Annotated in this window: 183 protein-coding genes and 10 pseudogenes (2 of these 193 cut by a window edge); 89 read left to right on the top strand and 104 right to left on the bottom strand. The window is 70.9% G+C overall.

The features are described from left to right. The 8 genes in view from Prum_RS03865 to Prum_RS03830 are tightly spaced (at most 34 nt apart) and all read right to left on the bottom strand, a layout consistent with a single transcriptional unit that may run on beyond the window. Positions 1-215, bottom strand: partial view of an ABC transporter ATP-binding protein gene (locus tag Prum_RS03865; RefSeq protein ID WP_173074027.1) — the start only. 511 nt of this gene lie to the left of the window's left edge; 215 of the gene's 726 nt are visible here — the first part of the coding sequence; it begins with the start codon at positions 213-215; its stop codon lies beyond the left edge, outside the window. Next, the gene (locus Prum_RS03860; protein WP_173074025.1) at positions 212-796 is read right to left on the bottom strand and encodes a helix-turn-helix transcriptional regulator; all 585 of its coding nucleotides are present in this window, start codon (positions 794-796) and stop codon (positions 212-214) included. The genes Prum_RS03865 and Prum_RS03860 overlap by 4 nt, the downstream gene beginning before the upstream one ends. A gap of 34 nt (positions 797-830) precedes the next feature. Continuing rightward, positions 831-3,386, bottom strand: coding sequence for a D-Ala-D-Ala carboxypeptidase family metallohydrolase (locus Prum_RS03855; protein WP_173074023.1), 2,556 nt, complete (start codon positions 3,384-3,386; stop codon positions 831-833). 9 nt (positions 3,387-3,395) lie between these two features. Next, positions 3,396-7,010, bottom strand: a complete 3,615-nt coding sequence (locus tag Prum_RS03850; RefSeq protein WP_173074021.1) for a hypothetical protein — start codon at positions 7,008-7,010, stop codon at positions 3,396-3,398. After that, positions 7,007-7,834 carry a hypothetical protein gene (locus Prum_RS03845; protein WP_173074019.1) on the bottom strand — a complete coding sequence of 276 codons (828 nt, stop codon included), beginning with the start codon at positions 7,832-7,834 and terminating at the stop codon, positions 7,007-7,009. Before Prum_RS03845 ends, Prum_RS03850 begins: the two co-directional genes overlap by 4 nt. An 8-nt stretch (positions 7,835-7,842) precedes the next feature. Continuing rightward, on the bottom strand, positions 7,843-9,429 hold the full coding sequence (locus tag Prum_RS03840) for a hypothetical protein (RefSeq protein WP_173074017.1): 1,587 nt from the start codon (positions 9,427-9,429) through the stop codon (positions 7,843-7,845). Continuing rightward, on the bottom strand, positions 9,426-19,523 hold the full coding sequence (locus Prum_RS03835) for a DUF6603 domain-containing protein (protein ID WP_173074015.1): 10,098 nt from the start codon (positions 19,521-19,523) through the stop codon (positions 9,426-9,428). Before Prum_RS03835 ends, Prum_RS03840 begins: the two co-directional genes overlap by 4 nt. Beyond that, positions 19,520-20,056, bottom strand: coding sequence for a hypothetical protein (locus tag Prum_RS03830; protein WP_173074013.1), 537 nt, complete (start codon positions 20,054-20,056; stop codon positions 19,520-19,522). The genes Prum_RS03835 and Prum_RS03830 overlap by 4 nt, the downstream gene beginning before the upstream one ends. Positions 20,057-20,703: 647 nt before the next feature. On the opposite strand from Prum_RS03830, the gene Prum_RS03825 reads away from it, so the two are divergent. From Prum_RS03825 to Prum_RS03800, 6 genes are all read left to right on the top strand, one after another. Continuing rightward, on the top strand, positions 20,704-21,552 hold the full coding sequence (locus Prum_RS03825) for a S8 family serine peptidase (protein ID WP_173074011.1): 849 nt from the start codon (positions 20,704-20,706) through the stop codon (positions 21,550-21,552). Continuing rightward, on the top strand, positions 21,539-22,627 hold the full coding sequence (locus tag Prum_RS03820) for a radical SAM protein (RefSeq protein WP_173074009.1): 1,089 nt from the start codon (positions 21,539-21,541) through the stop codon (positions 22,625-22,627). Before Prum_RS03825 ends, Prum_RS03820 begins: the two co-directional genes overlap by 14 nt. Continuing rightward, entirely contained in the window at positions 22,624-23,457 is an 834-nt protein-coding gene (locus Prum_RS03815) for a hypothetical protein (RefSeq protein WP_173074007.1), read from the top strand. The genes Prum_RS03820 and Prum_RS03815 overlap by 4 nt, the downstream gene beginning before the upstream one ends. A 148-nt stretch (positions 23,458-23,605) precedes the next feature. Then, positions 23,606-24,322, top strand: a complete 717-nt coding sequence (locus tag Prum_RS03810) for an iron-containing redox enzyme family protein (protein ID WP_173074005.1) — start codon at positions 23,606-23,608, stop codon at positions 24,320-24,322. Further along, a complete protein-coding gene (locus Prum_RS03805; protein ID WP_173074003.1) occupies positions 24,319-25,602 on the top strand; it encodes an MFS transporter in 1,284 nt (427 codons plus the stop codon). The genes Prum_RS03810 and Prum_RS03805 overlap by 4 nt, the downstream gene beginning before the upstream one ends. A gap of 5 nt (positions 25,603-25,607) precedes the next feature. Beyond that, complete coding sequence (locus Prum_RS03800; RefSeq protein ID WP_173074001.1) at positions 25,608-25,817, top strand: aroma-sacti cluster domain-containing protein; 210 nt, start codon at positions 25,608-25,610, stop codon at positions 25,815-25,817. A 60-nt stretch (positions 25,818-25,877) separates the two neighbouring features. Here Prum_RS03800 and Prum_RS03795 read toward each other — a convergent pair whose 3' ends face one another. Next, complete coding sequence (locus tag Prum_RS03795) at positions 25,878-27,002, bottom strand: epoxide hydrolase family protein (protein ID WP_173073999.1); 1,125 nt, start codon at positions 27,000-27,002, stop codon at positions 25,878-25,880. Between the two features lie 62 nt (positions 27,003-27,064). On the opposite strand from Prum_RS03795, the gene Prum_RS03790 reads away from it, so the two are divergent. Continuing rightward, positions 27,065-28,030 (top strand): helix-turn-helix transcriptional regulator, encoded by a 966-nt coding sequence (locus Prum_RS03790; protein WP_173073997.1) that lies wholly within the window; start codon positions 27,065-27,067, stop codon positions 28,028-28,030. A 65-nt stretch (positions 28,031-28,095) separates the two neighbouring features. Beyond that, positions 28,096-28,752 (top strand): flavodoxin family protein, encoded by a 657-nt coding sequence (locus Prum_RS03785; protein ID WP_173073995.1) that lies wholly within the window; start codon positions 28,096-28,098, stop codon positions 28,750-28,752. Here Prum_RS03785 and Prum_RS03780 read toward each other — a convergent pair. The 5 genes from Prum_RS03780 to Prum_RS03760 form a co-directional block, all read right to left on the bottom strand. Next, positions 28,695-29,231 (bottom strand): hypothetical protein, encoded by a 537-nt coding sequence (locus Prum_RS03780; protein WP_173073993.1) that lies wholly within the window; start codon positions 29,229-29,231, stop codon positions 28,695-28,697. The two genes, Prum_RS03785 and Prum_RS03780, sit on opposite strands and share 58 nt — an antisense overlap. After that, positions 29,221-29,595 carry a carboxymuconolactone decarboxylase family protein gene (locus tag Prum_RS03775; RefSeq protein WP_173073991.1) on the bottom strand — a complete coding sequence of 125 codons (375 nt, stop codon included), beginning with the start codon at positions 29,593-29,595 and terminating at the stop codon, positions 29,221-29,223. The genes Prum_RS03780 and Prum_RS03775 overlap by 11 nt, the downstream gene beginning before the upstream one ends. Before the next feature lie 23 nt (positions 29,596-29,618). Continuing rightward, complete coding sequence (locus tag Prum_RS03770) at positions 29,619-30,131, bottom strand: aromatic-ring-hydroxylating dioxygenase subunit beta (protein WP_173073989.1); 513 nt, start codon at positions 30,129-30,131, stop codon at positions 29,619-29,621. 202 nt (positions 30,132-30,333) lie between these two features. After that, positions 30,334-31,401, bottom strand: a complete 1,068-nt coding sequence (locus tag Prum_RS03765) for an aromatic ring-hydroxylating oxygenase subunit alpha (protein WP_246277628.1) — start codon at positions 31,399-31,401, stop codon at positions 30,334-30,336. Continuing rightward, positions 31,398-32,564 carry a glycosyltransferase gene (locus Prum_RS03760; RefSeq protein ID WP_173073987.1) on the bottom strand — a complete coding sequence of 389 codons (1,167 nt, stop codon included), beginning with the start codon at positions 32,562-32,564 and terminating at the stop codon, positions 31,398-31,400. Before Prum_RS03760 ends, Prum_RS03765 begins: the two co-directional genes overlap by 4 nt. A gap of 389 nt (positions 32,565-32,953) precedes the next feature. On the opposite strand from Prum_RS03760, the gene Prum_RS03755 reads away from it, so the two are divergent. Both Prum_RS03755 and Prum_RS03750 read left to right on the top strand, forming a co-directional pair. Next, complete coding sequence (locus tag Prum_RS03755; protein WP_173073985.1) at positions 32,954-33,943, top strand: pirin family protein; 990 nt, start codon at positions 32,954-32,956, stop codon at positions 33,941-33,943. A 15-nt stretch (positions 33,944-33,958) separates the two neighbouring features. Next, complete coding sequence (locus Prum_RS03750) at positions 33,959-34,324, top strand: tetratricopeptide repeat protein (protein ID WP_173073983.1); 366 nt, start codon at positions 33,959-33,961, stop codon at positions 34,322-34,324. Between the two features lie 121 nt (positions 34,325-34,445). Here Prum_RS03750 and Prum_RS03745 read toward each other — a convergent pair whose 3' ends face one another. From Prum_RS03745 to Prum_RS03735, 3 genes are read right to left on the bottom strand one after another with little or no spacing between them, the layout of a single operon-like run. Continuing rightward, a complete protein-coding gene (locus tag Prum_RS03745) occupies positions 34,446-34,841 on the bottom strand; it encodes a RidA family protein (protein WP_173073981.1) in 396 nt (131 codons plus the stop codon). Positions 34,842-34,854: 13 nt separating this feature from the next. After that, on the bottom strand, positions 34,855-35,559 hold the full coding sequence (locus Prum_RS03740; RefSeq protein WP_173073979.1) for an NADPH-dependent F420 reductase: 705 nt from the start codon (positions 35,557-35,559) through the stop codon (positions 34,855-34,857). Positions 35,560-35,574: 15 nt separating this feature from the next. Further along, positions 35,575-36,606 carry an LLM class flavin-dependent oxidoreductase gene (locus Prum_RS03735; protein ID WP_173073977.1) on the bottom strand — a complete coding sequence of 344 codons (1,032 nt, stop codon included), beginning with the start codon at positions 36,604-36,606 and terminating at the stop codon, positions 35,575-35,577. Positions 36,607-36,676: 70 nt separating this feature from the next. Here Prum_RS03735 and Prum_RS03730 point away from each other — a divergent pair, with 70 nt between their 5' ends. The 4 genes from Prum_RS03730 (at position 36,677) to Prum_RS03715 (ending at position 39,908) form a co-directional block, all read left to right on the top strand. Further along, a complete protein-coding gene (locus Prum_RS03730; protein ID WP_173073975.1) occupies positions 36,677-37,162 on the top strand; it encodes a MarR family winged helix-turn-helix transcriptional regulator in 486 nt (161 codons plus the stop codon). Between the two features lie 63 nt (positions 37,163-37,225). Then, the gene (locus Prum_RS03725; RefSeq protein ID WP_173073973.1) at positions 37,226-38,224 is read left to right on the top strand and encodes an ABC transporter ATP-binding protein; all 999 of its coding nucleotides are present in this window, start codon (positions 37,226-37,228) and stop codon (positions 38,222-38,224) included. Next, positions 38,221-39,018, top strand: a complete 798-nt coding sequence (locus Prum_RS03720; protein ID WP_246277627.1) for an ABC transporter permease — start codon at positions 38,221-38,223, stop codon at positions 39,016-39,018. The genes Prum_RS03725 and Prum_RS03720 overlap by 4 nt, the downstream gene beginning before the upstream one ends. A 23-nt stretch (positions 39,019-39,041) precedes the next feature. After that, positions 39,042-39,908, top strand: a complete 867-nt coding sequence (locus Prum_RS03715) for a nucleotide disphospho-sugar-binding domain-containing protein (RefSeq protein WP_173073971.1) — start codon at positions 39,042-39,044, stop codon at positions 39,906-39,908. A 14-nt stretch (positions 39,909-39,922) separates the two neighbouring features. On the opposite strand, the gene Prum_RS03710 is transcribed toward Prum_RS03715, so the two are convergent. Continuing rightward, positions 39,923-41,608, bottom strand: a complete 1,686-nt coding sequence (locus tag Prum_RS03710) for a (2,3-dihydroxybenzoyl)adenylate synthase (RefSeq protein ID WP_173073969.1) — start codon at positions 41,606-41,608, stop codon at positions 39,923-39,925. On the opposite strand from Prum_RS03710, the pseudogene Prum_RS50820 reads away from it, so the two are divergent. The 7 genes and pseudogenes from Prum_RS50820 to Prum_RS03680 form a co-directional block, all read left to right on the top strand. Beyond that, positions 41,596-42,909: pseudogene (locus Prum_RS50820) on the top strand (beta-ketoacyl [acyl carrier protein] synthase domain-containing protein); the annotation flags it as partial. The gene Prum_RS03710 and the pseudogene Prum_RS50820 sit on opposite strands and share 13 nt — an antisense overlap. A gap of 194 nt (positions 42,910-43,103) precedes the next feature. Continuing rightward, entirely contained in the window at positions 43,104-47,105 is a 4,002-nt protein-coding gene (locus tag Prum_RS03705; RefSeq protein WP_246277626.1) for an acyltransferase domain-containing protein, read from the top strand. A 30-nt stretch (positions 47,106-47,135) separates the two neighbouring features. Further along, positions 47,136-47,615: an SgcJ/EcaC family oxidoreductase gene (locus Prum_RS03700; RefSeq protein WP_173073967.1), complete on the top strand. Its 480-nt coding sequence runs from the start codon at positions 47,136-47,138 to the stop codon at positions 47,613-47,615. A 17-nt stretch (positions 47,616-47,632) separates the two neighbouring features. After that, positions 47,633-48,088: an SgcJ/EcaC family oxidoreductase gene (locus tag Prum_RS03695; RefSeq protein WP_173073960.1), complete on the top strand. Its 456-nt coding sequence runs from the start codon at positions 47,633-47,635 to the stop codon at positions 48,086-48,088. 8 nt (positions 48,089-48,096) lie between these two features. Further along, positions 48,097-48,573 carry an SgcJ/EcaC family oxidoreductase gene (locus tag Prum_RS03690; RefSeq protein WP_173073952.1) on the top strand — a complete coding sequence of 159 codons (477 nt, stop codon included), beginning with the start codon at positions 48,097-48,099 and terminating at the stop codon, positions 48,571-48,573. Between the two features lie 39 nt (positions 48,574-48,612). Continuing rightward, the gene (locus tag Prum_RS03685; protein ID WP_173073945.1) at positions 48,613-50,193 is read left to right on the top strand and encodes a GMC family oxidoreductase; all 1,581 of its coding nucleotides are present in this window, start codon (positions 48,613-48,615) and stop codon (positions 50,191-50,193) included. Positions 50,194-50,218: 25 nt separating this feature from the next. Then, positions 50,219-51,409, top strand: a complete 1,191-nt coding sequence (locus Prum_RS03680) for an acyl-CoA dehydrogenase family protein (protein ID WP_173073943.1) — start codon at positions 50,219-50,221, stop codon at positions 51,407-51,409. A 70-nt stretch (positions 51,410-51,479) separates the two neighbouring features. Here Prum_RS03680 and Prum_RS03675 read toward each other — a convergent pair whose 3' ends face one another. Then, positions 51,480-52,841: an FAD-dependent oxidoreductase gene (locus Prum_RS03675; RefSeq protein WP_173073941.1), complete on the bottom strand. Its 1,362-nt coding sequence runs from the start codon at positions 52,839-52,841 to the stop codon at positions 51,480-51,482. Between the two features lie 138 nt (positions 52,842-52,979). Here Prum_RS03675 and Prum_RS03670 point away from each other — a divergent pair, with 138 nt between their 5' ends. From Prum_RS03670 to asnB, 3 genes are read left to right on the top strand one after another with little or no spacing between them, the layout of a single operon-like run. Then, a complete protein-coding gene (locus Prum_RS03670; RefSeq protein ID WP_173073939.1) occupies positions 52,980-53,159 on the top strand; it encodes a hypothetical protein in 180 nt (59 codons plus the stop codon). Between the two features lie 7 nt (positions 53,160-53,166). After that, positions 53,167-54,963 (top strand): acyltransferase family protein, encoded by a 1,797-nt coding sequence (locus Prum_RS03665; protein WP_173073937.1) that lies wholly within the window; start codon positions 53,167-53,169, stop codon positions 54,961-54,963. Next, positions 54,945-56,807 (top strand): asparagine synthase (glutamine-hydrolyzing), encoded by a 1,863-nt coding sequence (gene asnB / locus Prum_RS03660; protein ID WP_246277625.1) that lies wholly within the window; start codon positions 54,945-54,947, stop codon positions 56,805-56,807. Before Prum_RS03665 ends, asnB begins: the two co-directional genes overlap by 19 nt. On the opposite strand, the gene Prum_RS03655 is transcribed toward asnB, so the two are convergent. Continuing rightward, positions 56,764-57,996, bottom strand: coding sequence for a nucleotide disphospho-sugar-binding domain-containing protein (locus tag Prum_RS03655; RefSeq protein ID WP_173073935.1), 1,233 nt, complete (start codon positions 57,994-57,996; stop codon positions 56,764-56,766). The two genes, asnB and Prum_RS03655, sit on opposite strands and share 44 nt — an antisense overlap. Positions 57,997-58,166: 170 nt before the next feature. Between Prum_RS03655 and Prum_RS03650 the strand changes: the two genes are divergently transcribed. Together Prum_RS03650 and Prum_RS03645 are read left to right on the top strand one after the other, a co-directional pair. After that, positions 58,167-59,348 (top strand): cytochrome P450, encoded by a 1,182-nt coding sequence (locus Prum_RS03650; protein ID WP_246277624.1) that lies wholly within the window; start codon positions 58,167-58,169, stop codon positions 59,346-59,348. Beyond that, entirely contained in the window at positions 59,345-59,551 is a 207-nt protein-coding gene (locus Prum_RS03645; protein WP_371871182.1) for a ferredoxin, read from the top strand. Before Prum_RS03650 ends, Prum_RS03645 begins: the two co-directional genes overlap by 4 nt. Before the next feature lie 39 nt (positions 59,552-59,590). Here Prum_RS03645 and Prum_RS03640 read toward each other — a convergent pair whose 3' ends face one another. Beyond that, entirely contained in the window at positions 59,591-60,916 is a 1,326-nt protein-coding gene (locus Prum_RS03640) for a serine hydrolase domain-containing protein (protein ID WP_173073931.1), read from the bottom strand. A gap of 177 nt (positions 60,917-61,093) precedes the next feature. Here Prum_RS03640 and Prum_RS49190 point away from each other — a divergent pair, with 177 nt between their 5' ends. Together Prum_RS49190 and Prum_RS49185 are read left to right on the top strand one after the other, a co-directional pair. Further along, complete coding sequence (locus Prum_RS49190; protein ID WP_218576998.1) at positions 61,094-61,366, top strand: pyridoxamine 5'-phosphate oxidase family protein; 273 nt, start codon at positions 61,094-61,096, stop codon at positions 61,364-61,366. 26 nt (positions 61,367-61,392) lie between these two features. Next, positions 61,393-61,614, top strand: coding sequence for a hypothetical protein (locus tag Prum_RS49185; RefSeq protein ID WP_218576997.1), 222 nt, complete (start codon positions 61,393-61,395; stop codon positions 61,612-61,614). Here Prum_RS49185 and Prum_RS03630 read toward each other — a convergent pair. From Prum_RS03630 to Prum_RS03605, 6 genes are all read right to left on the bottom strand, one after another. Then, the gene (locus tag Prum_RS03630; RefSeq protein WP_173073929.1) at positions 61,607-62,539 is read right to left on the bottom strand and encodes a hypothetical protein; all 933 of its coding nucleotides are present in this window, start codon (positions 62,537-62,539) and stop codon (positions 61,607-61,609) included. The genes Prum_RS49185 and Prum_RS03630 overlap by 8 nt on opposite strands. Before the next feature lie 38 nt (positions 62,540-62,577). Beyond that, positions 62,578-63,435: a glycosyltransferase domain-containing protein gene (locus Prum_RS03625; protein WP_443094356.1), complete on the bottom strand. Its 858-nt coding sequence runs from the start codon at positions 63,433-63,435 to the stop codon at positions 62,578-62,580. Between the two features lie 39 nt (positions 63,436-63,474). Next, positions 63,475-64,179 (bottom strand): MerR family transcriptional regulator, encoded by a 705-nt coding sequence (locus Prum_RS03620; protein ID WP_281368834.1) that lies wholly within the window; start codon positions 64,177-64,179, stop codon positions 63,475-63,477. Between the two features lie 43 nt (positions 64,180-64,222). Then, the gene (locus Prum_RS03615; RefSeq protein ID WP_173073923.1) at positions 64,223-65,023 is read right to left on the bottom strand and encodes a helix-turn-helix domain-containing protein; all 801 of its coding nucleotides are present in this window, start codon (positions 65,021-65,023) and stop codon (positions 64,223-64,225) included. Positions 65,024-65,578: 555 nt separating this feature from the next. Then, positions 65,579-65,836: an RICIN domain-containing protein gene (locus tag Prum_RS03610; RefSeq protein WP_173073922.1), complete on the bottom strand. Its 258-nt coding sequence runs from the start codon at positions 65,834-65,836 to the stop codon at positions 65,579-65,581. Continuing rightward, the gene (locus tag Prum_RS03605) at positions 65,821-66,093 is read right to left on the bottom strand and encodes a hypothetical protein (RefSeq protein ID WP_173073920.1); all 273 of its coding nucleotides are present in this window, start codon (positions 66,091-66,093) and stop codon (positions 65,821-65,823) included. Before Prum_RS03605 ends, Prum_RS03610 begins: the two co-directional genes overlap by 16 nt. Before the next feature lie 101 nt (positions 66,094-66,194). On the opposite strand from Prum_RS03605, the gene Prum_RS03600 reads away from it, so the two are divergent. Continuing rightward, positions 66,195-67,289 carry a hypothetical protein gene (locus Prum_RS03600; RefSeq protein ID WP_173073918.1) on the top strand — a complete coding sequence of 365 codons (1,095 nt, stop codon included), beginning with the start codon at positions 66,195-66,197 and terminating at the stop codon, positions 67,287-67,289. Between the two features lie 39 nt (positions 67,290-67,328). On the opposite strand, the gene Prum_RS03595 is transcribed toward Prum_RS03600, so the two are convergent. The 4 genes from Prum_RS03595 to Prum_RS03580 are packed head-to-tail and all read right to left on the bottom strand — an operon-like array spanning position 67,329 to position 71,793. Further along, a complete protein-coding gene (locus Prum_RS03595; RefSeq protein WP_173073916.1) occupies positions 67,329-68,705 on the bottom strand; it encodes a GH1 family beta-glucosidase in 1,377 nt (458 codons plus the stop codon). Between the two features lie 19 nt (positions 68,706-68,724). After that, positions 68,725-69,564, bottom strand: coding sequence for a carbohydrate ABC transporter permease (locus Prum_RS03590; RefSeq protein WP_173073914.1), 840 nt, complete (start codon positions 69,562-69,564; stop codon positions 68,725-68,727). Then, positions 69,557-70,480, bottom strand: coding sequence for a carbohydrate ABC transporter permease (locus tag Prum_RS03585; protein WP_246277622.1), 924 nt, complete (start codon positions 70,478-70,480; stop codon positions 69,557-69,559). Before Prum_RS03585 ends, Prum_RS03590 begins: the two co-directional genes overlap by 8 nt. Positions 70,481-70,494: 14 nt before the next feature. Beyond that, the gene (locus Prum_RS03580) at positions 70,495-71,793 is read right to left on the bottom strand and encodes an ABC transporter substrate-binding protein (RefSeq protein WP_218576996.1); all 1,299 of its coding nucleotides are present in this window, start codon (positions 71,791-71,793) and stop codon (positions 70,495-70,497) included. Between the two features lie 123 nt (positions 71,794-71,916). On the opposite strand from Prum_RS03580, the gene Prum_RS03575 reads away from it, so the two are divergent. Both Prum_RS03575 and Prum_RS54875 read left to right on the top strand, forming a co-directional pair. Continuing rightward, complete coding sequence (locus Prum_RS03575; RefSeq protein ID WP_173073912.1) at positions 71,917-73,116, top strand: ROK family transcriptional regulator; 1,200 nt, start codon at positions 71,917-71,919, stop codon at positions 73,114-73,116. Positions 73,117-73,381: 265 nt separating this feature from the next. Beyond that, a pseudogene (locus tag Prum_RS54875) lies at positions 73,382-74,496 on the top strand (ROK family transcriptional regulator). 58 nt (positions 74,497-74,554) lie between these two features. Here Prum_RS54875 and Prum_RS03565 read toward each other — a convergent pair. Beyond that, positions 74,555-76,414: a lectin gene (locus Prum_RS03565; protein ID WP_173073910.1), complete on the bottom strand. Its 1,860-nt coding sequence runs from the start codon at positions 76,412-76,414 to the stop codon at positions 74,555-74,557. Positions 76,415-76,820: 406 nt separating this feature from the next. On the opposite strand from Prum_RS03565, the gene Prum_RS50805 reads away from it, so the two are divergent. Then, entirely contained in the window at positions 76,821-77,201 is a 381-nt protein-coding gene (locus Prum_RS50805; RefSeq protein WP_246277620.1) for a hypothetical protein, read from the top strand. Between the two features lie 14 nt (positions 77,202-77,215). Next, complete coding sequence (locus Prum_RS50800) at positions 77,216-77,875, top strand: DUF1996 domain-containing protein (RefSeq protein ID WP_246278520.1); 660 nt, start codon at positions 77,216-77,218, stop codon at positions 77,873-77,875. Here the strand turns inward: Prum_RS50800 and Prum_RS03555 are convergent. The 4 genes and pseudogenes from Prum_RS03555 to Prum_RS54390 all read right to left on the bottom strand — a co-directional run. Continuing rightward, on the bottom strand, positions 77,862-78,509 hold the full coding sequence (locus Prum_RS03555) for a DUF305 domain-containing protein (protein WP_173073908.1): 648 nt from the start codon (positions 78,507-78,509) through the stop codon (positions 77,862-77,864). The two genes, Prum_RS50800 and Prum_RS03555, sit on opposite strands and share 14 nt — an antisense overlap. After that, the gene (locus Prum_RS03550) at positions 78,487-80,274 is read right to left on the bottom strand and encodes a sigma-70 family RNA polymerase sigma factor (protein WP_173073906.1); all 1,788 of its coding nucleotides are present in this window, start codon (positions 80,272-80,274) and stop codon (positions 78,487-78,489) included. The genes Prum_RS03555 and Prum_RS03550 overlap by 23 nt, the downstream gene beginning before the upstream one ends. A 185-nt stretch (positions 80,275-80,459) precedes the next feature. Then, complete coding sequence (locus Prum_RS03545) at positions 80,460-81,266, bottom strand: glycoside hydrolase family 16 protein (RefSeq protein WP_308785329.1); 807 nt, start codon at positions 81,264-81,266, stop codon at positions 80,460-80,462. A 35-nt stretch (positions 81,267-81,301) separates the two neighbouring features. Next, positions 81,302-81,415 (bottom strand): annotated as a pseudogene (locus Prum_RS54390) (hypothetical protein); the annotation flags it as partial. 64 nt (positions 81,416-81,479) lie between these two features. Here Prum_RS54390 and Prum_RS54385 point away from each other — a divergent pair. After that, complete coding sequence (locus tag Prum_RS54385; protein ID WP_308785451.1) at positions 81,480-81,698, top strand: hypothetical protein; 219 nt, start codon at positions 81,480-81,482, stop codon at positions 81,696-81,698. Between the two features lie 96 nt (positions 81,699-81,794). Here Prum_RS54385 and Prum_RS03540 read toward each other — a convergent pair whose 3' ends face one another. The 4 genes from Prum_RS03540 to Prum_RS49175 all read right to left on the bottom strand — a co-directional run bounded on the left by Prum_RS03540 (position 81,795) and on the right by Prum_RS49175 (position 84,418). Then, positions 81,795-82,976 carry a hypothetical protein gene (locus tag Prum_RS03540; protein ID WP_173073904.1) on the bottom strand — a complete coding sequence of 394 codons (1,182 nt, stop codon included), beginning with the start codon at positions 82,974-82,976 and terminating at the stop codon, positions 81,795-81,797. Positions 82,977-83,005: 29 nt separating this feature from the next. Then, on the bottom strand, positions 83,006-83,518 hold the full coding sequence (locus tag Prum_RS03535) for a hypothetical protein (RefSeq protein ID WP_173073903.1): 513 nt from the start codon (positions 83,516-83,518) through the stop codon (positions 83,006-83,008). 157 nt (positions 83,519-83,675) lie between these two features. Continuing rightward, complete coding sequence (locus Prum_RS49180; RefSeq protein WP_218576995.1) at positions 83,676-84,038, bottom strand: SDR family oxidoreductase; 363 nt, start codon at positions 84,036-84,038, stop codon at positions 83,676-83,678. A 29-nt stretch (positions 84,039-84,067) separates the two neighbouring features. Further along, on the bottom strand, positions 84,068-84,418 hold the full coding sequence (locus tag Prum_RS49175; RefSeq protein ID WP_218576994.1) for an SDR family oxidoreductase: 351 nt from the start codon (positions 84,416-84,418) through the stop codon (positions 84,068-84,070). A 147-nt stretch (positions 84,419-84,565) separates the two neighbouring features. Here Prum_RS49175 and Prum_RS03525 point away from each other — a divergent pair, with 147 nt between their 5' ends. From Prum_RS03525 to Prum_RS03515, 3 genes are read left to right on the top strand one after another with little or no spacing between them, the layout of a single operon-like run. Continuing rightward, on the top strand, positions 84,566-85,378 hold the full coding sequence (locus Prum_RS03525; RefSeq protein WP_173073901.1) for a universal stress protein: 813 nt from the start codon (positions 84,566-84,568) through the stop codon (positions 85,376-85,378). Further along, on the top strand, positions 85,371-88,094 hold the full coding sequence (locus tag Prum_RS03520; protein WP_281368833.1) for an ATP-binding protein: 2,724 nt from the start codon (positions 85,371-85,373) through the stop codon (positions 88,092-88,094). The genes Prum_RS03525 and Prum_RS03520 overlap by 8 nt, the downstream gene beginning before the upstream one ends. Continuing rightward, the gene (locus Prum_RS03515) at positions 88,078-90,861 is read left to right on the top strand and encodes a helix-turn-helix transcriptional regulator (protein WP_308785328.1); all 2,784 of its coding nucleotides are present in this window, start codon (positions 88,078-88,080) and stop codon (positions 90,859-90,861) included. Before Prum_RS03520 ends, Prum_RS03515 begins: the two co-directional genes overlap by 17 nt. A gap of 20 nt (positions 90,862-90,881) precedes the next feature. On the opposite strand, the gene Prum_RS03510 is transcribed toward Prum_RS03515, so the two are convergent. The 5 genes from Prum_RS03510 to Prum_RS03490 all read right to left on the bottom strand — a co-directional run bounded on the left by Prum_RS03510 (position 90,882) and on the right by Prum_RS03490 (position 94,820). Further along, on the bottom strand, positions 90,882-91,247 hold the full coding sequence (locus Prum_RS03510) for a hypothetical protein (RefSeq protein ID WP_246277619.1): 366 nt from the start codon (positions 91,245-91,247) through the stop codon (positions 90,882-90,884). A 58-nt stretch (positions 91,248-91,305) separates the two neighbouring features. Further along, positions 91,306-92,019 (bottom strand): SDR family oxidoreductase, encoded by a 714-nt coding sequence (locus Prum_RS03505; RefSeq protein ID WP_173073897.1) that lies wholly within the window; start codon positions 92,017-92,019, stop codon positions 91,306-91,308. Positions 92,020-92,083: 64 nt separating this feature from the next. Then, entirely contained in the window at positions 92,084-92,686 is a 603-nt protein-coding gene (locus Prum_RS03500) for a sigma-70 family RNA polymerase sigma factor (protein ID WP_173073895.1), read from the bottom strand. Positions 92,687-92,782: 96 nt separating this feature from the next. Then, positions 92,783-93,508: a Rossmann-fold NAD(P)-binding domain-containing protein gene (locus Prum_RS03495; RefSeq protein ID WP_246278519.1), complete on the bottom strand. Its 726-nt coding sequence runs from the start codon at positions 93,506-93,508 to the stop codon at positions 92,783-92,785. Positions 93,509-93,569: 61 nt separating this feature from the next. Next, positions 93,570-94,820 (bottom strand): arginine deiminase, encoded by a 1,251-nt coding sequence (locus Prum_RS03490; RefSeq protein ID WP_173073894.1) that lies wholly within the window; start codon positions 94,818-94,820, stop codon positions 93,570-93,572. 166 nt (positions 94,821-94,986) lie between these two features. Between Prum_RS03490 and Prum_RS03485 the strand changes: the two genes are divergently transcribed. Continuing rightward, positions 94,987-96,717, top strand: coding sequence for an L-aspartate oxidase (locus tag Prum_RS03485; RefSeq protein ID WP_173073892.1), 1,731 nt, complete (start codon positions 94,987-94,989; stop codon positions 96,715-96,717). Beyond that, a complete protein-coding gene (locus Prum_RS03480; protein WP_173073890.1) occupies positions 96,714-96,986 on the top strand; it encodes a hypothetical protein in 273 nt (90 codons plus the stop codon). The genes Prum_RS03485 and Prum_RS03480 overlap by 4 nt, the downstream gene beginning before the upstream one ends. Positions 96,987-97,020: 34 nt before the next feature. On the opposite strand, the gene Prum_RS03475 is transcribed toward Prum_RS03480, so the two are convergent. From Prum_RS03475 to Prum_RS03450, 7 genes are all read right to left on the bottom strand, one after another. Next, positions 97,021-98,805 (bottom strand): WD40 repeat domain-containing protein, encoded by a 1,785-nt coding sequence (locus Prum_RS03475; RefSeq protein WP_173073888.1) that lies wholly within the window; start codon positions 98,803-98,805, stop codon positions 97,021-97,023. Beyond that, positions 98,766-99,950 carry a hypothetical protein gene (locus Prum_RS03470; RefSeq protein WP_173073886.1) on the bottom strand — a complete coding sequence of 395 codons (1,185 nt, stop codon included), beginning with the start codon at positions 99,948-99,950 and terminating at the stop codon, positions 98,766-98,768. The genes Prum_RS03475 and Prum_RS03470 overlap by 40 nt, the downstream gene beginning before the upstream one ends. A 13-nt stretch (positions 99,951-99,963) precedes the next feature. Next, on the bottom strand, positions 99,964-100,569 hold the full coding sequence (locus tag Prum_RS03465; protein ID WP_173073884.1) for a hypothetical protein: 606 nt from the start codon (positions 100,567-100,569) through the stop codon (positions 99,964-99,966). 181 nt (positions 100,570-100,750) lie between these two features. Continuing rightward, positions 100,751-101,638, bottom strand: coding sequence for a carotenoid biosynthesis protein (locus Prum_RS03460; RefSeq protein WP_173073882.1), 888 nt, complete (start codon positions 101,636-101,638; stop codon positions 100,751-100,753). A 72-nt stretch (positions 101,639-101,710) separates the two neighbouring features. Continuing rightward, entirely contained in the window at positions 101,711-104,458 is a 2,748-nt protein-coding gene (locus Prum_RS03455) for a helix-turn-helix transcriptional regulator (RefSeq protein WP_173073880.1), read from the bottom strand. Between the two features lie 127 nt (positions 104,459-104,585). Further along, positions 104,586-104,735, bottom strand: coding sequence for a hypothetical protein (locus tag Prum_RS54380; protein WP_218577845.1), 150 nt, complete (start codon positions 104,733-104,735; stop codon positions 104,586-104,588). Further along, on the bottom strand, positions 104,732-105,388 hold the full coding sequence (locus Prum_RS03450) for a maleylpyruvate isomerase family mycothiol-dependent enzyme (RefSeq protein ID WP_218576991.1): 657 nt from the start codon (positions 105,386-105,388) through the stop codon (positions 104,732-104,734). The genes Prum_RS54380 and Prum_RS03450 overlap by 4 nt, the downstream gene beginning before the upstream one ends. A 133-nt stretch (positions 105,389-105,521) precedes the next feature. On the opposite strand from Prum_RS03450, the gene Prum_RS54375 reads away from it, so the two are divergent. Both Prum_RS54375 and Prum_RS54370 read left to right on the top strand, forming a co-directional pair. Then, positions 105,522-105,911 (top strand): aldo/keto reductase, encoded by a 390-nt coding sequence (locus Prum_RS54375; protein ID WP_308785327.1) that lies wholly within the window; start codon positions 105,522-105,524, stop codon positions 105,909-105,911. Then, complete coding sequence (locus tag Prum_RS54370; RefSeq protein WP_308785425.1) at positions 105,851-106,381, top strand: aldo/keto reductase; 531 nt, start codon at positions 105,851-105,853, stop codon at positions 106,379-106,381. The genes Prum_RS54375 and Prum_RS54370 overlap by 61 nt, the downstream gene beginning before the upstream one ends. Positions 106,382-106,907: 526 nt before the next feature. On the opposite strand, the gene Prum_RS03440 is transcribed toward Prum_RS54370, so the two are convergent. The 12 genes from Prum_RS03440 to Prum_RS03390 form a co-directional block, all read right to left on the bottom strand. Beyond that, complete coding sequence (locus Prum_RS03440) at positions 106,908-107,615, bottom strand: alpha/beta fold hydrolase (RefSeq protein ID WP_173073878.1); 708 nt, start codon at positions 107,613-107,615, stop codon at positions 106,908-106,910. 17 nt (positions 107,616-107,632) lie between these two features. Continuing rightward, complete coding sequence (locus Prum_RS03435) at positions 107,633-108,421, bottom strand: oxidoreductase (RefSeq protein WP_173073876.1); 789 nt, start codon at positions 108,419-108,421, stop codon at positions 107,633-107,635. Positions 108,422-108,441: 20 nt separating this feature from the next. Beyond that, positions 108,442-109,275: an alpha/beta fold hydrolase gene (locus Prum_RS03430; RefSeq protein WP_173073874.1), complete on the bottom strand. Its 834-nt coding sequence runs from the start codon at positions 109,273-109,275 to the stop codon at positions 108,442-108,444. A gap of 32 nt (positions 109,276-109,307) precedes the next feature. Continuing rightward, on the bottom strand, positions 109,308-110,105 hold the full coding sequence (locus Prum_RS03425; protein ID WP_173073872.1) for an alpha/beta hydrolase: 798 nt from the start codon (positions 110,103-110,105) through the stop codon (positions 109,308-109,310). 11 nt (positions 110,106-110,116) lie between these two features. Continuing rightward, positions 110,117-110,875, bottom strand: coding sequence for an alpha/beta fold hydrolase (locus Prum_RS03420; protein ID WP_173073870.1), 759 nt, complete (start codon positions 110,873-110,875; stop codon positions 110,117-110,119). 53 nt (positions 110,876-110,928) lie between these two features. After that, positions 110,929-113,670, bottom strand: coding sequence for a helix-turn-helix transcriptional regulator (locus Prum_RS03415; protein ID WP_173073868.1), 2,742 nt, complete (start codon positions 113,668-113,670; stop codon positions 110,929-110,931). A 25-nt stretch (positions 113,671-113,695) separates the two neighbouring features. Next, positions 113,696-114,295 (bottom strand): TetR/AcrR family transcriptional regulator, encoded by a 600-nt coding sequence (locus Prum_RS03410; protein WP_173073866.1) that lies wholly within the window; start codon positions 114,293-114,295, stop codon positions 113,696-113,698. A gap of 26 nt (positions 114,296-114,321) precedes the next feature. Beyond that, positions 114,322-115,386 (bottom strand): hypothetical protein, encoded by a 1,065-nt coding sequence (locus Prum_RS03405; protein ID WP_173073864.1) that lies wholly within the window; start codon positions 115,384-115,386, stop codon positions 114,322-114,324. Then, positions 115,383-116,081, bottom strand: coding sequence for a hypothetical protein (locus Prum_RS49165; protein WP_218576990.1), 699 nt, complete (start codon positions 116,079-116,081; stop codon positions 115,383-115,385). The genes Prum_RS03405 and Prum_RS49165 overlap by 4 nt, the downstream gene beginning before the upstream one ends. Further along, positions 115,976-116,845: an NAD(P)/FAD-dependent oxidoreductase gene (locus Prum_RS49160; protein WP_218576989.1), complete on the bottom strand. Its 870-nt coding sequence runs from the start codon at positions 116,843-116,845 to the stop codon at positions 115,976-115,978. Before Prum_RS49160 ends, Prum_RS49165 begins: the two co-directional genes overlap by 106 nt. A 229-nt stretch (positions 116,846-117,074) precedes the next feature. Next, positions 117,075-117,758: a class I SAM-dependent methyltransferase gene (locus tag Prum_RS03395; protein WP_173073862.1), complete on the bottom strand. Its 684-nt coding sequence runs from the start codon at positions 117,756-117,758 to the stop codon at positions 117,075-117,077. After that, positions 117,755-118,573: a glycosyltransferase domain-containing protein gene (locus tag Prum_RS03390; RefSeq protein ID WP_173073860.1), complete on the bottom strand. Its 819-nt coding sequence runs from the start codon at positions 118,571-118,573 to the stop codon at positions 117,755-117,757. The genes Prum_RS03395 and Prum_RS03390 overlap by 4 nt, the downstream gene beginning before the upstream one ends. Positions 118,574-118,757: 184 nt before the next feature. On the opposite strand from Prum_RS03390, the gene Prum_RS03385 reads away from it, so the two are divergent. Then, positions 118,758-125,234, top strand: coding sequence for a type I polyketide synthase (locus Prum_RS03385; protein WP_173073858.1), 6,477 nt, complete (start codon positions 118,758-118,760; stop codon positions 125,232-125,234). Here the strand turns inward: Prum_RS03385 and Prum_RS03380 are convergent, their stop codons facing one another. Further along, a complete protein-coding gene (locus Prum_RS03380; RefSeq protein ID WP_173073856.1) occupies positions 125,235-126,566 on the bottom strand; it encodes an NAD(P)/FAD-dependent oxidoreductase in 1,332 nt (443 codons plus the stop codon). A 92-nt stretch (positions 126,567-126,658) separates the two neighbouring features. Between Prum_RS03380 and Prum_RS03375 the strand changes: the two genes are divergently transcribed. Next, entirely contained in the window at positions 126,659-127,678 is a 1,020-nt protein-coding gene (locus Prum_RS03375; RefSeq protein ID WP_173073854.1) for a methyltransferase, read from the top strand. A 6-nt stretch (positions 127,679-127,684) separates the two neighbouring features. Here Prum_RS03375 and Prum_RS03370 read toward each other — a convergent pair whose 3' ends face one another. Genes Prum_RS03370 through Prum_RS03360 form a run of 3 tightly spaced genes read right to left on the bottom strand, consistent with a single transcriptional unit; the run spans position 127,685 to position 129,912 of the window. Further along, the gene (locus tag Prum_RS03370) at positions 127,685-128,650 is read right to left on the bottom strand and encodes an alpha-ketoacid dehydrogenase subunit beta (protein WP_173073852.1); all 966 of its coding nucleotides are present in this window, start codon (positions 128,648-128,650) and stop codon (positions 127,685-127,687) included. Then, positions 128,643-129,629, bottom strand: a complete 987-nt coding sequence (locus Prum_RS03365) for a thiamine pyrophosphate-dependent dehydrogenase E1 component subunit alpha (protein ID WP_173073850.1) — start codon at positions 129,627-129,629, stop codon at positions 128,643-128,645. The genes Prum_RS03370 and Prum_RS03365 overlap by 8 nt, the downstream gene beginning before the upstream one ends. A gap of 4 nt (positions 129,630-129,633) precedes the next feature. Continuing rightward, positions 129,634-129,912 carry an acyl carrier protein gene (locus Prum_RS03360; RefSeq protein WP_173073848.1) on the bottom strand — a complete coding sequence of 93 codons (279 nt, stop codon included), beginning with the start codon at positions 129,910-129,912 and terminating at the stop codon, positions 129,634-129,636. 364 nt (positions 129,913-130,276) lie between these two features. Here Prum_RS03360 and Prum_RS03355 point away from each other — a divergent pair, with 364 nt between their 5' ends. From Prum_RS03355 to Prum_RS54870, 5 genes and pseudogenes are all read left to right on the top strand, one after another. Beyond that, entirely contained in the window at positions 130,277-131,260 is a 984-nt protein-coding gene (locus Prum_RS03355; protein ID WP_173073846.1) for a ketoacyl-ACP synthase III family protein, read from the top strand. Then, positions 131,257-132,111, top strand: a complete 855-nt coding sequence (locus tag Prum_RS03350; protein ID WP_173073844.1) for an SDR family oxidoreductase — start codon at positions 131,257-131,259, stop codon at positions 132,109-132,111. Before Prum_RS03355 ends, Prum_RS03350 begins: the two co-directional genes overlap by 4 nt. Further along, the gene (locus tag Prum_RS03345; RefSeq protein WP_173073842.1) at positions 132,108-133,370 is read left to right on the top strand and encodes a glycosyltransferase; all 1,263 of its coding nucleotides are present in this window, start codon (positions 132,108-132,110) and stop codon (positions 133,368-133,370) included. Before Prum_RS03350 ends, Prum_RS03345 begins: the two co-directional genes overlap by 4 nt. After that, positions 133,367-134,035 (top strand): annotated as a pseudogene (locus Prum_RS03340) (acyl-CoA thioesterase); the annotation flags it as partial. The gene Prum_RS03345 and the pseudogene Prum_RS03340, both read left to right, overlap by 4 nt. Further along, entirely contained in the window at positions 133,966-134,301 is a 336-nt protein-coding gene (locus Prum_RS54870) for a hypothetical protein (protein WP_371871352.1), read from the top strand. The pseudogene Prum_RS03340 and the gene Prum_RS54870, both read left to right, overlap by 70 nt. A gap of 7 nt (positions 134,302-134,308) precedes the next feature. Here the strand turns inward: Prum_RS54870 and Prum_RS03335 are convergent, their stop codons facing one another. Continuing rightward, positions 134,309-134,488 carry a sigma factor gene (locus Prum_RS03335; protein ID WP_173073840.1) on the bottom strand — a complete coding sequence of 60 codons (180 nt, stop codon included), beginning with the start codon at positions 134,486-134,488 and terminating at the stop codon, positions 134,309-134,311. A gap of 174 nt (positions 134,489-134,662) precedes the next feature. Between Prum_RS03335 and Prum_RS49155 the strand changes: the two genes are divergently transcribed. The 15 genes and pseudogenes from Prum_RS49155 to Prum_RS03250 all read left to right on the top strand — a co-directional run bounded on the left by Prum_RS49155 (position 134,663) and on the right by Prum_RS03250 (position 157,734). Next, complete coding sequence (locus Prum_RS49155) at positions 134,663-139,780, top strand: hemopexin repeat-containing protein (RefSeq protein ID WP_218576988.1); 5,118 nt, start codon at positions 134,663-134,665, stop codon at positions 139,778-139,780. Further along, positions 139,699-141,675, top strand: a pseudogene (locus tag Prum_RS50790) (hemopexin repeat-containing protein); the annotation flags it as partial. The gene Prum_RS49155 and the pseudogene Prum_RS50790, both read left to right, overlap by 82 nt. Before the next feature lie 86 nt (positions 141,676-141,761). After that, positions 141,762-144,857 carry a neuraminidase-like domain-containing protein gene (locus Prum_RS49140; RefSeq protein WP_218576987.1) on the top strand — a complete coding sequence of 1,032 codons (3,096 nt, stop codon included), beginning with the start codon at positions 141,762-141,764 and terminating at the stop codon, positions 144,855-144,857. After that, positions 144,782-148,012 (top strand): Tc toxin subunit A-related protein, encoded by a 3,231-nt coding sequence (locus Prum_RS03305; protein ID WP_173073836.1) that lies wholly within the window; start codon positions 144,782-144,784, stop codon positions 148,010-148,012. Before Prum_RS49140 ends, Prum_RS03305 begins: the two co-directional genes overlap by 76 nt. Positions 148,013-148,028: 16 nt before the next feature. Beyond that, on the top strand, positions 148,029-148,283 hold the full coding sequence (locus Prum_RS03300) for a hypothetical protein (protein WP_173073834.1): 255 nt from the start codon (positions 148,029-148,031) through the stop codon (positions 148,281-148,283). Then, positions 148,280-149,527, top strand: a complete 1,248-nt coding sequence (locus Prum_RS03295; protein WP_173073832.1) for a hypothetical protein — start codon at positions 148,280-148,282, stop codon at positions 149,525-149,527. Before Prum_RS03300 ends, Prum_RS03295 begins: the two co-directional genes overlap by 4 nt. Beyond that, the gene (locus Prum_RS03290) at positions 149,482-149,718 is read left to right on the top strand and encodes a hypothetical protein (RefSeq protein ID WP_173073830.1); all 237 of its coding nucleotides are present in this window, start codon (positions 149,482-149,484) and stop codon (positions 149,716-149,718) included. Before Prum_RS03295 ends, Prum_RS03290 begins: the two co-directional genes overlap by 46 nt. An 8-nt stretch (positions 149,719-149,726) precedes the next feature. Next, complete coding sequence (locus Prum_RS03285; protein ID WP_173073828.1) at positions 149,727-150,161, top strand: hypothetical protein; 435 nt, start codon at positions 149,727-149,729, stop codon at positions 150,159-150,161. Positions 150,162-150,323: 162 nt separating this feature from the next. Then, entirely contained in the window at positions 150,324-152,240 is a 1,917-nt protein-coding gene (locus Prum_RS03280) for a hypothetical protein (protein ID WP_173073826.1), read from the top strand. Then, on the top strand, positions 152,189-152,338 hold the full coding sequence (locus Prum_RS03275) for a hypothetical protein (RefSeq protein WP_173073824.1): 150 nt from the start codon (positions 152,189-152,191) through the stop codon (positions 152,336-152,338). Before Prum_RS03280 ends, Prum_RS03275 begins: the two co-directional genes overlap by 52 nt. A gap of 265 nt (positions 152,339-152,603) precedes the next feature. Continuing rightward, complete coding sequence (locus Prum_RS03270; protein WP_173072706.1) at positions 152,604-153,005, top strand: hypothetical protein; 402 nt, start codon at positions 152,604-152,606, stop codon at positions 153,003-153,005. Then, positions 153,002-153,091, top strand: coding sequence for a K(+)-transporting ATPase subunit F (gene kdpF, locus Prum_RS50785; RefSeq protein ID WP_173073822.1), 90 nt, complete (start codon positions 153,002-153,004; stop codon positions 153,089-153,091). Before Prum_RS03270 ends, kdpF begins: the two co-directional genes overlap by 4 nt. Continuing rightward, the gene (gene kdpA / locus Prum_RS03260; protein ID WP_173073821.1) at positions 153,091-154,746 is read left to right on the top strand and encodes a potassium-transporting ATPase subunit KdpA; all 1,656 of its coding nucleotides are present in this window, start codon (positions 153,091-153,093) and stop codon (positions 154,744-154,746) included. Before kdpF ends, kdpA begins: the two co-directional genes overlap by 1 nt. 25 nt (positions 154,747-154,771) lie before the next feature. Beyond that, positions 154,772-156,879: pseudogene (kdpB, locus tag Prum_RS03255) on the top strand (potassium-transporting ATPase subunit KdpB). A 1-nt stretch (position 156,880) separates the two neighbouring features. Then, positions 156,881-157,734: pseudogene (locus Prum_RS03250) on the top strand (potassium-transporting ATPase subunit C). A 16-nt stretch (positions 157,735-157,750) separates the two neighbouring features. Here Prum_RS03250 and Prum_RS03245 read toward each other — a convergent pair. The 5 genes from Prum_RS03245 to Prum_RS03225 form a co-directional block, all read right to left on the bottom strand. Then, positions 157,751-158,827, bottom strand: a complete 1,077-nt coding sequence (locus tag Prum_RS03245) for an ABC transporter permease (protein ID WP_173073819.1) — start codon at positions 158,825-158,827, stop codon at positions 157,751-157,753. After that, complete coding sequence (locus Prum_RS03240; RefSeq protein ID WP_173073817.1) at positions 158,824-159,717, bottom strand: ABC transporter ATP-binding protein; 894 nt, start codon at positions 159,715-159,717, stop codon at positions 158,824-158,826. The genes Prum_RS03245 and Prum_RS03240 overlap by 4 nt, the downstream gene beginning before the upstream one ends. Before the next feature lie 81 nt (positions 159,718-159,798). Next, a complete protein-coding gene (locus tag Prum_RS03235) occupies positions 159,799-160,455 on the bottom strand; it encodes a response regulator (RefSeq protein ID WP_173073815.1) in 657 nt (218 codons plus the stop codon). Further along, positions 160,452-161,732, bottom strand: a complete 1,281-nt coding sequence (locus tag Prum_RS03230; protein ID WP_173073813.1) for a sensor histidine kinase — start codon at positions 161,730-161,732, stop codon at positions 160,452-160,454. The genes Prum_RS03235 and Prum_RS03230 overlap by 4 nt, the downstream gene beginning before the upstream one ends. Positions 161,733-161,791: 59 nt before the next feature. Beyond that, the gene (locus Prum_RS03225) at positions 161,792-164,905 is read right to left on the bottom strand and encodes an ATP-binding protein (RefSeq protein WP_173073812.1); all 3,114 of its coding nucleotides are present in this window, start codon (positions 164,903-164,905) and stop codon (positions 161,792-161,794) included. 122 nt (positions 164,906-165,027) lie between these two features. Between Prum_RS03225 and Prum_RS03220 the strand changes: the two genes are divergently transcribed. The 3 genes and pseudogenes from Prum_RS03220 to Prum_RS03210 all read left to right on the top strand — a co-directional run bounded on the left by Prum_RS03220 (position 165,028) and on the right by Prum_RS03210 (position 167,806). Next, a complete protein-coding gene (locus tag Prum_RS03220) occupies positions 165,028-165,882 on the top strand; it encodes a class I SAM-dependent methyltransferase (RefSeq protein ID WP_173073810.1) in 855 nt (284 codons plus the stop codon). Positions 165,883-165,890: 8 nt separating this feature from the next. After that, positions 165,891-166,861: pseudogene (locus Prum_RS54865) on the top strand (carbon-nitrogen hydrolase family protein). Between the two features lie 198 nt (positions 166,862-167,059). Continuing rightward, positions 167,060-167,806, top strand: a complete 747-nt coding sequence (locus Prum_RS03210) for a hypothetical protein (protein WP_173073809.1) — start codon at positions 167,060-167,062, stop codon at positions 167,804-167,806. Positions 167,807-167,841: 35 nt separating this feature from the next. On the opposite strand, the gene Prum_RS03205 is transcribed toward Prum_RS03210, so the two are convergent. The 3 genes and pseudogenes from Prum_RS03205 to Prum_RS50770 form a co-directional block, all read right to left on the bottom strand. Further along, positions 167,842-168,855 (bottom strand): LacI family DNA-binding transcriptional regulator, encoded by a 1,014-nt coding sequence (locus tag Prum_RS03205; protein WP_173073807.1) that lies wholly within the window; start codon positions 168,853-168,855, stop codon positions 167,842-167,844. A gap of 71 nt (positions 168,856-168,926) precedes the next feature. Then, on the bottom strand, positions 168,927-170,447 hold the full coding sequence (locus tag Prum_RS49130; protein WP_218576985.1) for an alpha-L-arabinofuranosidase C-terminal domain-containing protein: 1,521 nt from the start codon (positions 170,445-170,447) through the stop codon (positions 168,927-168,929). A 1,175-nt stretch (positions 170,448-171,622) separates the two neighbouring features. Beyond that, positions 171,623-172,669, bottom strand: a pseudogene (locus tag Prum_RS50770) (beta-galactosidase); the annotation flags it as partial. A gap of 212 nt (positions 172,670-172,881) precedes the next feature. On the opposite strand from Prum_RS50770, the gene Prum_RS03195 reads away from it, so the two are divergent. The 8 genes and pseudogenes from Prum_RS03195 to Prum_RS03165 all read left to right on the top strand — a co-directional run bounded on the left by Prum_RS03195 (position 172,882) and on the right by Prum_RS03165 (position 182,167). Beyond that, positions 172,882-174,249 (top strand): ABC transporter substrate-binding protein, encoded by a 1,368-nt coding sequence (locus Prum_RS03195; RefSeq protein WP_173073805.1) that lies wholly within the window; start codon positions 172,882-172,884, stop codon positions 174,247-174,249. 9 nt (positions 174,250-174,258) lie between these two features. Then, entirely contained in the window at positions 174,259-175,248 is a 990-nt protein-coding gene (locus Prum_RS03190) for a carbohydrate ABC transporter permease (protein WP_218576984.1), read from the top strand. Next, positions 175,232-176,062, top strand: a complete 831-nt coding sequence (locus Prum_RS03185) for a carbohydrate ABC transporter permease (protein WP_218576982.1) — start codon at positions 175,232-175,234, stop codon at positions 176,060-176,062. The genes Prum_RS03190 and Prum_RS03185 overlap by 17 nt, the downstream gene beginning before the upstream one ends. After that, a complete protein-coding gene (locus Prum_RS03180; RefSeq protein WP_173073803.1) occupies positions 176,059-177,102 on the top strand; it encodes a LacI family DNA-binding transcriptional regulator in 1,044 nt (347 codons plus the stop codon). The genes Prum_RS03185 and Prum_RS03180 overlap by 4 nt, the downstream gene beginning before the upstream one ends. 124 nt (positions 177,103-177,226) lie before the next feature. Further along, positions 177,227-178,273 (top strand): glycosyl hydrolase 53 family protein, encoded by a 1,047-nt coding sequence (locus tag Prum_RS03175; protein WP_173073801.1) that lies wholly within the window; start codon positions 177,227-177,229, stop codon positions 178,271-178,273. Beyond that, positions 178,270-178,725, top strand: a pseudogene (locus Prum_RS54860) (right-handed parallel beta-helix repeat-containing protein); the annotation flags it as partial. The gene Prum_RS03175 and the pseudogene Prum_RS54860, both read left to right, overlap by 4 nt. Further along, positions 178,644-179,987, top strand: a complete 1,344-nt coding sequence (locus Prum_RS50765; RefSeq protein WP_503826940.1) for a right-handed parallel beta-helix repeat-containing protein — start codon at positions 178,644-178,646, stop codon at positions 179,985-179,987. The pseudogene Prum_RS54860 and the gene Prum_RS50765, both read left to right, overlap by 82 nt. 14 nt (positions 179,988-180,001) lie before the next feature. Then, positions 180,002-182,167, top strand: a complete 2,166-nt coding sequence (locus Prum_RS03165) for a CBM35 domain-containing protein (protein WP_218576980.1) — start codon at positions 180,002-180,004, stop codon at positions 182,165-182,167. Positions 182,168-182,181: 14 nt separating this feature from the next. Here the strand turns inward: Prum_RS03165 and Prum_RS03160 are convergent, their stop codons facing one another. Beyond that, the gene (locus tag Prum_RS03160; RefSeq protein ID WP_173073799.1) at positions 182,182-183,207 is read right to left on the bottom strand and encodes a polysaccharide deacetylase family protein; all 1,026 of its coding nucleotides are present in this window, start codon (positions 183,205-183,207) and stop codon (positions 182,182-182,184) included. Between the two features lie 302 nt (positions 183,208-183,509). Between Prum_RS03160 and Prum_RS03155 the strand changes: the two genes are divergently transcribed. Further along, the gene (locus Prum_RS03155) at positions 183,510-184,520 is read left to right on the top strand and encodes a glycoside hydrolase family 11 protein (protein ID WP_246277614.1); all 1,011 of its coding nucleotides are present in this window, start codon (positions 183,510-183,512) and stop codon (positions 184,518-184,520) included. 198 nt (positions 184,521-184,718) lie between these two features. Here the strand turns inward: Prum_RS03155 and Prum_RS03150 are convergent, their stop codons facing one another. The 4 genes from Prum_RS03150 to Prum_RS03135 form a co-directional block, all read right to left on the bottom strand. Beyond that, a complete protein-coding gene (locus tag Prum_RS03150; RefSeq protein WP_173073798.1) occupies positions 184,719-187,037 on the bottom strand; it encodes an MMPL family transporter in 2,319 nt (772 codons plus the stop codon). A gap of 86 nt (positions 187,038-187,123) precedes the next feature. Next, entirely contained in the window at positions 187,124-187,816 is a 693-nt protein-coding gene (locus tag Prum_RS03145; protein ID WP_173073796.1) for a response regulator, read from the bottom strand. Beyond that, entirely contained in the window at positions 187,813-189,009 is a 1,197-nt protein-coding gene (locus tag Prum_RS03140) for a sensor histidine kinase (protein ID WP_173073794.1), read from the bottom strand. The genes Prum_RS03145 and Prum_RS03140 overlap by 4 nt, the downstream gene beginning before the upstream one ends. A gap of 244 nt (positions 189,010-189,253) precedes the next feature. Beyond that, on the bottom strand, positions 189,254-189,922 hold the full coding sequence (locus Prum_RS03135) for an SDR family NAD(P)-dependent oxidoreductase (protein WP_173073792.1): 669 nt from the start codon (positions 189,920-189,922) through the stop codon (positions 189,254-189,256). Positions 189,923-190,267: 345 nt separating this feature from the next. Between Prum_RS03135 and Prum_RS03130 the strand changes: the two genes are divergently transcribed. Continuing rightward, positions 190,268-190,780: a MarR family winged helix-turn-helix transcriptional regulator gene (locus Prum_RS03130; RefSeq protein ID WP_173073790.1), complete on the top strand. Its 513-nt coding sequence runs from the start codon at positions 190,268-190,270 to the stop codon at positions 190,778-190,780. After that, the gene (locus Prum_RS03125; protein WP_173073788.1) at positions 190,692-191,522 is read left to right on the top strand and encodes an SDR family NAD(P)-dependent oxidoreductase; all 831 of its coding nucleotides are present in this window, start codon (positions 190,692-190,694) and stop codon (positions 191,520-191,522) included. Before Prum_RS03130 ends, Prum_RS03125 begins: the two co-directional genes overlap by 89 nt. Here Prum_RS03125 and Prum_RS03120 read toward each other — a convergent pair. The 9 genes from Prum_RS03120 to Prum_RS03080 form a co-directional block, all read right to left on the bottom strand. Next, positions 191,472-192,350 (bottom strand): class II fructose-bisphosphate aldolase, encoded by an 879-nt coding sequence (locus tag Prum_RS03120; protein WP_173073786.1) that lies wholly within the window; start codon positions 192,348-192,350, stop codon positions 191,472-191,474. The two genes, Prum_RS03125 and Prum_RS03120, sit on opposite strands and share 51 nt — an antisense overlap. After that, complete coding sequence (locus tag Prum_RS03115) at positions 192,347-193,828, bottom strand: FGGY-family carbohydrate kinase (protein WP_173073784.1); 1,482 nt, start codon at positions 193,826-193,828, stop codon at positions 192,347-192,349. The genes Prum_RS03120 and Prum_RS03115 overlap by 4 nt, the downstream gene beginning before the upstream one ends. Next, a complete protein-coding gene (locus tag Prum_RS03110; RefSeq protein ID WP_173073782.1) occupies positions 193,825-194,880 on the bottom strand; it encodes an NAD(P)-dependent oxidoreductase in 1,056 nt (351 codons plus the stop codon). Before Prum_RS03110 ends, Prum_RS03115 begins: the two co-directional genes overlap by 4 nt. After that, a complete protein-coding gene (locus Prum_RS03105) occupies positions 194,877-195,710 on the bottom strand; it encodes a carbohydrate ABC transporter permease (RefSeq protein WP_173073780.1) in 834 nt (277 codons plus the stop codon). Before Prum_RS03105 ends, Prum_RS03110 begins: the two co-directional genes overlap by 4 nt. After that, a complete protein-coding gene (locus Prum_RS03100; protein ID WP_173073778.1) occupies positions 195,707-196,663 on the bottom strand; it encodes a carbohydrate ABC transporter permease in 957 nt (318 codons plus the stop codon). Before Prum_RS03100 ends, Prum_RS03105 begins: the two co-directional genes overlap by 4 nt. A gap of 55 nt (positions 196,664-196,718) precedes the next feature. Next, positions 196,719-197,933 (bottom strand): ABC transporter substrate-binding protein, encoded by a 1,215-nt coding sequence (locus Prum_RS03095; protein WP_246277613.1) that lies wholly within the window; start codon positions 197,931-197,933, stop codon positions 196,719-196,721. 198 nt (positions 197,934-198,131) lie between these two features. After that, positions 198,132-199,085 (bottom strand): 1-phosphofructokinase family hexose kinase, encoded by a 954-nt coding sequence (locus Prum_RS03090; RefSeq protein ID WP_173073774.1) that lies wholly within the window; start codon positions 199,083-199,085, stop codon positions 198,132-198,134. After that, positions 199,082-199,843, bottom strand: a complete 762-nt coding sequence (locus Prum_RS03085) for a DeoR/GlpR family DNA-binding transcription regulator (protein WP_173073772.1) — start codon at positions 199,841-199,843, stop codon at positions 199,082-199,084. The genes Prum_RS03090 and Prum_RS03085 overlap by 4 nt, the downstream gene beginning before the upstream one ends. 154 nt (positions 199,844-199,997) lie before the next feature. Then, positions 199,998-200,642: a GNAT family N-acetyltransferase gene (locus tag Prum_RS03080; protein WP_173073770.1), complete on the bottom strand. Its 645-nt coding sequence runs from the start codon at positions 200,640-200,642 to the stop codon at positions 199,998-200,000. 58 nt (positions 200,643-200,700) lie between these two features. Here Prum_RS03080 and Prum_RS03075 point away from each other — a divergent pair, with 58 nt between their 5' ends. Next, complete coding sequence (locus Prum_RS03075) at positions 200,701-201,531, top strand: GNAT family N-acetyltransferase (protein WP_246277612.1); 831 nt, start codon at positions 200,701-200,703, stop codon at positions 201,529-201,531. A 61-nt stretch (positions 201,532-201,592) separates the two neighbouring features. On the opposite strand, the gene Prum_RS03070 is transcribed toward Prum_RS03075, so the two are convergent. From Prum_RS03070 to Prum_RS03060, 3 genes are read right to left on the bottom strand one after another with little or no spacing between them, the layout of a single operon-like run. After that, a complete protein-coding gene (locus tag Prum_RS03070) occupies positions 201,593-202,015 on the bottom strand; it encodes a hypothetical protein (protein ID WP_173073768.1) in 423 nt (140 codons plus the stop codon). Continuing rightward, on the bottom strand, positions 202,012-202,272 hold the full coding sequence (locus tag Prum_RS03065) for a hypothetical protein (RefSeq protein ID WP_173073766.1): 261 nt from the start codon (positions 202,270-202,272) through the stop codon (positions 202,012-202,014). The genes Prum_RS03070 and Prum_RS03065 overlap by 4 nt, the downstream gene beginning before the upstream one ends. After that, positions 202,269-202,808, bottom strand: coding sequence for an SRPBCC family protein (locus tag Prum_RS03060; RefSeq protein WP_173073764.1), 540 nt, complete (start codon positions 202,806-202,808; stop codon positions 202,269-202,271). The genes Prum_RS03065 and Prum_RS03060 overlap by 4 nt, the downstream gene beginning before the upstream one ends. 213 nt (positions 202,809-203,021) lie before the next feature. Between Prum_RS03060 and Prum_RS03055 the strand changes: the two genes are divergently transcribed. Together Prum_RS03055 and Prum_RS03050 are read left to right on the top strand one after the other, a co-directional pair. After that, positions 203,022-203,801, top strand: a complete 780-nt coding sequence (locus Prum_RS03055; RefSeq protein ID WP_173073762.1) for a hypothetical protein — start codon at positions 203,022-203,024, stop codon at positions 203,799-203,801. Further along, on the top strand, positions 203,687-209,674 hold the full coding sequence (locus tag Prum_RS03050; protein ID WP_173073760.1) for a LamG-like jellyroll fold domain-containing protein: 5,988 nt from the start codon (positions 203,687-203,689) through the stop codon (positions 209,672-209,674). The genes Prum_RS03055 and Prum_RS03050 overlap by 115 nt, the downstream gene beginning before the upstream one ends. Before the next feature lie 167 nt (positions 209,675-209,841). On the opposite strand, the gene Prum_RS53540 is transcribed toward Prum_RS03050, so the two are convergent. Continuing rightward, a complete protein-coding gene (locus Prum_RS53540) occupies positions 209,842-209,976 on the bottom strand; it encodes a hypothetical protein (RefSeq protein ID WP_281368832.1) in 135 nt (44 codons plus the stop codon). Here Prum_RS53540 and Prum_RS03045 point away from each other — a divergent pair, their 5' ends adjacent. Beyond that, positions 209,977-215,430: an RHS repeat-associated core domain-containing protein gene (locus Prum_RS03045; RefSeq protein WP_218576978.1), complete on the top strand. Its 5,454-nt coding sequence runs from the start codon at positions 209,977-209,979 to the stop codon at positions 215,428-215,430. A gap of 75 nt (positions 215,431-215,505) precedes the next feature. Further along, on the top strand, positions 215,506-216,312 hold the full coding sequence (locus tag Prum_RS03040; protein ID WP_173073757.1) for an MIP/aquaporin family protein: 807 nt from the start codon (positions 215,506-215,508) through the stop codon (positions 216,310-216,312). 88 nt (positions 216,313-216,400) lie between these two features. Here Prum_RS03040 and Prum_RS03035 read toward each other — a convergent pair whose 3' ends face one another. Beyond that, positions 216,401-217,252 carry a helix-turn-helix transcriptional regulator gene (locus Prum_RS03035; protein WP_173073755.1) on the bottom strand — a complete coding sequence of 284 codons (852 nt, stop codon included), beginning with the start codon at positions 217,250-217,252 and terminating at the stop codon, positions 216,401-216,403. A gap of 86 nt (positions 217,253-217,338) precedes the next feature. Here Prum_RS03035 and Prum_RS03030 point away from each other — a divergent pair, with 86 nt between their 5' ends. After that, complete coding sequence (locus Prum_RS03030) at positions 217,339-218,121, top strand: SDR family NAD(P)-dependent oxidoreductase (protein WP_173073753.1); 783 nt, start codon at positions 217,339-217,341, stop codon at positions 218,119-218,121. Here Prum_RS03030 and Prum_RS03025 read toward each other — a convergent pair. Continuing rightward, positions 218,118-218,612 carry a YcxB family protein gene (locus Prum_RS03025; RefSeq protein ID WP_173073752.1) on the bottom strand — a complete coding sequence of 165 codons (495 nt, stop codon included), beginning with the start codon at positions 218,610-218,612 and terminating at the stop codon, positions 218,118-218,120. The two genes, Prum_RS03030 and Prum_RS03025, sit on opposite strands and share 4 nt — an antisense overlap. Before the next feature lie 96 nt (positions 218,613-218,708). Here Prum_RS03025 and Prum_RS03020 point away from each other — a divergent pair. After that, positions 218,709-219,604, top strand: a protein-coding gene (locus Prum_RS03020) for an IS5 family transposase (RefSeq protein WP_371871180.1) whose coding sequence is annotated in 2 segments (ribosomal slippage) — positions 218,709-219,062 and positions 219,065-219,604 — 894 coding nt in all. Because the reading frame shifts where the segments join, the coding sequence is not laid out codon by codon here. Between the two features lie 23 nt (positions 219,605-219,627). On the opposite strand, the gene Prum_RS03015 is transcribed toward Prum_RS03020, so the two are convergent. Both Prum_RS03015 and Prum_RS03010 read right to left on the bottom strand, forming a co-directional pair. Continuing rightward, a complete protein-coding gene (locus Prum_RS03015) occupies positions 219,628-220,197 on the bottom strand; it encodes a hypothetical protein (RefSeq protein ID WP_178132636.1) in 570 nt (189 codons plus the stop codon). Between the two features lie 43 nt (positions 220,198-220,240). Next, complete coding sequence (locus Prum_RS03010; RefSeq protein WP_173073750.1) at positions 220,241-220,399, bottom strand: hypothetical protein; 159 nt, start codon at positions 220,397-220,399, stop codon at positions 220,241-220,243. A gap of 84 nt (positions 220,400-220,483) precedes the next feature. Between Prum_RS03010 and Prum_RS03005 the strand changes: the two genes are divergently transcribed. After that, a complete protein-coding gene (locus Prum_RS03005; RefSeq protein WP_173073748.1) occupies positions 220,484-222,427 on the top strand; it encodes an AAA family ATPase in 1,944 nt (647 codons plus the stop codon). Positions 222,428-222,445: 18 nt separating this feature from the next. Here the strand turns inward: Prum_RS03005 and Prum_RS03000 are convergent, their stop codons facing one another. Beyond that, positions 222,446-222,844 carry a DUF7144 family membrane protein gene (locus Prum_RS03000; protein WP_173073746.1) on the bottom strand — a complete coding sequence of 133 codons (399 nt, stop codon included), beginning with the start codon at positions 222,842-222,844 and terminating at the stop codon, positions 222,446-222,448. Positions 222,845-222,985: 141 nt separating this feature from the next. After that, a complete protein-coding gene (locus Prum_RS02995) occupies positions 222,986-223,552 on the bottom strand; it encodes a DoxX family membrane protein (RefSeq protein WP_246277610.1) in 567 nt (188 codons plus the stop codon). Positions 223,553-223,752: 200 nt separating this feature from the next. On the opposite strand from Prum_RS02995, the gene Prum_RS02990 reads away from it, so the two are divergent. Next, positions 223,753-224,259, top strand: a complete 507-nt coding sequence (locus tag Prum_RS02990; RefSeq protein WP_218576977.1) for a methyltransferase domain-containing protein — start codon at positions 223,753-223,755, stop codon at positions 224,257-224,259. Here the strand turns inward: Prum_RS02990 and Prum_RS02980 are convergent. From Prum_RS02980 to Prum_RS02970, 3 genes are read right to left on the bottom strand one after another with little or no spacing between them, the layout of a single operon-like run. Continuing rightward, a complete protein-coding gene (locus tag Prum_RS02980) occupies positions 224,256-225,971 on the bottom strand; it encodes a GAF domain-containing sensor histidine kinase (protein ID WP_371871350.1) in 1,716 nt (571 codons plus the stop codon). The genes Prum_RS02990 and Prum_RS02980 overlap by 4 nt on opposite strands. A gap of 15 nt (positions 225,972-225,986) precedes the next feature. Then, positions 225,987-228,377, bottom strand: coding sequence for a phosphoketolase family protein (locus tag Prum_RS02975; protein ID WP_246277607.1), 2,391 nt, complete (start codon positions 228,375-228,377; stop codon positions 225,987-225,989). A gap of 19 nt (positions 228,378-228,396) precedes the next feature. Next, positions 228,397-228,624 (bottom strand): hypothetical protein, encoded by a 228-nt coding sequence (locus Prum_RS02970; protein ID WP_173073744.1) that lies wholly within the window; start codon positions 228,622-228,624, stop codon positions 228,397-228,399. Positions 228,625-228,892: 268 nt separating this feature from the next. Here Prum_RS02970 and Prum_RS02965 point away from each other — a divergent pair, with 268 nt between their 5' ends. The 3 genes in view from Prum_RS02965 to Prum_RS02955 are tightly spaced (each overlapping or abutting the next) and all read left to right on the top strand, a layout consistent with a single transcriptional unit that may run on beyond the window. Continuing rightward, a complete protein-coding gene (locus Prum_RS02965; RefSeq protein WP_173073742.1) occupies positions 228,893-229,135 on the top strand; it encodes a hypothetical protein in 243 nt (80 codons plus the stop codon). Beyond that, complete coding sequence (locus tag Prum_RS02960; protein ID WP_173073740.1) at positions 229,132-230,373, top strand: M28 family metallopeptidase; 1,242 nt, start codon at positions 229,132-229,134, stop codon at positions 230,371-230,373. Before Prum_RS02965 ends, Prum_RS02960 begins: the two co-directional genes overlap by 4 nt. Beyond that, a protein-coding gene (locus Prum_RS02955; protein ID WP_173073738.1) for an FAD-dependent oxidoreductase crosses the window boundary here: on the top strand, positions 230,370-230,686 show its start. Its footprint extends 1,105 nt past the window's final position; only the first 317 of its 1,422 coding nucleotides appear in the window; it begins with the start codon at positions 230,370-230,372; its stop codon lies off the right edge, out of view. The genes Prum_RS02960 and Prum_RS02955 overlap by 4 nt, the downstream gene beginning before the upstream one ends.

Here is a 230,686-nt window from a genome sequence, read left to right as displayed (position 1 = left end):
AACTCCTGACCGGCGATGAAGACGTCGCCGCTGGTCGGTTCCTCCAGCGTTCCGGCGATCGTGAGCAGCGTGCTCTTGCCCGAGCCGCTCGGGCCCATCACCGCCACCAGCTCGCCGCCCCGAACGGACAGGTCGACCTCGCGCAACGCGTGCACCTCGGCGCGACCCGATCCGTACACCTTGGACACCTGACGCAGCTCGACGGCCGCGCTCATCGCCGTAGCCCTGCGATCTTGCGGCCGACGCGCGGCGCGGACGTCGGGTCCTCGCTCGCGGTGCGAGCCGGTAGGCGCTTGAGCCGGGCGTCCGCTGTGTCGAGCCACCGGACGATGGCTTCTATCCGGAACAGCTCCGAATCCACGACGAGCGACAGCTCCACCTCGCCCTCGGCGAGCTCGCTCTTCAGGCGGGTGTACTCCTGCATCGCCTGCACAAGATGCCGTCGGTGCACCTGGAGCAGCGCGGGCAGGTCCACACCTGGTACGCGCATCGCCACGAGCACCTTGATGACGAGCCCGTCGCGCGGTGGTGGAATCACGTCCGGTGGCGTGCGCAGCCACTCGCTCAGCTCGTCGGAGCCGGCCGGCGTGATGGTGAATGCGTTCTGGGGCCCCGCGCCGCCGGGGCCCTCCGACTCGACGAGGCCGTCGCGCTCCAGGCGTTGCAGGGTGGTGTAGACCTGCCCGACGTTGAGCGGCCACACCTCCCCGGTTCTGGACTCGAACTCCTGCCTCAACTGGAGGCCGTATTTCGGGCCCTCGCTGAGTAGAGCCAACAGGGCGTGCCGGATGCTCATACCGGGTATGATACTCAGTATATTCGGCTCGCCGTCAAGGGTTCCACGTGTGGTGGACGTGGGAGGCTCCACAGAGCGCGTACAGGTAGAGGTCGAGGTAGGTCGGGCGGGGCCACGGCAGTGACTGGGGGCCGTTGGTCTGGTAAAAGTCGGTCCGATATTCCTCGGCGAGCCTGACATCCAGTCTGGTCCGGTCGGTGATCGGTTCGCCGTCGTGGCTGGGGACGTCGTTGAAGGGCTCATCGGTCAGGTTCGCGGCCCGTAGGACGTAGACGCGGCGGCCATCGGGAAGCTCGTCCACGAAAACCGTCCGGTCGCTCTTGGCGGCCTCGAACTGTCCGACGATGTACTCCTCCGCGTTGTTTTCCAGGAGGCATTCCCGCAGCGAACCTGCCGCGAAGAAGTCCTGTGCCGCGAGGTGCAGGGCGAACAGAGCCAACGGGCTGCGGGTGGTGGCCGCGCCGGCACCTTCTGGCTGGACGTCCATCGCCTCACCGATCTGGTGGTTGCTCAGCGGTGTGCCGCTAACGGTCTCGTTGTGCTCCGGTGGGCGCCAGCCCGACGAGATCTGCAGGCGGTACGGTCGCGGCACGAGATTGCCGTCCGGGTCGGTCGTGGCAAGCCGGCTGACCGGTCCCGCGGCGAGAAGCTTCGCCTGGAGGAAGCCGTCCGCGCTGGACAGCGGCAGGGTCGGGCCAGTCAGCAGGTTGCTGACCTTCGTGACCAGCTCGACCGCGTACGGGGGCAGGGTGAGCGGGGGGATGGCTGTGCCTTCCTCCAGCGCCCGCAGGACGCTGACCATCTCGGCGGCGTATGCGCCGGCGGCCGTTCGAGCTTGGCCGAGGCGCTCCGGTGCCTCCGCCATGATCAGGGTTTGCCGATACGCGCCGTTTCCTTGCCCCGGCCGGATGGCGGCACGGCGCGGGACGTTGATCAGGCCACCACTGCTCACGAGGGCGGGGCGTACCGGCCGCTGATGCGCGTCGTACTCGACCTCGTGCAGCTCGCCAGCGCGCCGGGTCGGCAGGACGATGGCGGCCAGCCGGTTACCCTGCCATTTCCACGAGTAGGTCTGGAAGTAGTCGGTGAACCGGAGGTGGAAGGCGTACTCCTGGCGTATGCAGTCCCGTTCGTCCTGTGCGACGGCGAACTCGTGGGAGATGCCCGCGTCCGGGCCGAGCCGGATGTGGTAGCGCAGGGGGTACAGCCGGCGCAGTAAGAGCCGGCGCCGCGCCTGGACTCCCCATCGTGGATGGGACGGGCGGGTGAGCGGCAACTCGTGCGGCACCAGGGTCCGCTCGATCCCGGATCCGGCGACATTCTCGCCGCTGCGGCCCACGGGGCCATAGGTCACCTCGCGCGCGAGGTCGTCGTAGAACGCGGACGGGCGCTCGGGCGGCTTGGCGCGGGTTGTGGTGACCTGGTCCGGATAGTCTGTCGCCAGAAACTCGCCCGCGGTGCCGGATCCGGGCACCAGCGACTCCTTGTCCATTCCGTGCCGCTGCCACAGCTGGGTGAGCGCCAGCCGGGCAATAGTCGGCTGCCGGCGTTCCACGTGCATCGGCCTCGGGCCGGCCTGCGCATCGACGAGGGCCGGACCGAAAACGTGGATCCGCTCGCAGGTGACGAAGCTGAACAGGGCCGTCGGCACCACGCCGTACGGCTGCAGGACGAGGCTCCTGCGCGAACCTCCCCAGACGGCCCGCAGGTCGGCTCGGGCCGGCGTGGTCACCGTACCGGCCAGGCCGCTGGCGACCCCGCCGCCGCGGAAGCCGTCGGTGAGCACGTCGTACACGGCATCGAGGCCGTCGCCCGGGTCGCGGATACGATCGAGGACGAACCCGGCGTTTACCCGGTACCAGGAGCGGTCGGTCTCGCCCGGCTCCTGTCCCATCACCTCGGCGTAGAGTTCCAACGTTTGGCCGTCCGCCAGGTCGCCGAGCCCGGCCTCGTCCGCCCGGACGCTGTCGGCGAAGCGCCACAGCACCGGACCCTGGCCGGCCAGCCAACTGTCGATCGCCTCGATGGTGTCGAAGTCGGGAGGTACGTCCGGACCGTACGTCTCCTCGCCGCGCGGCCCGTCCAGGCCCTCGACCACCAGCGGCCGGAGGTGCCCGGCTTCGTGGTGGGCGCGCATCGCGTTCGCGAACCGTGCGGCGAAGGGCTCGCTCATCGCGTACACGAAACGCGCGTTGAGGACGGGGAAGTCCTCGCCGTCCGGCGCCGGCCGGGCGCGCAGCCGGCCGAGGTCGCCGTCGCTGAGGTACGTGACGAGCCGCTGCTGGGTGCCGCTGGGCTGGCACACCATGATCCCGAACGTGGGCGGGAGAACGGTGGCGGTCTTGTCCGGGCGGGCCGTCCAGCGCAGCCCCAGGCGCATGGCGGCGATCGAGTCGTACGCGGCGCCGTCGGTGTCGGTGGCCGCCCAGTGCACGGCAGCCGGGCTGAACGTGGCCGGGTCGAAACGTTTGGCATCGTTTACCGCGTCGACCGAGGGTTCCGCCGCGGAGAACCCTCGCAGCGGCATGTGGTGCGGTGGTGTGAAGCCCATGGCGAGGGCGGCGATCCGGTGGAGGGCGTCGGCCAGCATGGTGGCTCCTCAGCCGTTCGCCTGGTCGTCTGCCGACACCCTGACCCAGCCCTCCTGGGCGATGGCCGCGGTCTCGGGAAGCATGGCCTGCTGGGTCGCCGCGGTGATGGGGTCCTGCCGCCAGGTGACCGGCCCGTCCCGGCGGCTCCACTCCTGGCCGGCGCCGAGCGCGGAGGCCAGCGGCATGCGGATGCCGGCCGGGTCGACCAGGACCGGCCCGATCCGCAGCGACGGCACCAACCGGGCCAGCGGCGCCTCGGTCCAGTCGCGGACGAGGCTCACGGCCTTGCGCGGCAGCAGCCCGGAGGTGGCGTGGACCTTGGCGGCCGGGTCCTGTATCAGCGTCAGCGTGACCGTCTGGCCCGGACGCAGCCAGACCGCCGGGTCGGCGGCCAGGTAGCCGGAGGTGATCGGGCGCGGCCCTACGGGCGCGGCGCCCAGCGCACGCAGGTCGCCGCGGTGGCGTCCAATGTCGACGGCTAGCGCCGCGACGCTGTCGTGCACCGGGTACAGCCGGTCGTAGCGGTCGTCGGTGAAGTAGCCGAGCAGCCCGTCGTCGAGCCGGGTGAGCGCGCCGAGGCGGACCGGGAACGACCGCGCCCGGAGCCCCGCCCAGGCCAGGTCCCGGGCGTTCTGGTCGGCCTCGGACAGCCCGGCGATGGGCGGTTCGGGCTCGACCTCCAGGCGCAGGGTCGCGCGTACGATCGCGACCGGGCGGCCGACGAGCTGGGTGACGTGCTCGGTGCCGGTCTGCCCGCCGAGCCCGATGGTGGCGGCGGTCGTCTCGATGACCCGCAGCAACGCTTCCAGCGGGGTGTCGGAGCGGGTGTGTCCCCTGTGGAGGCTGGCCCGCTCGGCGACGTCGCGGTATAGCAGGCCGTGGGTGAAGGCGAGGAGGTGGCGCAGCCGTGGGTCGGCCGCCAGCCTGGCCTCCGGTGTGCTGCCGACCGGCCCGCCACCGCCCGGTGCCTCCTGCCAGACCACGGCGCCGGAGAGGCTGTCGTGTGCGAGCTGCCCGAGCGGGGCGCCGTCCGGGTCGAAGAGCTCCACGGCACCGTCCGCGGGGTCGGGCAGCAGCCAGCCGGCGACCGGGCTGATCGAGCCGCCGCCGGGTGCCGGCGTCTGGTCGACGCTGGCCTCCCTGGTGTCATCGATCGGGTCGGTCAGGCGCAGCAGCAGCCGGGCCGGCTGGTTGATCCGCGGCCGGAGCACCGCCATCCCGGCCTGGTCCGGCCGGTCCGCGCGGATGGCGCGGGCGAGGTACGGCGCGGGCGCGGCGTTGTCGACCAGCGTGAGGGTACGGCCGAACGCGTCGACCACCCGCAGCCGCGTGATCCGGCCGAGCCCGGCCCGCGTCGGTCGGGGCGGCGCGGACGGCTGGCGCGGCTCGCCGCCGTACGCGATGTCGGTGCTGTAGCCCAGCAGCCGCTCGCGCAGCCCGTCCAGCCCGGCGGTGAGCAGGTCGGCCTGGCCCGCCTCCACGGAGAGGCCGCGCAGCTTCGCCGCCACGTCGTCAGCGATGCGGCCCTTGCCGGCCAGGTCGAGCTCGTCCTCTGTGGACAGGAACGCCCGGACCCGGTCGGCGAGCCCGCGGGCGCTGGCCGAGTTGAGCAGCGACCGCCCGCTGAACAGGACGGTCCGGGCCGGGTCCGGGAGGAGGCCGGCGGGCGGCTCGTGGTCGAGCTCGCCCAGCGGCCAGGCGTCGTCCGGCGCGTTCGGGTCGACGGCGAGCTCCCACTCCAGGTACAGCGGGACCCATGCCTGCTGCCAGATGGTGATGCCGGCGGGTGCGGAGCCGGTGCCGTCGCGCAGCGAGATCCCCAGGAGCGGGGTGGCGTCGTCGGTGCCGGCGAGCCACTGGCGAAACACCCGCGACTCGGCCCGCAAGGCCGTCAGCAGCGCGCCCTGCGAGTGCCCGAAGAGGCTCGCGTACTGCTCGAGCAGGCCCTCGTACAACTCGAACGGATCTTCGATGGCGGCCTCGACGAGCAGCGCCTCCGCCTCGTCCGGCACCGCCCCGTGTCCGATCCCGCGTTGGAGCAGGACCCGACCGTCGAGGAAGCCGAGCAGCCGGGTGCCCGGATCGCCGGTGAGTCGGCACGGGAGCGTCTCGCCGGCCTCGAACCGACCGTCGTACCCGTGCCGGAGGCTGCGCCGCAGGCCGCGGATGACGAAGCTGGGGTCCCGGGGGGCGAACCAGCGGGGGCCTGGTCGCCGGACCTCCCGCGCCGCCCGTGGCTCGGGCGAGGTGACGGCCCGGCCCGGCGTGTGTTCGGCCGTGTGCAGGTCGGCCACCCGGCTTCCGTCGGCGGTGAACGCGAAGCGGACGGTCCGGTCCGGGTGACTGGCCAGGAGGGCCGTGGTCGCCGGTGTAGCGGGCGGCGGCCGGACCGCGCTGAACGGGTCGCCGGACAGGACCCGCTCGACGCGGTCCTCGCCGGGCTTGGCGTCGAAGCCGGCACTGTGCAGCTCCGCCTCGACCTGGGCCAGCCCGTCCGGCTCGCCGAGCGTGTCGGCCAGCGCGTGCTGGAACGCGGCCTGCAGCAGCTCCACGTCCGGATCGCCGAGGACCCCGGCCGTCAGCGCGGCGAGGGACTGCTCGGCGGTCGGGCCCAGCCCGACCCGGACCTGCCCGGGGGCCGGCCGGCGGTCCGGCAGCGGGGCGTCGGCGCGTACCCCGTAGATGACGCCGTGGAAGACGGACCGTCGCGGCCACCAGGGCCGGGGTTCGGGCGTCGCGGCGGGGACGAGCCCGCTGAAGTCGGTGACCGGGGCGACCGTGGGAGTGCGGGCGTCCAGGCCGACGGCACGGGCTTTGGCGGCGGTGGCCTCGGCGGCGCGGTGCAGGGCGGCCAGCCGGTCGCTGTCGACGCTCCAGCCCAGCTCGGCCAGCCGGGCGTGGAAGCCGTCGGCGGTGTCGAGGCCGGCCAGCGGGTCCAGTGCGGGCGTGGAGTACCAGCCAACGACCAGGTAGGCGACGTAGCCGGCGGGTGGGCTCGGCTCGTCCTTCCACTCGTCGTAGAAGGCGAAGCGGTCCTCGACGTTGTCGAACACGGCGGCCCACGCCGGGTCGCCGCCGAGCATGGCGTGCAGGTCGGCCGGGTCGAGCTGCGGCGTCGCCGGGGGCGGTGCGGTGAGGTCGGGTGGCCCGGGCTGCCAGGTGTCCAGGACGGTGGCGCGCCGGCGCTCGGACTCGATCACCCAGCCGGCGACCGGTCGCCGGTCGTCCGTGCCCACGCCGGGCAGCAGCCGCAGCACCATCCACCGGTCGGGCAGCGGCCGCCAGTGTGGCTGCCCGTCCGGGCCGGTGGTACGCGCCCGGGTGAGCCCGTCGGGCAGCGCCCAGTGCAGCCGTACCCCTTGCTGCCGGCCGGCCGGGTGGGAGGTGAACGGGTCGGGCATGCGCGGCCGGCCGCCGCCCGGCGCCTGGTCGAACAGGCGGACCCGGATGTCGGCGTGCTCGACGGTGTCGCCGGGGCGTACGACCTGTGCCTGCACGTCGACCGGCACGAGCAGGGCGGGCCCGAGCTCGACCCCGTCCTGGAACGTCAGCGCCGCACCTCGGCTGAGCCCGCTGCGGGCGGTGACCGCGAAGCGCGGGTGGTGGACGTATGGCTGGGTCATGCGGCACCCCAGGCGTTGTCGAGGTCGTCGAGGGAGATCGACGGGACGAATGACGGCTGGTTGGGAACCCCGGTGAAGACCTGCCGGTACGGCAGCTGGACCAGCTGGATCGCAAGCGTGGCGGGCGAGGTCGCGCCCAGCGCGGCGGCCAGCGCGGCGACATCCACCACGCCCGGTGCGCCGGGCCGGAACGGGACCGGGACCGCGCCGGCCGGGCCGGGCACCTCGCGCCGGTCGGGCGACGGCTCCTCGAACCCGAGCTGCAGCCCTTGCCGCGGCTCCTCGATGACCACCTCGTCGGGCAGACCGTCGAACAGGACCAGCAGCACGGCCGGGGCCAGCCGCTCGATCCGCAGCGGGCGGACCTGCTGGCCGGCGCGGGCCGCCCGCACGTGTAGCCCCGGCCAGCCGGCGACGGCCCGCGAGCGGAGCAGGAAGCCGGTGACGACCTCGGCCGCCGCCGGCTCCCATGCCTGGCCGGTCCGGGCGGCCCAGACCTCGCGCTCGGCGGCGTCGACCGCGGTGCGGATGGTCCCGTGGCGGGCACGCAGGTGGGTGCGTTCCCGGATGGTGCCGGCACCGGCGGCGAGCGCGCCGTCCACGGCCGCGTCCACCCAGTTGCGGTCCAGGAACGCGAACCGGATCGACTCCAGCGGCAGCAGCCCGGCGTCGCTGACCAGGTAGGCGAACGGGACTCCGTCGAGCAGGCGCAGCCGGGCGAGCCAGTCGAGCACGGCGGGCGGCGGTGGCGGCCCGCTGCTGGTGTCCGCGGCGGCCTGCAGCTGCGTGGAGACGGCGGCGGCCGAGGAGTAGAGCGCGGTCATGGCGGTCCTTAGCCGTACAGATCGGGGATGGTCGCCGGGGCAAACCCGGGGTTGAAGCGGTCGGTGTCTGGATCAAGGCCGCTGGTGACGGCGAGGGCCCGGACGTGGCGGCGCAGCTCGGCGCGGAGGTGGCCGAGCAAGGCCGGGTTGGCGGCGAGCGTGGCGAAGGACGACTCGAGCGCCGGCGCGGGCGGCAGCTGCGGGCCGGCGACGTCGATAAGGGCGTCGCGGACGATCCGCTTGACCGTGGCCAGGTCCAGCCCGTACCCCTGGGCGATGTCGGACAGGTCGTCCGGGCTGGCGAAGCCGGGCGGGAGGTCGACCCGTGGGATCCGCTCGCCGAAGGTGGCATCGAGGTCGGTGGCCATCCGGTCCAGCACCGCGACGGTGAGCTGCTGCCCGGCCGCCACGGGGTCGATCCCGAGGTCGGTGACCCCGGGCACGAGCGGCAGCGTCGCGGCGACGGTCGCGGCGGCCATGCTCTCCCGCCGCCAGGTGAGCAGCTCGGCCAGGAACCGGGGATCCGACATGGCCAGCAGCCGGCCCAGCTCGAACGCGGCCGCGTAGGAGAGGTCCTCAAGCCCGTCGGTGGCGATCGCGCGGGCCTGGTCGGCGGCGAACAGCGGGTGGCCAGCGGGGCGCCGCACCACCTCCCGCGGGGTCAGCGGTCCCCGGTACCAGGCGGCGGCCTCCTCACCTCGCCGGCCGCGGTGGGCGATGGCCACGTGCCCGCTCGGGGCGACGGCCGGGCAGCCGCCGGGCGCGGTGCCCAGCCCGCCGACGTGCAGGTCGCCCATGATCGACCCGAAGTCGCCGTGGCCGGCCGCGGTGAACCGCCACCGCGCCAGGACCGGAAACCGCAGCGTCTTGGGCCCGACCGGGTCGACCTGTACCGGCCCGAGGCCCGGCACGGGCGTGCCGGTGGCGGTGGGCAGCACGTCGAGGCGGTGCTCCAGGGAGATCAGGTACGCGCCGTACACCAGCTTCTCGCCCGAAGGCAGTGGTCGCGGCACGCGGGCGCAGAGCACGACCGCCAGCTGCCCGTCGGCGTCCGCGCCGGCCAGCTCGGTGTCGCCGACCGCCACCTCGCGGACGTGGCACAGCAGGGCCAGCTCGTCGGGGCGTGGAAACGTGCGGGCCACCACCGCCGGGGAGGTCTCGATATGGTCGCACGTACCGGAGGTTTCGGTGATCCCGAGGGCCGCGTGCAGGCTCGACGGCACGGCCTCGGTCACCGGCCGCCCGGGGCGCAGCGCGGCCTCGGCGTCGGTGAGCACGACCAGGGCGAGCCACGGCCGGCGCTGCGCGTCGTTCGGCGTCACCTCGCGCTCCCACGGCAGGGTGCGCCGCATCAGCGCGATCTGGGCGAGCCGGGTCCCGTACGACCCTTCGGAGTTGGGCGGCGGGAAGACGCTCTGCACCTCGGTCGCGGAGAGCGCGAACTGCGGCGCCACCACGGCGAAGGTGCGGGTCACCGGCTCGACCGCGCCGACGCCGTCGATCGTGTGACCCAGCTCGGCCCGGTACCGCCCGGCGGGCAGCGTCGGTAGCACCGAGGACCGCAGGCGGAACTCGCCGGTGTCGAGGTCGCTCATGGAGTGGCTCCTGTCCAGCTCAGGGTGGAGGAGCGCGGCGCGCGTTCGGTCAGTGGCGCGAGCAGGGCGTCCAGGCCCCTGCGGCGCACCTCCCGGGCCACGAGGTCGGCCGGCCGCGCCGCCCCCAGCACGCCGGCCAGGGTCCAGTCGCGGTCCCGGCCGACGGTGACCGTCACCGGGCCGCCGCCGGGCGTGACGTCGAAGAACAGGTACGCGCGGGAGCCGGTGACGACCGCGCGCGGCGGGAGCGGCACCTTCGCGGCGTCGAGCGGCTGGGTGGCGCCATCGAGGCCAAGCAGGAGGCCCTCGGCCGGCGGCAGCCCGGCGGCCGGCACGTCGAGCACCACGACAACGCAGCTCGTGTCGGCGGGCAGGCGGGTGCGGGTGACGCCGGTGCCGCGAACCGCCTCGGCGCCGGGCACCAGCGCGGCGTCGACCGCGGCGCGGCCGCGCAGCGACGGCGGCGCGTCCGCCCTCAGCAGCCCGCCGGGGAGTACGCAGGTCGAGCCGTGCACCCGGGCCAGGACGGCGCCCGCGTACCAGCCGGAGAGCCCGCGGGCGGCGGCGGTGCGGCCGGTGCCGATGACCGCCACCCGCTGTGCGCCGAGTGGGATCAGCACGCTGCCCTGGGTCAGCTCCCGGTCGTCGAGGGCGGCGCCGGTCCGGCCGAGGGCGACGACCCGGACCAGTTGGTTGCCGCCGACGGTCAGGACCGGCCGCTGCGCGCTCCGGTCGGCGCCGGCCCTGGGCACGTGCCAGACCTGGATCTGCCCGGCCGGCAGGGTCACGCCGGTGGCGAGGGCGGCGTCGAGGGCCCGGGGACGCGGGTCGGCCAGCACCTCACGGCGCCACTCGCGGCTCGTCCCGGCCCGCCGGAACCGGCTGGCCGGGTCCCGGCCGCTCAGCGTGCCCTTGGTCGTCGCGCCCAGCTGCGGCGGCAGCAGGTGCAGGTGTGCGGCCAGCGGCGGCAGCCCGGCCCGCGCCTCCTCGATGGTCGGCGGCGGCCGGCGCCGGACCTGCCCGCCCCACGAGCCGACCGTGGTCCGGCCCGTGGTCGGGAGCGTGCGTGCCGGCTGCGGCCAGAGCAGGGCCGCCAGCCGCGGCGCGCCCGGTATGGGGATCTGGGGCTGCGCGGGCGGCTCCGCCGGCGTGACCGGCACCGGTGCGGAAAGCGGCGCGACGATGCCGGTCGTGATCCGGGCCAGCTGCGGCGGGGCCACCCGGTCGGCGGCGAGCAGCCGCAGCGCGTACCCGCTGGGTCCGGCGGCTGCCGTGCGCGCCGTACGGGCGCCGAGGCAGCGGGCCAGGGCCGCACCGGCGACGCCGTGCAACGCGGCACCGGCCAGCGCGGCCGCGGTCACCTCGAAGGCATCGGCCTGCTGCTGGGTGGCCGCCCACTGCGCGGCCGCCGCCATGGCCTGGCTGAGCGTCTGGCCCGGGTCGCGGTGGTCGCGCAGCGGCAGCGGATGGGCGTCGCCGCCCTCGACGTCGTCGATGGTGCCGTCCTGCGCGTCGCCGGCGAGCGCCGGCACGGCCGCCAGCCGCGCGCCGGTGAACGCCGGGTGGACGCCGTCCTCGCCCATGTCGCCGGGTTCGGGCAGCCGCCAGATGCCGTCCGGTACGGGGCCGCTCAGCGCGGTGACCTGGGGTCTGCGGTCCGCCGGGACCTCGACGCCGGTCTCGTCGTCGACGATCCGGACGGTGTGGCGGGACGCGATCCGCTCCACCCGCATCGGTACGAGGTCGAGCGGCAGGCCGGTGAACGGCTGCTCGTTGACCTGGTTGGCCGCCGTGCGGGTGCTGGACGTGAGGGCGAACTCCGGCCCGAGCTGGTACGGCCGGTCCGGGCTGCCGTCGTTGGCCGGGCCGCCCGGGCCGCCCGGGTCGGGCACGTGCAGCCCGGCGGTGACCATCAGGTCCATCGTCCGGCCGGTCGGGTCGCCGGCCACGAGGTACTTGTCGTGGAACGCGGACCAGCCCAGCGGCTCGGGGCCGATCGGGGCGTCGCTGGCGCCGAACGGCACCGCGAACCGGACGAGGTCGAGGTCGATGATCGCCTCGCCACGCAGCCGCGGACCCCAGACGTGCAGCTCCGCGCCGATGGAGAAACCGATCCAGATCCGGATCGTGCCCAGGATCCACAGGTCGATCTCGATCTCGAGGCTGGCGCTGACCTGGACGTAGACGGTCACGTCGTACCAGGCCGGATCCCAGGAGACGATCGCGTCGACGCCGGCGGTGAAGGTGGCGTGTACGAAGCCGCCGTCGAAGCCGACCTCGATGCGCCCGCCGGCCATCACCGCGGTGGAGGTGAGCGCGAAGTACGCCTCGCCCTTGACCACGATGTTCTGGCTGACACTCCACTGTAGACCTAGCCGGGGTACGACCGGGTAGCGCTCAGGCCGCTGGAAGCGCGGGTGGTAGCCGCCGAGGGTGAGCAGCAACTCGCCGGTGCGGAACCAGATCACGAACGCGAACCCGCCGGTGAGCCGGCAGCCCGGGTTGAGCAGCCAGGAGTTTTCGGTCAGCTGCGCCTGGATCGACAGCACACCCTCGCGGGTGGAGAACCGCGCCTTGAGGGCCAGTTCGATCATGACGAGCGGGGTGGAGGGGTTGGGCAGCCCCATCCGGGAGGTGCCGAGGATGACGACCTCGACGCCGTCGCCGACGGCCACGGCCAGGACGGCGACCGACTCGACCACGGTGAAGCTGGTGAACCGCACCCCGGCCGCGAGCCAGAAGGCGCCCCGGGACGGCGGGAACGCGCGGGCGATCTCCTCCAGCGCGGCCATCGGATCCTGGGCGAGCGCGTTGCCCGGGCTCATCGCCTCGACGAGCGGGAAGTCGGTCACCTCGGCGAGGTCGTCGGGCACCGCGAGGGCGCGGTTGATGCCGACCCCGGCGCCGATGCCGGTGACGAAGAACGGGGGTGGCCCGCCGAGCGGCGCGGACAGGGCGCCGAAGATGAACAGCGACGTGTAGCGCCCGCCACCGCCGCCCGGCACGGGGAACTCGCCCCACGAGCCGATCACGTCGAGGCCGAAACCGGCGGCCCGCAGCACCAGCATGCCGGCGTACTCGACACCGCCCAGCCGTTCGAGCTTGCGCAGCCCGCCGGCCAGTGCGATGCCGCCGTTCTGGTACGCGACAGCCAGCCCGGCCAGGTCGACGCGCCAGGTGAGCGGATTGGCCGCGGTCGCCCACGGGACGATCAGCTCCAGGTCGTCGACCCCGACCGCGAGCCCACCGAGCGTGGCCCCGCCGTCGATGAGCAGGCTCACCTCGGCGGGCCGGCCGCCGGCGGTGGTCACGTCGAGCCCGACCTGCGCGACGTACACCGGGCCGAACGAGCGCTGGATCGGGATCCACCAGGGCCCCGGGCCCAGCCCGGCCCGCACGGTGACGCCGACCGGCCCGGTGCCCTCCTTGAAGACCCGCAGCTGCGCGCTGAAGCCCGGGGCGACCGGCTCCGGATCGCCGCCGGCGCCGGGCCCGGGCGAGAGCACCTTGCCGGCGACCGGGTTACCGCCGCCGGCGCTGCCCAGGTCGATCGCGAGGCCGTCGACGATCAGCCGCGCGCCGCCGTACCCGAACCCGCCGGCGTCCTGGGCGAACGCGACGTGCAGCCCGATGCTGCCGACCCGTACCCCGAAGTCGACCAGCGGGCCCTGCTCGGCCCTGACCCGCAGGCCCAGGCCGCGCAGCCGGACCGCCGGGGTGGCCCGGACGGTGGCGCCCGGTGCGAACGGGTCGGCGGGCAGCTCGAGGATCGACAGTTCGAGGTGGTCGCCCGCCGGCCCGGGCAACGGCGGATCCCAGGCGTCGTCGCCCTCGACGGACAGGATCAGCCCGCCGACCGCTGGCGGCTCGATCGGGTCCAGCAGTGCGACGCGCAGCACGTACCGGATCGAGCCGGCCGGCACCGGCGGGCCGGTCTCGGCGCGGACGGCCAGCTGGAACGGGCCGAGCCGCGGACCTCCGGCCGCTATGAGCAACTCGGCCACGGCGCGCGGCGCGCGGATGGTCAGCTGGTCCATCAGCCCGTCGGCGAGCCGCCACCCGGCCCCGTCCGCGGCGAGCACCCCGGCCGCGACGAGGATGTCGCCAATCCGCTGGGTGCCGACGCTCGTCGCGAGCAGGTCCCGCAGGGCCGGCCGGGCCAGGGCGAAGTCGGCGGCGAGCGGGACCGCCAGGCGGCGGACGAGCGCGGGCACCGCGGTGGCCAGGTTGGTGCTGTCGGTGGTGCCGGCCGGGGTGACCCGCCGGTGCAGGACCTGCGTGCCGACCCCGAACGTGACCCGGATCAGCAGCGCGTCGCGGGTCGTCCGGGCCGGCGGGTCGAGCCAGAGGCCGACCTCGAACGTTTCGGGCAGCGCCGGGCCGAGAGTCACCGCCACGAACGGAAGTAGGTCGACCGGGCCGGGAAGGAGAGCGTCGGCATCTGTCGCGGTCACCGACAGGCGTGCGGCGGCCAGGCCGGCAGCGTTGACCGCGGCCTCGCCGCCCGCGGTGATCCCGTCGACCGGTACGAGGGCGGTGGCGCGCAGCCGCACCTCCGGCGAGCCTGTGCCGGTGGCGGCGACGTCGACCGCGACCCTCCCGCCCGCACCGCTCCACAGTGGACCGGCGCCGGCCGGTGTGCCGGTGACCGCCGCGACCAGCGCCCGCAGCGCCCCGATGGTGGCGGCCGGTCGTGCCCGGAACCGGGTGGCCAGCTCGCTGGGCGGGTCGGCCGCGAGCCGCCGCAGCTCGCCGATCCGGAACGCTCCGCTCGCGGCGTCCCGGATGTCCAGGGCGTCGCCGAGCTGGCCGAGCGCCGCGCCGAGCTGAGCCATCCGCGGGTCGCCGGCGCCGGCGCCGGTCAGGGCCTCCAGCAGCCTGGGCAGCGCGTACCCGACCGCGCCGATCGCGGCCAGCTCGGTGAGCGCGCCGAGCCCGGGCGCCTGCGGCAGCAGCGGCAGCACCAGCTCGGCGGCGGCCGGGTCCACCGGGGTGAGCCGGACGGTGAGGGTGGTGACCTGCCCGGCCTCCAGCTCCAGGCCGGCGTCGCGGAAGCCGGCCGTGCCGGTGCGCCGCACGGCCGCCCGGACGGTGGTCCGGACCACCGGACCCGGCGCCACGCGGACGATGAGCGCGACGTCGGCGCCGAGCCCGCCGGTGGGAGCCGGCCGGATCCGCACGGTCACCACGAGCCCGTCGCCGTCCTCCGCGACGGCCAGCGTCCCGCCGCCCGGCAGGCCGAGCGGTGCCGGCCCGGGACTGCCGCCGGCCGGCTGCCCGAGCAGCTGGCCGGCCGCTGCCGCCAGCGCCGCGAGCTTCGCGGGGGCCAGCACGCCCGGACGGGCCGGGTCGCCCAGCGCCGCCGGGCCGGTCAGCCAGCCGCCCGGGTCGAGAAGCAGCTCGACGGGGCTGCGCACGGCCGGCGGCGATCCGGGCAGCAGGAGCCCGAGCGCGGCCAGCAACGGGTCGAGCCGGGCCTCCCGTTCGCGGGCCCACTCCAGCGCGCCGCGTAGCAGCTCAGCGGCGGCCGCCGCGCCGAGGCGGCCCGCGAGGGCATCCGCGTCGAGCACGGGCGCGATCGGGATCCGGTCCGGCTCCGGCCGCCCGGCCGCGACCTCCAGCCGCACCGTCGCCGGGCCGGCCGCGCTGTCGGTCGCCACCACGAGCGCGGTGCCGCTGCCGAGGCGCAGCTCTCCGCGTACCCGGGCGGACGGTCCGAGAGTGACCCGTCCGGCGAGCCGGATCAGCCCGCCCAGCAGGACGCCGCCGTCCGCGGTACCGACGGTGACCTCGGATCCGTCCACAATAGACAGATGGAAGTCCGGCCCGAGCGGGCGGCCGGGCGGCTGGCCCGGCGCCGCGCCGAGGAGCCGGCCGAGGGCGGCCAGCAGGCGCGTGCGGGCGGGCTCACCGGCGAGGTGGGTGCCGAGGTAGCCGGCGGTGTCGACGAGGATCCGCTCCAGCGGGTCGCCGTGCAGCGCCACGGTGCCGGCGCCATCGACGCTGGCGACGCCAAGGGCGGCCAGGACGTCGAGCAGGTCCCGGATGGGGCCGGTGGCCGGCGCCGGCGACAGGGCCGCGGACACCTCGCCGAGCAGGGCCCGGGCCACGCCATCGAGCGGCCCGGGTGGGAGGTCGAGTCGCCCGTGGTCGATGCCGGTCAACCCGGCGTCGTGCAGGGCGAGCGACGCCCGGATGTCCGGTACCCCGCCGGCGGACCGGTCGATGGTCAGGTCGAGGTCGAGGCGGCGCAGCCGCGGGTCCGCGCCGGAGCTCGCCGACCCGACCAGCCAGCCGCCGTCGCGCCACAGCGCGGCTTGGACCGCGATCCGGGGCACCGGCTGGACGCCCCCGCCGCCCCGCAGCGGCACCCGGCAGCCGTCGAGGCGTACCTTGATCTCGGTCCGTAGCCCGCCTGGATCGGTGCCGGGCGCTTCCGGCGCCGGCCAGCCGGCGGCCAAGCCGAGGCCGAGGTGGGTGACCGGCGCCCGGGTCCGGCCGGCCGCCGCATGGGGCAGCAGCGAACGCACCCGCGCGGCGGCGGCGCGGACCGCCGCGGCGACACCTCGGTGCAGGTCGACATCGGTACACGAGGTCCGCAGCGCCACCGGCGCCGCCGCCCCCGCCGGTGCGGCGGGAAGCGGAGCCGCAGTCAGGTCAGCGACCGGGAACGGGTGCGCCGCCGGCACTCCGGCATCGTCCGCCTGGCTCTCCCCGAGCACGGCGGCGCGGGTACGCAGCAGGTCCAGCAGCCGCCGCAGGTCCGCGTCGGGCGCACCGGGCAGCGATGCGGTGAGCCCGCGCAGAAGCTGGACCGCCTCGGCCGCCGCGTCCGTCGGCACCGCCGCGGCGTACGGCGTGCCGAGCGTGACCAGCGACTCGGCGTCGCCGCTGGCCCACACCGCGCGGGCGGCGTGCCCGGCCACGGAGTGCGCCACGAGCGTGACAGGGCCCGGCGACGCGGCCCGGATCGCCCGCACCGCCGCCCGCAGCCGGGCCGCCACCGCGTCCGCTCCGCCGGCATCCGCGCGGGTCGGCAGCAGCACCCACCACGGGCCCGGCCCGGCCAGCCCCGCGAAGCCGAACGCCTCCGGCGGCACCCCGGCGGCGCGCAGGTCGAGCAGGCGTGGGTCGGGGCCGGCCGGCTGTCCCGGCCAGGGGCTCACGCCGGGCAGCGGCGCCGCGACGTACACCACCCGCTCCGGCTCGGCGTCCGGCGCGTGACTGTCCACATTGAACGCCGCGGGTGCGCCGAGATGCGTGACCCCGTCCAGGGTGGCGCCGCGGACGTCGCCGGCGGCGGCCTGCGCGGCGGCCGGCACGAGGCCGTCGGTGTCCCGCAGGCCGGTACGCAGCTCGGACAGGACCCGGGCGACGTCGCCCCGTCCGGCCAGGAGCGCGCCGAGCCCCGCGTCGAAGCGCGCGGCCACGCGCAGGACGCCGGCCAGCCGGGCCTCGTCGGGCAGCGGTGCGCTGCCGTCCAGCCCGGCCGACAGGTCACCCGGGACCAGCGTGTCCAGGACGCCGTCGAGCTCACGCATGGTCGGGCCGTCGGGGTCGAGCCAGACCAGGACGACCGGCGCGCGCGGATCCGTGGTGAGCCCGACCCGCCACGGCTCCGCCCGGGTGCCCGCCCCGTCCGTACGCAGGTCGACCGCGTCACTGCCGGCACCGGCGAGCAGCCCGTTGAGAAACCCGACGGCCATGTCGGCGAGGTCCGGACCCGCGCCCGACGACAGCACCTCCGCGAGCCAGTCGCGCACCGCCGCCACCGGGTCGGTGGCCAGCCGCTCCAGCGGAAACCGGGGCCAGCCTCCCGCGGCCAGATCGGCGATGTCCAGGTCGGGGCCGGCGTCGCCGCCCAGCCGCAGGCGCCGCGACGGGAGCCAGCCCAGCAGCCCGGCCAGGATCGCCCGGGCCGCACCGCCGGCCGCACCGGCGAGCCACCGGGCGAACAGCCATTCCAGCGCCGACCACACGGGACTGCCCGGGCCGGGCAGCCCGGTGCCGAGGTCGAACGGGTCGGGCAGCGCGACGCTCTCCCCGCCCGCGGTGACGACGGCACCGGTGACGCGCAGGCCGCCCACCCAGCCCTCGCCCCGCCGCCAGCCAACCACCGCGGACGCGGCGCCGGCCCGCACCTCGACCGGGCCGTCGAGGACCAGGTCGTCGCCGAGCTCGAGCCGGATCTCCGCACGGTCGGCGAAGCTCAGGACCGGCCCGTCCGGCGCGGTCACCGGCAGCGCGACCCGGGCCAGCTGGATCAGCCCGCGCAGCCGCAGGTGGTGCCCGTCCAGCTGCACCGGCGCGGGGGCGAACTCGACCGCGATGTGCAGGCCGGGCGCGGCGTCCGGGCCTGAGCGCCACAGCCGCAGCTCCAGGTCGCCGCCGGCGCCACCGGCGAGCCCGAGCCGCCACGGGTCCGCCTCCCCGCCGCCGGCCGGCCCCGGGGCGGTGGCGCCCAGGACGACCGCCAGGTCGCCGGCCATCGGGCTCCACACCCCGCCGACCAGCAGGCCGGCGTGGTAGCGGGCCCAGGCGCCGAGGGGGTCGGCGAACAGCTCGGGCACCGCCGGCAGCGCGGGCCACGGCTGCGCGGCCGGCACCGGCCGGGTCAGGCCGAGCAGGTTGGTCAGTGCCCGCCCCCGGCCGCTGCCCGCGCCGAAGAAGCCGTCCAGCGCGGCGGCCAGCGCGTCCCCGGCCGCCGCGCTCGCCGCGGCGGCGACAGCCTCCACAGAGGACAAATCCAGCCGGGGGTAGGCCGTGCCGTCGAGCGTCACATCGACAGCCTCCACGACGAGCGCGGGCCGATGGTCCGAGCCGGCGGCGAGCCCGGCGCGGAACACGCCGACCTCCAGGTCCACAGTGGAGCCAGTGGCCGGCACCCGGACGAGCGGGCCGCCGGTACGGGCGAGCTCGAACGCCGCGTCCAGGCGCGGGAGCCAGTCCACCGCGGGCGTCGCCCCAAGGGTGATGGCACACACCTCGGCGCCCATGCGCAACGACCCCGGAACGGTGGCGGCGCTGCCCGTCCGGAGCGACCCCTCGACGCTCGGGCGGATCGTGAGCGCGCCACCAGCCTCCTCGACGACCACCCGCACGTGCACCTCGACACCGCTGGCCGGCCGGGCGCACCAGCGCACCGGGTCGGCCGCCGTGCCGGAGCCTTCGATGCCGTCCGGCAGCTCCAGGTCGAGCAGGTCCGCCAGCGCCCGGAGCCAGGACACCAGCGGCCACGGCGTGCCCGGGGCGACGAGCGAACGCAGCCAGTCGACCAGCGCCGCCGGGCCGCGGTCGAGAACATCGGCGAGCGGCAGCGCCGGGATGCCGTCGCGGCCGCCGAGGCCGAGCAGCGCCAGCAGGGCGCGGAGCTTGGCGCCGCCGGCGTCACCGAGCCCGGCGCGCGCCTCCAGCAGCCCGTGCAGCAGCTCGACCAGCTCCCGGCCGACCGCGGCCGGGTCGTCGGTGAGCGTGCGGTCGCGGGGCTCGGGCCACGCCGGCAGGCGCAGCCCACGCAGCCGCACGACCAACGACGGCGACCCGCCCGGCGCGGTCGGCAGATCGGCCGTCACCGCGATCCCCGCCAGCGAGACCAGGTCGCCGGGCGCCGGCGGCGGCAGCTGCACCCCCACACCGAGCCGGATCGGGCCGTCGGGCGTGCCGGGCAGCAACGACACCCCGGCGCCCTGGTCGGCGCGGGCGATGGGCAGCGCGACCGTCGCGGCGGCCTCGAGGCCGTCGCGGCTCACCGCGGCCCGACCGCCGATCCCGAGGTCGATCCGCCCGTCGGCGGCATCCACGATCGCGAAGAGGCCGGCAGAACCCTGCCGCACGATCGGCACCCAGGTCTGCCCCTCGGGCAGCTCCGGCAGGTCGAGTGCCTGGCCGACCTCACCGAACAGCTTCGCCGCGAGGCCGAGCGCGGCCGCACGGCGGTCAGGGTCGTAGGCCAGGCCGGACAGAGCACCGGCTGGGTCGGCGAAGAACCCGGTGTCCAGGGCGACGCTATCGAGGTCGCCGGGATGCTCCAGCCGCAGCAGCCCGAGCATCAGCCCGACCTGGATCAGCTCTTCCGGGACGTCGATGCCGATCACGACAGGCCCGCCTGGTCGATGGCGTGGCGCGCCTGCGGCACGACCCCGAGCCGGCCAGGCGCCGCCCACACCGCGCCGGGCAGCAGCGGCTGGCGCTTCGCGTCGAGCCCGGCACGCCCGGCCACCTCACGGCAGACCGCCAGAAACGCGAGCCAGGTCGCCGCCACCACCGTCTCGCCCCACACCGCGACCACCAGCGCAGACGGGCCCCGCGCCGCGGTCTCGACGGTGCCGACCAAGCCGGCCGGCTCCGCCTGGCTGCCGAGCGCGATCGGGACCACCAGCTCGATGCCTTCCCCGCGGTCGCCGCCGGTCTCGTCACAGCGGACCGTCAAGCCCACGAGCAGCAGCCCGTCGCGCAGCGCCACGCGCAGCGTACGAAGATCGACGAAGAGCTCGCTGTCCAGGTCCTGCCAGACGAACGGCACGTTCGGGTCCTCGCCGCGGGCGAACGCCTCGCGCAGCATGACCGTCAGCTGCTGCTCGCTGACCTGGATCGGAATGCCAACCTCGCCGGGCAGTGGAGCGGTCATGGCCGTCGCCTCCCAGCCGCGGTCCCCCGGTCCGCGTCGGGTCCATCCTGGACGGTTCCGCCAGAGCCACAGTCGGATCGAGGACAGCGAGCGGGTTGTTGCGCACCGACCGACAGGTTTCTCGCCCACTCTTGACAACGGCATGAGGCTCCGGCCGCAGGACTAGAGACGTCTCGCGGTGAGGGTGAGGAAATCAAAATATTGAGCTGCCGCGACGCTCGTCGTGGTCCAGGCCGTTGCTCCCGCGGCCTCACCCTCCGCGTGCAACTCCATTGAGGCCGGTCGGATGGGTGCCGGCCGATATGCCGCATTTACACGGCAGCACGCATAGATCTTGGTGACTTATTGTCGTCCCAGCAACAACAAGTCACCAAGATCTATGCGGCCCCGCGACGCGCACCGCCCGCCGGGGATGATTGTGGACCGCGCGGGTGAGGCCGCGGGAGCGACGGCCCGGACCGCGACGGACGTCGCGGCAGCTCAGAACTCGATCCTGAACCTCAAAATTTCCATAGATCTAGCCAACCAGCGCGCAACCGCGTACACGTCGCCAGGCCCGGCAATATGTCGCCGCCATGACGTGGTGATGACGGCGGGCTGACGGTCCGCGTCGATCCTTCCGCACAGCAGTAGTCGCGGAAGGGGTGATGATCGTGCGACTGTCGGCCGCGCACTCCTCGCGCGGGCTCCCGATGCCGGCCGCCCGGGTGGCCCGGCCGCCCGGACTCACCCGCGCGTGGGCGTTCGGCGACGGCTCCGGTGCCGGGGCGGGCGTCTGCCTGCTCGACGGCGGCGTACACGGCGACCTGTTCCCGGGCGGCGAGCCGGTCGCGGCGTACCGGATAGCCGACGGGCCGGACGGGCGGCGGATCGTCGCCGACCCTGCCGCAACGGCGGCGGCCGACCCGAGCCGGGCCACCGACCACGGCACCGCCTGCGCCCGGATCGTCCGGTCGCTGGCGCCGGCGTGCCGGCTGGTCAGCGTACGCGTCCTCGGCCCGGGCCTGCGCTGCGCCGGCGAGGATCTGGTTACCGCCCTGGAGTGGGCGCTGAGCCAGGGCTTCGCCGTCGTGAACGTCAGCATGTCCACCCGGCGCCCGGATCTGCACGAGGCGCTGCGGCACCTGTGCGACCGGGCGTACGTCGGCGGCGGCACGACGGTCGTCGCGGCCGCGCACAACCGGGCCGTGTCCAGCGTCCCGTGGCGGTTCCCGTCGGTCATCTCGGTCGGCTCGCACGGGGTCGCCGACCGCGAGCACCTGGAAGTGAACCCCGAACCGCCCGTCGACTTCTTCGCCTACGGCACCGCCCCGAGCACCGGGACGCAGCCGTTGTACGGCAACAGTTTCGCCGCGGCGAACGTCACCGGCCTGTGCGCCCGGATCCTCGGCGCCCACCCCAAGCTCTCCGCCCAGCACGTCCGAACCGTGCTGGCCGCCATCGCCGACAACCTGGCTCTTCCCCACAACGGAGGTGTCCACAGTGCACCTTGCTGAGATAGTCCGTCTCCGGCTGGTCCCGACCGCCGGGCTGTTCCTCGCGCTGACCCGCCGCTGCCCGCTGTCGTGCGCGCATTGCAGCACGGAGTCGCTGATGACCAGCGAGCAGTACGCCGAGGAGCCGTTCCGGCGGATCGTCGCGTCCTTCACCGCGCAGTGCCGGCCGCACGTGCTCTACATGTCCGGCGGCGAGCCGCTGCTGCGCGCCGGGCTCGTCCGCGACCTCGCCGAAACCGCCCGGGCGGCGGGCACCCGCTCGGGCGTGGTCTCCGGAATGTACTTCGCCCGCGGCGGCGGCAAGCTGCCGGCCGCGCTGCGCCGGGCGATCGCCGCGGTCGACCACTTCACCGCCAGCCTCGACGAGTTCCACGAACGGGAGGTCAGCCGCGCGGACGTGTTCCGGGCGCTGCACGAGATCCGCCAGATCGTGCCGGCGATCAGCCTGCAGCTGACCGGCCGCGACCCGGACGACCCGTACCTGGCCGACCTGATCGCCTCGGCGCGGCGCGAGTTCGCCGACGAGGTGCCGATGCTCGTCGGCGTGGTCAATGCCGTGGGGCGGGCCAAGCGCCACGACCCGGGCACCCCCACCACGCCCGCGTCCCACGCCCCGGGTGGGCCGCAGCCGTGCCTGCTCACGTCCTGGCCGCTGGTGCACTACGACGGCACCGTTCTCGCCTGCTGCAACCAGGAGTTGGTGGCCCGGACCCGCCCCGCCCACCTGGTGCTCGGCGACGCCGCCCGGGATCCGTGGCCGGTCCTACGGGAGCGTTCGCTGCGGCGGCACCTGCTACGCGGACTGCGCCTGCTCGGCCCCATCGAGCTGCGGGCCCGGTTCCAGACCTCGCCGGCGGACGGCGCCTCCGGCGGCTACTGCGGCACATGCGTCACGCTCGGCACCGACGCCGGACTCGACGCCGCGTTGGACCGGTACCTGACCTCGGCCACCGGGAGCGCGCTGGAGGCCGCCGTCCAGCGGATGGCCGAGGCGAGCCCCGCCAAGGCGTTCAGCGGCCGCTACGGCTCGGCACCGCACAGCGAACTGGTCACCCTCGGGCTGGACCGATCATGAGACGGCTGACCTTCGCGGAGGCCGAACGGCTGCGCGGGACGTACGGCAAGACGGTCCTGCTGTTCATCACCGACCGCTGCCCGGTCGGCTGCGCACACTGCTCCGTCGACTCCCGCCCGGACAGCCCGACCGTCGCCGACTTCCCGCTGTTCGCCGAGATCGTCGCCGGCATCTGCTCGGTCGCCGAGATCGAGGCGGTCGCCATCTCCGGCGGTGAACCGTTCGTGGAACGGCGAGCGCTGCCCCTCGCGGTGCGCCAGGTCCGCGACGCCGGCAAGGCCACGGTCGTGTTCACCAGTGGGTTCTGGGCGACCGGCGCGCGCTGCCAACCGTGGATCGCGGAGGTGCTCCGGATGACCGGCACGGTCTTCCTCAGCACCGACAGCTTCCACCAGGGCACCGTGAGCATGGAGCGGTTCCGCCGGGCGGCCGGGTTCATCGCCGCGGCCGGCTGCCGCCTCGTCGTGCAGATCCTCGACCAGCCCGACGTCGCCGGGTACGCCGGCGAGGTTCTGACAGACCTCTTTGGACCGGACTGGACGCGCCACGCGGACCTGAACCGGGTGCCGAACCTGGCGCTGGGGCGCGGCCGGTCCGTCTTCCAGATCACCACGCGGCACCGGCTGGACCACTTCACACCCTGCCGGATGACCAAGGCACCGACCATCCGCTACGACGGAACGGTCATCGGCTGTTGCAACGAGGCGCTGGTGCTCGGCGCCGGGCCCGCCGCGCTGCGCCGGCAGGTCCGCGACCGGCACGAACTGGTGGCGGCACTCCGATCGCTGCGCGCCGCCCCGCTGCTCCGGGCGGTGGCCACCGTCCCCTGACCGACCTGGCCAGACTGCCCGGCCTCGGCGCGCTGGCCGACGACCGGTACGAGGGCATCTGCCAGCCCTGCTGGCGCGCGCACGACCTGGTCGCCGCCGACCCGCGGGCCGGCATCGCCGTCGAGGCGCTGTTCGGAAGGGAATCCTGATGACGCTCACGACGAATACACCCGCGCCCGCCACCGCGGGTGCGCGGCTGACCGCGAAGCTGCGACTCACCGTCCCGGCGATGCTCGCCGAGATGACCCGTATGTGGGACGGTCCGGCGCCCGCCGAGACCTACCTGGCCTGGCTGCGGGTCATGCACGGCACCATCCGCGCCACCGTGCCGCTGATGCTGGCCGCCGCCGAGGCGTGCCTGGCCCGCACCGGTGACCCGGTCGCCGACGAGTTCGCCGCCTACCTCGCCCGGCACATCCGCGAGGAGTACGGCCACGATCGGTGGGTCGAGGAGGACTACGCGGCCGCGGGCGGCGACCCGGTCGACCTCGCCGGCCTGCTGGTCGGCGGCTCGGTCGCCGCACTCGTCGGCGCCCAGTACTACTGGATCCGCCACGTGCACCCCATCGCACTACTGGGCCACATCGCGGTCCTGGAGGGCTACCCGCCGCAGCCGGCCACCGCCGGGCACCTCGCCGGGCTCACCGGTCTGCCGCCGGCCGCGTTCCGGTCGCTGGAACGGCACGCCGTACTCGACCAGAAGCACCGCGCCGACGTCTACCGGCTGCTGGACGCGCTGCCGCTGACCGCCCGGCACGAGGCGCTCATCGGGGTCAGCGCGCTGCACACCGCCGGGACGGTCCGGGAGATCGCGGCCGGGGTCCGCGAGCGGCACGCCTCGTCGACGGGGAGGGAGCGCCGATGACCGCCCGCCCGCCGAGCCCGTTGCGGCTGCGTCCGTACCGTGTGCTGTTTTTCAGCTCGCTGACCTCGACGCTGGGCGACTGGCTCGACTTCGTGGCCGTAGCCGTGCTCGTCGTCGCCGTGTGGCAGCAGGGGCCGTCCGGCCTGGCCGCCGTCGCGGTGGCGGTGGCGCTGCCGCACGTCGCGGCGCCGTTCATCGGCGTGCTGGTGGACCGCTGGCCGGTGCGCCCGGTGCTGGTCGGCGCCGACCTGGGGCGCGCCGCGCTCACCCTCGCGATGGTGTTCGCGCCCGGCCCGCTGCCACTGGCCGCGCTGCTGGCGCTGCGCTCGGTCGGCGCGGTCGCGTTCGCGCCGACCGCGCAGCGGGCGCTGCAGCGCTGCGTGCCCACCGCCGGGCTGATCCCGGCGAACGCGTTGCTGCAGACCATGACGCAGGCGCTGAAGGTGGCCGGCCCGGCGATCGGCGGTGGCCTGCTCGCGGTCGCCTCCCCGCCGACGCTGATCGCGGCCAACGCCGTCTCGTTCCTGGCCAGCGCGGCCATCCTGGCCGGGCTGCGGCTGCCGCCGCGCACTGCACCGCCACCGACCGGCGGGTACCTGGCCCAGCTGCGCGAGGGCCTGTCGTTCGTCGTCCGCGATGCCGCGCTGCGGCTGACGGTCGTCGCGCTTGGCGCGACCGTGTTCCTCGCCGTCCTGTTCGACTCCATGCTTCCGCTGGCGCTGCCGGCCCTCGGGCTGGCACCGGCCTATTTCGGGTACGTGGTGGCCACCGTCGGGCTGGGCGGCGTAGCGGGCGCGGCCGTGCTCGCCCGCTGGGGCGCGGCCGTGCGGCCCTTCACCGTCATCGCCGCGGGTCAGCTCGTCACCGGCGCCACCGTGGCCCTGGCCGGATCGGCCGCGCTCGCCGGCCGTTCCGTCCCCGGCGCCGCCCTCCTCGCCGCCGGGTTGGTCATCGGTGCCGCCGGGGCGGGCGTCCTGGTCGGTTTCCCCACGGTCGTGCAGCGCAGCACCCCGGAACGCCTCCTCGGCCGGGTCTGGACCGCGATCGCCTTCGTGCCGGCCGTACTCCAGATCGCCGCCCCGGCGGCGGGCGCGGCCGTGCTCGCCCACACCCGGGTGGGCTGGCTGTTCGCCGTGGCCGGCGCCGGCCTGGCCGGGCTCGGCCTGGTGACCCTCGCCGGGCAGCGCCGGCTGAGTCCGGACCCCGCGACGCCCGACCTCACAGAGCCCGCGACGCCCGACCGGGCGACCGCGTCCAGCGACACCATCGGGAGGAGGTGAAACCCATGCCACAGTCCATCGACCGGTTCGCAGCCGCCGGCATCGACCTGGCCGATCTGTCCGCCGACCAGCACGCGGTGCTGTCGACGCTGTCCGCCGACGAGGTCGACACGCTGGTGAGCATCAAGCGGCGGTTCGACAACGCCGGCGGCGACACGGAGGCGCACAGCGAGACCGACCCGAAGCCCGGCCACACCGGCGTCATCTTCTGGTGACGCGCCACCGGGGTTGGTGGTCGCCCGGTTTGTTCGCGGGCGGCCACCAACTCGGCCGGCTCAGCTCAGTGGCGTGAAGAAGGTGCGCAGGTCGGCGGCCAGTTGGGCGGGGGCCTCCAGCGCCGGGAAGTGCAGGCCGCGGTCGAACTCGGTCCAGTGCGTGCCCGCTGGTACGGGGATCAGCCTGCGGACCGTCTCGTCGGCGCCGAAGACCGCGAACCCCTGCGGTGCGGTCGGCGGCGCGCCCCAGTCGTGCGAGTGGGCCTGCTCGTACAGGGTGTGCGCGGCGCTGGCGCCGGAACCGGTGAACCAGTACAGGCTGACGTTGGTCAGCAGTTGGTCGCGGTCGACAGGCAGGTCGGTCCACTCGTGTACCTTCTCGGCGATCCAGGCCAGCTGCAGCAGCGGCGAGTCGACCAGGCCGTAGCCGATGGTCTGCGGCCGGCTGTTCTGGATGGCCAGGTAGCCGGAGCCGTCGGTGCGGAAGGCGTCCATCCGGTCGAGGATCAGCTTGTCGACCGGGTCGTTCGGGTCGAGGCGGTCGGCCATGCCGGGCAGGAACGTGGCGGTGTTCGCGGCGGTCAGCGGATCGGTCACCACGTGCACGCCGATCACGTGCGCGCCGTCGAGGCCGCCCACCACGCCGGAGACGCCGGCGCCGATGTCGCCGCCGTGTACGCCGTACCGGTCGTAGCCGAGGCGGCGCATCAGCTCGACCCAGGCGCGCGCGGTGCGCCCCATCGTCCAGCCGGCCCCGGCCAGCGGGGTGGAGAAGGCGTACCCGGGCAGGGACGGCGCCACGACGTGGAACGCCTGGCCCTCGGCGGGATCGACCAGCGGCTCGATGAGGCGCAGGAACTCGGCGACGGAGCTGGGGAAGCCGTGCGTGATCAGCAGCGGCTTGGCGCCGGGCCGGTCGGACCGGACGTGCAGGAAGTGGATCGGCTGCCCGTCGATCTCGGTGATGAACTGCGGGTACCGGTTGAGGCTCGCCTCCTGCGCCCGCCAGTCGTACTGGGTGCGCCAGTACTCGGCCAGCTCGGTCAGCTGGGCCAGCGGCATCCCGCGGGTCCACCCGGCGCCGGGCAGCTCGCCGGGCCAGCGGGCGTGGGCCAGCCGGTCGTGCAGGTAGTCCAGGTCGGCCTGCGGGATCTCGATGCGGAAGGGCTGGATTGTCTCGGTCATAGGGAGCAGGCTATGAACAATAGAGGAAAGGTCCGTTCCTAGATTTCCCCGAGGCTCGAAGAATGTTGGAGACTTCCGCGCGTTTGCTACGGCTGCTGTCGCTGTTCCAGGCGCGGCGCGACTGGACCGGCAGCCAGCTCGCCGAGCGGCTCGGCGTCACCGGCCGCACCATCCGCAACGACATCGAGCGGCTGCGCGAGCTGGGCTACCCGGTCGACGCGCGGCCCGGCGTGGCCGGCGGATACCGGCTCGGCACGCACGGCGCCCTGCCGCCGCTGCTGCTGGACGAGGACGAGGCGGTGGCGGTCGCGGTCGGGTTGCGGACCGCCGCCAGCGGATCCATCGCGGGCATCGAGGAGACGTCGGTGCGGGCGCTGGCCAAGCTGCAACAGGTGCTCCCGTCGCGGCTGCGCCGCCGGGTCGGCGCGTTCGGTTCGTATGCGCTGCCGGTGCCGGCGCGCGGGCCGCGGGTGGACCCGGACGTGTTGACCCTGATCGCCAGTGCCTGCCGGGACCACGAGCGCCTCCGGTTCGACTACCGGACGCACGAGGGGGCGGCAAGCGAGCGCTCGGTCGAGCCGTACCGCCTGGTGAACGACCGCCAGCGCTGGTACCTGGTGGCCTGGGACCTGGACCGCGACGACTGGCGGACGTTCCGGGTCGACCGGATGGCGCCGCGGACGCCGGCCGGGCCGCGCTTCCCGCCCCGCGCGCTGCCGCCCGACCGGGAGATCGCCGCGCGGGTGGCGCGCGGCGTCGGCGAGGCCACCTGGCGGTACCGGGCGCGGGTGATCGTGCACGCGTCCGCGGCGTACGTGCGGGACCGGCTGCCGATCCCCGTCGACGTGCAGGCGCTGGGCCCGGACCGGTGCGCGTTCGAGCCGGGCTCGGACCATCCCGAGATGCTGGCCCTCTACCTGGGGCTGCTGGACGCCGACTTCACCATTGTGGACTCGCCGGAGCTGGCCGAAGCGCTGCGCAAGCTCGCCGGGCGATACCAGCGCGCGCTCGGCGAGAGTGCCGGATGACAGCGGTCACTGGACCCGACCGGTCAGGCAGGGCACGATGGGCCGTGCGATGGGAGGCCCTCCGGATGAAGATCGTTGCGTTGTCCTGCACGCAGAAGCGTCTCCCGTCGCTGACCGACGCGCTGCTCGAGGCGGCGATCACCGGCGTCGTCCGGGAGGTCGGTGACGCGGAGATCCAGCGGATTCGGTTGATCGACCATCGCATCGCGATGTGCGAAGGCGAGGACACCTGCCTTGATCCCGAGGTGGGCCGGTGCACGCTCGACGACGACTTCGAGCAGGTCGTCGATCTGGCCGAGGGTGCGCAGGCGATGCTGCTCGCCATGCCGGTGTACGCGGGGAACGTACCCGCGGTGCTGAAGATCTTCCAGGAACGCTTGAAGAGCTTCATGAACGCCAGCCAACGCCCGTTCGGCAACCTGCTGGTGGGGACGATCGTGCATTCGCGCACGATGCTGACCGAGCCCGCACTGGGATCGTTGTTCCCGTGGTATCTGCGCCTACGGAACAAGAACGTGGCGTCGGCGTGCTTCACCCAGAACGATCATCAGGACCTGACCCGCACCGCGGCGTTCGACCTGTGTGTGGCCGTGGGCCGGCAACTCGGCATGACGCTCGACGGCAGCCGGTCGCCGGCCAACAACCGCACGGCACTGCCGTTGGTTCAATCACCGGCTCGTCCGCGGTGCGGTGACCCGGCCGCGTCCTCTCCGGGAGCGTGAGCAGATTCCGCGCGCCAGGTGCACCCGTCGCCCGCCTGTTCGCACGACACCGTGACGTCCGGTTCCACGTAGCGGGCGGCGATGGCGGTGTTGAGTTCCTGGCAGTACGGGCACGGTGACGAGAACGTCAGCACGACGCCGGCGCGTTCGGCCCGTTTGCGGTACCGGAGGATCCCACAGTCGGCGTTGCGCAGGACGGTGCCCGAGGGCTGGGGCTCACTGGTCACCGCCGAGTCGTACAGCAGCAACTGACGCTGCAGCCGGGTCATGAAGTGATCGGTGGCGGATACCCCGGCGGGCCGTTGCGCTCGCAGGAGCTTGGCGGTGATGCGGGAGTTCGCCTGGATCCACGCGGCCATGCCTTCTTCGCCGTGCTCTGCCAGGAGGAACTCCTCGGCGGCCGCCTGGGCCTCGAAGAACCGCTGGCGCCACAGGTCGACCTTCTCGGCCGGGTCGAGGGGAGACGGTTCACTGGTCATGGTCCACGTCCAGCTCGGCGAAGACCTCCTGGGCGACGCGCAGCCCGTTGTTGGCGACCGGCCAGCCACCGTAGTAGGCGAGCTGAATGATGACTTCGACGATCTTCTCTCGCGACATCCCGAGGTGCAGGGCGGCACCGATGTGGCCGCGCAACTCCCAATCGGTCCGCGCCAGCGTGACCGCGGTCAGCGCGACCAGTTCGCGCTCCTCGACGCTCAGGTGCGGGCGGGTCCAGATCTCACCGAACAAGTGGTCGACGGTGATCTGCAGGAACTCCGGGTAGGAACCCGGGCGCGGTTCGCGGCCGAAGACCTGCTGGAACATGGCCTCGCCCCGCTCATGTCGGGCAGCCGGCTGATTCATCGATCAACTCCTTCACTGTCCGGTCACAGGATGATGCTGAGCTTTCCGTGCTCGTACAACGTCTCGTGGTCGAGCACCACGACCCGCCTCCGGACCCGGAACGACTCGTCCTCGACGACGAGCTCGAACCGGCATTTTCCGACGTAGGCGTCAGAGCGCCCGTGCCCGAACCGGTACACGATGACGTTCGCCGCCACGTCCAGGTGCGTGCCCCGATCGGTCAGGATCTCCACGTTGCTGATCATTCGATTCGTCCGCGACCGAGGGTTCTCGCACCACACCTCACCGTTGAGGAGTTGTTCGATCCGCTGGCGTAACCGGGCAGCATCGTCGTCGATGAGCCCGAGCGCGTCGGTCGTCTCGCCGCGGACGTCGGTGGCCGGCACCCGGTAGCGGATGTCGTCGGTCAGCATCTCGTCGTACCACTCGAGCAGGCGCCACTCGTCGAGCAGCCGCGCCTCACGGAAAAGGAACTGGCTCACCCGGTGCCACAACCGCACCTGGGCCGCTTCGTCGACCGTCAGTTCGGTGGTCATCGTGGTTCTGCCCCGTGCATCAGCCGGTCCCACTGTCGCCAGAACTCGCGGGCGGGAAGCTCGTCGGTCGTCTCCGGGACCTCCTTGTTCATACCGCGTGACAGATCCGAGTAGCGGACCGTGCGGTTGAGATAACCCCGCTGGCACGACTCGACGATCTCGATGTCGTCGGGAGTGGCGAAGCCGGCGGGGCCGAGGAACGTCAGGTAGTGACTCTTGCGGAGTTCCCGGATGTCCGGATCCTCGTCCCTGGGGCCAGGGCGACCGAGGTGATGGCCATCTGGCCGGCGCCGATCGGGTCGATCTTGCGGATCGTGATCGCGATCGCGTCGATGATCATCAAGTTGGGGAAGATCAGCACCGCACGATTGGTGCCGGTGATCCGTTCGGCGCGTTCGGCGCCGAACCGGTCGACGAACCGTGCGGCCGTCGCCTCGATCCGCGGCCGGACCTCGGCGCCGAACATCGGCGTCCAGTAGGCGAGCGGGCGGGCTGCCGCCGGTGGCAGCTCGTTGGCTCCATGCCCCAGTCCGAGGGCGCAGCCGAAGCCGCCCCGTCGTCGTGGTGGCACCGACCCCAGCGACTCCATGTAGCTGACGTAACGCTTGTGCAGGGCCCGGAAGTGGTAGATGTCGACGCTGTTCTCCATCATGAGCTTCCAGTTGGCCCGAGCCCCGTGCAGTTGCGCACCTTGGATCACCTCCATCCCGACCTCGGACTGGTCGTCGATCAGATCGAGGTACTCCGTCGCACCCGCCAGGTACTCGGTCAGGGTGCGCGGCTGCTCCGGATCGAAGGTGACGAACACGAAACCGCGGTAGCTGTCGCTACGGTGCTGTGCCAGGCCGAAGTCCGCCTTCCGAAAGCCTGGCCCGTACCCGTCCGGGATCGGGACCCCGACCAGGTCGCCCTGGTTGGAGAACGTCCAGTCGTGATACGGGCACCGGAACGATCTGGCCTGCCCGGCCGGCTGCGAGCAGATCAGAGCCCCGCGGTGAGTGCAGCTGTTCGCAAACACCCGGATCACCCCGTCGGACCCGCGCGCCATGAACACCGGGCGCCCGCCGACGTCGCGTGCCACGTAGGAGCCCGGCCCGGGCACCTCCGATTCGTGCCCGACGTACAACCAGCAGCGATCGAAGATCCTGGTCATCTCCCGTGCGGCCAGGTCGTCGTCGGTGTAGGCGCGGCGATCCACCCGGAACGAGAGGCGTTCAAGATCATCGATCACGATCGGGGCGCCCACCGGCCGCTGCAGTTCGATCGTCACTGCTCCCCCTTTCGCTGTAGCGTCTCGACGGTGCTGATGACCAGCTCGGCCGTGCGCACGGCAGAATCGCCGCACTCCGACTGCGCGGCGCGCAGCCGGGCCCGGTAGTCCTGGGCGGGATCGAGCAGATCGGCGACGGCGTCGGCGACCGCCTGCTCGGTGACGCCGGCCGGCTCCAACGCCGTCCCGAAGCCCGCGCTGCCCACGAAGTACGCCTGGACAGGCTGATCCACGGCCAGCGGGATCACCAGCATCGGTGTCGCCGCCCGGATCGACTCCGCCACGGAGTTGTACCCGCCATGGGTGATGAACACGTCGGCGCGTTCGAGCACCTCACGTTGCGGCAGATACGGGGCGGTGAGCACTTCGTCGGGCAGCGCGAGCTCCTCGGCGAGATCTCCCACCGCGGCGATCACCTGCGCACCGGTCGCCGCCGCCCCGGTGATCACCGTGCGCAGCAGGTCCGGCCGCCGGTAGAAGATCGTGCCGAAGGAGACGTACACCACCGGGCGGTCGGGGTCGATCCGATCCAGGCCCGAGAAGGCGACCTCGTCGCCGCGGGTCCCCGCCGCACCCGGCAACCCGACCAGTTGCACACCGTCGTCGGTGACCGCGTCGTCCCCGACGAGAGCGGGAATCGTCGGCATCATATTGAGAATCGGCGAACGCGCCGAATGAGTCCGGGTCGACCACAACACCCCGTGCCTGGTCAGATAGTCGCCGACCTGCTCGTCGTACGGCCAGCGACCTCGGCGATGCTCGCTCGGGCACACTCCGCCCAGGTTGGCCCAGATCATCCCGTACGGCACTCCGGACGCCTGTGCGCCGACCATGGCCGACGCCGTGACCGGCAGCGAATCGACGAGCACGAAATCCGGCGCCGTCGCACGGAGCGCGTCAGCTGTCTGGTCCGCCACCGGCGACGACTGGAGCATCGGGCCGATCTTCGCCGGGTCGCCGCTCCACGGCGCCATCTCGACCTGCCCGATCGCGTGGACCTGCGCCTTGCCCAAGGCATGGCGACGCTGCTCGTCGAGCACGCCACCGTCCGCAGACAACAGCAGCAGCGCAACCTCACTGCCGGCAGTTCGGAGCGCATTGACCACCGGAATATACGGGTTCAGGTGACCATGCTGAGTCGTGGTGAGGAGGGCGACGCGCATCAGATCTCCGATCCATCGAAAGAAGACGACCAGGCCGACTCAAGATCTGGCTCTGGATGCACCACAGCAGGCATTCCCACGATCGCTGGGGGACACATCGATCGACGCCGTTGCGCAAAGCCTGCCGGGATGTGCTATCGATGTCAACGCCTCGCAACTGTCAGCTCACCAGAGATGATCTGGCCTAACGGGGACTTCTCCGAGCATTAGTCCGCAAAGGCTGCATGCGGGTCCGCACGCGGAGTTTAACGTCCAGGTTGGACAGTGGTTCGTCCATGAGGAAGACCTGCGATGTCCAGGTCGAGCGCGTCGACGGCCTGGCGGGTCGTGCCCGGGTATACCCGCGTGGCCATTTCGAATGGGGTTAACTGGATGGTGGAGGTGCGTTCGTGAGCAACGTGGAAACCGAGCCGGTCGAGATGCGGTGCGGGGAGTTGGTCGGCGACCCGCAGTCGCCCGAGGCGCCACGGGTCGAGGTGCTCTCCCCGCGCGAGGTACCGCTGGGCGGGCCGCGGGCGATGTCGGTGCGGCGGACGTTGCCGCAGCGGGCCCGCACGCTGATCGGAGCGTGGTGCTTCGCCGACCACTACGGCCCCGACGACGTCTCTCGCACGGGTGGCATGGAGGTCCCACCGCACCCGCACACCGGCCTGCAGACGGTGAGCTGGCTGTTCAGCGGGGAGGTCGAACACCGCGACAGTCTGGGCAGTCACGCCTTCATCCGGCCCGGTGAGCTGAACCTGATGACGGGCGGGTACGGCATCGCCCACTCGGAGGTCTCCACACCGCGTACCGAAGTCCTGCACGGCGTCCAGCTATGGGTCGCGCTGCCCGCAGAGCACCGCGACGCCGGCCGGGACTTCCAGCACCATGTACCCGAACCCGTGCGGATCGACGGGGCCGAGATCAGGGTGTTCCTGGGCGCGCTGGCTGGCGACGTCTCGCCGGTTCGGACGTTCACCCGCCTGCTCGGCGCCGAGATCACGCTCGAACCCGGTGCGGCGGTCACACTCGCCGTGGACAGCACGTTCGAGCACGGCCTGCTCGTGGACATCGGGCACGTGCGCGTGGCCGGCACCCTGCTGCGCCCGGCGGAACTCGGCTATGTCCCTGCCGGCCTCAGCGCGTTGTCGCTGGCGAACCCGTCGGACGGGCCGGCGCGGACGATCCTGCTTGGCGGCGCTCCGTTGGAGGAGGAGATCGTCATGTGGTGGAACTTCATCGGCCGCACCCATGCGGACATCGTCCAGGCCCGAGCGGACTGGGAGGCCGCCACCGACCGCTTCGGCGCCGTCGAGGGATACCCGGGGGACCGCCTTCCCGCGCCCGCGCTGCCGAACGCCACCATCCTGCCGCGCGGGAATCGCCCGCGTTCGTAAGGCGTTGACAGCCCTGTGGAACTGATGGACGAGTACCGGCGGGCGCGGCTGCTCATGGAGCTGGGCAAGCCGGCCGAAGCGGCCCGGATCCTGGAGGCCGTCATGGCGGCCGAGCCGGGAAACTCCGACGTGCGTCTGCGCCTTGCGCTGGCGTACTTCGCCTCGGCCCAGCTCACCAAGGCCGAGGCGCACCTACGTGATCTGGTGGCGCGCGACCCCAGCGACCATTACGCGCACCATATCCTTGGCCGCACCCTCGAACGGCAAAGCCGCACCGCCGAGGCATTGCCGCACCTGCGGCTCGCCGACGCCATGGCACAGATAACCGAGTACCGCACAGCGGTGGAGCGCGCGGTCACCTCGGTGACGCCCAACTCGTGACGCGCGGAGGGTGAGGCCGCGGGAGCAGCGGTCTGTACCGCGACGGACGTCGCGGTAGCTCTGAATTTTGGATCTAGACGAGTTAGGGTTCGGAGCTGACCTTTTCTCGTCTAGATCGCCGTCAGTCGACGACGGCGATTGCGTCGACCTCGATCAAGTAGCCCGGCGCCGCCAGCGTCTGCACTCCCAGCAGCGTGTCGGTCGGCTTGTGATCGCCGAACACGGCGATCCTGGCCGCTTCGATGATGGGCAGGTACTCGCGGCGGTGATCGACGACGTAGATCGTAATCTTGGCGACCTGGTCCGGTCGGGCTCCGGCGGCGGTGAGGGCCCGGCCGAGATTGGCGAATACTTGCCGGGCCTGGGCCGCCAGGTCGCCGGGAGCGACCAGGTTGCCATCAGGGTCGTCGGACATCTGCCCGGCGATGAACACCAGCCGGCTGCCGGTCGCGGCGATCACGTGGCTGTAGGTCTCCGGTTTGTCCAAGCCCTCGGGTTGGACGATCTCAAGTGCCATTGGCGCGGCCCCCTCATGGATACGTGACGAGTGTCGCAGTGGTGGCGCGGGCGCGGGCGCGGGCGATGGCTTGTCCGCGTTCGGTGTCGGGGAAGCGGTCGAGTCTGGCGCGGACCTCGTCGGCGTCCACGTCGGCGCCGAACAGTTCGGTGCCGGGTTCCATGCGGATGCCTTCGGCGAGCGGGCCGGCGACGACGGGATCGAAGCCGAGTTTGTCGACGAACGCGGCTATGGTGGCGAGGTCGGCGGCGGAGTCACCCGCGATCGCGACGGCGGTGCGTCCCGGCTGTCCGGCGGCGCGGGCCTTGTCCTCGATGTCGTGGTAGCCCACGTGGTTGAACGCCTTGACGACGCGGGAGCCGTGCAGAAACGCCTGGACGGTCTCGCTCGAGGAGGTGCGGGGGTCGGTGAGGTCGTCGCGGATGCCGTCGATCTCCCACCAGTAGTTCATGGCGTCGATGACGAGCTTGTCGTGCAACGCCTCCGCGGGGATGCTGCGGTGCTTGCCGAGGGGCAGGGCGAGGATGACGATGTCGGCACGGGCCGCCTCCGCGGCCGTCGTGGCCACCGCTCCCGGGGTGAGCACTTCGACGGTGAGGGCGATCCGCGCGGGGTCGCCGGAGCCGGCGAGCAGTACCCGGTATCCAGCGGCCAGCGCGAGCCTGGCCAGCACCGTACCCATCTTGCCGGCACCGAGGATGCCGATGCTGCCGTTCATGTTCTGACTCCCGGGTCAGTCGGCGAGGATGTCGCGGATCATGGGGATCACCTTGCTGCCGTAGAGTTCGACGGCGCGCAGGCGGGCGCTGGTCGGCTGTGATCCGGCGGTGTAGATGAGGTCGAAGCGGCCGACGCCGAGGTCCCTGATCGTGCCGGCGATCTTTCGGGCGACGGTCTCGGGCGAGCCGATGTACAGGGATCCGCGTTCGATCTCGCCGTCGAACTCCGCGCGGTTGGTGGGCGGCCATCCGCGCAGCGCGCCGATGCGGTCGCGCAGGACCCGGTACCGCGGCCAGAACACCTCCTTGGCCTGCTCGTCGGTGTCGGCGACGAAGCCGGGGGAGTGTATGCCGACCGGGTGCGCGGTGGTGCCGAGCTGCTCGGCGGCTCGCCGGTACAGGTCGATGTAGCTGGCGAAGCGTTTGGGCGGGCCGCCGATGATGGCCAGCATGAGCGGCAGGTCGTAGTGGGCGGTGCGGATGACCGACTGCGGCGAGCCGCCGACGCCCACCCAGGTGGTCAGCCGTCCCGACTCGGTCTTGGGGAAGACGTCGGCGTCATCGAGCGCGGGGCGCATGGTGCCGGACCAGGCGACCGGCTTCTCGTCCAGCAGCTGCACGAACAGTTCGATCTTCTCCTCGAACAGCTTGTCGTAGTCGCGCAGGTCGTAGCCGAACAGTGGGAAGGACTCGGTGAATGAGCCGCGTCCCAGGATCACCTCGGCGCGCCCGTTCGAGAGCGCGTCGACGGTCGCGAAGCGTTGGAACACCCGGACCGGGTCGTCCGAGCTCAGTACGGTGACGCCGGAGGCCAGCCGGATCCGTGAGGTGCGTGTGGCGATGCCGGCCAACACCGTCTCCGGTGTTGATATCGAGTACTCCGGCCGGTGGTGCTCGCCGAGCGCGATGGCGTCGACGCCGAGCTCGTCGGCCAGCACCGCCTCGTCGACGACCTGCCGGATCGCGGCGGCGTGGGACACAAGGACGCCGGAGTCGTCTTCCGGCACGTCGCCGAAGGTGTCGAGTCCGAGGATGACGTCGGACATGGGTGGCCTCCTCGCATGGATGACACGTCAATTATGTATCATGTGATTGACATGTCAATCAGGAGGGCCGATGACGCGGGACACACCCAGGCGGCGGGGTCGCCAGCTGCCGACCGCCGATGAGCTGCGGATCTGGAGAGATTTCATCGAAACGGCCGAGGCTCTCCGCGCCGAGCTCGCCTCCCGGTTGCAGAGCGAGTCCTCGCTGTCGCCCGGCGACTACGCGGTACTGCTCGCCCTCAGCGAGGCGCCGGGACGGCGGATGCGCTCCTCCGACCTCGCGGCAAGCATCGGCTGGGAGCGCAGCCGCCTCTCCCACCACCTCGGCCGGATGCAGCGACGCGGCCTGATCCGACGCGAGGAGTGCGCCACCGACAACCGGGGAGCCGAGGTGGTGCTCGACCCGGCCGGCGCCGAGGCGTTCGCGGGCGCGACCTTTCCGCACTTGCGCGCCGTTCGTGAGCTCTTCGTCGACGCACTCACGGCGCAGCAACTCGACGCTGCGGGAGAGATCGCCAGGTCGCTCCGTGCGCGTCTCGATTCCCGCACCACGTGACACGTCGTCGTACCGCACGTCCGGAGGTGCGCCACGAGCGGCCACGCTGCGACGCTCTGTGGCGTGTCCGCCGCGCTGGAAGTCAGGGACCTCGTCAAGCGGTACCCGAAGGGCCGCGTGAACGCGGTTGACGGCTTGACGTTCGAGGTGGCCGCCGGGGAGATCTTCGGCCTGCTCGGGCCCAACGGCGCCGGCAAGTCCACGACGATCGGGGTGCTGACCACCCGGGTGAGGGCTACCAGCGGATACGCGGCGGTTTGCGGGGTGGACGTGCATCGCGATCCGGTCGGTGCCCGGCGGCTACTCGCGATGGTGCCGCAGCGTACCAATCTGGACCGCAGCCTGAGCCCACGGCGGAATCTCTTGTTCCACGCCGCCTACCACGACGTGCCGGCCCGGGTGCGCAGAGCTCGGGCGGCCGAGCTGCTTGAGGCGTTCGGGCTCGCGGAGCGGGCCGACGAGAGGATCGAGGTCCTTTCCGGTGGCATGACGCAGCGGATCATGATCGCGCGGGCGTTGATGCACCAACCGCAGGTGCTTTTCCTGGACGAGCCGACCGCCGGGCTGGACCCGCAGTCCCGGCTGTTTCTCTGGGATCGGGTCAGGGAGTTGCGAGAGCGCGGCGTCACCATCGTGTTGACCACCCACGACATGGACGAGGCGGCGGACCTGGCACACCGGGTGGGCATCGTCGACCATGGCAAGCTGCTGGCGCTGGACACTCCGGCCGCTCTGATCCGTGGCCTGGCCGACCGGACGGTACTGGACCTGTCGGTCGTCCCGGCGCCGCGGGACGACCCCGCGTCGGTGCTGACGGCGTTGACCACAGTGGACGGTGTGAAGCGCGGCGAGTGGGTGGCGCCGTGCCCGACGCCGCCCGGTGCGACATCGGCCAACGGGCAACGGCGACTGCGGCTCCACCTGGACTCCGAGCCGACGGCCGCGCTGGCGCTGCTGGTCGCCGTGCTGGACCGGCGCCAGGCGCGGCTGTCCGACGTCCATGTCGGGCGGGCGAGCCTGGAGGATGTGTTCATCGCGTTCACCGGCAGGGGGTTGCGATGACCACGATGGACATCGCGGCACGGTCCTCGCAGGGCCGGACGTTTCTCGCCATCCTGTGGCGCGACATCTTCGTCACGGGTCGAAAACTGGGCCTGTTCTTCGCCGAGAACGCGATCCAGCCGCTGTTCATGCTGTTCGTCTTCGCCGAGGTGCTGCAGCGGACCGGGTACGTGTCACAGGCATACGGCGACCTGCTCCTACCCGGCGTGGTGGCGATCACCACCTTCCTCACCGCCCTGCAGACGGTCGCGTTTCCGCTGGCCCTCGATCTGGGCTGGACCAAGGAGATCGAGGACCGCCTCCTCGCGCCGCTGCCCACCTACCTGGTGGCGGTCGAGAAGATGCTGGTCGGGACGATCAAGGGCATCGGTACCGCGATCGTTACGTTCCCTGTCGGGACGTTGATGCTCGGTTCCGCTCCGTGGCGAGCCAGTGGAATCCCGCTGCTCGTGCTCTTCCTGATCATCGGCGGGTGGGTCGGCAGCGCCATCGGCCTCACCATGGGCACGATCATGGCACCGGAGCGGATCAACATCGCCTTTGCCCTGGTGCTCACTCCGCTCATGTTCACCGGCGCCACCCAGTACCCATGGAGGTCGCTGGACACGTTGCCCTGGTTCCAGGTGGTGACGGCGGCCAATCCGCTGACCTATCTCTCAGAGGGAATCCGGTCGGCGGTGGTGCCGCAGATTCCGCACATCGCGAGCTGGCTGTGCCTCGTCGCGCTGCTCGCGTCCGGGGCGATATTCACCGTGATCGGCACCAGGGGGTTCCTGCGCCGCGCGATCGACTGATGGGACCCGAGAGAAGGCAGGCCGTGCGCATACTGTTCACGCCGTCCGCGTCCGCCACGCGCGCCTGGTCGCTGGTGCCACTCGCCTGGGCCTGCCGGGCGGACGGGCACGAGGTCCGGTTCGCCGCCGAACCCCACGTCGCCGAGACCGTCGACCGGTGCGCCCTGCCCGCCGTGCCGGTCGGTCCCGCGGCCGTCGCCCGGGACCTGCTGTCCTTCGCCGAATGGTGGCGCCCAGACGTGGTCGTCGCCGATCCCTGGTTCTCCCCGGCGCCAACGCTCGCCGGGACGCTGGGCGTGCCGATGGTCCGCCACCTGTGCGGGCCGAACGACGTGCCGGCGGCGCCCGATCGCGCGGCGTTCACGGTCGACCCGTTTCCGCCCAGTCTCCAGGTGCCCGGCCTCGCCGATCGGGTCACGATGCGGTGGATCCCGTTCCACGGGGCGGCGGAGCTGCCTGGCTGGCTGGCCGAGCCGCCAAAACGGCCCCGAGTCTGCGTCACCGGACAGTCCACTTTAGACCTTGTCGATGGGCTGGCCGAGCTGGACGTCGAGGTGGTGCCGGTCGCCGGACTACCGCTCGACCTGCTGCTGCCGTTCTGCTCGGCCGTTGTCAGCCGGGGCGGGGCGAGCGACGTCCTCACCGCCGCGGCGTATGGCGTACCGCAGGTTGTGCTTGCCGGGCGGGCGGAGGCGGGGCTGCTGGCCGCCACCGGCGCCGGCGTCTGCCTGGACGCCGACCCGGAACCGGCCGAGATGACGGCCGCGGTCACCGCGGTGCTCTTCGAGGACGGGCCGCGGGCGGCCGCCCGCCGGCTGCGGGCGGAGATCCTGGCGCAACCGGCCCCCAGGCAGGTCGTGACCCGGCTGGCGGCCCTGGCCGCAGGCTAGTTGGGAGGCCCCTGCTAGGAGGCCACCGATGGGCCGGCGAGCCGGCGGTCGAGGTCCGCCCTGAGGGCGCGCTTGTCCACCTTTCCCACGGCGGTACTGGGCAACTCGTCGACCAGGACCAGATGCTCGGGAAGCTTGAACGGGGCGATCCCGGCTGTGCCCATCGCCGTCCGCACCTCGGCGAGCGTCACGGCCGCGCCCTCGTGCGGCACCACGTACAGGCACACCCGCTCGCCCAGCTCCGGGTCGGGCATGGGCACCGCCGCGACCGCCCGTACGCCGGGCAGCCGATGCGCCCCGGCCTCGACCTCCTTCGCCCAGATCTTCTCCCCGCCGCGGTTGATGACGTCCTTCTCCCGGCCCTCGACGACCAGGTTGCCGTCCGGCCGCAGGCGCACGATGTCACCCGTGCGGTACCACCCGCCGGGGGCGAACGCGTGCGCGTTCAGCTCCTCCGCGCGGTAGTAGCCACGGGTGGTGTACGGCCCGCGGGTGAGCAGGACCCCCGGCTCGCCCTGCGCGACCGGTCGCCCGTCCGGGCCCAGCACCAGCAGCTCGTCGTCGGGGCAGATCGGCCGGCCCTGGGTGTGCAGCACGACGTCGGGTGGATCGCCGGGTCGGGTCAGGCAGAACAGGCCCTCGGACATGCCGTACCCCTGCTGCAGCGCGCAACCGAGGATCGTGCCGATGCCGCGCGCGGCGGTCTCTGGCAGCCGCGCCGCCGCCACCTGGACCAGCCGCAACGAGCTGAGATCCGCCGCCGGCCGCGCCGTGCGGTACTCCAGCCAACGCGCCACGATCGCCGGAACCAGGGCGGTGTGCGTGACCCGCTCCCGGGCGATCGCGGCGAAAGCCCGGTCGGGGGCCGGCGAGCGGGCGATCACCGCGCGGCCGCCCGCCATCAGCGTGCCGAGCACGCCCGGGCCGGCGAGCGGAAAGCCATGGCCGAGGGGGAGCACGGCAAGATACGCGGAGTCCGGGCCGATTCCGCACACCTCGGCCGCCCGGCCGGCCATGTAGCCGAAGTCGTCGTGGGTGCGGGCGATCAGCTTCGGCAACCCGGTCGTGCCACCGGACAGCAGGAACAGCGCGATGGCGGCGCCGGAGGGTGCGATCGCGTCCAGCTCGGCCCGGGCCGAAGCGGCGTCGCCGGCCGGCTCGCACAGGGCCCGCGCGTCGATCGCGTCGCCGGTCACCGCGTCGCCGGCCACGAGCACATGCCGGACGGTCCGTGACTGCGCGGCGATCTCGTGGGCAAGCGCCTGGTGGTCGAAGTCCTTGGTCCGGTCTGCGACGACGAGGGCCACCGCCCCGGTGCGCTCGGCCACGCCCGCGATCTCCTGGCGGCGGTGTGCCGGCAGCGCCATCACCGGAATGACACCCAGGCGCAGGAACGCCACCGTCAGCACGACGAACTCCCAGCAGTTGGGCAGAGCCATCACCACCCGGTCGTCGGGGCGCAGGCCGAGCGCGCGCAACCGGACGGCGGTGCCGTCCGCACGCGCCATCAGCTCCCGGAAGGTCAGCCGGAAATCACCGTCGGCCAGGCACACCGCGTCCGGCGTGGCATCCGCGGCGGCGGCCAGGCGGGTGCCGAGTGGACGGTCCGTCCAGTAGCCCTTCGCCACGTACCGGGCGGCCATGTCCGCCGGCCACGGGACGAAGCCGTTCCGGCTCAAGCCGGGTGATGTCGGGGGCATGCCGAAACCTCCATACGGAGTACGGGCGGGCGCACGCCAGCGTGACAGTCCGTTCGCGGGTGGTGCATCTCCGCAAATGCGGTGCGGGCCAGGACCGACCGCACTTCGCGAGATGCCCGCCCGTTTGGCGCGCGGCGACGATGTGTGCGGAGCCGAGTTCCGGTGGCGAAATCGAATCGGCTCCGTCTGACCACTGTGGAGAGGAACCCGACGTGACGCAGGATGGGGATCGCGCCGAGGCCGTTGCAGTCATCGGGATGAGCTGTCGGTTCGCCCCCGATCTCGGCTCACCGGACCAACTGTGGGCCGCCCTGCGCTCGGGCCGGACCGCCATTAGCGAGATGCCGGACAAGCGCTGGGAGCCGTACGCGACAAGCTCACCGCAGGCGACGGCGATAATGCGGAACACCACACGACTCGGCTCCTTCCTCGATGACATCGAGGGTTTCGACGCGGACTTCTTCGGCATCTCCCCGCGCGAGGCCGACTTCCTGGATCCGCAGCAGCGAATCATGCTGGAGTTGGCTTGGGAGGCGCTGGGCGACGCCGGCCTCCCACCGCTGGCGCTGCGCGGTTCGGAGACCGGCGTGTTCGTCGCCGCCAACTCCAACGACTACGGCCGCCGCTTGCTGGAGGACATTCCCCGTACCGGCGCGTACGCGGTCAACGGCACGACGTACTACGGAATCGCCAACCGGATCTCGTACTTCCTCGACCTGCGCGGGCCGAGCGTGGCGGTGGACACCGCCTGCGCCGGCTCGCTCACCGCCCTGCACATGGCCTGCCACAGCCTGCGATCCGGCGAGACGCCGGTGGCCATCGTCGGCGGCGTCAACATCATGGCCACGCCGGCCCTGTTCGTCGCGCTGGACGCCGCCGGCGCCACCGCACCGGACGGCCGCAGCAAGGCATTCGACCGTGACGCGGACGGCTACGGCCGTGGCGAGGGTGCCGGTGTGGTGGTCCTCAAGCGGCTCTGCGACGCGCGCCGCGACGGGGATCCCGTGCTGGCCGTCATCCTCGGCAGTGGCGTATTCCAAGATGGACGGTCCGACGGCATGATGGCGCCGAACAGCGCCGCGCAGGAGCACATGCTGCGTCAGGTGTACGACCGGTTGGGCGTCGACCCCGGCACAATCGACTACGTCGAGGCACACGGCACCGGGACCCCGGCGGGCGACCGCGAGGAGGCTCGGGCGTTGGCCGACGTGTTCGGGGCCCGGCGCCCGCCGAACCAGCCGTGCCTGATCGGCTCCGTGAAGCCGAACATCGGTCACGTCGAGGGCGCCTCCGGCATCGCCGGCCTCATCAAGACCGTGCTCGCCCTGCGGCACAAGGAGATCCCGCCCAGCCTGCACACCGAGCCGCACCCGGACATCGACTGGCGGGCCAATGGGCTGCGGTTGGTCGGCGAACGCACCGCCTGGCCGGCGGGGAGCGGCCGCGCCGGGCGGGAGTGTCCAGCTATGGCGTGGGCGGGACGATCGCCCACCTCGTGCTCGAGGAGGCACCGGCGTCTCCCGTCGAGGCGCCCGCCGTTGCGCAGGCGGCGGGCCAGGCGCAGGCCGTGGTCCCGCTGTCGGCGATGTCCGAGGCCGGACTGCGGGCGCTGGCCGGCGACACCGCCGAGTGGCTGGCCGCGCGGCCCGACGCCGAGCTGAGCGCGGTCGGGCATACGCTGGCCCGGCGGCGGTCGCACCTCCCCCAGCGGGCGGCGGTGGTGGCCGGGTCGGTCGACGAGCTGGTCGCCGGGCTGTCCGCGCTGGCGGCGGGGGAGCCGGCCCCGACCGTGATCCGGGACCGGGCCGCGTCCGGGTCCGCGACCGGGCCCGTTTGGGTGTTCTCCGGGCACGGCGCCCAGTGGTCCGGCATGGGCAGGCAGTTGCTGCGCGAGGAGCCGGCGTTCGCCGAGGCCCTGGACGGGCTGGCGGACGTATTCGCCGAGGAACTGGGGTGGACGCCGCGGGACGCGCTGACCGAGGGCGGGCCGTGGACCGCCGTCGAGGTGCAGGCGCTGACGTTCGCGGTGCAGGTCGGGTTGTCCGCGGTGTGGCGGCGGCACGGCGTACGGCCGGCGGCGGTGATCGGGCATTCGGTAGGGGAGATCGCCGCGGCGGTCGCCGCCGGCTGCCTGGACGTGGTCGAGGCGGCCCGGTTCGCTTGCCGCCGCGCGCTGGCCCTGCGCCGGCTGGAGAACCGCGGCGCGATGGTGCTCATCGACGAGCCCTTCGCGGAATGCTCGCAGCGGTTGGCCGGCCGCACCGACGCGGTCGCGGCCATCGAGGCCAGCCCGATGTCCACAGTGGTCTCCGGTGACGAGGCGGCCATCGCGGAACTCGCCGCGCGCTGGACCCAGGAGGGACTGGCGGCACGCCGGGTGGACACCACCGTCGCGTTCCACAGCCCGCACGTGGACGAGGCCGTGCCGACGGTGGCCGCCGCGGCCGCGGCGCTGGCGGCGCGCCCGGCCGAGGTCCCGCTCTACACGACGGCGTTGCCCGATCCCCGCTCGTCCGCGCTCCGGCACGGCGACTACTGGGTGGCCAACCTGCGCCAGCCGGTGCGATTCGCGTCGGCCGTCGCGGCGGCGGTCGAGGACGGGCACCGGATCTTCCTGGAGGTCTCGGCGCACCCGATCGTGGCCCACTCCATCGTCGAGTGCCTCGAACGGGTGGACGCGGAGCCGACAGCGGTGGTGCCGACGCTGCGCCGCAACGCCGACGAGGTGGCCACCGTGCTGACCGGCCTGGCCAGGCTGCACTGCGCCGGCGCCGAAGTGGACTGGTCGTGCGCCTACCCGGCCGGCGACCTGGCCGACCTGCCGGTGGTGGCCTGGCAGCACCGCCCGTATTGGATCTTCCCGGCGACCGCCGCGACGGCGGGCCCCGGCGGCGGCCACGACCCGGACCGGCACACCCTGCTCGGCGGGAAGATGACGGTCAGCGGTGCGCCGGCCCGGCAGGTGTGGCAGACGTATCTGGACCTGTCCTGCCGGCCGTACCCGCAGAGTCACGAGGTGGTCGGCGTCGAGATCACGCCGGCCGCGGTGCTCATCGACACGTTCGTCTCGGCCGCTACCCGCAACGGCCGGCCACCGGGCCTCGCCGACATCGTCCTGCGTACCCCGGTCGCGGTGACGCCGCCGCGGGTGGTCCAGGTCGTACTGGCGGAGAACTCGGTCCGGCTGGCCAGCCGGGTCGCCGCCAGCCCCGCCAGCGAGGCCGGCGACGCCGAGGACGAGGGACTGGACTGGATCACGCACTGCACCGCGACCGTGGACCGTGGCCGCGACCTGCCGTCCGGCGTGGTGGATGCCGAGGAGATCCGGGCCCGGTGCGACCGCGAGTCCGGTTGGGAGACCGTCGACGGGATGTTCCGGAGCATGGGGGTGGGCGGGTACGCGTTCGCCTGGCAGGTCGAGGAACTGCGCCGCAACGACGACGAGCAGCTCGCCCGGATCACCATCGAGCCGGCCGCCGACCGTGCCGCCAGCTGGGCGCACGTGATCGACGGCGCGCTCACCATCAGCGCGGTGGTGGTCACCCCACCGGACGCGCGCCGGCTGTGGATGTCCTGTCACATCGGGTCGGTCGCCTTCCGGGACGAGCCGCCGGCCCGGATCGTGGTTCACTCGCGGCGCTCGCCCCGCTCGCCACAGGACACTGTGGACGTCCGAGTCGCCGACGAGCACGGCAGGCTGGTGTGCGAGGTGGGCGGGCTCCGGTTCGCCCCCATCCAGGACGAGCTGGGCGCCGTCGCCTCGCCGCGCGAGCTGGTGCACGAGATCGCCTGGCGGCCGTACGAGCCGGCCGCCGCGGGCCGGCCGGTGCGCCGCCTCGTCCTGGTCGGCGACGAAGCCGACACCGGACCGTTGGCGCAGCGGTGCACCGGCCTCGGCGTGCTGTGCGAGCGGGTGGCGGCGCCGGACGACCTGCTACCCGCGGCGCTCGCCGGCGCCGACGCCGTACTGGTCATCCCGGCGGTGGAATCGGCCGGCGTGGCGTCGCCGGACCTCGCGGCCGAGCCGGCGACCTGGCTGCTGGTGCGCACCGCACAGCGGCTGACCCAGGTCCAAGCCGCCGCCGAACACCCGGCCGAGCCCGGACCCAGGCTGTGGTGCCTCACCCGGGGTGTCCGGGACCCGCGACGCGAATCCGCCCTCGGGCAGGCTCCGCTGTGGGGCGCGGCCCGGATCATCGCCGGGGAACACCCCGAGCTGTGGGGCGGCCTCATCGACCTGCCGGACACCGGCCTCGACAGCGGAACCGAGCAGCGGTTGCTGTCGGTGCTGGAGCGCGCGGCCGGCGAGGAGGACATCATCGCGCTGGACGGCGACGGCCCGACCGTGCCCCGGCTCACGCCGATCGAGCGGCCCGTCGACGGCGAACCGCTCCGGTGCCAGCCGGCCGGCACGTACCTGATCACCGGCGGGCTGGGCGTGCTCGGCCTGGCCGTCGCGCGGTGGCTGGTGGACCGGGGCGCCCGGCGGCTGCTGCTGACCGGCCGGCGGGGCCTGCCGCCGCGGGCCGGGTGGGCGGCCGTGCGCGACCCACGGGTTCGCCGGCAGATCGACGACGTGCTGGCGCTCGAAGCGCTCGGCGCCACCGTCACGGTGCTGTCGCTGGACATCACCAACCAGGCCGAGGTGGCCGCGGCGCTGGACCCGTCCACCCACGGCCTGCCGCCGATCCGTGGCGTCGTCCACGCGGCCGGCGTGGTCCGCGACGCGATGGTGGACAAAGTGGACCGTGCGGGCCTGCGCGATGTGCTCGCGCCGAAGGCATCCGGCGCGATGGTCCTGCACCGGCTGTTCCCGCCGGGCTCGGTCGACTTCATGGTGTTCTTCTCCTCCTGCGGGCAGTTCACCCGGCTCACCGGCCAGACCAGCTACGCCGCCGCCAACTCGTTCCTGGACGCGCTCGCCGCGCACCGGCAGCGGGACGGCCACACCGACACGGTGAGCTTCGGCTGGACGGCCTGGCGGGGCATGGGCATGTCGGAGACGATCGCCAGCACCATGCTGGAGGCGAACGCCCGCGGCCTGGACGTCGTCTCCGACGCCGAGGCGTTCCGGGCGTGGCAGTTCGCCGATCGGTTCCGCGGCTCATACAAGGCGGTCCTGCGGTTGCTGCCGCTGCCACCGGCCGGCCAGCGGGTGCCGATGTTCCGGGAGCTGACCGCGACCAGCGGACCGGCCGACTCCGGCGCCCAACTCGGATTCGGCACGGGCTGGACGGACCTGCCCGACGCCGAACTGCGGGCCCTGGTCACCGCCGACGTCCGGGAGCAGGTCGCCGCGGAGTTGAACCTGGCGGTCGAGGACGTGGACCCACGCCGGCCGCTCGTCGAGATGGGCGTCGACTCGGTGATGACCGTTGCGCTGCGGATCCGCCTCCAGCGGCACTTCGGCATCGACCTGCCCCCCACGATCCTGTGGAGCCGACCGACCGTCGCGGCGCTGGGCGCGCACATCACCGAAAGCTACATATCCGCCTGACCCGATCATCTAAAAAGGATGGAGACCGGAATGTCCACAGTGACCTCAAGACCCTCGCCGATCCCGGACGCGCAGCTGGACGCCTACTACGGAAGGTTCACCAGCGAACGGGAGAAGGCCGCGCTCAGCGTACCGCTGCGGCTGGTCGGCGCATGGGCGAAGAACGACGCGGACGGCGTCGCCCAGGTGTTCACCGACGACGGCATCCTGATCCTGCCCGGCGACGTCTACAAGCGCGGACGCGACGAGATCCGGGCGTTCATGCTGGCCGCCTACGCCGGGCCGTTCAAGGGCACCGGCGTGACCGGGCGGCCGGTGGACGTCCGGTTCGTGGCCGACGACGTCGCCCTGCTGCGTACGCACGGCGGCATCCTCGCGCCCGGCGAGGCCGAGATCGCGCCCGAACTGGCGGTGCGGTCCACCTGGGTGACGGTGTGCCGCGACGGGCAATGGCAGTTGGCCGGATACCAGAACAGCCCGCGTGGCGAGGCCGCCACGCTGCGCTGGTGACGACGGGAGGACGGGAGATGGAGAACCAAGCCGCGGCGCTGGTGGCCGGCGCCAAGGAGTGGGCCAGCTACTACGGCGACTTTCCGAACGGAGACGAGGGCGCCGTGCTCACCGCAGTGTTGCGGGTGCGCGCCGCCTGGGACGCCAACGACGCCGACGCGTACGCCGACATGTTCATCGACAACGGCAGCCAGCTCGTCGGCGACAACCAGCTGACGAGCAGGGACGAGATCCGCGGGTACGTGGCGGAAGCGTTCGCCGGTGCGTACGCCGGATCGCGGATCACCGAGCAGCCGCGGGAGATCCGCCTGCTCAACGACACGGTCGCGGTGGCCGTGACCGAGGGTGGGGTGATTCGCCGGGGCCAGGCCGAACTGGACCCGATGAACGAGGTCCGGACCATGTGGATCATCGTGAATCGGGACGGGGACTGGCGGGTCGCGTCCCACCAGACCTGCCCGATCAAGGGCTGAGCCGGGCGGTGGCGACCAACGGGTGGGGCGACGCCTCGGCCATCCTGGCCGAGGCGGGCGTCCCGGAGGACGCCTCCTATTACCGGCAGTTCACGGCGCCGGACGAGAAGGCCGCGCTCACCGTGGCGATGCGCATTCAGGCGGCGTGGGCGGCCAACGACGCGAACATCTTCGCCGGCATTTTCACCGCCGACGGCAGCCTGCTCATGCGGGACACCCAGCTGGTCGGGCGGGAAGAGATCCGGTCGTACATGGCCGAGGGCTTCGCCGGGCGGCTGCGTAACGCGCGGGTGAAGGGCTGGCCGATCGCGGTGCGATTCCTGACCGGTGACGTGGCCATGGTGGTCACCGAAGGCGGAATCGTGCTGCCGCACGACGCGGACCTGCTGCCCGGCAACCTCATCCGGGCCACCTGGATCATCGTGCGGCGGCCGGACGGACCGCCGTGCCTCGTGTCGCACCACAGCAGCCCGGTCAAGGGCTGATCCGGCCGGGCGGAGCCCGGACAACCCGAGGAGGAGCGAGTGTACGACTACATCATTGTGGGCGCCGGGTCCGCGGGGTGTGTCCTCGCGGCGCGGCTGTCCGAGGACCCCACGGTCTCGGTGTGCCTGATCGAGGCCGGCCCGGCGGACACCGCCGACAACATCCACGTTCCGGTCGCCTTCGGCAAGCTCTTCCGGACGCACCTGGACTGGGACTACGACACGCACGAGGAACCGTCCCTCGACCGCCGCCGGGTCTACCTGCCGCGCGGGCGGGTGCTCGGCGGCAGCAGTTCCATCAACACCATGGTGTACGTGCGGGGCAGCCGGCTCGACTTCGACGGGTGGAACCAGCCCGGCTGGACGTTCGACGAGCTGCTGCCGTACTTCAAGCGCTCGGAGGACAACGAGCGCGGAGAGTCGGCGTACCACGCCGTCGGCGGTCCGCTCGCGGTCTCCGAGGGCCGGTCCAACAACCCGATGTCGGCGGCGTTCGTCGAGGCCGGGGTGCAGGCCGGCTACCCGCTCAACGAGGACTTCAACGGCGCCACCCAGGACGGGTTCGGCTTCTTCCAGGTCACCCAGCGCGACGGCCGGCGGTGCAGCAGCGCCACCGCGTTCCTGCACCCGGTGCTGGATCGGCCCAACCTCACCGTCGAGACGAACATGCAGGTGCACCGGGTGGTCATCGAGGAGGACCGGGCGGCCGGCGTGGTCGGGCGGCGGCTCGACGAAACGGTCACCCTGCGCGCGGAACGAGAAGTCATCCTCAGCGCCGGGACGTACAACTCGCCGCAGTTGCTGATGCTGTCCGGCATCGGCCCGGGCTGGCTGCTCGGCGCCCTCGGCATCCGGGTCGTGCTCGATCAGCCGCTGGTCGGGCAGAACCTGCAGGATCACGCGCTGGTGCCGCTGGTCTACACCCACTCGCACCCGATCAGCCTGCTGGTCGCCGGCCAGCCGGAGAACGTGCAGCGGTTCCTGACCGAGGGCCGGGGCCCGATGACGGCCAACGGGCCGGAGTCCGGTGGTTTCGTCCGCACCAGCACCAGCCTGGCCGCCCCGGACGTCGAGTTCCTCGGCGCGCCGGTGATGTTCGCCGACAGCGGCTTGGGCACGCCCACCCACCACTCGTTCTCGTTCGGCCCGTCGATGCTGACCCCGGCCAGCCGCGGCAGCGTCATGCTGGCGTCGGACGACCCGACGGCGAAGCCGAAGATCTCGCACAACTATCTCGCCGAAGAGTCCGATGTGGAGCGGGCGGTTGAGGCAGTCCGGATCGCGCTGCACATCGCCGGTCAGAAGGCGCTCGCGCCGTACACCGAGGGGCGGCACGAGCCGCCGGCCTCCGAGTCCGACCGGGACCTGCGGACCTACGTGCGGCGTTACCTGCACTCGATCTTCCACCCGGCCGGTACCTGCGCCATGGGTACGGTCGTCGACGCCGAGCTGCGGGTGCGCGGCGTGTCGGGGCTGCGGGTCGTCGACGCCTCCGTCATGCCCACGTTGGTGCGCGGCAACCCGAACGCGCCGATCGTCGCCATCGCGGAGCGCGCGGCCGACCTGATCAAGGGCGTGGCCCCACTGGAACGCCAGCCGGCCGCTGCCGTCGCCGGATGACCATTCAGCCGAATTGGAGGACAGGATGAGCCCCAGCACAACGCAGGCGCCGCCACGGGTGGAGCTGGTTCGCCGGGCCACCAAGCTGGTGCCGCTTCTGCGCGAGCACGCGCCGTGGGCGGAGGAGCACCGGCGGCTGCACGAGGAGACCATCGCCGCGCTCGCCGACGCCGGCGTTTTCCGGATGCGGGTCCCGGCCCACCACGGCGGGTACGAGTCCGACGCGGCGACCCTGCACGCCGTGCTGGCCGAATTGGGCCGCGGCGACGGCTCGGTCGCGTGGACAGCGTCCGTCTGGGCGATCGCGGGCTGGATGGTCGGCATGTTTCCCGATGAGGTTCAGGACGAGGTGTTCGCCACCCCGGACGTACGGATCTGCGGCACGTTGACGCCGTCCGCGTCGGCCACGCCAACCGCGGGCGGCATGGTGATCAACGGCCGGTGGAGCTTCATCAGCGGCGCACTGCACAGTCACTGGCAGGCGGCAATGGCGATCGCGCCCGCGCCGGACGGGGTGAACATGTGGCCGGTGGTGGCCCTCATCCCGATCGAGGAGTTAGAGATCGTCGACGACTGGTACACGTCAGGGCTGCGCGGCTCGGGCAGCGTCAGCACCGTCGCCACGGACGTCCTGGTGCCGGCCGAGCGGGTCCTGCCGCTGCCGGCGCTGCTCGCCGGCCGGACGACCTCGGTCCGCAACACCGGGCTGCCGATGTACCAGGGCCCGCTGGTCGGCGTGGCCAACGCCTGCTCCGCCGGGACCGTCGTGGGAATGGCCCGTGCGGCCCGGGAGAACTTCCTCAACCGCCTGGGCAGCCGGAAAATCACGTACACCGACTACGCGCACCAGGGCGAGGCGGCCATCACCCATCTTCAGGTCGCCGAGGCGACGATGAAGATTGACGAGGCGGACTTCCACGCCGAGCGGATGACCCGGCTGGTCGACACGAAGGGCGTCAACGGCGAACCGTGGACGGTGCTCGACCGGGTCCGCACCCGGGCCGACATCGGTGCGGTGTGCCAACTGGGTCGGGACGCGGTGGACGTGTTGGCGATGGCCAGCGGTGGCTCGTCGATCCTCAGCGACGTGCCGATGCAGCGGATCGTGCGAGACATGCACGCGGTGAACCTGCACGCGCTCATGGTGCCCTCGACCAACGCTGAGCTCTACGGTCGGGTGCTGTGCGGCTTGGACCCGAACACCCAGTACCTGTAGGACCGTCCAGACCCGCTGCCCGGCCGCGGCGCCGTACGCGCGGCCGGGCAGGAGCCTGTCCGGCCCGACGTCATGCGGCGTGCACCGTCGCCGACTCCCGGCGACCCCGGGCCAGGCGCAGCACCCGGGCCACCAGGCTGGGGCGCAACAGCGCCGACGGCCGGTCCACCAGCCCAGCCACCCGCATGAACGCCGTCGTCACCACCGCGTCCTTGGTGGCTGCGTACTGCACCCGGGTGAGGTAGGCGTTGAACAGCCGGACCCGCCACGGCCGCGGGCCCGCCACACCGGGAAAGTCCAGATCGCCCCAGGTGGACAGGAGCCACGGGTCGCGGATCGCGCGGGCGAAGCCGCGGTGCACCGCGACCGGGTCGAGGACGCCGTACCGGCGCAGGTGGTCCCGCAGGACCATGGCCTCCATCGCGGCCACCGTCATCCCCTGCCCGTAGACCGGGTTGAACGCGCACATCGCGTCGCCGATGACGACCAGGCGCTGCGGAAACCGGGTCAGCCGTTCGTAGTGCACCCAGACGCTCGCCGGGAACCCGAACGACACCGCGGCGCTGGTGGGCTCGGCGTCCTGGATCGCCTCGTAGATGTCCGGCACCGGCAGCGAGCGCGCGTAGGCGAGAAAACCCTCCGGGTCGGCCGGTGGGTGGTCGCCGAGGATGCCGGTCAGGGAGACCCGGCAGTCACCCGTCACGGCCTGGCCGTAAAACGCGCCGCGGGGATGGTTCGGGGAGGCGACCGGGTTGATCGCCTGCGGCGGCCCGAACGTGCCGGGCCGCCGGCGGAACGTCTGAGTGGTGTACGCCATGCCGATCTTCAGGCGCTCGACGTGCGGCCGGTCGTAGCCCCACTCGGCCAGCCAGGCGGGCGTGCGCGAGCCCCGGCCGGTGGCGTCCACCACCAGGTCCGCGGCCAGCTCCTCGCCCTCGCCGGTGGCGTCGCTGGCCCGCAGCCGGACCCCGGTCACCCGGGTGCGGTCCGCCGTCGTGACGAGCCGGACCAGCTCGGTGCACTGGCGGTACTCCACATTCGGCAGCGCGGCCACCCGCGAGCGCAGGTAGTTCTCCAAAACCGGCCGGGAGCCGGCGATCGATCGCAGCCCGGTGTCGGCGGTCGCAATCGGCCGCCCGTCGAAATACCACCGCATGCCGCCGAAGTCGCGGACCGTCAGCCCGACCAGCTTCCCGGCTTCCTCCAGCAGATGGGGGAACAGGCCGGCGAGGATGTGGTACCCGCGCGCGTGCAGGCCGTGCGCGTGGACGGCGTGCGGGACGCCTCGGCGCGGGCCGTTGACCCCGAGCACCTCGTCACGGTCCACCACCACCACGTGGTCGTACACATCGGACAGTACGCGGGCCGCGAGCGTCCCGGCGATGCTTCCCCCGACAACGACAGCGCGTCGACGTCCCTCGATAGCGTTCATGCGCCGAGGACACCATGGTGGGCGCCGGTCCGGCGTCCGCTGGCTTGCCCTCTTGAGCGCATCAGCGAAGATGCGCCGCGCCAACCGCACGGGCGATCGTCGATGGCAACGTCGTTGACCGATCGCGAGGAGGCCGACATGCCGCAGGTAGTCGACAACAAGGACGGCACCAAAACCTTCACGGTAAACTCGGCCGAGCTGCGGGTGCTGCGCAACTTCCTGCACGCCCGGATCCCCGGCTTCAAGCAGGCCCTGGACGTGGTCGACGGGCCGCAGGTACGCGCGACCCTGGACTTCGTCAAGTCGGCCCTTTCCTGAGCCGGCAATGACCGACCTCGCGCAACGCCACCGGGCGGCCACGACCATTGTGGACGGTAACCGGTCCGCCGCCGTGTACGGCATCCGAGGGATGGCCGCGCTGGCACTGTTGACCGTCCACGTCGCCATGTTCTCCGGCCTGCTGGGCACCCGGGCGCTGGGCGATACGCGCCCGCCCAGCAACGCCCTGGGCGCGTTTCTGGTCAGCGGGCTGCCGTCGTTCATCGGCGTCTTCTTCGTCCTGCCGGCGCTGTACCTGTACCTGCCGCTGGCCAAGTCCGTCATCGCCGGCACCCGAAGGCCGGCGCAGGGCCGCGGCCTGGTCCGCCGGCTGCTGCGCCTGCTGCCCGCGTACTACCTGATGCTGGCCGTCGTGCTGCTCGCGTTCCACCGCGGCGTCGTCGACGGCGTCTGGTACGTGTTGCGGCCGGTCCTGCTGCTCCAGGTGTACGCGCCGAGCCCGTTCGTACCAAAGCTGCTGACCGGCCTGGAGGTCACCTGGACCGTACCCACGATGGTGCAGTGGTACCTCGCCCTGCCGCTGATCGCCTGGGCGTCGCACCGGTACGCCATCCGGGGCGCCACCCCGGCCATCCGGGCCCGGCGGCTCATGCTGCCCGTTCCACTGCTCATCGGGATGGGCCTGGCATGGCTGTTCTTCGTCAAGGCGAACGGCTGGGACAACCGGATCGTGTTCTGGTGGCCGCAGGGCTTCGCCCCGTCCATCGGGGTCGGCATGGCGCTGGCCGTCATGATCGCCCTGGCCCAGGTGTCCCCAGTGGACACACCGCGGTTCCTGCGCGCGGCGGCCGGGAAGGCCAACCTGTTCTACCTCGGCGCGCTGGTTGTCTACCTGGTCAACTGCGCCCGCCCGTTCAGCGTCATCGGCATGGACGCCATCTACTCGGTCAGCGGCCTGCTGGTGACGTACCTGATGGTCACCGCCTTCGGCCTGCTGACCGTGCCGCCGCTGGTCGCACCGGGCGCGCGCGGCTCTCGGCTGCTGGACGCGGTGCTGACCAACCGGCCGGTGGTGCATCTGGGCCGCGTCTCGTACGGCATCTACCTGTGGCACTTCGCGATCATGCACTTCGTCTTGCAGCCGGGCAGCGTCCGTACCGGCGCGGCCCGGCCGATCCGGGAGCTGTACGGCACCAGCGGGTTCTGGAAACTCGAAGCGCTCACGGTGGCCGGTGCGGTGCTGGCCGCCACCGTCAGCTATTACCTGCTGGAGCGCCCGGTGGCGGCGTGGGGCGACCGGTTGCTGAGCCGGCGGCGCCCGGACCGGCCGCCGGCCGTGGGCACCGGGCCACCGGACCGGCTCGCCGTGATCGGGTCCGCGCCCGATCCGGCGGCCGATCCGGCCACGGACCCGACCGCCGCCGCGGTGGCCCGGGCCGTCGCGGACCGCGACGCCATCCGCGCGAACCTGCTCGACCTGGAACGCGCCATGGGCCGGGAACTGCTCGCCACGGCGAGCCTCACCGGGGATACGCGACAGCGCTGGGACGCGGCAACCGTGGACCTCACCGCGCTGTGGGACGTCTTCACCGCGTACTCGGATGTGGTGGACCGGGCCGCCGCGGCTCTGCGGGATTCCCGGCCGCAGGCGGCGACGAGCCTGCTGGACGGGCCATCGGTGCGGCTCACCGGGGCACCGGCGCCGCTGGACCGCCGGCACATCACCGACGACGGGCAGGTCCGGCTGACCCCGGCCGCGGCGGTCGCGCGGATGAACGAGCTGTTCGCCCGTACCGCCGAACTGGTCGTCACGGTGGAGGCCATGTGGCGGGACGGCTCCTGATGTGCGGCATCGCCGGCTGGGTGGACTTCGACCGGGACCTCACCGGTGCACGGGAGTGCGTCCAGGCCATGACCGACACGATGGCCTGCCGCGGCCCGGACGCCGAGGGCGTGTGGCTCGACACCCACGTCGCGTTCGGCCACCGCCGGCTCGCCGTCATCGACATCGAGGGCGGCCGTCAGCCCATGCCGGCGGAGGCCGACGGGCGGACGCTCGCGATGCTGACCTACAGCGGCGAGGTCTACAACTACCGGGAGCTGCGGTCGCAGCTGCGCGCCCGGGGCCATCGTTTCCGGACGCGCAGCGACACCGAGGTGGTGCTGCGCGCCTACCTGGAGTGGGGCGAAGACTTCGTCGACCACCTCAACGGCATGTACGCGTTCGCGATGTGGGACGCCCGCCGGGAGGAACTGCTGCTGGTCCGTGACCGGATGGGGGTCAAGCCGCTGTTCTACTACCCGCTGCCGGCCGGCGTGCTCTTCGGTTCGGAGCCCAAGGCGATCCTGGCCAACCCGCTGGCCGAGGCGGTCGTCGGCCTCGAAGGGCTGCGCGAGCTGATGGCTCAGGCCAAGACGCCGGAGGTCACCGCGTTCCAAGGCATGTACGAGGTACGACCGGGCCACCTCGTCCGGGTGAGCCGGGGCGGCCTGCGCCGCCGCCGGTACTGGGCGCTGGACGCTCGGGAGCACATCGACGACCTGGCCACCACCGTCAACACCGTGCGGGACCTGCTCACCGACATCGTCTCCCGACAGCTCGTAGCCGACGTGCCGCTGTGCGCACAGCTTTCCGGCGGACTGGACTCCAGCGCGCTCACGGCGCTGGCCGCGCGGTCGCTGCGAGCCGGCGGTGGCGGGCCGCTGCGATCGTTCACAGTGGACTACTTCGGCTACGCCGAGGCGTTCCGGCCAAGCCCGCTCATGTCGAGCCACGACAAGCCGTACGCCCACGAGCTGGCCGCGTACCTCGGCACCGAGCACACCGACATCCTGCTGAAGACCATCGAGCTGGCGGATCCGGCGGTACGCGCCGCCACCGTCCGGGCGGCGGACGTGCCCAGCGGCGCCGGTGACTTCAACGGCTCGCTGTACCTGCTGTTCCGGGCCATCCGGGAACACTCCACTGTGGCCCTGTCGGGTGAGTCGGCGGACGAGGTGTTCGGCGGCTACCCATGGCTGTTCAGCCCACCGGCCCTGGCCGCCGACACGTTCGCCTGGATCGCGTTCCTCCGGCCCGGGGACCCGCTCTGCGCGCTGCTGGATCCAGGGCTCACCGCTCGGCTGGACCTGGACGGCTACCGGCGGCAGCGGTTCCGGGACGCGGTGGCCGAGACACCCCCGCTACCCGGTGAGACGCCGGACGAGGCGCGGCTGCGGGTGGCCAACTACATCAACCTGACCCGCTTCGTGCCGGCCCTGCTGGACCGCAAGGACCGGATGAGCATGGCGGTCGGGCTGGAGGTCCGCGTGCCGTTCTGCGACCACCGGCTGGTCGAGTACGTCTACAACGCGCCGTGGGCGATGAAGACGTTCGACGGCATGGAGAAGAGCCTGCTGCGCGCCGCGGTGCGGGACCTGCTGCCGGCCTCGATCGTCCAGCGCCGCAAGGTCATTTACCCGACCACCCTGGATCCGGCGTACGAGCTGGCGGGGCGCGTCCAGCTGGGCGAGCTGCTCGCCGATCTGGACGCGCCGGTGCTGCCGCTGCTCGACGTTGAGGCCGCGCGCGGTCGAGCGGCCGAACCGGTGCCGGACGCCTCCGGCTGGGTGCGCCGGGCCAGCGTGGAGATGGTGCTCCAGCTCAACGAGTGGCTGAGCCGGTATCGCGTCCGCCTGGTCGACTGACGCCGGCGGCGGCCAGATTCTCCAGCAGGGGAACGGTCTGCGCAGGCGTCGGCAGAGCCAGAATCTCCTCCCGCAGCCGCGTCGCCGCGGCGCGCGGCTGCGGGTCGAACGCCGCCGCGGTCACCGCCGCGCGTACGTCGGCCGGGTCCAGTGGACGGTCGTACAGGGCGAAGCCGGCCCCGGTGGCGGCCACCAGGCCGGCGTTGGTGGGCTGATCCGCCATCACCGGCACGACGACGTGCGGCACGCCGTGCGCGGCGGCGGTGCCCATGGCCCCGGCCCCGCCCTGGCTGACCAGCGCGGCACAGGACGGCAGGACGAGGTCCAGCGGCAGGTGCTCGACCAGGCGGGCGCCGGCAGGCAGGTCGCCCAGCCGTTCCCGGTCCGGGCCGGACAGCGCGAGGTTCGGGCCGGACAGGGCAAGCACCAGTTCGACGTCCAGGCCGTCCAGGCCGGCCAGGATCTCGGGTACGAGGAAGCTCTGCGGGCCGGCGTACACCGTGGTGTTGGTGCCCCAGGTGACGCAGACCCGTGGCCGGTCCGGGGGCCGGGCAAGCCAGCGGGGCACGGTGCCCGGGCCGCTGTACGGAACGAACCGCACCGACGTGCGGTTCGCCAGGCCCGGCACTTGCAGGCTCGGCGGGAAGAGGTCCAGCGTGTGGACGGCGAAGTCGACGGCGGTACGGGCGCCGTACGACTCGAACAGCTCGACCAGCGACGCCGGCCAGCGCTCGGGGTGGCCGCCTTCGGGGTGGCCGCCGAAGCCGAAGCCGAAGCGCGGCCAGTCCGGGCCCCACAGCAGCCGGACCAGCGGCACGCCGAGCGCGTCCGCGACCAGGGGGCCCGCGTACGCCATCGGGTCGGTGAGCACCAGATCGGGCCGCCAGGAGCGGCCCAGGTCGACCAGGTCGGCGGCACAGGTCCGCGCCGTCCTGATCCATGGCTCGGCCATGCTGGGCACCTCCGGGTCGCCGGCCATGTGCCGGCGCATGAGGTCGACCGCGTCCGTCTGGAAGTCGCCGGACCGGCCCACCGCGACGGCGGGCAGGCCGGCCCCGATGGCGGAGCCGACGAGCCTGGGCTGGGAGGCGACCAGCACCTCGTGCCCGGCGACCCGGCACGCCCAGAGGAGCGGCACCATGCTGAAGAAGTGCGAGTGCACCGCCAGCGGCGTGACCAGCACGCGCATAGCCGGCTCCCTTCACGGGTCGGGTAAGGCTTACGGCTGAGCCTGCCGCCCGCCCGGCGCCGCCCGCATCTTCCGGCGCGCCATCGCTTGGCACGGACAGAGATGCGCCGCCCCGGCCGGCCCGCCGACGATGAAGGCTCCGGTCGAGGGGAGAAGCCGAGATGTGCGCGATGGCCTTTCCGGTCCCGCGAACCTGTCCGTTCGATCTTCCGGCCGGCTACGCCGCGCTCCGGACCGAGCGGCCGGTCAGCCGCGTCCGGCTGCCGGACGGTCAACTCGCCTGGCTGGTGACCCGGTACGAGGACGTCCGCCGGCTGGCCACCGACCCGCGGATCAGCGCCGACCGGGGGCACCCGAACTCGCCGTACACGGAACTCGTGACCGCGCAGGGTCGGGCGGCGATCGCGGCCGTCGGGCGGTCGCTGATCGGCCTGGACCCGCCCGAGCACGGACCGCGGCGGCGGATGCTGATGCCCGAGTTCACCGTGCGCCGGGTGAACGGGCTGCGCCCGCACATCCAGCGGGTGGTCGACGAGAGCATCGCCGCCCTCCTCGCCGGCCCGCGCCCGGCGGAACTGGTCACCGCGCTGGCCCTGCCGGTCACCTCGACGGTCATCTGCGAGCTGCTCGGCGTGCCGTACGCCGACCGGGATTTCTTCCTGGACCGGGCGGCTGTTCAGGTCCGCCGCGATGTGCCGCCGGAGCGGCGGCGCCAGGCCGGCGGCGAGCTCAGGGCGTACCTGGACCGGCTGGTGACCGGCAAGGAGCGAGACGGCGGCGACGACCTCCTCAGCCGGCTGGCCGCGCGGCGCAACGCCGAGTTCGATCACGACCAGCTCGTGGGGCTGGCCATGCTGCTGCTCATCGCCGGCTTCGAGAGTACGGCCAGCATGATCGTGCTGGGCGTGGTGGTGCTGCTGGAGCACGGGGGAGCGGCGGCGGTGCCGAAGGACCCGGCGGCGCTCGGCCTGGCGGTGGAGGAGCTGCTGCGCTATCTGAGCATTGTGGACACGATGCCCCGGGTCGCCACGGCGGACATCGAGGTGGGCGGCGTGACCATCCCGGCCGGCGACGGGGTACTACTCAGCTTCGCCTCGGCCAACCACGACGCGGACACTTTCGACGACCCGGCCGGGTTGCGCCTGGGTCGCGGCAGCCGGCAGCATGTCGCCTTCGGGTATGGCGCACACCAGTGCCTGGGGCAGAATCTCGCGCGGGCCGAGCTGGAGATCGTGTTCCGGTCGCTGTTCACCCGGGTGCCCGGGCTGCGGCTGGCCGTGCCGCTGGCGGACTTGCCGTTCAAGCGGGACGCCAGTGTCTACGGCCTTGATCGGCTGCCGGTGACCTGGTGACGGGGATCGCGATGCGCCTGATCATCGACCGCGAGCGGTGCGTCGGGGCCGGCCTGTGCGTGCTGTCGGCGCCGGAGCTCTTCGACCAGAGTGACGCGGACGGCCGGGTGGTCGTCCGCGCCAGCACCGATGCCGATGACCCCGCCGTCCACGAGGCCGGCCGGCTCTGCCCCTCCGGGGCGCTGAGGATCGCCGGCCCGTGATCACCGCGGCCGGCGTCCTCATCGCCACCTATGTGCCGTTCAGCGCGCCGGAGCCGGGGCGCCGAGCCGCTGCAGCCACCCGGGGGACGGGACGAACCCGACAGGTGCCTCGACCGCCTCGGCCAGCCGTGCCGTGCCGGCGAGGCAGGCCGACATCGCCCCGACCATGAACCGTGCCCGTGCGACGTCGATCGGGTGGCTCGGGAACTGCGGCGACATGGTCGGATAGAAGTTGAGGTTCTCCATGACGGTGAACTGGGCGGTCGTGCCGTCCTCGGTGCATCGGGTGAAGACGTTGTGCCCGATCGCGAAGCCGTCGTGGCCCCAACTGCGCCCGCACTGGCTGGACAGCCAGAGCAGGCCGAGGCCGTAGCCCGCGAACGTGGGGAACTGCTCGGACATCGGCACCGTCGCCTTCATCTCGCGCAGCAGCGCCGGGGCCAGGGCGTGGCCGCTGAGCAGCAGGCGGTAGAACCGGTTCATGTCCGCCGCCGTGGAGACCAGGTCGCAGTTCGCCCAGGCCCAGGACATGTCGTACGTGGTGAACTCGCGCAACGCGCCGTCGCTCCACGGCACGTAGGCATCCAGGTGGGGGTCGGGCAGCCGCCGGCGGCGGGGCAGGAAGGTGTTCCGCAGCCCCAGCGGGCGGAGCACCCGCCGGGTCAGCACGTCCTCGTACGCGCACCGGGTGACCCGTTCGATCAGCAGGCCGAGCAGGACGTAACCGGTGTTGGAGTACGACCACCTCGCCCCGGGTGCCGCCACCGCCGGCAGGCCGAGACCGAGCCGGGCCAGCGCGCGCGGGCTGATCGTGCGGGTGGCGGTGTCGGCGATGCTCCGCAGGCTGCCGAACAGCACACCATCCGGCACCGTCTCGCCCTCGGCGGCCAGGCTGATCCGGGTGAAGTCGGCCAGGCCGCTGGTGTGATTCAGCAACATCCGGACGGTGATGTGCCGACCCCGCTCGTCCGGCACCACGTCGGGCAGGTAGCGGCCGATCGGGGCGTCGAGGTCGATCAGTCGCTCGCCGGCGAGCTGGAGGATGGCCACACCCACGAAGGTCTTGGTGGCGCCGCCGATCCGGTGGTAGGCCCCCGGACGGGCCGGCCGGCCGGTGGCCACGTCGGCGACACCGACGGCGAACCGGTACGTCTGATCGGACTCGCGTACCTCGGCGTACGCCCCGGGCATGCCGCCGGCCGTTTCGGCGGCCAGCAACCCGGTCAACTCGTCCGTGCGATCGTCTGTGCCGATGGCCGTCGCGCCATTGCGGGCGCCGTAGGCCGGCGCGTGCGCGCCAGCCAGCAGACCGGTCCCGGCGAATGCCAGGCCGGACAGTCCAGTGAGTACGGTTCGCCGGTCCATGAATGGTCCTTTCAGAAGGTGGCTGGCAGGGCGCGTGCCGATGTTGGCAGTCCGGCGAGGCCGCAGGCACCTTCCCGAATGCCGTACCGCGCCGGATCAGGGCGCACTCGAGAAGTCGCCCGCGCTCGCGTTCCTTGCCTACCGTCAAGGCATTCCGGCGACGAGGAGGGCGGAAACATGACCGCACCAGCAGTGACTCTTCCGCAGGGCGACCTGCGGCTGTTGGAGACCGACGTGGCGCAGCGCCTGCTGCACGGCAAGGAGTTGGCCCGCCTCGCGTACGTCGCCGCGGACGGGACACCGCGCGTGCTGCCCGTCATGTTCCACTGGAACGGCGAACAGATCGTGGTGTCCTCGTTCGCCGGGGCGTTGAAGAACAACGCGATCCGCGCCCGGCCCGCCGTGGCGTTCACCATCGACACCAACTCCCACCCCCGGAGATCCTGCTGATCCGCGGCCTGGCCGAGGTCACCGACGTGGACGGCGTCACCGAGGAGTTCAAGCTGGCCAACTACCGGTACGGGGGTCCCGAGTTCGGGGCGTCCCGGATCGCGGAGGTGGACCACCCGGGCACCCGGATGGCGCGCATCGCCGTACGCCCGAGTTGGGTCGGCGTCATCGACTTCAAGACGCGCTTCACCGGGGGCCGTACCGCCGAGGAGTTCCTCCAGCGTGGCCGGGACGGCCGGCCTAGCTAGACCCGGCCGGGACTTCCGCCAGCGCGACCGGCGCGGTGGGGGAGTCCCACAGGACGGCGCTGTCGCGGGCCAGCTCCGCGACAGCCCGCTCCACCGAGTCGGGCTGATACAGCCACGAGATCCACCCGTTCTCGGCCAGCCCGTCGACCGTCAGCTCGCCGTACTTGGCCAGCAGGTAGCGGACCCGCAGCTTGAGGTCGTCCAGCTCACCCGGCGCGGCCAGGACCTCGGGCGGCAGCCAGCGGGCGAGGTCAACCGATCCCTTGGCACCGATCCACAGCTCGTTGCCGATTCGCCGGGACTGCCGGTACCGCCCGAACGCGCAGTGATAGTAGGGCCGTTGGGCATCGTGCAGCATTACCACGCCGTCGTCGGTGACCAGGCGGCTCGCCTCGATCAGGCAGCGGCGGCGTTTGCGCCCGTCGACGAGCACCGCGTCGAACGATGTGCCGAGCCGGGCCGGTGCCGCCACGTAGTCGTCCAGGTCGACCAGCCGGTCCTGCGCCCGCTCGTGCGGAATCAGGCCGCCGGCGTCGTAGACGATCGCGACCAGGCCGCGCGCCGGAAGACCTCCGTCCAGCCCGCGGGCGAGGTCGCCCGGACCGTCGACCCTGATCACGTGGACGTCGGACCAGAGTTGGAGGTACGGCGCGACGCGCTGGTCGAAGAAGCCGCGGTCGTACTCGACGGTGACCCAGAGGAAGTCACCGAACTCGGCCAGCCGCCGGGCGAAGTAGAGGGTGCTGAGCCCGCTGCCCCACTCCAGGATGCGCGGAAGGCCCTGGCCGCGGCGGACCACGGCGAGGAAGACCCTTTCGGAGATCTCGGCGTCGAGGAAGCTCATCATCGCCTTGGGGCTCGGGCAGCCGCGTGTCATCGCGTCGATGCCCGCCTGGTACCGGACCGGGTCGGTGATTCGCAGCATGTGTCCCCCTGAGGATGTCGGCGATGCCCGGGATCCGGTCACACGGGTAGGACCTGCGCCGGTGGCATCGCGGTCGAAAGGTGACCGATGAGCCAGCCGGGCAGTTGGCCCTCGTGGAGGAGGTCCTCGGCCACTGCCTTGGTGACCGGGCTGGCGAAATGGATGTGGGCGGCGCCGCTGGGCACCTGGAGACGCTCCGCCAGCCGGGTCCGTTCCCGCTGGTAGCTGTCCGACTCCCGGCCGCGGGCGCGGAAGTCCTCCACCTCACGCATGATCTCGCGGAAGTTCACGTCGGGCACCGGCGGCGCGTAGCACTCGAACAGCCGAGCGTCGTGGTCCACCCCCGTCGTTTCGCGTTCGAGCAGGCGGACCAGCGTCCAGTGGTACTGGTCGCTCCAGCCGAACCGGCGGTCGGTGTCGTACCCGTGCGCCCGCAGTTGGCGCAGCAGCTCGAAGCGGCCGGTGGGCGGCTCGGGGTATCTGGTGATGAGCGCGTGCAGCATCCGGGCGGGGCCGATGAAGCCGCCGCTATTGAGGTACGGAAAGCGGCCCACCGGCGGGCCGTCGTGCAGGGCCAGCCCGACGATTCCGAGCGGCCAAGGATTCACCTCGGCGCTAAAAACCACCGGCTCGGAGAAGCTCGCGTACGCCGCCATGATGTGACGCTCGTCGCGAATGAACAACGCGTCGTAACCGTCGGTGAACAGGACCAGCTCGTCGCTGTCCCGGACGGTGGACAAATACCCGGCAAGCGCTGCCCGCTTATCCGCCAAGCCGAATGGCGACGTCTTCGGATTCAGGACGACAAGGTCCATTCCGAAGGCGTGACAGGACGGCACGAGTAGCCGTCGGAGAAATGTGTTCTCCAAGTCGGTGGCAATGGTGACTACCTTCACCGAACTCTCCCTCCCCCCACGACGGCTCACCCGACGGTGTCATCCGTCGGCCGTCGCGGACATCTCCCGGCGTGCTGGATCACCGGACAGCAGGTGTGCCTTCGCCATCCTGCGGATCGCGGACATGGCGACGTCGAGCAGCACCGCCCGGACCACGGCGGCGGCCCGGTCGGATCGGCCGACGTCCTCGGTCGGGACCAGGCCCAGTTCCTGCTCGGCCAGCCGCTCCGCCGCGTCGGCGTACGGCGTGAAGAACTCGACCCCGCAGTCGCATCCCAGCCGCTGCAGCGACGACAGCACGTGGATGAGGTGCGCACGGCCGGAGGTGTCGTGCTCCACCTGCCAGCCCAGAGACTTGATGAATCCGTCGACATCGTTCTCGGCACGCCGGACGCCGTCCGGATCGCTGAACGCCGGGTCGTCCGGGAACAATGCCTGGTTGAGGACCTCGTACAGGTCCGACAGCGGTAGCGTCTCGTCCTCGATGGCGGTCAGCAGCTCCCGCACCGAGGACAGGTCGAGCTGTCCCATGATCGTCAATGCCCGGATCAGGCCCAGTCGGCGCAGGTGGCCGTGGTTGTACTCGGCCTGGTTCCGCCCGGTCGGCGTGCCGGGCGGCAGCAGTCGTTCGCGTACGTAGAACTTGATCGTCGCCACCGGTACGCCGGTTTCCCTGCTTAACTCGGAAATGCGCAATTGGTCCCCCGCTCTCGACGGCCATCGTGGCAGTTTCCCATCGAGCACCGTCAGCACAAAGGGCCGAAGTGGCACCGTTGGGCGACACGCCCTAGGCGGCCGGTCGCCCAACGTGAGCGGGCAGCGGCGTGACCGTGTCCGTTGCGGACGCCAGCGCCGCCTGCCGGGCGTCGAGGAGCGCGAGCAGGACCGGCGGGTCCAACTCCCGCGCCGGCTTCAACGCCACATCCGCCCTGATCACGTCGCCCTGGCGGATCGTCACCGGCCCGTGGGCGGCCACGGCGACTGCCCGCTTCGTCGGGTCCACCAGGTCGGCTGGCTCGTCGATGAGTGACTGGGCGAGCAGGTACCAGGACCCGGGCGGTACCGCGTCGAAGCGGTACGGTCCCGGACTCGGGAGCACCGCACACCGCACGGGCCGGCCCTCGGGAATCCGCTCGGGGAACAGCCCGATGAAAATCGGGCCGAGCAGCTGCTCAGGCGACCAGACGTGGCCGTAGGCTCGGGCGGTGAAGGGCTGGCCCGACCGTTTCGCGGCCTCGGTGGCGATGTGGGGCGCGTAGCCGGCGAGCCGGCGGTAGTCGCTCGGCGGCATGCCGATGCTGCGGGTGAAGCGCGAGCTGAAGGTGCCCACGCTGCTGTAGCCGACGCGCATGCAGATGTCCGCGATGCTCAGCGACGTGGACACCAGCAGGTGTTTCGCCTCTTGCAGCCGCAACGCGGCCAGGAATCGTCCGGGGGATACACCGGTGGTGCGCTGAAAGACCCTGGTGAAGTGGAATTTGCTAAAGAAAGCCTCGCGCGCCAGATCGTCTACCGACAGTTGTTCGCTGAGATTTTCCTGCATGATGGCGATTGTGCGCTTGACGGCCCGCTCAATTCGATCCTCCATTTTTCCTCCCTCGATCGGAGCGTGCTTTTTCGACCGTGAGCTGGCATACTGAGTCCAGCTCCGAAGAGGTGGTAGAAAGAGAGCTTTAATCCCCCGGTGGCGTACTTAGGTACCCCCTGCCGGTGACGCAAGATTACCGATCTGGTGGATCTTTTGCAACGGTCGACTCCGCTGGTCGCGTTGTTCCGCAATCGGGAAGATGATTCCTCGGGAAGTCGCGACCATTTGTCCATTCCTCGACGCCGGAGTCCGGATAGTGCGGAGTCTAGTTTCGATAGCGGAAATCGCTAATTCGCAATCGCCGGAACCGGCGGCACGTTTACAACACCAGCTGAGGGCCGAGCCGTGAGGCGGGCGTGGAGGTCGCTGCGTCTCGCAGTGAGGATTGTGGACCGCGCAGGGTGAGGCCGCGGGAGCGACGGCCCGGACCACGACGGGCGTCGCGGTAGCTCAGAACTCGATCCTGAACCTAACCTGATGCCACGTGAACGCGCCGACGTTGACCGATACGGCCAGCGTCGGCGCGGACCCACGTGGGTCAGGATGCCGCCCAGGTCAGATGTGGTTCTCCTTCCACCTCTGTTCCTGTCCGCCCGTGAAGCGCCAGAGGACGATCCATGTTCCGTTGGCCGAGCTGCCGTTCGCGACGGCGATCACCGCGCCCCAGTAGAGATTCCGCAGGTACCAGCCCTTGCCCGCGCCGGCGGAGATCTTCTCAAAGACTTTGTCCGACGACCCGCAGGCGTCCTGCCACAGCTGGTAGCCCTGAGGGAGGCCGTGTATGCACTTGCCGCTGTTCAGATTCTTGAGCATGTGGTCGTCGGTCCAGTACCAGAGTTGCTCGGGTGGTCCGGAGCGCAGTCCCAACTGACGATTTTGGCGTTGGTGAGCTGACTGGCGCCGGCCACGGCCATGCAGCGGTCGTCGAACGACCCTTCGCCGTTGAAGGCGATCAGCTGGAAGGGGCCGGACACCGCTTCGGCGCGCAGCGGGTTCACCATGGTCAGTGCCAGGATCGCGGTGGTGGTGAGGGCGAGGAGCCGAAAGAGTCGGGATCGGACGGTCGTCATGATTGCCTCCTGTTCAGTCGCGGTGAGTCTCACGGCGATCAGGCTTGACTACTGGGTTTGCCATTTGTTTGCCATCCGCGCGACGTCGTCGACTGGCCACTTTGGACGCGGCTTGTACACTCCCGGCCCAGGGCAATGATCTTCAAAGGGAGGGCGTCTTGCGAAGGATATCTACAGCCGCAATGTCCGTGTTGACCATCATCGGGGCCGTTGGCATCGTCCCCGAACCGGCCGGTGCCGCGACCACGATAGCGGCCGTTCGCCCCCGCATGAGTGAAGCCAACGCGGTCAACAACGCTGGCCTGGTCGTGGGCTGGTCGGAAACCTGGGCGGGAGAAGACAGCATCGGCCCCGCCCACGCCGTCGTGTGGTCACCGACGGGATCGGCGTACGGGCCGGCCCAGGACCTCGGCACCATGGGCGGCCTCGTGAGCCGGGCGAACGCCGTCAACGACCTCGGTGAGGTGGTCGGCTGGAGCCACGATGCCAGTGGTGTCGTGCGCGCCTTCCTGTGGTCGAGCGCGCTCGGCCAGATGACCGATCTCGGCGGGTTGCCCGGCGCCACCGCCTGCCAGGCCAAGGACATCAACGACCGTAGCCAGGTCGTGGGCATCTGCACCGTGCCGCGCGGGTCCAACATCGAGCAGCGCCCGGTCCTGTGGTCCGATGGGCAGATCACCGACCTGAACGCCGGCCAGGGCAGCGCCTGGGCCATGGGCATCAACGACCGCGGCGAGGTCGTCGGCGCCTTTGACGGCTATCTCGTGCTCTGGAGTGGCGGCGCACGTATCTCGCTGGGCGAGATCGTCACCGGCTCCGGGGACATCAACGACCGGTCCGAACTGGTCGGCAACTTCGGCGATATCAACGGTACGCATGGCCGGCTCTTCACCCGCGGGCCGCAGGGCTCGTACCAGGAAACCGACCTCGGCACCATGGGCGGCAGCACCACCGCGGCGCTCGACATCAACGAACGCGGTGAGGTGGTTGGCTGGGGCTACACCACGGTCGCCACCCGCGGCTTCGTCTGGGACCGGGGCACCCTGACGGACATCGGCACCCTCGGCGGCACCAACAGCTACGCCTACGGCATCAACGACCGCGGGGAGGTCGTCGGCCAATCGCACCTGCCATCAATGGCGACACACGCCTTCATCTGGTACCGCGGCACGATGACGGACCTCGGCATCTTGTAACCCCTGACGAACCGCCTTCCCGTGATCGGGAAGGCGGTTCTACTGTGGACTCTGATTCGAGGTGTACGCGATGTGAGAGCGCTGGTGGCCGCTGATGATGTCGGCGTACCGGTGGCCGCTGGCCTTGATGGTGCGTCGCTGGGTGTCGTAGTCCACGTGCACCAGGCCGAACCGCTTGTCGTACCCGTACGCCCACTCGAAGTTGTCCAGCAGCGACCAGACGAAGTAGCCGTCGACCGGTACACCCTTCGCGGCGGCCGCCGCGACCGCGTCGATGTGCTGTTCCAGGTACGCGGTGCGTTCGGTGTCGTCGACCGCACCGGCCGGGGTCAGCTCGTCGCGCCAGGCCGACCCGCTCTCGGTGACGGTGATCCGCGCCGGCCGGTAGCGCTCGGCGACCGAGACGAGCAGTTGCGTCAGGCCGGAGGGGTACATCTCCCAGCCCATCGCGGTCTCCATCGAGCCGGGCACGGGGATCTGCCGGGCGTACGGCGCCGGGCCGTCGGGGTCGTCGACGACGAGTTGGCGGAAGTAGTAGTTGAGCCCGAGGAACTCGGTCGGGGTGGCGATGTGTGCCAGGTCGCCGGGGCGGACGGGCGGCTCCACGCCGTACGTCTCGATCATGTCGGCGGGATAGCCCAACCCGTGCAGAGGGTCGAGCCACCATCGGTTGGTGTGCCCGTCGGCGCGTACCGCCGCCGCGACGTCCTCGGGCCGGTCGCTGCCCGGCTCGCAGGGGCTGGGGTTGCAGACGATGCCGATCGAGGCCGGCCGGGCGGCGGCGGCCCGGATCGCCGCGGTGGCGAGCCCGTGGCCGAGCAGTGCGTGGTGTCCGGCTCGTACCGCCCGGCCCAGTTCCCGCTCGCCCGGTGCCATCTTCCCTTCCAGGTGGCCGATCCACGCGATGCACAGCGGTTCGTTGACGGTGACCCAGTCGGTGACCCGGTCGCCGAGCGCACCGGCGACGACGGTGGCGTAGTCGGCCAGCGCCTCGGCGGTGGCCCGTTCGGGCCAGCCGCCCCGGTCCTGCAGCGCCTGCGGCAGGTCCCAGTGGTAAAGCGTGACGAGCGGCCGGATGCCGGCCGCCAGCAACGCGTCCACGAGCCGGTCGTAGAACGCCAGTCCGGCCCGGTTGACCTGGCCGTCCCCGTCGGGGATCACCCGCGGCCAGGCCACCGAGAACCGGTACGCCTGCACGCCGAGCCGGCGCATCAGGTCGATGTCCTGCGCCCAGCGGTGGTAGTGGTCGCAGGCGACGTCGCCGTTGTCCGCGTTGTCGATGGCACCGGGGATCCGGCTGAAGGTGTCCCAGATGGACGGTTGACGGCCATCCGCGGCCACCGCGCCCTCGATCTGGTACGCCGCGGTGGCGACACCCCAGGTGAACTCGGGCGGCAGCTTGGCTAGGTCCGGCACGCGTGACTACCCCTTTCTCTCACTTGACTGCGCCGGCGGTCAGGCCGGCCACGAAATAGCGCTGGAGCATCAGGAAGCCGGCGACCACGGGCACGCTCACGACCAGCGACGCGGCCATGACCTGGTTCCAGTAGACGTTGTACTGGGTGGAGTAGCCCTGCAGCCCGACCGCGAGGGTGCGGCTGGTCTCATTGGTCATGACCGAGGCGAAGAGCACCTCACCCCACGCGGTCATGAACGCGTACACGGTGACGGCCACCACGCCGGGCACGGCCGTGGGCAGGATGACCCGGAAGAGGGTACGCAGCGGGCCGGCGCCGTCGACCTGGGCTGCCTCGTCGAGGCCGCGCGGGATCGAGTCGAAGTAGCCGACGAGCATCCAGATCGAGAACGGCAGGGAGAAGGTCAGGTACGTGATGATCAGTCCGGTACGGCTGGCGTAGAGCGCGATTCCGGTGGCGTTGCCGAGGTTGACGTAGATGAGGAACAGCGGCAGCAGGAAGAGGATCCCGGGAAACATCTGGGTGGACAGCGCGGTCACCGTGAAGATCTGCCGGCCGCGAAAGCGGTACCGGCTGACGGCGAACGCCGCGAAGATGGCGATCGCGACCGAGATGAGCGCCGCGACGCCGGACACCACCAGGCTGTTGACCAGATACCGTCCTAAGGGGACGGTGCTCCACATGTCGATGAACGCCTGCGCGCTGGGCCGGCTGGGCAGCCAGGTGAACGCGCCCTGCACGTCGCGCAGCGGCTTGGCCGCCGACGTGATCATCACGTAGAGCGGCGTGACCGTGAAGGCGGTGAGCAGGCTCAGCACGACCCGCCGGGCCCAGCGTTCGGCGGCGGTCTCACGCATTCTCCCTCCTCCGGTTCGTGACGAGCAGGTAGGCGGCCGTCACGAGCAGCAGGAACAGCAGCAGCGCGACAGACATGGCCGAGCCCTGGCCGAAGTTCCAGGTGATGAACGAACTGCGGTAGATATGGATGGAGATCAGGTCGGCCTGGTCCGGCGCCGACCCTCCGAAGAGGACGAACGGCGTGTTGAAGTCGTTGAACGTCCACAGGAACAGCACCAGGATCAGCACCTGGTTGACCGGCCGGAGCATGGGCAGCGTGACGTCCTTGAGGCGGCGCCAGAAGCCCGCGCCGTCGATCGCCGCGGCCTCGTACATCTCGGCCGGCACGTTTTGCAGGCCGGCCATGATGCACAGGAACGCGAACGGCCAGGACCGCCAGACCGAGACGACCAGCAGCGCCCAGAAGCTGTTCCCGCCGATCAGCCAGAACGGCGGATCGTCGACGGCACCGGTCGCGGTGAGCACGTGGTTGAGCAGGCCGGTGTCGCGCTGGAAGATGAACGTCCAGGTGATCACGGCCGCGTACACCGGCAGGGCGTATGGGGTGAGAAAGAGCGTCCGCAGCAGTGCGCGCCCGGCGAAGGGGCGCTGCAGGAACACGCCCGCGGCCAGGCCGAAGACCCAGGACAGGCCGACCGAGGCGACGGTGTAGAGCACAGTCACCCAGAACGAGTGCAGCAGTTCCTCGCCGGCCGCGCCGTTGACGTCGAGCGCGGTCCGGTAGTTGTCCAGCCCGACGAAGGGTGCGGTGGACCAGTCCCGGATCTGGAACTGGGTCAGCTCCAGCAGGCTCATCCAGACCCCGACGACCATCGGTACGACGTGGACGAGCAGTTCGAACACGATGGCCGGCAGCAGCAGCAGGTACGGCAGGCTGGGGCGCTGCCGCCGTGCCGGCGCCGTCGTGGTGGTCACTATCGCGGTCCCGCTCAGCCGGCCATCTGCTCCTGGGCCTTGCTGAGCTTTTCCTTGACCGAGGCATCGGTGACCGGCTTGCCGCTGGCCGCGTCCGCGAAGAGTTCCTTCATCGCCGTACCGACGAGGGTCTCGAACTTGCTCTCGTCGGCCACCTGGGGCAGCGGCGCCGCGCTCTGCGCGAGCACGCCGGCCAGCACCTTCTGCTCCTCGGCCTGGAACGCCGTGTCCGCCGCGACCGTGGTGACCGACGGCAGCGACCCGTAGACCTTGTTGAGCTGGATCTGCTCCGCGTCGCTGGTCATGAACTTGACGAACTGGAGGGCGGCGTCCTTGTCTTTGGTGTGTTTGAACACCGCGATGTTGATGCCGGCGACCATGCTGTTGACCTTCTTGCCGCCGGCCGGCGGCGTGGCCGGGAACGGCACCGGCGCCACGCCGTACTCGTCGGCCGCCATGCCCTGCGCCTTGAACGCCGAGCCGGCCGCCTGCCACAACAGCATGGCCGCCTTGCGGTTGGCGAAGTCGGACACCGACTGGTTCTGGGCGTACTCGGCGTTGCTCGGGTTGACGATCTTGTCGACGGCCATCAGGTCGATGTACCGCTTCACGGCCGCCACGTTCTGCGGTGTGTCGAAGGTCGGCTTGCCGGCGCTGTCGAACCACTCGCCGCCCCACTGCTGGCCGAACGCGAACGCGTGGTGCGAGTTCTCCGAGATGTTGGCGCCCTCGACCGCCAGGCCCCACTGCTTGCCGGTGGTCAGCTTCTTGCCGACCGTGACCAGGTCCTCCCAGGTCGCCGGCGGGGCGGTGACCCCGGCGTCGGCGAACATCTTCTTGTTGTAGTAGAGCGCGTACGCGAGGCTGTAGAGCGGCACGGCGGTGGGCGGCTGGCCAGGCGCGCCCGCGGCGGCCAGCGCGGCCGGCACGAAGCGGCCCTTGCCGCCGACGGCTCCGATGGTGGCGTCGTCGAACGGGATGAACGCGCCGGTGGCCTGCAGCGAGGCCGACCAGGTGTTGCCGATGTTGACCACGTCCGGGCCCTGGCCCGAGGTGGCCGCCGCCAGCAGCCGGTTGAGCAGGTCAGACCAGGGGACCACCTCGACGTTCACCTTGATGCCGGTCTGCTGCTCGAACTTGTCCAGCTCGGGCTGGAGGGTCTGCTTGTCGAACTCGAGGCTGGCGCCCTGGTTGCTGGCCCAGTAGGTGAGGGTCTTGGCGCCGCCGGACGAGTCGTCCGAGTCGCCGCACGCGGTCAGGGACGCGGCCAGCATCGCGGCCGCCGCGGTCACTGCTAAGAGTCGTCGAGACACGAGAACGCCCTTCCGAAGTGGGGGTTACATCAGGGCTTAAATTACGACGTCATTAAAGTATGTTTCCAGTGGGCGCGTCAAGGCATGACGCCGTACAGTGACTTGCTCAGACAGAGGCGGTGGGTGACCCTGGAACGCACGACGAACCGCACCGTACGGCTGCGCAACCGGTCGGCGCTGCTGTCGAAGCTGTTCCTGGAGGGCCCGCTGACCCGCCAGGACCTCGCCCGCGGCACCGGCCTGAGCCAGCCGGCGGTCAGCAACGTCGTCGGTGAGCTGATCAGCGCCGGCCTGGTCGTCGACGCCGGCGCTCTGGAGTCCGACGGCGGCCGGCCCAGCATGAGCCTGCGCGTCGCGCCCCGCTTCGCACTCGTGGCCGGCGTCGACGTCGGCGAGACCCGGGTCCGGGTCGAGCTGTTCGACCTGGCGATGGCACAGCTGGCCAGCGCCGACTACCCGCTCGACGCGCCGAAGCCGGACCCGGAGACCGTGGTGCGGCACATCGTCGCCGGGCTGGCCACGGTCGTCGATCGGGCCGGGGTCCGCCGCTCGGACCTGCTCGGCGTGGGCGTGGGCGTCTCCGGCGTCGTGGTGCAAGGCCGCGAGGCCGTGGTCTACGCGCAGACGCTCGGCTGGGACGGCGTACCCCTGGAACGCATGATCCACGCGGCCGTCGACGTGCCGCTGTTCATCGAGAACGGCGCGAAGACCCAGGGCCAGGCCGAGATGTGGTTCGGCGCCGGGCGCGGCGCGCGGCACGCCGTCTTCGCCCTGGTGGGCTCCGGCGTCGGCGCGGCGGTGGTCACCAACGGCGCCACCTACCGCGGCGTCGCCAGCAGCGCCGGCGAATGGGGACACACGACCCTCGTGTACGGCGGCCGCGCGTGCCGCTGCGGCGCCCGCGGCTGCCTTGAGGCGTACGTCGGCGCCGAAGCGATCATCGAGCGGTACCGGGAGGCCCGCCGTGGCCGCGCCGTGCCGGGCGCCGACGAGGAGTCCCAGATCGGCGCGCTGCTCGCCGCGGCGGACCGGACCCCGACCGCCCGCCAGGTGCTCGACGAGACCGCCGGCTACCTCGGCGCCGGCGTGGCCAACCTGATCAACCTGTTCAACCCCGAACGGGTCGTGCTGGGCGGCTGGGCCGGCCAGGCCCTGGGCGCGCGGCTGCTGCCGGAAATCCGCAGGTCCGCCCAGCAGCAGGCACTGCGCAAGCCGTTCGAGCAGGCCACCATCCAACTGGGCCAGCTGGGCGTGGACGCGGTGGCGCTGGGCGCCGCCACGCTCCCGGTGGCCCACCTCCTCGCAGCCGGCGGCACGCGGTAGCCCCTGACGCGTACGCGTACGCGTACGCGTCAGGGGCTACCGCGTGCCGATCAAGGCTTTTCCCGCCGATCAAGGGCAAACGGTCGTGCTTTGATCTCCGATCCACGACCGTTTGCCCTTGATCGACGGGAAAAGCCTTGATCGGCGCGGAGGTAGGAAGGCACTACGTACACTGCTGCCGGTGGAGGCGAAGCGGGCGACGGTACGGGACTTGCGCCGCCGTAACCGGGCGGCGCTGCTGTCGCGGCTCTATCTCGACGGCCCGATGAGCCGGCACCAGCTCGCCGGCAGCACCGGCCTGAGCCCGGCCAGCGTCAGCAACGTCATCGGCGAGATGATCGAGCAGGGCCTTGTCGAGGAGGCGGGCGCGGTCGACTCCGACGGCGGCCGGCCGCGGGCCCTGCTGCGGGTGCGTCCGGCGTACGGCTACCTCGTCGGGGTCGACGTCGGCGAGACCCGCGTGCGGGTCGAGCTGTTCGACCTGGCCATGACCGCGCTGGCCAAGGCCGACTTTCCGGTGGACTCCGCACGGCCCGCGCCGGACACGGTCGTGCGGCACATCCTGGCCGGCATCGAGACGGTCACCGGGGCCGCCGGGTTGGATCGCGGTGACCTGCTCGGCGTCGGGATCGGCGTGCCGGGCGTGGTGGAGCAGGGCGCCGAGGCGGTCGTGCACGCACAGACGCTCGGCTGGGACGCGGTACCCCTGGAGGCGATGCTGCGCCGCGGCACCGATGCCAACCTCTACGTCGACAACGGCGCCAAGACGCTCGGCCGGGCCGAACAGTGGTTCGGTGCGGGGCGCGGCGCCCGGCACGTGGTGGTCGCCCTGGTCGGCTCCGGCGTGGGCGCGGCGGTGCTGGCCGAGGGCGTCAGCTACCGGGGAGTCAGCAGCAGCGCGGGGAGTGGGGCCACACCACGATCGTGTACGGCGGCCGGCGCTGCCGCTGCGGCGCCCAGGGCTGCCTGGAGGCGTACGTCGGGGCCGAGGGTGTGCTGGACCGGTGGCGGCAGGCGCGACGCGGGCGGGCGGTGCCGGGCCCCGACGAGGAGTCCGGCATCGCCGCGCTGGTGGCCGCCGCGGACCGTTCCGAGGTGGCGGCCCGGGTGCTGGCGGAGACCGCCGGCTACCTCGGCGCCGGCCTCGCCAACCTGATCAACCTGTTCAATCCGGAGCGGGTCGTGCTGGGCGGGTGGGCCGGGCTGGCGCTGGGCGGCCGGCTGCTGCCCGAGATCCGCCGCGCTGCCGCCGCGCAGGCGCTGCGCCACCCGTACGCCGAGGCGTCCATCGAGCTGTGCCGGCTCGGGCCGGATGCCGTCTCGGTGGGGGCGGCGACGCTGCCGATGGCTCGCCTGTTGAGCACCGGCGGCGCCGCTTAAGTGCATGGAAGGGCACCTTGTTATCGCTTTTTGCATAACAAGGTGCCCTTCCATGCACTCAGGCCGGCAACGTCCACTTCTGGTTGGCGCCACCGGTGCAGGTCCAGATCTGCAGCCTGGTGCCGTCGGCCGAGCTGTTTCCGGTGACGTCCAGGCACTTGCCGGCGTACACGCTGGTCAGGTCGCGGCCCGCGGTGTACGTCCACTGCTGCGACGTGCCGCCGTGGCAGTCCCACAGATGGGTTTGGGCGCCGTCGGCCGTGCTCGGTCCGGCGATGTCCAGGCACTTGCCGAGCGCGCGGAGGGTGCCGTCGGCGCCGCGGGTCCACTGCTGCGCGGCGGTGCCGTTGCAGGCGTAGAGCTGGACCGGGGTGCCGTTGGCGGTGCCGGCGCCGGCCACGTCCATGCACTTGCCGGCGAGGCCGGTGATCGGGCCGGTGCTGCCACCGCCGGACTGATTCCCGGACCAGGTGAAGGTCGCGGTGGTGCGGGCCGGCAGCGTGTACGTGAACGACTGTCCACCCCAGACGACCCGGACCGACTGGGCGCTGGTCCCTCCATTGTGGGCGATGAGCGCCTTCGACCCGTCGGTGTTGCGCCAGGCGACGTTCTGCACGGCGGTGTTGTTGGACTCGATCCGCTGCGCGCCGGGGCGGACGAACTTGGTCAGGTGCCCGGTCGTGTAGTACTCGATGGTGTAGTCGACCTGGCCGGCGCGGGCGCCGCCCTCCTGCACAGTGATCAGGCCGGTGCAGGTGCCGCAGCCGCCGTTGTGCGGGCCCATGAACTGGTTGAGCGCCAGGCTCCACTTGACGAGGCTGCCGCTCCAGTTCCGGGCGTAGTTGACGATGTCGGCCAGGTCTTCGTTGTGCTGGTTGCCGATCCAGGTGCCGCCGGAGTGTTCGGTGCTGAACTGCGGGACCGCCGGGTACTGGTTGTGCACCTGGGTGCCCACGGCCGGGTCGCCGAAGTAGCCGTGCCAAGCGATGCCGCCGAAGAGCGGGTCGTTGCGCAGCGCGGCGTCCGCGAGGATCTGGCCGCCGAAGTTGGGGTAGTCGCCGTAGTTCCAGTCGTGCACGAGCACCTTCGTGGAGATGCCGGCGGCGCGGAAGGCCGGGAACACGTGGTTCTTCGTGAACTCGATGAGCCCGGAGGCGTTCCAGCTCATGCCCGGATAGTTCATCGCCGTCGGGTTGCCGGCCTGGCAGCAGTTGGGTTCATTCTGGACGGAGACGTAGGTGACCGGGATGCCGGCCGCCTGGTACGCCTGGACGTACTTGACGAAGTACTGGGCGTACATCGGGTAGTACTCCGACTTCAGCCAGCCCATCTGGTCCATCCGGCCGTTGTCCTTCATCCACCCCGGCGCGCTCCACGGTACGGCCTTGACCCGCAGGGCCGGGTTGAGCGTGCGGGCCTGCCCGGTCAGCAGTCGCACGTTGGTGTCGTACCCGTTGGTGTTGAAGTCGTTGAGGTTGCAGCAGGTGTCGTCGAGCGAGACCATGCCGGGCCGGGACAGGTCGGAGGCACCGATCGGGTTGCGGACGAAGGACAGTCCGATGCCGTCGGTCGGGTGGAAGAGCCGGCGCATCACCTCGTCGCGGGTGGCCGCACTGATCGGCCCGCCGCGCAGCAGGTACGCGGTGGTGTCGGTGATCGAGGCGCCGCCGCCGTCGAACTGTTGGTATCGGACGTTCTCGTTCACGGTGATGGTGTGCGTGGCGGCCGGGCTGGTGGCGGCGAACGCGATCGGCGCTTGTTGCTGCAGGCCGCGGGTGACGACGCGGCCGCCTGAGTCCGATGTGGTGGTCAGAGCGATGTTCACCGTTTCGTTGGCCGCGTACGCCGCCGGGGTCACCGCGAAGGCGGTCACCGCGGCCGTGCACAGCGAGAGCAGCGCGACTCCTGTCCTGCGCATCAGGCAACACTCCTAACAGATCGATGTGAGTGACAACCTACGCGCATATCGGTACTTAATTCAAGGTGTAAATCACCCCGAGCCCGCCTGCGGCGCTCCATGATCGCCTCGGGTGGCGGCGAGGGTCGCACGGGCCACCCCTGAAATCGCAATGACCGGTCAGCGAGGACGTTTACGAATTGTGCCGACCGCTAAAGGTGCTCGCGAATTACGGTTTCTCAGAAAGAGTTAGAAAAACGACCTCGTGGGGACAACATAGCAGGTCAGACGGTGTTTGGATGGTCGAGAATTAAGTAAGACATAACCATTCTAAGTCGCGAAATAGGGCCCTGAGAACGTAATCTTCCTGACCGAAAGAAAGGTGCGTTCGATGAATAGGCGAATCCGCGCAACGACACTCCGTCCGATGGCTGTCGTCCTCCTGGTCAGCCTGGCCCTGGCCGGCTGCAAGAACCCGCCGCTGCGCTCCGGCGCCCCTGGCTCGTCTCCGTCCACCGGTCTCGGGCACGCGACCGGAAGGGCGACGGTGCCACCGTCCGCAACGCCGTCCGCCGCGCCCTCGGCATCGTCCGCGCCGGCGCCGACCCCGTCGGGCAGCCCGGTGGGCGGTGCCCCGGCCGGCGGCTGGGTGCCGGTGGCTCAGACCGCATGGCGACAGCAGCTCAAGGTGTTCAACGACACCGCGCCCAAGCCGGTGCCAGGGGAGTCGTGCGGGTCCCCGAGTTCCAGACCAACTGCACCGTGTCCAACGAGGCGCCCGATGACCCGATCGTGCTGCCCGGCCTAGCTGGCGCCTCCCACATGCACACCTTCTTCGGCCCTGTCGTGGACGCCACCACGACCACGGCCGACCTGCTCGCGCGCCGCACGACCTGCGACGCGCCCGGAGACAACAGCGCCTACTGGGTGCCGCAGCTGATGCGTGACGGCAAGCCCGTCAAGATCAAGAGCTTCCGCGTCTACTATGGCGCCCGAGTCAAGGACCCGTCGAAGGTCGTGCCGTTCCCGCCGGGCCTGGTGGTGGTGCAGGGTGACGCGAAGCGACAGGTAGCCACGCGAAACGGCGGCAGCGGCGAATTCTGGTGCGCCGGTAGCGCCGAGATCGGGCGCAGCGCGGACGGCAACTGGCCGATCTGTGCCCCCGGCGGCAACCTGATCTTCCAGCTGGTGTTCCAGGACTGCTGGGACGGCAAGCACATCGACTCGCCCAACCACAAGTCACACATGGGCCCCATGAAGGACGGCCGATGCACCGGCGAGTATCCGGTCGCGGTGCCCAACCTCTCGTTCATGGTCAACTACGAATCCCTGGGCGGTGACGGCCTGTCGCTGTCCTCGGGCATGGCGTCCTCCATGCACGGCGACTTCGCCAACGCCTGGAAGCCGGCGAACCTCGGCGCGCTGGTGAAGGTCTGCATCGTCGCGAGCGCCAAGTGCGGCACCACACCTAGCTTCGGCTGACACCACCCGGACGGTGGCCCGCCTCCAGGCGGGCCACCGCGCCACCCATTCCGTCCAACTGGCTGAGCTCCGCGGTCCGGGCCTGCCGTATCCGGCCGGCGAGCTCCTTCAGCACCGGGCTGGCGCCGGACGTTCCCACGCCCCGGCACAGCAGCACGGTCTGCTCCAGGTGCGCCCGAATCAGGGCCACCGCCCGGGATCGCGTCTCGGTGGCGGGCGCCGCGCGCAGCCCGGCGAGGCGGGCCTCGGTCACCATGCCGGGCATCTGGTGTCCCTCGTGGACGTTCTGCTCCGAGGTATTGCCGGCGGCCAGAATCGACCGCATCTCGCGTACCTCGCTCCGGTGCTCGACCCGCATCCTGCCGGCGAGGGCACGCAGCGGCGGGTCGACGTCCGCAGGCCTGGAGTCCAGGTAGTCGAAGAGGGCGATCGCACCCTCGGTCATCGGGATCACCAACTGGATGAAGGCGTTATCGGTGCCGTTGAGTACCACCGGTCCGGTCGCTGGCGGGGTGGGGGGACGGCCCCAACCCTGGGCGAGAACGACGGCCAGCGTCGTCGCGACCAGGGCGGCGACAACGCCGGCGATCCGCCAGATCGGCCCGGTCCGGTCAGCGGGCGGCTTGGAAGGCACGTCCGACCGCGGTGGTCTCGGTGGCGCCGCGGAAGAGGCCGCTGCGGTCCTTGTCGGTGGCGGGAAGACCGAACCAGGCGTAGCGCTCGACGTAGGGGAGCGCGGCGAGCATGGTGGCGGCGGCGGTGAGGAAGGCAGCCTGCTGCTTCTCGGTGGCGAAGACCTGCCGGCCGTCGACGAACCGGATGAGGGCGAACTCGGTGAGCCAGATGGGCTTGCCGTAGCGCTCGTGGACCGCCTCGATGTACTGCCGGAGCTGGCCCGTGGCATTGGCGGTGGTGAAGTCCGCGCCGTACCAGTGCAGGGTGATGAAGTCGACCCGGTGGCCGCGCGTGCGGGCCCCGGTCATGAACCGGTCGAGCCAGCCGCCGGGGTCCGCGGCGCCCCAGGCGACGCCGGGGCTGCCGAGTGTGCTGCCGGTGGCCATGAGCCGCGGCCACAGGTCCAGGGCCCGTTCGACGGTCATGTCCGCCTGCCCGGGCAGGTCCGGCTCATTGAAGCCGAGCAGGTACGGTCCGGCCGCCTTCGCCCGTGCCAGTTCGGTGCTGGTGACGTTCTCCTCGGCGCGGATCATCGGCACGAACGTCGCCCCGCGGGGGGTGGTGATGCCGGGGTGCTGGGTGCCCCAGGTGTAGTACCAGCCGGCCTTCGAGTTGGCCAGGGCCTGGCTGACCCCGGTGAAGTTCCACACTCCGACCCCCTTGCGCGGCGAACTGACCGCAGGCACAGCCGGCGCCGCCGTCGTCGGTCGCGTGCTCGGCGACGGCGTGGGCGACGGCGCCGCGATCGAGGCGCTGGGCCTCGGGGCCGGCGCGACGTACGTCGCCGGCGGCGGATCGTCCGACCTGGTCACGACCACGGCTGTGACGCCGAGAACGATGGCGGCTGTCCCGACGACGAGGGGTGTAAGCAATCCTCGTGGTCGACTCAGCAGCGCGTGGCGCCAGGCGGCCGGCGTCAGGGCCGAGCCTTTGGCGTGAAGGGCGATGCCGGCGGGCACGGGCAGCAGGGAGATACCCGCGAGCAGGCGCTCGATCGGCACCAGGGCGCCGCCTTGGCGTCCGCAGGACGGGCAGTCCCGCACGTGTCGGGCCAGGCGCTTGCGCCACAGTGGAGTGGGCACGCCGTTCCAGCCGGCGGTGACCGTGCGCAGGGCCGGGCAGCCCTGGTACGCACGCAGCGCCCGCACCACGGTCCGGGAGCTCTGGATCTGCTCCTTCATCCGGTGGATCCGCACCGCGAGGTGTCCGGAGGAAAGGCCGAGCGCTTCGGCGACATCGGTACGGTCGAGATCGCCGGTCTCCTCCAACCACCACAGCGAGAGCAGGTCCTGGTCGTCCGGGTCCAACCAGCGGGTCGCCTCGGCGACCTCGCGCCGTTGCTCGGTGAGACCGAGCCGAAGGATGGTCAATTCGGCGAAGTCCGAGCCGAGGTCGGGCACGTCTTGGGCGGCATCAAGCCCGGCGAGGCGATCGCGGATCACCCGTCGGCGCTGCTCCCAGTCGCGTATCTGCCGGATCGCGATCGCCGCCAGCCAGGAGCGGTACGCCGTCGGATCGTGCAAGTCGGACAGGTGGCGCACGACTCGTACCAAGGTCTCCTGAACCACGTCGTCGACATCGGCGTGGCCGCGAAGCGCTCGCCCGACGATGTTGTAAACCAGTGGGAGCGATCCCGCGACCACGTCATCGAGTGCCTGCTGGTCCCCGTGCTGGGCCGCGACGACCAGCCCCGCGTCGGGTAGCTGCCGGCCGGTTGACGCCATGTCTCACTCCTCCTGCGGACCCCGGTCGCCCGGGTCCACTCCGGGCAGGTGCTCTCTAAGCGGAGACCCGTGGGAGCGGACCCGGATTACCGAATTCAGCCAGCAGCCTCCCTGATCAGGTTGGCGACGGCCTGGGGCAGGGTAGCCGTGCGACAGACGCGGCTGGGAGGGCGGCAACCTAAGGTTCAGATTCTGGTCCACTTCTGGTTCGCGCCGCCGGTGCAGTCCCACAGTTGGAGCTGCGACCCGTTCGCGGTGCCGTGGGCGACCACATCGACGCACTTGTTGGCGCCGGTGTTCACCAGGTCGCCGGCGGCGGAGAGGGTGAACCTCTGGGCGTTGGTGCCGTTGCACGTGTACAGCTGCACCGCGGTGCCGTTCGCGGTGCCTGCCCCGGCCACGTCCATGCACTTGCCGAGTGCGCGCACGGTGCCGTCCGACCCGACCGTCCACTGCTGCGCCGCCGTGCCGTTGCAGTCGTAGACCTGCAACCGGATCCCGTCCGCGGGGTTGGCGCCGGGTACGTCGACGCAGCGGCCGCTTTCGGTCCCGCGGAGCGCGTTGGTGCCGGTCGGCGGGGTGCTCGTCGTGCTGACGTGGATGTAGTCGACGAGCATGCGGTTGACCGACGGCGTGCTGGCGTTCGGGCTGCCGGGGAAGGTGCCGCCGACCGCGAGGTTCAAGATGATGAAGAAGGGGTGCTCGAACGCCCAACTGTTGCCGCGGACGCTGGCCGGGGTGGCGCGGAAATACTCTGCGCCGTCGAGGGTCCAGATGATGAGGTTCGGCGACCAGTCGATCGCGAAGACGTGGTACGCGTCGCCGACCGGCTGGCCGATGTTGCGGGTGCCGCCCACTGCGTTCCCGCCGGAGTAACCGGGGCCGTGAATCGTGCCGTACACGGTGTTCGGGTCGCGCCCGACGTTCTCCATGATGTCGATCTCGCCGTCGGTGGGCCAGTTGCCCCGCCGAGCATCCAGAAGGCTGGCCATAGGCCGGTGCCCTTCGGAACCTGGATCCTGGCCTCGACGTGGCCGTACTGCTGCGTGAACTTGCCAGCGGTCTGGATCCGGCCGGACGTCCACTGGCACGTGCCGTACCAGCAGCTGCGCCCGCCGCTTTCGCGCCGCGCCTCGATCACCAGATGTCCCTGGCCGTCCTGGTACACGTTGCTGGTGCCGCTGTTGTAGTACTGGAGCTCCTGGTTGCCGAAGCCGCCGCCACCGGTGTCGAAGTTCCACTTCGACGTGTCCACTCCTTGCCCCGACACGCCGTTGAAGTCCTCGTTCCACACGACCGCGGCCTGCGCGGCGCCTCGGGCAGACAAGGCGATCAAGCCCGTCGCCAACATCGACGCCACGAGCGCGGCGGAGCCCAACGACTTGAGTCTTCGCACCGGCGTACCTCCCATCTGGGATCTGTGAGGTTACTTAACAGATCCATCAGAGGCTATGCCGGTGCCCGGCTCGTGGTCAATACAGGACTTAAATTAAGTCTTGCTCGTTGACGGACTGCTCGCCTCAGCGATGGCTGCGCCGAGCGCGGTCGAGCAGGTCGTGGGCGGCCGCGTACAGCGGATGATCTTTTGGCACGGCGCGCATGAGCCGCTTCGCGACGTCCTTGGCCGCGGCGGCGTCGTCGCTGTGTCCGGTCCGTTCGTAGCGGGCCAGGTGGGTGGCGCCGAGGTTGAAGATTCGTTCGGGACGGTCCGGGTGCTCCGGCAGGGTCGCCTCGATCGCCTCGTGCGCGGCTCGCAGCGCCGCCTCCAGGTCCGCGAGGTCGCCGGTGCGGGCGTAGCACAGCCAGTATGCCTGGTGGAGCGCGTGCAGGCGGGTGTCCCGGGCCGGGTCACCGTCGGGGGTCCTGGCCACCGCCGTCCGGACCAGCTCGACGGCCGCGTCGAGGTCGGCGGGATCCCGCGAAACGTACACGTAGCGGGTCATGCGCGCCCGGCCGAGGTTCGACAGATACATGGGACGGTCCTCGTCGTCGTCCCCGGCCGAGGTCAGCGCTTCGGCGTACGCCTCGATCGAGGCGTCCAGATCTGCGATGGTCGCTGCGGACGCGAACCGCAGTTGCAGGAACGTGGCGAGCGTGGTGAGCCGGTTGCCGTACATCTGGTCATCGGCGGGTGTCGCCGCCAGCACCTGCCGGGCGATGTCGACGGCGTCGGTCAGGTCCGCGACGTCGCCGGTTCTGGTGTACCGCAGCTGATGCGCCTCGGCGAGGTTCATGTGGAGCGGCATGCTGTCCGTGCCGTCGCCGGCGGCCAGGATGGCGTGACGGGTGACCGCGATGACGGCGTCGATCTCGGCGAGCGGCCGACCAGCGAAGGTGAACACGGCGACCCGCTGCGGGTTCAGCCGAACCGGCCGGGTTAGCACGTCGGCGAGCGCCCGCAGCTGGTCGGCCAGGTCGGCGATGTGGTCGAACACCGGCCGCAGCAACGGCTCGGCCAGGTCCAGGTCGGTCTCGTCATCGCCAGCCGACAGCACGACGTGCCGGGCGTAGTACAGCAGCCCGGCCGCGTGCTGCGCATCGATCAGCGGAGTCCGGCCATCGCCACCGGACAACTCACGTGCCGCCGTCAGCAGCGCCTGCGCATCGCGAACCCCGGCGGGGTGCAGCACATCCTGCGCGTCACCGCTGTTGCCGTACCGATTGACCCGGGCACGCACAGCGGCGAGCAGTTCGTCGTACATGCCGCCCCCTGAAAGCCGTCGATGCGCGGTCAGCGCTGGCCGCCGCGCGCGAGAATCTCGCGGCGCAGTACGGACTCCAGCTCCGGCGGAAGGACGAAGAAGCCATCGGCGGTGTACAGGCGATGGGCGGGATTCGGTTGATAGGAGCCAGGCACGAGTCTGCCCGCGTCCACCGCGACCATGCCGATCACATCCTGCAGTGCCACCTCGCCGCCCTGCTTGGTCGTCCGGCCATCCACGAGGTAGATGAAAGCGCCGTCCTGCCCTGCGGCCCCGCGCACCACCTGCCGGAGTTCGAGGACATGCGCCGCGATCAACTCGTGCAGGAATCCCACAAAGCCGGGATTCTCCTCGAACTTGTCGGGACTGACGTCGTCACCGAAGCCCTGCGGCCTTCGGATCACGCCCAGGATCGCCTCGGTGGGCAGGCCGTGCTTGCTGACCCACTCGTGCTCCATCACCGAAATGACGTCCTGTGTGCCAGCACCGGCCCCGACACGGTAGACAAACACCGAACGTCCACGCCCGTCCTGTTCCGCCATACGGTGACGCTAACCGATGCCTACCTCGCCCGTCACTCGGTGCAGGCCGGGAGCCACCCGGTACCACGTCGTCGAGGTCGAGCGACCACGCGGACCGACGGCCGGTCCGCGTGGTCGGGCGTCAAGCACCGCGCGCGCAGGAGTGCTGGGCTCGCGGCTACTGCTGTGCGAGCCACATCTTGACGGTGATCTCGCCGAGCCAGGCGTCCGGGCCCGGGACCAGCGTCCGCTCGTTCACCCGAACGCCGGAGTAGCCGGCGTTGTCGTCGGTGATGACCTTCCGCGGGTCGCCCTTGGCCGCGAGAGCGTTGCGCACCAGCTCGTCGAGCCGGAACTGCTCCGGACCTCCGATCTCGCGGATGCCGTTGACCGGCTGCCCCACCGCGACGCGCCCGACGCCGGCGGCGACGTCGTCGGCCGCCATCGGCTGGAACAGCACCGGCGGCAGGTGTACCTCGCCGTCGATCGTGCTGAAGTCGGCGATGGCCTTGACGAACTCGAAGAACTGGGTGGCGTGCACGATCGAGTACGGCCGACCCGACTCACGGATCAGCCGCTCCTGGATGGCCTTCCCCGGAAGTAGCCGGAATTCGACAACTGCTCCGTTCCCACCACCGACAACGCCACGTAGTGGCCGACCCCCGCCTTCGCCGCGCACTCCAGCAGGTTGGTGGTGGAGGTCCCGAAGAACTCCACCACCGCGGCTTCGTCGAATGATGGCGAGTTCGACACGTCCACCACGACGGCCGCGCCCTCGAGCGCCTCGGGCAGCCCTTCCTTGGTGATCGTGTTCACGCCCGTGTCGGGGGCCGCCGGCACCGCCTCATGACCATGCTCGCCCAGCTTGGTCACCAGCTTCGAGCCGATCAGCCCCGTGCCTCCGATTACCACGACCTTCATGACGTACCCCTTTGTCCGACGAATGACTTCGCCGCCCGCAGTCGGTGGGCGGCGCCGAATCAAGGACCGGGCGGCCCGCGGATCCGTGACGCGGACACCGGGCAGCGGCCGATGTCACAAGCCGCGGCGCCGCGCGGTCCTTGCTGCATGAACACCGAGCGGGTGGTCGTGGGCATCGACGGATCGGAACAGGCCCTTGCCGCGGTGCGCGCCGCCGCCACAGAGGCGTACCACCGGGGCGAGCCGCTGCACATCGTGCATGCCTTCATCTGGCCGTCCTTGCACGTGGACGTCGGACCGGTCGCCGGTGACCTACCCGGGACGGGCCTGCGGCACCATGCGGAAAGCCTTCTCGGGGAGGCCACGGCGGAGGCCAGAAAGACGGCACCGCAGGTAGCGGTCACCGCGGCGTTGATCGACGGGGCCGCGACGCCCGTGCTCCTCGAGGAATCCCGTCGGGCCACGCTGCTGGTGCTTGGCGATCGGGGCATGGGCGGCATCAGCAGTGTGGTCGTCGGTTCGGTCGCCGTACACGCGGCGGCACACGCCCATTGCCCGGTCCTGGTCATTCGCGGTGCGGAGCCGGCGGCCGGTCCGGTCGTGGTGGGCGTCGACGGGTCCGAGGGAGCCGAACGCGCGGTCCGCTTCGCCTTCGAGGAATGCGCGTACCGCGGGGCGGAACTGGTCCCGATGCTCGCATGGAATGATTCAGCCCGCACCGACTGGTTGGCCGCCTGGCCGGAGCGGTACCCCGATGTCGTGGTCCGGCCCGAACTGATTCGTGGACACCCGCGAAACGTTCTGGTCGAGCGCTCGAAGAGCGCACAGCTGGTGGTGTTGGGATCCCGTGGCCGGGGCGCCGTCAAGGGCCTGCTACTCGGCTCGGTCAGTCAGACGCTTCTGCACCACTCCGCCTGTCCGGTCGCGGTCGTACCAGCGACCGGTGGCTCGCGTGGATGAGCGCTATCACGGGCTGCGCGGCCGGGCAAAGGAGTGCGCGGTCCTGGACCGGATGGTCGCTGAGGTTCGCTCCGGCAGAGGGCGGGCCGTGCTGATCCGTGGTGACGCGGGTGTGGGGAAGTCGGCTCTGCTCGAATACGTCGTGGGGCGTTCGACCGGATGCAGGGTGGCGCGTGCCGCGGGTGTCGAATCCGAGATGGAGTTTCCGTTCGCAGCTTTGCATCAGTTGTGCGTGCCGATGCTGGACCTCCGCGATCGCTTACCGGTTCCGCAGCGCGAGGCGCTCGCTGTCGCGTTCGGCTACAGCGTCGGAAGTCCGCCGGACAAATTCCTGGTCGGACTGGCCGTGTTGGGTCTGCTGGCGACGGTGTCGCAGGACAGGCCGCTGATGTGCGTGGTTGACGATGCACAGTGGCTGGATCAGGTTTCGGCGCAGACGTTGACGTTCGTCTCGCGGCGTCTGTTCGCCGAGCGGATCGGTGTGGTGTTCTCGGTCCGGGAGCCGGCGACCGGGTCGACCTGGCGAGGCTTGTCGGAGCTGGTCGTCGGCGGCCTGGCCGACGAGGACGCCCGCGCACTGCTGGACTCGGTCGTCCCCGGGCGGCTCGACGAGAGGGTGCGGGATCGGATCGTCGCCGAGACGCGCGGCAATCCGCTGGCCCTGCTTGAGCTGCCGCGCGGGTTGACCGCGGCCGAGATAGCGGGCGGGTTCATGCGTCCCGACGCGCGACCATTGTGGAGCCGGATCGAGCGGAGCTTCGCCCTGCGGGTGGGATCGCTGCCGTCGCCGACGCGGAAGCTGTTGCTCACGGCGGCGGCTGAACCGGTCGGTGACGTGACGTTGTTGTTCCGCGCGGCGAAGCTGCTGGATCTTGCGATGAGCGCGGTCGTGCCGGCGGAGGCTGCCGGACTGATAGAGCTGGGTGTCCGGGTGCGGTTCCGGCATCCGCTGGTGCGGTCGGCGGTCTACCGTGCGGCGACGCCCGCGGACCGTCGTGACGTGCACCGGGCCCTCGCCGAGGCGACCGATCCGGCTGTCGACCCCGATCGGCGCGCCTGGCACCGGGCGCACGGGGCGGCCGGCGCCGATGAGCGAATCGCCGCCGAACTGCTCAGCTCTGCCGACCGGGCGCAGCGCCGCGGCGGTGTCGCGGCCGCGGCCGAGCTGCTGCGGCACGCGACCGAACTGACTCCGGACCCGGCGACGCGCGCGATCCGCGCACTGGCCGCAGCCCAGGCAGAGATGCAGGCCGGCGCCTTCAAGACCGCGCTGAAGCTGCTGCGCGGAGCCGAGGAGGGCCTGGCCGATGAACTCCACCTGGCGCGGGTGAGTCTGTTGCGGGCACAGCTCGCATTCGCCTCCGGTCACGACATGAGCGCGCCGCGGCTGCTCCTGGAAGCCGCCCGCCGGCTCGAACCGCTGGACGGTGCGCTCGCCCGCACCACATACCGCGACGCGATGGCGGCCGCCATGTTGGCCGGCGGGTTCGCCGACGATGCCGGGTTTCTGGAGATGGTGCGTGCGGTGCGGGCAGCGCCGAGGCCGACCCGGGACCGTCCCGGCGATCTCCTGCTGGACAGCCGCGCGGCGTTGCTGACCGACGGGTACGAAGCCTTCGTGCCGCTGGCGAAGGCGACCCTGTCGGCGTTCCGCATGCAGGACGCGTCGGAGGCGAGCGAGCTGCCCTGGTTGTGGCTGGCGGCGGTCACCGCCGCCGATACGTGGGATGACGAGAGCTGGTCGATCCTGACCGCTCGGCACGTCCAGGCCGCGCGGGATGTCGGCGCCCTCAGCGAACTCCCGCTTGCCTTGAACTCGCTCGTCGTCGTGCGCCTCTTCGCCGGCGAGCGCGCGGCGGCCGCGTCACTGGTCGCGGAGGTCAAGGCGATCGGGGAGGCGACCGGGCGCGGGCTGGCACCGTACGGCGCGCTCGCGCTCGCGGCCTGGCGCGGGGACGAAGCCGAGGCTGTCCCGTTGATCGAGGCGAGCATGGCCGACGTGGTGGCCCGCGGAGAAGACACCGGGGTCATGGTTACGCACTGGGCGCGGTCGCTGCTGCTGAACGGACTCGCGCGGTATGCCGAGGCCCTGCCGGCGGCCCGCGCCGCGGCTGAGCATCCGCTCGAGACGGCCGTCGTCTACTGGGCACTGGCGGAGCTGATCGAGTCGGCCGTTCGCAGCGGCCGGCCGGAGCTCGCGGCGGGCGCGTACGAGCGGCTCGCGGCGACGACCCAAGCCTGCGGGACCGAGTGGGCGCTCGGCGTGCGGGCCCGGTCGGGTGCGTTGCTGGCTACGGGAGGCGCGGCGGAGGCGTTGTACCGGCAGGCGATTGAGCACCTCGGCCGGACCCAACTGCGGATGGAGTTGGCCCGCGCCCACCTGCTGTACGGCGAGTGGCTGCGGCGGGAGAACCGGCGCCAGGAGGCCCGCCCTCAGCTACGCAGCGCCTACGACATCCTCACCGCGGCCGGCGCGGACGCGTTCGCGGACCGCGCCCGCCGCGAGCTTGCCGCCGCCGGCGAGGCGGTAGCCGAACACGCCGCCCGCACGAGCGACACCCTGAGCGCGCAGGAGGCGCACATGGCCGCGCTCGCCCGCAGCGGGCTGACCAGCGCCGAAATCGGTGCCCAGCTCCTCCTCAGCCCATACACCGTCGAGTGGCACCTGCGCAAGATCTTCGCCAAGCTGGGCATCGCCGGTGGAGCGGTACCCTGACCTGCGTGAGGCTGCCGTGACCAGGAGCGGTCCGAGAGTCCTCGGGCGGCGAAACGAGTGCCGGGCCCTTGACGACCTCTTGGCGGGAGCCAGGGAGGGGCGTAGTGGGGCCCTCGTGCTGCGTGGCGAGCCGGGCATCGGGAAGACCGAGCTGTTGACGTACCTCCTGGAGGGCAGCACCGGTTGCCGCCTCCTCAGGGCCGCCGGCGTCGAGTCCGAGATGGAGCTGTCGTACGCCGGCCTGCATCAGCTGTGCGCTCCACTGCTCGCCGGCCTCGACCGCCTCCCCGAGCCTCAGCGCGACGCGCTCCGCACGGTGTTCGGTCTGCGTGACGGTGCTCCGCCCAACCGGTTCCTCGTGGGCCTGGCGGCGCTGAGCCTCCTCGCGGATGCCGCCGGTGATCAGCCATTGGTCTGCCTCGTCGACGACGCGCAGTGGTTGGATCGCGTGTCGGCACAAACCTTGGAGTTCGTCGCCCGGCGGCTGTACGCGGAGTCGATCCTGCTCGTCTTCGCCGTACGTGAGCCCAGTCCCGGCGAGACGCTCGGCGGCCTGCCCGAGCTCAAGGTGACGAGGCTGACCGACAGCGACTCGCGAACACTCCTCGAATCGGTCGTCGCCGGCCGCCTCGACGAAGGGGTGCGCGACCGCATCGTCGCCGAATCGAGCGGCAACCCGTTGGCTCTGCTCGAGCTGCCGCGCGGGTTGACCGCGGCCGAGATGGCGGGCGGCTTCATGCGCCCCGACGCGCGACCCTTGTCGAGCCAGCTCGAGCACGGCTTCCTGCGCCGCGTTCGAGCACTGCCCGCCGAGACGCAACGCCTGCTGTTCGCCGCCGCCGCCGAGCCGGTCGGCGATGTGATGTTGTTGCGGCGTGCGGCCGGAAGGTTGGGGATCGCGGTAGATGAGGCCGCGTTGCACGCCGAAGCGTCCGGGCTGGTTACCCTCGGCACCAGCGTGCGGTTCCGGCACCCGCTCGTGCGTTCGGCGGCCTATCACGCGGCGGGGCTTGACGAGCGTCGCGAGGTACACATGGCGTTGGCGGACGCGACCGACGCTCAGCTCGATCCTGATCGTCGGGTGTGGCATCTGGCGCGCGCGACGGCCGGACCTGACGAGACGGTGGCCGCCGAGCTGGAGCGCTCGGCGGATCGGGCGCAGGCGCGCGGCGGAGTCGCCGCGGCGGCGGCCTTCCTCAGTCGCGCCGCCGAGCTGACCCCCGACCCCGCACGTCGCGGAGCCAGAACGTTGGCGGCGGCACAGGCCACGTATCAGGCCGGCGCGTTCCACGCCGCGCTCGAACTGGCGGACGCGTCGGAGCTGAGCCCTCTCGACGAGCTCGATGCCGCGAAGTTGGCGTTGCTGCGCGGTCGGCTCACGTTCTATACGAGGGGTGCGAGCGCAGGCGTGCCGCTACTGATCGAGGCGGCCAAGCGGCTGGACCCGCTCGACGCCCGGATCGCCCGCGCCACCTACTGGGAGGCGTGCTTCACGGCTCTCACCGCTGGCCCACTGCCAAGCGAGGTGGCCGAGGCCATTCTTGCCGCGCCGAAGGCGGCTGAGCCAACGCGCGAGGTTCTGATTCTGGCGGGCCTGGCGCGGAGGACCGCAGAGGGGTACGCCGCCGGGGCACCTGTGCTGCTGGAGGCGCTCGCTGCCTTCCAGACCGGTGCGGTCTCGGCGGAACAGGGCCTTGGCTGGCTCCCGCTCGCGTGCCGGATGGCTTCGGATACCTGGGACTTCGAGGGCTGGTCCGTACTCTCTGCCCGACTGGTCGACCTGGCGCGCGGGGCGGGGGCCTTGACTGTGCTGGGATCGGCGCTCCTGCACCGCCTGCCGAACCGGGTCCGCGCCGGCGACCTCGCCGGCGCGGAATCCCTGGCAGCGGAGGTGGTTGCGGTCGGCGAGGCGGTTGGCAGCGGTTTCTGGGCGCACTACGGCGCGCTGTTTCTCGAGCCGTGGAGAGGCCGAGAATCCGCGACGCACCAGGCGATCGAAGCGATCACTCAAGCGGCCCGTCACGTGGCCGGGCACGGACGGATGCTGGCCGACACGCAATGGGCGGCGGCGGTGCTCTACAACGGCCTCGGTCGGTACGAGGAGGCCGCCGCGGCCGCGAAGCGCGGCTGCGAGAACCCAGAGGAATTCGGCCTGGCCACCGACTCGATGGTTGAGCTCATCGAGGCATCCGCGCGACTCGGGCGCCCAGCCGACGCGGCCGAGGCGGTCCAGAGAATCAGCGATATGGCGCAGGCCGCCGGCACCGACTGGGCTCTCGGCACGAGGGCCTACGTGCGAGCCCTGGCAAGCGAAGGGCCGGCAGCCGACGACCGGTACCGCGAGGCGATCGAACGGCTCGGCAAGACCGAGAACCGGATGGCGCTCGCTCGCGCCCGACTCTGCTACGGCGAATGGCTGCGCCGCGAGGGCCGCCGCGTCGACGCACGCGCTCAACTAGGCGGCGCGCACGAGATGCTGAGCCAGTTCGGGGCCGCGGCGTTCGCGGAGCGCGCGAGTCGCGAGCTGCGGGCCACGGGGGCGACGGTGAGCAAACCCGCCGTCGCGACGCACGAGGAGCTCACTTCCCAGGAAGCGCGGATCGCCCGCCTCGCCGCCGACGGCCTCACAAACCCCGAGATCGGCGCCCGGCTGTTCATCAGCCCCCACACGGTCGAATGGCACCTCGGCAAGGTGTACTCGAAGTTCGGTATCAGCTCCCGCAAGGAGATCCCCAGCGTGATCAGGGCGTCCTTCAAGTCGTTCTAACGACTTGAAGGACGCCCTGATCACGCCTCAGTAGGGGCGGCGCTGCCCGACGACCTCACGGGCAGCATCAGGAGGATCGAGAGGATCAGGAGGCCAGCCAGTATCACCACCACGCTGATCTTGTCGATGGTCGGGAAGACCTCCAGGTGCAGCACGTGCCACAGGAAGTGGATCGCGTTGTAGATCAGCCAGGCGCCCCCCGTCACCACCATGGAGTCCTGTGTCGGGCGGCGCAGCGCCCACACGCTCAGCACCAGCAGCGACAGGTTGAGCGCCCCCACATCGCGGACCAGATGCTCGTTGTACGGGCCGAGCGCCGCCACCCAGTGCAGCCCCGGCCCCGGAAAGTCCTGGTAGAACGACAGTGGGAAGCCCGCCGCCCACACCCCTGGTACGCCGCCGCCACCGCCAGCACGGCGGCCATCCAGCGCTTGGCCGTCATGGTCATCGCGACGCCGCCCACTGCTCGAAGGTGATCTTCCCACGGTTGAAGTCGCCGGTCGGCAGTACGCCACCGTTCGCCATCGCCTTGCCGACGGGCACCGTCAGCACCAGTTTGCCCTTGGCCAGGCGGCGCATCATCGACGCCATCGTCAGCACCTCGGGGCCGGCCAGCTCGGTCGTCCGGCCCTGGGCGGGGCCTTCGGCCAGGCGTACGAGCTCGGCGGCGACCTCGGAGGCGGCGACCGGCCGGCTCAACATCAACGGCGCCACCTTCACCGGGCCAGGCACCTTGTCGAGCATCTGCGCCGCGAACTCGTGGAACTGCGTCACCCGCAGCAGCGTCACCGGGATCGGGCCGGCCAGCGCCAGCTCCTCCTGGCGGCGCTTGCCGATGTAGTAGCCCGAGTCGACCCGGTCGACCCCCACGATCGACAGCAGCACGTGGTGGCGTACGCCCGCCCGCTGCTCAGCCGCCAGCAGGTTGCGCGTCTCGGTCTCGAAGAACGCCACCGACGCCTTACGGCTCAGCGTCGACACGTTCGCCACGTCGATCACAACGTCCACACCACGCAGCGCGTCGTCCAGACCAGCCCCCGTCATCAGGTCGACGCCGCCCGACCGGGAGATCACCACGACCTCGTGGCCCCGCTCCCGCGCCCGCTCCACCACCAGCTTGCCGACCCAGCCGGTCCCCCCGGCCACCGCCATCTTCATCGCGTCCGTCCCTTCTCGTGACCTACAGAACATGGACCAGGACGAGGGGCGAAATGTGACAGCCTCAGACCGTGGTGAGCACGTGGATGAGGCGCGCCATCTCGCCGGCTCGGGCGGCGCCGAGGAAGGCGTCCAGGAGGCCGCCCCGATCCGCCGGATCGACCGGGGCCGGTCGTTGGGTGGCGAGATGCTGGCGCGCTCGATGTGCCAGCTGCCGCGCGTTGGCCTCGCTGATCTCGAGTGTCTCCGCGATCTCGCGGAACGGGTAGTCGAACGCCTCCCGGAGCACGTACACGGCACGTTCGACGGGGGACAGGCGTTCGATCAGGAGGTGGACCGCGACCTCGAGCTCCTCGGCGCGTTCCGCCTCCAGCGCCGGATCGGCGGCCGCGAGGTCGGGCTTGAGCCGCTGACCGCCGGCGCTGATCTCCCGGCGCGCGCGGGCGGAGGTCGCCGCGTTAAGTGCGACCCGCGTCGTCACGGTCACCAGGAACGCGACCCGATCCCGGACCTGTGCCCGGTCCGCGCCCTGCCAGCGGATCCACACGTCCTGGACGACGTCCTCGGCGTCGGTCGCCCGACCCAGCATCTGGTAGGCGATCCCGAACAGTCGGGAACGGACGCTCTGGAACGCGGCCGTCGCCTCGGCCGAGTCTGTCTTCAACATGACAAGCACCGTCCCGCGGTTCGGGTCCCGTTCGCGCCCGTAGAACCCGTGGTCGGGTCCCTGGTACCCCCCGGGGCCCCGTGCCCCGGGGGTGGCTCAGTCCGCCAGTGCCTCGACGAGGAGGGCTTTGATGGTGTACATCCGGTTTTCGGCCTGTTCGAACACGATGGACCGTTTGGACTCGAACACCTCTTCGGTCACCTCGGCGCCGTCGAGTCCGAATTGCTGGTGCAGGCGGGCGCCGATGGCGGTGCCGCGGTTGTGAATCGCGGGCAGGCAGTGCATGAAGTCCGCGCCGCGTACCGCTGTGTGGAGGTCGTCGGTGATCAGCAGGCGCGCGCCGCTGGATCGTGCGGCGGCCTCGGCCGCGGCGATGACGTCGGCGGGCGGCTGCAGGTCCGCGGGCGCCGCGATGCGTACGTCCATGCCGAGCAGGGCGCCGGTGACGAGCAACGATCGGGCGACGTTGCTGTGACCGTCACCGGTGAAGCAGAGGGCGATGTCCTCGATGTCGCCGCCGTGGTGCTCGGTCATGGTCAGGATGCCGGCGAGGCTCTGGGTCGGGTGCCACAGGTCGGTGAGCGCGTTCCATACCGGAACGCCGGCGTGCTCGGCGAACTGTTCCACGGTGTCCTGGGCGTAGCCGCGAAACGCGATGCCGTCGAAGGCGCGCCCCAGCACCCGGGCGGCGTCCGCGACGGACTCCTCACGGCCGAGGTGGGATCCCTCTGGTCCGAGGTAGGTGACCTGTGCGCCCTGGTCGTAGGCGGCGGCCTCGAACGAGCAGCGAGTCGGGCGGCCAGGGTCAGCAGGTCGAGGAATTGCCGCTTGTCCAGATCCAGGTCCCGCAGCAGCGAACCGTTCATGAAAGGTCTCCCATCGCTCAGAGCGGGTGGCGGCGTATCGGACAGCTCATGCAGCGGGCGCCGCCGCGGCCGCGGCCGAGCTCGCTGCCGGCGAGCGTGATGACGTCGATGCCGCTCCGGCGCAGCATCGTGTTGGTGACGACGTTGCGGTCGTAACCCATGACCACGCCGGGCGCGATGGCCAGATAGTTGTTCGCGTCGTCCCACTGCTCCCGCTGGGCGCTGGAGCGGTCCGCGTCGACCGTCAGCACCTTGAGCGGGACATCGTCGAGAGCCTGCGCCAGCGTCGCGGGCAGGCCCCGGCTCTCCTCCACGTCGATGTCGGTGGGCGAGCCGCCAGGAGTTATGCGCCAGCACCGGACCTCGTCCCAGTCCAGGTACGGATAGGCGACGAAGGTGCCGAAGTCGACCATGGTGAGCAGGGTGTCCAGGTGCATGGCGGCGCGTGTCTTGGGCAGCTCCACCGCGAGGACGAGCCGGGCCTGTGCGGTGGCGAACAGTTGGCGGGCGAGCGTCTCGACGCCCATCGGGGTGGTGCGTTCGCCCATGCCGACAAGGACGACGCCCGGGGCGATGACGTGGATATCGCCGCCCTCCAAGGTCGCTGGCGCGTGGTCGGCGTCGTCGCCGCCGTAGTAGACGCAGAAGTCGGCATCGCGGAACAGCGGGTGGTAGCGGTAGACGGTGCGGGTGTTGATGGACTCCCGGCGGCGGGCCGCCTTGGCCATCGGGTTGATGGTGACGCCGGCGCCGATCCAGGCGACGTTGTCGCGCTGGAAGAGGGTGTTGGGCAGCGGGGTGAGTACGAAGTCGTCGACGTCGAGGGTCTGCCAGGGCAGGCTGGGCCGGCGGAGCGGCGACAGGTCGGCCTTGGTCACCCCGCCGATGAGGTACTCGGCCAGCATGGCCGGGTCGGCGTCGTCGAACAGAGCGCGCACCTCGCAGGCGAGGCTGGCGCCGAGGCGCTCGGCGGTGAGCGTGCGGTCGAGGGCGAACGCTCGACCATCCGCAGTGGACAGTGCCTCGGCGAGCAGGTTGGCGAACAGGTGGACGGTCACATCGTTCTCGCGCAGGGCTTCGACGAACGCGTCGTGCTCGGCGCGGGCACGGCTGACCCACAGCACGTCGTCGAAGAGCAGGTCGGTGATGTTGCCGGGGGTCAGCCGTTCGAGTTCGAGGCCGGGGCGGTGCACGATCACTTCGCACAGCGCGCCGATCTCGGAGTCCACGCCGACGATGAGGCCGCTGCCGGTACTGGTGAGGGTCATCGGTCCGCTCATCTCGCTCTACCTCGTCTCATGACATCCCTCCTCATCGGGCTCACCGAGCAGTTGCCCAACTAGGACCGGCCCGGGGTCGGTTCCGTGACCTGTCACGAACCGAGGGCCCGTCCTGTCCTAGCTATCGACGACGTTCCGACGCGCGGGGAGAGCGATGAACGGCAACGAGCACCAGATCGCGACCTCGGTCCTCGTCATCGGCACCGGTGGGGCGGGCTTGCGGGCCGCCATCGAGCTGGCCGAGCGCGGGGTCGACGTGCTCGCGGTCGGCAAACGGCCGAAGGCGGACGCGCACACCGCGCTCGCCGCCGGTGGCATCAACGCGGCGCTGGCGACGATGGACCCGCAAGACTCGTGGCAGCAGCACGCGGCCGACACGCTGCTGGAGAGCTACCTGCTGGCTGATCCGGAGACGGTGCGGATCGTGACGCGGAACGCCGCCCGCGGCATCGCGGATCTCGAACGCTACGGAATGCCCTTCGCGCGCGAGGCCGACGGCAGGATCTCGCAGCGTTTCTTCGGTGCGCACACCTACCGGCGTACCGCGTTCGCCGGTGACTACACCGGACTGGAGATCCAACGCACGTTGATGAACCGGGCGGCGCAGCTCGACATCCCGGTACTGGACACGGTCTACGTCACACGGATCCTGGTGCGGGACAACGTCGTCTTCGGCGCATACGGATTCGACGTGGTAGACGGGAAACGCTATGTGATCCACGCCGACGCGGTGATCCTCGCCGCCGGCGGGCACACGCGCATCTGGCGCCGCACCTCGTCGCGCCGCGACGAGAACACCGGCGACTCCTTCCGCCTCGCCGTACTCGCCGGCGGCCGGATCCGGGACGCGGAGCTCGTCCAGTTCCATCCGTCCGGTCTCATCGCGCCGGAGAACGCCGCGGGAACGCTCGTCTCGGAGGCGGCACGTGGCGAAGGTGGGGTGCTGCGTAACGCGCTGGGGGAGCGGTTCATGGCCCGCTACGACCCCGAACGGATGGAACTGTCCACTCGCGACAGAGTGGCGCTGGCCGAGTACACGGAGATCAAAGAGGGGCGCGGGACGCCAGGCGGAGGCGTGTGGCTCGACGTCTCCCACCTGCCTCGGGAAACCATCATGCGGCGAATCCCCCGCGTGTACCAGACATTGCTCGAACTGCAGATGCTCGACATCACCAGGGAACCGATCGAGATCGCGCCGACCGCTCACTACTCGATGGGCGGGGTCTGGGTGCGTCCGGAAGACCACGGCACCGGCGTCGACGGCCTGTACGCCATCGGCGAGGCGGCGAGCGGCCTGCACGGCGCCAACCGGCTCGGCGGAAACTCCCTCATCGAGTTGCTGGTCTACGGCCGCATAGTCGGCGAGGCCGCCGCGCGCTACTCGCGCGAGTTGGGGGCACAGCGGCGCTCACCGTCGGCAACAGCGGACGCCCGCGGCGAAATCGACGAGTTGCTGGCGGCCGACGGTCCGGAGAACGTGCGGGCCCTGCAGCGCGGGCTGCGGAACACCATGACCGAACACGCCGGCGTAGTCCGCGACGAAACCGGCCTGCTCGCCGGACTGTCCGAACTGGACGATCTCGAAGAGCGGATGAAGGACGTGGGCGTACACCCTGACCTGGCCGGTTTTCAGGATCTCGCGCACGCGTTCGACCTCAAAACCGCGGCTCTGGCCGCACGCGCCACCCTTGAGGCGGCGCTCGAGCGGCGTGAGACCCGTGGCTGTCACAATCGCGCCGACTACCCGGAGCTCGACGATGCGCTTCGCGTCAACCTCGTCTGGTCCGGGCCGGGGCGGATCGAACGCGAAGGGCTGCCCCCGATCCCGGAAGACCTCGCCGCACTCATGCGCGAGGTGTCCACTGTGGGCAAGCTCGTCGAATGACCACTCAAGATGCGATGTCGTGGGGGCTGCACGGCGACCCCGACCTGCTCGTCGAGGCCGCGGAACGGCTGCGTCACGGGATCGAGATGGGTGTCTACCGCTCCCATCCACCCGGCGAGTACGCCATGTTCGGGATGGCGCGGATGCTCGACGCCATCGCGTTCTCGATGCGGCTGGACAGCGCCCTGCATCGCGCCGTGGTCTCGAGCGCGACGGAGGTCGCGCACCACGTGCTGGCGTACGTGCACGCGCACCCTCCGGCCCGCTGACCGAACGCGGTGGCCAGGGCGAGGGGTTGGGCTGCTATCGGGTCTGGATGTCCCACAGTCGTGCGGTGCCGTCGTGGCTGGCGGTGGCCGCGGTCTGCCCGTCGGGGCTGAACACCACGGTGGTCACGGTGGTGGTGTGGCCGGTCAGGGGTTCGCCGATGGGGTGACCGGTGGCGGTGTTCCAGAGGCGTACGGTGCCGTCGTCGCTGGTGGTGGCCAGTGTTCGCCCGTCGGGGTTGAACCACACGGTCACGGTGTTGGTGCCAAGGCAGGGTTCCTGCTGGGCGATGACGGGCTTGCCGGTGGCGATGTTCCACAGCCGGAACCCGCCGCAGTCCTCGGCGGCGAGGGTCCGCCCGTCGGGGCCGAACACCACAGCGCTGGTGTATGTCTGGCCGTCGATGTAGTCGACGCCGGTACCCACGAACGAGGGGAGCTCGTAGGCCAGGCTCGTGATGCGTTGTCCGGCGGCGATATTCCACAGTCGGACCACTCGGTCAGCGCCGAAGACGGCGACGGTCTGCCCGCCCGGAGCCAGCACCGCATCGTCCGCGTCGGCGGTGTTGCCGTTCAGCGTTGTGACGAGCCGTCCGGTGGCGGTGTTCCAGAGGCGTACGGTGCCGTCGCCGCCGAGGGTGGTGATCGTCCGCCCGTCGGAGCTGAACTCCCAGTTGTGACCGGCGAAGTAGTCGCCGGGCGGCGGGGTGCTGAGGCTGCGGGTGAGGGTGGCGATGAGGTGGCCGGTGGCGACGTTCCACAGCCGTGCCGTGTCGTGATCGACGGCGCTGTCGCCGACTGCCAGGAGCTGTCCGTCAGGGCTGAATCCGACGCGGTCCACGCGGTCGGTGTGGCCGGCCATGGTCGTGATCAACTCGCCGGTTACGGTATTCCACAGCTGTATGGCGCCGTCGTCGCTGGCGGAGGCAGCGTTTTGTCCGTGTGGGTTGAATGCCCAGTAGCCCTTCAGGGTGGCGATGCGCCGACCGGTGGCGACGTTCCACAGCCATGCGGTGCCGTGATCGTCGCTGTCGCCGCCGACTGCCAAGGTCTGTCCGTCAGGGCTGAACATCACGTAGGACGCTTCTTCCTCGCCGTGGCTGGTCATGGGCTCGCCGATGGGGCGGCCGGTGGCGGTGTTCCAGAGTCTTACGGTGCCGTCGTCGCTGGCGGTGGCCACGGTCTGCCCGTCAGGGCTGAACGCCACGTCGGTCACGATTGCGGGGCGATCGGTCAAGGTGGCCCGTGCGGTGTCTCGCGGAAGGTGGATGACACCAACGATCGAGGCTGTCAGGGCGACCGCGGTCGCGGTCGCCGCCACGATCGGCCGGCGGTATCTGCGCCGATCGGACCCGGGTGTCGCGGGCGTGGCCCGGCCGGGGATGTCAGGGGTCGCGGTGCTTTGGTCGGCGAGGCGTTCCTGCAGGCGGACGTGCCGGAACTGGTATGCGCCGCCGGACTGGCGAAGCAGCTGTCGGTCCCTGGCGTCGGCGAGGAAGCTGAGCAGGCGCAGCGGTAGGCGACCCTGTCCGGCCAGCAGCACCCGGGTGAGCGTGAACCGTGGCCACGCCCGAGTGAGCAGGGCCAGCAGCGCGAAGATCAGCCCGGGGACGACGCACGCCGCACCGATGATCATCAGTTTCACGCTGCCGTCCGGGGTGGGCAGGGTTGTGTCCGTGTCGGTGTCCGCCCACCAGCGGGTCGAGACGGTCGCGGACACGTCGGGGTTGCCGGGCCATCCAGGCCAGCCGGTGAGCCATTGACTGGACAGGCTGCCGAGGATCAGGGCGGCGGCGAGCGCCGGAGCCGTGAGAACAGCCACGACCGCTCCCCCGACCGCCGCCGCCACCCAGGAGGATCGACGGTCCTGCCGCAGGAAGCCCTCGGGCTGGCCTGCGCCGCACTTGTTGGCGGGGCATCAAGCCAGTTGTGTACGGCCAGGGCCACCGCGACCACGACGGCGAGGGCGGTCACGGCAGCGAGCGCCTCGATGTAGGTCTGGATGACGGTGAAGGACCATCCGTCGCTGACCTGGATGGCACCTGCGGCCACGAGCAGGACGGGCACGGCGGGGACAGCGATCAGCGCCGCGCCGGTCGCGAACCCGCGGCGTAGCCGGCCCAGCGAGCCGCGGATCGCGAACGACAGCCGTCCTGGTGCCCGACCGGCTCCCGCGTACCAGATCACGATCGCGAAGATGGTGAACGTGCCGCCGACAGCGGCTGCGACGGTCAGCGCTTCATCCAGCGGGATGGCGTCTTCGGTGTTCGCGTTGGTGTTCGCGGCGGCGATCCCGGCTGAGATCCCACTCATCAGCGCGATGCCTCCGCCGATGCCGATGCCGGGGGCGACCCAGGGTGAGAGCAGTCGTTGGCTGAGCCGCCACCAGGCCAGGTCACGTTCGCGGTAGCGATGCAGGTAGATGGCCAGGAAGGTCAGCCAGGGCCGCGCCTGCCGCGCTGTCCACCGAGCAGGTGTCTGGTGCACCGGGTTGCCGGAGGGCAGGCGATCCGGGGCGTACGCGGCATCGATGACCCGGTCGGTGAGGTGGTCCTCCACCGCGTGACGACAGTCGAACCGGGTGGCGTCCAGCAGGTCGCCGGGGTCCCCGCCGAGGCGCTGATAGACCATGCGCGCGAGGGCGAGCATCAGCGGGGTGGACAACGCCGAGGCCACCGGACCCTGCGGCTGGGCTCGCACGTCGGCGTAGACGGCTTCCCACGCGGTGCCGTCGGGCCAGTCGACCTGGGACAGGTACCCGATGACATCGGCCGCGGGCACCGGCACGATCTGTACAACCGGCGCCCGGTGCAGGGTGGGCGCGCCATCGGTGATCACGTCGGCGTACTCGGCGGTGCGGCACGTCACCACGATCGGGTGGTCGGCACCGATGGCGTGGTTGAGCGCGCGGACCGCGCCGCGGCGGGCCGACTCGGGTATCTCGTCGAGTCCGTCCAGCACTGGCATCAGGAGCCGATGGTCAAGCAACCGGCGTGGGATCTCCGACCGACCGGCCGGCGTAGTAGGAGTCGGCCAACGTGCGTACCACCCAGTCGTCGAGACCCTCGCGGACCGGATCCCACGACGAGGCTGCCAGCAGCACCGGTACCGGCGCGCCGCTGGCTCGTGCCTTCAGCAGGCCCAGCGTGAGCAGCATGGCCAGGACGGTCTTGCCCGCGCCGGGCTCGCCGACGATCACCAACCGGCCGCTGGGTATGCGTCGGTATCCGTCGGCGAGTTGGACGACAACGTCGTCGAAGCGACCGTCCATCCGCCCGGCCAGCCGGTCCCGTACGACCCGGTGTGGGCGTTCGTCGAGGTCACCACGCGTGCTTGTCCAGGACAGCGGCAGTACCTTCGGATCGCGCAGGTGCCGGGCGGCGACCTCGCCCAGCCACTCCGCCTGAACGATCTGCGCCAGGTTGTCGGCCAGCCCTTCGGCGTCGCGCCAGGAGGCTTCGCTGCGGCGCAGGTAACTGGCGGCGGACAGGGCCGCTTGCGCGAAGCCGCAAAACAGGCCCGCCACCCCGGCCCACGCGGCGCCGTCCGTCAGATCACGGGTGAGCGACCATGTCCCGAGCCCCACTATCGCGATGGCCGAGCCAGCCAGGACAAGCTTTCCGAGGAACCGATGTGATGATTGTTCTGGCATCCAGTCACCCGCCAGTTTGTAGCGCGACCGAACGCCGCGCGTATCGCTGGGTAAGCATCCCGTAACTGGTCGGGGAGAGGGATCCGGAAGTCGGTTTTAACTGCCAGACCAACCACTAATACGGGGTGGCCGTGTCGCCTCGTGCGATCTTGGTCAGGGCGAGGAAGGCGACCGTGACGACGGTAAAGATGTTGATCGTCATCATGGTCTCGTTGATCGCGTTGATGCTCCATTGGGCGCCGGCCATGTCGACCACGGTGCCCGGTTCGGCGGCGATGAAATACGGGATCGAGGTCAGGCCCAGTGCGGCATAGATGAGCACCGGCTGGGTGAGTGACCCCGGCGCGACGACACCGCTCGGCTGGGAGTCGCGGGTCTGTGCTGCTGCCAGGATGAGGGCGAAGATCTGGAAGAAGACGTAGGTGACCAGCCACCAGCCGAGGTAGTTGGTGTACGGGACGCCGAACACGCCGCCGCCGTCGTGCCAGATCCACGTCTCGAGCAAGGTGGACGCCTGGGAGTCGCTGGCCACGTCGAACATGGTCATGACGGCGGCGGCCAGGGCAGGCAGGGCGACGACGTTGAGCTTGCCGATGCGTTCGCGCCAGTTGAGGCGTTCGTCGGCGCGGTCGAGGACGGTGGAGGCGGTCAGCCAGCTGATGTAGCCCAGGCCGAAGTAGATCGGGCCGATGAAGATCGGCACGTGGAACAGTTTCAGGTCGCCGGTGTAATGGTAGTTGCCGAACGGAAAGCCGGTGACGATGCTGAGGTTCTCGAAGGCGTTGCTCACCACGAACGTCACGGCGAAGAAGGTCAGGAATCGTCGCCAGCCGTAGCGGCGGAGGCCGTGGATGGCCGCGAATGGGATCGTGAGCAGCAGCGTGACAAACACGGCGTTGATGCCAGTCAGCGGCAGCAGGATCGCCGTGGTTACCGCGAGCCCGACGAAGATCCACTGGATATTGTCCAGTACGCGCCCGGTGGGGTGTTGGGTGGTCGTCATGGCATACACCTCGATGTCGTGATGGGCGCCGGTCGTCAGCTAGGACCGGACGGGCGCTCCGGTTCGTGACAGTCAGGCGCCGGCCAGGACTCCGCGGAGCTTGTTCCGCGAGTTGACGTCGAGTTTGGTGAACACCTTGCGCAGGTGCCATTCCACCGTGCGGGGGCTGATGAACAGCTCGGCGCCGATCTCGGAGTTCGTTTTCCCCGCCGCGGCGAGCCGAGCGATCTGGGCTTCCTGCGCGGTGAGCGATTCGCGGATGTCGGCCGTGCGTTGGCGGACCGTCTCGCCGGTGGCGAGGAGTTCGCGGCGGGCGCGCTCGGCGAAGGCTCCGGCGCCGAAACCCCGCAACATCTCGTACGCCGTACGCAGGTGCTCGCGCGCGTCAAGGCGCCGGTTCTCGCGGCGCAGCCACTCGCCGTACACCAGGTGGGTGCGAGCAAGTTGAACGGCGATCCGGCTCCGCCGCAGGCGCTCGATGGCCTCGCGGTACAGCAGGTCCGCGGCCTGGCCGTCGCTGAGTAGCGCTCTCGACCTCGCCAGGAGGCCGAGCGCCCAGTCGGTGCCGCCAGCGGTGGCGCGTTCCTCGAATCGTCGCAGGGCGGCCGCGGCCGCGTCGGGGGCATCGCCGCGGGCGCCCGCCTCGACGAGTTCGGTGAGAGAGAAGCCGTAGCTTGCCAGGTCGTCCTGTTCGCCCGCCCGTTCGGCGCTGGCCAGAGCGGCCTGGTACTGGCCCAGGCCGTTGTACAGCACCGAGAGCAGATAGTTGCCCAGGCCGATCGCTCGCCCTTCGCCCCAGTTCGTCGCGTGCTGGATGCCTGCCCGGATCAGCTCCGGCGCCTGGGCATCCTCGCCACGCCAAGCGACGAGCAGCAGCCTCACGAACCCGAGAGTCGAGTGGCCAGTCACGTCCGCGAGGGTGTGGGACTCCTCGAGCAACTCCGAGGCCAGGTCGAACTCGCCGGTGTGCACGTGTACGGCGGCGCGGTAGCTGAGGGCCAGCGGCAGGAAGTTGAGCGCGCCGGCCTGCCGGGCGGCCCGAACCGCCTGCGTGGTCAGCTCGTGCCACGCCTCGTCGTCCCACATGTCGCCGGCGACCAGCCAGGTCAGCCACAGCCAGCGCATGACGGCGTCCGCGTCGTGGCCGGCGTCCCGCCGGACCGCCCGCAGGGCCTGCTTCAGCAGCGGCGCACCCTCGACGTAGCCCTCGGCGTACCGGGTCGCCAGGCCGTCGAGCAGCACGTCCACCAGCCGTGGCGGTTGCGGTCCCGGCGGTGCGGTGCGGGCGGCCTCGGCCACCGCCCGCACTCCGCCGCGGTCGATGAGGGGGCCGGCGAAGAACGCCGCTCCGATCGCTTCGAGGTACGTCTCCCGCGCTTGCCCGCCGTCGACCCGCTCCAGCCGGCGGGCCGCGTCGAGAAGCAACGGCAGGGCGTCCCCGCCACGCCGGCGCGCGACGAGGATCTGGCCACGCAGCCGGGTCAGCCGCCCATGCTGGAGCTCGTCCAGCGGTGCCATCTCCGCGGTGGCGAGGAGCTCGGTCGCCGCGTCGGCCGCCCCGGCCTCGAAGGTGGCCCGCGCCGCGGCCACCGCTCTGGCGCCGCGTCTGGCCGGGTCGGGTGTCAGCTCGGTGGCCCGCCGCAGGAACGCGGCGGCTGCCGCGATACCGCCGCGGGCCTGGGCCCGGTCGGCTGAGCGCTCCAGTTCGCCGGCTACGGCCTCGTCGGGTTCGACCGCGGCGTGGGCGCGGTGCCAGGCCCGGCGATCCGGGTCGGAGTCGGGGTCGGTCGCCTCGGCCAATGCCCGGTGCACGTCCCGGCGGTCTGCCGGGTCTGCCGCGCGATAGGCGGCCGAGCGCACCAGCGGATGACGGAACCGCACCCGTACACCGAACTCGATCAGCCCCGCCGCCTCGGCCGCCGCCGCGGCGTCGGCGCCGATATCGAGCCGTTCGGCCGCCCGCCTGAGCAACGACGGGTCGCCCACCGGCTCGGCGGCCGCCGCCAGCAGCAGCCGTCGCGCCGTACCCGGAAGCGCCCCGATGCGCCGCAGGAAGCTCTGCTCGATCTGACTCGCCAGCGGCTGCGCGTCGGGACGCCCGAACCCGCCGGCCAGCTCCGTCACCGTCAACCCTCGTGTCAGCTCCAGCAGGGCCAGGGGGTTGCCGCGGGTCTCGGCGACGATCCGGTCCCGGACGCCCTCGTCCAGCAGCCCGGGGACCACCGAGTCCAGCAGCGCACGTGCATCGCTGTCGCGCAACCCCCGGACCACCAGCTCCCGCAGCCCCACCAGGTCGTTGCCCGAGTCGGGTGTCGAGGTGCGCACCGCGAACACCAGGACGACCCGTTCCACGAGCAGCCGGCGCGCGACGAACGTGAGGGTCTGCGCGGAGGCCAGGTCGAGCCACTGGCAGTCGTCCACCACGCAGACGAGCGGCTGCTCCTCGGCCAGTTCGGCGAGCAGGCTGAGCACCGCCAACCCAACCAGGAAGCGGTCCGGCGCGCTGCCCGCGCGCAGGCCGAACGCGATGGCCAGCGCGTCGCGCTGCGGGCCGGGAAGGCGGTCGAGATGACCCATCAGCGGTACGCACAACTGGTGCAGCCCCGCGTAGGCCAGCTCCATCTCCGACTCGACGCCGGCCGCCCGCAGGACCCGGCATCCTGCCGCGCGCCCCACCACGTGCTCCAGCAGCGCGGACTTGCCGACGCCCGGCTCGCCGCGCAGCACCAGCACCTGGCTCTGCCCCGCCTTGGCGTCCGCGACCAACCGGTCCAGCGTCTCGCACTCGCTGCGCCGGCCACGCAGAGCCGTGCTCGCCATCCACCACCCCGCAGGTCAAGGAAGCCCTGATCAACTCGGGCTTGTCCCATGATGCACTGCGGGGGCCGCGCACGGACAGCCGCCTGCCTCGGCCGCCGGGTAGATCCCGGCTACGCCGAGCCGCCGGTCAGTCGCTGTCATGGGCGGTGTTGTCGAGCCAGTGTTGGGCGAGGTCGGTGTCGCCGTTGACGCTGATGTCGGTGGCTTCGCGGTCGGTGAGAGGGAGTCGTCGGGTCAAGGTCAGCAGCAGCGATCGTGCCGGGCCGGCCACCGTCACATCGGCCTGCTGGGCTCCGGGCCGCCACGTTGCCCCGTCAGGCCGCCGTTCGACGAACCAGGCGCCCGTGTCGTCCGCGGTGTCGGTGGCCAGCCACTGCAGCGTCTGCCCGGTGCCCCGGATGGTGTTGGCGGACTCGGACCGCAGCATCTGCCACGTGGGGAGGTGAGCATCGCGAGGTGGTTGCTGATGAGCGCGGCTGCGATGTCGGGGTCGATGTCGGCCGGTCGGTCCGCCGCGTTGGCTGCGTCAAAGCCGTGGACGACCGTCTCGTTGAGGACGCTGGACATCCAGAATCGCGTCCCGGGCCGCCCGTCCCCCGCGGCGTTGAACACCGGCGCGTCGAGCGCGTCATCGGAGCACGCGCTCGCGACCCGCTGCGCGGACTGCGACAGCCACGCCTGCCACTCGCGGGGGTCGGTGGGGAGTACGGCCATCTGGGTGGGCAACTGCGTGGGGTCGGTGATGCGCCGTTCGATGATCTCCGCGACCCAGTGCTGGGTCTGGCCCACGTGCTCGACCAGGTCAGTGATGGTCCACTGCGGGGTTGTCGGCACGGCGGCGTCAGGTCCGGCCGCGGCGGCTGATTCCGCCAGACGTCGGGTGTGTTCGACGATCGCTCGCCGGGCCTGTTCCGCGTTCAGCTCTGTCATTGGATTGTCCTATCGGTAGGTCGTTGTGCTGTGTATGACTCGGCGTGCCGGTCAAACTCATCGGTGACCTGTGGATCGGCGCGGAGAGGCTCAACGGCGTCGCCGTCGTGCAACCGGTGTACGTTCGACGATCATGGCTAACCAACAGTGGTCGTTCGGCGGAGACCTGAGCGTCAACCGAGTCGGCTACGGAACCATGAAGCTCACCGGCTGGCCGAGAGGCGAGCGGCCCGACCAAGACACCGCCCTGGCGATCCTGCGCCGAGCCGTGGAGCTTGGCGTCAACCACCTCGACACGTCGAACTACTACGCGCGCGACGGCGTGGCCGCGAACGAGCTGATCCGTACCGCGTTGCACCCATATCCCGATGATCTGGTGATCGTGACAAAGGTCGGTGCGCTGGTCGAGGGTCACGACATCACGCGGCCCCCGCCGAGCAACGCGGCCTCACCCCCGAAGGTCTGCGCCGCGGCGTCGAGGCAAACCTGCGCTCACTCGGCGTGGACCAGCTCGACGTGGTGAACCTGCGCATGGGCGACCGTGGGCACACCGACACGCCGCTTGAAGCCGCGTTGGAAACCCTGATGTCCCTGCGCGCGGAGGGTCTTATCCGGCACCTGGGCGTCTCCAACGTCACCCAGACCCAGGTCGCCCGGGCGCGCGCCGTCGCCGACATCGTGTGCGTGCAGAACCTGTACAACATCGCGGCGCGCGACGACGACCCGCTCGTCGACACCTGCGCCCACGCCGGCATCGCCTACGTACCGTTCTTCCCCGTCGGCGGGTTCCAGCCGCTGACCGCCGAGCACCTAACCACAGTGGCCGGTCGGCTCGGCGCCACCGTGCCCCAAGTAGCGCTTGCCTGGTTGCTGGCCCGATCGCCCAACATCGTGCTCATCCCCGGGACCAGTTCGCTGGCACATCTGGAACAGAACATCGCAGCCGGCCAGCTACAGCTAACCGACGACGACCTCGCACAGCTCGGAGCATGAACAGTCCGCTCCCATGGATCTAGAGACCTTTCGGGGTCAGGTTCAGAGTCAGGATCGAGTTCTGAGCTACCGCGGCGCTCGTCGCGGTCCAGGCCGTCGCTCCCGCGGCCGCATCCTGCGCGGTCCACAACCAACAGAGACGGGCGATGCCCGCGCGGCGATGGGGTGTGGACCACGGAAAGATCCAATAGATGGACCTCACAGCCCGTGACACCTTCACAGGGCCGTCTCCCGGGCGGCGCTCGGCCGTTGTCATTGGGTCTTGTGCCGCAGGGCTGGCAGCGCTGGTCGGGGGTTTCGGCGAGCGCCAGCGAGCCGCCGACCTGCGCGGTGCCCGCGGGAGCATGCGGCCCGCAGGTGACGCGGGCCGGGGCATATCTGCTCGGACAAACCACAGACGCCGCCTGACCCCAAACCCAAAACGTCTCTAGACGAGAAATGGTTAGCTGCGAACCATTTCTCGTCTAGATCTAACTGCCAAGGGACAGGCTTGGGCTGCTCTGTCCGTCGTGGTGGGGCCGCTGGGTCAGTTCACGGCGGCGATCGCGGACGTGATCACCTCCGCGACCTCGCCGGGACGGGAGATGGTGATCGCGTGTGACGTGCCGGTGAGTTCCACCGTGGCCTTCGCACCGGCCCGTTCGGCCATCAGCCGGTGGGCCGCGACCGGGATGTTGCGGTCCGCGTCGCCGAAGACGAACCACGACGGCAGCGACCGCCACGCCGGCGGGCCGGCGTGCTCGCGCAGGGCGATGTCGCGCAGGGGACGCTGCGTGGCTGCGAGGACGGCTGCCTCAGCGGCGGGTACGTCCGCCGCGAACTGCTCGTGGAACCGGTCCTGCCGGATGTACAGCTCTACGGAACCGTCACCCAGCGGCACCGCATCCAGCGTGTCCCCCAGGGTGCTGCCCGGCAGGCGACCGCTCAGCTCGAAGATGCTCTCGCCCTCCAGCGGAGCGAACGCGGCAACGTACACCAGTGCCCGTACGTTGTCGTGCCCCGTCGCCGCGTTGCTGATCACCGCGCCGCCGTAGGAGTGCCCGACCAGCACGATCGGTCCGGGTATCGAGCCGAGCAGGCTGGAGACGGACGCGGCGTCGCCCGACAGGCTGCGCAGCGGGTTGGCGGCTGCGATCGTGCCGTGCCCGGCCTGCCGCAGCTCGCTGATCACGCCGCCCCAGCTCGATGATTCCGCGAATGCGCCGTGGACGAACACGACGGTGAGTTCCGACATGAATTGACTCCTCAGGTTTACAGCGTGGTGATGAGTCCGCCGTCGATGGTGATGTCGGCACCGGTGATGTTCCCGGCGCGGTCGCTGGCCAGCAGCAGTACGAGGTCGGCGACTTCCCGTGGTTGGGTGAACCGGCCGGTGACCGAGTCGGTGGCGGCGTGTTTGGCAACAGCTTGCGGGTCGCTGCCGGTGGCGAGGGCGACGGTTGCGGCGACGCCGCTCTCACCGAGCCACAGTGGAGTGCTTACCGGGCCGGGGCTGATGGTGTTGACCCGGATTCCGTGTGGACCGACCTCTTTGGACAGTGCTTTGGAGAAGTTGGCCAATGCCGCCTTGGCGGCGCTGTAGTCGATGACCAGCGGATCGGGCAGTGTCGCGTTGACCGAGGTGATGGTGATGATGGCGCCCGCGCCGCGGTCGAGCAGGTGCGGCAGCGCGGCGCGGGTGGTGCGTACGGCGGCGAGCAGGTTGATGTTCAGCGTGGTGTTCCAGTCGTCGTCGGTGACGGTCAGGAACCCGCCGGTGCGGGGGTGGACCGCGCCGACGTTGTTGACGAGTATGTCCAGGCCGCCGAATGCGGTGACGGCGGCGTCGATGAGCTGGGCCGGGCCCTGCGGGAGGGCCAGGTCCACCGGGACTGCCAGCACGGAGGCCGCCGCGGCGAGTTCGGACAGCTCAGCGGTGGGTTTGCGGGCGCCGGCGACCACGGCTGCTCCTTCGCCGGCGAGTGCTTCGACGATGGCGAGTCCGATCCCTTTGCTGGCGCCGGTGACGACCGCGACTTTGCCGGACAGGTGCGTGTCCACGACGGTTCCCCTTTTGTCGGTCAGTTCGTGGAGCGGGCGGCGGCGACGATGAGCCCTTCGACGGTGTCCGGCCGGGACAGTGGCGAGGCGTGCGACGCGCGCACCTTGACGAGGTGGCTACCGGCCCGCTGGGCCATGAACCGCTGGAGCGAGGGTGCGATGGCGTGGTCTTCGGTGCCGAGCAGGTACCAGCTGGGCAGGCTTTTCCAGGCCGGGATCCCGGAGGGCTCGAGCAGTGCGCTGAGCGTGATCGGTCGCTGCGCGGCGGCCAGGTTTGCCGCGGTGGCCGCGGGCAGGTCGCCGGCGAACACCTGCGGGAACACGGCGAGCTTGAGGTAGAGGTCGACGTCGCCGGTCGGAGCGCCGGGGTACTGAACGGCGTCGAACAGTGCGTTCGGATCCGCGCCACCGCCTTGCAGCCCGAGGATGGTTTCACCCTGGTCGGGGACGAAAGCGTCGATGTAGACCAGGGCCCGCACGTCGGGGTCGGCCAGGGCGGCGTTGGTGATGACCGCGCCGCCGTACGAGTGTCCAACCAGGACGACGGGGCCGGTGGTGCGCTGCTGGATGAACGCCGCGAGGTAGGCCGCGTCGCTGCCGAGCCCGCGCAGCGGGTTCGGTGGGGCGAGCACGGTGTAGCCGTCCTGCTGCAGGCGGCCGGTCACCTTGGCCCAGCTGGACGCGTCGGCCCACGCGCCGTGGACGAGCACGATCGTCGGTTTCGGCCGTGCCGATCCCGAGGTTGTCGCCACGGCGCTGGCCGACGCGAGGGTTGCCGGCGCCGCCAGGCAGATGACAGCCAGGACGGCGGCGGTGAGGAGGCGGGGCAACGTGACCCGCGACGGGTTGAACATGGCGTCTCCCGGTGGGTTCGATGGATCGGGCTTCACAGACTGTGCTTGTTCAGCCAGGACAGCGAGGCGTCGGCAACCTCGCGCCAGCCGTGGTCGATGGTCAGCGAGTGCGCCCGGTCAGGGAAGTCGATGAGGTCGGTCACCGCATCGGAGTGCCGGTACTGCTTGAGGGTGGCTCGGGTGACCGCCTCGGGCACGGTGTGGTCCCGGCCGCCCGTGATCAGCAGGAGTGGTCCGCGCTTCTCGTTGTCGGTGTCGACCTTGGCGGGCGAGTGCGGGTTGAAGTTGGCGGCGGCGGCCTCGAACAACGGCTTGCCGGGCGCGGGAATCGCCCATCGCTCGTACAGTTCCTGCGACTCTTGCTCGGAGATGGCGTTGCCGAACGCGTACCGGAACTGCTGCGCGGTCAATGACACGGCCTTGTGGAGGTTGGTCGGGTGCTTGAACACCGGTAGCGTCGCGCGCAGTGCCGACAACGGTAGCGGCAGCACACCCTTGATCTGGGCGGCGTCGATCGCCACCGCGGCCGCGGCGAGATCCTGGCCGAGCAGTTTCTGCGCGATCATGCCGCCGAAGGAATGCCCGACCAGGATCGGCTTGGTACCCGAATCGTTGATGATCTTCGCGTAGTGCGCGACGACGTCGTCGATGCCGTGGTCGGCGATGGCCTCCGGATGTGCGCGGGCTTCCTCGACGGTGTCCGGGTCGCCGGGCCAACCCGGCGCGGATGGTGCGTAGCCGGCCTGGCGGAACAGGTCCAGCCAGGGGGTCCAGGAGCTGGCGTGCAGCCAGAGCCCGTGGATGAAGATGACGGGGGTGGATGTGGTCATGATCGCCTCTCTCAGGTGGGGCGCACGTGCGACATGTGGGTGGTGGCGGCCATGCGGATGTGTTGGGCGACCTCGGCCGGCCGTGATCGGGCGATGGCGTGTGAGGCGTCGACCTCGATCGTCGTGGCGCCCGCCCGTCGCGCCATGAAGCGCTGGGCATCTGGGTGGATGGCCTGGTCGGCAGTGGCGACGACGAACCAGGACGGCAGCGTCCGCCAGGCGGCGGCCGCGACGCGTTCCTGGAACGCGGTTGCGGCGAGCGGGCGCTGCGCGACCGCCGCCACGGCGGTGGCTCGTTCGGGTACGTCGGCGGCGAATACCTCGCGGTATCCGTCGGCGGTCAGGTAGAGCTCGACCCCGGATTCGGCGTCTTCGGTGGGGAAGGTGGCTGGTCGCAGGGCCGACGCGAGTCGGGTGCTCGGGAAGTGGGCGGCGAGGTCCAGCAGGTTCTCGCCGGTGGCAGGGGCGTATGCGGCGACGTAGACGAGTCCGACGACGTTGTCGAGTCCGCATCCGGCCTGGGTGATCACGGCGCCGCCGTAGGCATGGCCGGCCAGTAGGACCGGCCCGTCGATCGCTCGGGCGACGCTGGCGAGGTAGGCGGCGTCGGTGGCGATGCCACGCAGCGGGTTCGCCGGTGCCAGGACACCATTACCCGTGGCGTGCAGGTCGGCGATGACCTCCGCCCAGATCGAGGCGTCCGCGAACCCGCCGTGCACGAGCAGCACGGTTGGGGTACTGCCATTGACGTACGCCCGCGACCGGTCCATGCACGCACCGTAGGCAACGCGGGCGCGGGTTCGCGTACGTCACATGACGGTGTTCATGCCGGCGACTGGAGGGCCACCCGCAGCCCGGACCGTGCGGTGATCCCGAGCTTGGGGAAGATCTTGTGCAGGTGCGAGCTGATCGTGCGGTGCGACAGGTACAGCTTCTGGCCGATCTCGCGGTTGGTCAGGCCCTCGGCGGCCATCTGGGCGATCTGCAACTCCTGCGGCGTGAGCTGGTCGCGGGCGTCCGGGATCCGGCGGCGGCTGGTTTCCCCGGAGGCTCGCAGCTCTTGGCGGGCCCGTTCGCCCCACGGGATGGTGCCCAACGCGTCGAACGTTTCCCGTGCCGCGCGTAGGTGTCCCCGGGACTCGGCGGATCGACGCTGGCGGCGCAGCCATCCGCCGTAGGCGAGTTGGACGCGGGCCCTGGTGAACGGCCACCGTGCCAGGTCCGCCCGCAGCGCGGCCTCGAACAATGCCTGCGCGTCGCGGTCGTCGGCCAGGAGGGCCTGGGCGTAGCGCAGGCCGGCGTGCAGCGCCGGCGACGGAGTCAGCTGCGCCACCGTCTCCATCTGGGTCACGATGGCCTCGACCGCGTCGCCGTACCCCGCGTGCACCGCGGCTTCGGCCAGATCTCCCACGGCGTAGCAGCGAAGCGCTGTGTGGTACGCGGGATCGGCGGGGTCGAACATCCGGCGCAACTGCTCGTACGCTTCGGCGTGGTGCCCATCGGCGAGCGCGGCCAGGCCCCGGGCGTGCTGCACCTGCGCCAGCACCGGCCGAGCGGCCACGGGCAGAGCGGCCTGCTCGGCCTCGGCGGCCAGCGCCGCGGCGCGGTCCAGGTCGCCGCGGACCGCGGCGAGCAGAGCCTGGGTCACCTGCGCCGTGGCCAGCATGATCGGCTGCATCGTCTCCCGGCTCAGCCGCGCGGCCTCCTCGGCAGCGGGAATCGCCACGCTCAGGTCTCCCACGTGCGCCGCACTCCACGCCTGCGACGCCAGGCACCGCGCCAGCAGGCCGAGCCGACCCTCCGACCGCAACTCACCGATCGCGGCGGCACAGAAGCCCACCGCGAGATCGAACGCGCCTACCAGCAGCGCCGCGTCGGCCCGGCGGGACGCGCGCCCGTGCCGGCTCGGATTGGCGGCCAGCCAGCGCAGGCGCTCGATGACCACCGCACCACGTTCGATCGGCGCGGCGAACGCGAGAATCGCCAGCAGCCGCCCGTCGTGCGCGTCGACCGGCAGCCGCTCGGCCGCCGACACGACCTCGTCCCGTACGACGCCACCGGGCTCCGTCCAGAAGCAGCGCAACGCCGCTCCCCACAGCAGCTTCAACGCCAGACCGGTGTCGCCCTCGGCCGCCGACCGCTCCGCGAGCTCGGTCAGCGACCGCACCCCCGCGACAACGTCGCCGATGCCGTCGTCGAACCGTTCCCGAATCCACACCATCCGGGAGCGTTGCCCCGCCGACAGCTCAACCGCCGCGCTCTGGCGTAGCAGGCCGGCGACCAGATCGGGCCGACCCAACTCGAACGCGAGCTCGGCCGCCCGGAGCAGCCGTTCGCCCTGCCGGACCGGATCCTCGCTCACCCGCGCCGCGCGTTCCAACGCCGCGACGGCCGCATCGACGCCGCCTCGGCGTCGTGCCCGCTCGGCAGCGGCCTCCAACTCGGACGCCACACCCTCGTCCGGCCCGGTCGTGGCGGCCGAACGATGCCATACTCGGCGGTCTGCGTCATCGGCCAGGACCTGCGCGAACGCGGCGTGGATCATGTGCCGCTGGCCGATGCTGGACCGTTGGACGACTGCCGAACGCATCAGCGGATGCCGAAACAGCACGCTCGCGTCGCCCACCTCGACAAGCCGCGCCTCGACCGCGGGGGTGAAGGCGTCGGCGGTGAGCGGCGCGTCGGCGACCAGGGCGGCGGCGGCCAGCGCCTCCGACAGGACGTCGCGGTCGTTGAGCGCCGTCACCAGGAGCAGCAGCCGGGTGGCCGTCGGCAGCTCGGACACGCGTGCGGCGAACGCCTGCTCCAAGCGCGTGGTCAGTGGCAACCATGCCGTCGACGCCACCCGGTCGTCGATGTGCCCGACGGCGGTCGGCAACTCGATGAGGGCGAGTGGGTTGCCGGCGGCCTCGCTCAGTATCCGTTCCCGCACCGCCGGCTGCAGTCCTGGAGCATGAATGTCCAAGAGCGTGGCCGCCGTAGGGTCGTCCAGCCGTCCCACGTTCAACTCCGGCAGCCCGGCACGGTCGAAGGCGCGCCGGAACCCGTCTCGTGTCGCCGCGAGCAGTACCACCGGCTCGAACTCGAGGCGCCGCGCGACGAACACGAGCACGTCGGCGCTGGGCCGGTCGAGCCAGTGCGCGTCCTCGACCAGCAGCAGGATCGGCGCACGCGTCGCCGCGTCGCCCAGCAGGTTCAACGTGGCCAACGCGATGAGGTACAGGTCCGGCGCGGGGGCATCAGCCCGACCGATGGCCGCCAACACCGCCGCACGCTGCGGACCCGGCAGGCGCTCAAGGTCGCCGAGCACCGGGCGCAGCAGCTGATACAGCCCCGCGAAGGGAACGTGGGTCTCCGACTCAACCCCGGCCGTCGCGAGGACCCGCCACCCGGCATCGGCCGCGAGCCGGCCCGCCTCGGACAACAATGCCGACTTGCCGATCCCCGCCGCACCACGCACCACAACCGCGCCACCACCGTCGCGGATGCGATCAACGCGATCGCCCAGAACCGCCAGTTCTGGCCCACGGCCGACCAACGGCGAAGCAGGACCGGCAGCCGACATGACCCACATCATCCACTGTGACTGGTCACCGACGCAGGGCCGGTCCGATCCAGCGCCGGACGAGGGCCCGCAATTGGTCGTCGGTGAGTGGCGGCGTCGAGGGGTATCGCAGGAACGAGATGAACAGTCGCATGAGGATCTCGGCGAGGCTCCGCAGGTCGGCGTCGGTGGTGACGCCGACCGCCGACCAGTTGACGGGCAGGTTGCCGAGGATCCGTGCGCCGAGGGAGAACGAGAGCGGTGAGGTGACTCCCGCAGTGAAGGAGTCGGTCTCGCCGGCCTGGAGGAGCAGGCCCATGTAGGGCTCCTGGGGGATGGTGCGCACGGCCCACACGACGGACTCCACGGCGGCTTCTTCCGGCGTCTCGAACGAGGCCAGGTGGTGCTCCATCCGTTCGGCGAACTCCTCGGCGCCGGCTTCTGCGACGGCGGTGAGGATGTCGGCCAGGCTGGGGAAGTAGCGGTAAACGGTCTGGCGGGTGACGCCGGCCTCGGTCGCGATGTCGGAGAGGCTGGTCTTGGCGAGCCCGAGCCGGTCGATGCACGCCGTCGCCGCCTCGACGATCCGGCGGCGTGCCTCGTTCTCGGTGCCGGGCGGGTTGCCCTGCCATCCGTGGTACCCCATGCGCCCATCTTCCCGAACGCGGCAGGTCAGACCGTGACCGGGGCGGTGCGCCGGTGCAGTGCGACGAGCAGCAGGCCGGCGGCGGCGAAGCAGGCGAGCGCGTAGGGCCCGCTGCCGATCGGCGTGCCGTCGCTGGTGACGCCGTTGTCCGCGGCGAGGTAGGCCGGGAGTGCGCTGAGCCAGATCACCGCCATCCCACCGAGGTAGACGGCGGGGTAGTACCGGGCGAAGGTCGACACGTCCGGGGTGCGGTCGGTGGACCGTAGGTAGGACACCATGATCCAGGTGCCCACGAGCCAGAGCAGGGTCAGTTCGATGCCGAGGACCCATGCCTGCGCGGTGCTGTTCCCCTTGAAGAAACTTGCGGGGATGCCGGCGATCGTCATGGTCGGCGGCGTCAGCACCCCGGCCACCAGGATGCTCGGCACAAGCGACCACCGGCGGGCCAGGCGCACGACGAGGTAGGTCATGGCGCCCATCGAGACCGAGGCGAACAGCAACATGCTGTTCATCGGCACCGACGCCAGCGCGGGGTGGTTGACGATGTCGTTGTCCATGTTCCAGGCCCACCACTTGAGCTGCGGACCGATGTGGTCGAATACCTCGTAGAAGACCTGGCAGGTGAAGGCGACGGCCACCGATCCGGTCAGCGCGCCGCGGCGGGCGAAGATCCCGAGCGACCGAACGAGCTCGTACGCGAGCTGGCTGAACGCCGGGTAGAACGCCACGATGTAGAGCGGCAACCGGTCCCACATGAACTGCACGGTGAACCGGTTGTGGGCGAAGATGAATCCGTAGAGTTGGTCGAGACCGAACCATTCCGGGAAGTACAGCGGCGGCTCGGTCACGAGGAGGTAGACCAGCGAGGCGAACCACAGCGCCAGGTTGGTCGGATCGCCGGCGCGGTGCCGCCGGATGGCGTGTACCAGTGCGAAGACCGCGCCGCCGATGATGATCACTTCGAGCAGCGGCATGGTCCAGTCGGCGAGCTCCCACGGGAAGCGGACCGAGACCACGGGGGAGACGTCGTGGCAGTCGAAGCCGAGCTCGCGGGTGACGGCCTCCGCGCCGGGCCCGCACTCGGCGCTCACCGCACCGCCGCTGCCGCGGTGGCCGATGAGTAGTCCGTGGCCGGTGGCTCGGCGTTGGGGTCGAACCCGAAGGGCACCCGGCGCCGCCCCAGCGCGGCGCGGATGCCGTGGCGCACGAGTCGCGCGAGCACACCCGGGTTGCCCAGCATGTCGCCGAGTGACTCGTCAAGGTTGAACACCTTGGCGAAGTGCGAGTCAATCACCGGGTCCTCGCGGGCGGCGCCGACGATGAAGCTGAACGCGGGATCGGACACGGCGGCGAGGACGCGACGGCGCCACTCGGACGGCTTCTCGGTGCCCACCGCGAACGCGTAGCCCTGGTCCCGCGCCATCGCCAGGCGCCACGGCACGCCGAGCAGCTTGCATTGTGCCGTGAGGAACCGCGAGAAGAATGTGGCGTCGAGTCGTTCGGCGCGGGCTTCGGCGCGGGCAAGGTGCTCGCGCAGCAGCAACGCGGACAGCGACGCGGAGCTGATGCCCTGGGCGTAGAACGGGTTGAACGCACAGATCGAGTCGCCGACGAACGCCAGCCCCGTGGGCGGCGTCGCCCACCGGTCGTAGCGCCGCCAGACGTTGCCGGTCGACCGCGTCAGATGGACCTCCGAGGTAGGCGTGCACCGATCCATCGCGGCCGCGAACAGCGGCGCCCGTACCCGGCGGGCCGATTCGACGAACGTGTCGTCGGTACGCGGCATGGCGTGCCCCACGACCCCATGCATGCGATGACGCGGTTGCCCTCGATCGGGAAGAAGTTCACCAGGAACTCGTGCTCGGCCGGGTGCTCGCCCTTGTCCCGGGTCGGCATGATCACGAGGTGCTGCCACCACCAACTCGGCGGTCGCTGTGCGGGTAGCTCGTACCAGCGCGAGGTGTACGTGACCTTGGCGTCAAGGGTCTGTGATTCGAGCGCGGGCCAGCCCGCCGCCACCAGCCAACTGCTGACCGGGGAGCCACGCCCCATCGCGTCCACCACGAAGTCGGCGTCAAGGTGCTCGTCACCGATGGACGTGGTGAGGTCAACCCCGGTGACTGTGCCGTCCCGGGTACTCAGCCCGGTCACGCGGACACCCTCGCGGATGGTCACGTTGGCAAGCCCTCGGACTTTGTCGCGCAACACCCGCTCGATGAGGATGCGCGAGCTGTAGATCATCGTCATCGCGCTGCTCTTACGCGCCGACCAGCCCGCCCCGTCAAGGTAGGCGGCATCCATCGACGGCATCAGGTGCAGCCCACCCCCCGCGACGAGCTCGTCCTCGAACCCGGGGAACAGCTCCCCGATCGCACGCCGCCCCGAGTTCAACAAGAAGTGCGGATGCTTGCTCTGCGGCACACCACGCCGGTGCTCGGCGTCCGCGGGAAGCTCATCACGCTCCAGCACCAGCACCTGGCTGAAGTACGGGGCGAGCGCGCCAGCCGCACAGAGACCAGCAGCACTCCCACCCAGGACGACGGCAGTCATGCCGAGCTTCATCGCTCACCACCCCCCAGGTCATTCATACAGATCGACAGCAAATGTATGAATGAAACACCGCGGGTGTCAAGGATCGGTCCTGACGGAGGGCAGATTTGCCCCGGTCCGCGTCAGCTGCGGACCGCATGCTCCCGCGGGCACCGCGCAGGTCGGCGGCTCGCTAGCGCTCGCCGAAACCCCCGACCAGCGCTGCCAGCCCCGCGGCACAAGACCTTGCTCAGACGGTAAATGCCGCTCCAGGCCGGCCGATGCCAATTCGGCCATTAGCGACGCGACGTTCGAACGTGACGTCGAGCTCGCGTTCCCAACACTCCATGATGTCCTGCTCACCGCGCCGGTCGATGTCGTCGAGGACGATGGCGTAGTCGTCGGCGAGCATTGACGCGAAGAACGGGCCGGCGGGATACCGAGAGTGTCCGCGTCCGGCCTGGTAGGCGGGCGGCCCGTCGACGACGAGTAGATCAATGGACTGGCCCGCGGTCATCTCCTTGAGACGACTCTGTTCGTACCAGGTCGCCTCCTCGTCCGGCCATCTTGACTGAATGGGCGTCAGGGGAGCGCGCACCACGGTTACGACGTCGCCCAGGCCCTCGCTGGTCAGCTCCTGATCGACGAGATCCGCCCAGCGCTCGTCATGCTCGACGGTCCAGATATGCCCACCACGCCGCCGCAGCAGGCGGCCGATATAGAAGGTCGAGACACCGCTGCCCAGTTCGACGACAAATCGGCGCCGGTTGACGAATATCTCATTGAGCACCGCGACGACTCCGCTCGGCCGCATGGCGCTCGCGCTCCACGGTAGGTAGGTCGACGACAGCGGAGCCAATGCCTGCATGGCCAGCAGGTCATTGCGCTCGAGCGTGGTGCGATAGCGACCTTCGTAGTTCGACTGTCCGTTCATTGCCGCAACACCCCAACCAGCCAGGAGGGTAGCTGTCCTTCATCGAGCAGGTCCAGCACCACCGCCTTCGTCAAGGAGGCAGCGAAATGAACCTGAGCGGCGCCGCTTGGTGACTGCAGCCGCGCCTGAAGTCTCGCGTGCTCCCGTCGATAGCTGGCAGCCTGCTTGCCACGGGCGCGAAAGTCGCTTGTCCAGCGTGTTAGCTCGCAGAAGTTGGCCACCGCCGGCGCGAAGTTTTCGAACAGGACCGCGCCGTTGTCGAGTCCGACGGTATCCGACTCGAGGAGATGGACGAGCGTCCAGTAATATTGGTCGCTGAATCTGAACAATTTGTCCGTGTCGTAGTCATGCGTCCGCAGGTGCCTGAGGAGTGGGAACTGCTCGCTCGGGGGCTCCGGATACTTTGCACAGAGCGCCAGGATGTCGCCAGCGAGTCCGATGAAGCCGCCGCTGTTGAGATAGGGATAGGGGCGGACGGGCGGGTCTTTCTGGAGGGCGAGGCCAAGGTTGCCGAGCGGCCAGCTGTTGGGTTCGGCGCTGAATACGACACGGTGGGAAAAGCTCGCATGTACCTTTCGGATGTACTCCTCTCCCCGGATGAACAGCGTATCGTATGCATCGGTGAACATAACCAGCTCGTCAGGTGCGCACCGGGCGAGGTGGTCCGTCAGGATTGCCAGCTTGTCCCTGGGTCTGAATCCCTTCTTGTTTGCTTGTATGACAACCAGATTGAGTCCCATCGCGTCGCAGGACGGAACCAACAATCTCCTGAGGAAGGGATGCTCGAGGTCGGTAGCAATTGTTACAACCTTCATATCCGGCGTCCAATCGCATGGCGGCTCGTGACCGGGTGTCAAGCTACCCATCAATGGCGGTCGTTGTCGAGAAGCACCACCCGTCCTGGCCTGTCGCAAGAGCTGTTGTCGAGCCGTCCTCTAGCAGCGGCCGGAAGACTCAGGCCGGAGCCATCACACGACGCCGACATGAGAGGCGAGGCGGATGACCAGACGGGGCAGGTCGGCACAGTCGAAGGTCTGGACACCGACCGGGACACCGGTTGCGGTGGTGGGCATCGGCTGCCGTTTCCCGGGCGCCAACGGGTTGGCGCAGTTCTGGCAACTGCTCAGCGGTGGCGGTGACGCGATCACCGAGGTGCCGGCCAGCCGGTATGACATCGATGCGTACCACGATCCGCGGCCGGGTACGCCGAACCGGATCGTCAGCCGCGGCGGCGGCTTCCTCGACCAGATCGACGAGTTCGACGCCGGCTTCTTCGGGGTGGCGCCGCGGGAGGCGGAGCGCATGGACCCCCAGCAGCGCCTGCTGCTGGAGACCGCGGCCGAGGCGATGGCCGACGCCGGGATGACCCGCGAACGACTGTCCACAGTGCGCAGCGGCGTCTACATCGGCGGCATGTCCTCCGCGTACGGGAACATGCTGAACGATGCCGGGGTGCTGGACCTGCACGCGGCGGCCGGCGGCGCGCGCAGCTTCCTGTCCGGCCGGGTGTCCTTCGCCTTCGACCTGCGCGGGCCCAGCGTGTCGGTGGACTGCGCGTGCTCCTCCAGCCTGGCGGCGCTGCACCTGGCGTTCCAGAGCGTGCGGAACGGGGAGACCGAGCTGGCGCTGGCCGGCGGCGTGAACCTGGTCATCTCGCCCGTGGAGACCATCCCGTTCTCGGCGGCCAACATGCTCGCGGCCGATGGCCGATGCAAGTTCGGCAGCGCCCACGGTGACGGTTTCGTGCGCAGCGAGGGCGTCGCGGTGCTGGTGCTCAAGCCGCTGGACCGGGCCGAGGCGGACGGTGACGCGATCCACGCCGTGATCCACGGGTCCGCGGTCGGCAACGACGGCCAGTCCGGCGGGTACCTGCTCACGCCGTCCCAGTCGGGTCAGGAGGAGACGCTGCGCGCGGCGTACGCCGACGCGGGCGTACCGGCCGGGCAGGTGGACTACGTCGAGGCGCACGGCACCGGCACCGCGGCCGGTGACCCGGTGGAGCTCGGCGCCCTGGGCGCGGTGCTCGGCGAAGGCCGGACCGCGCAGTCTCCATGCCTGGTCGGCTCGGTCAAGTCGAACATCGGTCATACCGAGGCGACCGCCGGGCTGGCCGGGTTCATCAAGGCGGTACTCGCGCTCCAGCACCGGCAGATCCCGCCGAGCCTGCACGCCGCGGAGCTGAGCGACGCGGTCGACTGGGACGGGCTGCGAATGCGGCTGGTGCGCGAGAGCACCCCGTGGCCGCAGACCGACCGGCCGGGTCTCGCCGGGGTCAGCTCGTTCGGCATCTCCGGCACCAACGCGCACGTGGTACTCGGCGAATACCAGCCGGCCGCGACGACCGCGCCTGCCCCCGCCGGCGGGGATGAGGCGCAGCTCCTGGTGCTGTCCGCGTACACCCAGGAGGCGCTCGCCGCGCTCGCCGCCAGGTACGCGCAGTTCCTGGAGCCGGGCGGCGCCGGGCGGAAACTGCCGTTGCGCGACGTGTGCTTCAGCGCGGCCACCCGGCGGGATCACCACGAGAGCCGGCTGACCGCGGTCGGTGCGTCGCCGGACGAGCTGGCCGAGCGGCTGCGGGCGTACGCGGCCGGTGAGTCCCGGCCGCGGCTGGGCGCCACCGCGGCCGCGCCGGTAGAGGACGGCCGGCCACGCGTCGTCTTCGTCTTCCCCGGACAGGGCTCCCAGTGGGACGGCATGGGCCGCGAGCTGCTGGCCAGCTCGCCGGTGTTCCGCGAGGTGCTCACCCGCTGCGACGAGGTGATCCGGTCCGAGGTGGGCTGGTCGCTGCTGGACGGGCTGACCGGGGCGGCGGACGCCCCGGCGTCGATCGACACGATCCAGCCGACCCTGTGGGCGATGCAGACCGCGCTCTGCGCGGTGCTGCGGGATTGGGGCATCGAGCCGGACCACGTGGTGGGGCACAGCATGGGTGAGGTGGCCGCGGCGTGCGCCTCCGGGGCGCTCAGCCTCGCCGACGCGGGCGCGGTCATCTGCCGGCGCAGCCGGCTGCTGAAGACCGTCGCCGGACAGGGCGCCATGTACTCGGTGGAGCTGTCCGTCGCCGACGCGCAGGCCGCGCTGGCCGGCCACGAGCACCTGGTGTCCGTGGCGGTGAGCAACAGCCCCACCTCGACGGTCATCTCCGGCGACCCGCAGGCGCTGGCCACCATCGTCAAGGGCCTGGACGAACGCGGGGTGTTCTGCCGGCAGGTGAAGGTGGACGTCGCCTCGCACAGCCCGCAGATGGACCAGCTGCGCGAGGACCTGCTGGCCAGCCTCGGTGAGGTGGCCCCGCGGGCCGGGCGGATCCCGCTGTACTCCACTGTGGACGACGCGTCGTGTGACGGTTCCGGGTTGGACGCGGCCTACTGGGTGCGCAACCTGCGCGAGCCGGTGCGGTTCGGCGCCGCGGTGGCACGCCTGGCCGGGCAGGGCGAGACGGTGTTCGTGGAGATCAGCCCGCACCCGATCCTGTTGCCGGCCATCCGGGAAGCCCTGGCGCAGACCGACGGCACCGCCGTCGGGTGCCTGCGCCGGGATGAGCCGGAGCGTGCCAATCTGCTGGACACCGTCGGCGCGTTGCACCGGGCCGGGTATCCGGTCGACTGGCACCGGGTGTTCGGCGAGCCGACGCCCCGGTATGTGCGGCTGCCGTCCTATCCCTGGCAGCGCCAGCGATACTGGTTCGTCGCGCCGCCGGCCGCCCGCGCCGCGACCGAGCGGCCGGCCCGGCATCGCGTGGAGCGGGTCGTCGACCTGGCCCGCGAGCGGTACCTGCTCGACCACCAGGTGCAGGGCACCGTGGTCATGCCCGGCACGGCGTACGTGGAGATGGTGCACGGCGCCGCTCGTGAGCTCTGCGGCGGGCACGTGCCTTCGCTGCGCGACATCCGGTACGTCGACGCGCTGTTCCTGCGGCCGGACCATCCGGCGCCCGCACTGTCCACAGTGTTCACGTCGAGCGGGCCGGATAGCTGGGACTTCGAGGTGACCAGCGAGGAGGCGGTGCACGTCACCGGGACGGTGACCCGGACCTCGCCTCCCGAGGAGCGCCGGCTGCCGCTGGACACGATCCGGGCGGCGTGCCCCGGCCACAGCGCCGGCGCCGATTTCTACCGCCGCTTCGCCGCGCGGGGCAACGAGTGGCGCGGCACGTTCCAGGGCATCGCGGAGCTCTGGGTGGGTGACGGCCAGGCGCTGGGCCGCATCCAGGTGCCGGCCGGCGTCGATCCGACCGGGTACACCTGCCACCCGGCGCTGCTCGACGCGTGCGGGCAGGTGCTCGCGTCGCTGATCCCGGCGCAGGACCGGTCGTCCGCGTTCGTCCTCGGCAGCGTCGACGAGGTGTCGATCCACCCGAGCCCGGGTACGCCCGCCTGGGCGCACGCGGTCCCGGTCACCGCCTGGCGGTCCGACTCGTTCTGCGGCGACCTGGTAGTGTCCGATGTGGACGGACGGGTGATCGTCGAGATCAAGGGCCTGCGCCTGCAGTACCTGCAGCCGCCGGACTCGGTGCGCGACCCCGACGGCTGGTTCCACGAGCTGCGCTGGCAGCCGCTGCCGGCGCTCCCCGTCGTGGCGAGGACGGGCGGCCGCCGGCTGGTCTTCGCCGACCGGTCCGGCGTCGGCGCCGCGCTGGACGCCGAGGTACGGGTCTTCGCGGGCACCGGTTACCAGCGGCTGGCGCCCGGCCAGTACGAGATCGACCCGACCGCGCCGGCGGAGTACCGGCGGCTGCTCGCCGATGTCCGGGCCGAGTTCGACGGCCTGGCGCCGACCGAGGTCGTGCACCTCTGGGCGCTGGACGCGGACCAGCCCGACACCTCCGCCCTGGCAGAGCGGCTGGCCGAGGACGCCGAACGCCTCGGCTGCGCCAGCGTCCTGCGCCTGCTGCGGGCGCTCGCCGACGCCGGCCTGCCCGAGCCGCCCCGGCTGTCGCTGGTGACCAGGGGAGCGTACCGGGTGCTGGACACGGACCGGACGGTGTCGATGTCGCAGGGCGCCATCTGGGGCCTGGGCCGGGTGATCGCACACGAGCACCGGGAGCTGCGCTGCGCCCTGGTCGACCTGGATCCGGCCGGGTCACCGGCCGAGCTCGCCACCGCGTTGGGCCAGGAGCTGGCCGGCGCCGGCCCGGAGGACCAACTGGCCCCGCGTGGCGGCCAGCGGTACGCCGCGCGTCTGCTGCAAAGCTCCGTCGGTGCCGGCCAGCCGGCCGGCGCCGAAATTGCCCATCAGGTGCAGGCCACCACGCCCGGGACGCTGGACGGGATGCGTCTGGAGCCGGTGCCGCGGCGCGCGCCGGGACCGGGCGAGGTGGAGGTGCGTGCCGACTACCTCGCGCTGAACTACCGCGACGTGCTGGTGTCCATGGACTGGTATCCGAGCATGCCCGGCCGGCCCGCGATGATTCTCGGTGAGTGCGCCGGGACGGTCACCCGGGTCGGCCCGGGCGTGGCCGGGCTACGGCCCGGCGACGAGGTGGTGGCGATCTCGCTGGAGGCGCCCGCGGCGACCTACATGTGCCTCAACGCGCACCTGGTGCGCCGGCGCCCGGCCAGGCTCACGGCACAGGAGGCGGCCAGCGTGCCGGTCGGCCTGGTCACCGCGTACCAGTCGCTGATTCACCTGGCTCAGCTGCGGCCCGGCGAGCGGGTGTTGATCCATCACGCCACCGGCGGGGTGGGCATGGCCGCGGTGCAACTGGCCCGCTGGCGCGGCGCCGAGGTGTATGCCACCGCAGGCAGCCCGGAGAAGCGCGCGATGCTGCGCATGATGGGTGTCGCACATGTGTCCGACTCGCGGAGCACCGAGTTCGCCGACGAGATCCGGGAAGCCACCCGGGGCGAGGGCGTGGACGTGGTGCTCAACACGCTGGCCGGGGAGGGTTTGCTCAAGAGTGTGGAGCTGCTGGCTGACCGGGGGCGGTATATCGAGCTGAGCCGGCGCGACCTGATCGAGGGGACCCAGCTGGACATGCGGCTGCTGGCGCGTGGCGCCTCGTTCTTCGTGGTCGACGTGGTGGACCTCGGGCTCAGCGACCCACGCCGGCTTGGCGCGCTCATGGACGAGACACTGGCCCTGGTACAGGCCGGCGTGCTCGAACCGCTGCCGCACCGGGTCTTTCCCGCCGCTGACCTGGTCGGCGCGTTCCGGCACATGGCCCAGGCCAGGCACATCGGCAAGGTACTGGTGTCCACTGTGGAGCTGACCGAGCCGAAGGAGGACGAGGCCCCGGCCCCGCACCGGCCGGTCCGGATCGATCCGGCCGCCGGCTACCTGGTCACCGGCGGGCTGGGCGACCTCGGCCGGGTGGTCACGGACTGGCTGGTCCGCGAGGGCGCCCGGCACATCGTGCTGACCGGGCGCACCCCGCTCGACCGGACCGGGGCGGCCGGCTGGCTGGCGGACCTGCGGCGGCACGGGGTGCGGGTGGCGTACGAGGCGGTCGACGTGGCCGACGAGGAGGCGATGCGGGCGGTCGTGCGGCACCACGGGCAGGATGGCGCGGCGATCCGGGGCGTGGTGCACACGGCCGGCGTGATCGAGTACAGTGCTCTGTCCGATCTGGACGATCAGGTACTGGCGGCGGTCCTGCGGCCGAAGGTCACCGGCGCGGCCGTGCTGCACCGGCTGTTCGCGGAGCGGCCGCTGGACTTCTTCGTGCTGTTCTCCTCCGGCTCGGCGGTGCTCAGCTCCCCGATGCTCGGCGCGTACGCGGCGGCGAACGCCGCTCTGGACGCGCTGGCCGACCAGCGCCGGCTGGCCGGGTTGACCGCGCTCAGCGTGAACTGGGGGTTCTGGTCGGTCGGCATGCCCGCCCGGGCCGGGCAACAGCAGGGCCGGGCGATCAACCCGACCGGGATGGACACGTTCAGCCCGCGGGAAGGCATCGAGGCGCTGCGCCTGCTGCTGGCCAGGGGCGCCACCCACGGCGTGGTGCTGCCCGCGGACTGGCCGCGGTGGGCCACCGCGCATCCGGACGCGGCCGCGTCGCCCCTGCTGCGTGGGCTGCTCGCCGGCCCCACCGCACCGGCGGTCTCGCCCGCCCCGATATCCCCGGTGCCCGCCGTTTCGTGGGCGCCGCCGACCTCGGCGCCCACGAGCCCGCCGCCGGTCGACAGCGCGGGTACCGGCAACGGACACGCCGACACCGTGGCGGTCGCGGGCAATGGGGTTACCGGCAACGGGGGTACGGGCAATGGGGTCGCGGGCACGCTGACCGATCAGGCCGCCGTGGAACGTTACCTCGCCCAGGTCCTCGCCGACGTGCTGGGCATGCCGTCGGCGCAGGTACACCTGCGGCGCCCGCTCAAGCGGCAGGGCCTCGACTCGCTGATGGCCGTCGAGGTCCGCACCCGGGTCCAGCGCGACCTGGGCATGATGCTGCCGATCGCGAAGATGCTCGGCGGCCACAGCGTCGCCGATCTGGCCGGCGAGGTGTTCAGCCAGTTGGGCGACCGTGGCGGCCGTTGATCAAAGGGCGGTGGCGCGCCGCAGCGCGGCGACCACGGTCCGGCACAGGATTCCCGGCCGGCGAAGGTGCTCCGGGCCGGCGGTCATGTTGACCACCTCCAGGAAGGCGCGGTGCACCACCTCGTCGGTGACGGTGGCCGAGAGCGTCGCCTCGAAGAGACCACGGCGGACCCGCCAGCCGAACGGCTTCGGGGCCTTGACGTGCGGCAGGTAGCAGTCCTGTTCCGCGGAGGTACGCCAGGCTTCGTCCACCATCCGGCGCACCTGCCGGAAGTACGGGTGGGCCGGGGCGTCCACGGCACCCGGTTCGCGCAGCCAGTCGGCGAGCGCGACGGCCTGCCGCGCGGCCACCGAGATGCCCTGCCCGTACGTCGGGTTGAACGACGCCACCGCGTCACCGATGGCAACCAGGCCAGCCGGAAACCGGTCGAGCCGGTCGAAGTCGCGCCGGACGCTTTCCGGGAAACGGTGCGCGTACACCTCGCTGGCCGGCTCGCAGGTGTCGGCCAGCTCCCGCAGCGGCGCTGCCGGGGTGGCCCGGCAGCGGTCGAGAAACTCGGCGAGATCGCGACCCGGACGGCGCTCGCCGTAGCCGCTGATCAGCGCCAGCCAGCGATCGCCCTCGATCGGCGCCAGTGAGCTGGGGCCGTCGTACGCCCGGCTGGGCGTGTACACCGAGAACGCCCCGGTGTGCCCGGCCAGACGCTGTCCGGGCGTGCGGCGGAACAAACAGGTCGCATAGCCGAGATCGAGGACCATCCGGCGCTTGGCCGGCGCCGGGTACCCGTGCCGGCCGAGCCAGTCGCCGAGCCGGCTGGACCGCCCGGTGGCGTCCACCACGAGGTCGGCCGCGTGGCGCACCGGCTCGACCGCGCCCGCCGGCCGGACCAGCGCGCCGTCGACCCGGCCGCCGGTCATGGTCAACCCGGTCGCCGTGCCGCGCACCAACGCCACCCCGGGCAGTGCGAGCACCCGGCGCTGGATGTGCCACTCGAGGAACGGGCGCGACACGCTGACCGCGCTGCCACCGCGCACCGGCGTCTTGGCTCGGCCGTCCAGCAGCCACTGCGCCCCGCCGGCGCCGCTGTTCAGCAGCTGGCCGCCCTCCCGGACCATCTGACGGACGATCCCGGGCAGCAGCTGCTCGATGGTCCGCCGGCCCAGCCCCAGCAGGTTGTGCGCCTGGCTGCCGTGCGGCGCGCCGCGCCGGATGGCCGGAGCGTCGCCGAGGACGTCCGGCTCGACGATCCATACCTCGTCGGCGTGGTCGGCGAGCACGCGCGCCGCGACCAAGCCGGCGATGCTGCCGCCGAGAACAAGGGCGGTCTTCATCGGCTCAACGCTATCGGGCCGGGCTCGGGATCGCCTTGAGCACAGCTACACATAGGACGCACGCTACGGCCACCGCCGGTACACTTGCGACGGTGAGCGAAAAGCGCGACTACCAACGGAAGCGGTTGCTCGGCATGCTGCGCGCCACCTGGGTCGCGCAGGCGTGCTCGGTGTTCACCATCCTCGGTCTGCCGGACCGGATCGCGGCGGGGGCGAACACGGCGGCCGAGCTGGCCGCCGTGGCAAACGTCGAGCCGGTGGCCCTGCGGCGGCTGCTCGGTGCGCTCGCCGAAGCCGGCATCCTGCGCGAGGCCGCCACCGGCCGGTACGAGCTGAGCCCGGTGGGCGAGTACCTTCGCTCGGACGTGCCCGGCTCGGTCCGCTCCACCGCGGTCCTGTACGGCGAAGAGGTCTACCGGTCGTTCGACGGGCTGCTGGAGACGGTACGTACCGGCCGGCCCAGCTTCAGCGAGCGCTTCGGGCTGCCGTTCTACGAGTACCTGGATGGGAATCCGGGCTTCGCCGCGACCTTCAACGCGGCGATGTCCGCCGCACCGGTGTCCCGGGCCCTCACCGCCGACCTGCTCGACGGCGCACGCACCATAGTGGACGTCGGTGGTGGCGACGGCGGGCTGCTCGCCGAGGCGCTGCGGCGAGACCCGGACCGGCGGGGCGTGCTGGCGGAGCTGCCGGAGGCCGCCGCGCAGGCACGCGAACGACTGGCCGAGGCCGGTGTGCTCGACCGGGTGCGGATCGTGGCGGGCAGCTTCTTCGACGAGGTGCCCGGCGGTGGTGACCTGTACGTGCTATGCCACGTGTTGCACAACTGGAACGACGCGAACGCCGGCCGGGTGCTGGCGCGGGTGCGCGCGGCGATGCCGGCCGGTGCCCGCCTGGCGGTGCTGGAGGAACTGCTTCCGTCCACCGCGCAACCGCTCACCGCGAGTGCGGGCGCCTGGGCGGCGCCCCGCACCCGGATCGTGGACCTGCTGATGCTGGTGCTGATGGAGGGCCGCGACCGCACCGCGGAGGAGTACACGAAGCTGTTGGTGGACAACGGCTTCGCGGTGAAGAGCATCACCCAGGATGCGATAGAAGCGGTGCCCGCCTGATCGCGCTCACTTCATGACTCGCCGGATGGCGGCGGCCAGCTGCTCCCGGTTGGGTTGCATGGCCAGGTCCAGTGCGGGCACGCCGCCGAGCACCGCGCCGTCCGGGCGGGTAATCCGCCTCGGCGGTGCGACCAGCCGCATCTCCTCGGCCGCGGTGGCGACAATCTCCGCCGCCATCCCGCAGGCCCGATTGCTGTCGTCCAGCACCACCAGCCGCCCGGTGCGCTCCACCGAGGCGGCCAGCCCCGGCCAGTCGAACGGGTGCAGCGTGCGGGGGTCGAACACCTCCACGGACACCTCATCGGCCAGGTCTTCGGCCACCGCCAGCGCGTCATGGACGAGGTGACCCACGGCCACCACGGTCACGTCGTCGCCCGCGCGGTGCACCCGACCCACGCCGAGCGGCACCGGCACCAGGTCCGCGAACGCCACGTCCTCCTGGACGCCGTGCGCCGCGGCCGGGGCGAACACCAGCACCGGATCATCGTCCCGGATGGCGCTGGTGAGCAGCCCGTACGCGTCCGTCGGTGTGGCCGGCAGGACGGCCTTTACTCCCATGTGGACAAACAGCGGGTACGGCTGGTCCGAGTGCTGGGCACCCCAGCCGGGCTTCCAGCCCGCAGCCGGCAGCAGGTAGGTCACCGGCACCCGGAACCGGCCGCCGCTCATCAGCGAGAACCTGCTGGCCTGGTTGACGATCTGCTCGAGCACGAGCATCAGCAGGAAGGGGATCTGGTACTCCACCACCGGCCGGCGACCGGTCAGGGCCGCGCCGGTGGCGAAGTTGGTGAAGCCCTGCTCGGACAGCGGCGTCTCGACCACGCGGTCCGGTCCGAACCTGGACAGCAAGCCGGTGGCCACATTGGTCAGTGCCAGGTTGATGTCCTCGCCCATCAGGAAGACCGCGGGGTCGCGTGCCATCTCATCGCGGAGCGCCAGGTTCATTGCCTTGAGGTAGTGCAGCCTAGGCATAGGAGACTCCTCCACGGGTACGCAGGCCGTCGGCGTACAGGTAGCGCAGGGGGTCGGTGGGATCCGGTGCCGGACTGTCCAGCGCGGACCGGACCGCCTCCTCGAGGGTCGCCTCGACCTCCGCGTCGATCAGCTCCCGATCCTCGGCCCGAACCCGTTCCCCCTGGATGCGCAGCGGGTCGCGCTCCCGCCACCGCTCCACCTCCGCCTTGTCCCGGTAGCGCAGGCGGGTCTTCAGCTCGAAGGTGTGGTGGCCCTCGTACCGGTACGTCAGCAGCTCCAGCACGCTCGGTCCGCCCCCGGTCCGGGCCCTGTGTACGGCCTGCCGCGCCGCTTCCCGGACCAGGACCGGGTCCTGTCCGTCCACGGTGGACGCCGGGATGCCGAAGCCCTCCGCCCGCCCGATGACAGAACCGGCGTTCCCCTCGCCCGCGGCGAGCGTGGTCGCGTACAAGTTGTTCTCGCACACCAACACCACGGGCACGCGCCACAGCGACGCGAGGTTGAACGACTCCAGCAGCGCACCCTGGTTGACCGCGCCGTCGCCGAAGAAGGCGACCGCGACCCTGTCTCCGCCCTCCTTCGCCAGCGCCCAGCCGACTCCGGTGGCGATCGCGGCACCGTGGCCAACGGTGGCGGTGGCGCCGTACACGCCGCTGTCGAGGTCGGCCGGGTGCAGCGACCCCCCGCCTCCGCGCCCGATGCCGGTTACCCGCCCGAGCAGCTCGGCCATCAGCCGCCCCGGGTCGCACCCCTTGGCCAGTAGGTGCCCATGCCCGCGATGGTTGGACAGCACGACATCGTCCTTCCGCAGCGCCGCGCATACGCCGGCGGCGGCCGCCTCCTGGCCGATGCAGGGATGGATGCCGGGGATGTCGCCGGAGCGCACGAGGTCGATGGCGTGCTCCTCGAAGCGGCGGATCAGCCGGATGGTCCGGTACAGCTGCGCGTGCCCGTCCTCGGTCGGGTTGCCTTCCACAGTGCTACCTGCGCGCCCCGTCGGCCTGCGCGACCAACTCGGCCCGCTTGGCCACCTCGGCGGCGAACTCGCCGAGCGTCATGATGGCCAGGGTCTCGATGTCGTTGTCGTCGAACGTCACGCCGTACTCCTCCTCGATGCGCAGCGCGAGCTCGGACACGGCGAGCGAGTCGAGGTCAGCACCGGAGGGTCCAAGCATGGTCTCCGGACCGGTTTCGTCGGTGTAGAAGTTCATTTCCCGCAGTGACTGGATGGTGAACGCCATGACATCGTCGGCTGACATGGTTCAGCTACCTTCCACTGGACAAGGTGGAGTCAGTCGATAATGTTGAATTCTGCCACCGACGGCCCCCAGGACAATTGCGCCTTTCCGAAAACATTCCGAAATGCGTGGTCCGAAGCTATCAGCGGGTTGCCGGTCGGTCAACGCCGGGTTATACAGCCTCAACGCAGGCTGCAGCCGAAGCCGTGGCGAGATTCAAGCATTCCTCAGCCCGGCGTCGAGTCGGCCTGTACCGCGTTCATCCATATGGGCCATTAGAGTCTTTCCGAAAGGCGGATGTGGCGCTCTGGCCGGCCGATTTGGGGAGACGCGTTTGAAAGTCACCAACGTTTACCTCTCCGGGCTGGGTGTCTTTCAACCCCCCGTGTCGGACGCCGGACATGCCGCCCGGCGCGGCGAGTACAGCCCGGCCTCATACCTGGAGAACAGGCTGACCGGTGCCTGCATCGCGGGGGACATCTCGCCTCCGGAGATGGCCGTGCGTGCGGCCCGCCAGGCGCTGTCCCGTGCCGCTGCCGATCCTGCCCGGATCGGCCTGGTGCTGCACGCGACCATCTACACCCAGGGCCCCGAGATGTGGCTGCCCGGTCCGTACATCCAGCGGGAGATTGTCGGTACGTCGGCCCCCGCGTTCGAGATCCGGCTGGGCTGCAACGGAGTGTTCGCAGCGCTGGAGATCGCCGCCGGGCACCTGGCCGTCACGGCGGCAGACCAGACGGTGCTGGTGACCACCGCGGAGAACCTCGGCTCACCGCTGATCGACCGGTGGAACTCGGCCCCCGGGTTCATCCTGGGCGACGCCGGCAGCGCGCTGCTGCTGGACCGCGACGACGGCTTCGCCCGGCTGCGCGCCGTGGGCAGCGCGGCGGTGCCCGAGATGGAGCCGCTGTACCGCGGCGGCGAGCCGCTGTACCCGCCGCTCGTGCGGGAGGGTCGGACGATAGACATGCGCGAGCGTGCCGAGTACTTCCGGGACAACGTGATGTCGCTGACCGACGCCGCCGAGCTGAGGACCCGGGCACGGCTGGATCTGATCGAACGGACGCTGGACGAGGCGGACCGGAAGCTGGTCGACATGACCCGGGTCGTCTGCGGAAACTCCGCGGCCTACATGGTGCAGCAGGATCTGCTGGAGCCGCTGGGCATCGCGATGGAGCGCACCACCTGGCAGTTCGGCCGCGGCATCGGGCACACCGGCGCGAGCGACCAACTGCTGTCCCTCAACCACCTGCTGGTTACCGGGCAGCTCGCGGCCGGCGACCACCTGCTGCTGTTCAGCGGTGCGCCAGCCACGATGTCCTGCGCGGTCCTGGAGATCCTGGACGTCCCGGCGTGGGCACGGGCATGACCGCGCCCACCCGTACCTGGCTCATCACCGGAAGCTCGGCCGGTATCGGCCGGGCGCTGGTGACCGAGCTGCTCGCACGGGGCCAGACGGTGGCGGCCACCGCGCGCGATCCGCAGGCGCTGTCGGACCTGCGGCCGTCGTCGGGGAGACCACTGTGGACGGCACGGCTGGACGTCACCGACCCGGAGCGGATCCGGCAGGTGGTCGGCGACGCCGTCGACGCGCTCGGCCGCATCGACGTGGTGATCAGCAACGCCGGGTACGCGTTGTTCGGCGCGGCCGAGGAGGCCAGCCACGACCAGATCGAGCGGCAGATCCAGACGAACCTGACCGGGCCCATTCACCTGGCCCAGGCGGTGCTGCCGTACCTGCGCGCGCAAGGCCACGGGCGGATCATCCAGATCTCGAGTATGGCCGGGCAGCGCGCGGCCCCCGGCGCGGCGGTCTACTGCGCCACCAAATGGGGCGTGGAGGGCTTTTTCGAGTCGCTGGCCGCCGAGGTGAAGGGCTTCGGGATAGGCGTGACGATCGTCGAGCCCGGCACGGTACGCACCAGCTTCCTCGACCGCGGCAAGGAGGTGGCCGCCGCGTTGCCCGCCTACGCGGGCACCCCGGTCGCGATCATTCGCCGTCGGGTCGAGGACGGTCGCCTGTCGTGCTGCGGCGACCTGGCGAAGATGGCCGGCGCCATCGTCGACGTCGCCACGCGTCCGACCGCCCCGCTGCGGCTAGCGCTCGGCAGCGACGCGTACCGGCTGATTCGGCGCGGGCTGACGGCGCGCCTGGCAGATCTGGAAGACCAGAAGCACATCGCGCTCTCCACCGACCTCAATGGAGGGATCGCATCATGACGCGCATCGCCGTCCTGGCGCTCGGCACCCGCGGTGACGTGTACCCGCTGACGGCGCTCGCCGCCGAGCTGGCCCGCCGCGGCCACCAGGTACGCATCGGTGTGTCGCCCAACCTGGTGGACATGCCTCGGCGGCTAGGGCTCGACGTCGTACCGGTCGGGTGGGATCAGCAGAAGATAATGCAGTCCGAGCGCGGCCGGGAGTGGGTCACCATGACCGACCTCGACGCCTTCCTCCGGCGCTCGCACGAGACATTCCAGGAGCACGGCGAACGGTTCGGCGAAGAGGCGATCGAAATCAGCGCCGGCTGCGAGGCCATCATGTGCGCCGTGGTCAGCGAGCAGTGGGCCACGGCGCTGGCGGAGGCGCGCGACGTCCCGCTCATCGCGTACGACCTCACGCCGGCCCGGCCGAACGACGTGGTGCCGCATCCGCTGGTGACTCCCGATCCGCTGCCGGACCCCGCCGCGAACCGGGCGACCTACGTGAACTTCGCTCGACGGGCCTGGCGGTTCCGGCGCGACCAGGTGTTTCGGTTCCGCCGACGCCTCGGGCTCGCACCGATGCCGCCGCGCCCGACGCACCTCCGGCGGCCGCTGGAGCTGCAGGGCTACAGCCCCACCCTGGTCCCGGGCCTGACCTGGGATGCCTACCGGCCGATCGTCGGCGACCTGCGGTTGACCCCGCCTGACCTGCGCCGCGTCGGTGTGTCCACACTCGACCCCGAGCTGGCGCGGTGGCTGGACGCGGGCGAGCCGCCGGCATTGATAACGTTCGGCAGCACGCACGTGCCCGATCCGGCCGCGATGCTGGCTGGCATCGGGCGGGTCTGCCGGTCGCTAGGCTTGCGTGGCCTGGTGGTCACCGGTTGGGGCCTGTCCGGGGTCGAGCCGTCCGCGACACCGGAGCTGCGCGTTCTGCGCTATGTGGACTATGACGTCGTGCTGCCGCACTGTGCCATGGTGGTGCACCACGGCAGCGCCACCATCACCGCCGCCGGCGTGCGCGCCGGCATCCCGACGATGGTTTGCTCATCCTTCGCCGACCAGCCGTTCTGGGGCCGGCAGCTGGAACGGCTCGGTGCCGGCGTCCACATCCGGTTCACCGACCTGACCGAGGAAGCGTTGCGGTCAGGCATGTCCCGCCTGACGGCGGATCCGGTACGGCGGCGTGCGGCACAGCTCGGCGAGCGGATGCGCGCGGAACCTCATGGGACGCTGGTCGCCGCCGACGAGGTCGACAAGTACCTCGCGGTATGAGCGGCGGATCAGCCGCGGTCGACCGCGGCCGGGCGGCCGTCGACGAGTTGGTCGGGCTGCTCGACCTGGCAGCGGTCGAGCCCGCCGGCGCGCCGACCACAATGGATCCGTTGGTCCCCCTCGCCGGCGTGTTCATCGGTCGCGGCGCGGCGCGTGGGACCACTCGCCGGTACGGAGGGCTCATCGCCGCCCAGGCGCTGGCCGCGGCCGGACGCACCGTGAAGTCCGGTCGACCGGTGCACTCGCTGCACGCGTACTTCACCCGCCCAGGTGACAGCCGCCGACCGATCACCTACCGGGTCGAAACCCTTCGCGACGGCCAGTCCATGTCCACCCGGCGCGTGGTGGCGATCCAGCGCGACACACCGATCTTCTTCCTGACCGCCTCGTTCCACGACCCGGGCAGCGGGCTGGAGCACGAGCAGCCCGCGCCGAAGGTCCCTGCACCGGACGAGGTGCCGACGCTGGCGCAGCTGCTCGCCGACGCGCCACGCACCCTGGCCGCCGTGGAGCACATGCTCTTCGCGTTCGACGCCAGGTACATCGGACCCCCACCCTGGGAGCAGAAGGCCGGGGAGCAAGCGCTCGACGCGCCATGCCGGGCCTGGGTGAGGGTGGCCGGCACGCTGCCCGACGACCCGTTGGTACACGCCGGCGCGCTGACGTTCATCTCGGATCTGCCGCTGCTGCTGGATTCGATGGTGGCCGGGCACCGGCAGGCATGGGGCCGGGTGACGCTGGCGTCAGCATCGACCACACGGTGTGGTTTCACCGGCCCTGCCGGGCGGACGAGTGGCTGCTGTACGACTGCCGCAGCCCGTGGGCGGCGTCCGGTCGCGGCCTGGCGACCGGACGCCTGTACGCGATGAACGGTGACCTGGTGGCCACGGTGGCCCAGGAGGGCCTGCTCCGCTGGCGCGGTGGCGCTTAGCGGCGGGCTACTGCTTAAGGCAGGGTTCACCGACCCGGACCCGGTCCATGGACCGCCAGGCCACCAGGAACACCTCACCCACGACGTCCGCGGCATCCTGCCGACCAACCCGCCACGTCGCGTACGCGTGAATGTCGTCAGCATGTCGGCGGAACAGCTCGGTCAACCGCTCTTCCCGTTCTCGCATGGCACCTCCGAAGATCGCCTCGTCGCGGGTACTTGTCGGCTGCACCGCCACGGATTACAGGAACCGGCCCGAAATATTCGACGCCGACGGTCCGCATGCCGACACCGGCGTATCAGGGCGCGGCCGGTGGGCTCCTCGGCCCATTCCGGTGATTCGCTCCTCGGGAGGACACCTATGCGCCCGGACGGCTCTCTGCCCAGCTACGACACGCTCTTCGGCGACCTCGACTTCCGGGCGGCCGACGAGTCACGGTCGGTGTACTCGCCGGCCGCCTACCTCGCCGACCTCCTCCAACTCGCCGACGACTGCGCGACCGGTACCGCGGACGGCACCGGCGACCGCCTGGGCGAGCGCCGGCGGGACCTCGCCGAGGTCCCGCTCGACGGGGTGAACAGCTACACCGAGCTGCCGTACCTGGACGTCGTCAACGAGGTGCTCGCGAAGCAGCTCACCGGCGGCGACGCCGACGCGTTCGAGCGGCTCGCCGGGCTGCGGTACCCGTTCGGCGCGCCGTTCTCGCTCGGCCACGAGCGGCTCCGGGTGTTCCTGCGCGAGCTGGGCGTGGACCCGGTCGAGCTGTACCGGCGGTTCACCGCCCGCCCGGCCCCGGACGTCGTCGCCCGCGAGTACCTGGGCCTGACCCCCGCGGACGTCGCCATGGTCACCACGGTCCTCGCCGACGGCCCCGACCTGCGCGACTGCTACCACCTGGACGACACCGCCGACGCGTTCGAGCGGCTCGCGGACGTCGACCTGTTCCGCCACGCCGCCGGCCTGACCGGGGCCGAGCTGCGGGAGCTGCTCGCGACCACCGCCGTCCACCAGGGCGGCCCCGCGGTGTCGCTCGACCCGGTCGAGCGCCGGCTGGTGGTCGCGGACGCCACCGAGCCCGTGCCGGCCGGCTGGTACGACCGGGTGAACCGCTTCGTCCGGCTGGCCCGCCGCACCGGAATGTCCTTTGTGGACCTCGACCTGGTGGTGCGGACCTGCTGCGGCGGCCGGATCGACCCGGCGGCGCTGCGGCACCTCGCGGTGGTACGCCACCTGAGCCAGACCCTGGACCTGCCGATCGACGTCGTAGTGAGCCTGGTGGCGCCGCGGGAAGCCCTGGCCGACCTCGCCGGCACCGGCGACATCCTGGCCGCCGCGAACACCGAGTACCGCCGCCGGGTCGCCGCCGCGGTGGGGCTGACCGAGCGGGACCTGACCGCCACGGTCGTCCGGTACCGCGACCGCCGGGCCGGCCCGGTCTGGGGCGGCGCGGACACCGGCCTCGCGGAGTTGTCGCTGCTGCACCGGATCGCCCGGCTCAGCGCCGCGCTGCAGATCCCGGTCGCCGACCTGTTCGGGGTGCTGGACGCGCTGGCCAGCGACCCCTCGATCCAGCGGTTCAACACCTTCCCGATCCTCATCGCCACCGACGTCAACGGCACCGACTACGAGCAAATCCTGGCCGGTGGCGACGTCGGGGCCAGCCTGTGGCTGCTGCAGACCCTCGTCGCCGTGGTGCGCTGGACCCAGGCGACCGGCATCGCCGCCGCCGACCTGGCCGGCATCCTGCGCGCCGGCGGCCCGGCCGACGACGAGGCCGACCAGGCCCTGCTTTCCAGCCTGGCCGAGCGGTTCGCGGCCGTCGAGCCGACCGCCGAGGTGTTCGAGTCCGAGCGGTTCGGCCCGCGGGCGGCCCAGGTCATCCACGACGTCGCCGCCGAGGCCGCGGCCGCCGAGCCGGGCAGCGGGCGGCTGCTGCGCGTCGAGCCCGACCGGGTGACCGCGACCGCGCACGCGGCCCTCGCCGAGCTGGGCGTGGTCGCGAGCAACGACTTCCTCGGGCTGGGGCTCGCCGATCGGCTCATTACCAAGATCTACACGAACCTCATGCTCGCCGGCCACCTGGCGGCCGGCGGCACGGTCGTGCCGGAGCGGATCCCCGAGCCGGCCGACGAGCTGCGCCTGTGCGGCGAGTTCGGCCCCCACCGGGAGGCGCTGTTCAAGCTGATCGCCGACCTGTGCGCGGCGGCCGGCAGCCCGTCGTGCTACCCGTCCGACCTCGCCGCGCTGCCCGACCTGACCGACGCCGAGCGGGCCGAGCTGTACGACAACCTGATCTTCAACGGCGACCTGGACCCGTCCGGCGCGATCCGGCGGCCCGACTTCTTCGCCGACCCGGACAACGTCGCGGCGTTCACCGCCGACGCCGACCTTGGCGACGTGGCGGCCGACGTGCACGACCTGCTGGTCGACCGGCTCATCCGGTTCGCCGCCGACCGGCCCGCGCTCGACCCGGCGATCCTCGCGGGCCTGCCGCTCGGGGACCAGCAGCGCGCTAGCCTCGTCGACAGCCTGCGGTTCAACGGCCACCTCGACGCCGACGACCGGTACGCCGACCCGGCCGCGCTCGTCGACCTGGAGCTGGCCGACCTGCGCCTCGCCGTGGAGTTCCACCCGTACCGCCGCCGGGTGCTGGACGCCATGCGGGCCCAGCTCATCGACGCGCGCGCCGCCGCGTACACGGTGACGCCGGACGACCTGCGCGACCTGGCCGACGCGGCGGCCGCCCGGCGGGTCGCGGACCTGCTCGCGGACGCCCACCTGCGGGACGGCCGGCTCACCGACGAGGCCGTCGCGCTGCTCGCCGACCCGGCGGCCACGCTGACCCTGCCGGCGTTCACCGAGGCCGAGAACGCCACCATCGCCTACCAGCTCGGGGTCGTCCTGGACGACGCCCGCCCGTACCGGCTGGACCTCGACGCGCTGGCCGCGCTCGGGTTCACCGCGGACGAACGCCGCCGCCTGGTGGCCCAGCTGGTCGACGCCGGTCATCTCACCGACGACCTGGCCGTCCCGGCGGACCGGGTGGACTACTTCGGGTACGCCCCCAACGCGGCGGACTTCGCCCTGCCCGGCCTCGCCGACTTCGCCACCGACATCTTCTTCCTGCTGCACGCCGTGGCGACCGAGCTGGCCGCGGGCGCCGCCCACATCGCCGCCGTGCTCGCGCGGACGGCGACCGAGCAGCGCGCGGTCCTGCTCGACACCCTCCAGGACGGGCTCGGCGTGCCGGCGGGCACGGCCGGGGCGATCTGCGACGCCGTCGTCGGCGGCGGCGGTCGCGCCCTCGACCTGCTGGTAGAGCCCCTGCTCGACGACCCCGAGGCGGCCGCCGCGGACCCGGACCTGCGCCGGGCGCTGCGCCGCATGCGCGGCTTCGCGCGCTTCGCCACGGCGCTCGCCCTGCCGGCCGACGAGGTGTCCGCCGCGTTCCTGGACCAGGAGCTGGCCGCCAAGTTCCCCGAGCCGCTCGCGCTGCCGGCCGGCGTCGACCGGATCGACGCGCTGCTGTCCAGCGGCGACGGCAACGTGTACGTCTTCCACGGCGCCGACGTCTGGGTGTACTCCGCCGCCACCCACGACCTGGTCGAGCAGCGGCCGCGGTCGCTGTCCGCGCTGTCGCCGGCGCTCGCCGCCCTCACCGGCGTGGACACCGCGTTCACCGACGCCACGGGCGCGGAGTGGATCGTCGGCCGGGACGCAGCCGGCGCGCCGCACACGTTCGTCCGGCAGCCCGACCACCCGCGGTGGCTCGCGTGGGCGCACGAGTGGGGCGTGGTGGCGAACGCGTTCGACGACCCGGCGCGGATCGACGCCGCGTTCGTCGACGGCGGCGGGCGCACCTACCTGTTCCACCGCGGCCAGTACGTCCGGTACAGCGGCGACGACCACACCCACGTCGACGAGGGGTACCCGCGGCCGATCAGCGGCTGGTGGGAGACCGAGGGGCGCACCACGCCGCTGCCGGCACGCTTCCGCGAGTCGCTGGACGCCGCGTTCCACGGCCGCGACGACACCACCTACCTGTTCGCCGGTGACAGCTTCCTCGCGGTCCGGGACGGTGCCGTCGCGCAGCCGGTCGCCGGCACCTGGGGCCGGATCGCCAACGCGATCGCCGCCGCCCCCCAGATCGACGCGGCCTATGTGGACGGTCCCGCCCTGTACGTCTTCGCCGGCAACCAGGTGATGCGGTACTCCGCCGGCATCGAGGCCGGTGGCGCCGTCGCCGACGAAGGGTATCCGCGGCGCATCGAGGCGCAGCTCGGCGACGTGCCGGCCGAGTTCGAGGGCGGCGTGGAGGCGGCCTTCGCCGACGGCTCGGGGGTCACGCACCTGTTCCGGGACGGTCGCACCGTCGCCCTCCGGGGCGGCACCGCCAGCGCCGCCGCGACCGGGCACCGGTGGGGGCGGCTGCACCCGGCCCTGCCCAGCGGCGCCGTCGACGCCGCGCTGGTCGGCCTGGACGGCTGCACATACCTGTTCAGCGGCGACACGTACCTGCGCTACTCCGGCGCGGACTACTCCATCGTGGACGCCGGCTACCCGCGCCGCATCGCCGGCGACTGGGAGGGTTTGCGCCGGGTGGACGCCGCGTTCGTCGCCGACGGGGCGACGCACCTGTTCGGGGCCGGCGGGGCGACGCACCTGTTCGGGGCCGGCGGCCTGCTGTTCGACGTGTCGGTCGGACCGGATGCCGAGGAGCTCGACGCGGGCCGGCTGCCGTGGAGCCTGCGCCAGCGGTTGCAGGCGCACGGCATCTCGGTCGCCGACGGCGCGGCCGTGTCCAGCCAGGGCACACAGTGGAGTGTCGCGGCGGAGCGCGGCATCGGGCTGCTGCTCCGCCGGGCCGGCGAACGCCTGGAGGTGCACTGCGCACCGCAGACCGAGGTCGCCTTCCACGTGCGCTACTCCACAAAGGACTACGCCGCGGCCGACCCGGGGTATCCGCGGCCGCTGACGGACAACTGGTGGAACCTGCCCGAGGAACTGGTCGGCGCGGACGCCGCGTTCGCCCGCGTGGACGCCGTGCTGACCGGCCGGGACAACCGCACCTACCTGTTCTCCGGCGGCCGGTTCATCGTGTACGACAACAAGCGCCGCTGGTGGTCCGAACCGCGGACGCTGGCCGAGCACTGGGACAGCCTCCCCTTCGACCGCGTCGACGCCGCGTTCGTCGGCGCGGACGGGCGGACCTACCTGTTCTCCGGCGACCGGTACGTGCGCTACTCCACCGCCGACCACAGCCGCGTGGACGACCGGTACCCGGCCGCGATCACGCCGTTCTGGGCAACGTGGTCAACAACATCGCGCGGACCGGCCGGGTCGACGCCGCGCTGGTCACCGGCGAGCACACCTACCTGTTCTCCGGCGACCAGTTCGTGCGGTACACCCGGGCGGAGGGCGGGAGCCCGTACCCCGAGGACCCGGGACTGGTCGACATCGGCTACCCGCGCAAGCTGAGCGCGCTGGCCCAGGAGCCGCGGCTGCACAACCTGCGGACCACCGTGGACAGCGTGTCGGCCGCGTTCGCCGACCGCGGCACCGTGTACCTGTTCAGCGGCGGCCGCTGCCACGCGGTGTCCGGCGCCGCCCACCGCCGGTACGACGACCTCGCCGCCGACGCGGTGGGGTGCGCGTTCGTCGAGGACGGCGCGGTGTGCGTGGAGCACCCGGACGGCTGGTACCGGTACAGCGCGCTTGAGGGCACGGCGGTGGCCCGGGAGCCGGTCCGGCCCCGGCTGCTGCGTTCGCTGCCGGCGCAGCGGCGGACCGGGCTCGACGCGGTCCTGCGCGGCACCGACGGAAACACCTACCTGTTCCAGGGCACGACGTGCGTCAACGTCGAGCTGGGCCGGGAGTACCCGCTCGCCGAGGAGTGGGGCCGGCCGCGGAACGCCGTCTACCACGAGAACGCCGTGGACGCCGCGTTCGTCGGGTCGGACGGCCGCACGTACGTGTTCCGCGGCGACCAGTTCGTGACGTACACCGGCGACGCGTACCTGGACGCCGAGGTCGACGGCGAGCCGCGCACGATCGCCGACCACTGGGGCGGGCTGGACCGGGTGGCCCTCGCCTACGTCCGCGACGGCGTCACCTACCTGTTCGAGCCGCCGGACCCGAGCGGCATCATGCGCTACGTCGCCTACTCCGGCCCCGGCTACGCCCGGCCCGACGAGGGGTACCCGCGGACGGCGGACGCGACGTTCTGGGACGTGCCGGACGAGCACCGGCCGGACGGCTTCACCCTGCCGCGGGCCGTGCTGGGCAGCGGCACCAGCACGCTGCTGCTGACCGGCGAGGTGTGCCTGCAGCACAACGACGCCACCGGCACCTGGTCGTACCCGCGGCCGGTGGAGCGGTTCTGGCGCGGGATCGGGCCGGTCGACGGGCTCACCGCCGCGTTCACCGGGCGCGACGGCGCCACCTACTTCTTCTTCGCCAGTGGCGAGTTCGTCCGCCACGACGGGCGGTCCGCGGGCGCGCGGGACCAGATCCGCGCGCGCTGGGCCCGTACCCGCAACAACTTCCTGGCCGCCACCGGCGAGGACATCGTGGACGCGGCCGTCGTCCACCGGGGCGTCACGTTCCTGTTCTCCGGCGACCAGTACGTGCGCTACAGCGGAGCGGACTACCGGTACGTGGACCCCGGCTACCCGAAGCCGATCGTCGGCAACATCCGCGCGGAGAAGGCGTTCGCCGGGCTGCCGGCCGCGGTGGAGGACGACCTGGCGGAGCGGCACGCCGCCGGCAGCCGGTCCATGGTGGACGCCGCGGTGGCGGACGACCGCACGGTCCACCTGTTCGTCGGGCGCACCTGCCACGCGGTCTCGCACGAGTTGGCCGCCAGCTACGACCCCGGCATCCTCGGGCGGGTCCGGAACACCGTCGCCGACCGCGGGCGGGTGGACGCCGCGCTGGTCGCCGGCGAGCACACGTACCTGTTCTCCGGGGACCAGTACGTGCGCTACACCGGCGGCGACTACACCCGGGTCGACGACGCCTACCCGCGTACCATCGCCGCCGGGCTGCCGGGCGAGCTCGGTGCCGCGGCGCTGCCGGTGGAGTTCGGCGACGGCATCGACGCGGCGTTCCGGGACGGCGACGGCAGCACCTACCTGTTCGCCGGCGGGAGCTGCGCGCGGATCTCGGATGGCGCGGTCACCGTCACGCCGATCCGCGGCGCCTGGGGTGTGGTGCGCAACGCGTTCCGCGGCGAGCGGGCCGGGCTCGACGCCGCGTTCGTCGCCGCCACCGGCGAGCTGTACGCGTTCGCCGGCGACCAGTACGTGCGGTACGCCCGGGGGCAGCTCGCCACCGTCGAGGCCGGCTACCCGCGGCGGATCCGGGACGCCTGGGGCGACCTGCCGGCGGCGTTCGAGCGGGGCGTCGACGGGGCGTTCCGGTTCGCCGGCCGCACCTACCTGGCCCGCGGGACGACTACGTGCGCTACTCGGGCGACCGGTTCGACACCGTCGACCGCACCTACCCGCAGCCGTTCCGGTACCGCTGGTCCGGCGCGGCCGACTACCGCCCGAGCGACCTGCACACGATCGCGCGGTTCGCGGCGCTGGCCCGTACCCGCCGGGACGCCGACGGCGGGCTCGCCACGTTCGTGCTGCCCGGGCGGCGCGTGCTGACCGACCCGTACGCCCACCTGGCCGAGCTGTTCGGCTGGGACGGCGCCGAGGTCGCCTGGTGCCGGCGGAACGTCCGGCTGCTGACCGGCGCGGCGGCCGGCGGGCCGGACGGGGCCGACGGCGACCGGCTGGAGCTGGAGTTCCTGCTGGAACTGGCCGACCTGTTCGCGCTCGCCGACAAGCTCGGCACCGGTCCGTCCCGGGCGTACACCGACATCTGGACCCGCGTGCACGGCGCGGCCGACCCGCACGGCGCGGCCGACGCGCTGTACGAGCTGCTCGCCCGCCGCGCCGGGCCGGAGCGGTGGCCGGTGCTGGCCCGCCAGCTGCACGACGAGCTGAACCTGCGCAAGCGGGACGCGCTCGTCGCGACCGTGCTCGCGGACGCCGGCGGCACCAGCCGCGACCTGTTCGCCCGGTTCCTGATCGACGTCGACATGGGCGCGAAGGGCAACACCTCGCGGGTCCGCGAGGCCATCGCGGCGGCGCAGCTGTACCTGCACCGGTACCTGCTGAACCTGGAGCTGCCCGGCGGCGACGAGCAGGCCCGGCAGCGGGTCAAGGCGTGGTGGCGGTGGATGCGCAACTACCGGGTCTGGGAGGCGAACCGCAAGGTCTTCCTGTACCCGGAGAACTACCTGCGGCCGGAGCTGCGCGACACCAGGACGCCCGCGTTCCGGACGCTGGAGAGCGACCTGTTGCAGGGCGAGATCACCGCCAGCACCGTGGAGCGCGCGTACAAGCGCTATCTCGACGAGTACACCGAGGTGTCCCGGCTGACCATCGCCGGCGGCTACGTCTACACCAAGGACCAGGAGCCCGGCGGGGCGCGGCGGCTGGTGCTGTTCGGCCGGACCAGGACCGACCCGCGGCGCTACTACTACCGGCGCGCGGAGTTCGCCAGCCGGGAGAAGCTGTCCGCCACGTGGGAGCCCTGGCAGCCGGTCGAGGTGCAGATCGACGCCGACCAGGTGCACCCGGTGCACGCGTTCGGCCGGGTGTTCGTCTTCTGGGCGGTGCCCGAGGTGGTCGCCGCCGACGACCCGACCGGCACGACCGTCGTGGCCCGCACCGACGGCGACCAGCAGCACATCACCGGGCTGGGGCAGACCCAGCGGATCCGGATCTGCTACTCGTTCCACAACCTCACCAAGGAGTGGGCACCCACTCAGACGCTCGGCACCGGCCGAGCCGAGCCCGGCGCCATCTCCGACGTCACGCTGCTGCTCATGCCGCGCATGAAGAACGCCGACCAGATGTCGGTCGTCGTGTCCTGCTCGTACACCGTGACGACGCCGCCCGCACCCGGCGCCACCGGGGACGCGGCACGGCCCACCGTCCGGCGGGCCGCGGCGCTGTTCGAACTGAACCCCGAGCTGTACAGCGAGGACCTGATGGCCGGGGACGCCGCGGCGGCGCCGGACCACGGGCAGGTGCTGGCCGTCATGACGGACATCGAGGCCGCCCGCGACCAGGCGGCCACCGCCGAACGCGTCGCGCGCATCTTCGTCGACCCGGTGGACCCCGCCGACGTGGTGCGGTTCGACGCCCCGAGCGGCTCGGAGTTCTGGTTCAGCGTCGACCACAAGGGCGGCAGCTTCCTGTGCCGCCCGGTCCCGGTGGCCGGCACCGAGGGGACGCGGCTGCCGCTGATCTCCAACCGGGACCGGCTGCCGCAGTGGCCGCGGGTGGACGCCGCCGTCGAGCTGCCCAACCGCAAGCGGTTGTTCTTCGACAACGCGGAGCGGCGGTTCCTGCTGACCCCGACGCGCGGCGAGCTGGGCGACCCGGAGCCGACCGGGTCCGCGTGGGGCCGGGTCCGCACGGTGCTTGCCGAGCCGGGCGCGGTCGACGCGGTCATCGTCCGCGGCGAGCGGACCTTCGTCCTGGCCGGGCACCGCTACCTCCGATTCACGGGTACGCCGTTCGGCGCGATCGACGCCGACTACCCCGCTGACCTCGCCGGCAACGACGACGGCCTGCCCGACTGGCCGAAGGTGGACGTGGCGTTCACCGGCCCGGACGGGGTCGAGTACTTCTTCGACAACACCCGCGACCGCTACGTCACCTCGCAGGACCTGGACAAGCCGCGCCCGATCGCCGAGTTCTGGCGGCGGCCCGGCCTGCCGGACGGGGTCACCACGATCGACGCCGCCGTCGCCGCCGACGGCGCCACGTTCCTGATCTCGGGCGACCGGTACGTCCGCTTCGCGCGCCCGTCGACGCCCCGGCGCCCGCGGCGGCCCGGCAAGACCGCCGCCACCGCCCCGGTCCCGGCGACCGACCCGAGCTACCCGCGCCCGCTGGCGGACAACGACGACGAGCTGCCGACCGACTTCCGGATCGCCGCCGGCGTGCTGCGCAAGGGCATCATGTACTGGTTCGACAACGACCGCCGCGAATACCACGAGGTCGCGCCGGACGGCACCCGGACCACCCGCCCGACGTACGGGCACAGCGCCCTCACCGAGACCGGCCGGGTCGACGCCGCCTGGGTGGCGGCCGGCCGCCTCTACCTGACCACCGGCCTGGAGTACGTGCGGTACACCCTGCGCCCGGACGGCTCGGTGCCGCCCTTGGTCGACGACGGCTACCCGGCCGCGCTGCCGTGGCAGATCGACACCGCGTTCCGGCGCGAGGACGACCTCTACTTGTTCTCCGGCGACCGGTACGCCCGGATCGACGCCGAACGGGAGCCGGCGGACCTGCCGGACCCGCTGCCGGTCGCCGGCGCCTGGGGGAACTGCCCCGGGACGGGGCGCCGCCGTTCGACGCCGCGCTGGACAGCGAGTCGGGCCTGTACCTGTTCGTGGACGGCGAGTACGTGCGGTACTCCAAGACCGTGCCGGTGCGCCGGCCGTACGAGCTGGCCGGGCTGCCGTTCGAGATCATCCGGCTGACCACCGGGACCGCCTCCGCGCTCGGGCACAAGCTGCTGTCCGGCGGCGTGCCGGCGCTGCTGGACCTGGCCACGCAGGAGACCGACGAGGTCGCGGTCACCACCGACCCGGCCGCCACGGCCGCGATCCGGGTACGCCCCGGCCTGGTCGACGCCACCCGCCTGCCGACCGGATCGCACCTGGACTTCCGCAGCGCCAACGGCCTGTACTACTGGGAGATCTTCTTCCACGCCCCGTTCCTCATCGCCCAGGCGCTGAACGGCGCCCAGCGCTTCGAGGACGCCAAGCGGTGGTACGAGTACGTCTTCGACCCCACCCACCCCGACTCGTACTGGCGGTTCCTGCCGTTCCTCGCCGTCGACCTGGACGCGCTCGCCAGCGCGCTGACCGGCGACCTGGCCGCGCTGCGCGACGCCGGCCTGCCCGAGGAGCCGGTGGCGGCGGCGCTGGCGCCCGTCCTCGCCGCCATGCGAGCGCTGGCCCCGGCCGTGGCCCAGAACCGCGACCCGGTCACCGAGCAGGAGCGGGCGGCGCTGCTCGCGGTCACCGCGCCGGCGGCGCACGAGGAGGTCGCCACGGCGGTGGCCGACCTGGCCGCGCGCACCGACCTCACCCCGGCGCAGCGCGACGCCGTCGCCGCGCTGCGCGAGCACACCCTCATGGCGGCCGACCTGGCCAAGCAGTTCGACGCGCTCGGCGACCGGGAGAACCTGCTCACGGCGTACCGGGACGACCCGTTCGACCCGCACGCGATCGCCGACCTGCGCCCGGTGGCGTACCGGCGGGCCGTCGTCATGCGGTACGTCGACAACCTGCTCGACTGGGGCGACCTGCTGTTCCGGCAGTACACGCCGGAGAGCGTCGACGAGGCGCGGATGCTCTACGTCCTCGCGTACGACCTGCTCGGCGAGCGGCCGGAACGGCTCGGCACCGGGCTGCCGGCGCCCGCCGCGTCGTACGCCGGCCTCGACGCCGAGCCGGGCGACCTCGACCTGGTCGGATACTTCACCAGCGGCGGCACCATGGTGACCGGCGCCGGCGCGGTACACGCCGGAGTCGCCAACGCGTACTTCCACATCCCCGAGAACAGCGTCTTCGACGAGTACTGGGCGCGGGTCGAGGACCGGCTGCGGAAGATCCGGCAGTCGCTGAACATCATGGGGATCAGCCAGCCACTGCCGCTGTTCGAGCCGCCGATCGACCCGATGGCGCTGGTCCGCAGCGTCGCCGCGGGCACCGGGCTGGACCAGCTCACCGCGGGGGCGGCGGCGCCGGTGCCGCACTACCGCTTCGCGGTCGTGTTCCGCCGGGCCCAGGAACTGGTCGACAAGCTGCGCCAGCTCGGCTCCGACCTGCTCAGCGTGCTGGAACGCGGCAGCGCGGAGGAGCTGAGCCTGCTCCAGCGGCGCCAGGAGCAGGAGATCCTGACGATGACCCGCGCCGTCAAGACGGCCCAGATCCGCATCGCCGAGGAGAACCTCGCGGAGCTGACCGCCAGCCGCGACGCCGCGCAGCAACGCGTGGGCCACTACGAGACGCTCATCGCCGGCGGCATGAACGAGCTGGAACGGGCCCAGGTCGACCTGATGTCCACCGCCGCGAGCCTGCACTTCGCGTCCGGCGTGCTGAAGGTCGCGGCCGCCATCGCGTACGCCGTGCCGGAGTTCCACGCCGGCCCGTTCATCATCGGCACCACGGCCAGCGGGCGGCAGCTCGGCGACACGCTGGACAAGGCGGCCGAGACCGGCGAGTCGCTCGGCGAGGGGTTCGGCATGGTCGGCGAGGTGCTGGGCATCCGGGCACAGCACGAGCGCATGGTCGAGGACTGGGACCTGCAGCTCGCCACCGCGCGCAGCGACATCACCGAACTGGAGCACCGCATCGGCGGCGCCACCGAGCAGGTCGCCATCGCCCGGCGCGAGGCGGACCTGCTCGAACGCGAGATCGCGCACAACGAGTCGGTGGCGGCGTTCCTGACGGACAAGTTCACCAACGCCGAACTGTACGGCTGGATGTCCGGGACGCTGGCCGGGCTGTACTTCCAGGCGTACAACCTCGCCTACGAGATGGCCCGGGCGGCCGAGCGCGCGTTCCACTTCGAGCACGGCCGCACCGCGGGCGAGGCGACGACGTTCATCCGGCCGGCGTACTGGCAGAGCCGCCGCGGCGGGCTGCTCGCCGGCGACAGCCTCGCGCTGGACCTGGAACGGCTCGGCAAGGCCCAGTTCGACACCGGCGGCCGCGGCCTGGAGATCACCCGCCAGGTGTCGCTGCGGGCGCTGGACCCGATCGCCCTGCTCCGCCTGCGCGACGCCGGCGGCTGCGAGTTCACGCTGACGGAGGCGCTGTTCGACGACGACTTCCCGGGGCACTACCGGCGCCAGATCCGCACCGTCACCGTCACGTTCCTCGACCCCGACGGCAACACGCTGGCCGTGCCCGCCACGCTGACCCAGCTCGACCACAAGACCGTCCTGGAGCCCGACCCGCAGGCCGTCCGGCACCTGCTCGACCCGCAGGGCGCCCCGCCGGCCGCCGTACGCGGCGACTGGCGGGCCAGCCAGCAGATCGCACTGTCCGAACCGGACGGTGGCCGGGACAACAACGGCCTGTTCGAGCTGCGCTTCGACGACGACCGCTACCTGCCGTTCGAGGGCACCGGCGCGGTGTCCCGCTGGCGGCTGGCGCGCGGCGGCCGGGCCGTACGCGACCTGGCCGACGTCGTGGTGACCGTGAAGTACACGGCCGAGCAGGGCGGCGAGGTCTTCGCCAACGCGGTGCGGGGGCTACTCAAGCCGCACCCGGCGGCGCGCCTGTTCGACCTGGCGCGCGACTTCCCCGACGAGTGGGGCGAGTTCCTCGCCGGCGACGACCCGCGGCTGGCCCTGCCGTTCACCACGCAGATGTTCCCGGACCTGGCCGGCTCCCAGATCACCGGCATCTACCCGACGTACGACCTGGTGGACGGCGCGGTGACGCGCCTGGTGCTGGGCGGTGACCCGGCACAGACCCTGTCCGAGGGGAAGCTGCTGCCGACCCCGGGCCTGACGCTCCGGTCGACCGCGCCGTCGGCCTGGACGTTCACAGTGGACGGTGCGAAGGAGAACTTGCGCAACGTCGGCCTCGTGCTGACGTACCAGGCCCGCGTCCAGTAAGGGAGCGAGAACGGCGATGCGCTCGAACAAGAAGCGACCTACCAGTACCCGGCCCTCGGCGAACCACCCGGTCAAACGCCAGAAGACCGCCCACAACTCCGGCGACGACACCACGACGGACGGGCTCGACAAGAAAAAGCGGAACAATGACTCGATCGTGCTCGACACCGTCGAGGTGCAAGCGCCCGCGCAGAGCCCGAAGGTCGCCGACCACCTGGCGAACCTGCAGAGGGCCACTTCAAGGCCGCGGTGGGTGCCTTCCGCAAGATGATCGAGGAGTCGCAGGACGCCGAGGAGCCGGTGAAGTCCTGGACCAACGCGGTATTCACCGACAAGGACGTGCTCAAGCGCGCCGAAAAGCACCCGGGGCTGTTCGCCGAGGTCATCAACGCGTACCGGCTCCTTACCCTGCACGCGCAGGACGAGGGCCTGGGCGTGGGCCTGGACGACCAGCTGAAACAGTATCTGGACGCGCTCCCGCCCAAGGCCGCGGCGCGGGTGGCCGCCACCCTGGTCAACTGGCACTGGGGCAGGCCGAACATCCTCGGCGGGAAGCTGCGCGACTGGATCGTGCGGCAGCCGGGCGCGGTCGACGCCCGCCTGCTGAACATGCTCTGGAACGACGGTGACTTCGAGTCGATCTGCACGGCGATCGCGTGCGGGGCGGACACGTCCACCGCCTCGTACGTCGACATCGAGGGGCAGCTCGAACTCGAGGGATTCTACAATGGATACATCGAGCCGCTGGAGCACCTGCTCGGCAGCTACCTGCGCCTGGTCGATCTGGTGTACCCGGACGGCGTGGGCCCGGTGGACGACATGACGCTCAGCGAGGAGGTCCGGGATGGGATCACCTTGCTCGGCGGGCAGAGCCCGGAGTTGCGGGGCCCGCAGGAGAACTACCTGAAGGGCAAGGAGAAGATCGCCGGTGCCCGCCGGGTGCTCCAGGCGCTCACCGAGGCCGGCACGGCCCAGATCCTGACCAGCTACACGGAGGTGCTGGACTGCTCGCTGGTCAAGGAGTTCGCGAACAACCCCGGGACCATCTGGGGCTTCGAGCACGTGCGACTCCCGTTCGTGAACGCGGTGCACACCACCGAGTTCGGCAAGCACCCGGTGCGCATGTGGGAGATGTGGGCGGCGGTCGAGCTCATCCTGAACGAGTGGAGGTACCTGCAACTCCTGTTGAACCCCGAGGCGATGATCCCGAAGCTCGTCGCCGCGGGCGTCAGGAAGCTCGACGATCAGATCAAAAGCAATCCGGTCGAGTACGCGGGACTGACCGACCCGGGCGCAAGGGGCAGTTCGAGAAGGGGTTCATCGAGCAGTGTTCGGCCTACCTGCGCACGCTCGCCGAGCGACCCCCGACCGCGAAGTTCGCCACCGCGGACCCGCGCGGGAACTACCTCCCCAAATACCTCGGCCTGTTCGGCTGCAAGGCCGGCCTTTGGTGGTCGAAGAAGGAGAACGTGCCCGTCTACTACTGCCTGGACGGCATCAAGGACGACGACGTGATCTATTACAAGACGCGGAAGACCGCGGCGATCAACGAGTTCCTCAAGGGCTCGCTGAACCGCAAGCGGCACGTCGAGGTCATCACGCTGGCCGAGACCCGGGAGATCCTCCTCAACTGGGACGAACTGCAGACGGTCGTCAAGTTCTACCGGAGGGGAGAGTTGCTGCCCCCGGCGAGGTCGAGACGCTGATAACGAAGATGGAGGCGGCGGACCTGAAGGCGGGGAGCCGGACGGCCCCGCTCCGGCAGCAGGTCATCAAGGCGGCCCAGAAGGACGAATCCGTCGGCAAGGACCTACCCGACCTGAACCAACCGCCCTTCCAGGACCTGACCGACGAGGAGTTCTACGGCGTCGTCTCGCAGTTGTTGCTGCTGACCATGGCCCTGAAAGCGGAGAGCGACCAGGTGCTTGCCTCATATCTGGAGAGCAAGGGCGCGGCGCACCTGTTCGAAGCCATCGTGCTGCCGTTTGGCTTCGCCGAGGCGTACCGGCTGATGATCGACGAGAAGGACCCGGACCGGAAGAGAGAGCTCGCCGCCCAACTGGAGATCGACGTCGACGCGGGCGAGGTGCCGGAGCCCCTCGGCGGCCTGCTGAAGGCGGCGATCGAGCGCTTCGGCGACCCGAAATAGCCGCATCGGGCAGACGAAGGGAGCACCGCCATGTCCAGATCGAACAGCCCGTCCCGATCCCGATCCCCGTCGCGGTCCCGCAAGCCGACGCCCGACGCCGCAGACAGTCATAACCTCGACCCCACCGCGTCAGACTCGGGTCTGCAGAAGACGAAGCCGCACGTGGATTCGACCGCGGACGCCGATCCGATCGTGGTCGCGACCGGGCCGGACCCGACGTCCCCGGACCTCGCCACGCACCTGCCGCAGCTGCAGTCGGGCCAGTTCGACGTCGCGGCAGCCGCCTTCAACAGGTTGTGGGCCAACGCGGACAACCTGTCCAAACAGGAGCAGGGCGCGGCCCTGAAACAGTGGATCGACGGGGTCTTCGGCAGCCCGGAGGCGCGCGCAGAGGCCGCTACGCAACCGGTGCTGTTCACCAACCTCGTCGGCGCGGCCCGGGACCTGATCCTCGACTCGGACCTCGGTCCGCCCGAGTACACCGACGCCTGGCTGCGCGGCAACCTGGACAAGCTCGACCAGCCCGGCGCGGCCGCCGTCGCCGAGCGCATGGTGGCCACCGGCTGGGGCTACCCGTCCATCATCGGCAAGGATCTCCGCGGGTGGATCCGGCTGCGGCTCGGCGCCGGCGGCCTCAACAACGCCGAGGGCGGCCTCGCCGCCCGCCTGCTCAGCATGCTCTGGAACGACGGGGACTACGCGACGATCTGCGACCTCATCGCCGACGGCATCGACACCGCGCAACCCGCGTACTACGGCTCGGACGAGGCGCCGAAGTACGAGGGCCTGTGGTGCGGGTACGTCCAGCCCCTGGAACACCTGCTCGGCTACTACCTGCGCCTGGCCAGCCTGCCGTCCCTGCCGGCGCAGACCGATCCCGGCGGTGCGGACGTCGCCGTCGAGCTGACCGCCCTGGGCGGGAAGTCCCCGGCGGCCGCCGGTCTCGATCCGGCGGAGCGGCGCGACCTGGGCGCGCGGAAGGTGGCCGGCGCCGCGCAGATCCTCCAGGCGCTCACCGTCAAGGGATCCGCCAAGATCCTGACGAGCTTCGCGGCGGTGGAGAGCTCGGCGCTGCTCCGCGAGTTCGTCGGCGAGCCCGGGACGATCTGGGGCTTCGAGCACGTGCGGCTGCCGTACGTACAGGCGGCGCACGCGACCCCCAGCGGGAACCAGCCGCTGCGGATGTGGGAGCTGTGGCAGGTGGTCGCGCGGGCGGCGGAGAAACCGGAGTACGAGGCCCTCCTGTCGGATCCCGACCGGATGATCCCCAAGCTGGTGGCCGAGGGGGTCGCGGCCGTGGAGAAGGAGTTCGTGAACCGGCCCGCCGACTACCTCTGGTGGAAGCTCCCGGACTTCAAGGCCGCCTTCGAGAAGCAGTGCACCGCGTACCTCCGGTCGCTGGCCGAACAGCCGCCCCGCGCCAAGTACGCCACCGCGGCCAAGCGCGGTCACGACTTCAGCGCGTACCTGGGATCGTTCGGGTGCAACGCCGGGCTGTGGTGGGCGTTGAACCAGGGCACGCGGGTCTACTACTGCCTCGACGGGATCAAGGACGCCGACGTCATCGGCTACAAGAAGCTCAAGACCAGCCGGATCAACACCTTCCTCCAGGGGAAGGGCAACGCCTACATCGAATGCATCACGCTGGCCGAGATCCGCGTGATCCTCACCCGCTGGGACGAGCTGAAGGACATCGTCATGTTCACCAGGAAGGGCGAGTTCGTCGATAAGCAGGAGATCGTCGACCTGAAGACCGCGATGGAGGCCGCCGACAAGCTGGCGGGCACGCGGCTGGCGCCCACCGGCGTCCCCGAGTTCGCGGAGGTGATCAAGAAGCTGGACCCGAAGCTGCTCCCGTCCCTCAACGACGACGAGATCATGCGCATCGCCGCGCAGGTGCCGATGCTGGAGGTGGCCGCGGGGCCAAGAGCGACATGGTGCTCACGTCCTACTTCGCCACCAAGGGCTGCCGCATCCTGTTCGACAAGGGCCTGCTACCGCACGGTTTCGACACGTCCTACGCGAAGATGCTCGCCGAGCGGAACACCGTCGAGAAGAAGCGGCTGGCCACCGAGCTGATAGCGATCGTCAAGGACGAGTCGACGGGCACGCCGCGGGTGTGCGACTACCTGCGCGGCGCACTGCTCCACGCGATCAACAAACACTCCGTCCGCTGAGCACCTGGCCGTCCCGCGCCTTGCCTGGTGACGTGTTGGGCTGCCGCGACGCCCGTCGCGGTCCAGGCCGTTGCTCCCGCGGCCGCACCCTCCGCGTCCCACACCCACCCCGCCTCGGACGCCGCCGCGAACCCACCCGCACCGCGCGCCGGGGCTGTCGATTGTGGACCGCGCAGGGTGAGGCCGCGGGAGCAACGGCCCGCACCACGACGGACGTCGCGGTAGCTCAGAACTCGATCCTGAACCTAACAGTGGACCGGCCGGAGTGGATCTAGACGAGTTAGGGCTCGATCTCAGCCATTTCTCGTCTAGATCTACTTGCGGCTTCGACGTGATCCTGCTCGCGCTCCGCGACGCCACCGGCGCGATCCCGCGCTGCTACTTCCAGTGGTCCGAGGGCAACCCGGTCGCCCATCTGTTCCGCTACCGGCGTCCTGCGTCAAGACCGCATAAAGATTCGCGGTGCTGGCGTACGGATCGCGTCAAGAAACCCCTCCACCCGCCCTTGCCCGCGTTTACATGGCTCGGGGCGGTCGATCGGCGACCGCACGACACCACAACAGGCGTTCGAAGGAGTCGCACGGTGGCTGACATAGCCCTGGTGCTGTTGACGGTGGGGGCGTTCGCCGTCCTTGCCTTGGTCGTCCGGGCGGTGGAGAAGCTGTGAGCGTGGTCAACCTGATTGGTTTGATCGTCGCCGCCGGCTTGGGCGTGTTCCTGGTCGCGGCTCTGCTGTTCCCGGAGCGTTTCTGATGAGCACGACCGCCGCTGGCGTGGTATTCATCGTGTCGCTGGTGCTGGCTCTGGCCGTGTCGTACCGGTTCCTGGGCGACTACATGTACCGGGTCGTGTCCGGCACCAAACACTCCACTGTGGAGCGTGGCATCTACCGTCTGGTCGGGGTGAACCCGGACGGCGAGCAGGCGTGGGGGGTGTACGCCCGCAGCGTCCTCGCGTTCTCCGCGGTGGGCATCCTGTTCTTGTACGCGTTCCTGCGCTTGCAGAGCCACCTGCCGCTGTCGCTGGGCTTTACGGGCGTGATGACGCACGGCGCGTGGAACACCGCGGTCAGCTTCGTGACCAACACGAACTGGCAGTGGTACTCGGGCGAGTCCACGATGGGGCATCTGGTGCAGATGGCCGGCCTGGCGGTGCAGAACTTCGTTTCCGCCGCGGTCGGTATCGCCGTCGCCGTCGCCCTGGTACGCGGGTTCGCCCGTAGGCGGACCGACCAGTTGGGGAACTTCTGGGTCGACCTGACCCGGATCACCATCCGGATCCTGCTGCCGATCAGCGTGCTCGCGACGATCGTGCTGATCATCGGGGGCGCGGTGCAGAACCTGTCCGGCGGCACCGACGTCACCACCCTCGGAGGGGCGACGCAGCACATCACTGGCGGGCCGGTCGCCTCCCAGGAGGCCATCAAGGAGCTGGGCACCAACGGTGGTGGTTTCTACAACGCCAACTCCGCGCACCCGTTCGAGAACCCGACGTCGTGGACGAACTGGATCGAGATTTATCTGCTGCTGCTGATCCCGTTCAGCCTGCCGCGCGTGTTCGGCCGGATGGTCGGGCAGAACCGGCAGGGGTACGCGATCGCCGCCGTCATGGGGGTCCTGGCGATCGCCAGCGTCGCCCTGACGAACGCGTTCGAGCTGGCGGGCAGCGGGACGGTGCCGCAGGCGGTGGCCGCCGCGATGGAGGGCAAGGACGTCCGGTTCGGCGTCCCGGACTCGGCCACCTTCGCCGCCGCCACCACGCTCACCTCGACGGGTGCGGTCAACTCGTTCCACGACTCGTACACGTCGCTGGGTGGCATGCTGCCGATGATCAACATGATGCTGGGTGAGGTCGCGCCCGGCGGCACGGGCTCGGGCCTGTACGGCATGCTGGTCCTCGCGGTGATCACGGTGTTCGTGGCCGGGCTGATGGTCGGGCGCACGCCGGAGTACCTGGGCAAGAAGATCGGCGCCCGCGAGATCAAGTTCGCGTCGCTGTACTTCCTGGTCACGCCGGCGCTGGTGTTGATCGGCACGGCCGCCGCCATGGCGACGAAGAACCACGAGACCGCGTTGAACGTCGGCCCGCACGGCTTCTCCGAGGTGCTGTACGCGTTCACGTCGGCGGCCAACAACAACGGTTCCGCGTTCGCCGGCATCACCGTCAACACCGCGTGGTGGAACGTCGCACTAGGCCTGGTCATGCTGCTGGGCCGGTTCTTGCCGATCATCCTGGTGCTCGGCCTGGCCGGCTCCCTGGCCCGGCAGCAGCCGGTGCCGGAGTCGGCGGGCACGCTGCCGACACACAAGCCGCTGTTCGTCGGCATGGTCGTCGGCGTGACGCTCATCCTCGTCGCGCTCACCTTCCTGCCCGCCCTCGCACTTGGTCCACTGGCCGAGGGTCTCTAAGCCGCCATAGCAAAGGAAGAATCAGATGACTGCCAAGCCGGTCGGCGGTGGCCTGCTGGACCCTCAGCAACTGTGGCGCTCCACACCGGACGCGCTGCGCAAGCTGGACCCGCGCACGCTGTGGCGCAACCCGGTCATGCTCATCGTCGAAGTGGGCGCGACCTTCACCACCGTCCTCGCCATTACCGACCCGACGGTGTTCGCCTGGCTGATCACGATCTGGCTGTGGTTGACCGTGGTCTTCGCCAACCTCGCCGAGGCCGTCGCCGAGGGCCGGGGCAAGGCCCAGGCGGCCAGCCTGCGCAAGGCGAAACAGGAGGCGATGGCCCGCCGGCTGCTCGGCTGGACCGAAGGCGCCAGCGCCGACCAGTACCGCGAAGAAGAGGTCGCCGGCCCGCAACTGGCGCAGGGCGACATCGTCGTCGTGGAGGCCGGGCAGATCATCCCCGGCGACGGTGACGTCGTAGAAGGCATCGCGTCGGTGGACGAGTCGGCGATCACCGGCGAGTCCGCACCGGTGATCCGCGAGTCCGGCGGCGACCGCTCCGCGGTCACCGGCGGCACGAAGGTTCTCTCCGACCGCATCGTCGTGCGGATCACCCAGAAGCCGGGGGAGAGCTTCATCGACCGGATGATCGCCCTGGTCGAAGGCGCCAACCGGCAGAAGACCCCGAACGAGATCGCGCTGAACATCCTGCTCGCCGCGCTCACGATCATCTTCCTGATGTCCGTGGTGACCCTGCAGCCCCTCGCCATCTTCGCCAAGAACTACCAGGGTGCGGCCCCGAACACCGAGGCGATCAACGCCGACGGCGTCACCGGCATCGTCCTCGTCTCGCTGCTGGTGTGCCTCATCCCGACCACCATCGGGGCGTTGCTGTCCGCCATCGGGATCGCCGGCATGGACCGGCTCGTGCAGCGCAACGTCCTGGCGATGTCCGGCCGCGCGGTGGAGGCGGCCGGCGACGTCAACACGCTGCTGCTGGACAAGACCGGCACGATCACGCTGGGCAACCGGCAGGCGTCCGAGTTCCTGCCCGTCGACGGCCTCACCGCCGCCCAGGTCGCGGACGCCGCCCAGCTGTCCAGCCTCGCCGACGAAACCCCGGAAGGCCGCTCCGTCGTCGTGCTGGCCAAGAACGAGTACGGCCTGCGCGCCCGCGACGAGGGCCTCATCCCGCACGCCCATTTCGTGCCGTTCACCGCGCAGACCCGAATGTCCGGTGTGGACATCGACGGCCGGAAGATCCGCAAGGGTGCCGCCGCGGCGGTGATGAAGTGGGTACGCGACAACGGCGGCCACGCCGCGGCCGACGTCGGCCCGGTCGTCGACGGCATCTCCGCGAGCGGGGGACACCGCTGGTGGTGGCCGAGCTCATCGACGGCCAGCCCGCCCGCGCCCTCGGGGTGATCCACCTCAAGGACGTGGTCAAGGCCGGCATGCGGGAGCGGTTCGACGAGATGCGGCGGATGGGCATCCGCACCGTCATGATCACCGGCGACAACCCGTTGACCGCGAAGGCGATCGCCGACGAGGCCGGCGTGGACGACTTCCTCGCCGAGGCCAAGCCGGAAGACAAGATGGCCCTGATCAAGAAGGAGCAGGAGGGCGGCCGGCTGGTCGCGATGACCGGCGACGGCACCAACGACGCCCCGGCCCTGGCCCAGGCGGACGTCGGTGTCGCGATGAACAGCGGCACGTCGGCCGCCAAGGAGGCCGGCAACATGGTCGACCTCGACTCCGACCCGACCAAGCTCATCGAGATCGTTCAGATCGGCAAGCAGTTGCTGATCACCCGGGGCGCGCTGACGACGTTCTCCATCGCCAACGACATCGCGAAGTACTTCGCGATCATCCCGGCCATGTTCGCCGCCGTCTACCCGTCACTGGACACGCTGAACGTGATGCGGCTGCACTCGCCGACCTCGGCGATCCTGTCCGCGATCATCTTCAACGCGCTGATCATCATCGCGCTGATCCCGCTCGCGCTGCGCGGCGTGCAGTACCGGCCCTCCAGCGCCTCCAAGCTGCTGACCCGCAACCTGTGGATCTACGGCCTCGGCGGCGTCATCGTGCCCTTCATCGGCATCAAACTCATCGACCTGCTCGTCCAGTTCATCCCGGGGATCTGAGATGCGTCTACCCAATTGGCTCGCCCAACACCTCGCGGCGCTACGCGCGCTGCTGGTCTTCACCGTGCTCGTCGGGCTCGCGTACCCCTTGGTGATGGTCGGGGTCGCGCAGCTACCCGGCCTGCGCGACCACGCGAACGGTTCGCTCGTCAGCGTGAACGGCAAGGATGTCGGCAGCAAGATCATTGGGCAGGCGTTCACCGACGCCGACGGCAACCCGATCCCGACCTACTTCCAGTCCCGCCCGTCCGCGGCCGGCGACGGGTACGACCCCACCGCCACCGCCGCCAGCAACCTCGGCCCGGAAGACGTGGTGGACACCGTCGACCGCACCAGCCTGCTGACCCAGGTGTGCGCGCGCAGCAAGGCGATCGGGGAGTTGGAGGGCGTCGACGGCAGCCGGCCGTTCTGCACCTCCGACGGGGTCGGCGCGATCCTGGCCGTGTTCCGCCGGGACGGATTCACCGGTCCGGTCACCCGGGTGGTGAGCGTCAACCAGACCGGCACGCCGTTCCTGGCCACCTACGACGGCGTTCCGGTACAGAGCGCGAAGGCCGGCGAGGACTACGTCGCCGGCGGCGGCGTCATCGTCGCGATCCGCGGCGACGCCCCGGACAAGCCCGCCGTGCCGTCCGACGCGGTCACCGCCAGCGGCAGCGGCCTCGACCCCACATCAGCCCGGCCTACGCCGAACTACAGGCACCCCGGATCGCCCGGGAACGCGGCACCGACGTCGCCACCATCCAAAAACTGATCGACGAGTACACCGACGGGCGCGCCCTGGGCTTCATGGGCGAACCCGCCGTCAACGTCCTACAACTCAACCTGGCCCTCGACCGCGAGTTCCCGCGGTAGGCGCGGAGGAACGCTTTCAGCCGGACAACCGGGCCGCCTCGCGGTCCCGCCAGGCGGTCGCCATTTTCGTGCGGCCGTTGGTCCGCAGTAGCGAGCCCTCGTAGATCCGTGCCCCCACGAACACCATCGCCACCGCGGTCAGCGCCAGGATTCCGAGCGACAGCACCGGCTCCCAGGCGCTCGCCTCGCCGGCGAACAGCCGCGCCGGCATCGCCGTCGGCGAGGACACCGGCAGGTACGACAGGATCGTCAACACCACCGGGTTGTCCTGCAGGATGATCACTGCGAAGAATGGCAGCATCATCGCCATCTGGACGGGCATCGACGCACCGGCGATGTCCTCCTGGCGGTTGACCAGCGCGCCGACGGCTGCCCACAGCGCCGCCAGCATCACGAAGCCGACCACGAAGAACGGGATGAACCATCCGATCGCCGGGCCGAGCAGCGACAGCACGGTGTCCGGCGCGCCGGCCAGCCGGGCACCAACGACGCCCGCGACCGCTAGCAGCGCGATCTGCCCGAACGCGAGCACGGCGCCGCCGGCCAGCTTGCCGGCCAGGAGCGTGCGTACCGGGATCGTCGCGACGAGGATCTCCACCACACGGGTCTGCTTCTCCTCGGTGACGCTCTGGGCGATCTGCAGCCCGAACGTCAGGGAGGTGATGAAGAAGGCGAGCGCGAACGCGTACGGGATGAGGAAGGCCAGCCCGGAGTCGACGGCGTCCGGGTCGAGCAGTTCCACGGGCGGCTGCGCGCTCAGCGCCTTCAGGACGTCGGAGGGTGCATCGTCCATGGCGAGCACCCGCGGGCCGGCGACGACGGCCGCGTCGACGTCGCCGTCGCGGACGAGCCGCTCGGCCGCGGCGTCATCGGCGACGGTACGGACGTCGAGGCCGGCATCGGCCAGCGCGGTCGCGGCGGTGCCCGGTACGGCGGCCACCGACGACGGCCCACCGGCCAGAATCCCGGGCAGGACCGTCGAGGCGACGACGATGAGCAGGAGGAGGACCGTACCCCAGATGAATGCCTTGTCGCGCAGCTTGACCCGGATCTCCCGGGCGGCGACGAGGCGGACAGTGTCGAATGTGGTCATCGGGCGACCTCTCGGAAGATCTCGGCCAGGGACGGGGTGACGGGTGTGAACGCGCGTACCGGCCCGCGCGCGAGCGCCGCCCGCAACACGGACTGGTCCTCGCCCCCTCCGTCGAGGTCGAACACGGCGCGCGGGCCGTCGAGGTCGACCACGGTCACGCCGGGCTGGTCGCGCAGCCAACCGGCGTCGCCGTCGACCCGGATCTCGTACCTGGGCAGGGTGTACGCGGAGCGCAGGTCGTCCCGACGGCCGGCGGCGAGGATGGCGCCGTCGCCGATGATGACGAGGTCGTCGCAGAGCCGCTCGACCACGTCGAGCTGGTGGCTGGAGAACAGCACCGGGACACCACCGGCGGTCTGCTCGCGCAGCACCGTCACCACGGTGTCCACGGCGATCGGGTCTAGGCCGGAGAACGGCTCGTCGAGGACCAGCAGCTCCGGCTCGTGCACCAGCGCGGCCGCGATCTGGGCCCGTTGCTGGTTGCCCAGCGACAGCTTCTCAAGCTGCTCGTCGGCCCGCTCGCCGATGCCCAACCGGTCGAGCAGGCCGGCGATGTTCCGCGCGACCGCGCCGGCGGTGAGGCCGTGCAGCCGGCCGAGATAGGTCAGCTGCTCCCGGACGGTCATCTTGGGGTAGAGACCGCGCTCCTCCGGCATATAGCCGAAGCGCCGCCGGTGGGCCCGGGTGAGCGGGGCGCCACCCCAGGTCACCGCGCCGGAGTCGGCGGCGAGCACGCCGAGGACGATCCGCATGGTGGTGGTCTTGCCGGCGCCGTTGGCGCCGACAAAGCCGGTCAGCCGTCCCGGCGTCACGTCGAACGTGACGTCCTTGAGCGCCTGCCGCTCGCCGAAGGCCCGGTTCAGCCCGTCGAGACGCAGCAACTGTGTCATGCCTCGACGCTAGGCAGCGCCGAGCGCAGCCGCGTCCAGCGCCGGAATGATCGTCGGGGTCCGTCGCGCGACGGACCCGCGTCAGCCGCGCGGCGTCACGACCCCGTGCTCGTACGCGAACACGACGGCCTGGGTACGGTCGCGCAGGCCCAGCTTGGCGAGCACCCGGCTGACGTGGGTCTTGACCGTGGCCTCGCCGAGGAAGAGCGCGGCGGCGATCTCGGCGTTGGTCGCACCGCCGGCCAGCAGCACCAGCACCTCGTGCTCACGCGGGGTCAGCACGGACAGCCGGGTGCCGTCGGAAGGGGTGGTCGCGCCCGGCCTGGTGAACGTCGCGATGACCCGGCGGGTGATCTCGGGCGCCAGCAGCGCGTCGCCCCGGGCCAGCACGCGGATGGCGTCGATCAGGGCCTCCGGCGTGCCGTTCTTCAACAGGAAGCCGCTGGCTCCGGCCTGCAGCGCGGCGAACAGGTAGTCGTCGCGGTCGAACGTGGTGAGGATCAACACCGCCGGACCGGCGTCGGCGGCGACGATCCGCCGGGTCGCCTCGAGCCCGTCAAAGACCGGCATCTCCACGTCCATCAACACCACGTCGGGGCGAGTGCGGGCGGCGAGGTCGACGGCCTGCGCCCCGTCGGATGCCTCGCCGACCACCTCGACATCGTCCTCCGCCTCGAGGATGACCCGGAACCCCGTTCGCACCAGGTGGTGGTCATCGGCCACGAGCACCCGGATCATGCCAGCACCGCCGGGGACTGGGCGAGCGGGAAGCGGGCCCGCACCCGGTAACCGCCGCCGGAGCGGGACCCGGCCGTCAAGGTGCCGTCGTGCGCGGCGACGCGCTCCCGCATGCCGATGAGGCCGAGCCCCACCCCGGCGGCCGCGCCGGGCGGCGCGCCGCGGCCGTCGTCGGTGACGTCGATCTCCAGCTCAGCGGCGTGGTACCGGACGCGTACCTCGATCGCGGACGCGTTCGCGTGTTTGAGCGTGTTCGTGACCGCCTCCTGCACGATCCGGTACGCCGCCTGGGACAGCGACTCGGGCAGCGGCAGCGCTTCACCGTACACGCCGAGTGTCGCGGTGAGCCCGGCGTCGCGGGCGTTGGCGACCAGCTCGTCGAGGTGGTCCACACCGGACCCGCTGGGCCGTTCATCCGGCGCGCCGCCGGTCGCGCGCAGCAGGTTGAGCATCCGGCGCAGTTCGTCGACGGCGGTGCGAGCGCTCTGCTCGACCGCCGCGAGAGCGGTGCGGGCCTTGGCCGGGTCCTTGTCCATCACCCGGCGGGTGGCCGCGGCCTGCACACCCATCACCGAGACGTGGTGGGCGACCACGTCGTGCAGCTCGCGGGCGATGCGTACGCGCTCGCCCATGACCGCCCGCTCGCCGGCCTCGGCCGCCAACCGCCGCAGTTCTTCGGCCTGTACCTCCAGCAGGTGCTGGCGGCGGGCGGAGATCCACGCGGTCTCGCCGACGAAGACGGCGAACCCGAAGAACAGCGCGTTCAGCAGCACCCCGTTGACGATGGCCGCGAGCAGCGGCTCCAGCGGACCGGCGGCGTCGGGGAAGGCGTCGGCGGGTAGGTCGGCCGCGGTCTGGGCGATCCCGATGGCGAGCCAGGCGAACATCGCGGCGATGATGCCGATCCGCGCCCACCGGGCCTGTGCCCGGTCGCGGCCCCACGCGCCGACTGTGTAGATCGCGGAGCAGAGGGCCCCGTTGGTGACCTGCTGCTCCGGTGAGTGGCGGACCTGGGCCGCGATGAAGGCGGCGGAGATCACGATCGCGACCGCGGCCGGCCACCGCCGGCGTACCGCGAGCGGTAGCGTGATCGCGAGCGTCCACAGGATCTGCTCCGGCCGGCTTGGCGGGTCGTCTCCGAAGAACACGCCGGCGCTCGTCGACAGCACGAGGTTGAGCTGGGCGACCGCCGCGACCGCCACCCCGACGACGACATCGTTGCGCCGCTGCTCGGCGGTCGGACCCGGCCGCTGCCACGCCGTCGGTTCCACGCTCATGCCCGCGACGATGGCACACACCCCCGGCCGGTCGCGAACCGGTCAGCGCCGGGGCGGGCTCACGGGGCGGTAGGCACGTCGTACCGGCAGGTGGTGCCGGTGCGGATGGTGCGGTCGAGGTGAGCCCCGAGTTCGGGGTGCGCGTCGGCGATGCGGCGGATGGCGTCCCGGATGCGGGCGGTTACCGCCTTGCGGGCGCGCTCGGCGGTGGTGTTGCCGAACGGGCGAGGGCTGCCGTCCGGTCGAGTGGCCCGACGTAGTTCCGCCAGGAGCTGTTCGCGTTCGTCAGTGGCGTGCTGTTGCCGGGCAAGGTCGGCGTGTGTCTGGGCGGTCTGGAGTTCGTCGTCGAGTTCGGCGAGGCGTCGCCGGTAGGCGATCAGCGCGGCGCGATCGAGTACGGGTTGGTTTGACGGGGCGTGGCCGCTGAGGGACGTGTCGCCACCGGCGAGTTCCAGGGCGGGCAGGTCGGTGCCCGGGTGGGCGATCAGCGCGGCGAGATCGCGCAGTCCCTTGGCATCGCGGATGTACGCGGAGCGGCCGTGGTAGCTGGCCTGCCACAGGTCGCCGACCCGGTGCAGTAGCGGTGCGTCCTGGTCGGGGCCGGTGGGCGCCGACGGTGACGGGTCGCCGAGGTTCGCCAGGGCGTGCTGCGTTTCGGCCTGCCAGGCGCGGGCGCCGAGCCGCCGGTGAGTCTGGAGGGCTTGGCGCAGCCAACGGCGGGCGAGGTCGGGCTGGTCGAGAGCGGCGTGCAGGAGCGCGATCCGATGGGCGTGGGCGCCCATGAAGCAGACGAGGGCGGCATTGACCGCGCAGGTGTCGGCGAGGGGGAGCAGGTCTTCGAGGAGCCGCTGGCACAGTGGCCGGTCCTGGATGGCGATAGCGGCGGTGACCATTTCGCCGACGAAGATCGACCATAGGTAGGAGCGGTCGGTACGCCAGTCTTCCAGCGCGAGGACCGTGTCGAGCTCCCGGTGGGCGGTGTCGAGGTCGCCGGCTCGTGCGTGGAATCCGGCGGCGATGGCGTGCGCGTGTGCGGGTGCGCCGATCCACCAGGCGACCGCCTCGGCCGCCGTCTCTCGCAGTTCACCCGGGTCGTTACGGGCGCGGACCACTTCGAGGCGTTGCGACATGCGCACGTTTCCGGTGTCGCTGTCACCGACCGCCTCACCCAGGCGGGCCGCCTGGGTGGAGAGCCGTTCGCCGGTGGCGATGTCGCCATCGAGCAGCGCGAGCGCGGCCTGCCGGGTGCGCAGCAGGTAGTCGTGGCGCGGCTGGCGTAGTTGCTGGGTGACGTGGGCGTACTCGGCGAAGGTCGCGCGGAAGGCCGCGGAGGCGTTCTCCAGTTGCGCGGTCGCCGAGAGCAGCAGGGCCTGGGCATGCCGTTCCGGGTCGCCGGCGCTCCTGGCCAGGTCGGCGATCTCAGCGGCGATCGCGGCCCGCTCGGTGGCGGTGCCCGGGGTCCACAGGGTGTCGTGCTGCGCCAGCAGACAACTGGCCAGCGCCGCTTGGTCGTCCAGGGTACGGGCGATCGTCACCGCGCGTTCGGCCAGTGGCCGGGCCTGCGGCCGGTCGGCGGGCACGGAGTGTTGCAGCTGGCGGGCCAGCGCCGCGGTCACCGTCGCCTCGGTGGTGGTCCCGGTGCCGTGCAACGCGTCGCGGGCGGTGCTGAGCACGTTGACGAGGTCCGCGCGGGGCATGGCGAAGCGGGCATCGACGCGGTCCAGGCCCAGTGCCGCCGTGCCCAGCAGGTCGGCCTGGCCGGTGGCGGCGGCTCGGGCCCACGCGGTGTCGAGCAGTTCGCGGGCCCGGGCCGCATCGCCGGAGCGCAGTCGCAGGTCCGCCTCGGCGGTGAGTACGCCGACCAGGTCGGTGTCGGCCAGCCGGTGGCCGGCGGCGGCGACCGCCGACCGCAGCCGGGCGAGGTGGCCGGCGGCCTCGGCGAACGCGAACCGGGCGGTGTCGGCTTGCGCGGCCGTATGTGTCCAGGCCGCCGCGGGGGCGGTGCCGGCCGCCGGGATCGCGTTGGTGAAGTGGTGGGCCAGCTCGGCCGCGAATACCTGGCCGCCGCGTTCGTGCCGGTGCAGCAGCGCGGTGGCGACACGGTGGTGCAGGTCCAAGCGCCGCTGCGGGGTGAGGGCCGCGTAGATCGTTTCCCGGTACAGGTCATGGACGAACCGCACCGTGCCGTCGTCGCCGGCTGCGGCGAGGATACCGGCCGCCGTCGCTTCGACCGCCAGCGCCGCCACCCGGGTCGTGTCGTCGCCGGTCACCTCGGCGAGCACGTCGGGCAACAGAGTCCGGCCGGCCACCGCCGCCGCGTCGAGCAGCGCGGCACACCGGGTGCTCAGCCGGGCCAGCCGCCGGCCGATCGCATCCCGTACCGCCACCGGTACGTCCTTCGCGGCGCCGGTCGTCGCCAGGAGCTGGCACAGCTCGCGGGCGTAGAACGGGTGCCCGCCGCTGCGCTCGTGCACGATCCGCACCCACTGCTCCGGCCCTTCCGTACCGGTGACCGCCCGAACCAGGTCGGCCACCTCGCCGGCGGACAACCCCTGCAGTGACACCAGCTCCGCAATGCTGGCCAGGTCAGCCAGGGCAGTGGTGGCGCCGGTTGCCGGCTCGTCCGGCCGGTAGGCGCCGACCAGCAGTAGCGCGCCCTGCTGCGGCTGGCGCGCCACGAACCGCAGAAGATCCACAGTGGACGGATCGGCCCACTGGAGGTCGTCGAGGACGACCACGACCGGGGTGTGCGAGGTGGCTCGACGCAGCAACTGCGCGGCCGCGTCGAGGACCCGGATCCGGCCCTCGGTGCCGGCGCCGCTCGCGGCAGGTGTGTCGGGGACCAGCTCCGGCACGATGGCCGCCAGCTCGGGGCCGGCCGTGCTGGCGAGGTCGCCGTGCTGCCCGAGCAACGCCCGCAGCGCCTGGGTCCACGGCCACCACGCCGGGGCTTGGTCGCTGTCCCAGCACGTACCCCAGACGATCGTGCCGCCCGCGGCGGTGACCTGATCGGTGAACCGCGTGAGCAGGGTGGTCTTGCCGATCCCCGCCTCACCGGTAACCAGCACCAGCCCCGCCCAGCGGGGTGCCGGGCCGGCCGGCCTCGCGGTGAGGCTCAGGTAGGCGGCGGTCAGCCGGGCCAGCGGCTCGGTACGACCGACGAAGGCGGGCATTCCGGCATTGTCTCCCAGCCGGCGGACGGCTCGGCGGGAATCGCCAGGCGGTTTCTGGCGGAAGCCACGCCTGTTCTGGCGCGTACCCAGTATCAGCGTGTGTATCCGCCTTGGGGGGCTCCGTGACCAGCACATTCGATCCGCGACAGTACAAGATCACAACCCGGGCGCAGTGGGAGGACGCCGCCGAGGCGTGGCACCGGTGGGGCCAGGTCATCGAGGACTGGCTCGGCCAAGCCACGCGGCAGATGCTCGACGCGGCCGGGCTCACCGCCGGAAGCCGGGTCCTCGACGTGGCCGCCGGCGCCGGCGGGCAGAGCCTGGCGGCCGCGCGGCGGGTTGGCCCCACCGGCAGCGTGCTGGCCACCGACATTTCCCCGGCCATCCTCGAGTACGCGGCAAAGGCCGCCACCGACGCCGGCCTGGCCAACCTCACCACCCGCGAACTCGACGGCGAACACCTCGACGTGGACGATGGTGGCTTCGACGCGGTCATCTCCCGGGTCGGGCTGATCTACTTTCCGGACCAGCAGGCCGCCCTGGCGGGCATGCGCGCCGCGCTACGCCCCGGCGGGCGGCTGTCCGCGGTGGTCTACTCCACCGCGGACCGCAATGGGTTCTTCGCCATCCCGGTCGGGATCATCCGCCGCCGCGCCCAACTGCCACCGCCGGCGCCCGGCCAGCCGGGCCCGTTCAGCCTCGGCACCCCCGGCGTCGCCGAACAGATCCTGGCCACCGCCGGCTTCCGGGACATCGCGGTCGAGGCCGTCGCGTCGCCGCTGCGGATGGGCAGCGCGGCCGACTGCGTACGGTTCGAGCGGGAGTCGTTCGGGGCGCTGCACCAGATGCTGTCCAGCCTGACCGAACCCGACCGGCAGGCCGCCTGGGCCGAGATCGCCCAGGCCCTCGCCCAGTTCGAGGGGCCGGACGGGTTCGTCGGTCCGTGCGAGATGCTCGTCATCTCCGCCACCCGGTGAGGCGCGCGATGACCACCGTGAAGGTCGCGGCCGTGCAGGCGGCGTACACCCTGATGGACCAGGATGCCTGCCTGGGCAAGGCCGTCGACCTGCTGCACCAGGCGGCCGCCGCGGGCGCCGGGATCGTGGTGTTCCCGGAGGTCTTCATCCCCGGCACGCCGATCTGGATCGACGCTCAGCCAATCTGGGACGGCGACGGCGACTGGTACGCGCTGCTGGTCGACCAAGCCGTCGTCGTGCCCGGCCCGGTCACCGAAACCCTCGGCGCGGCCGCCCGCGACACCGGCACCTACCTCGTGATCGGCGTGGACGAACGCGAACCGCACGGCGCCACGATCTACAACACCACCCTGTACTTCGGCCCGAAGGCGCGCTGCTCGGCAAGCACCGCAAGCTGATGCCCACCGGCTCCGAACGCACCGTGTGGGGCATGGGCGACGGCTCGACCCTGCCCGTCGTCGACACCCCAAACGGCCGGCTCTCCGGGTTGACCTGCTGGGAGAACTACATGCCGCTGACCCGCTTCTACCTTTACAGCCAGGGCGTCGACATCTGGACCGCACCCACGCTCGCCACCGGCGACGGCTGGATCGCGGCGATGCGGCACATCGCCCTGGAAGGCCGCTGCTACGTCATCGGCGTCAACCCCTGCGTACACGTCGACCAGATCCCGACCGGCTTCCCGCACCGCGACCGGGTCTGGCGCACGGAACATGACGCCGAATGGGTGGAGCCCGGCAACAGCGTCATCATCGACCCCACCGGAAAGGTCCTCGCCGGGCCGGCCCGGCACGAGGAAACCATTCTGTACGCCGACGTCGACCTCGCCGCCGTCCGAGCCGCCCGCCGCTACTTCGATCCAGTCGGCCACTACCACCGGCCCGACATCTTCCAACTGTCCGTCGACACCCGACCCGTCCCCGGTCGTCGTGCCTATGGAAATTTTGAGGTGAGGTTCAGGTTCAGGATCGAGTTCTGAGCTACCGCGACGCCCGCCGCGGTCCAGGCCGTCGCTCCCGCAGCCGCACCCTCCGCGTCCCACAACCCACAACGGCGCGCTACCGGAACGGGGTTTTCGACGGGCGAACGTCCTGTGTGGAAATCGGTTAGAGTCGCGGAAGAGGGTCCTCGTGGTAGTCGTTGTTTTTCGTGGCAATGATCTTACAGATTGGTGACCATGGACAGGTCGGTACAGCCTGATGGTTGGTACGAGGCGCTCAGCCAGGGTTTCGAGATACTGCTCGATCGCCCGCTGGAGGAGTTCCCGGAAGCCGCCTATGCGGCGTACTACCTCTGCAACGACCTGTCCATCGAGCTGTTCAAGGCGGGCTTCGATGTCGCGCCGCTCGCCCGTGGCGACATTGTCCGGTCGCCGTTCACCGCGATCCCGGAGCTGGGGAAGCTCTTGGAGGGTTGGGACCTGGACGTTCCATATTGGAGTATCGACCTCGGTGAGTCGATCTTCGAGGCATCGGTGGTCGATGGCGGTGCGAACCATGGCGTGCCCGAACTCGACTCCCCGCTCCGCGGCCGGGACCTCGGCAGGATCCTCACCGAGCGGGGCCTGTCCCCACAGGACGTCTACCGGACATTCCTTGACATCCAGTTCCGGGCACACACCGATGGGTCGTTGTTCGACGCCATGCGGTTCGTCACCGGCACCCACCGTGGCCCTGAGCATCTGCCGGAATACGATCCGAACTGGGGCGTCGACCCGTCCTGGGACGCAAAACTGGCCGCCGTGGAGCATCCTGGACTTCGGGATGCCCTCCGCGAAATCTGCCGTACCGAGGACAGCGCCCGCAGCTACGGCGCGTATTACCGCGGTGCCAGGGCGGTGTATTCCGCGGACCCCCGCCACGTCGTGACCAGTTGGCGGATCGGCGAGGGCCAAGCCTGGAAACTGGTCGTCCAGCTGCCCTAGCGTTCCGATGCGACGAGGTCGTCGGCGATCTCGGGCTAGCGGATGTCCACCGGGGCTGTCGTCGTGTCGCGGAGGATGAGTTTCGTGGGCAGGCGAATGTCGTCGGTCGGCAGTGGCTGGTTCGCGATGAGCGACAGCAGCGCCCGGGCGCCGGCTCTGCCCATGTCCCGCAAAGGCTGCCGCACCGTCGTCAACGGTGGGACGCTGTGAGCCGCCTGCGGCAGGTCGTCGAAGCCGACAATCGACAGGTCGTCCGGTATGGACAGTCCGAGTTCCTGGGCGGCATCGAACGCGCCCAAGGCGATCAGGTCCGCGCCGGCGACGATCGCGGTCGGACGCTGCGTGGTCAGCAACTGCGTGGCCGCGTGTACGCCGCCTTGGCGGTTGAAGTTCGACGAGGCCACCAGTGCGGGCTCCGGCTGGAGGCCGGCCAGGAGCAGGGCGTCGGCATAGCCGCGGAAGCGCCGCTCGGTGCTCTCGTGGTCTTCCTCCCCGCGGATGTAGGCGATCCGCCGATGGCCTAGCTCCAGCAGGTGCTGGGTGCCGGCCCGCACACCCTCGTAGTTGTCGACCATCACGCGCGGCAGGTCCATGTCGAGCCGCCGAGGATCGATGACGACGACCGGAAGCTCGCCCGCCTGGACCTCCTGCATCGTCTCCGGTTCCAGCACGGGGGCGATCAGCAGCAGACCGTCGACCAGACCGTTAGCCAGGAACGCGATGCGGTCACGCTCGCGGATGGCGTCGACGGAGGCGTTCAGCAGCAGCTCGCGTTCGTCGTCGGCGATCTCCTCGGCGATCCCTCGTACGATCTCGAGGCTGTATTCCCCGGTGAGGTCCAGGGTGAGGACGCCGACCAGGCCGGTGCGTCCCCGCTTGCCGTTGCGGGTGCTGGGCGGGGTGTACCCGAGCCGTTCCGCGACCTCCAGGACGCGCTGTCGGGTCGACTCGGACGCGCCCGGGCGCGAGTTGATGACGTTCGACACCGTCATGGCCGACACGCCGGCTTCTGCGGCGACCTGAGCGATGGTGACTCTCGGGGCAGGCATGATCATCGTCCGTGTCGGGTCGGTGGTGTGCTCGATCGTATAACCGGCCCGGTTGTGCTGTCGCCGGGACATCAGACAAGGGGGAGCTTGACGGTAACGAAGGCGTGCGGCGGAAGCTGTACCCGCAGCAGGCTGCCCTCGATCCGAGCTTCGTCCAGCGGCTCGGGGCGTACCGCATGCGGATCTTGAGGGGTGTTGTGCGCGTTGAGCGCATCGGCGGTGAGCACGGCCGCGGTCGGGGCGCCGACGCGCGCGCCGCGCAGGTCGAGCTCGACGTCCAGGCCGCCCTCGGCGTCGAGGTTGGTCAGCGAGATCAGCACGTGCCCGTCCTTGCGGCTGGCGGTGGCGGAGAAGGTCGACAGGTCGGTGTGCGCGACACGGCGCACGGGCGCGGGCCGTGGCAGCCGTACGGCCAGTGACTCGGCGTCCTGATGGCCGGAGTTCATGGCGAAGACGTGGTAGCTGGGCGTCCGGACGAGCGCCTCGCCGTCGGTCAGCAGCATGGCCTGCAGGACGTTGATCGTCTGCGCGATGTTGGCCATGACGAGGCGGTCGGCGTGCCGGTGGAAGGCGTCGAAGTGCAGGCTGGCGACCAGCGCGTCCCGCAGCGTGTTCTGCTGGAACAGAAAGCCGGGGTGGGTGCCCGGCTCGACGTCGAACCAGGTGCCCCACTCGTCCAGGACGAGACCGACGGTCTTGTCCGGGTCGTACGCGTCCATGATCCGGGCGTGTCCGGCCAGGATCTGGTCCACCTCGGCCGCCTGGGCCATCGTCCAGTAGTACTCCTCGAGGTCGAACTCCGTGGCGCTGCCCTTGTGCTCCCAGGAGCCGGGGACCGTGTAGTGGTGGAAGGAGATCGCCTGGAAGGTGGGTGTGCGGTCGGCGGGGGCGGCGCCGGATCCGGCGGTGCGACCCAGCGCCTTCATCAACACCTCGGTCCAGTGGTAGTTGTCGCTGGAGCCACCCGCGGCGATCCGGTAGAGCCGGTTGCCGCTGTGGTCGCGGCTGTAGGTGCCGAAGACGCGGGCGAGGTCGGCGTACGCCTCGGCGCGCATCCCGCCGCCGCAGCCCCACGGTTCGTTGCCCAGACCCCAGAACCGCACCCGCCACGGCTCGTCGCGGCCGTTCACGCGGCGCAGCGCCGCCATCGGGCTGTCGTCGCCGCGGGTGAGGTACTCCGCCCACTCGCTTGCCTCGCGGACGCTGCCGCTGCCGACGTTGACCGAGACGTACGGCTCGGCGCCGAGCAGTTCGCACAGCGCCATGAACTCGTGGGTGCCGAAGCTGTTGTCCTCCACGATGTCGCCCCAGTGGCTGTTGACCATCCGCGGGCGTTGCGCGCGCGGGCCGATCCCGTCGCGCCAGTGGTACTCGTCGGCGAAGCAGCCGCCGGGCCAGCGCAGGTTCGGGATGGCGATGGCTCGCAGCGCCTGCACGACGTCGAGCCGGATGCCGCCCTCGTTGGGGATGGGGGAGTCCTCGCCGACGAAGAACCCGCCGTAGATGCAGCGGCCGAGGTGCTCGGCGAAGTGGCCGTAGACGTGCCGGTTGATGCGGGGTCCGGGCAGGTCGACGTCGATGACGCCGCGCACCGTGGCCGGGTCGGGCCGCGCGGTGCGGGCCTCGGTCGCGGGGTGGGCTCGCGCCACGTGCGCTGGGCCTCGACCCGTACGGCGTCGATGGCGAGGAGTTGCCCGCGGCTGCCGGCGGCGCGCTCGGCCGCGTCGGCGGGCAGGTGGACGGGCGAGTCCGCGGACAGGGGTAGGACGTGCAGGGTGAGCGTGGAGGTGGGCCGGTAGTCGGCGTCGCGGAGGCTGACGAGCCAGGCGGAGCCGTCCCAGAAGCGGTCGGTGACGGTGCGGCCGTCGACCCGTAGCTGTGCCACGTCCCCGGCCCAGTCGATTCGCAGCAGGGCATCCCGATCCGGGTCGGCGGCCCAGGCCGGCAGCTGTAGTTCGCATATCGCGGCCAGCTCGTCGAACGCGGCGGTCGAGGGTGCGGACTGCCGGGTGTCCCGCTTGCCGTAGATCGCGGGGACGGCATGGTGCGCCGGCCGGTGCAGCGTCACGGGCACGTCGGCGGCGGCGGGGGCGTCGCCCTGCAGGGGCAGTGGCCGGAATTCGCGCCGCACCGGGTCGTAGACCCGCACGTCCGGCGCGGGGCGGGTGGTGCGGGCGGTGACGCGTCCGTCGGCGCCCCAGGCGAGATCGTCGTCGGACAGCAGCAGCCGGCGACCGCCTTCGACCCAAGCGGCATCGGCGTCCGTCGCAGACAGCACAAGCACATCGAGTACGCGCGAACCGTCGCTGAGCCGCAGCGGTTCCCGGCCGGGCTGAACGGCTTGCGGGGCTTGACCGGCGACGGCGAGCTCCACCGGGATCCCCGGTTCGGCGCAGAGCACCACGGTCGGGACCGGGCCCGGCAGCAGGGTCAGCGCGGAGGCGGTGGCCCAGTCGATGCGTACGCCCTGCACGTCCAGCGCGATCGGCCAACGAGCCAGCGTGCCGGCGGGGATGTCGACGGGCTTGGACGGAAGCAGGAACTGCTCGGTTTCGAGCGTCACCTGGAACTGGGCGCCTTGGTACGTCGGCAGCGTGACGTGCGGCTGGTGCCAGGCCAGGAAGAGGAAGCCGCTGCCGCCGTCGCTGCGCAGCGCCCAGCGCAGCGTCGTGGTGTCGTCCACGCCCTCGGGCCGTACCTGCGGCAGGCTGCTGGGCATGTCCGCCAGGCGCGACCCGAAGGCGGCCAGGAAGGCGTGCTGCCGGCGCAGCCCGGCGTGGGTGGGGGAGAGTGCGCCGGCTTCGCCGATCGGGGCGTGGAAGTCGTAGCTCAGCTCCGGCATGTCGTTCGGGTAGCCGGTGGCGTGGGACTCCTGGGTACCGGGCGGGTTGGTACCGCCGGAGTACATGTAGTAGCCCTGCCACGCCGACCCGTTGCCGATCTTGCAATGCGCCACGGCGGCAATGTCCAAAGCGGAGGGTCGGGGCCGGCGGTGGTACGCCGTGGCCATGCCACCGCCGAGCTCGCAGGTGGCCGGCGGGAACAGCTCCGACACCTCGTGCGTCGAGGCCGTTTCGGTGCGCAGGTCCGCGCCGATGCCCGGGTCGTCCCACGTGTGCGAGAAGAAGAAGTGCTCCCGGAAGGACGGATCCCAGGGCGCGTCGGCGTCGACCCAGAAGCCGTCGCCGTAGCCGCCGTACAGCGGCATGATCTGCTCCGCGGGCAGCTGCGCACCGCCCCACGCCGTGGCTGTCCACAGTGGAGCGGACATCCCCGCCTCGCGCGCCAGGCGTTTGAGGGTCAGCAGGTGACCCGGCTGGTCGTAGAGTTCGTTGTCCAGCTGGATGGCGAGGACGTTGGCCGGCGTACACCGCCCGGCCAGTGCCGCGCCGAGCTGGCCGAACCATTCACCCACCAGTTCCAGGTACGCGGGGTCGTCGCTGCGGTGAACGAGGGGCGCTTGCTGTACCCAGTCGGGGAAGCCGCCGTTGCGAAGCTCGCCGTGGACCCAGGGTCCGATGCGCAGCACGACCTCCATGCCGGTCGCGCGGCACAGATCCACGAACGCGGCGACGTCGAGGTTGCCCTCGAAGCGCGGCGCCCCTCGGCGCGGTACGTGATGTATCCAAGGCACGTAGCTGGAGACCACGGTGATGCCGCCCGAGCGCATCAGTCGCAGCCGCTGGTCCCACCGTTCCCTGGGCACCCGGCTGTAGTGCAGCTCCCCGGAGATCGGGATCCAGGGTTGCCCGTCTCGGCGCAGGAAGCGGCTGGTCAGCGACAGGCCGGGCCGCACGTCCTCGTCGTTGCCCATCCGCGGGGCCCACTGCGGCGCCGGCCAGGGGCGCGAGCGGATGGCAAGCATGGATTCTCCTCGTCGTCGGAGCCTCACCGTACAACTTTATAAAGTTACTTTGAAGGGCTTGACAACAGTACTTTAGCGGCGCACCGTGGCTGCACTGTGAGCGCTCACAGTTGTTTCGTGCCGGTAAACCTCGCTGTCGCGGCGAGGGGAAGGAGCACATAATGCCCGACGGACCTACGCCGGGGCTGTTCAGCCGCCGTCGCTTCCTGGCCGGATCGGCGCTGGTGGCGGGCGGCGCGGTGACCGCGCCGTTGCTCAGCGCCTGTGACGCCGGCACCTCTGGCTCCGGCGACAGCGGCGGCGGCACGACCACCCTCACCGTCATGTACGCGAGCAACGAGCTCACCAAGGAACACATAGCCGACTTCGAGAGCAAAAACCCCGGCATCAAGATCACTCTTATCGAGAACGACGACACCCGGCTCAACGCGATGCTGGCCGCGGGCAACCCGCCGGACTTCGTTCGCGGCGCGGCGGTCGGCAGCGCCAACAACAACGCCCGGGGTCTGGCCGCCAGCCTCGACCCGTATTTGGACAAGAGCTCGGTGCTGAAGAAGGACGACCTGCTGCCGGTCAACGACAGCTGGCGGTGGGACGGTAAGCAGATCGGCGCCGGTCCGTACTACGGGATCACCAAGGACTGGAGCCAGGACGCCACCCTCTGGTACAACCGAGCGCTGTTCGCGCAGGCGAAGGTCGAGCCTCTGAGCACCACCGAGCCGGTGACCTACGACCAACTGCTGGAGATCGCCCGCAAGCTGACCGTGGAGAAGGACGGCAAGACCGTCGTGTACGGCTTGGGCATCGAGTGGCAATGGGGCCTGTACGGGCCGCTGTGCTCGATGATCCTGTCCCAGGGCGGCAGCCTCTACAACGACGACCTCACCCAGACCGATCTGACCACCCCACAAGCGAAGCGGGCCCTGCGATGGCTCGTCGACCTGGCCCAGTCCGGCGCGGCGCCGTCCTCCCTCAGCCCGCTGGCCGACGGGGCGGACCTGTCCACGTTCATGGCCAAGCGGATGGCCATCAGCCAGGACGGCTACTGGTACGGCGGCAACTTCGTCGAGGCCGCCGCCGACCTGAAGGCCAACATCCGGATGGCGCCCGCCCCGGTGATGGGTGACAAGCGGGTCAGCCCGTGCTACGCCGGCCAAGGTGCGTGGATCCCGGCCAAGTCGAAGAACAAGGACGCCGCCTGGAAGCTCATGGAGTACTTCATGGCCGGGTCGCCGGCGCAGGAGCGGGCCAAGAGCGGGTGGGGCATGCCGGCCCTCAAATCGCTGCTGCCGCTGATGCCGCAGGAGCTGCCGTACCAGCAGGAGGCGTTCCAGACGGCCCAGGCCGAGCTGGCCCACAACGTGCCGCTGCCCGACTCGCCGTACGTCACCATCGGCAACTGGATCACCAGCCTGAACCAGTACGTCGACCAGGCGGCGCGCAAGAAGATCACCCTGGACGTCGCGGCTCAGAAGATCACCGACGACGTCAACAAGCTGCTCAAGCAGGGCAAGGACCGGATCGGATAGGTGGCCGACGTGGTTGTCGAAAAGGTACGGGGGGCGGCGCCGGCCGGGGCGCTGCCCGCCGGCCGGGACGCACCGCGGCCAGGGCGGCGGTGGTCGCGCTACTCCGGCCGCACCTTCTACCTGTTCGTATCGCCCTGGGTGCTCGGCTTTCTGCTGCTCACGGTCGTGCCACTCGGGTACGCGTTCGCGATGAGCCTGACCAACTTCGACGGCAGCTCGTCGTTGTGGCGATGGGTCGGCCTGAGCAACTACCGGGAGCTGCTGCACGACTCGGCGGCGTGGTCGAGCCTGGCCCGCACGCTCGTCTACACCGCGATCGTGGTGCCGCTGAGCGTGGCGGTCGCGCTGGGCCTGGCGGTGCTGCTGAACAGGCGGCTGCGGGCCGTCGGGCTGTTCCGGACCGTCTTCTTCCTGCCGTCCGTGGTGCCGGTGGTAGCGACGGCGATCATGTGGAAGCTCGTCTTCAACCGTGACGCCGGGCTGCTCAACGCGATCCTGGAGCGGCTGGGGCTCGGCACGGTCACCTGGCTGGTGGACCCGACCGCCTTCTACGCGCTGATCATCCTGACGCTGTGGGGCCTGGGCGGCGGGATGGTGATCATGCTGGCCGCGCTGCAAGGTGTGCCGGTCGAGTTGGAGGAGGCGGCGGTCGTCGACGGGGCCAGCCGCTGGCGGGTGTTCTGGCACGTGACCGTGCCGATGATCTCGCCGGTGATCTTCTTCCAGGTGGTCACCGGGGTGATCATGTCGTTTCAGGTACTGGTGCAGCCGCTGCTGCTGGCGGAGACGAACAGCATTGGCGCGGTGACCAACGTGCCGCCCAGCACCCACCTGTACATGGTCCAGGTGTATCAGGAGTACTTCGCCAACCAGCGGTTCGGGTACGGCTCGGCGATGTTGTGGGTGTTCTTCGTGATCATTCTGATCATCACGCTGCTGGTGCAGCGCTCCAGCCGGTTCTGGGTGTACTACGAGGTGGATCGTGACCAGAAGGACTGACCGCGCTGGCGGCACCTACCTGCTTCTCATGACGCTGGCCGTGCTGTTCGCCGGACCCTTCGTCTGGCTGGTGCTGGGCGCGTTGAAGAAGCAGTCCGAGTGGGTCGCGATCCCGATCCACTTCCTGCCGGAGGCTCCACAGTGGAGCAACTTCACCGAGGCGTTCACCCGGATCAACTTTCTGGCCTACACCGGAAACTCGCTGTTCTTGTCCGCCACGTACGCCGTCCTGGTCACGTTCTCCAGCGCCGCGGTCGGGTTCGGCTTCGCCCGGTTGAAGGGCCCCGGCAAGCGCCCCCTGTTCGTGGTGCTGCTCTCCACGATGATGCTGCCCAGCATCCTCACGCTGATCCCGACGTACGTGCTGTACGCGCGGCTGGGCCTGGTCAACACGTACTGGCCCTGGGTGCTGTGGGGGCTGGCCGCCTCGCCGTACCTGGTGTTCCTGTTCCGGCAGTTCTTCGCGGCCATCCCCAAGGACCTGGAGGACGCCGCGATCATCGACGGCTGCGGATACGGGCGCATCTTCGTGCGCATCTTCCTGCCGCTGTCCCGGCCGGTGCTGCTCACCTCGTTCCTGCTCTCGTTCACCTGGATCTGGGGCGACTACCTCGCCCCGGCCCTGCTGCTGGACATCGACCACACCACGCTGTCGGTGGCGATCACCCAGGCATACCGGGACCCGCACGGCAACTACATCCCCACCGTGCAGGCCGCCGCCGCCGCGCTCTACGTCGTACCCGTGATGTTGATCTTCTTCTTCACCCAGCGCTACTTCGTGCGCAGCGTCGTGATGTCGGGGGTCAAGGGATGAGCGCCGCGGAGTCGCCGCACCCGTCCTCCGGGGCCCGACCGCGGCGGCCGCGGCCGCCGACCATGAATGATGTGGCGGCGATGGCCGGGGTTTCTCGTGGCACGGTGTCCCGAGCGTTGAACGGCGGGCACAACGTCAGTCCGGCCGCGCAGGAGGCGATCCGCAAGGCGATCAGCAAGACCGGGTACGTGGTCAACCAGCACGCTCGTAGCCTGGCCACCCAGCGCGCGCACTCCGTGGCGTTCATCCTGTCCGAGTCGCCGGACGCCTTTTTCGAGGATCCCAACTACAGCGTGCTGCTGCGTGGCTGTGCGCAGGCGCTGGCGATCCATGACATGACCCTGTTGCTGACCATCGCGGGCACCGCCGAGGACAGCAAGCGGATCAGTCGCTATGTCACGGCAGGTCACGTGGATGGAGCGTTGCTGGTCTCCACGCACGCCGGCAGCCCGTTGTTCGACGAACTGAACGCGCGGGGCGTGCCGGTGGTGGCTTGCGGCAAGCCGCTGGGCCACGAGCGGGACGTCAGCTACGTGGCGATCGATGACCGGGACGGCGCCCGGAGGATGGTCCGACACCTGCGCTCGCGCGGGCGGCAGCGGATCGCCACCATCACCGGTCCGCTGGACCTGCCCGGCGGCGTGGACCGGCTGGCCGGCTACCACGACGTACTCGGCCAGACCGATCCCCGGCTGATCGCCACCGGCGACTACACGCAGGCGTCCGGCGAGGCGGCGATGCAACGACTGCTGTACGAGGTGCCAGACCTGGACGCGGTGTTCGTGGCCTCGGATCTGATGGCCGCCGGAGCGCTGACAGCGCTGAGACGCGCCGGCCGCCGGGTTCCGGACGACGTGGCCGTGGGAGGTTTCGACGATTCCAAGGTCGCGACGGCCACCACACCGAAGCTGACCACGATCCGCCAACCCTGGGCGCGGCAGAGCGCCGAGATGGCAAGGCTGCTGCTTGCCCTGATCGACGGCGAGCAACCGGCCGCCGTCGTCCTGCCCGCTGAGCTCGTCGCGCGCGACTCGACCTGAGCGCGTAGTAAACGCTTACATAATTTTCCATCATTAGGCGAGGTCTCTGGCCATGTAAACGCTTTATTGACGCCCCACCCCTTCCGCGAGACAATGACGATGTTCGATCTATTGGGAGGGCACCATGACCGACAAGGAAACCGACGTACCCATCCGCCTGCGGCGGCGCGCCGTGCTGCTCGGTGCGGCCACCGGCGCCGGAGCCCTCGCTCTGGGGGCCAACGCCGTGCTGGCACCACCGGCGCACGCCGCGGCCTTCGTCAAAGGCGCCGACATCAGTTGGCTGCCACAGATGGAGGCGAACGGCTACTACTGGAACAACAGCGCCGGGCAGCGGCAGGACCTGTTCACCATCCTCAAGGGATACGGCATCACCGCGATCAGCCTGCGCACCTGGGTCAACCCGTCCAGCGACCGGGCCAACGGGCACTGCAGCATCGAGGAGACCGCACAGCTGGCCGTGCGGTGCAAGAACGCCGGCCTGCAGGTCCTGCTCGGATTCCACTTTGGAGACACGTGGAACTCGGTCGGTGTGCAGAACCCGCCGGCCGCCTGGGCGGGCATGACGTACAGCCAGATGCTCGACGCCATGTACGACTACGTCTACCACTCCTGCAACGTCATCAAGTACTACGGCGTGACCCCGGCCTGGGTGAAGATCGGCAACGAGACAAACTCCGGCATCTGCAAGCCGACCGGCAGCATCAGCCGGCCGGCCCAGATGACCGGATTGCTGAACGCCGCTTACGACATGTCCAAGCACGTCTTCCCGAGCACCCCGGTGCTGGTACACCTGGCCCAGCCGCAAAACCTGGCAAGCGTCCAGAACTTCCTCAACGCCTACCGCGACAACGGCGGCAGGTGGGACATCACCGGCCTGTCCTCGTACGGGCAGGGCGGCAACGTGGCGCCCATCGTCGCCAACATGCAGACCATCCAGACCGGCTACGGCAAGCCGATCATGCAGGTCGAGTACGGCGGACCGGTGGGCAAGCCCACCCAGGTGCGCGACTCGCTGCGCGGGTTCATCACGGGCATCAGGGGCTTCGGCGGCCTGGGCACCTTCTTCTGGGAGCCCGAGGGCTACCCGTCGTTCAACAACTACAACAGCTCCGCCTGGGACGAGGCCAGCCGCCGACCGACCGTCGCCATGGACGGATTCTTCGCATGAAGGTCGCCCGTGGCGTGATGATTTCGGCGGCCTTGGTGAGTCCTCTCGCGATCGTCGCCATCTCGGCGACCAACGCGGCGGCCGCAACAACCTATTACGTCGCCCCGAATGGCAATGACAACGCCGCGGGCTCGCAGGCCGCTCCGTGGGCGTCGATCGCCCACGCGCAGACCGTCGCGCAGGCCGGTGACACGGTCTACTTCCGGGGCGGCACCTACGCCTACACCCGCGCGAACAGCACCTGCGCGAGCCAGACGGCCCGGGTCGACGCGATCACCCTGAACAAGAGCGGCAGCTCGGGCAACCCGATCCGCTACTGGGCCCATCCGGGAGAGAAGCCGGTCTTCAACTTCTCCGGCATGACGGACAGCTGCCGGATCAAGGGCTTCGACGTCACCGGAAGCTACATCCACCTCAAGGGTCTGGAAGTCACCGGGGTACGGCAAAACAACAACCTGAACGCCGAGTCCTGGGGGTCTGGATTTCGGGAAGCAACAACACCTTCGAGCAGCTCAACGTCCACCACATCATGGGGACCGGCCTGTTCATCAACGGTGGCGGCGGCAACCTCGTGCTCAACTCGGACTCGCACGACAACTACGACGCGAACAGCTCGGACGGGCCCGGGGAAAACGCCGACGGCTTCGGATCGCACTACACACCGGCCGGAAGTCCCGCGAACGTGTTCCGGGGTTGCCGGGCGTGGTGGAACGCCGATGACGGGTTCGACCTCATCTCCACGTACTCGCCGGTGACCATCGAGAACTCGTGGGCGTGGCGCAACGGGTACATGCCGGGGACGACGACGGCCTCCGGCAACGGAAACGGCTACAAGGTGGGTGGCTTCGGCGGTGACTACGACGCCGGCGCGGTGAAGCACACGGTCCGCTTCTCGGTGGCGTTCCTCAACCGGGCGGCGGGTTTCTACACCAACCACCACCCGGTGGCCAACGACTACTTCAACAACACCAGCTACGCGAACAACCCCGACTTCAACATGCTGGGGATCGACTCAAGCGGCGCCGCCGTCGGCCGCGGCAACCTGCGCAACAACCTCGCCTACACCGGCACGCTGACGTCCAACATGACCGGCACCAGCGCCGCCTACAACTCCTGGAACCTGGGCCTCACCCTGTCGGACGCCCAGTTCCAAAGCGTGTCGACGTCCGGCTGGGACGCGGCCCGCCAGGCCGACGGCAGCCTGCCCGTCCTGCCCCACCTCCGCCTCGCGGCGAGCAGCACCCTGATCGACAAGGGCACCAACGTCGGCCTGCCGTACAGCGGGGCGGCACCGGACCTCGGCGCCTTCGAGCAGTCCGGCAGCACGCCGCCGTCGACCCAGCGGTACGAGGCGGAGACCGCGCCGGCGGTGTGCCAGGGCACGATCGACTCCAACCACACGGGCTTTTCCGGCAGCGGGTTCTGCAACGGCAACGCCGCGGTGGGAGCCTACGCACAGTTCACCGTGAACGCGTCCACCGCTGGTACGGCGACGCTGGGCATCCGGTTCGCCAACGGCACCGGCGGCGCGCGGCCGGCGAACCTGATCGTCAACGGTGCCACGGTCGCGACCGTCTCGTACGAGGCCACCGGCGCGTGGACGACGTGGTCCACCAAGTCCCAGACCGTCTCGCTCCACGCCGGCAGCAACATCATCCGCCTGGATCCCACCACGGCAGGCGGACTCCCCAACCTCGACTACCTCGACGCATGAGGGAAGAAGGAATCATGACTTTGAAGCGAGGGGCGCTGGTCCTCGCCGCGTTGCTGTTGGTGTCGGTAGGGGCAACCGCTCGCCTCGCCGCGGCGGAGACCACCACCAACGACGAGGCCACGGACTACACGGCCACATCCCGGGTGATGGTTCGCGGCCTCAACAGCCTGGTCGCCGACTACCAGACACGCGTCCCGGCCAAGTACACCCCTGCCTCCTGGGCCCCGTTCGCCAAGGCGTTGACCACCGCGACCGGTGTCGCCGGCGACGCGTCGGCGACCGCACCGGACGTCGCCGCCGCGAAGACCGCCCTCATGGCCGCCGCCGCCGACCTCGAGGCCGCGGATGAGGGGACGTTCCAGACCATCACCAACAACACCTTCTGGAACGACACCGCCGGCAACCCCATCTATTCGCAAGGTGGCGGCGTCTTCAAGTTCGGCGACACCTACTACTGGTACGGCGTGCACTACGTCGGCGCCGAGCTCTACCGGGCCAACCCGACGAGGCAGTTCAACAATGACGTCACGTTCGTCTCGATCCCGGTGTACTCCTCAACGGACCTGGTGAACTGGAAATTCGAGAACAACGTCGCCACGACCTCCACGACCTTGCCCGACGGGACCCCGCTCGGCGGCTGGGTAGGCCGCCTGGGCGTCGCGTACAACGAGAACACCGGCAAGTACATCCTGGTCGTGCAGGGGCCGGGCGGGGTGGTCTTCCTGCGCGGTGACTCGCCCACCGACACCTTCGAGGGCGCCGCCGTTCAGGCCCAGATCACCAACTCCCCGACGGCGGGCACCGGAGACCAGACCATCTTCACCGACGACGACGGCAAGGACTACCTGATCTTCTCGAACGCGTCGGGACGCGCCCGCGCCTTCGTTTCCAAACTCCGCGAGTCCGACTCCCTATACGCCGAGCCGGCAGTGCAGATCGGCTACTGCTCGGGCTGCGGCCGCGAGGGCAACGCCATGTTCAAGCTCGACGGCAGGTACTACCACGCGGCCTCCGACCTGCACGGCTGGAACAGCTCGGTCGCGCACGTCATCGAGTCGACGACCAGCAGTATCCAGGGCGCCTACACCGCCGAGTACACGCTCGCCGGCACCGAGATGGACTACAGCCACGTGACCCAGACCGGGTTCTTCGTGACGGTCAAGGGCACGGTGCAGAACACGGTCATCTTCGCCGGCGACCGCTGGGCCGACTTCGCCTGGAACGGCATCGGCTACAACCAGTGGATGCCGGTGACCAAGACCGGCACCCGGCCGCAGTTCCATTCGGTGAGCCAGTGGCAGTTCAACGCCACGACCGGAGAGTGGCGCGTCGGACCGCAGAACAACTACATCCTCAACCCCGACTTCCAGGCCGACCGCATCATCATCTCTCCGGTACAGGGGTGGACGAACTTCAGCGAGTCGGGGGCGAGCGCGATCGTCACCAACGTCAGCGGCGGCGCGAACGGGAGCCGCTTCGGGCTACAGATCGGCGCCGCGCAGGCGTACGCGGGTGGTGTGCGGCAACAGATCACCGTGCCGGCCGGTACGTACAAGCTGTCCCTGTCCGCCAGGACCTCCGGCACGCTCAGCGCCGCGCAGGTCACGGTCGCCGACGCCAGCGGCAGCACCCGCACGCTCAACATCCCGGCATCCAGCGGCTGGACCGCTCGCGAGCTCACCGGCATTCCGCTGTCGGCTGGCACCGCCACCGTCACGGTGCGGGCGTCGAGCAGCAACGGATACCTGTTCGTCGACGGCCTCGGACTCGTCAGGACGTCCGGCGGCGACACGCCGACGCCGACGCGGTACGAGGCGGAGACGGCGCCCGCGGTGTGTCAGGGCACGATCGATTCCAATCACGCGGGCTTCTCCGGTAGCGGGTTCTGCAACGGCAATGCCGCCGTGGGCGCCTACGCCCAGTTCACCGTGAACGCGTCCACGGCGGGCACTGCGACGCTCGGGGTTCGGTTCGCCAACGGCGCCAGCGGCGCCCGGCCGGCGAACCTGGTCGTCAACGGCTCCACAGTGGCCACCGTCTCGTACGAAACCACCGGCGCCTGGACGACGTGGTCGACCAAGAGCCTGACCGTCTCACTCAATGCCGGCAGCAACACCATCCGGCTGGATCCCACCACCGCGGTCGGACTACCCAACATCGACTCCCTCGACGTCGGTTGACAGCCATCCCGCTGTCAGCCGGTGGCGCAGGAGCGGATCTGTGGTCGGGCGCTGCTGTTGCCGTTCATCATCGTGGTGAAGCCGAAGGTGTTGCCGCTGCCGTTCGAGCGGACGGTCATCAGGTTGCCGCTGCTGTCCCAGCTGAAGCTGCCGTTCCAGGTCGTGGAGACCTTCTGCGGTGGGGTGATGCCTACGACCACGGTCCAGTTGCTGGCGCCACTCACGGTGACTGAGGTGTTGTAGCGGTCACTCCAGACGTTGGGGGTTGTCGCGGTGGCGGTGCAGCTGCCGCCGCCGGGCGGTGGGGTGGTCGGGTTGCCGCCACCGCCGCCGTCTGGTGCGACGGCGCGGCCGGTCGACGGGGAGATCATGCCGGGGCAGAGGTTGCGGCTGGACAGGTTGGCCATGATCTGCGCAATGGCGTCGCGGGTGTTCTGGATGCCGTCGTGCATGAGGATGATCTGGCCGTTCTGCAACCGGGAAGCGGCGGAAACGATCTGGCTGACGCTGGCGCCGTTCCAGTCTTGAGAGTCGACGTCCCAGATCACCTGACGCATGCCCAGCGACGACGCGACCGACTGGAGCGTGGAGTTCGTCTCGCCGTACGGCGGGCGGAACAGCTGCGGCCGGGTCCCGGTCGCGGACTGGATCGCGTTGCTGGTCTGGGACAGGTCGGACTGCATCTGCGCCTGACTCATCGACGTCATGTGGGCGTGGTTCCACGAGTGGTTGCCCACCCACATGCCCGCGCTGACCTGTGCTTGCGCCGCCGACCGGTTGTTCTGCACGTTCTGCCCGACGTTGAACATCGTGGCCCGTACGCCGTTGTTTCGCAGCACGTTCAGCAGTGCGCTCGTGCTGCCGGTCGGTCCGTCGTCGAAGGTGAGCCCGACGTAGCCGTTGCAGGCCGCGGCGCTGGACGGGGTCGGGGTGACCGTGACCGCGACGCCGCCCATGGCGACGGCGGCGGCGAGCACGGCCAAGCGGGCGGTGTGGTTCAGCCGCCGGGAGGCGGTCGGTGGGCGGGGTTTGTCGAACATCCGAGCTCTCCTTCGGGGAGGTGGGTGAGGAGGGGCGCCGGCCGCGCGGAACGGAGTATTGCAGCGGGAGTTGAAACTCGTCAATCAATTTCCGGAAAACTTCCGGACGGCGGCCCGCGACTCGGAGCGCTTCCAGTGGCTACTGCCTGCTATTTGTCCCGGTCCTCTTAGGGAGGGTTGGGTAGTCGTTCCCGGTAGTTTTCCGGGATCTGTTGACAGGGCCGCGAGAGTCGACCAATACTGGCCGCGTCGGCAGACGTTGACAACCATCGATCCGCGCTGCAGAAGGAGGAAGCACCCTGATGACCGACATGAATCACAGCTCCGCTCGACCGAGGAAGCGTGGCCGCCTGCGGCTGCTGCTCGGCGCCACGTGCGCCGCGGTGCTGGCCGTCGGCGGCACGGTGATGGCCACCAACGCGTACGCCGAGGCCGATCGAACCGTCAGCTCGAACACCACCGGGACGCACAACGGGTTCTTCTTCTCGTTCTGGAAGGACAGTGGCAACGCCAGCATGACGCTGCGCGCCGACGGCCGGTACTCCAGCCAGTGGGGTAGCGGCACCAACAACTGGGTCGGCGGCAAGGGTTGGGCCACCGGTAGCCGAAGGACGATCAGCTACTCGGGCTCCTACAGCCCGAACGGCAACAGCTACCTCGCCCTTTACGGGTGGACGCGTAACCCGCTCATCGAGTACTACGTCGTGGAGAACTTCGGCACCTACAACCCCAGCACCGGCGCCACCCGCATGGGCTCGGTCACCACCGATGGCAGCACCTACGACCTCTACCGCACCCAGCGGGTCAACCAGCCGTCGATCGACGGCACCGCCACGTTCTACCAGTACTGGAGCGTCCGCCAGCAGAAGCGCACCGGTGGCACCATCACCACCGCCAACCACTTCGACGCCTGGGCCCGAGCCGGCTTGAACCTCGGCACCAACCACAGCTACCAAGTCATCGCCACCGAGGGCTACCAGAGCAGCGGCAGCTCCGACATCACCGTTCGCGAAGGCGGTGGCAGCAACCCCACTCCCGGGCCCACCACCGGCAACTGCACCGCGACGCTATCCGCAGGCCAACAGTGGGGCGACCGGTTCAACCTCAACGTCGCGGTCAGCGGCACCAACACCTGGGTCGTCACCCTTGCCCTGAACGGCAGCCAGAGCCTGCAGAACAGCTGGAACGCCGCCGTCACCGGAACCACCGGAACCATCACCGCCCGACCGAACGGCAGTGGCAACAACTTCGGTGTGACGATCATGGCCAACGGCAACTGGACCTGGCCCACACCCACCTGCCGAACAGGCTAGCCCCGACCAACCTCCAGCACAGCACCCGTAGCGCGGCGGCCTCGGCCGCCGCGCTACGCGCGGAAAATGAGGCCGGGAACTCATGCGATCGAGCATGCGGATGAGAAGGCTGAGCCCATGCAGACGAACATGCGTATCGCCGTTGGCGCGCTCATCATCGCTGTGATCTGTGTCTTCGTGACGGCGGCATTGTGGATCTTACCGCTGGCGCTGTCGAACGGCGGCGATCCCAATGCCTCCGGATGGGGCGTCCTGGCGGTCATGTCCTCCATCGTTCCCGCGGGGTTGGCGGCCGTTCTGTTCCTCGTCTCCTTCATCTTTTTCGTCATCGCCTTGTCCGGCCGTCCTCCGCGATAGTCGTCCCCAGGGAGCGATGGGGCGTAGCTTCTCGCCTTCGACGTCCACATTGGGCAAGATCCGGTCGAGCCAGCGGGGCAGCCACCAGGCGGCCTCGCCGAGCAGGGTCATGACCGCGGGCACGATGGTCATGCGGACGATGAGGGCGTCGAAGAGAACGGCGACGCCGAGGGCGAAGCCGATGGATTTGATGATGGCGTCGGGGGCGAGGATGAAGCCGGAGAAGACGCTGATCATGATGATCGCGGCGGCGGTGACGACCCGGGCGCCGTGTCCGAAGCCGGTGATGACGGCTTGGCGGGCCGGTGTGCCGTGGACGTATTCCTCGCGCATGCGGGTGACCAGGAAGACCTGGTAGTCCATGGCGAGGCCGAACACGACGCCGATCAGGAAGATCGGTAGGAAGCTGATGATCGGCCCGGTTTGTTCGACGCCGAGGGCGTCGGCGAGCCAGCCCCATTGGAAGACCGCGACGACGGCGCCGAAGGTGGCCGCGATGCTGAGCAGGAATCCGGCGGTCGCCTTCAGGGGTACCAGGAGGGACCGGAAGACCAGCATGAGTAGCACGAGCGCGAGGCCGACCACGACGGCCAGGTAGGGCAGGAGCGCGTCGCCGAGTTTGGCGGAGATGTCGATGTTGACTGCGGTCAGGCCGGTGACGGCGATGGCCGCGCCGGGGATGCTGCCGTCGCGGTCCCGGATGGCCCGGACCAGGTCTTCGGTGGCGGCGTCGCTGGGGCCGCTTTCCGGGATGACGGTGAGGATGGCGGTGTCGGCGGCTTGGTTCACGACCGGTGGGGTGACGGCGGCGACGTCGTCGATTCCGCGGATGACCTGGGCGACCTGGTCGGCGGATGTCTGGGCGGTGCCGGCGTTCGCGTCGACGACGACGGTCAGCGGGCCGTTGAATCCGGCCCCGAAGCCGGTCGAGATCAGGTCGTACGCCTTGCGTTGGGTGGTGTCGGGTGCGGCGGTGCTGTCATCTGGCATGCCCAGCCGCAGATCCAGGACCGGTAGCGCGGCTACGCCGAGGCCGAGGACTGCCAGGAGCAGCGCGGCCACGGGCCGGCGGGCGATGGCCCTAGCCCAGCGCAGGCCGAAGGTAGGTCGGGTGTCGGTTTCTGGATCGCGGGCGCGCAGCCCGGGGATGCGGCCGCCGGCGATGCGACGGCCGGTGAATCCGAGCAGCGCGGGTAGCAGGGTGAGTGCGATGACCACGGCGACCGCGACGGTGAACGCGGCGGCCAGGCCCATCTGGGTCAGGAAGGGGATGCCGACGACGGACAGTGCGGCGAGGGCGATGATCACGGTGAGGCCGGCGAAGACGACGGCGGAGCCGGCGGTGCCGACCGCGCGGCCGGCCGCCTCGTGCGGTTCGCGGCCGGCGGCGAGTTCGTGCCGGTACCGGGAGACGATGAACAGGGCGTAGTCGATGGCTACGGCCAGGCCGAGCATGAGGGCGAGGATCGGGGTGCTGGAGGACAGGTCGACGAACCCCGACGCCGCGGTGATGGCGGTGATGCCGATACCGATGCCGAGGATCGCGGTCAGCAGCGGCAGACCGGCGGCGACCAGCGACCCGAAGGTGATGACCAGGACGAGCGCGGCGACTACCAGGCCGATGATCTCGCCGATGCCTTGCTCGGGTGGAGCTTCGACCGCGTCGCCGCCGACCTCGACGGTCAGTCCGCTGGCGCGGGCGTGGTCAACAGTCGTGGTGAGAGCGTCGCGGGCGGCGTCGGACAGTTCTTCGGATCGTTTCTGGAAGGTGGCTTGGGTGAACCCGACGGTGCCGGCCTGATTGATGGCGCCGGAGGCGAACGGGTCGGTGACCGAGGCGATCTGCGGCGCCTGCCTCAGTTCAGCGACGGTGGTGTCGATCGCCGCCTTGTTCGCGGGGTCGTTGAGAGTATGTCCCGCGGGGGCGGCGAACACGATCCGGGCGGTGGCTCCGTCGGCCGACGCCTGCGGGAATCGCTCGCCGAGCAGGTCGATCGCTCTCTGCGACGGGGTGCCCGGGATGGCGAACGTGTCCGAGGTCGATCCGGACAGGGTGGCGGCACCGACGATCGCGGCTGCCAGGACCGCCAGCCAGGTAGCGGCCACCCACCACCGTCGGCGGAAGGCGAGCCGGCCCAGCCGGTACAGAAACGTGGCCATGAGAGGTTGTCTCCTGTTCGAGAGTGTGCGACATCGTCCGTCCACTCTGGATGGTGAACGGTTGCGGTTATCGGCTGTCAGTTGTTTCAGGTCGTCGGTGCGCGCCCGCCGTTGGCGTGCACCACACCGGTTTCGTAGGCGAAGACGACGGCCTGGGCCCGGTCTCGTAGTTCGAGCTTGACCAGGATTCGGCTGACGTGGGTCTTCACGGTGGCCTCGGCCAAATGCATGGTGGCGGCGATTTCGGTGTTCGACAGGCCGCCGGCCATCTCGATCAGCACCTCGCGTTCGCGGGTGGTCAGCCGGTCCAGGCGGGGATCCGGCCCGTCGGCGGTGCCGTTCGGGCCGGGGAGCTGATGGGCGAAGGCTTCCAGCAGCCGGCGGGTGATGCGAGGTGCGACAACGGCGTCGCCGGCCGCGACGCAGCGGATCGCGGAGAGCAGTTCCTCCGGCAGCGCGTTCTTGAGCAGGAATCCGGACGCGCCGGCTTTCAGCCCGGCGAAGGCGTACTCGTCCAGGTCGAAGGTGGTCAGGATCAGCACGCGGGTGTTCGGGTGGTCGGCCACGATGGACGCGGTGGCTTCGATGCCGTCCATGCCTGGCATGCGGACGTCCATGAGGACGACGTCGGGTCGCAGTTGCCGGGCCAGGCGGACCGCGGTGGCGCCGTCGCCGGCTTCGCCGACCGGCGTCATGTCTGGTTGGGTTTCCAGGACCATCGTGAACGCCATCCGCAGCAGCGGTTCGTCGTCGGCCAGCAGCACCCGAATCGGGGTCATACCCGCGCTCCGGTCAAGTCGAGCAACGCCGTTACGCGCCATCCTCCGTGCGGATTCGGGCCGGCTTCCAACTGTCCACCGTAGGCCGCGGTGCGCTCGCGCATGCCGTGGATACCGTGGCCACCAGCGGCCGCAACCGCTGCGCGGACGGGTGGTCCGTCGTCGGTCACGCTCACGGCGATCGCGCTAGCGGTGCGGTGCACCCGTACCGTCGCTGAGGTGCCGGCGGGTGTGTGTTTGAGGGTGTTGGTGAGCGCCTCCTGAATGAGGCGGTACACGGTGAGCTCGGCGGCGGCGGGCAGCGCGGCCATGTCGCCGGCGATGTCGAGGCGGACCGGCACGCCGGCCGCGCGCACGTGGTCGGCCAGGGCTTCCAGTTGGGCGATGCCCGGCATGGGGTGCCGCAGGGCATCGGGTTCGTCGTGGCGCAGCAGGCCGAGGAAGCGGCGCATGTCGGTGAGGGCCTGGCGGCCGGTGCCGGCTATCTGGCGCAGTGCGGCGGTGGCCTTGACGGGGGCACGTTGCTGGGCGAAGACGGCCGCGTCGGCAAGGGCGACCATGACGGAGATGTTGTGCGTGACGATGTCGTGCAGTTCGCGGGCGATCCGGGACCGTTCTCCGGCGATCGCGAGCTGGGCTTGTTGGTCGCGTTCGCGTTCCAGGCGCTGGGCCCGGTCCTCCAGTGAGGCCAGGTAGGCGCGCCGGGTTTGGATGTTGACGCCGGCTACGGCGACGGCCACCGCCATCGCGCCCAACGCGACGAAGCTGTGCAGGACCTTGTCCAAGGGCGCCCACCGCAGACAGACGAGCAGGATGCCCAGCCCCAGGACGGCGCCGGCCAGCAGCGTCTGGCGCCGGGTCCGGTGGACGGCGACGGTGTACAGGGCGACCAGCAGGGCGACGTTGGCGGGCATCGGGTAGATCGCCAGTAGCCACTGCACGGACGCGGCGGCCGCGATCGCGGCGAACACCGTCAGCGGCGCCCGTCGTCGCCACACCAATGGCACCACCAAGCCCGCCAGCAGTGGAAGCAGTACTGGACGCTCGGCGATCTGGTGTCCTAGCGTGTCCCCGCCGGGCACCAGCAGCAGCCCCGCGATCGCCGCGTCCACCAGCAGCGGGTGCCGCACGCAGACCCGCCACGCCAGGGCTGGCAGCCCGCGCCGCCGCTGCGGCGCATGCGCTTCGATCATCGGGTTCCTGGTCCTCACGGGTCTGTGTTGGTCAATTCTCACGGTAGAAAGCGGAGCTGTCCGGCACGACCTGCTGCAGGGCGAATCGGGTGCCGTCGCGACGCTGACTGGGGGCTGACCCGGCTACATCGCCAGATGTACGGCCGGCGTGCCGGACCACCACCTGTCAACCGCCGGCCACGGTTGGGTAGGGGCCGCCGCCGGGGCAGGGCGGCGGCCCCTGAGGGGTGAGCGAAGCCTCTGGTTACCCGGTGACCACAACCTCGGCCTGGTCGCGGTCGACGTGCAGGTTCCAGTAGATCTGGGCGAGGTCGTCCGGCGCGGCGTACGGGATACCTTCGGACGGCGGCTGGGCTCCGATGAAGACGTTGATGGCGACGTTGGCGGCGTGGATGCCCTTGTCGGCGAGCACGCCGTTGAGATTGAACACCCAGTTACGCAGGGCAGCGTGCGCGGCGTTGGTCGTCGCCAACATCGGGTACGGATTGATCGCGCCGCCGCCTGTGGTGAACAGCAGTGTCCCGGTGCCGGCCTCGATCATGGCCGGCAGGACCGCGTTGACGGCGGTCACCGCCCCGTAGAGGCTTTCTTCGATCTGGGGGCGGAGGTTGTCGACGGTCATCTCCTGCGGGTAGACCGGAACCAGGCCGCCGTACGGGGAGAACTCCAGCACGTCGATGGTGCCGAACTGCGCGGCGGCGTTTCCCAGCGCGGTGCTCAGCGCCAGCCGGTCGGAAACGTCGGCCGGGAAGCCGGCCGCGCTGATCCCGGACTCGCCCAGCTCAGCGGCGAGGGCCTCGAGTTTGTCCTTGCTCCGGGCGATCAGGGCGACCTGGAAGCCGTGGCCGCCAAAGGTCTTGGCGATCGAGGCGCCCAGTCCGGGACCGGCGCCAACGATGGCGATCGTGGGCATTGTCACTCCTTTGGTTGGTGTTCGTTCGGTCGGAAGTGATCAGGTGGGCGGCGGCCAGCTCGGGTCGATGGCTCGCAGGATTCGCTGGCTGATGACGCCCATTTGTCGTTCCAGGTCCTTGGGCAAGGGCTCCACCGGGGTCGTCCATCCCACCACCATAACTACAAGCTTGGAGTAACCCGAGCCGCCGATCACTTGTAGCTTAGAGTAATCTGCTGCTACGGTGACTCAAAGCTTTGAGTAGTGAGAGGAAGCCGACAGGCTCGTTCACCGCATAGCCCGTGCCCTCGGCCGAGATAGCTCACCTCCGCCGATCACTTCAAGCTTGTAACTAAGCTGGCCACCATGGACGACCTTGAAGAACCTCGTTGGCTCGACGGCGAGGAGCAGCAGAGCTGGTTCGCGTTCGCCTACATGCTGATCCGGCTGCCGGCGGCGCTGGAGGCGCAGATGCAGCGGGACGCGAACATCAGCCAGTTCGACTACCTGGTGCTCGCTGCGCTGTCCATGGTGCCGGACCGTACCCAGCGGATGAGCGATCTGGCGGACGCCACCGCCAGCAGCCTGGGCCGGCTGTCCAACGTCGTGATCAAGCTTGAGCGGCGCGGCTGGGTACGGCGTACACCGGATCCGATCGACGGCCGCTACACGTTGGCCATCCTCACCGACGACGGCTGGGACAAGGTCGTTACCAGCGCGCCCGGACACGTCAACGAGGTCCGCCGCCTGGTCTTCGACCCGCTGACCAAGGCGCAACAACGGCAGATGGGTGCCATCGGCCAGCGCATCCTGCAAGCCATCGACCCCGAACTTCTGGCTCGGATACAAAGCAGTCGCGACTCGCAAGGAGAACAGTGAAATCGGTTCTGATCACCGGAGGAAACAGTGGTATCGGCCTGCGCTGTCCTCCTTCGGGACCGCAGCGGAGCGGGCGACCTTCCTCGCCGTCGATCTCTCCACCCACACCGGCGTCCGAGACGCCGCCAAACGCGTCCTGGACGAACACGACCACTTCGACGCCATCCTGCACTCGGCCGGCGTGTACACGCCCGGCAAGGACCTCCGGACGGCGGACGGGCTCAGCCTGTACTTCGCGGTCAACTACCTGAGTCGCTACCACCTCACCCAATTGCTGCTGCCCGGGCTACGGCCCGCCCAGGATCGCCGGGTCATCATGATGACCGCCAAGATCGACCTTGCCACCACCGTCGACCTCGACCTGTTCCCCAGGTTCGAGCCGTTCAACTTCAGGCGCCAGAGTGACCAGATGGTGATGGGCAACTTCCACTACGCCGCCCACCTCACACGTACCCAGCCGGGGCTGCGTACCGCGGTCGTGAACGCCGGCGCCGCCAAGACCGATATCCTGCGCCACATGCCGTCGTACATGCGGGCCGTCTCCGTCGTCATCGGCCCGCTGTTCTTCAATTCCATCGAACAGTCCGCGCACAACCCCGTCCAGGCCAGCATTCGCGACGACTGGCCGGCCGCGACCTACTGGGAAAAGCCCGGAGACTTCGAGCACCGCACGCCCATCATCCTGGACGAGTCAGTCACCCGCAGGATCGTGCACGTGTCCCGGGAGCTCACCGGCGCCTGACCGCAGCCGGCGCAGCACGATTGCGGCTTCCTCAGTCATCGCCGTGCGTGCCGGTGACAGGTACTTGCGCGGGTCGACCACGGCAGGGTCGGCGTCGAGGACGCGACGTATGGCGTGCGTCATCGCGACGTTGAGGCGGGTTCCCACGTTCACCTTGGTGATCCCGGCACGCACCACGGCGGTCAGGCCGGCGTCGTCCAGGCCGGAGGAGCCGTGCAGCACGAGGGGTACGGGCACCGCGGCGCGCAAGGCCGCGACCAGTTCCAGGTCGACGACGGCGTCGTGAGTTGTCATCGCGTGGGAGGTGCCGACTGCGACGGCGAGGCTGTCCACACCGGTGTCATTGACGAAGGCGGCCGCCTGCCGCGGGTCCGTACGGGCCCCCGGGGCGTGTGCGCCGTCCTTGCCTCCGATCTCGCCGAGTTCCGCTTCGACCGCGACCCCGGCGGCGTGGCAGCGGGCGACGACCTGCGCGGTGGCCGCGACATTGTCCGCATAGGACATCCGCGACGCGTCGAACATGACCGAGCCGATGCCACAGGCGATCGCCTCAACGACCAGTTCCGCCCGCTCGGCGTGGTCGAGGTGCACCACGGCAGGTACCGAAGCCTCACCGGCCACGGCGAGTGTCGCCGCAGCGAGGGGTCGCAGGGCGCCGTGATAGTCCACGGCGTTCTGGCTGATCTGCAGGATCACCGGCACGCCGACCGCCTCGGCGGCCGCAACGAACGCCTCGGCGTGCTCGAGTTGGATCACGTTGAACGCCCCGATTCCCCGGCCCGTCCTGGCCGCCTCGGTCAGCAGCGTCCCGGGGTTGACCAGGCTCACGAGTCCTCCTCGGTTTCTAGGTCGGCGAGGGCGTCAACCACCCGGCGGTAGCGGGCGTATCCCGCCTCGAGCCGCGCCGTCTCGTCGGGATTGGGGGTGTGGCTGCGAATGACCCGTACGGACCTGGCCACCGCGTCGTCCAGGCCGCCGAAAACGCCGGCGCCGACGCCGGCGAGCAGGGCGGCACCACGTGCTCCCGCCTCGGCCGCGTCGGTGACCTCGATGCTCGTGTCCAAGGCGTCGGCGAGCATCTGGGTCCACGCGGCACTACGGGCGCCGCCGCCACACACGCGCGCGGGGCGGGAGCGGACGTCGAAGCTGTCGGCCAGCGCGTCGACATGCCAGCGATGGTTGAAGACCACACCTTCCAGGACGCCGCGCAGCAGGTCGCCCCGGGTGTGCCAGCCACGCACCCCGGTGAACGCGGCGCTGACGCCCACGCCGTACGGCGCCCCGTACAGGAACGGCAGGTATGTGGGGCTGTGCCGGGCGGCGACGGCCTCCGCGATGGCCGACTCGTAGGCGGGTGCGCCGTCCGCGTCCAACGGTCCCCACTGGCGCACGGCCCATTCCAGATTGGACGCTCCGCTGGGGGACGTGGACATGTGCAGCCATTGGGCTGGGCGCAGGAATGGACGGGCCTGCCAACGCGGGTCAGTGACCGGGGTGTCGGCGACGACCTGGTTGATGCTGAACGTGCCCAGGACCATGCTGAGCGTTCCCGCCTCTGCCGCGCCGATGCCCAGCGCGGCGGCGTCGACGTCGTGGGCTCCGGTCACGACCGGCGTGCCGGCGGCGAGCCCGGTCTGCTGCGCGGCGGCTGGCGTCACCGCGCCGACCTGTGCCGCGCTTGGCGCGATGACCGGCAGCAGAGGCTCCATGTCGGACAGTCCGAATACCCGCAGCGCGTGTCTCGACCAGGTCTGGGTGTGCAGATCGGTGCAGAAAGCGCTCGCGTCGCTGGGATCCGTGGCGACCTCGCCGGTCAGCCGTAGTCGGATCCAGTCCTTGCAGAACAATGTCCACCGGGCGCGCCGTAGCGCCTGCGGTTCGTGGTCGCGCAGCCACGCCAGCATCGGTGCCGGGTTGTATGGCGCCGGCGCTTGGCCGGTAAGGCGCAACAAGGCATCGTCGTGTCGATATCTGTCGGCGTAGCGCTGTGCGCGCGAGTCGGTGGCGAGGATGGCGGGGCGCACCGGCCGCAGGTCCGCGTCGACGAGGTACAGCCCGTCGCCGTGGGCACAGACGCCGACGCCTCGCACCGAGGTGGTGTCGACGGCGGCGTTGTCCAGGCAGCGACGGATGGCTTCGGCGGTCTGTGTCCACGCCTCGTTCATGTCGCGTTCCTGCCACCGCGGCGCGGGTGACGTCGTGCGGGTTTCGGCGGACGCGACCGCTATCTCGTGCCCGTTGGTGTCGAACAACGCCGCCTTGGTGACCGTCTGTCCGGCGTCGATGCCGAGCAGGTAGCCGGTCATGACGCCCAGCCGAGCCGTGCGGCGTTGACGGCGCGCGCCACCCTGCCGGTGCGGGTCATCTCCAACACCGCCTGCGCCACCAGTGCGGCGGAGGTGCGGTTGGTGTCTTCGGTGTCGCCGCCGAAGTGGGTGGTGAGGGTGGTGTTGTCGAGCGTGCGCCACGGGCTGTCGGCCGGGAGTGGCTCGGTGTCGAAGACGTCGAGGCCGGCTCCAGCGATCGCCCCTTCGGCCAGAACGTCGAGCAGCGCGGCCTCGTCGACGAGCCGGCTGCGGGAGACATTGATGAAGTACGCGGTGGGGCGCATCAGCCGCAGCTGTTTGGCGCCGATCATGCGGTCGGTTTCCGCGGTGTGCCGGGCCTGGATGAGCACGAAGTCGCCCTCGGCGAACACCTGGTCCAGGGTGTCCGCTCGCTCGACGCCGTACTGGGCCAGTACGTCGTCGGCGGTGTACGGGTCGTAGGCGAGCATCCGGCACTCGAAGCCGGTGAGCCGTTGGGTGAAGGCCCGTCCGACGTGGCCGAAGCCGACCATGCCGACGGTGCGGCCGGCGACTTCGACGCGGGTACCGGGAAACTCTTTGCGCCAGCGGCCGGATTTGATGCTGGCGTCGGCTCGGGCGACGTTGCGTGCCTCGGCCAGCATCAGGGCGAGCTGCAGTTCGGCGACGGCACCGGCGTTGCGTCCGTTCGCCGGGACTACACCGATCCCGCGTCTGGTCGCGGCCGCGACGTCGATGTTCTCCAGGCCCGTGCGCGCGACCGCGATCAGCCGCAGGTCGGTCGCCGCCTCGAGCAGTTGCTCGCCGACGGGTGCGAAGTGCACGCACAGCGCCTGGGCACCTGGTACGGCGTCGAGCAGCTCGGCCGGTGCCGGGACGGCGTTGGCGCCGGCGCGCTCCATCAGCTGCTGTAGCTCGTGTTGGTGCGCCTTGGTGCCGCCCCACTGGACGGTTCGGATGCTCCGCGGCTCGGCGGCATCGGCGAACGCGTCGAGGTAGCTTTCCGAGGGGATGAACTCGTCGCCAACGACGAGTGTCGGTAGTAGCCTCACTTCACGGCTCCCATGGACAGGCCGCGGACGAGCTTGTCCTGCGCGGCGAAGCCCGCGATGAGTACGGGCAGGGACACCAATGTGGCTGCCGCGCACAGCTTTGCGAGGAACAGGCCCTCGCTGGAGATGAACCCGACGAGGAACACCGGTGCCGTGCTGGCGCGTACGGCGGTCAGGTTCACCGCGAACATGAATTCGTTCCAGCTGAAGATGATGCAGATCAGGCTTGTGGCGGCGAGCCCTGGCATGGCGATCGGGGCGATCACCTTCCGCAGTACCTGCCCTAGCCCGGCGCCGTCGACCTCGGCGGCTTCGAGGATCTCGCGGGGCACCTCGGCCAGGAACGACCGCATCATCCACACCGCCAGCGGCAGGTTCATCGCGGTGTAGAGCACGATGAGGGTCCAGACGTTGTCGAGCATGCCGATCTCCTTGACGATCAGGTAGATCGGCAGCAGGGCCGCGATGGCCGGCAGGAACTTGGTGGACAGGAAGAAGAACATCACATCGGTCCACTTGCGTACCGGCTTGACCGCCAGCGCGTACGCCGCCGGCACGGCCAGGGCCAGCACCAGCGCCGTGGACAACAGGCTGGCCATCGCGGAGTTGAGCAGATAGGGGGTGATGTCGCGGTCGAACAGCTCCGCGTAGTTGCTGGTGGTCAGCGGCGCCAAGGGTGATGGCGGGTTGGTGGCGGCGTCGGCCTCGCGGTGGAACGACGTGAGCACCATCCAGCCGACCGGGGCGAAGAACAGCAGCGTCGCGCCCCATGCGATGAGCGTCCACACCGGACCGCCGCGCTGCCCGGTGGTGCCATCCTTTCGCCTCATCGCGGACTCTCCTTGCTGAACAGCGAGGACACGACACGCAACGCGAACGTCGCCACGATGATGGTGCCGATCACGACGACCACGCCGGCTGCGGCGGCTTGCCCGTACTCATATTTGCGGAACGTGGTCAGGTAGATCTCGTAGGGCAGGTTCGTCGTGGCCGTGCCGGGTCCGCCTTGGGTGATGGTGAAGACGGCGTCGAAGGTCTGCAGCACGTAGATCGAGCCGAGCAGCACCGAGAGCTCCAGGTACTGGCGCAGGTGGGGCACGGTGACGAACCGGAACGTCTGCAGGGCGCGGGCGCCGTCGATCTTCGCCGCCTCCAGGACGTCCGGTGGCTGCGTCGACAGCCCGGCGAGCAGGATCAGCATCATGAACGGTGTCCACTGCCAGACCAGGGCGGCGACCACCGCCATCATCGGGCGGTCCGAGACCCAGTCGATGGTGGGTCCGTGGTCGGCCCCGAATGCCTGCCACAGCGCGTTGAGTACGCCGTTGAACAGTCCGTAGGCCGGGTTGTAGAGGGCGTGTTTCCACAGCAGCGCCGATGCGACCGGCATCACCAGGAACGGTGCGATCAGCAGGGTGCGGGCCAGGCCGCGTCCGGGAAAGCGACGGTCGAGCAGGACGGCGAGCCCGAGTCCGATCAGCACGCTGAGGATGACCACCGATGCCGTCATGGTCACCGTATTGATGACGGCGGCGCGCAACCGGGCGTCGGTGAACACGAACTGGTAGTTCGACAGGCCCGCGAAGCTGCGGTCGCCCGGGTGCAGGATGTTCCAGTTCAGCGAGGAGATGACGAGCGTCACGAGGAACGGAATCTGCGTGACGACGATGGTGAAGATCAGTGCGGGTAGCAGCGGTGCGCGGCGCAGCCACCGTACCCGGGTGCTTGGCATCGGCGCCGGACGCACGGTTCTCACCGGCGGTGCCTTGGTCAGGGTGGTCATGGGTGCTCCTGTGTCGGTCCGGCCGGGGCTGGCCCGGCCGGACCCGGTGGGCCTGCTATTTGGCGTACTTCTTGGCGACCTGCTCGGCGAGCGCCTGACCGTCGGCGAGCGCCTTCTCCACGCTGTTCTTGCCGGCGATCGCGGCGCTGACCTCCTGGGAGACCTTCGTGCCGAGGTCGGCGAACTCGGGGATGGTGACGAACTGGATGCCCACCGTCGGCCGGGGCTGTGTGCCCGGATTGGTCGGGTCGGCCTCCTGGATCGCCTTGAGCGTGACGTCACCGAATGCCGCCGCGGCCTGCTGGTACTCCGGGATCTGGTAGGTGGAGGCCCGCTTGCCCGCCGGCACGCGCGACCAGCCCAGCTTCTGACCGACCACCTTCTCGTAGTCCTTGCCGGACGCCCACAGGATGAACTTCGCCGCCGCGTCCGCCTTCTGTGTCGTCTTCGGCATCGCCCACGCCCAGGCCCACAGCCAGCCGGACGACTTCGTCTTCGCCACCGGCGCGTACGCGTAGCCGACCTTGCCGGCGACCTTGCTGACATTCGGGTCCTCCAGCGACCCGGCGCCGGACGTGGCGTCGTACCACATGGCGACCTTGCCCTGGCTCATCGAGTTCAGGCATTCGGTGAACCCGGCCTGCGCCGCCCCCGGCTCGCCGTGTGCCCGCAGGAGGTCGACGTAGAACTTCACGGCCTGGGTGAACTCGGGCGAGTTCACCTGCGCCTGCCAGTCCTTGGTGAACCAGGTGCCGCCGAACGTGTTGACCACAGTGGTCAGTGGTGCGAAGACCTCGCCCCAGCCCGGCAGCCCGCGCAGACAGATGCCCTTCATTCCGGGCTCGGCACCGTCGAGCTTCGCGGCCAGGTCCGCCACCTGCTGCCAGGTCGGCCGCTCCGGCATCGTCAAGCCCTTGGCCGACAGGACATCCTTGCGGTACATCAGAAAGGACGACTCGCCGTAGAACGGCATGCCGTACAGCTTTCCGTCATCGCCGGACAGACCCGTCACCATGGGCTTGAGCAGGTCGTCGTAGTCGAAGTTCGGGTCGGCGGTCGCGTAGCTTCCCAACTCGTGCAGCCAGCCGTTCTTCGCCCAGATCGGCACCTCGTACATGCCCACCGTGGCCACGTCGTACTGGCCGGCCTTGGTGGCCACGTCCTGCGTGACCTTGTCCCGCAGTTCGTTCTCTGGCAGCACCGTGTAGTTCACCTTGATGCCGGTGTCCTTCGTGAACGTGTCAGCCGTCAATTTCTCGATGTCCGTCATCTGTGGGTTGGCGACCATCAACACGTTGATCGACTGCCCGCCACCGCTGCTCCCGCCGCCGCCTGCTCCACCGCATGCCGCCAGTGGCAGGCTCCCGGCCATAAAAGCAGCTGAAATCATCATAAAACGTCTGAACCTACGCACAATAAACCTCCGGGTGGATTCGGAATCGACTTGATCTTGGGTATGGGGCGACGGCTACGCCGTCGTGGGGGTGGTGACCGTGACCGTCGTGGGGTCCGCCTCGGCCGCGACGTCGCCGGCGGTATCCGGCAACAGGCAGGCGGCCGTTCCCCAGGCGACCGCCCGTACGAGTCGGGCCCGGGCGCCCGGTTCGCTGGCTTCGTCCTCGTCGCCGGCCAGCCAGCCGGCCAGCAGTGCGTCTCCGGCTCCGGCGGTGTTCACCGGCACCACCGGCGGGGCGACGGCGTGCAACACCGGCCCACCGGCCTTGACCCACAGCGCACCGTCCGCGCCGAGGCTGACCAGCAGGGCACTACCGGTACGCTCGGTCAGCGCGACCGCGGCGGCCAGCGCGTCCTGGACCAGATCCGGCCCCGCGCCACGGAACGTGCTGCCGGCCATCTCGCCGAGCTCGTCGGCGTTGGGTGTGAGCAGGTCCGGGGCTGCGCCCACCGCCGCCCTCAGCGCCGGTCCGGAGGCATCCACGGCAGTACGCGCACCAGCCTCCCGCGCCGCCGCCACCAGCTGCGGCACCAAGCTGTCCGGAGCCCCGGGCGGCACCGAGCCGCAGATCGCCACCCACCGCGCCAGGCGTGCCTGCGCCGCCACCACCATCACCAACGCGTCATAGTCGCCGGCCACGAGAGGATGCCCCAAAGAGTTGATCTTCGTTGTCCGGTCGGGCTCGGCCACCGTGATGTTGGTGCGCGTCGGCAGCTGCGTACGCACAAGCACATGTCGCAGTCGCTCACCCTCCAGCAAGGTGCGCAACTGCTCACCTTCGCTGCCGCCGGTGGTCAGCACGGCCACCGTGGCGACCTTGGCCGCGTGCAGTACCCGCGACACATTGACGCCCTTACCGCTCGCCTCGACCGAGTCGTTGTGCGCGCGGTTGACCTGACCGACAGCCAGCGCTCTCGTGGTGTAAGTGCGGTCGAGGCTCGGATTCGCGGTGACGGTGAGAATCATGCGTGTACCACCTCGACCCCGAGGCGTCGCAACGGCCGCAGCTGCGCATCCACGGTGGCGCGGTCCGTGATCACCAGATCCATCTCGCGGACGTCCGCGAAACGCACCGAGGAATCCACACCGAACTTCGAGTGATCGGCGAGCAGGATGCTCCGACGCGACGACGCGATAGCACGCCGCTTCACCGCGGCGACGGCAGCGTCCGGGCACGTCAGGCCGTGGGCGACCGTGATGCCGTTGGTACCGATCACGGCCAGGTCGATCACGAGGTCCTCCAGCATCCGGACCGCCCACTGGTCGACCGCGCCGAGCGTGTGGCCGCGTACCCGCCCGCCCAGGCTCAACACCGTCAGCATCGGCCGGGCCGCGAGCTGGCAAGCCACCGGAAGTGCGCTCGTCACCACGGTCATGGGGCGCTTTGGCTCTAGCAGCTCGGCCAGCATGGCTGCCGTCGTACCCTCGTCGACATAGATGGACTCGGCGTTGTCGAGGTGATTGAGCGCGGCGCGGGCGATCTGGCCTTTCTCCTCCTGCCGCGTCGTGGCCCGGTTGACCAGTTCGTTCTCGAACCCCAGACGCTCGACCGGAATCGCCCCACCGTGAACCCGACGCACCAGCCCGTGCCGTTCCAGCGTGTTCAGATCCCGGCGAACCGTCTCCGGCGCAACATCAAGCTGCTGCGCGACTTCGTTGACGTCGATGCGGCCCGTGGTACGGGCGTGCTCAACAAGCCACCGTTGCCGCTCCACCGCGTACACTTTCACCTGCCCGTGTCGGCCTGAATCTGCCCGGACGTGCCCGGAGCTGATGCCAAGCTTTCTACATCTCTCCGTAACACCGAGGCAACGCCGCCACAGCATCGGGCAGCCCAGAGCACCAAACAGGCAGAGTCGGGCAGGCGGGCCGGCGTTGTTACGGCCCGTTCGGCCCCCGAGTCCGAGTTGCTGTTCCCGACTCGCCGAGGCGGAGCAGCCGTGCGACGTTTGGCCACACCATGCGGAGCCCGCGTGGAGCGCCGTTGAGCCGGGCGGGATCTCCACCGGGCGGCGGCACTGGTGCGGTCTCCACCTGAATGGCTCCGCAGGCGTGGTAGAACTGCTGCGCGGCGGTGTTCTGCTCCAACACCCACAGATACACGGCGTCGCCGATCGCCCGCCGGCTGACGGACCGGGCGGCGCGGCTAAGAAGATGAGCGCCGATGCCCGTCCGGCGTTGGTGGTGGGCGACGTGCAGATTGTCGACGAGGCTGCCCCACTGCGGGTCCGCGTCAAACACGACGTGGATGAAGCCAACCAACTGCCCGTACCGTTCGGCGAGGACCGTTTCGCTGTTGGCCGGTGCGGCGAGCCGGGCCGACCACACGGTACGCCGGTCGGCCGCCACGTCACCGTCGAGGAATGAGTCGGCGTAGGCGCCGCGGTAGTGCAAGCGCCAGCTATCGGCATGCAGGGCCGCTATCTGCTCGGCGTCCTCCGCGCCGGCGGATCGGAACCCCACCGAGCCGAGCCGCGCGTCCGGCCCGCCGGGCACGGCGGTCTCGCCGAAGGATGTGGGCATCGGAGGCGCTCCTCTGTTCTGCGGCTTGCCCACGTTTCGCGACCGTAGCATCATCGCTGTGATCGACCGGATTCAGCCCTTGACGCTCGACGCGCTCCCTGACTGTCTCGCTCTGGCCCAGGACCGCGAGTGGCTGCCCGAGGAGCACAAGTGGCGTCTGCTGTTCGACGTCGGTGCCGTGTACGGCGTTCGCGACGAGGCCGGCGACCTGGTCGGCACCACGATCCTCACCCGGTACGGCACTCAGCTCGCGGCGATCAGCATGGTGCTCGTCGCGGCCCGCTACGGCGGCCGGGGCCTCGGCCGGCAGCTGATGCAACACGCGCTGGCCGAAGCGGGCGACGCGACGGTGTTCCTCAACGCGACCGAGTACGGCCGCCCGCTCTACGAGAGGCTCGGCTTCGTCTCGGTCGGCACGACCTACACGCATGTAGGGCAGTTTGAGCCGTCGGCGGGTCCAGCCGGGTCGCGACCGGCGGTGCCGAGCGACCTGCCCGCAATCCGCACGCTTGACGCCGAGGTCAACGGTGTGGACCGCAGCCACCTGGTGCAGCGGCTGCCGGGCTTCGCCGAGCAGCTACGCGTCGTCGAGCGGGCAGGGGTGGTCAGCGGCTACGCCGGCGCGTGGCGAAACATCGACAATGTCCTCATCGGCCCCGTCCTGGCAGAAAACCTCAGCGACGCGAAGACCTTGATCGCCGACCTCGCCGCAACGGTCAGCGGACCGGTCCGACTCGACCTCGACGACCGGCATCCCCAGCTACGCGAATGGGCGACGCAGCACGCAGTCCCGGTACGGAACTCCACGGCCGTGATGGTGAACGGCGCCCGACCGCTACCAGGTGATCGCGGCCGCTGGTTCATCCCGGTGATGCAGGCGCTCGGCTGAACGCGCCCGCGTCAAGCCGTACGCCTGTGCGCGATCCGCGGCTCCGCCAAGGACGCCATGATCACAGGGTCCGTGGGTCGAGGAAAGTACGGAGGGCGCGGCCGAGGCGGCGGCCGGCCGTCAGCGGTGGGGCGGCGGCGATCGCCGCCTCCAGACGCGCCGCGTCGGCCGCCAGCTCACTACCGAACTCGCACAGCGTCGCCCGGTGCATGCGGTACCAAAGCCATAGCTGCGCCGGACCCAGCAGCGGTGTCACAACGATGATCACCAAGCCCGGACCCAGACCACCACGGCGGTCGGCGATGGCGACGACCACCAGCCACGCCAGGAAGGCGGCGCCATACCCCGTCGCGGCGGCCAGCAGCGCGACCAGCCAGCGGTTGCGCCCGGCAAGCCACCGCCAGAAAGTCAGCGTGTGCCCGTACCGCAGGAGCCGGTCGCCGGTCGCGGCGAGCCGGTGCGCGACCCGCCGCCCGGGCGTCACCCGGCGCCGCACCCCAGCCGACCGCGCTCAGCCGGGCGAGCAGCCGCCGCCGGTACCCCATGGGCGTACGCCGCGGCGCGGCTGGCCGCAGCGCGAGCCGGCCCGCCCATGCGGCAACACCGATCGCGAACCCGATGGCCAGCAGCGACGGCCCGTAGGAGCACCCGGCGCAGCGGAGCCAGGACGACGAGCGTCACAAACCCCGGCAGGACCACGAGGAAAGCCAGCGTCTCCGCGTACACCGCGACGTCTCTCATCGGCCAACATCATGCCCCGATCCCGAGGTTGGCGGGGTACCGAGCTCGACCCCGGTGCAGATCTGGTCGAGGCGCAGCAACGTCCGCGTCATGCTTTCGATCCAGACCCGGCCGTCCTGCATCGACACTCGCTCGCCTTCTGACACTCGCGAGCAGTCGTAGATCTCGGTCACGACGGTCGCTTCCGGGCCGTCGGGGACCAATTCGTAGCTCCACCGTTGGCCCCACTGGGCGTCCGGCGAGCCGCGGTCCGGGTGCCCGCGCCCGGGTGCCGGCTCCCAGCCGACGCGGCGATCCTGCTCATACTCGACGACGTGATTGTCCATCTCGTAGTCGCCGTGGCGGGTGTAGTACATCCGCATCACAAAGACGTCCCCGACACCGGTGATCACCTTGTCCGAGGCGGCGCCGCGCAGCATGCCAGAGCCGTCCAGGTCGAGATGCCGCGCGGGGTTGGCCAGTACCTGGAAGATCACAGCCGCCGGGGCTTCGATACGCCTGGACACTCGCACGGGTAGTTCCTCGTGGCCGGTCACTGGCACCTCCGTCAACCGCAGCCTCAACACTCGGCTCGGCCGCATGGTATGCGCTCCCTACGACAGTAGTTCTGCCTGCGTTGGCGGGCGGTTGATCCAGCCAGCTGGCAATCGACGGTGGCGAACGTCCTTTCACGACGGGCCGGTCGGTGACAGGCATGTGAAAGGCGGGCGCTGCGACCCTTGCGCGGATGGTTGAGCCAAACGGGGGTCATGGTGCGCAGGTCGTCGTCGCTGCTCGTCCTGGCGTTGCTGGCTTCGCTGCTGGCGGTGGTGACGTCGTCCGCGCCGGCACCGGGGCCGCGGCGCGGGCCATTGGTACGGGAGGCGCCGGACACGGCGCGCGCGGTGCAGGCGGCGTACGCGCAGGGGGCGCCGGTGCGGGTCGCCGACCTGACCACCGGCACGCGGGTCGTGGACGCCCTGCCGGACGGCACGCTGAAGGCCACCCTGGACGCGCGGACGGCGCGGATCCGGCAGGACGGCCGTTGGGTCGAGGTGGACACCACCCTGGTACGCCGGGCGGACGGCGCGGTCGTGCCGCGCGCCGTCGACGTGGACCTGGTGCTGTCCGGCGGCGGGTCGGCGCCGATGGTGCGGTACGCCCGGGCCGGCAAGGGGATCGCGCTGACCTGGCCGGGGCGGCTGCCGGCGCCGGTGCTCGACGGGCCGGCCGCGACGTACCCGGCGGTCCTGCCGGGCGTCGACCTGGTGCTGCGGGCCGAAGTGGACGGTTACACGCAGCACCTGGTGGTGCGGTCCGCCGCGGCGGCGAAGCAGCCGGCGCTGCGCCGGATCCGGCTGGGCCTGGCCGCGACGGGCGTGCGGGTCACGGCGGGGCGGGACGGCGGGCTGGAGCTGCGCGACCCCCGGGCGCCGTGGTCGCCAGCGCGCCGCCGTCGGCCATGTGGGACAGCGCCGGCGGGTCCGCGGTCGCGGCGGTCACAGTGGACCGCCGGTCCCTCACCCTGGTTCCGGACCGGCGGCTCCTGACCGGCCCGAGCACCGTGTACCCGGTGGTGATCGACCCGGGCTGGACGACGCCGTGGCGCAGCGGCTGGACGAAGGTGTTCTCCGGCAAGCCCGGCGGCGCGCACTGGAACGGCGTCAACGACGTCGACGGCTGGGGCAAGGTCGGCTACTGCGGCTGGGCCGGCTGCAACGGCATCGGCACCACCCGGTCCTACTTCCAGTTCGAGACCGCGTTCCTGGCCGGCAAGCGGATCCTGTCCGCCGCGTTCAACGCCACCATCGTGTACGGGCCGAGCTGTAACACCCGCAACCACCAGCTCTTCATGGCGAACGCGGTGATCCATGGCGGCACCAACTGGCAGAACGCCCCGCCGGGCTGGCATGTCGGCACCGCCCCCGCGGGCAGCAACTACGGCGGCTGCGGCGGCAACAAGCCGATCGGCTTCGACGTGCGCCACGCCCTCTACACCGGAGGCCCGTCCGCGTACTTCCTCAAGGCCGAAGACGAGGGCGACAAGTACGCCTGGCGCAAGTACGACGCCAACGCCACCACGCTCGTGGTGAACTACAACAGCCCGCCGAACGCCCCGTACGACCTCGGCACCGACCCGCCGATGCGGGCCTGCCGGTGGTGCGGCGGAACCCCGTACCTGGGCAATGACACCGTCCGGCTCAAGGCGCGACTGTCCGATCCGGACAACGACCTGGTGAAGCCGATCTGGGACATCTACGGCGGGCCGTCGACCGACCACCGGGACCGGGGTCCCTGGCAGGGCTCCGGCGCCTTCTTCAGCACGGACCTGGACCTGACCGTACGGGACGGCCAGCACATCACCTGGACCGTGTGGGCGGCGGACGGCCACGACGGCGGCCCCGCGCTGACCGGGCCCGGCTTCATCGTCGACCGGCAGAAGGTCACAGTGGAGCCCGGCGTCGAGGCCCGGGTCTACGACGACGACAACCGCTGGCACGGCGGTGTGGGCGTGCCGGACACGTTCACCTTCGACGCCGCCGGCGTCAACGACATCGACCACTACTTGTACGGCTGGCGGGACGAACCGTCGACCAAAGTGGACGCGTCCGCGCTCGGCGGCCCGGCCACCGTCACGCTGAGCCCGCCCGCCGACGGCCCGCAGACGCTGTACGTGCAGAGCGTCGACCGGGCCGGACATCGCAGCCCGACCAGCAAGCACCGGTTCTACGTGCGGGCGGGCAACGGCCCGCTGGCGCAGTGGCCGCTGGACGGCAACACCGAGGACACCGCGATCCTGGGCGACCGGGACGGCACGCTGAGCGGGAGCACCAGCTACGAGAAGGCAGCGGTCGGCACCGGGCTGCGGCTGGGCGGCGCCGGCCTGATGTCGGCACCCAACGCGGTCCGCACCGACGCCAGCTTCTCCGTCTCGGCGTGGGTGAAGCTCGACAGGGTCGACGACACCTGGCAGACCGTGGTCCAGCAGAACGGTGCCCAGACCTGCGCGTTCTGCCTGCAGTACCAGGGCCGCGACAAGCGCTTCGTCTTCGTGCTGCCGCAGACCGACTCGACGAGCCCGCCGGGCTGGGACATGGTCAGCGCGCCGGCCACGCCGGTCGCCGGGCAGTGGACGCACCTGGCCGGCATCTACGACGACGCGGCCAAGCGGATCCGGCTCTATGTGGACGGTGAGCTGGCCGGCACCAGGGAGCGCAAGACCCCGTGGCACGGGGCGAACCCGGTGTACGTCGGCCACGGCCTCGCCGGTGTGGTCGACGAGGTGCGGCTGTACGACCGGGTGCTGTCCGACGCCGAGGTACGCGCCGCGGTCAGTCAGGACGACGTCCAGGTGGGCCACTGGAAGCTCGACGAGCAGGAGGGGACGACCGCGGCCAACGAGGTGCCGGGCGGGATGGCCGGCGTGTTGTCGGACGGCGCCGCGTTCACCAAGGACGGCGCGGTCCGCGGCGCGGTCGCGCTCAACGGCGGCACCGGCCAGGTCGCCACCGGCGGGCCGGTGGTGCACACCGACCGCAGCTTCTCCATCGGCGGGTACCTGCGTTTGGGCCAGCTGCCGCCGGCGACGCAGACGTTCACCGCGCTGTCCCAGGACGGCGCCTGGGTCAGCGGCTTCCTTCTCGGCTACCGCAACGACGCCGGCGGGCGGTGGGAGCTGTATGTGCCGTCCGCCGACGCGGCCGGCCGGCCGGCCGACGAGGTGCTGCGCAGCTCCGTCGCGTACCAGCCGAAGCCCGACCAGTGGACGCACGTGTTCGCGGTGTACGACGCCGCCGCCAAGCAGATGCGCCTGTACGTCGACGGCGAGCTGGTCGGCGCGGCGGCCCGGACCAAGGGCTTCGACGCCGGCGGTCCGATGGTCGTCGGCCGGGGCCGCTGGGACGGGCAGCCGGCCAATCCCTGGCCGGGCTCCGTCGACGAGGTACGCGCGTACAGCCGGGCGCTGTCCGCCGACGAGATCAAGGGCATCCTGGGCCGGGACGGCGTACCGGCCGGGCTGTGGCGGCTGGACGGCACCGCCGACGACGCGTCCGGGAGCGGGCGCGGCACGCTGCACGGCTGGCCGACCTGGGCGGCCGGGCAGTCGATGTACCCCGACCCGGCCGACCTGGCCGTGCAGTTGGACGGCTACGACGACCATGTGAGCGCCGCCAATGTCGTGGACACCAGCCAGAGCTTCTCGGTCGCCGCGTGGGTGCGCCTCGACGAGGCCGGCAAGTGGTCGACCGCGGTGTCCCAGGACGGCGCCCACGCCAGCGCGTTCTACCTGCAGGCGATGGAGGACGGCCACTGGTGCTTCTACGGGTCCAGGGAGGACAAGCTCGACCCGCCGGGCGCCCGGGCCAAGAGCAGCGGGCTCGCCCAGCTCGGCGTCTGGACTCACCTGGCCGGTGTCTACCGCAAACAGAGCCGGCAGGTCGAGCTGTACGTCAACGGCGTACTGGCCGGCACCGCGCCGCACGACGGCAACTTCAAGGCCGGCGGCGGCCTGCAGATCGGCCGGGCCCGGCACAACGACAGCAGCGTCGGCTTCTTCCCCGGCGCCATCGACGACGTCGCCGTCTACAGCCGCCCCCTGTTCGCCGACGAGATCAAGGTGATGGCCGGGCGGGACCTGTCGCTGGTGCACAACTGGCGGCTGGACGAGTCCAGCGGCGGCAACGCCGCCGACGCGGTCGGCGCCCGCACGGCGAAGCTGTCCGGCGGAGCGCGCTTCGGGGCCGGGCGGGTCGGCAACGCCATCGAGTTCGACGGCCTCGACGGTGCCGCCAGCACGACCGGCGTCGACTTCCGCCCCGGCCAGGCGTTCACGGTGGGCGCCTGGGTGTACCTGCCGGACCGCAACTGCGACCTGGACGAGCACGAGAGCTGCCGGATGGACGCGGTGAGCGTCGACGGCGGCCAGCGGAGCCTGTTCCGGCTCGGCCACCTGGTCGACGACCTGCAGCGGCGCAAGGGCGCCTGGGTGTTCGAGATGCCGGAGCCGGACACCGGGCGGGTCACCCGGGCCGCGCTCACCACCGACCCGACCGAGGTCGAGACATGGGTGCACCTGCTGGGCGTGTACGACCCGGCGGCCAAGAAGATCTGGCTGTACGTCAACGGCACCCGGCTCGGCGAGGGCACGCTCAACACACCGTGGACCGTCAGCGGCGGCCTCCACATCGGACGCGGCACGGCCAACGGCGCGGCGGCGGCGCACTGGAAGGGCCGCGTGGACGACGTCCGGACCTACACCGGCGCGCTGGACAAGGAGCGCATCCTCAGCCTCGTCACCTCGTACCCGGCCCAGATCGGCCCGGACACGCTGCCGGCCGCCGACGGCGGCCGCTGGGAGTTCGACGAGGGCAGCGGCACCACCGTCGACGACACCAGCAGCCACGGCCTGCCGGCCACCATGACCGGCGGCGCGGAGTGGTTCAGCGGCCGGACCGGGCAGGCCGCCTGGCTGGACGGCTCCTCCGGGTACGTCGAGACGGCCGGCCCCGCCCTCGACACCGGACGAAGCTTCACGGTCACCGCGTGGGCGTACCTGACCGAGACCAATGTGGACCGGACCGTGGTCGGCCAGGACGGCAACCGCAACAGCGCGTTCCGCCTGCAGTACCGGGCGTCCGACAACAAGTGGGCGGTGGTGGTGCCGACCGCCGACACCGACAACGCGGGCGACCTGGTGCTGACCTCGGCCCAGTCGGCCGCCGCCCACCACTGGATGCACCTGGCGGTGGTGTACGACGCCGACGCCCACCAGCTCCGGCTGTACGTGAACGGGCTGCTGTCGGCGGCCCAGGTCGACGTGACCGTGTGGCGCGCCGGCGGGCCGTTGTCGATGGGTCGGGCCCGGCTCAACGGGCGCAACGCCGAGTTCTTCGCCAGCGGCATCGACGACGTGCGGGCCTATCCGCGGGCACTGTCCGACGGCGAGGTGCGCACGGTGCACGACGACGCCCGCGCGGTGGACTACAGCGTCTGGCGGTTCGACGACGGCACGCCGAAGGACTACAACTGGGCGCACAACGACCTGACCGCCGCCGGCGCCGCGACGTTCGGCCCCGGGGTGAGTGGCAAGGGTCTGCGGCTGGACGGGACCACCGGCGCGGCCACGTCCGCCTGGACCGGAGTGGCGACCCGGGACAGCTTCACGGTGTCCGCGTGGGCCAATCTTTCCCGCACCGACCAGGCCGCGACCGTGCTCGCTCAGGACGGCGGTCGGACCAGCGCGTTCACCCTCCAGTACCGGCCCGAGGCGGGGCGCTGGCTCTTCGGCGCGCGAACCCAGGACGCGGACGGCGCCGACCTGGTCTACGCGGCGTCGCGGGAGGCGCCGACGGTCGGGCAGTGGACGCACCTGACCGGCGTGCACGACTACGCCGCGCGCCAGCTCCGGCTGTACGTCAACGGCGAGCTGGCCGGGGTCCGGGACGGCGTCGCGCTGTGGGCCACCGACGGCGTCTTCACCGTCGGGCGGAGCAAAGTGGACGGTGAGCCGGCGGAGTTCTTCCCCGGCACCGTCGACGAGATCCGCACCGACGTCGGCATGGCGACCGACGAGCAGATCGCCCAGCGGGCGGTCTGGCCCAAGCCGATCGGCGGCCAGCTGGGCCGGTACGTCGACAGCGCCGGCGAGCGGTATTCGGCCGGCACCGACGGCGACGCGCGCCCCGGCTACACGTACGAGACGACGCTTGGCACGCTGGTGCCGTCGCCGCACCCGCACACCACGATGCTGTACGCGTGCCGGTCCGGGGCCGACGGCTTCACGTCCACGGACGCGGCGTGCGAGGGCGCCGCGGTCGCGGGCGAGGTCGGCCTGGTGTACGCGGTGCCGCCGCCGAACTTCACCACGCTGCCGGTGTACCGGTGCCGGACCGCCGCGGACCGGTTCGAGTCGCTGCGGGCCGACTGCGAGGGGGCCACGAAGGACGGGGTGCTCGGGTACGCCCTGCCGTACGGTGCGCTGGCCCGTTACTACGGGCCGACCTGGGACCACGTCACGACGTTCGACGGCAGCCCGGTGCTCCCGCCCGGATACTGGCAGGAGGGCACCCAGGGGTGGGTGGCGCTCAGCCCGCTGCCCGGCACCCAGCCGCTGATGAGCTGCCGGGACGGCCACGACCAGTTCCTGTCGCTGGACCCCGGGTGCGCGGGCAAGACGGTGTTGTCCGGCCTCGGCCACCTCTGGAGCGAGGAGCCGAGCGGGGTGGCCAGCATGGCGCTCTACGCCTGCCGGATCGGCGGCGAGGCGTACACCTCGGTGGCCGAGGACTGCGAGGGCTACGACGTCGTGGGCCGGCTCGGGTACGTGCTGATCGGCCCGCCGGACGAGGAGCCGCTATTCGAGCCGCCCACGGAAGAAGAGCCGCCCACCGACGAGCCGCCGACCGAAGAAGCGGGGGAGTGACCCATGCGCCGTACTGTGGCGGCCGAAGCCGTCCTGATCCTGACCGTCGCCGCGAACCTGGCCGTGGCCCCGTCCGCCGCGTTGGCGAACGGACAGCCCTCCGTCCCGCTGCCGGGCACGCCGTCGGTGCCGGCGGAGCAGCAGCACATGGCGTCCCGAGCCGACGATCAGGCGACCAGCAGCGCCCTGTCCGGCGACCAGGACCCGGACGCGACCACAAAGGACGGAGCGGGCACGCCGACGGCGACGCCGCTCGCCCCATCGGCGACGTGGCAGGTGTCCGCGCAGACCGGCGACTTCACGTGGTCGTACCCGCTGCGGGTCCCGCCGGCCCCGGCGGCCTGGAGCCGGACCTGGCGCTGTCCTATGCCTCATCCACGGTGGACGGTCACACCAGCGCGACCAACAACCAGGCGTCCTGGGTGGGCGACGGCTGGGACCTGTCGCCCGGGTTCGTCGAGCGGGTCTACGGCGCGTGCGCCGACGACACCGGCGGCGGCACCACCCCGCCGAAGGTGGGCGACCTGTGCTGGCGCAGCGACAACGCGGTCGCCGCGTACAACGGCGGCGGCGGGATGCTGATCTGCTGCGACGGCGAAGGCCGGTGGCGCGCCAAGAGCGACACCGGCGCGCGCATCGAGCGGCTGACCGGCGCCGGCAACGGCGACGACGACGGCGAGCACTGGAAGATCACCACCACCGACGGCACCCAGCTGTTCTTCGGCTCCCGCCCGGAGGCGAAGTCGACGTGGACGGTGCCGGTGTTCGGCGACGACGCTGACGAGCCGTGCCACGGCGCCACCTTCGCCGCCTCGCACTGCGTCCAGGCGTGGCGATGGAACCTCGACAAGGTCGTGGACCGCAACGGCAACCACATCGTCTACACGTACGAGACCGAGACGAACTCGTACGGCCTGAACGTCAAGGACACCGCGGCGTCCTATGTGCGCGGCGGAACCCTGCGCAGGATCGAATACGGCGTGCGGGACGGCCAGGCCGCCACCGGCCGGGTGGAGTTCGCGGTGGCCGACCGGTGCGTCCCGGGCAGCACCTGCACCCTGGCCAAGAAGGAGAACTGGCCGGACGTGCCGCTCGACCACCGGTGCGAGGCGGCGACCTGTCAGGACCACCACTCGCCGACCTTCTGGTCCACCAAGCGGCTGGCGAAGATCACCACCCAGGTATCGCGGGATGGCGGGTTCGCCGACGTGGACTCGTGGACGCTCGATCAGCAGTTCCCCGATCCAGGTGACGGGGAGCAGGCCGCGCTGTGGCTGAAGGGCGTCACGCACACCGGCCACGTCGGCGGGACCGCGTCGCTGCCGGCGGTGCGGTTCGAGGGCACCGCGTACCCCAACCGGGTCTACAAGGTGGACGGTCTGGCGCCGCTGAACCGGTATCGCGTCACCGGGGTGGTGTCGGAGTCCGGCGGCGTGCTGTCGGTGAGGTACGCCGACCCGGACTGCAAGGCCGGCGAAAGCATGCCGGCCAGCCCGGAGACGAACACCCTGCGCTGCTTCCCGATGACGTGGGCGAAGAAGGACTTCGCGGAGCGCACCGACCACTTCCACAAGTACGTCGTGCAGAGCGTGACCCAGTCCGACCAGATGGGCTCGTTCAGCGAGCAGGTGACCGAGTACGAGTACGTCGACGGGGCGGCCTGGCACTACGACACGTCCGAGTTCACCAAGGACGACAAGCGCACCTGGAACGAGTTCCGCGGCTTCAAGACGGTACGCGTCCGCACCGGCAAGCCCACCGATCCGAGCGGGCCGATCGGCAAGACCGAGCTGCGCTTCTACCGCGGCATGCATGGCGACAAGTTGCCCGCCGGCACCCGGACCGCGCAGGTGCGGCCGAGCGACGGACCGGCCCGCGAGGACGAGGACTGGCTGCGCGGTGTCCACCTGGAGTCCATCACCTACGACGGCGACACCGACACGGTGGTCAGCAAGAGCATCGACGAGCCGTGGTGGCACGGCCCGACCGCGACGCGCGGCAGCTTCAAGGCGTACGTGGTGCGTACTGGCGCCACGGAGGCGTACACCGCGCTCGCGGCCGGCGGGTGGCGCCGGACCCGGACCGAGACCAGCTACACCGACCGCGGCCAGGTGACCCGGGTCAACGACCTCGGCGACACGGCGACCCCGGCCGACGACCTGTGCACCCACACGACGTACGCGGTCAACACCAACCGGTGGCTGCTGGACTTCGTATCCCACACGGAGACCGTTTCCGTCCACTGTGGCCAAACGCCGGTCTTCCCGCGCGACGCCGTCCGCGACACCCGCGTCTCCTACGACGGGCAGGAGTTCGGCGTGGCGCCCACGGCCGGTAACGCCACCAGGGAGGAGGCGGCCAAGGAACGCCCGGCCACCGGCCCGGTGTATGCGACCACGGCCACCAGCAAGTACGACGCGCACGGCCGGGTGGTCGAGTCGGCCGACGCGCATGGCCGGGCCAGCACCGTGGCGTACACGCCGGCGACCGGCGGGCCGGTCACCCAGACCGTCGCCAAGAACCCGCTCGGCCACGCGGTCACCACGACCCTGGAGCCGGCCTGGGGCCAACCCGTCACCGTCGTCGACGCCAACCGGCGCAAGACCGAGAGGGCGTACGACCCGCTCGGCCGGCTCGTCGAGGTGTGGCTGCCCAACCACCCGAAGGTGTACGAGGACGTCAGCTACGAGGGCAGCGCGAAGTTCGCGTACCTGATCCGCAACGACGGGCCGTCCGTGGTGACCACCACCGCCCTCGGCCCGAACGGCAACTACACCACCTCGAAGGAGATCTTCGACGGGCTGCTGCGGCCGCGGCAGACGCAGCGGCCGGCGGTGGGCGGCGGACGCCTGCTGACCGATACCCGCTACGACTCACAGGGCCGCGCCTACAAGACAACCCAGCCGTACTTCAACGACGCCACGGTGGACGACGATCTGTGGGTGGCGCACGACGCGGACGTGCCCGGCCTCACCGTCACCCGTTTCGACGGAGCCGGCCGCACCATCGGCCAGATCTACCAGGCCGGCGCGTTCGAGCGGTGGCGCACCACCACGGCGTACGGCGGCGACCGGGTGCACGTGACGCCGCCGGCCGGTGGCACCGCCACCACGACGGTCACCGACGCCCGGGGCCGGGCCGTCGAACTGCGCCAGTACCGGGGCGGGACGCCCGACGGCGGCTACGACGCGACGACGTACGGGCACACGCCGGCCGGCCAACTGGCCCGGGTCACCGACCCGGCCGGGAATACCTGGCACTTCGGGTACGACCTGCGCGGCCATCCGACCACGATGGACGATCCCGACAAGGGACCGTCCACTCTGGCCTACGACGTGGCGGGCCAGCTCACCGGCAGCACCGACGCGCGCGGCGTCACACTGTCGTACGCCTACGACGCGCTCGGCCGCCGTACCTCGGTGAAGAACGGCGCCAGCACGCTGGCCGAGTGGACGTACGACACGGCGACCAAAGGCAAGGGCCAGCCCGCGTCGTCCACCCGGTACGCCGGCGGCGCCGCGTACACCCGCACGGTCGCCGGCTACACCCCGCTGTACCAACCCGACGAGATCAGCGTGACGATACCGGCGGCGGAGCAAGGGCTCGCCGGCACCTACACGACGTACTACAGCTACAACGTGGACGGCAGCCCGTACGGCACCACCCTGCCGGCCGCCGGCGACCTGGCCAAGGAGACCGTCTCCTGGGCGTACGACGACCAGGGCCTCCCGCTGCGGTCCTGGGGCGGCCCGGACGGCGGCGGCACGACCGAGTACGTCACCGCCACCGACTACACCCGCTACGGCGAACCGGCCCGGGTGCAGTTCGGCGAGACCGGCAAGCGGGTCTGGCTGTCGCACTACTACGAGAGCAGCACCCGGCGGCTGGAACGCACCATTGTGGACGCGGAGGTGCCGCGCCCCATGCAGGCCGACGTGCGGTACGCGTACGACCCGGTCGGCAACATCACGTCAATCGCGGACGCGGCCGACGTGCAGTGCTTCCGCTTCGACCACCTGCGGCGGCTGACCGACGCGTGGACGCCCGCCGGCGGCTGCGAAACCAACCCGGTCCAGGCAGCGCTCGCCGGCCCGGCCCCGTACCAGCAGTCGTTCACGTTCGACGCCGCGGGCAACCGGCTCACCGAGCGGCGCCGTGACCCGAGCGGCGAGACGACCCGGGAGTACGCATACTCCGCTCCAGGCGCGCACGACCTGACGTCCGTGACCAGCACCGGCCCGGCCGGCACCACCACGGACGCGTACGAGTACGACGCGACCGGCAACACCACGCGCCGGCCCAACCAGGCGCTGGACTGGGACGCCCAGGGCCGCCTCGCTAAGGTCACCGAGGCCGGCAAGACCACCGAGTTCGGGTACGACGCGGACGGTGAGCGCCTGATCCGCCGCGACCCGGCCGGCCGTACGCTCTACCTGGACGGCCAGGAGTTGCGGCTGGACAAGGCGAGCGGCAAGAAGACCACCACCCGGTACTACCCGCACGGCGGCAGCGTCGTGGCGTTGCGCACCGCGGCCGGCGTGACCTGGCTCGCCGGCGACCACCAGGGCACCGCTCAGATCGCCGTGGACAGCGCCACGCAGCAGGTGGTCCACCGTCGACAGACGCCGTTCGGGCAGGCGCGTGGCGCGGCGGTCACCTGGCCGGGGGAGAAGGGTTTCGTCGGCGGCACGGTCGACGGCTCCACCGGCCTGACCCAGCTTGGCGCGCGCCTATACGACCCCGGCATCGGGCGGTTCGTCAGCGTCGACCCGGTCATGGTGCTGACCGACCCGCAGCAGATGCACGGGTACGCGTACGCCAACAACAGCCCGGTCACCTTCAGCGACCCCACCGGGCTGGCGCCCTGCTCCGGGCCGGACGGCGTGGGCTGTGGGATGGACAAGAAGATCCAGAACTTCTGCGGCGGCCCGTTCTGCGGCCCGAACGGCAAGCAGGTCAGCTCCAGCGGTTCGAGCGGGGTCCCGTCCCGGTCGGGCTGTGGCGGCCGCGGTTCGTGCGCACCCAGCGGCGGCCCGATGCGGACCGGCTGCGGTGGGCGAGGCTCATGCGGCCCGAACGGCCGCGGCGGGGTGACGGTCCCGGCGCCCAAGCCGCCCACCGTCCACGATGGATGCGAGGTCGACGAGGGCGCCCTCTACGCCGGCGAGACGGTCTGCAAGGGTACGACCAAGCCGGCCGGGTCGGGTGTGGGCCATCTCGTCCTGGACGGATGCGGGATGATCCCGGTCGTAGGCGAGCTGTGCGACGGGGCGAACGCCATCTGGTACCTGACCGAGGGCGACTTCGCCAATGCCGCGATCTCCGGTGCCGGGATGGTGCCCATCGGCGGCCAGGCCGCCACCGGCGGACGCGCAGGATTGAACATCGCGGACGCCATCACGGCTTCGGTCAAACCCAGCAAGACAGCCTCGCCGGAGGGCTGGGCCGTGGACATCCGGGTGCCACCACCGCCACCGGGCAGCACGATCACCAACAGCATCGGGGAAAACCCCATCCCGCGCGGCGCGAACAAGGCCGGCGACGTACACGGAAACATCATCATGGTGGGTGGGAAGGTCACCGGCGACGTGTACGGCAACGTGTTCCAGACCGGCGGAGCGGTCATCAACGGCAACGTCTACGGCAACGTGATCCAGGTTGGCGGAGGCACCATCACCGGCAGTGTGCACGGTGGACTGATCGTGCAGATTGGCATTGTCGATGGCCTGATCCGGTTCGGGCGCGGGTGGTTCTAGGAGCCTGGTAAAAGTGCCCACCGGGGCACTTGTATGGCAGTAGGCTTTACCTGCGTCGACTCGGGGGTGAGGGCGATGACTGAGGTGACCGGCAATGCGGATCAGCAGCGCGCGGACGCTGTCAGACGCAGGTATCTCATCCGGTTCGAGGAGGACACGCTCAGGCAGCGTCCGTTGTGGATCCGCGTGATCATCGAATTTATCGGCACGTTCGTGCTCGTGACGGTCGCCGCCGGCTCCGGCGTGATCAACCAATACGTCGGCGGCGGCCCGATCAGCAGGACGGCGGCGGTGATCGCGCCCGGCGCGGCGGTGATGGCCATGATCTACGCTTGGGGCCCGCTGTCCGGGCTGCACATCAATCCGGCGGTCACGTTCGCCTTCGCCGGCCGGCGGGTGTTCCCGATGTCGTGGATACTGCCCTACCTGGCCGCTCAGTTGGCCGGTGCCGTGGGCGCCGCACTGTTGCTTCAGCTCCTGTTCGGCGACGTCAGCGCGGGCGGTACCTATCCCATCGCCAAGCCGGGCGGTGACTGGCGCTCGTTCATCATGGAGATCGTCCTTACCGCCATTCTCGTCAGCATCATCCTCAACACCGCTACCGGGCACCGGAGCATCGGCCACAACGCCGCCATCGCGGTCGGCGCGACGGTCGCGCTCCTCGGCCTGTTCGCCAGCCCGATCAGCGGCGCCTCCATGAACCCCGCCCGATCACTCGGACCCGACATCGTCGGCAACGACTACACCGGCTGGTGGGTGTACATCGCGGGTCCCGCCATCGGCGCCGCCATCGCAGTGGTGATCATCGCGCTGGTCCGGGGTCTGCCGGACAAACAGGAGCAGGAGGCCGCTCAGGGCGGCGCCCTGCCGCTGGAGCGCTGACACATCCGTCCGAAGTGGAGCGTCTGACATAGTAGCTGGCCGGCGGGGCGCTGACGCGGTCGAGTCCGGGCCTGACTGACCTGCGGCGCTACCGCAGATAATCGCTGGCCCCGGCGCCAAGTACGTTCAGCAGAGCCAGAGCCTCGGCGCCCGGGGATCCCGGTGGCGCGCTGTAGAGCACGAGGTGTTGGCCGCGGTCCGTGAGCGTGAGCTTGTCGCAGTCGACGGTGACCTCCCCGACGACCCGATGCTGGAAGGTCTTCGTGAGCATCGGCGCGGCCTGTACGTCGTGCCGCTCCCAGAGCCGGGCGAAGTCGGGGCTGCCGTCGCGGAGTTCGTCGACGAGGCTGATCACGGTGGGATCCGTCGGGTAGCGGGCGAGGGTGACGCGGAGCTCCGTGACGACGTGCTGCCGGAATTCGGCGGCGTCGGAGATCCCGTACAGCGTCGTGTCCGGCCGCGCCGACGGGAGGAATGCCAGGCGTGCGAGATTGCGGTCTTTGGGGGCGAGCACGGAGAAGTCCTCCATGAGCGCGGCCGCGAGGTCGTTCCACGCGAGCACCTCGAACGCGGCGGACATGACCAAAGCGGCCGTCTGGGGCAGCCGTTCGAGGAGCGCGAGGACGCTCGGGCGAACGTCGCGCCGGTGCAGCCGGGCACGGGTCGGCGCGGTACCCGCGAGGACATGGAGGTGGTCGGACTCGGCGTCGGTGAGCCGCAGCGCGCCTGCGATCCCGGCGAGGACCTCGCCCGACGGCCGCGGCGCCCGGCCCTGCTCGAGCCGGACGTAGTACTCCGTGGAGATGTTCGCGAGGACGGCGGCCTCCTCGCGGCGCAGACCCGGCGTCCGGCGTCGCGGTCCGGACGGGAGGCCGACGTCCTGCGGCCGGAGCCGCTCGCGACGGCTACGGAGGAACGCCCCGAGTTCCTGCTTGTTCATACCCCAAGTCTGCACATCGCGCGGCGACGGATCCTGGTACAGCCTGTGCCTGCATCCGGCCTGCAGGCCAGCCTGACACTGTCGTCATGACCAACAACATTGACGTCGCACCCATCGGCCTGCTCACCGGCAAGGTTGTGTTCATCACCGGCGCCAGCCGCGGCATCGGTGCGGCCGCGGCCCAGCTCTTCGCCGCCGAGGGCGCCGCCGTCGTGCTCGCCGCCCGCAGCACGGACGCCCTCGGCCGCATCGTCACCGAGGTCCGCGCCACCGGAGGCGTCGCCGACGCCGTCACCCTGGACCTCGCCGACCGTGCGAGCATCCGCGCGGCGGTCGACCGCGTCGAGGAACTGCACGGACGGCTCGACGGCGCCTTCAACAACGGCGCGGCGATCCAGCAGCCCGGCCCGCTCGACACCACGAGCGACGAGGATATCGACGCGCAGTTCGCCGTGAACTTCCGCGCGCACTGGACCGCTATGACCGCCGAGGCCGCACTCATCCGACGCAACGGTGGCGGGGCGATCGTCAACACCTCGAGCATCGGCAGCCGCCGTGCCAACCCCGCCCTCCCCGCATACGCCGCCATGAAGCGCGCGCTGAACAGCATCACCGAGACCGCGGCCGTTACGTGGGGCCGTCAGGGCATCCGAGTGAACGGCATCACCCCCGGCGGCACCGCCACGGAGATGATCGACGCGTGGGAGGCGGTATCCCCGGGCATCATCGAGCGCCTTATCGCGGCGACCCCACTCGGCCGCATGGCCGAGCCCCGCGAGGTGGCCGAGGTGGCCGCGTGGCTGCTGAGCGACCGTGCCTCGATGGTGACCGGTGCGATCGTGCCGGTCGACGGAGGTGCCGGCGCCTAGGAGTTGAGCAGCCCATGCTCGGCCATGAAGGTGCCTAACGTCTCGGCGTCTTCGGCGGTCATGAATTGGCGTGGGATCACGGTCGCCGGCATCCGTCCGACGTACACGATCCAGAACTCAGGGGTGTCCACGACCCGATCGACTCCGTCCCAGGCAATTCCGGCGGATTCGGAGCCGCTGTACATCATGATGTTGTCGTCGGTGATGTCGTAGCCGCCGGCTACGGCGTAGCGGCTGGAGCGGCGTCGGGCTCTGAAGCGCACCCACGGCGAGTACAGCAGGACGAGCAATCCGCCAAAGGCCAGCGAGAAGCAGAACGGCGAGATCCGCTCACCCCAGTCGACCGCCCGCGAGACAACCAGACCGATCAGCCCAACCGCCATCAGGACAGCGCCGACGTAGCCGTACCTACGCAGCCGAGCCCGGCTGAGTACCGCGGCTACACGGCCCGGATAGGCCGGATCGGCCGGGACCTCGAATCGGATACGCACGCCAGAACGATAGTGCCCCGCGTCCCCTCAACGGCGCCCGACTCGTATCGCGCCTAGGGCGTGTCTCCTGGATCTTGGAGTGAGGATTCGGTAGAGATGTCCGTCGTGAGTGGACGTTTTGAGCTGACAGAGGTGGAGTACGTTCAGATCGCGTCGCTGCTGCCGGTGATGAAGCCGCAGCGTGGTGGGCGGTGGCGGGATCACCGGCAGGTGATCAACGGGATCTTGTTCCGGGTCCGTACCGGTGTGCCGTGGCGGGACGTACCGTCCCGGTACGGGCCGTGGAAGACGCTGTACAAGCGGTTCACCCGTTGGCAGGAGGACGGGACCTGGGCCCGGATCGAGGCGGCGTTGCAGGCCGACGCGGACGCTGCCGGCCAGTTGCAGTGGCACGGTAACGCCGATTCGACCATCGTGCGTGCTCACCAGCATGCCGCTGGGGCCCGTAAAGGGGGCTGAGCAGCGGTGACGCAGCGCGACGGGAGGGACTCGGCAAGTCCAGGGGCGGGTGGACGACGAAGATCCATACGATTGGGGAAGGCCGAGGCCGGAACCTGGCCAGTCACCTGACCCCGGGCCAGGATTCCGACACCCGCCAACTGGTACGCCTGCTGGACTCGGTCGCGGTGGCCCGTCCAGATGGGGTCGGCCGGCCGCGTAAGCGGCTGGACTCGTTGGCCGCGGACAAGGCGTACTCGTCCAAGGCCAACCGGGCTGCGCTACGCGCCCGGCGCATCCCGCACGACATCCCGGAGAAGGACGATCAGAAAGCCAACCGGACTCGCAAAGGTAGCCGAGGCGGCCGTCCACCCACCTTCCGACCGACCCGCTATCGGGACCGCAACACCATCGAACGCCTGATGAACCGCCGCAAGCAGTTCCGCGCTGTGGCCACCAGATACGACAAGCTCGCGTGCCGCTACCGCGCCACCGTCCAGATCGCCGACATCTTCATCTGGCTACGCGCCAAGCCCGACCGACGCAACCCATGATCCAGGAGACACGCCCTAGATCATTATGGCTGGTTCAGTCGTTCGGACGCCTCACGGTCGGACGTCGTCAGCGAGGGCGGCTGGCGGCGGGGCGACGCCGTTCCCTCGGGATGGCGTCCCAGCGTGCCGCCGATGTAGAACGGCAGCTCCTCCAGGGAGCGCCCCATGGACCGACGGATCGCGTTCAGCAGGACCAGCTGCGCCGCCGCCGCCGGACGCGACGACTCGGTCAGAACCTCTTCGTCGACCGGATTCGCGACGGGGTCCCGCGTTGCCACCGCGTCGAGGAAGACGCCGACAGCGTTCCCGAACGCGTCGATCGCCCGCGCCACGCCCAGCGGAGCGACCAGGCTCGCGGAGGTGAGCGAGACGCTCCAGGCACCCCAGTCGACGTCGGCCGGCGTGCGGTCCAGGTGCGCTCTCCTCAGCGTCATCATGAACCGGGCGTACTGCGAGAACAGCTCCTCGTATGCTCGCAATTGCTTGTCGCGCAACCAGTGCCGCTCCTGGACCCGACGGGTGACCACACCGCCCACCAGAACGCCGAGCGTCGCCGAGAGCGCACCGCCGAACGTCGTAACGATCACTGTCACCGTATCCACGACACAACAGTCTGGCAGCGAGGTACGCAGGAAACTAGATCACGGGTTTGGTAGGCCACGCGCGCTGGCAGGCCGGCGTCGCCGATGCGGCGGCGGTCGTGACCAACCCGGCGAGCGTGGCGGTTTCGGCCATGATGCCGATGTGGCCGCGGCGTGGCACCACCACCAGGCGGGCGTTGGCCGCGGCTGCCAAGAACTCACCTCCCTGCTGGTCGGCCGCTGAACGTCCTCGCCAGCGGTGTCACGGCGCGTTGCCGGGTGTGAGTAATCTTCGCGGGTGCGCAATTCAGTGGAGATGGCCCGGTTGATGGACCGGCTCGGTTCGCCGCACCTGGTCAGAGGGTCCGACGTGGAAACTGCGCTGGCGTTGACGGCGCCCGGGTCGGTCGGGCCGGGCGGCCTGATGATCGCGGGTGGACCGGGAGCCGGCAAGAGTGCGTTGGCTCGGCGTGTGTTGGAACGTCTCCACAGTGATGGGTGGGCGGTGGCCGTGCTGGCGGGCCGCTGGTACCCGGTGGATCTGTTCGCGGCTGCGGCCAAGGCGCTGGATGCCTGGGCGGGTGACTTCCCGCAGCGTGGGGACGCATCCGAGATCCTGGACGGCGGTGCACCGCATTGCGCCAAGTTCCAGACCATCCAGGAGTTGCTGAAACAGGCGCCGTTCGCGCTGCTCTTCGACGATTTCGACCGCAATCTCGGGTCCGAGGGCTACCTCGACCCCGGCTTTGCCGAGGCGTTCGACCGGCTCTGCGGCTCCGCCGGCCGGGGCCGGATGCTGGTCACCAGCCGGGTTGCGCCGCCGCCGTCGGCGGCCACGGATCGGCTCCGTCCGCTGCGCCTCACCCCGGCGGACGAGACCGTCGGCGCCGAGCTGGCGGCCTCGCTACCATATCTGTCCACGCTCGACTCGACCACGAGGCAGCGCGTGGCCGCCGTGGTCGCGGGGCATCCCCGGTCATTGCAGCTCGTCGATGCTTGGTTGGGTGCTGCCAGGGTGGACCCGGCCGAACGACTCGCCGCTGTGCTGTCCCACACCGCATCGCCGTCGGGAGCGGCGCTGCTCGAACTCGTCATGGCCGAACTGAGCGCTGCGCAACGCGAGATGCTTCTGCAAACGGCGCTGGCTACCTTCCCACTGACCGCCCGGGACGTGGCGGTCGCGTGCGATGCCAGCGACCCGAGCCTTGAGCAACGGCAGTCACCCGAGCGGGCGGCCGTTGACGCGGCGGCCGAGGGCATGGCTCGGCTTGCCGAACTCGGGCTGGTGAAGGCGTGGACCGACACCGACGGCGACACCGTCGTCCTCGCCGACCGCTGGGTCGCCGAAGGGCTCGCGCCTCACCAGGGCGAACAACTCGCCGCCCGGCACGAGCGCGCGCTCAACATGCACTACGCCGAGACGCACAGCGACCGGCGCACGTACGACGACTATGTCGCGGTCACCCGCCACCTGGCCGCCGTCGACGGCATGGGCGACCTGACGAAATTCACCCTCGACCTGACCAAGTACCGGGAGGGCGACTATTCGGCGATGGCGCTACTGGGCGAGGTGATTCCTACGGTGCCGGCCGGCAACGGCCACTACCTGCCCCTGCGGGAACGCCAGATCACTACGCTGATCCGGGGCGGCTACATGACCGCGGCGCGCGAAGCCGGCAAACGCACGCTGCGGGCGGTGACCGGATGGGCAGCCACCCATCCCCAGCGGGACGAGGCCCGATTCTGTCTCGGCGCCGCGCACAACCTCTACGGCGTCGCGCTGCTGCACGGCGGTGACCTGGCCGCCGCGGAGCCCATCTTCACGGCCACGGTCGAGATCTACCATGAACTCGGTGCGGAGCACCCCACCTCGTTCGAGGCCCAGCGGCGGCTGGGCTACGCGCTGGAGCATCTGGGTGAGGTGTATCTCGGGCTCAATCGGCCGCAGGACGAGGACATTCTGTACAAGACCCTCGCCGAGTGCGTGTTCGTGCGGACCCAACTCTTCGAGGCCGACCCCAGCCCGGACACTGCACTCATGGCCGGCCCGTCGATGCAACGCCTCGCCGACCTGGCCGAGCGGACCGGCGACCACGACAACGCTCGATCCCTGCTGCGCACCCGCCTGGCAATGGTCGAGGCGATCGCGCAGGCGTACCCCGACGACGAGGACCTAGCCGAAGAACTCGCCGCTGCCCGGGACAGACTCGCCACACTGACCGCCGCACCCGCAGGAGAGTGAGCGGAAATCGGGTCATTGTCAGGGTTCGGTCATGTCGCGGCCGTGAACGGTGAGCGCCCAGATCACGAACGCCGACGCGACGACGATGAGGACCGCCCACACCGGATACCAGGGCAGCCAGCCGAACCCGACGATCGCGGCGATGAATGCCATGATGACACCGACGGTACGAGCCCAGACCGCACCCGACACGAGGGCGAAACCAGCCAATAGCACCAGAACCCCGAGGATCAGGTGGATCCAACCCCACGTGGTCGTGTCGAACTTGAAGACATAGTTTCGGGTCGTTACGTAGAAGTCATCGTCAATCAGGCCGGCCAGCCCTGCGATGATCCACCAACTGCCGATAAGAACCATCATGAACGCGGCGAACGTAATCCACGCGACCGCCGCTCCGCTGCGGGTTCGTTCAACCATCCCACTGCCTCCTTGCCCAGTCGCTCCGCCGCCGAGTGTCGCGCCCGCGGGCGGCGGCGACATCATCCCCAGCGGGTGGCTTTCATGGCTCCACCAAAGGGGCGCCACCCGGAACCGGGTGACGCCCCTCGTCGATGGTGGTCACTTGAGCCAGGGTTCGCGCTTGACGATCGGGAGCGTGGCCCACCACCTGCCGAGGCCGAGGGTGGTGCCGGCACCGATGAGGGCCAGGCCGACCAGGACGCCGGCGTTGATGAGGTGGTCGTCCAGGAACGGGTTGTTGTCCGGGGGCAGGACGACGGTCCACATCATGACGTACAGGACGCTGCCGGCGGCGGCGGCGATCCGCATGCCGATGCCCAGGATCAGGGCGGTGCCGATCGCGGCCAGGCCAATCATGAAGAGCCAGTCGGCCCACGCGTCGCCAGCGACGCTGTTGTAGAAGTCCTGGAACGGGCCGGTCGCCGCGTTGGCGAGGAAGCCCTTGGTCGGCGATCCGCCGTTGATCCAGGCGTTCTTCTCCGCCGTCTCGTGACCGAGGCCGAAGGTCTTGTCCAGGAACGCCCACAGGAAGGTCCAGCCCAGGGCGATGCGCACCCCGGCCCAGACGTACCGGGCGGCCTTCTGGGCGGTGGTTTCGACCGCCGGGACCGCGGGGGCGGTCTTCGGGGCCGTGGGGTGCTCGGCCATCGCGGTCATGGTCTCCACGTCCTTTCTCGGGTTTCCCGCGCCGTTCGGCGGGTCACCTACAGTCCACGCCTCGGCTACAGCCGGGGCAGGGCCGGCGGGCGGGACGCGGCAGGACCTTGGACCCCTCTTGAATGGGTGGCACGACTGATGGTCCGGGGTGCCGGCACCGCACCCGTTCGGTTGACTTCAGGTCGACCTGAAGTCACACACTCGTGCACATGACCGGCACACACACACACCGTCCACACCGACGCCGACACGCTGATCCGGGTGCTCGACGCCGCGGAAACCATGCCCGCCGCCGCGCTGCTGCGCGCGCGCAGCTATCAGCTCCTGCGGCTACCCCGGACGCGACGGTGCTCGACGTCGGCTGCGGCACCGGACGCGCCGTGGCCGAACTGGCCGAGCACGGTGCCCGAGCGATCGGCGTGGACCTCGACCCGACCATGCTGGCCGCCGCCCGGAGCCGGTTTCCCGGCATCGACGTACGCGCCGCCGCGGCCACGGAGCTGCCGCTGGGCGACGGGCAGGCGCACGGGTACCGGGCGGACAAGGTGTACCACGTCCTGCCCGACCCGGTGGTCGGGGAGTCCGGCTCGGCCCAGGAGGCGGGGCTGACTAATCGGGAGATCGCTGGGAAGATGTTCCTGGCCGAGAAGACGGTGAAGAATTACGTACCCAGGCGGCGGTGCTGGCCCCGGCTACTCGGTGAGCACAAGCCCTAGATCGGCACCGACCACCGGATCTCGGTGCCGGCCGGCTCGGCCGGCCGTACCTCGAATTCGCCGCCGTACTGGGCTGCCCGCTCGCGCAGGTTGATCAACCCGCCGTGCGGCTCGGCGCCTACCGCGCCGACGCCGTTGTCGGCGACCGTCACGGTCAGCCTGCCGTCCACGGCCGTGACGGTGACCTTGACCGCGGTGGCTCGGGCGTGCCGGGCGGCGTTGGACAGCGCCTCCCGGATGACCGCGAGCAGGTCCGGGCGCAGGTGGTCGGGGACCGCGCTGTCGACCGGGCCGGACAGGCGCAGCTCGGGCCGGAAGCCGAGCGGGCCGGCGGCCTCCGCGACGAGGTCGCGGATCTCGGTGCGCAGTGCCGCGCTGACCGGGGTACGTAGCTCGAAGATCGCGGTGCGGATGTCGCGGATGGTGGTGTCGAGGTCGTCGATGGCTCCGCTGATCCGTTGGGCCACGTCGGGCCTAGCGGCCAGCTGGGCGGTGGTTTGCAGGTGCAGTCCGGTGGCGAACAGTCGCTGGATGACGACGTCGTGCAGGTCTCGGGCGATGCGTTCGCGGTCTTCGAGTACGACTAGTTGTTCGCGTTCGTCCTGGGCGCGGGCGCGTTCCAAGGCGAGCGCGGCCTGGTCGGCGAAGGTGTGCAGCATTGGCACGTCCTCGGGCTGGCTCGACGCGCCCGGCGGCAGGGCCACCACCAGCAGGCCATGCAGGGTCTCCGCGGCGGCCAGGGGTGTGATCAGGGTCGAACCGGTGCTGATCGGCGCCGGCCAGGCCGCGGCTTTGCCGAGGTCGTCGATCACGACGTGCCCCGCACCGGAGATCGCGTCGGCGAAGGCCGTGTCGGCCAGTGGCACCACCGTGCCGGCGAGGTCGGGCGCGGGCGTGTCGCCGGCGTCGACCACCTCGACGGTGAGGTGGCCGGCCTCTTCGTCGGCGAGCATGACGAGGACGAGTTGGGCCTCGGCGACCTCCCGGGCGCGGCGGGCCACCAGCCGGAGGGCTGCGGTGCGGTCGACCTGGCCGAGCAGCACGTTGGTGATTTCGGCGGTGGCGGCCATCCAGCGTTCCCGCCGGTGCGCCGTGGCGTACAGCCGGGCGTTCTCGATCGCGACGCCGGCCGCTGCGGCGAGGGCGACCACGATTTCCTCGTCGTCGTCGGTGAACTCGGCGGCGTCTTGCTTCTCGGCCAGGTACAGGTTGCCGAAGACTTGGTCGCGGATGCGGATGGGTGCGCCGAGGAAGCTGTGCATCGGCGGGTGGTTGGGTGGGAAGCCGTACGACTGCGGGTGCTTGGTGATGTCGGGCATCCGGACCGGCCGCGGGTCCTGGATCAGCAGGCCGAGCACGCCCCGGCCGTGTGGCAGGTCGCCGATCTGGGCGTGTACCTGCGGGGAGATGCCGTGGGTGATGAATTCCACCAGCGTCCGGTCGTGGCCGATCACGCCGAGCGCGCCGTACCGGGCGCCGACCAGCGCACACGCGGCCTCGACGATCCGGGTGAGCATGCTGCGCAACTCCAGATCGCCGCCGATGCCTACCACCGCGTCCAGCAGGGCGCGTAGCCGTTCCCGGCTGGCCACCACGACGCCGACTCGGTCGAGCAACTCCTGGAGCAGTTCGTCCAGGCGCACGCGGGACAGCGGGCTCAGACCGAGCGAGGGCGAGGCCCACGGTTCTTCATGCTGGCTGGGCACGGCCAGATCGTACCCGCACGGTTACCGAGCGGTGAGGGTCCAGTCCCGGACCTCGGGCATGTCTTCGAGGTGTTCGACGATGTACGCCTCGTGCTCGGCGAGCTTCCGTTCGCACCAGGCTTTCAGCTCGGTGGCGCCGCGGGGTAGCCGTTTGGCGTTGTTGATGGCGTCCATGACGAGGTGATAGCGGGAGGTCCGGTTACGCACAGTCATGTCGAACGGGGTGGTGGTCGTGCCTTCCTCGACGAAGCCGCGTACGCGGAAGCGGTCGGCGTCGGGCCGGCCGTGGACGAGTTGGTGGATGGCGCCGGGGTAGCCGTGGAAGGCGAATACGACGTCGACGGTGTCGGTGAACAGTTCGGTGAACAGGGTTGGGCTCATGCCGTGTGGGTGGTCTTTGGGGCGGGGCAGTGTCATCAGGTCGACGACGTTGACCACGCGGACCCGCATCTGCGGCAGCCGTTGCTTGAGGATCTGGGCGGCGGCGACGGTTTCCATCGTGACGATGTCACCGGCGCAGGCCAGCACGATGTCCGGGTCGCTGCTGCCGTCGTCGGTGCCGGCCCACTGCCAGATGCCGGCGCCGCGGGCGCAGTGCGCTACGGCCTCGTCCATGGTCAGCCACTGCGGCTGCGGCTGTTTGTCGATGACGATCAGGTTGATGTACGAGCGGGAACGCAGGCAGTGGTCCGCCACCGACAGCAGGGTGTTGGCGTCCGGGGGCAGGTAGACCCGGGCGATGTCGCCGCGCTGGGTGAGCACGATCTGGATCAGTCCCGGGCCCTGGTGGGAGAAGCCGTTGTGGTCGTTACGCCAGGCCGTCGAGGTCAGCAGGATGTTGAGGCTGGGCACCCGCGCCCGCCACGGCAGGTGTCCGGCCTCCTGCAGCCATTTGCCGTGCTGCACGGTCTGTGAGGCGCTGACCATCGCGAACGCCTCGTAGGTGGCGAACATGCCGTGCCGGCCGGTCAGCGTGTAGCCCTCCAGCCAGCCGTGGCAGTTGTGTTCGGACAGCACCTCCATCACCCGCCCGTCGCGGCTGATCGCGACGTCGTCGGGGGTGACCTTCTCCATGAAGGCCCGGTCGGAGACCTCGAACACCGCGCCGAGCCGGTTGCTGTTCGTCTCGTCCGGGCAGAACAGCCGGAACCGGTCCGGGTTGCCGGCGTACACGTCGCGCAGCATTTCGCCGAGGCGGCGGGTCGACTCGGCGGGTAGTTGCGCCGGTTGTGGCACGTCGACGGCGTACTTGCGGAAGTCGGGCAGGTCCAGCGGGCGGGTCAGCAGGCCGCCGTTCGCGTGCGGGCTGGCGCTCATCCGTAGGTCGCCGTCCGGTGCCAGGCCGGCCACCAGCGCCGACGGGGCGCCAGCCTCGTCGAACAGCTCTTGCGGCCGGTACGAGCGCAGCCAGCGTTCCAGGATCGCCAGGTGATCGGGGTTGTCCCGCACCCCGGACAGGGGCACCTGGTGGGAGCGCCAGGAGCCGGTGACCTGGACGCCGTCGACCTGTTCCGGGCCGGTCCAGCCCTTGGGGGAGCGCAGCACGATCAGCGGCCACCGTGGTCTGCTTCCGTCCCACCCGTCGCCGCGGGCGGTCTGTTGGATGTCGCGGATCCGTCCCCACGCCTGGGCTAGTGCGGCCGCGAAGCGGTAGTGCATGCCGGGCAGGTCGGCGCCCTCGACCTCGATCAGGTCGTACCCGTGGCCCTGCAGCAGCGACCGCACCTCGGCGGGGTCCTTGCGCGCCAGCACCGTCGGGCCGGCGATCTTCGCGCCGTTCAGGTGCAGGATCGGCAGGACCGCGCCGTCGCGGGCCGGGTTGAGGAACGACACGCCCTTCCAGGAGCCCTCAAGGGGGCCGGTCTCCGCCTCGCCGTCGCCGACCACGGCGACCGCGAGCAGGTCCGGGTTGTCCATCACCGCGCCGAACGCGTGTACCAGCACGTATCCCAGTTCGCCGCCCTCGTGGATGGAGCCCGGGGTGGTCACCGACACGTGGCTGGGGATGCCGCCGGGGCTGGAGAACTGCCGGAACAGTCGCAGCATCCCGGGCTCGTCCCGCGACACGTGCGGGTAGACCTCGCTGTAGGTGCCCTCCAGGTAGCCGGCGGCGACCAGCGCCGGCCCGCCGTGCCCCGGCCCGGCCAGGTAGATGGCCTGCTGCCCGGTGTGCCGGATCAACCGGGAGACGTGCGCGTAGATCAGCGACAGTCCCGGGCTGGTACCCCAGTGCCCGAGCAGGCGCGGCTTGATGTGTTCGGCCGTCAGCGGTTCGCGCAGCAGCGGGTTCGCCTTGAGGTAGATCTGCCCGACCGTCAGGTAGTTGTTGGCACGCCACCAGGCGTCCAACTGCTCGACCTCGCCAGCGCTCGGGTTCGCCAGCGCCTCGACCAGATTCGTAGCCGTCGTCACAGCCGCGTTCCTTCCTGCTTCAATCGTCGATTGTCTGGGCGCCGGGCAGCCGTGGGGTGTGTGGCGGTCCGGCCACGTCCGGGTCGGCGAGGCCGAGGCGCAGTACGAGGTACGGGTGGCCGATACCGCTGATGACGCGACGCAGCGCCTCGCGGGTGGCGGGCGTTCGATGACTGAGCTGAACGGCAGCACGGTCAGGCCCTGTTCGGTCGCGGCGAGCCAGCTGGCCGACAGTGGGCATCCCCATGCCTTCAGCATGCCGGGGCGTGGTGGTGCGGGGCAGGGCCGTCGTCCCACTCAATCCGGGACCTTCGACCCATGGGGGTGGGCCGTTAGCGCGAAAGATTCGGGTCGCTATAGCGACCCGAATCTTTCACGTTGCCTTCGGCGGCGTCTGTGCCTGGAGTAGTGAGCACTGCGGGCTGTTTCGACACTCCTCTAGGTTGACAGATCTCGAAACAGCGTGCAACGCTCTGTTTTGAGAAACGTCAAGACAGCCGTTGGAGGAGGGGGCAATGAGCGACGACGTGAGGCCTGTGGGCGGTTTCGCCGGTGACCCGGGGGCCGCGTTGGCCGTTGTCGGTACGGCGGGTTGTTGCGGCAACTCGCCCCAGACGGCGAGCCTGGTGCTACCCGATCCGGCTGCTGCTGGGGCGCCGTGTTGCGGCACGGTGGCCGAGGCGGACGCGGCCGGCGGCTGCTGCGGCGCGCAGGCCAAGGCCGGGGCGGTGGCCTCCGGCGCGGGCTGCTGCGGATGACCGCCACCCCGACCGGCGTCCCGGTCCGGCTTGATGGCCTGGACGGCCTGCTGACGGCGGTGTCCGGTGAGCGGATGGCCGCCACCGTGGCCGCGTTGGCCGGCGACGGGTTCGCGGGGCGACGGGTCGGCACAGCCGGCGGCGCCGCGGCCTGCGCATGGCTGGCGCAGCAGGTGGCCGGCCTGGGCGCCGCGGTCCGCTCGGCGCCGTTCCCGGTCCGGTCGGTCCCGCGGATGTACGCGGCGCCGACGATCCGGTGGCACGACGGCGACGCCGACAGTGAGCTGCGATTCGGCCGAGATGTCGGGGTGCATCTGGCGTCGGCCGACATGGCTGTTGTCCGGCGGGGTGGGTTGGCGGTGGCCGGCGTAGGTGATCCGGCCGGGCGGTGGCTGGCCGTCCCGGCGGCGATGAGCCTGTTCGACGCGTTCGGTCACGCCGGCGGGGCGGCCGGTCTGCTCCTGCGTGCGGAGGTCGACGCGGATGGCTGGCAGTACACGATGCTGGCCGGCCCGAACCCGGGACCGCTCCCGGTCCTGACCGTGAATCCGGCGACCTTTACGGCCGTGGAGCGGGCTGCGGCGGCGGGCGTGGGCCGGCTGTCCGGGAACACCCCGGTCCGGCGGCTGGACGTGACCGGCACCAACCTGCACGCCTGCCTCACCGGGCCCGGCCATGGCTCGGAGGTGTTGCTGACGGCGCACTACGACGGTGTGGGCGACCTGCCCGGGTTGCGGCAGCCGGGTGCGGCGGACAACGCCAGCGGCGTCGCGGTCGTCCTGGAGGCCGCCCGCATCCTCGCGGCCTCGCCACCGCCCGGGGTCGGGCTGTCGGTGGCGTTGCTGGACGGGGAGGAGACCGGTGCGCTGGGCTCGGCACATCACGCCGCCCAACTTGGCCAGACGGGCGCGGCACCGTCGGTGATCAACATCGACGGCGCCGGCCAGTTGCATCAGGCCGCCGCCGTGGAGGCCGGAGGTCCCGCGCATGGGCTGCTCGCGGCGCTGGACCAGGCCGGCCGCCGCACCGGGCTGGCGTTGGCGGCGGGGCCGGTGGCCTCGGACAACCGGCGCTACGCCGCCGCCGGTTTGCCGGCCGTCGGGATCGGGGCCGGGATGGGCGGCTACCACAGCCCGGCCGACACCCCGGACCGGGTGGACCCGGGCACCATGACCGCCATCGCGCGGCTTGTCATCGCCACGGTGTGGCACATTTCTACGTCGAGGGAGTTGTTGTGAGCATCAGTGTGGATGGCCTGCCGGTGGTGGTGATCGGCGCCGGCCCGGTCGGTTTGGCGGCTGCCGCGCATCTGGCCGAGCGTGGGATCGCGTTTACGGTGGTGGAGGCCGGTGATGGTCCGGCGGCGGCGGTGCGGCAGTGGGGGCATGTGCGGTTGTTCTCGCCGTGGCGGTACAACATCGACCACGCCGCCCGGCGGCTGCTGGTCGAGGCGGGGTGGGTGGAGCCCGATCTGGACGTGCTGCCCACCGGCGGGCACCTCGCGGCCGACTACCTGCAGCCCCTGGCGGACCTGCCCGCGCTCAAACCGCA

Source organism: Phytohabitans rumicis, assembly GCF_011764445.1.
GTDB classification, from domain to species: Bacteria; Actinomycetota; Actinomycetes; order Mycobacteriales; family Micromonosporaceae; genus Phytohabitans; species Phytohabitans rumicis.
This window is presented reverse-complemented; position numbering and strand designations above follow the sequence as displayed.

Excerpts from the sequence above, each read along its gene's own strand:
- Prum_RS03860 (WP_173074025.1), bottom strand. The coding sequence starts at position 796 with ATGAGCATCCGGCACGCCCTGTTGGCTCTACTCAGCGAGGGCCCGAAA.
- Prum_RS03855 (WP_173074023.1), bottom strand. The coding sequence starts at position 3,386 with ATGCTGGCCGACGCCCTCCACCGGATCGCCGCCCTCGCCATGGGCTTC.
- Prum_RS03850 (WP_173074021.1), bottom strand. The coding sequence starts at position 7,010 with ATGACCCAGCCATACGTCCACCACCCGCGCTTCGCGGTCACCGCCCGC.
- Prum_RS03845 (WP_173074019.1), bottom strand. The coding sequence starts at position 7,834 with ATGACCGCGCTCTACTCCTCGGCCGCCGCCGTCTCCACGCAGCTGCAG.
- Prum_RS03840 (WP_173074017.1), bottom strand. The coding sequence starts at position 9,429 with ATGAGCGACCTCGACACCGGCGAGTTCCGCCTGCGGTCCTCGGTGCTA.
- Prum_RS03830 (WP_173074013.1), bottom strand. The coding sequence starts at position 20,056 with ATGACCGCTCCACTGCCCGGCGAGGTTGGCATTCCGATCCAGGTCAGC.
- Prum_RS03825 (WP_173074011.1), top strand. The coding sequence starts at position 20,704 with ATGATCGTGCGACTGTCGGCCGCGCACTCCTCGCGCGGGCTCCCGATG.
- Prum_RS03815 (WP_173074007.1), top strand. The coding sequence starts at position 22,624 with ATGAGACGGCTGACCTTCGCGGAGGCCGAACGGCTGCGCGGGACGTAC.
- Prum_RS03810 (WP_173074005.1), top strand. The coding sequence starts at position 23,606 with ATGACGCTCACGACGAATACACCCGCGCCCGCCACCGCGGGTGCGCGG.
- Prum_RS03805 (WP_173074003.1), top strand. The coding sequence starts at position 24,319 with ATGACCGCCCGCCCGCCGAGCCCGTTGCGGCTGCGTCCGTACCGTGTG.
- Prum_RS03800 (WP_173074001.1), top strand. The coding sequence starts at position 25,608 with ATGCCACAGTCCATCGACCGGTTCGCAGCCGCCGGCATCGACCTGGCC.
- Prum_RS03795 (WP_173073999.1), bottom strand. The coding sequence starts at position 27,002 with ATGACCGAGACAATCCAGCCCTTCCGCATCGAGATCCCGCAGGCCGAC.
- Prum_RS03790 (WP_173073997.1), top strand. The coding sequence starts at position 27,065 with ATGTTGGAGACTTCCGCGCGTTTGCTACGGCTGCTGTCGCTGTTCCAG.
- Prum_RS03785 (WP_173073995.1), top strand. The coding sequence starts at position 28,096 with ATGAAGATCGTTGCGTTGTCCTGCACGCAGAAGCGTCTCCCGTCGCTG.
- Prum_RS03780 (WP_173073993.1), bottom strand. The coding sequence starts at position 29,231 with ATGACCAGTGAACCGTCTCCCCTCGACCCGGCCGAGAAGGTCGACCTG.
- Prum_RS03775 (WP_173073991.1), bottom strand. The coding sequence starts at position 29,595 with ATGAATCAGCCGGCTGCCCGACATGAGCGGGGCGAGGCCATGTTCCAG.
- Prum_RS03770 (WP_173073989.1), bottom strand. The coding sequence starts at position 30,131 with ATGACCACCGAACTGACGGTCGACGAAGCGGCCCAGGTGCGGTTGTGG.
- Prum_RS03760 (WP_173073987.1), bottom strand. The coding sequence starts at position 32,564 with ATGCGCGTCGCCCTCCTCACCACGACTCAGCATGGTCACCTGAACCCG.
- Prum_RS03745 (WP_173073981.1), bottom strand. The coding sequence starts at position 34,841 with ATGGCACTTGAGATCGTCCAACCCGAGGGCTTGGACAAACCGGAGACC.
- Prum_RS03740 (WP_173073979.1), bottom strand. The coding sequence starts at position 35,559 with ATGAACGGCAGCATCGGCATCCTCGGTGCCGGCAAGATGGGTACGGTG.
- Prum_RS03735 (WP_173073977.1), bottom strand. The coding sequence starts at position 36,606 with ATGTCCGACGTCATCCTCGGACTCGACACCTTCGGCGACGTGCCGGAA.
- Prum_RS03730 (WP_173073975.1), top strand. The coding sequence starts at position 36,677 with ATGACGCGGGACACACCCAGGCGGCGGGGTCGCCAGCTGCCGACCGCC.
- Prum_RS03720 (WP_246277627.1), top strand. The coding sequence starts at position 38,221 with ATGACCACGATGGACATCGCGGCACGGTCCTCGCAGGGCCGGACGTTT.
- Prum_RS03710 (WP_173073969.1), bottom strand. The coding sequence starts at position 41,608 with ATGCCCCCGACATCACCCGGCTTGAGCCGGAACGGCTTCGTCCCGTGG.
- Prum_RS03700 (WP_173073967.1), top strand. The coding sequence starts at position 47,136 with ATGTCCACAGTGACCTCAAGACCCTCGCCGATCCCGGACGCGCAGCTG.
- Prum_RS03695 (WP_173073960.1), top strand. The coding sequence starts at position 47,633 with ATGGAGAACCAAGCCGCGGCGCTGGTGGCCGGCGCCAAGGAGTGGGCC.
- Prum_RS03680 (WP_173073943.1), top strand. The coding sequence starts at position 50,219 with ATGAGCCCCAGCACAACGCAGGCGCCGCCACGGGTGGAGCTGGTTCGC.
- Prum_RS03675 (WP_173073941.1), bottom strand. The coding sequence starts at position 52,841 with ATGAACGCTATCGAGGGACGTCGACGCGCTGTCGTTGTCGGGGGAAGC.
- Prum_RS03670 (WP_173073939.1), top strand. The coding sequence starts at position 52,980 with ATGCCGCAGGTAGTCGACAACAAGGACGGCACCAAAACCTTCACGGTA.
- Prum_RS03665 (WP_173073937.1), top strand. The coding sequence starts at position 53,167 with ATGACCGACCTCGCGCAACGCCACCGGGCGGCCACGACCATTGTGGAC.
- Prum_RS03655 (WP_173073935.1), bottom strand. The coding sequence starts at position 57,996 with ATGCGCGTGCTGGTCACGCCGCTGGCGGTGCACTCGCACTTCTTCAGC.
- Prum_RS03650 (WP_246277624.1), top strand. The coding sequence starts at position 58,167 with ATGGCCTTTCCGGTCCCGCGAACCTGTCCGTTCGATCTTCCGGCCGGC.
- Prum_RS03640 (WP_173073931.1), bottom strand. The coding sequence starts at position 60,916 with ATGGACCGGCGAACCGTACTCACTGGACTGTCCGGCCTGGCATTCGCC.
- Prum_RS49190 (WP_218576998.1), top strand. The coding sequence starts at position 61,094 with ATGACCGCACCAGCAGTGACTCTTCCGCAGGGCGACCTGCGGCTGTTG.
- Prum_RS03630 (WP_173073929.1), bottom strand. The coding sequence starts at position 62,539 with ATGCTGCGAATCACCGACCCGGTCCGGTACCAGGCGGGCATCGACGCG.
- Prum_RS03615 (WP_173073923.1), bottom strand. The coding sequence starts at position 65,023 with ATGGAGGATCGAATTGAGCGGGCCGTCAAGCGCACAATCGCCATCATG.
- Prum_RS03610 (WP_173073922.1), bottom strand. The coding sequence starts at position 65,836 with ATGCTCAAGAATCTGAACAGCGGCAAGTGCATACACGGCCTCCCTCAG.
- Prum_RS03605 (WP_173073920.1), bottom strand. The coding sequence starts at position 66,093 with ATGACGACCGTCCGATCCCGACTCTTTCGGCTCCTCGCCCTCACCACC.
- Prum_RS03590 (WP_173073914.1), bottom strand. The coding sequence starts at position 69,564 with ATGCGTGAGACCGCCGCCGAACGCTGGGCCCGGCGGGTCGTGCTGAGC.
- Prum_RS03565 (WP_173073910.1), bottom strand. The coding sequence starts at position 76,414 with ATGCGCAGGACAGGAGTCGCGCTGCTCTCGCTGTGCACGGCCGCGGTG.
- Prum_RS50805 (WP_246277620.1), top strand. The coding sequence starts at position 76,821 with ATGGCTGTCGTCCTCCTGGTCAGCCTGGCCCTGGCCGGCTGCAAGAAC.
- Prum_RS50800 (WP_246278520.1), top strand. The coding sequence starts at position 77,216 with ATGCACACCTTCTTCGGCCCTGTCGTGGACGCCACCACGACCACGGCC.
- Prum_RS03550 (WP_173073906.1), bottom strand. The coding sequence starts at position 80,274 with ATGGCGTCAACCGGCCGGCAGCTACCCGACGCGGGGCTGGTCGTCGCG.
- Prum_RS03545 (WP_308785329.1), bottom strand. The coding sequence starts at position 81,266 with ATGGCCAGCCTTCTGGATGCTCGGCGGGGCAACTGGCCCACCGACGGC.
- Prum_RS03540 (WP_173073904.1), bottom strand. The coding sequence starts at position 82,976 with ATGTACGACGAACTGCTCGCCGCTGTGCGTGCCCGGGTCAATCGGTAC.
- Prum_RS03535 (WP_173073903.1), bottom strand. The coding sequence starts at position 83,518 with ATGGCGGAACAGGACGGGCGTGGACGTTCGGTGTTTGTCTACCGTGTC.
- Prum_RS49175 (WP_218576994.1), bottom strand. The coding sequence starts at position 84,418 with ATGAAGGTCGTGGTAATCGGAGGCACGGGGCTGATCGGCTCGAAGCTG.
- Prum_RS03525 (WP_173073901.1), top strand. The coding sequence starts at position 84,566 with ATGAACACCGAGCGGGTGGTCGTGGGCATCGACGGATCGGAACAGGCC.
- Prum_RS03505 (WP_173073897.1), bottom strand. The coding sequence starts at position 92,019 with ATGAAGATGGCGGTGGCCGGGGGGACCGGCTGGGTCGGCAAGCTGGTG.
- Prum_RS03500 (WP_173073895.1), bottom strand. The coding sequence starts at position 92,686 with ATGTTGAAGACAGACTCGGCCGAGGCGACGGCCGCGTTCCAGAGCGTC.
- Prum_RS03490 (WP_173073894.1), bottom strand. The coding sequence starts at position 94,820 with ATGACCCTCACCAGTACCGGCAGCGGCCTCATCGTCGGCGTGGACTCC.
- Prum_RS03485 (WP_173073892.1), top strand. The coding sequence starts at position 94,987 with ATGAACGGCAACGAGCACCAGATCGCGACCTCGGTCCTCGTCATCGGC.
- Prum_RS03480 (WP_173073890.1), top strand. The coding sequence starts at position 96,714 with ATGACCACTCAAGATGCGATGTCGTGGGGGCTGCACGGCGACCCCGAC.
- Prum_RS03470 (WP_173073886.1), bottom strand. The coding sequence starts at position 99,950 with ATGCCAGTGCTGGACGGACTCGACGAGATACCCGAGTCGGCCCGCCGC.
- Prum_RS03460 (WP_173073882.1), bottom strand. The coding sequence starts at position 101,638 with ATGACGACCACCCAACACCCCACCGGGCGCGTACTGGACAATATCCAG.
- Prum_RS03455 (WP_173073880.1), bottom strand. The coding sequence starts at position 104,458 with ATGGCGAGCACGGCTCTGCGTGGCCGGCGCAGCGAGTGCGAGACGCTG.
- Prum_RS03450 (WP_218576991.1), bottom strand. The coding sequence starts at position 105,388 with ATGACAGAGCTGAACGCGGAACAGGCCCGGCGAGCGATCGTCGAACAC.
- Prum_RS54375 (WP_308785327.1), top strand. The coding sequence starts at position 105,522 with ATGGCTAACCAACAGTGGTCGTTCGGCGGAGACCTGAGCGTCAACCGA.
- Prum_RS03440 (WP_173073878.1), bottom strand. The coding sequence starts at position 107,615 with ATGTCGGAACTCACCGTCGTGTTCGTCCACGGCGCATTCGCGGAATCA.
- Prum_RS03430 (WP_173073874.1), bottom strand. The coding sequence starts at position 109,275 with ATGTTCAACCCGTCGCGGGTCACGTTGCCCCGCCTCCTCACCGCCGCC.
- Prum_RS03425 (WP_173073872.1), bottom strand. The coding sequence starts at position 110,105 with ATGACCACATCCACCCCCGTCATCTTCATCCACGGGCTCTGGCTGCAC.
- Prum_RS03420 (WP_173073870.1), bottom strand. The coding sequence starts at position 110,875 with ATGGACCGGTCGCGGGCGTACGTCAATGGCAGTACCCCAACCGTGCTG.
- Prum_RS03415 (WP_173073868.1), bottom strand. The coding sequence starts at position 113,670 with ATGTCGGCTGCCGGTCCTGCTTCGCCGTTGGTCGGCCGTGGGCCAGAA.
- Prum_RS03410 (WP_173073866.1), bottom strand. The coding sequence starts at position 114,295 with ATGGGGTACCACGGATGGCAGGGCAACCCGCCCGGCACCGAGAACGAG.
- Prum_RS49165 (WP_218576990.1), bottom strand. The coding sequence starts at position 116,081 with ATGCCGCGTACCGACGACACGTTCGTCGAATCGGCCCGCCGGGTACGG.
- Prum_RS49160 (WP_218576989.1), bottom strand. The coding sequence starts at position 116,845 with ATGACTGCCGTCGTCCTGGGTGGGAGTGCTGCTGGTCTCTGTGCGGCT.
- Prum_RS03395 (WP_173073862.1), bottom strand. The coding sequence starts at position 117,758 with ATGAACGGACAGTCGAACTACGAAGGTCGCTATCGCACCACGCTCGAG.
- Prum_RS03390 (WP_173073860.1), bottom strand. The coding sequence starts at position 118,573 with ATGAAGGTTGTAACAATTGCTACCGACCTCGAGCATCCCTTCCTCAGG.
- Prum_RS03385 (WP_173073858.1), top strand. The coding sequence starts at position 118,758 with ATGACCAGACGGGGCAGGTCGGCACAGTCGAAGGTCTGGACACCGACC.
- Prum_RS03380 (WP_173073856.1), bottom strand. The coding sequence starts at position 126,566 with ATGAAGACCGCCCTTGTTCTCGGCGGCAGCATCGCCGGCTTGGTCGCG.
- Prum_RS03370 (WP_173073852.1), bottom strand. The coding sequence starts at position 128,650 with ATGCCTAGGCTGCACTACCTCAAGGCAATGAACCTGGCGCTCCGCGAT.
- Prum_RS03360 (WP_173073848.1), bottom strand. The coding sequence starts at position 129,912 with ATGTCAGCCGACGATGTCATGGCGTTCACCATCCAGTCACTGCGGGAA.
- Prum_RS03350 (WP_173073844.1), top strand. The coding sequence starts at position 131,257 with ATGACCGCGCCCACCCGTACCTGGCTCATCACCGGAAGCTCGGCCGGT.
- Prum_RS03345 (WP_173073842.1), top strand. The coding sequence starts at position 132,108 with ATGACGCGCATCGCCGTCCTGGCGCTCGGCACCCGCGGTGACGTGTAC.
- Prum_RS54870 (WP_371871352.1), top strand. The coding sequence starts at position 133,966 with ATGCCGGGCCTGGGTGAGGGTGGCCGGCACGCTGCCCGACGACCCGTT.
- Prum_RS03335 (WP_173073840.1), bottom strand. The coding sequence starts at position 134,488 with ATGCGAGAACGGGAAGAGCGGTTGACCGAGCTGTTCCGCCGACATGCT.
- Prum_RS49155 (WP_218576988.1), top strand. The coding sequence starts at position 134,663 with ATGCGCCCGGACGGCTCTCTGCCCAGCTACGACACGCTCTTCGGCGAC.
- Prum_RS03300 (WP_173073834.1), top strand. The coding sequence starts at position 148,029 with ATGCGCTCGAACAAGAAGCGACCTACCAGTACCCGGCCCTCGGCGAAC.
- Prum_RS03295 (WP_173073832.1), top strand. The coding sequence starts at position 148,280 with ATGATCGAGGAGTCGCAGGACGCCGAGGAGCCGGTGAAGTCCTGGACC.
- Prum_RS03285 (WP_173073828.1), top strand. The coding sequence starts at position 149,727 with ATGGAGGCGGCGGACCTGAAGGCGGGGAGCCGGACGGCCCCGCTCCGG.
- Prum_RS03275 (WP_173073824.1), top strand. The coding sequence starts at position 152,189 with ATGCTCGCCGAGCGGAACACCGTCGAGAAGAAGCGGCTGGCCACCGAG.
- kdpA (WP_173073821.1), top strand. The coding sequence starts at position 153,091 with ATGAGCACGACCGCCGCTGGCGTGGTATTCATCGTGTCGCTGGTGCTG.
- Prum_RS03245 (WP_173073819.1), bottom strand. The coding sequence starts at position 158,827 with ATGACCACATTCGACACTGTCCGCCTCGTCGCCGCCCGGGAGATCCGG.
- Prum_RS03240 (WP_173073817.1), bottom strand. The coding sequence starts at position 159,717 with ATGACACAGTTGCTGCGTCTCGACGGGCTGAACCGGGCCTTCGGCGAG.
- Prum_RS03235 (WP_173073815.1), bottom strand. The coding sequence starts at position 160,455 with ATGATCCGGGTGCTCGTGGCCGATGACCACCACCTGGTGCGAACGGGG.
- Prum_RS03230 (WP_173073813.1), bottom strand. The coding sequence starts at position 161,732 with ATGAGCGTGGAACCGACGGCGTGGCAGCGGCCGGGTCCGACCGCCGAG.
- Prum_RS03225 (WP_173073812.1), bottom strand. The coding sequence starts at position 164,905 with ATGCCCGCCTTCGTCGGTCGTACCGAGCCGCTGGCCCGGCTGACCGCC.
- Prum_RS03210 (WP_173073809.1), top strand. The coding sequence starts at position 167,060 with ATGGACAGGTCGGTACAGCCTGATGGTTGGTACGAGGCGCTCAGCCAG.
- Prum_RS03205 (WP_173073807.1), bottom strand. The coding sequence starts at position 168,855 with ATGCCTGCCCCGAGAGTCACCATCGCTCAGGTCGCCGCAGAAGCCGGC.
- Prum_RS03195 (WP_173073805.1), top strand. The coding sequence starts at position 172,882 with ATGCCCGACGGACCTACGCCGGGGCTGTTCAGCCGCCGTCGCTTCCTG.
- Prum_RS03180 (WP_173073803.1), top strand. The coding sequence starts at position 176,059 with ATGAGCGCCGCGGAGTCGCCGCACCCGTCCTCCGGGGCCCGACCGCGG.
- Prum_RS03175 (WP_173073801.1), top strand. The coding sequence starts at position 177,227 with ATGACCGACAAGGAAACCGACGTACCCATCCGCCTGCGGCGGCGCGCC.
- Prum_RS03165 (WP_218576980.1), top strand. The coding sequence starts at position 180,002 with ATGACTTTGAAGCGAGGGGCGCTGGTCCTCGCCGCGTTGCTGTTGGTG.
- Prum_RS03160 (WP_173073799.1), bottom strand. The coding sequence starts at position 183,207 with ATGTTCGACAAACCCCGCCCACCGACCGCCTCCCGGCGGCTGAACCAC.
- Prum_RS03155 (WP_246277614.1), top strand. The coding sequence starts at position 183,510 with ATGACCGACATGAATCACAGCTCCGCTCGACCGAGGAAGCGTGGCCGC.
- Prum_RS03150 (WP_173073798.1), bottom strand. The coding sequence starts at position 187,037 with ATGGCCACGTTTCTGTACCGGCTGGGCCGGCTCGCCTTCCGCCGACGG.
- Prum_RS03145 (WP_173073796.1), bottom strand. The coding sequence starts at position 187,816 with ATGACCCCGATTCGGGTGCTGCTGGCCGACGACGAACCGCTGCTGCGG.
- Prum_RS03140 (WP_173073794.1), bottom strand. The coding sequence starts at position 189,009 with ATGATCGAAGCGCATGCGCCGCAGCGGCGGCGCGGGCTGCCAGCCCTG.
- Prum_RS03135 (WP_173073792.1), bottom strand. The coding sequence starts at position 189,922 with ATGCCCACGATCGCCATCGTTGGCGCCGGTCCCGGACTGGGCGCCTCG.
- Prum_RS03130 (WP_173073790.1), top strand. The coding sequence starts at position 190,268 with ATGGACGACCTTGAAGAACCTCGTTGGCTCGACGGCGAGGAGCAGCAG.
- Prum_RS03115 (WP_173073784.1), bottom strand. The coding sequence starts at position 193,828 with ATGACCGGCTACCTGCTCGGCATCGACGCCGGACAGACGGTCACCAAG.
- Prum_RS03105 (WP_173073780.1), bottom strand. The coding sequence starts at position 195,710 with ATGAGGCGAAAGGATGGCACCACCGGGCAGCGCGGCGGTCCGGTGTGG.
- Prum_RS03100 (WP_173073778.1), bottom strand. The coding sequence starts at position 196,663 with ATGACCACCCTGACCAAGGCACCGCCGGTGAGAACCGTGCGTCCGGCG.
- Prum_RS03095 (WP_246277613.1), bottom strand. The coding sequence starts at position 197,933 with ATGACGGACATCGAGAAATTGACGGCTGACACGTTCACGAAGGACACC.
- Prum_RS03090 (WP_173073774.1), bottom strand. The coding sequence starts at position 199,085 with ATGATTCTCACCGTCACCGCGAATCCGAGCCTCGACCGCACTTACACC.
- Prum_RS03080 (WP_173073770.1), bottom strand. The coding sequence starts at position 200,642 with ATGCCCACATCCTTCGGCGAGACCGCCGTGCCCGGCGGGCCGGACGCG.
- Prum_RS03065 (WP_173073766.1), bottom strand. The coding sequence starts at position 202,272 with ATGAGAGACGTCGCGGTGTACGCGGAGACGCTGGCTTTCCTCGTGGTC.
- Prum_RS03055 (WP_173073762.1), top strand. The coding sequence starts at position 203,022 with ATGGTGCGCAGGTCGTCGTCGCTGCTCGTCCTGGCGTTGCTGGCTTCG.
- Prum_RS03040 (WP_173073757.1), top strand. The coding sequence starts at position 215,506 with ATGACTGAGGTGACCGGCAATGCGGATCAGCAGCGCGCGGACGCTGTC.
- Prum_RS03035 (WP_173073755.1), bottom strand. The coding sequence starts at position 217,252 with ATGAACAAGCAGGAACTCGGGGCGTTCCTCCGTAGCCGTCGCGAGCGG.
- Prum_RS03030 (WP_173073753.1), top strand. The coding sequence starts at position 217,339 with ATGACCAACAACATTGACGTCGCACCCATCGGCCTGCTCACCGGCAAG.
- Prum_RS03000 (WP_173073746.1), bottom strand. The coding sequence starts at position 222,844 with ATGGTTGAACGAACCCGCAGCGGAGCGGCGGTCGCGTGGATTACGTTC.
- Prum_RS02990 (WP_218576977.1), top strand. The coding sequence starts at position 223,753 with ATGACCGGCACACACACACACCGTCCACACCGACGCCGACACGCTGAT.
- Prum_RS02970 (WP_173073744.1), bottom strand. The coding sequence starts at position 228,624 with ATGGGGATGCCCACTGTCGGCCAGCTGGCTCGCCGCGACCGAACAGGG.
- Prum_RS02965 (WP_173073742.1), top strand. The coding sequence starts at position 228,893 with ATGAGCGACGACGTGAGGCCTGTGGGCGGTTTCGCCGGTGACCCGGGG.
- Prum_RS02960 (WP_173073740.1), top strand. The coding sequence starts at position 229,132 with ATGACCGCCACCCCGACCGGCGTCCCGGTCCGGCTTGATGGCCTGGAC.